The organism is Streptomyces flavalbus (assembly GCF_042674625.1).
Lineage (GTDB): Bacteria > Actinomycetota > Actinomycetes > Streptomycetales > Streptomycetaceae > Streptomyces > Streptomyces flavalbus.
Genome location: NZ_JBHTEB010000001.1, coordinates 1,533,589 through 1,762,510, shown reverse-complemented (window position 1 = coordinate 1,762,510; position 228,922 = coordinate 1,533,589). Strand labels below are relative to the sequence as shown.

Annotated in this window: 199 protein-coding genes, 3 rRNA genes and 3 pseudogenes (2 of these 205 running past the window's edge); 136 read left to right on the top strand and 69 right to left on the bottom strand. The window is 73.1% G+C overall.

The window, feature by feature from the left end; translation table 11 throughout:
* From tyrS to ACFQZ6_RS07720, 5 genes are all read right to left on the bottom strand, one after another.
* Positions 1-747 carry the 5' portion of a tyrosine--tRNA ligase gene (gene tyrS, locus ACFQZ6_RS07740; RefSeq protein ID WP_381605962.1) on the bottom strand. Its footprint begins 522 nt before the window's first position, so only the first 747 of its 1,269 coding nucleotides appear in the window; it begins with the start codon at positions 745-747; the stop codon falls past the left edge of the window.
* 75 nt (positions 748-822) lie between these two features.
* The gene (locus tag ACFQZ6_RS07735) at positions 823-2,217 is read right to left on the bottom strand and encodes a metallopeptidase TldD-related protein (RefSeq protein WP_381605960.1); all 1,395 of its coding nucleotides are present in this window, start codon (positions 2,215-2,217) and stop codon (positions 823-825) included.
* Entirely contained in the window at positions 2,214-3,737 is a 1,524-nt protein-coding gene (locus ACFQZ6_RS07730) for a TldD/PmbA family protein (protein ID WP_381605958.1), read from the bottom strand. Before ACFQZ6_RS07730 ends, ACFQZ6_RS07735 begins: the two co-directional genes overlap by 4 nt.
* A gap of 74 nt (positions 3,738-3,811) precedes the next feature.
* The gene (locus ACFQZ6_RS07725) at positions 3,812-4,000 is read right to left on the bottom strand and encodes a DUF397 domain-containing protein (RefSeq protein ID WP_381605957.1); all 189 of its coding nucleotides are present in this window, start codon (positions 3,998-4,000) and stop codon (positions 3,812-3,814) included.
* Entirely contained in the window at positions 3,997-4,818 is an 822-nt protein-coding gene (locus ACFQZ6_RS07720) for a helix-turn-helix domain-containing protein (RefSeq protein ID WP_381605955.1), read from the bottom strand. Before ACFQZ6_RS07720 ends, ACFQZ6_RS07725 begins: the two co-directional genes overlap by 4 nt.
* A 163-nt stretch (positions 4,819-4,981) precedes the next feature.
* Between ACFQZ6_RS07720 and ACFQZ6_RS07715 the strand changes: the two genes are divergently transcribed.
* From ACFQZ6_RS07715 to ACFQZ6_RS07700, 4 genes are all read left to right on the top strand, one after another.
* Positions 4,982-5,470, top strand: coding sequence for an ATP-binding protein (locus ACFQZ6_RS07715; protein ID WP_381605953.1), 489 nt, complete (start codon positions 4,982-4,984; stop codon positions 5,468-5,470).
* 129 nt (positions 5,471-5,599) lie between these two features.
* Complete coding sequence (fabG, locus tag ACFQZ6_RS07710; RefSeq protein ID WP_381605951.1) at positions 5,600-6,304, top strand: 3-oxoacyl-[acyl-carrier-protein] reductase; 705 nt, start codon at positions 5,600-5,602, stop codon at positions 6,302-6,304.
* 4 nt (positions 6,305-6,308) lie between these two features.
* Positions 6,309-7,076: an enoyl-ACP reductase FabI gene (gene fabI, locus ACFQZ6_RS07705; RefSeq protein WP_381605949.1), complete on the top strand. Its 768-nt coding sequence runs from the start codon at positions 6,309-6,311 to the stop codon at positions 7,074-7,076.
* Between the two features lie 202 nt (positions 7,077-7,278).
* On the top strand, positions 7,279-7,647 hold the full coding sequence (locus tag ACFQZ6_RS07700; RefSeq protein WP_381605947.1) for a hypothetical protein: 369 nt from the start codon (positions 7,279-7,281) through the stop codon (positions 7,645-7,647).
* Here ACFQZ6_RS07700 and ACFQZ6_RS07695 read toward each other — a convergent pair.
* A complete protein-coding gene (locus tag ACFQZ6_RS07695; RefSeq protein ID WP_381605945.1) occupies positions 7,625-8,317 on the bottom strand; it encodes a FadR/GntR family transcriptional regulator in 693 nt (230 codons plus the stop codon). The two genes, ACFQZ6_RS07700 and ACFQZ6_RS07695, sit on opposite strands and share 23 nt — an antisense overlap.
* A gap of 90 nt (positions 8,318-8,407) precedes the next feature.
* Here ACFQZ6_RS07695 and ACFQZ6_RS07690 point away from each other — a divergent pair, with 90 nt between their 5' ends.
* The 4 genes from ACFQZ6_RS07690 to ACFQZ6_RS07675 all read left to right on the top strand — a co-directional run bounded on the left by ACFQZ6_RS07690 (position 8,408) and on the right by ACFQZ6_RS07675 (position 10,823).
* Entirely contained in the window at positions 8,408-9,721 is a 1,314-nt protein-coding gene (locus tag ACFQZ6_RS07690) for a CynX/NimT family MFS transporter (RefSeq protein ID WP_381605943.1), read from the top strand.
* A gap of 42 nt (positions 9,722-9,763) precedes the next feature.
* On the top strand, positions 9,764-9,880 hold the full coding sequence (locus ACFQZ6_RS07685) for an SGM_5486 family transporter-associated protein (RefSeq protein ID WP_381605941.1): 117 nt from the start codon (positions 9,764-9,766) through the stop codon (positions 9,878-9,880).
* 159 nt (positions 9,881-10,039) lie between these two features.
* The gene (locus ACFQZ6_RS07680) at positions 10,040-10,246 is read left to right on the top strand and encodes a hypothetical protein (RefSeq protein ID WP_381605939.1); all 207 of its coding nucleotides are present in this window, start codon (positions 10,040-10,042) and stop codon (positions 10,244-10,246) included.
* Between the two features lie 58 nt (positions 10,247-10,304).
* The gene (locus ACFQZ6_RS07675) at positions 10,305-10,823 is read left to right on the top strand and encodes a SixA phosphatase family protein (protein WP_381605937.1); all 519 of its coding nucleotides are present in this window, start codon (positions 10,305-10,307) and stop codon (positions 10,821-10,823) included.
* Positions 10,824-10,880: 57 nt separating this feature from the next.
* On the opposite strand, the gene serB is transcribed toward ACFQZ6_RS07675, so the two are convergent.
* Together serB and ACFQZ6_RS07665 are read right to left on the bottom strand one after the other, a co-directional pair.
* Positions 10,881-12,107: a phosphoserine phosphatase SerB gene (serB, locus tag ACFQZ6_RS07670; RefSeq protein WP_381605935.1), complete on the bottom strand. Its 1,227-nt coding sequence runs from the start codon at positions 12,105-12,107 to the stop codon at positions 10,881-10,883.
* A gap of 122 nt (positions 12,108-12,229) precedes the next feature.
* Complete coding sequence (locus ACFQZ6_RS07665; RefSeq protein ID WP_381605933.1) at positions 12,230-14,176, bottom strand: streptophobe family protein; 1,947 nt, start codon at positions 14,174-14,176, stop codon at positions 12,230-12,232.
* Between the two features lie 228 nt (positions 14,177-14,404).
* Between ACFQZ6_RS07665 and ACFQZ6_RS07660 the strand changes: the two genes are divergently transcribed.
* A complete protein-coding gene (locus ACFQZ6_RS07660) occupies positions 14,405-16,948 on the top strand; it encodes an ABC transporter ATP-binding protein/permease (protein WP_381605931.1) in 2,544 nt (847 codons plus the stop codon).
* A gap of 105 nt (positions 16,949-17,053) precedes the next feature.
* On the opposite strand, the gene ACFQZ6_RS07655 is transcribed toward ACFQZ6_RS07660, so the two are convergent.
* The 3 genes from ACFQZ6_RS07655 to ACFQZ6_RS07645 form a co-directional block, all read right to left on the bottom strand.
* Complete coding sequence (locus ACFQZ6_RS07655; RefSeq protein ID WP_381605929.1) at positions 17,054-17,833, bottom strand: transglycosylase SLT domain-containing protein; 780 nt, start codon at positions 17,831-17,833, stop codon at positions 17,054-17,056.
* A gap of 310 nt (positions 17,834-18,143) precedes the next feature.
* Positions 18,144-19,214: an S-adenosylmethionine:tRNA ribosyltransferase-isomerase gene (locus tag ACFQZ6_RS07650; protein ID WP_381605927.1), complete on the bottom strand. Its 1,071-nt coding sequence runs from the start codon at positions 19,212-19,214 to the stop codon at positions 18,144-18,146.
* The gene (locus tag ACFQZ6_RS07645) at positions 19,211-19,915 is read right to left on the bottom strand and encodes an SDR family NAD(P)-dependent oxidoreductase (protein ID WP_381605925.1); all 705 of its coding nucleotides are present in this window, start codon (positions 19,913-19,915) and stop codon (positions 19,211-19,213) included. Before ACFQZ6_RS07645 ends, ACFQZ6_RS07650 begins: the two co-directional genes overlap by 4 nt.
* Before the next feature lie 223 nt (positions 19,916-20,138).
* On the opposite strand from ACFQZ6_RS07645, the gene ACFQZ6_RS07640 reads away from it, so the two are divergent.
* Both ACFQZ6_RS07640 and ACFQZ6_RS07635 read left to right on the top strand, forming a co-directional pair.
* Entirely contained in the window at positions 20,139-21,287 is a 1,149-nt protein-coding gene (locus ACFQZ6_RS07640; protein ID WP_381605923.1) for a GAF domain-containing sensor histidine kinase, read from the top strand.
* Positions 21,280-21,921 carry a response regulator gene (locus tag ACFQZ6_RS07635; RefSeq protein WP_381605920.1) on the top strand — a complete coding sequence of 214 codons (642 nt, stop codon included), beginning with the start codon at positions 21,280-21,282 and terminating at the stop codon, positions 21,919-21,921. The genes ACFQZ6_RS07640 and ACFQZ6_RS07635 overlap by 8 nt, the downstream gene beginning before the upstream one ends.
* A gap of 159 nt (positions 21,922-22,080) precedes the next feature.
* On the opposite strand, the gene ACFQZ6_RS07630 is transcribed toward ACFQZ6_RS07635, so the two are convergent.
* Positions 22,081-22,869: a hypothetical protein gene (locus tag ACFQZ6_RS07630; protein WP_381605918.1), complete on the bottom strand. Its 789-nt coding sequence runs from the start codon at positions 22,867-22,869 to the stop codon at positions 22,081-22,083.
* Between the two features lie 105 nt (positions 22,870-22,974).
* Between ACFQZ6_RS07630 and ACFQZ6_RS07625 the strand changes: the two genes are divergently transcribed.
* The 3 genes from ACFQZ6_RS07625 to ACFQZ6_RS07615 all read left to right on the top strand — a co-directional run bounded on the left by ACFQZ6_RS07625 (position 22,975) and on the right by ACFQZ6_RS07615 (position 25,341).
* Complete coding sequence (locus ACFQZ6_RS07625; RefSeq protein ID WP_381605915.1) at positions 22,975-23,772, top strand: ABC transporter ATP-binding protein; 798 nt, start codon at positions 22,975-22,977, stop codon at positions 23,770-23,772.
* A 66-nt stretch (positions 23,773-23,838) separates the two neighbouring features.
* On the top strand, positions 23,839-24,270 hold the full coding sequence (locus tag ACFQZ6_RS07620; protein ID WP_381605913.1) for an NfeD family protein: 432 nt from the start codon (positions 23,839-23,841) through the stop codon (positions 24,268-24,270).
* Positions 24,271-24,396: 126 nt separating this feature from the next.
* A complete protein-coding gene (locus ACFQZ6_RS07615) occupies positions 24,397-25,341 on the top strand; it encodes an SPFH domain-containing protein (protein ID WP_381605911.1) in 945 nt (314 codons plus the stop codon).
* 127 nt (positions 25,342-25,468) lie between these two features.
* Here the strand turns inward: ACFQZ6_RS07615 and ACFQZ6_RS07610 are convergent, their stop codons facing one another.
* From ACFQZ6_RS07610 to ACFQZ6_RS07600, 3 genes are all read right to left on the bottom strand, one after another.
* Positions 25,469-25,975: an HNH endonuclease gene (locus tag ACFQZ6_RS07610; protein WP_381605909.1), complete on the bottom strand. Its 507-nt coding sequence runs from the start codon at positions 25,973-25,975 to the stop codon at positions 25,469-25,471.
* Positions 25,976-26,172: 197 nt separating this feature from the next.
* Positions 26,173-26,712 (bottom strand): YbhB/YbcL family Raf kinase inhibitor-like protein, encoded by a 540-nt coding sequence (locus ACFQZ6_RS07605; RefSeq protein WP_381605907.1) that lies wholly within the window; start codon positions 26,710-26,712, stop codon positions 26,173-26,175.
* Between the two features lie 196 nt (positions 26,713-26,908).
* The gene (locus tag ACFQZ6_RS07600; protein WP_381605905.1) at positions 26,909-27,691 is read right to left on the bottom strand and encodes a sporulation protein; all 783 of its coding nucleotides are present in this window, start codon (positions 27,689-27,691) and stop codon (positions 26,909-26,911) included.
* 143 nt (positions 27,692-27,834) lie between these two features.
* Here ACFQZ6_RS07600 and ACFQZ6_RS07595 point away from each other — a divergent pair, with 143 nt between their 5' ends.
* The 6 genes from ACFQZ6_RS07595 to ACFQZ6_RS07570 all read left to right on the top strand — a co-directional run bounded on the left by ACFQZ6_RS07595 (position 27,835) and on the right by ACFQZ6_RS07570 (position 35,732).
* On the top strand, positions 27,835-28,476 hold the full coding sequence (locus ACFQZ6_RS07595) for a DNA-3-methyladenine glycosylase (RefSeq protein ID WP_381605904.1): 642 nt from the start codon (positions 27,835-27,837) through the stop codon (positions 28,474-28,476).
* A gap of 533 nt (positions 28,477-29,009) precedes the next feature.
* Positions 29,010-30,537: ribosomal RNA gene (locus tag ACFQZ6_RS07590) — 16S ribosomal RNA — on the top strand.
* A gap of 271 nt (positions 30,538-30,808) precedes the next feature.
* Positions 30,809-33,932: ribosomal RNA gene (locus ACFQZ6_RS07585) — 23S ribosomal RNA — on the top strand.
* Between the two features lie 105 nt (positions 33,933-34,037).
* A 5S ribosomal RNA gene (gene rrf / locus ACFQZ6_RS07580) occupies positions 34,038-34,154 on the top strand.
* Together the 16S, 23S and 5S rRNA genes form the textbook arrangement of a ribosomal RNA operon.
* A 517-nt stretch (positions 34,155-34,671) precedes the next feature.
* Positions 34,672-35,028, top strand: a complete 357-nt coding sequence (locus ACFQZ6_RS07575; protein ID WP_381618909.1) for a hypothetical protein — start codon at positions 34,672-34,674, stop codon at positions 35,026-35,028.
* On the top strand, positions 35,007-35,732 hold the full coding sequence (locus ACFQZ6_RS07570; RefSeq protein WP_381618141.1) for a hypothetical protein: 726 nt from the start codon (positions 35,007-35,009) through the stop codon (positions 35,730-35,732). Before ACFQZ6_RS07575 ends, ACFQZ6_RS07570 begins: the two co-directional genes overlap by 22 nt.
* A 64-nt stretch (positions 35,733-35,796) precedes the next feature.
* Here ACFQZ6_RS07570 and ACFQZ6_RS07565 read toward each other — a convergent pair whose 3' ends face one another.
* Complete coding sequence (locus ACFQZ6_RS07565) at positions 35,797-37,086, bottom strand: DUF1015 family protein (RefSeq protein ID WP_381605901.1); 1,290 nt, start codon at positions 37,084-37,086, stop codon at positions 35,797-35,799.
* Between the two features lie 84 nt (positions 37,087-37,170).
* Here ACFQZ6_RS07565 and ACFQZ6_RS07560 point away from each other — a divergent pair, with 84 nt between their 5' ends.
* The 4 genes from ACFQZ6_RS07560 to ACFQZ6_RS07545 all read left to right on the top strand — a co-directional run bounded on the left by ACFQZ6_RS07560 (position 37,171) and on the right by ACFQZ6_RS07545 (position 41,318).
* Entirely contained in the window at positions 37,171-38,199 is a 1,029-nt protein-coding gene (locus ACFQZ6_RS07560; protein WP_381605899.1) for an HAD hydrolase-like protein, read from the top strand.
* Positions 38,200-38,266: 67 nt separating this feature from the next.
* On the top strand, positions 38,267-39,313 hold the full coding sequence (locus ACFQZ6_RS07555; RefSeq protein WP_381605897.1) for a FecCD family ABC transporter permease: 1,047 nt from the start codon (positions 38,267-38,269) through the stop codon (positions 39,311-39,313).
* Positions 39,310-40,392, top strand: a complete 1,083-nt coding sequence (locus ACFQZ6_RS07550; RefSeq protein ID WP_381605895.1) for a FecCD family ABC transporter permease — start codon at positions 39,310-39,312, stop codon at positions 40,390-40,392. Before ACFQZ6_RS07555 ends, ACFQZ6_RS07550 begins: the two co-directional genes overlap by 4 nt.
* Positions 40,393-40,499: 107 nt before the next feature.
* Positions 40,500-41,318 (top strand): ABC transporter ATP-binding protein, encoded by an 819-nt coding sequence (locus tag ACFQZ6_RS07545; RefSeq protein WP_381605893.1) that lies wholly within the window; start codon positions 40,500-40,502, stop codon positions 41,316-41,318.
* Here the strand turns inward: ACFQZ6_RS07545 and ACFQZ6_RS07540 are convergent.
* Positions 41,302-41,649, bottom strand: coding sequence for a sterol-binding protein (locus ACFQZ6_RS07540; protein WP_381605891.1), 348 nt, complete (start codon positions 41,647-41,649; stop codon positions 41,302-41,304). The two genes, ACFQZ6_RS07545 and ACFQZ6_RS07540, sit on opposite strands and share 17 nt — an antisense overlap.
* Before the next feature lie 42 nt (positions 41,650-41,691).
* On the opposite strand from ACFQZ6_RS07540, the gene ACFQZ6_RS07535 reads away from it, so the two are divergent.
* From ACFQZ6_RS07535 to ACFQZ6_RS07515, 5 genes are all read left to right on the top strand, one after another.
* On the top strand, positions 41,692-41,952 hold the full coding sequence (locus ACFQZ6_RS07535; RefSeq protein WP_381605889.1) for a hypothetical protein: 261 nt from the start codon (positions 41,692-41,694) through the stop codon (positions 41,950-41,952).
* Between the two features lie 7 nt (positions 41,953-41,959).
* Positions 41,960-42,775 (top strand): TlyA family RNA methyltransferase, encoded by an 816-nt coding sequence (locus ACFQZ6_RS07530; protein ID WP_381605887.1) that lies wholly within the window; start codon positions 41,960-41,962, stop codon positions 42,773-42,775.
* Positions 42,772-43,677 (top strand): NAD kinase, encoded by a 906-nt coding sequence (locus ACFQZ6_RS07525; RefSeq protein ID WP_381605885.1) that lies wholly within the window; start codon positions 42,772-42,774, stop codon positions 43,675-43,677. The genes ACFQZ6_RS07530 and ACFQZ6_RS07525 overlap by 4 nt, the downstream gene beginning before the upstream one ends.
* 140 nt (positions 43,678-43,817) lie before the next feature.
* Positions 43,818-45,560, top strand: coding sequence for a DNA repair protein RecN (recN, locus tag ACFQZ6_RS07520; protein ID WP_381605882.1), 1,743 nt, complete (start codon positions 43,818-43,820; stop codon positions 45,558-45,560).
* 231 nt (positions 45,561-45,791) lie between these two features.
* A complete protein-coding gene (locus ACFQZ6_RS07515; RefSeq protein ID WP_381605880.1) occupies positions 45,792-46,925 on the top strand; it encodes a glycosyltransferase family 4 protein in 1,134 nt (377 codons plus the stop codon).
* Positions 46,926-46,997: 72 nt separating this feature from the next.
* Here the strand turns inward: ACFQZ6_RS07515 and ACFQZ6_RS07510 are convergent, their stop codons facing one another.
* The 3 genes from ACFQZ6_RS07510 to ACFQZ6_RS07500 form a co-directional block, all read right to left on the bottom strand.
* The gene (locus tag ACFQZ6_RS07510; RefSeq protein WP_381605878.1) at positions 46,998-48,659 is read right to left on the bottom strand and encodes a PucR family transcriptional regulator; all 1,662 of its coding nucleotides are present in this window, start codon (positions 48,657-48,659) and stop codon (positions 46,998-47,000) included.
* Between the two features lie 59 nt (positions 48,660-48,718).
* Positions 48,719-50,101 carry an FAD-binding oxidoreductase gene (locus ACFQZ6_RS07505; RefSeq protein ID WP_381605876.1) on the bottom strand — a complete coding sequence of 461 codons (1,383 nt, stop codon included), beginning with the start codon at positions 50,099-50,101 and terminating at the stop codon, positions 48,719-48,721.
* A 72-nt stretch (positions 50,102-50,173) separates the two neighbouring features.
* A complete protein-coding gene (locus tag ACFQZ6_RS07500; protein WP_381605875.1) occupies positions 50,174-51,976 on the bottom strand; it encodes a glycoside hydrolase family 15 protein in 1,803 nt (600 codons plus the stop codon).
* 492 nt (positions 51,977-52,468) lie between these two features.
* Here ACFQZ6_RS07500 and ACFQZ6_RS07495 point away from each other — a divergent pair, with 492 nt between their 5' ends.
* The 14 genes from ACFQZ6_RS07495 (at position 52,469) to ACFQZ6_RS07430 (ending at position 68,253) form a co-directional block, all read left to right on the top strand.
* Positions 52,469-54,118 (top strand): CTP synthase, encoded by a 1,650-nt coding sequence (locus ACFQZ6_RS07495; RefSeq protein WP_381605873.1) that lies wholly within the window; start codon positions 52,469-52,471, stop codon positions 54,116-54,118.
* A gap of 83 nt (positions 54,119-54,201) precedes the next feature.
* Positions 54,202-54,828, top strand: coding sequence for an NUDIX domain-containing protein (locus tag ACFQZ6_RS07490; protein WP_381605871.1), 627 nt, complete (start codon positions 54,202-54,204; stop codon positions 54,826-54,828).
* A gap of 269 nt (positions 54,829-55,097) precedes the next feature.
* Entirely contained in the window at positions 55,098-57,182 is a 2,085-nt protein-coding gene (locus tag ACFQZ6_RS07485) for a tetratricopeptide repeat protein (protein ID WP_381605869.1), read from the top strand.
* 129 nt (positions 57,183-57,311) lie between these two features.
* Positions 57,312-58,436: an alanine dehydrogenase gene (gene ald / locus ACFQZ6_RS07480; RefSeq protein ID WP_381605867.1), complete on the top strand. Its 1,125-nt coding sequence runs from the start codon at positions 57,312-57,314 to the stop codon at positions 58,434-58,436.
* A gap of 556 nt (positions 58,437-58,992) precedes the next feature.
* Positions 58,993-59,985 carry a ParA family protein gene (locus ACFQZ6_RS07475; protein ID WP_381618138.1) on the top strand — a complete coding sequence of 331 codons (993 nt, stop codon included), beginning with the start codon at positions 58,993-58,995 and terminating at the stop codon, positions 59,983-59,985.
* The gene (locus ACFQZ6_RS07470; RefSeq protein ID WP_381605865.1) at positions 59,970-60,539 is read left to right on the top strand and encodes a hypothetical protein; all 570 of its coding nucleotides are present in this window, start codon (positions 59,970-59,972) and stop codon (positions 60,537-60,539) included. Before ACFQZ6_RS07475 ends, ACFQZ6_RS07470 begins: the two co-directional genes overlap by 16 nt.
* An 18-nt stretch (positions 60,540-60,557) precedes the next feature.
* A complete protein-coding gene (locus tag ACFQZ6_RS07465; protein ID WP_381605863.1) occupies positions 60,558-61,541 on the top strand; it encodes a segregation and condensation protein A in 984 nt (327 codons plus the stop codon).
* A 68-nt stretch (positions 61,542-61,609) separates the two neighbouring features.
* Complete coding sequence (gene scpB, locus ACFQZ6_RS07460; RefSeq protein WP_381618135.1) at positions 61,610-62,182, top strand: SMC-Scp complex subunit ScpB; 573 nt, start codon at positions 61,610-61,612, stop codon at positions 62,180-62,182.
* Positions 62,182-63,258, top strand: a complete 1,077-nt coding sequence (locus tag ACFQZ6_RS07455; protein ID WP_381605861.1) for a pseudouridine synthase — start codon at positions 62,182-62,184, stop codon at positions 63,256-63,258. Before scpB ends, ACFQZ6_RS07455 begins: the two co-directional genes overlap by 1 nt.
* A gap of 147 nt (positions 63,259-63,405) precedes the next feature.
* Complete coding sequence (locus ACFQZ6_RS07450; RefSeq protein ID WP_381605859.1) at positions 63,406-64,368, top strand: sigma-70 family RNA polymerase sigma factor; 963 nt, start codon at positions 63,406-63,408, stop codon at positions 64,366-64,368.
* Positions 64,365-64,970, top strand: coding sequence for a TIGR03086 family metal-binding protein (locus ACFQZ6_RS07445; protein WP_381605857.1), 606 nt, complete (start codon positions 64,365-64,367; stop codon positions 64,968-64,970). The genes ACFQZ6_RS07450 and ACFQZ6_RS07445 overlap by 4 nt, the downstream gene beginning before the upstream one ends.
* A gap of 51 nt (positions 64,971-65,021) precedes the next feature.
* Entirely contained in the window at positions 65,022-66,431 is a 1,410-nt protein-coding gene (locus ACFQZ6_RS07440; protein WP_381605855.1) for an MFS transporter, read from the top strand.
* An 86-nt stretch (positions 66,432-66,517) separates the two neighbouring features.
* Positions 66,518-67,234 carry an NUDIX hydrolase gene (locus tag ACFQZ6_RS07435; protein WP_381605853.1) on the top strand — a complete coding sequence of 239 codons (717 nt, stop codon included), beginning with the start codon at positions 66,518-66,520 and terminating at the stop codon, positions 67,232-67,234.
* On the top strand, positions 67,231-68,253 hold the full coding sequence (locus tag ACFQZ6_RS07430; protein WP_381605851.1) for an ADP-ribosylglycohydrolase family protein: 1,023 nt from the start codon (positions 67,231-67,233) through the stop codon (positions 68,251-68,253). Before ACFQZ6_RS07435 ends, ACFQZ6_RS07430 begins: the two co-directional genes overlap by 4 nt.
* Before the next feature lie 34 nt (positions 68,254-68,287).
* On the opposite strand, the gene ACFQZ6_RS07425 is transcribed toward ACFQZ6_RS07430, so the two are convergent.
* Positions 68,288-68,986, bottom strand: coding sequence for a nucleotidyltransferase domain-containing protein (locus ACFQZ6_RS07425; RefSeq protein ID WP_381605849.1), 699 nt, complete (start codon positions 68,984-68,986; stop codon positions 68,288-68,290).
* A 22-nt stretch (positions 68,987-69,008) separates the two neighbouring features.
* Positions 69,009-69,401: a Rieske (2Fe-2S) protein gene (locus ACFQZ6_RS07420; protein ID WP_381605847.1), complete on the bottom strand. Its 393-nt coding sequence runs from the start codon at positions 69,399-69,401 to the stop codon at positions 69,009-69,011.
* Between the two features lie 204 nt (positions 69,402-69,605).
* Here ACFQZ6_RS07420 and aroH point away from each other — a divergent pair, with 204 nt between their 5' ends.
* From aroH to der, 5 genes are all read left to right on the top strand, one after another.
* On the top strand, positions 69,606-69,968 hold the full coding sequence (gene aroH, locus ACFQZ6_RS07415) for a chorismate mutase (protein WP_381605845.1): 363 nt from the start codon (positions 69,606-69,608) through the stop codon (positions 69,966-69,968).
* The gene (locus ACFQZ6_RS07410; RefSeq protein ID WP_381605843.1) at positions 69,965-71,050 is read left to right on the top strand and encodes a prephenate dehydrogenase; all 1,086 of its coding nucleotides are present in this window, start codon (positions 69,965-69,967) and stop codon (positions 71,048-71,050) included. The genes aroH and ACFQZ6_RS07410 overlap by 4 nt, the downstream gene beginning before the upstream one ends.
* A 113-nt stretch (positions 71,051-71,163) precedes the next feature.
* Entirely contained in the window at positions 71,164-71,841 is a 678-nt protein-coding gene (gene cmk, locus ACFQZ6_RS07405; protein WP_381605841.1) for a (d)CMP kinase, read from the top strand.
* Positions 71,838-72,485 (top strand): lysophospholipid acyltransferase family protein, encoded by a 648-nt coding sequence (locus ACFQZ6_RS07400; protein WP_381605839.1) that lies wholly within the window; start codon positions 71,838-71,840, stop codon positions 72,483-72,485. The genes cmk and ACFQZ6_RS07400 overlap by 4 nt, the downstream gene beginning before the upstream one ends.
* A gap of 83 nt (positions 72,486-72,568) precedes the next feature.
* Entirely contained in the window at positions 72,569-74,050 is a 1,482-nt protein-coding gene (gene der / locus ACFQZ6_RS07395; protein ID WP_381605837.1) for a ribosome biogenesis GTPase Der, read from the top strand.
* A gap of 55 nt (positions 74,051-74,105) precedes the next feature.
* Here the strand turns inward: der and ACFQZ6_RS07390 are convergent, their stop codons facing one another.
* Together ACFQZ6_RS07390 and ACFQZ6_RS07385 are read right to left on the bottom strand one after the other, a co-directional pair.
* Positions 74,106-74,468, bottom strand: coding sequence for a hypothetical protein (locus ACFQZ6_RS07390; protein ID WP_381605835.1), 363 nt, complete (start codon positions 74,466-74,468; stop codon positions 74,106-74,108).
* 88 nt (positions 74,469-74,556) lie between these two features.
* Positions 74,557-75,339: a hypothetical protein gene (locus ACFQZ6_RS07385; RefSeq protein WP_381605833.1), complete on the bottom strand. Its 783-nt coding sequence runs from the start codon at positions 75,337-75,339 to the stop codon at positions 74,557-74,559.
* Between the two features lie 547 nt (positions 75,340-75,886).
* On the opposite strand from ACFQZ6_RS07385, the gene ACFQZ6_RS07380 reads away from it, so the two are divergent.
* Positions 75,887-76,567: a LysM peptidoglycan-binding domain-containing protein gene (locus ACFQZ6_RS07380; RefSeq protein ID WP_381605831.1), complete on the top strand. Its 681-nt coding sequence runs from the start codon at positions 75,887-75,889 to the stop codon at positions 76,565-76,567.
* Positions 76,568-76,674: 107 nt separating this feature from the next.
* Complete coding sequence (locus ACFQZ6_RS07375) at positions 76,675-77,292, top strand: transglycosylase family protein (RefSeq protein WP_381605829.1); 618 nt, start codon at positions 76,675-76,677, stop codon at positions 77,290-77,292.
* On the opposite strand, the gene ACFQZ6_RS07370 is transcribed toward ACFQZ6_RS07375, so the two are convergent.
* From ACFQZ6_RS07370 to ACFQZ6_RS07360, 3 genes are read right to left on the bottom strand one after another with little or no spacing between them, the layout of a single operon-like run.
* Positions 77,270-77,920: an ABC transporter ATP-binding protein gene (locus ACFQZ6_RS07370; protein WP_381605827.1), complete on the bottom strand. Its 651-nt coding sequence runs from the start codon at positions 77,918-77,920 to the stop codon at positions 77,270-77,272. The two genes, ACFQZ6_RS07375 and ACFQZ6_RS07370, sit on opposite strands and share 23 nt — an antisense overlap.
* Positions 77,917-80,595, bottom strand: coding sequence for an ABC transporter permease subunit (locus ACFQZ6_RS07365; RefSeq protein WP_381605825.1), 2,679 nt, complete (start codon positions 80,593-80,595; stop codon positions 77,917-77,919). Before ACFQZ6_RS07365 ends, ACFQZ6_RS07370 begins: the two co-directional genes overlap by 4 nt.
* A complete protein-coding gene (locus tag ACFQZ6_RS07360) occupies positions 80,595-81,104 on the bottom strand; it encodes a hypothetical protein (RefSeq protein ID WP_381605823.1) in 510 nt (169 codons plus the stop codon). The genes ACFQZ6_RS07365 and ACFQZ6_RS07360 overlap by 1 nt, the downstream gene beginning before the upstream one ends.
* 128 nt (positions 81,105-81,232) lie before the next feature.
* On the opposite strand from ACFQZ6_RS07360, the gene ACFQZ6_RS07355 reads away from it, so the two are divergent.
* Together ACFQZ6_RS07355 and ACFQZ6_RS07350 are read left to right on the top strand one after the other, a co-directional pair.
* The gene (locus tag ACFQZ6_RS07355) at positions 81,233-81,781 is read left to right on the top strand and encodes a hypothetical protein (RefSeq protein WP_381605821.1); all 549 of its coding nucleotides are present in this window, start codon (positions 81,233-81,235) and stop codon (positions 81,779-81,781) included.
* Positions 81,750-83,048: an ABC transporter substrate-binding protein gene (locus ACFQZ6_RS07350; protein ID WP_381605820.1), complete on the top strand. Its 1,299-nt coding sequence runs from the start codon at positions 81,750-81,752 to the stop codon at positions 83,046-83,048. The genes ACFQZ6_RS07355 and ACFQZ6_RS07350 overlap by 32 nt, the downstream gene beginning before the upstream one ends.
* Here the strand turns inward: ACFQZ6_RS07350 and ctaD are convergent.
* A complete protein-coding gene (gene ctaD, locus ACFQZ6_RS07345; RefSeq protein ID WP_381605818.1) occupies positions 83,036-84,715 on the bottom strand; it encodes an aa3-type cytochrome oxidase subunit I in 1,680 nt (559 codons plus the stop codon). The genes ACFQZ6_RS07350 and ctaD overlap by 13 nt on opposite strands.
* 439 nt (positions 84,716-85,154) lie before the next feature.
* On the opposite strand from ctaD, the gene ACFQZ6_RS07340 reads away from it, so the two are divergent.
* Positions 85,155-85,370, top strand: coding sequence for an I78 family peptidase inhibitor (locus ACFQZ6_RS07340; protein WP_381605816.1), 216 nt, complete (start codon positions 85,155-85,157; stop codon positions 85,368-85,370).
* Positions 85,371-85,410: 40 nt separating this feature from the next.
* Here the strand turns inward: ACFQZ6_RS07340 and ACFQZ6_RS07335 are convergent, their stop codons facing one another.
* Complete coding sequence (locus tag ACFQZ6_RS07335; RefSeq protein ID WP_381605814.1) at positions 85,411-86,535, bottom strand: phosphatase PAP2 family protein; 1,125 nt, start codon at positions 86,533-86,535, stop codon at positions 85,411-85,413.
* A gap of 263 nt (positions 86,536-86,798) precedes the next feature.
* Entirely contained in the window at positions 86,799-88,085 is a 1,287-nt protein-coding gene (locus ACFQZ6_RS07330) for a mannosyltransferase family protein (RefSeq protein WP_381605812.1), read from the bottom strand.
* 225 nt (positions 88,086-88,310) lie between these two features.
* Between ACFQZ6_RS07330 and ACFQZ6_RS07325 the strand changes: the two genes are divergently transcribed.
* Together ACFQZ6_RS07325 and ACFQZ6_RS07320 are read left to right on the top strand one after the other, a co-directional pair.
* On the top strand, positions 88,311-89,918 hold the full coding sequence (locus tag ACFQZ6_RS07325) for an MFS transporter (protein ID WP_381605810.1): 1,608 nt from the start codon (positions 88,311-88,313) through the stop codon (positions 89,916-89,918).
* 127 nt (positions 89,919-90,045) lie between these two features.
* On the top strand, positions 90,046-91,230 hold the full coding sequence (locus tag ACFQZ6_RS07320; RefSeq protein WP_381605808.1) for an acyl-CoA dehydrogenase family protein: 1,185 nt from the start codon (positions 90,046-90,048) through the stop codon (positions 91,228-91,230).
* A 67-nt stretch (positions 91,231-91,297) separates the two neighbouring features.
* Here ACFQZ6_RS07320 and ACFQZ6_RS07315 read toward each other — a convergent pair whose 3' ends face one another.
* Positions 91,298-91,735: a cell division protein SepF gene (locus ACFQZ6_RS07315; RefSeq protein WP_360226580.1), complete on the bottom strand. Its 438-nt coding sequence runs from the start codon at positions 91,733-91,735 to the stop codon at positions 91,298-91,300.
* A 359-nt stretch (positions 91,736-92,094) separates the two neighbouring features.
* Here ACFQZ6_RS07315 and ACFQZ6_RS07310 point away from each other — a divergent pair, with 359 nt between their 5' ends.
* From ACFQZ6_RS07310 to ACFQZ6_RS07300, 3 genes are all read left to right on the top strand, one after another.
* The gene (locus ACFQZ6_RS07310; RefSeq protein ID WP_381605806.1) at positions 92,095-93,279 is read left to right on the top strand and encodes a DUF5685 family protein; all 1,185 of its coding nucleotides are present in this window, start codon (positions 92,095-92,097) and stop codon (positions 93,277-93,279) included.
* A gap of 382 nt (positions 93,280-93,661) precedes the next feature.
* Entirely contained in the window at positions 93,662-94,567 is a 906-nt protein-coding gene (locus tag ACFQZ6_RS07305) for a S1 family peptidase (protein WP_381605805.1), read from the top strand.
* 333 nt (positions 94,568-94,900) lie between these two features.
* Entirely contained in the window at positions 94,901-95,977 is a 1,077-nt protein-coding gene (locus ACFQZ6_RS07300) for a S1 family peptidase (RefSeq protein WP_381605804.1), read from the top strand.
* A 65-nt stretch (positions 95,978-96,042) separates the two neighbouring features.
* Here ACFQZ6_RS07300 and ACFQZ6_RS07295 read toward each other — a convergent pair whose 3' ends face one another.
* Positions 96,043-97,071, bottom strand: coding sequence for a DUF3533 domain-containing protein (locus tag ACFQZ6_RS07295; RefSeq protein ID WP_381605803.1), 1,029 nt, complete (start codon positions 97,069-97,071; stop codon positions 96,043-96,045).
* Between the two features lie 134 nt (positions 97,072-97,205).
* On the opposite strand from ACFQZ6_RS07295, the gene ACFQZ6_RS07290 reads away from it, so the two are divergent.
* Both ACFQZ6_RS07290 and ACFQZ6_RS07285 read left to right on the top strand, forming a co-directional pair.
* Positions 97,206-100,700 carry a DNA polymerase III subunit alpha gene (locus tag ACFQZ6_RS07290; RefSeq protein WP_381605802.1) on the top strand — a complete coding sequence of 1,165 codons (3,495 nt, stop codon included), beginning with the start codon at positions 97,206-97,208 and terminating at the stop codon, positions 100,698-100,700.
* Positions 100,697-101,659, top strand: coding sequence for a DNA polymerase Y family protein (locus tag ACFQZ6_RS07285; protein WP_381605801.1), 963 nt, complete (start codon positions 100,697-100,699; stop codon positions 101,657-101,659). Before ACFQZ6_RS07290 ends, ACFQZ6_RS07285 begins: the two co-directional genes overlap by 4 nt.
* 15 nt (positions 101,660-101,674) lie before the next feature.
* Here ACFQZ6_RS07285 and ACFQZ6_RS07280 read toward each other — a convergent pair whose 3' ends face one another.
* Positions 101,675-102,049 carry a cupin domain-containing protein gene (locus ACFQZ6_RS07280; protein ID WP_381605799.1) on the bottom strand — a complete coding sequence of 125 codons (375 nt, stop codon included), beginning with the start codon at positions 102,047-102,049 and terminating at the stop codon, positions 101,675-101,677.
* A 113-nt stretch (positions 102,050-102,162) separates the two neighbouring features.
* On the opposite strand from ACFQZ6_RS07280, the gene ACFQZ6_RS07275 reads away from it, so the two are divergent.
* A complete protein-coding gene (locus ACFQZ6_RS07275; RefSeq protein ID WP_381605797.1) occupies positions 102,163-102,606 on the top strand; it encodes a MarR family winged helix-turn-helix transcriptional regulator in 444 nt (147 codons plus the stop codon).
* A gap of 141 nt (positions 102,607-102,747) precedes the next feature.
* On the top strand, positions 102,748-103,650 hold the full coding sequence (locus ACFQZ6_RS07270) for an esterase/lipase family protein (protein WP_381605795.1): 903 nt from the start codon (positions 102,748-102,750) through the stop codon (positions 103,648-103,650).
* A 72-nt stretch (positions 103,651-103,722) separates the two neighbouring features.
* Here the strand turns inward: ACFQZ6_RS07270 and ACFQZ6_RS07265 are convergent, their stop codons facing one another.
* Positions 103,723-104,673 carry a lytic polysaccharide monooxygenase auxiliary activity family 9 protein gene (locus ACFQZ6_RS07265; protein WP_381605793.1) on the bottom strand — a complete coding sequence of 317 codons (951 nt, stop codon included), beginning with the start codon at positions 104,671-104,673 and terminating at the stop codon, positions 103,723-103,725.
* Between the two features lie 160 nt (positions 104,674-104,833).
* A complete protein-coding gene (locus tag ACFQZ6_RS07260) occupies positions 104,834-104,977 on the bottom strand; it encodes a hypothetical protein (RefSeq protein WP_381605791.1) in 144 nt (47 codons plus the stop codon).
* A 110-nt stretch (positions 104,978-105,087) separates the two neighbouring features.
* On the opposite strand from ACFQZ6_RS07260, the gene ACFQZ6_RS07255 reads away from it, so the two are divergent.
* Entirely contained in the window at positions 105,088-105,678 is a 591-nt protein-coding gene (locus ACFQZ6_RS07255) for a class I SAM-dependent methyltransferase (protein ID WP_381605789.1), read from the top strand.
* Here the strand turns inward: ACFQZ6_RS07255 and ACFQZ6_RS07250 are convergent.
* Together ACFQZ6_RS07250 and ACFQZ6_RS07245 are read right to left on the bottom strand one after the other, a co-directional pair.
* Entirely contained in the window at positions 105,671-106,171 is a 501-nt protein-coding gene (locus ACFQZ6_RS07250) for a DUF402 domain-containing protein (RefSeq protein ID WP_381605787.1), read from the bottom strand. The genes ACFQZ6_RS07255 and ACFQZ6_RS07250 overlap by 8 nt on opposite strands.
* Entirely contained in the window at positions 106,152-107,081 is a 930-nt protein-coding gene (locus tag ACFQZ6_RS07245; protein WP_381605785.1) for a GNAT family N-acetyltransferase, read from the bottom strand. The genes ACFQZ6_RS07250 and ACFQZ6_RS07245 overlap by 20 nt, the downstream gene beginning before the upstream one ends.
* Before the next feature lie 69 nt (positions 107,082-107,150).
* Here ACFQZ6_RS07245 and ACFQZ6_RS07240 point away from each other — a divergent pair, with 69 nt between their 5' ends.
* The gene (locus ACFQZ6_RS07240) at positions 107,151-107,525 is read left to right on the top strand and encodes a GntR family transcriptional regulator (protein ID WP_381605783.1); all 375 of its coding nucleotides are present in this window, start codon (positions 107,151-107,153) and stop codon (positions 107,523-107,525) included.
* A 167-nt stretch (positions 107,526-107,692) separates the two neighbouring features.
* Here ACFQZ6_RS07240 and ACFQZ6_RS07235 read toward each other — a convergent pair.
* The 3 genes and pseudogenes from ACFQZ6_RS07235 to ACFQZ6_RS07225 all read right to left on the bottom strand — a co-directional run.
* Positions 107,693-108,421: pseudogene (locus ACFQZ6_RS07235) on the bottom strand (DUF72 domain-containing protein); the annotation flags it as partial.
* A gap of 23 nt (positions 108,422-108,444) precedes the next feature.
* On the bottom strand, positions 108,445-109,539 hold the full coding sequence (locus ACFQZ6_RS07230) for a DUF5925 domain-containing protein (protein ID WP_381605781.1): 1,095 nt from the start codon (positions 109,537-109,539) through the stop codon (positions 108,445-108,447).
* Between the two features lie 188 nt (positions 109,540-109,727).
* Positions 109,728-110,936 carry a S8 family peptidase gene (locus ACFQZ6_RS07225; RefSeq protein WP_381605779.1) on the bottom strand — a complete coding sequence of 403 codons (1,209 nt, stop codon included), beginning with the start codon at positions 110,934-110,936 and terminating at the stop codon, positions 109,728-109,730.
* Between the two features lie 325 nt (positions 110,937-111,261).
* On the opposite strand from ACFQZ6_RS07225, the gene ACFQZ6_RS07220 reads away from it, so the two are divergent.
* The gene (locus ACFQZ6_RS07220; RefSeq protein ID WP_381605777.1) at positions 111,262-112,065 is read left to right on the top strand and encodes an SGNH/GDSL hydrolase family protein; all 804 of its coding nucleotides are present in this window, start codon (positions 111,262-111,264) and stop codon (positions 112,063-112,065) included.
* Between the two features lie 36 nt (positions 112,066-112,101).
* On the opposite strand, the gene ACFQZ6_RS07215 is transcribed toward ACFQZ6_RS07220, so the two are convergent.
* From ACFQZ6_RS07215 to ACFQZ6_RS07200, 4 genes are all read right to left on the bottom strand, one after another.
* Complete coding sequence (locus ACFQZ6_RS07215; protein ID WP_381605775.1) at positions 112,102-113,748, bottom strand: serine/threonine-protein kinase; 1,647 nt, start codon at positions 113,746-113,748, stop codon at positions 112,102-112,104.
* A gap of 31 nt (positions 113,749-113,779) precedes the next feature.
* Positions 113,780-115,318: a nickel/cobalt transporter gene (locus tag ACFQZ6_RS07210; RefSeq protein ID WP_381605773.1), complete on the bottom strand. Its 1,539-nt coding sequence runs from the start codon at positions 115,316-115,318 to the stop codon at positions 113,780-113,782.
* Complete coding sequence (locus ACFQZ6_RS07205) at positions 115,315-116,709, bottom strand: tetratricopeptide repeat protein (protein ID WP_381605771.1); 1,395 nt, start codon at positions 116,707-116,709, stop codon at positions 115,315-115,317. Before ACFQZ6_RS07205 ends, ACFQZ6_RS07210 begins: the two co-directional genes overlap by 4 nt.
* A gap of 93 nt (positions 116,710-116,802) precedes the next feature.
* Positions 116,803-118,341: a DUF4331 domain-containing protein gene (locus ACFQZ6_RS07200; protein ID WP_381605769.1), complete on the bottom strand. Its 1,539-nt coding sequence runs from the start codon at positions 118,339-118,341 to the stop codon at positions 116,803-116,805.
* A 208-nt stretch (positions 118,342-118,549) separates the two neighbouring features.
* On the opposite strand from ACFQZ6_RS07200, the gene ACFQZ6_RS07195 reads away from it, so the two are divergent.
* The 3 genes from ACFQZ6_RS07195 to ACFQZ6_RS07185 all read left to right on the top strand — a co-directional run bounded on the left by ACFQZ6_RS07195 (position 118,550) and on the right by ACFQZ6_RS07185 (position 120,301).
* Positions 118,550-119,092: a sigma-70 family RNA polymerase sigma factor gene (locus ACFQZ6_RS07195; protein WP_381605767.1), complete on the top strand. Its 543-nt coding sequence runs from the start codon at positions 118,550-118,552 to the stop codon at positions 119,090-119,092.
* A complete protein-coding gene (locus ACFQZ6_RS07190) occupies positions 119,089-119,904 on the top strand; it encodes an anti-sigma factor (protein ID WP_381605765.1) in 816 nt (271 codons plus the stop codon). Before ACFQZ6_RS07195 ends, ACFQZ6_RS07190 begins: the two co-directional genes overlap by 4 nt.
* A 127-nt stretch (positions 119,905-120,031) precedes the next feature.
* The gene (locus ACFQZ6_RS07185) at positions 120,032-120,301 is read left to right on the top strand and encodes a hypothetical protein (protein WP_381605763.1); all 270 of its coding nucleotides are present in this window, start codon (positions 120,032-120,034) and stop codon (positions 120,299-120,301) included.
* 23 nt (positions 120,302-120,324) lie between these two features.
* Here the strand turns inward: ACFQZ6_RS07185 and ACFQZ6_RS07180 are convergent, their stop codons facing one another.
* From ACFQZ6_RS07180 to hmgA, 4 genes are all read right to left on the bottom strand, one after another.
* Positions 120,325-121,521 (bottom strand): CaiB/BaiF CoA transferase family protein, encoded by a 1,197-nt coding sequence (locus tag ACFQZ6_RS07180; RefSeq protein ID WP_381605761.1) that lies wholly within the window; start codon positions 121,519-121,521, stop codon positions 120,325-120,327.
* A 73-nt stretch (positions 121,522-121,594) separates the two neighbouring features.
* Entirely contained in the window at positions 121,595-122,746 is a 1,152-nt protein-coding gene (locus tag ACFQZ6_RS07175) for a type ISP restriction/modification enzyme (RefSeq protein WP_381605759.1), read from the bottom strand.
* Positions 122,747-122,772: 26 nt separating this feature from the next.
* Entirely contained in the window at positions 122,773-123,522 is a 750-nt protein-coding gene (locus tag ACFQZ6_RS07170) for a GntR family transcriptional regulator (RefSeq protein WP_381605757.1), read from the bottom strand.
* A 28-nt stretch (positions 123,523-123,550) separates the two neighbouring features.
* Positions 123,551-124,900: a homogentisate 1,2-dioxygenase gene (hmgA, locus tag ACFQZ6_RS07165; RefSeq protein ID WP_381605755.1), complete on the bottom strand. Its 1,350-nt coding sequence runs from the start codon at positions 124,898-124,900 to the stop codon at positions 123,551-123,553.
* Between the two features lie 156 nt (positions 124,901-125,056).
* Here hmgA and ACFQZ6_RS07160 point away from each other — a divergent pair, with 156 nt between their 5' ends.
* The 6 genes from ACFQZ6_RS07160 to ACFQZ6_RS07135 all read left to right on the top strand — a co-directional run bounded on the left by ACFQZ6_RS07160 (position 125,057) and on the right by ACFQZ6_RS07135 (position 132,376).
* Complete coding sequence (locus tag ACFQZ6_RS07160; protein ID WP_381605753.1) at positions 125,057-125,635, top strand: hypothetical protein; 579 nt, start codon at positions 125,057-125,059, stop codon at positions 125,633-125,635.
* A gap of 194 nt (positions 125,636-125,829) precedes the next feature.
* Positions 125,830-126,435, top strand: a complete 606-nt coding sequence (locus ACFQZ6_RS07155) for a TetR family transcriptional regulator (RefSeq protein WP_381618133.1) — start codon at positions 125,830-125,832, stop codon at positions 126,433-126,435.
* 130 nt (positions 126,436-126,565) lie between these two features.
* Entirely contained in the window at positions 126,566-128,797 is a 2,232-nt protein-coding gene (locus ACFQZ6_RS07150) for a molybdopterin oxidoreductase family protein (RefSeq protein ID WP_381605752.1), read from the top strand.
* A 123-nt stretch (positions 128,798-128,920) separates the two neighbouring features.
* On the top strand, positions 128,921-130,396 hold the full coding sequence (locus ACFQZ6_RS07145; protein WP_381605750.1) for a CitMHS family transporter: 1,476 nt from the start codon (positions 128,921-128,923) through the stop codon (positions 130,394-130,396).
* 25 nt (positions 130,397-130,421) lie between these two features.
* On the top strand, positions 130,422-131,675 hold the full coding sequence (locus tag ACFQZ6_RS07140; RefSeq protein WP_381605748.1) for an MFS transporter: 1,254 nt from the start codon (positions 130,422-130,424) through the stop codon (positions 131,673-131,675).
* A gap of 98 nt (positions 131,676-131,773) precedes the next feature.
* A complete protein-coding gene (locus ACFQZ6_RS07135; RefSeq protein WP_381605746.1) occupies positions 131,774-132,376 on the top strand; it encodes a hypothetical protein in 603 nt (200 codons plus the stop codon).
* Positions 132,377-132,445: 69 nt separating this feature from the next.
* On the opposite strand, the gene ACFQZ6_RS07130 is transcribed toward ACFQZ6_RS07135, so the two are convergent.
* Complete coding sequence (locus ACFQZ6_RS07130) at positions 132,446-132,799, bottom strand: hypothetical protein (RefSeq protein ID WP_381605744.1); 354 nt, start codon at positions 132,797-132,799, stop codon at positions 132,446-132,448.
* Between the two features lie 40 nt (positions 132,800-132,839).
* Here ACFQZ6_RS07130 and ACFQZ6_RS07125 point away from each other — a divergent pair, with 40 nt between their 5' ends.
* The 4 genes from ACFQZ6_RS07125 (at position 132,840) to ACFQZ6_RS07110 (ending at position 137,426) form a co-directional block, all read left to right on the top strand.
* Complete coding sequence (locus ACFQZ6_RS07125; RefSeq protein WP_381605742.1) at positions 132,840-133,295, top strand: class F sortase; 456 nt, start codon at positions 132,840-132,842, stop codon at positions 133,293-133,295.
* 158 nt (positions 133,296-133,453) lie between these two features.
* Positions 133,454-134,797: an ABC transporter ATP-binding protein gene (locus tag ACFQZ6_RS07120; RefSeq protein WP_381605740.1), complete on the top strand. Its 1,344-nt coding sequence runs from the start codon at positions 133,454-133,456 to the stop codon at positions 134,795-134,797.
* Positions 134,798-134,910: 113 nt separating this feature from the next.
* Complete coding sequence (locus ACFQZ6_RS07115) at positions 134,911-136,299, top strand: aldehyde dehydrogenase family protein (protein ID WP_381605738.1); 1,389 nt, start codon at positions 134,911-134,913, stop codon at positions 136,297-136,299.
* Positions 136,300-136,340: 41 nt separating this feature from the next.
* Positions 136,341-137,426 (top strand): zinc-binding dehydrogenase, encoded by a 1,086-nt coding sequence (locus ACFQZ6_RS07110; RefSeq protein WP_381605736.1) that lies wholly within the window; start codon positions 136,341-136,343, stop codon positions 137,424-137,426.
* 4 nt (positions 137,427-137,430) lie between these two features.
* On the opposite strand, the gene ACFQZ6_RS07105 is transcribed toward ACFQZ6_RS07110, so the two are convergent.
* The 3 genes from ACFQZ6_RS07105 to ACFQZ6_RS07095 all read right to left on the bottom strand — a co-directional run bounded on the left by ACFQZ6_RS07105 (position 137,431) and on the right by ACFQZ6_RS07095 (position 140,308).
* On the bottom strand, positions 137,431-138,438 hold the full coding sequence (locus ACFQZ6_RS07105; protein WP_381605734.1) for a DMT family transporter: 1,008 nt from the start codon (positions 138,436-138,438) through the stop codon (positions 137,431-137,433).
* A gap of 471 nt (positions 138,439-138,909) precedes the next feature.
* A complete protein-coding gene (locus tag ACFQZ6_RS07100; RefSeq protein ID WP_381605732.1) occupies positions 138,910-139,620 on the bottom strand; it encodes an ArsR/SmtB family transcription factor in 711 nt (236 codons plus the stop codon).
* 46 nt (positions 139,621-139,666) lie between these two features.
* On the bottom strand, positions 139,667-140,308 hold the full coding sequence (locus ACFQZ6_RS07095; protein ID WP_381605730.1) for a TetR/AcrR family transcriptional regulator: 642 nt from the start codon (positions 140,306-140,308) through the stop codon (positions 139,667-139,669).
* 97 nt (positions 140,309-140,405) lie between these two features.
* Between ACFQZ6_RS07095 and ACFQZ6_RS07090 the strand changes: the two genes are divergently transcribed.
* The 3 genes from ACFQZ6_RS07090 to ACFQZ6_RS07080 all read left to right on the top strand — a co-directional run bounded on the left by ACFQZ6_RS07090 (position 140,406) and on the right by ACFQZ6_RS07080 (position 142,659).
* On the top strand, positions 140,406-141,557 hold the full coding sequence (locus ACFQZ6_RS07090) for an acyl-CoA dehydrogenase family protein (RefSeq protein ID WP_381605728.1): 1,152 nt from the start codon (positions 140,406-140,408) through the stop codon (positions 141,555-141,557).
* An 87-nt stretch (positions 141,558-141,644) separates the two neighbouring features.
* Positions 141,645-141,932 (top strand): YiaA/YiaB family inner membrane protein, encoded by a 288-nt coding sequence (locus ACFQZ6_RS07085; protein WP_381605726.1) that lies wholly within the window; start codon positions 141,645-141,647, stop codon positions 141,930-141,932.
* 73 nt (positions 141,933-142,005) lie between these two features.
* Positions 142,006-142,659 (top strand): TetR/AcrR family transcriptional regulator, encoded by a 654-nt coding sequence (locus tag ACFQZ6_RS07080; protein ID WP_381605724.1) that lies wholly within the window; start codon positions 142,006-142,008, stop codon positions 142,657-142,659.
* 47 nt (positions 142,660-142,706) lie between these two features.
* Here the strand turns inward: ACFQZ6_RS07080 and ACFQZ6_RS07075 are convergent, their stop codons facing one another.
* On the bottom strand, positions 142,707-143,168 hold the full coding sequence (locus ACFQZ6_RS07075; protein WP_360226646.1) for a MaoC family dehydratase: 462 nt from the start codon (positions 143,166-143,168) through the stop codon (positions 142,707-142,709).
* 94 nt (positions 143,169-143,262) lie between these two features.
* Between ACFQZ6_RS07075 and soxR the strand changes: the two genes are divergently transcribed.
* The 5 genes from soxR (at position 143,263) to ACFQZ6_RS35830 (ending at position 150,202) form a co-directional block, all read left to right on the top strand.
* Positions 143,263-143,751, top strand: a complete 489-nt coding sequence (gene soxR, locus ACFQZ6_RS07070) for a redox-sensitive transcriptional activator SoxR (RefSeq protein ID WP_381605721.1) — start codon at positions 143,263-143,265, stop codon at positions 143,749-143,751.
* A 120-nt stretch (positions 143,752-143,871) separates the two neighbouring features.
* The gene (gene lanKC / locus ACFQZ6_RS07065) at positions 143,872-146,508 is read left to right on the top strand and encodes a class III lanthionine synthetase LanKC (protein WP_381618130.1); all 2,637 of its coding nucleotides are present in this window, start codon (positions 143,872-143,874) and stop codon (positions 146,506-146,508) included.
* Positions 146,505-146,633 carry a mycelium formation morphogenetic lantipeptide SapB gene (ramS, locus tag ACFQZ6_RS07060; RefSeq protein WP_381605719.1) on the top strand — a complete coding sequence of 43 codons (129 nt, stop codon included), beginning with the start codon at positions 146,505-146,507 and terminating at the stop codon, positions 146,631-146,633. Before lanKC ends, ramS begins: the two co-directional genes overlap by 4 nt.
* A gap of 114 nt (positions 146,634-146,747) precedes the next feature.
* Positions 146,748-148,439 (top strand): ATP-binding cassette domain-containing protein, encoded by a 1,692-nt coding sequence (locus tag ACFQZ6_RS35835; RefSeq protein WP_449334072.1) that lies wholly within the window; start codon positions 146,748-146,750, stop codon positions 148,437-148,439.
* Positions 148,436-150,202, top strand: a complete 1,767-nt coding sequence (locus tag ACFQZ6_RS35830) for an ATP-binding cassette domain-containing protein (RefSeq protein ID WP_449334071.1) — start codon at positions 148,436-148,438, stop codon at positions 150,200-150,202. Before ACFQZ6_RS35835 ends, ACFQZ6_RS35830 begins: the two co-directional genes overlap by 4 nt.
* Positions 150,203-150,218: 16 nt before the next feature.
* Here the strand turns inward: ACFQZ6_RS35830 and ACFQZ6_RS07050 are convergent, their stop codons facing one another.
* On the bottom strand, positions 150,219-150,815 hold the full coding sequence (locus ACFQZ6_RS07050; protein ID WP_381605718.1) for a LuxR C-terminal-related transcriptional regulator: 597 nt from the start codon (positions 150,813-150,815) through the stop codon (positions 150,219-150,221).
* Between the two features lie 513 nt (positions 150,816-151,328).
* Complete coding sequence (locus tag ACFQZ6_RS07045; RefSeq protein ID WP_381605716.1) at positions 151,329-151,934, bottom strand: hypothetical protein; 606 nt, start codon at positions 151,932-151,934, stop codon at positions 151,329-151,331.
* A gap of 244 nt (positions 151,935-152,178) precedes the next feature.
* Between ACFQZ6_RS07045 and ACFQZ6_RS07040 the strand changes: the two genes are divergently transcribed.
* Complete coding sequence (locus tag ACFQZ6_RS07040; protein ID WP_381605714.1) at positions 152,179-154,974, top strand: penicillin acylase family protein; 2,796 nt, start codon at positions 152,179-152,181, stop codon at positions 154,972-154,974.
* A 33-nt stretch (positions 154,975-155,007) separates the two neighbouring features.
* On the opposite strand, the gene ACFQZ6_RS07035 is transcribed toward ACFQZ6_RS07040, so the two are convergent.
* Positions 155,008-156,324: a serine-threonine protein kinase gene (locus ACFQZ6_RS07035; RefSeq protein WP_381605712.1), complete on the bottom strand. Its 1,317-nt coding sequence runs from the start codon at positions 156,322-156,324 to the stop codon at positions 155,008-155,010.
* Between the two features lie 101 nt (positions 156,325-156,425).
* The gene (locus ACFQZ6_RS07030) at positions 156,426-157,661 is read right to left on the bottom strand and encodes an exo-beta-N-acetylmuramidase NamZ family protein (protein ID WP_381605710.1); all 1,236 of its coding nucleotides are present in this window, start codon (positions 157,659-157,661) and stop codon (positions 156,426-156,428) included.
* A 199-nt stretch (positions 157,662-157,860) separates the two neighbouring features.
* On the opposite strand from ACFQZ6_RS07030, the gene ACFQZ6_RS07025 reads away from it, so the two are divergent.
* From ACFQZ6_RS07025 to ACFQZ6_RS07015, 3 genes are read left to right on the top strand one after another with little or no spacing between them, the layout of a single operon-like run.
* Positions 157,861-158,625 (top strand): SDR family oxidoreductase, encoded by a 765-nt coding sequence (locus ACFQZ6_RS07025; protein ID WP_381605708.1) that lies wholly within the window; start codon positions 157,861-157,863, stop codon positions 158,623-158,625.
* Positions 158,622-160,310, top strand: coding sequence for a class I adenylate-forming enzyme family protein (locus ACFQZ6_RS07020; RefSeq protein ID WP_381605706.1), 1,689 nt, complete (start codon positions 158,622-158,624; stop codon positions 160,308-160,310). The genes ACFQZ6_RS07025 and ACFQZ6_RS07020 overlap by 4 nt, the downstream gene beginning before the upstream one ends.
* Before the next feature lie 27 nt (positions 160,311-160,337).
* Positions 160,338-160,928 (top strand): TetR/AcrR family transcriptional regulator, encoded by a 591-nt coding sequence (locus ACFQZ6_RS07015; protein ID WP_381605704.1) that lies wholly within the window; start codon positions 160,338-160,340, stop codon positions 160,926-160,928.
* A 56-nt stretch (positions 160,929-160,984) separates the two neighbouring features.
* Here ACFQZ6_RS07015 and ACFQZ6_RS07010 read toward each other — a convergent pair whose 3' ends face one another.
* The 3 genes from ACFQZ6_RS07010 to ACFQZ6_RS07000 form a co-directional block, all read right to left on the bottom strand.
* Positions 160,985-162,199, bottom strand: a complete 1,215-nt coding sequence (locus tag ACFQZ6_RS07010; protein WP_381605702.1) for an acyl-CoA dehydrogenase family protein — start codon at positions 162,197-162,199, stop codon at positions 160,985-160,987.
* A gap of 5 nt (positions 162,200-162,204) precedes the next feature.
* The gene (locus ACFQZ6_RS07005) at positions 162,205-163,236 is read right to left on the bottom strand and encodes a phosphotransferase family protein (RefSeq protein WP_381605700.1); all 1,032 of its coding nucleotides are present in this window, start codon (positions 163,234-163,236) and stop codon (positions 162,205-162,207) included.
* A gap of 145 nt (positions 163,237-163,381) precedes the next feature.
* Positions 163,382-163,681, bottom strand: coding sequence for a hypothetical protein (locus ACFQZ6_RS07000; protein WP_381605698.1), 300 nt, complete (start codon positions 163,679-163,681; stop codon positions 163,382-163,384).
* Between the two features lie 128 nt (positions 163,682-163,809).
* Here ACFQZ6_RS07000 and ACFQZ6_RS06995 point away from each other — a divergent pair, with 128 nt between their 5' ends.
* The gene (locus ACFQZ6_RS06995; protein ID WP_381605696.1) at positions 163,810-164,754 is read left to right on the top strand and encodes an NADP-dependent oxidoreductase; all 945 of its coding nucleotides are present in this window, start codon (positions 163,810-163,812) and stop codon (positions 164,752-164,754) included.
* Positions 164,755-164,790: 36 nt separating this feature from the next.
* Here ACFQZ6_RS06995 and ACFQZ6_RS06990 read toward each other — a convergent pair whose 3' ends face one another.
* Genes ACFQZ6_RS06990 through ACFQZ6_RS06980 form a run of 3 tightly spaced genes read right to left on the bottom strand, consistent with a single transcriptional unit; the run spans position 164,791 to position 166,026 of the window.
* Positions 164,791-165,111, bottom strand: a complete 321-nt coding sequence (locus ACFQZ6_RS06990; protein WP_381605695.1) for a DUF202 domain-containing protein — start codon at positions 165,109-165,111, stop codon at positions 164,791-164,793.
* A complete protein-coding gene (locus ACFQZ6_RS06985) occupies positions 165,108-165,500 on the bottom strand; it encodes a YidH family protein (RefSeq protein ID WP_381605693.1) in 393 nt (130 codons plus the stop codon). Before ACFQZ6_RS06985 ends, ACFQZ6_RS06990 begins: the two co-directional genes overlap by 4 nt.
* 10 nt (positions 165,501-165,510) lie before the next feature.
* Complete coding sequence (locus ACFQZ6_RS06980; protein ID WP_381605691.1) at positions 165,511-166,026, bottom strand: NUDIX domain-containing protein; 516 nt, start codon at positions 166,024-166,026, stop codon at positions 165,511-165,513.
* 206 nt (positions 166,027-166,232) lie between these two features.
* Here ACFQZ6_RS06980 and ACFQZ6_RS06975 point away from each other — a divergent pair, with 206 nt between their 5' ends.
* The 4 genes from ACFQZ6_RS06975 (at position 166,233) to ACFQZ6_RS06960 (ending at position 170,381) form a co-directional block, all read left to right on the top strand.
* A complete protein-coding gene (locus ACFQZ6_RS06975) occupies positions 166,233-167,180 on the top strand; it encodes a hypothetical protein (protein ID WP_381605689.1) in 948 nt (315 codons plus the stop codon).
* 65 nt (positions 167,181-167,245) lie between these two features.
* A complete protein-coding gene (locus ACFQZ6_RS06970; protein WP_381605687.1) occupies positions 167,246-168,793 on the top strand; it encodes an APC family permease in 1,548 nt (515 codons plus the stop codon).
* A gap of 93 nt (positions 168,794-168,886) precedes the next feature.
* Positions 168,887-169,612, top strand: a complete 726-nt coding sequence (locus ACFQZ6_RS06965; RefSeq protein WP_381605685.1) for a molybdopterin-dependent oxidoreductase — start codon at positions 168,887-168,889, stop codon at positions 169,610-169,612.
* Positions 169,613-169,787: 175 nt separating this feature from the next.
* Positions 169,788-170,381 (top strand): cytochrome b/b6 domain-containing protein, encoded by a 594-nt coding sequence (locus ACFQZ6_RS06960; RefSeq protein WP_381605683.1) that lies wholly within the window; start codon positions 169,788-169,790, stop codon positions 170,379-170,381.
* Positions 170,382-170,466: 85 nt separating this feature from the next.
* Here the strand turns inward: ACFQZ6_RS06960 and ACFQZ6_RS06955 are convergent, their stop codons facing one another.
* Positions 170,467-171,864 (bottom strand): GntP family permease, encoded by a 1,398-nt coding sequence (locus ACFQZ6_RS06955; RefSeq protein WP_381605681.1) that lies wholly within the window; start codon positions 171,862-171,864, stop codon positions 170,467-170,469.
* A 60-nt stretch (positions 171,865-171,924) separates the two neighbouring features.
* The gene (locus tag ACFQZ6_RS06950; protein WP_381605679.1) at positions 171,925-172,434 is read right to left on the bottom strand and encodes a gluconokinase; all 510 of its coding nucleotides are present in this window, start codon (positions 172,432-172,434) and stop codon (positions 171,925-171,927) included.
* A gap of 142 nt (positions 172,435-172,576) precedes the next feature.
* On the opposite strand from ACFQZ6_RS06950, the gene ACFQZ6_RS06945 reads away from it, so the two are divergent.
* Positions 172,577-173,278, top strand: a complete 702-nt coding sequence (locus ACFQZ6_RS06945) for a FadR/GntR family transcriptional regulator (RefSeq protein ID WP_381605677.1) — start codon at positions 172,577-172,579, stop codon at positions 173,276-173,278.
* Positions 173,279-173,284: 6 nt separating this feature from the next.
* On the opposite strand, the gene ACFQZ6_RS06940 is transcribed toward ACFQZ6_RS06945, so the two are convergent.
* Genes ACFQZ6_RS06940 through ACFQZ6_RS06930 form a run of 3 tightly spaced genes read right to left on the bottom strand, consistent with a single transcriptional unit; the run spans position 173,285 to position 175,657 of the window.
* The gene (locus ACFQZ6_RS06940) at positions 173,285-173,689 is read right to left on the bottom strand and encodes a YchJ family protein (RefSeq protein WP_381605675.1); all 405 of its coding nucleotides are present in this window, start codon (positions 173,687-173,689) and stop codon (positions 173,285-173,287) included.
* Between the two features lie 19 nt (positions 173,690-173,708).
* Complete coding sequence (locus ACFQZ6_RS06935; RefSeq protein ID WP_381605673.1) at positions 173,709-175,232, bottom strand: MFS transporter; 1,524 nt, start codon at positions 175,230-175,232, stop codon at positions 173,709-173,711.
* Complete coding sequence (locus ACFQZ6_RS06930; protein WP_381605671.1) at positions 175,229-175,657, bottom strand: DUF3291 domain-containing protein; 429 nt, start codon at positions 175,655-175,657, stop codon at positions 175,229-175,231. The genes ACFQZ6_RS06935 and ACFQZ6_RS06930 overlap by 4 nt, the downstream gene beginning before the upstream one ends.
* Positions 175,658-175,974: 317 nt before the next feature.
* Here ACFQZ6_RS06930 and ACFQZ6_RS06925 point away from each other — a divergent pair, with 317 nt between their 5' ends.
* The 25 genes and pseudogenes from ACFQZ6_RS06925 to ACFQZ6_RS06805 all read left to right on the top strand — a co-directional run bounded on the left by ACFQZ6_RS06925 (position 175,975) and on the right by ACFQZ6_RS06805 (position 214,726).
* Entirely contained in the window at positions 175,975-177,276 is a 1,302-nt protein-coding gene (locus ACFQZ6_RS06925) for an NAD(P)/FAD-dependent oxidoreductase (RefSeq protein ID WP_381605669.1), read from the top strand.
* 52 nt (positions 177,277-177,328) lie between these two features.
* On the top strand, positions 177,329-177,595 hold the full coding sequence (locus tag ACFQZ6_RS06920) for an acyl carrier protein (RefSeq protein WP_360218069.1): 267 nt from the start codon (positions 177,329-177,331) through the stop codon (positions 177,593-177,595).
* Positions 177,579-178,508 carry a thioesterase domain-containing protein gene (locus ACFQZ6_RS06915; protein WP_381605667.1) on the top strand — a complete coding sequence of 310 codons (930 nt, stop codon included), beginning with the start codon at positions 177,579-177,581 and terminating at the stop codon, positions 178,506-178,508. The genes ACFQZ6_RS06920 and ACFQZ6_RS06915 overlap by 17 nt, the downstream gene beginning before the upstream one ends.
* 56 nt (positions 178,509-178,564) lie before the next feature.
* Entirely contained in the window at positions 178,565-185,101 is a 6,537-nt protein-coding gene (locus tag ACFQZ6_RS06910) for an SDR family NAD(P)-dependent oxidoreductase (protein ID WP_381605664.1), read from the top strand.
* A gap of 31 nt (positions 185,102-185,132) precedes the next feature.
* On the top strand, positions 185,133-192,566 hold the full coding sequence (locus tag ACFQZ6_RS06905; protein WP_381605662.1) for a beta-ketoacyl synthase N-terminal-like domain-containing protein: 7,434 nt from the start codon (positions 185,133-185,135) through the stop codon (positions 192,564-192,566).
* A 53-nt stretch (positions 192,567-192,619) separates the two neighbouring features.
* A complete protein-coding gene (locus ACFQZ6_RS06900; protein ID WP_381605660.1) occupies positions 192,620-194,242 on the top strand; it encodes a PfaD family polyunsaturated fatty acid/polyketide biosynthesis protein in 1,623 nt (540 codons plus the stop codon).
* Entirely contained in the window at positions 194,239-196,032 is a 1,794-nt protein-coding gene (locus tag ACFQZ6_RS06895; RefSeq protein ID WP_381605658.1) for an acyl-CoA dehydrogenase family protein, read from the top strand. The genes ACFQZ6_RS06900 and ACFQZ6_RS06895 overlap by 4 nt, the downstream gene beginning before the upstream one ends.
* Positions 196,029-197,789: an acyl-CoA dehydrogenase family protein gene (locus ACFQZ6_RS06890; protein WP_381605656.1), complete on the top strand. Its 1,761-nt coding sequence runs from the start codon at positions 196,029-196,031 to the stop codon at positions 197,787-197,789. Before ACFQZ6_RS06895 ends, ACFQZ6_RS06890 begins: the two co-directional genes overlap by 4 nt.
* A gap of 5 nt (positions 197,790-197,794) precedes the next feature.
* Positions 197,795-198,592 carry a 4'-phosphopantetheinyl transferase family protein gene (locus ACFQZ6_RS06885; RefSeq protein WP_381605654.1) on the top strand — a complete coding sequence of 266 codons (798 nt, stop codon included), beginning with the start codon at positions 197,795-197,797 and terminating at the stop codon, positions 198,590-198,592.
* 152 nt (positions 198,593-198,744) lie between these two features.
* On the top strand, positions 198,745-199,722 hold the full coding sequence (locus ACFQZ6_RS06880; protein WP_381605652.1) for a sigma-70 family RNA polymerase sigma factor: 978 nt from the start codon (positions 198,745-198,747) through the stop codon (positions 199,720-199,722).
* Entirely contained in the window at positions 199,719-201,134 is a 1,416-nt protein-coding gene (locus ACFQZ6_RS06875; RefSeq protein WP_381605650.1) for an aldehyde dehydrogenase family protein, read from the top strand. The genes ACFQZ6_RS06880 and ACFQZ6_RS06875 overlap by 4 nt, the downstream gene beginning before the upstream one ends.
* A gap of 59 nt (positions 201,135-201,193) precedes the next feature.
* Positions 201,194-201,694 (top strand): DUF4188 domain-containing protein, encoded by a 501-nt coding sequence (locus ACFQZ6_RS06870; protein WP_381605648.1) that lies wholly within the window; start codon positions 201,194-201,196, stop codon positions 201,692-201,694.
* On the top strand, positions 201,691-203,403 hold the full coding sequence (locus ACFQZ6_RS06865) for an acetyl-CoA carboxylase carboxyltransferase subunit alpha (RefSeq protein WP_381605646.1): 1,713 nt from the start codon (positions 201,691-201,693) through the stop codon (positions 203,401-203,403). The genes ACFQZ6_RS06870 and ACFQZ6_RS06865 overlap by 4 nt, the downstream gene beginning before the upstream one ends.
* Positions 203,393-203,938 (top strand): acetyl-CoA carboxylase biotin carboxyl carrier protein, encoded by a 546-nt coding sequence (gene accB / locus ACFQZ6_RS06860; protein WP_381605644.1) that lies wholly within the window; start codon positions 203,393-203,395, stop codon positions 203,936-203,938. The genes ACFQZ6_RS06865 and accB overlap by 11 nt, the downstream gene beginning before the upstream one ends.
* Before the next feature lie 11 nt (positions 203,939-203,949).
* Positions 203,950-204,878: pseudogene (locus tag ACFQZ6_RS06855) on the top strand (ATP-binding protein); the annotation flags it as partial.
* 15 nt (positions 204,879-204,893) lie between these two features.
* A complete protein-coding gene (locus ACFQZ6_RS06850) occupies positions 204,894-205,322 on the top strand; it encodes a hypothetical protein (protein ID WP_381618124.1) in 429 nt (142 codons plus the stop codon).
* A gap of 170 nt (positions 205,323-205,492) precedes the next feature.
* Positions 205,493-205,954, top strand: coding sequence for a cobalamin B12-binding domain-containing protein (locus ACFQZ6_RS06845; protein WP_381605642.1), 462 nt, complete (start codon positions 205,493-205,495; stop codon positions 205,952-205,954).
* Entirely contained in the window at positions 205,951-207,240 is a 1,290-nt protein-coding gene (locus tag ACFQZ6_RS06840; RefSeq protein ID WP_381605640.1) for a methylaspartate mutase, read from the top strand. The genes ACFQZ6_RS06845 and ACFQZ6_RS06840 overlap by 4 nt, the downstream gene beginning before the upstream one ends.
* On the top strand, positions 207,237-208,181 hold the full coding sequence (locus ACFQZ6_RS06835; protein WP_381605638.1) for a transporter substrate-binding domain-containing protein: 945 nt from the start codon (positions 207,237-207,239) through the stop codon (positions 208,179-208,181). Before ACFQZ6_RS06840 ends, ACFQZ6_RS06835 begins: the two co-directional genes overlap by 4 nt.
* A gap of 86 nt (positions 208,182-208,267) precedes the next feature.
* Entirely contained in the window at positions 208,268-209,164 is an 897-nt protein-coding gene (locus tag ACFQZ6_RS06830; protein WP_381618121.1) for a DMT family transporter, read from the top strand.
* A complete protein-coding gene (locus ACFQZ6_RS06825) occupies positions 209,161-210,204 on the top strand; it encodes an aspartate-semialdehyde dehydrogenase (RefSeq protein ID WP_381605636.1) in 1,044 nt (347 codons plus the stop codon). Before ACFQZ6_RS06830 ends, ACFQZ6_RS06825 begins: the two co-directional genes overlap by 4 nt.
* A gap of 204 nt (positions 210,205-210,408) precedes the next feature.
* Positions 210,409-211,551, top strand: a complete 1,143-nt coding sequence (locus ACFQZ6_RS06820) for an amino acid kinase family protein (protein ID WP_381605634.1) — start codon at positions 210,409-210,411, stop codon at positions 211,549-211,551.
* Between the two features lie 2 nt (positions 211,552-211,553).
* Entirely contained in the window at positions 211,554-212,537 is a 984-nt protein-coding gene (locus ACFQZ6_RS06815) for a TauD/TfdA family dioxygenase (protein WP_381605632.1), read from the top strand.
* Positions 212,538-212,669: 132 nt separating this feature from the next.
* Positions 212,670-213,707, top strand: coding sequence for a LuxR C-terminal-related transcriptional regulator (locus ACFQZ6_RS06810; protein WP_381605630.1), 1,038 nt, complete (start codon positions 212,670-212,672; stop codon positions 213,705-213,707).
* Positions 213,708-213,829: 122 nt separating this feature from the next.
* Positions 213,830-214,726, top strand: a complete 897-nt coding sequence (locus tag ACFQZ6_RS06805; RefSeq protein WP_381605628.1) for a LysR family transcriptional regulator — start codon at positions 213,830-213,832, stop codon at positions 214,724-214,726.
* Positions 214,727-214,995: 269 nt separating this feature from the next.
* On the opposite strand, the gene ACFQZ6_RS06800 is transcribed toward ACFQZ6_RS06805, so the two are convergent.
* A complete protein-coding gene (locus ACFQZ6_RS06800) occupies positions 214,996-215,889 on the bottom strand; it encodes an LLM class F420-dependent oxidoreductase (RefSeq protein ID WP_381605626.1) in 894 nt (297 codons plus the stop codon).
* Positions 215,890-216,260: 371 nt separating this feature from the next.
* Here ACFQZ6_RS06800 and ACFQZ6_RS06795 point away from each other — a divergent pair, with 371 nt between their 5' ends.
* The 15 genes and pseudogenes from ACFQZ6_RS06795 to ACFQZ6_RS06725 all read left to right on the top strand — a co-directional run.
* Complete coding sequence (locus ACFQZ6_RS06795) at positions 216,261-217,040, top strand: SDR family NAD(P)-dependent oxidoreductase (protein ID WP_381605624.1); 780 nt, start codon at positions 216,261-216,263, stop codon at positions 217,038-217,040.
* A 147-nt stretch (positions 217,041-217,187) separates the two neighbouring features.
* Positions 217,188-217,652 carry a nuclear transport factor 2 family protein gene (locus tag ACFQZ6_RS06790; protein WP_381605620.1) on the top strand — a complete coding sequence of 155 codons (465 nt, stop codon included), beginning with the start codon at positions 217,188-217,190 and terminating at the stop codon, positions 217,650-217,652.
* Positions 217,649-218,098 (top strand): nuclear transport factor 2 family protein, encoded by a 450-nt coding sequence (locus ACFQZ6_RS06785; RefSeq protein WP_381605618.1) that lies wholly within the window; start codon positions 217,649-217,651, stop codon positions 218,096-218,098. The genes ACFQZ6_RS06790 and ACFQZ6_RS06785 overlap by 4 nt, the downstream gene beginning before the upstream one ends.
* Positions 218,095-219,129: an ankyrin repeat domain-containing protein gene (locus ACFQZ6_RS06780; protein ID WP_381605616.1), complete on the top strand. Its 1,035-nt coding sequence runs from the start codon at positions 218,095-218,097 to the stop codon at positions 219,127-219,129. Before ACFQZ6_RS06785 ends, ACFQZ6_RS06780 begins: the two co-directional genes overlap by 4 nt.
* Before the next feature lie 22 nt (positions 219,130-219,151).
* The gene (locus ACFQZ6_RS06775; protein ID WP_360218153.1) at positions 219,152-219,460 is read left to right on the top strand and encodes a muconolactone Delta-isomerase family protein; all 309 of its coding nucleotides are present in this window, start codon (positions 219,152-219,154) and stop codon (positions 219,458-219,460) included.
* A gap of 9 nt (positions 219,461-219,469) precedes the next feature.
* Positions 219,470-220,162 (top strand): EthD domain-containing protein, encoded by a 693-nt coding sequence (locus ACFQZ6_RS06770; protein WP_381605613.1) that lies wholly within the window; start codon positions 219,470-219,472, stop codon positions 220,160-220,162.
* Positions 220,163-220,206: 44 nt separating this feature from the next.
* Positions 220,207-221,445 carry an MFS transporter gene (locus ACFQZ6_RS06765; RefSeq protein ID WP_381605611.1) on the top strand — a complete coding sequence of 413 codons (1,239 nt, stop codon included), beginning with the start codon at positions 220,207-220,209 and terminating at the stop codon, positions 221,443-221,445.
* A gap of 51 nt (positions 221,446-221,496) precedes the next feature.
* Positions 221,497-221,904 carry a cupin domain-containing protein gene (locus ACFQZ6_RS06760; protein ID WP_381605609.1) on the top strand — a complete coding sequence of 136 codons (408 nt, stop codon included), beginning with the start codon at positions 221,497-221,499 and terminating at the stop codon, positions 221,902-221,904.
* Between the two features lie 15 nt (positions 221,905-221,919).
* Positions 221,920-222,546 carry an NADPH-dependent F420 reductase gene (locus tag ACFQZ6_RS06755; RefSeq protein WP_381605607.1) on the top strand — a complete coding sequence of 209 codons (627 nt, stop codon included), beginning with the start codon at positions 221,920-221,922 and terminating at the stop codon, positions 222,544-222,546.
* A 32-nt stretch (positions 222,547-222,578) separates the two neighbouring features.
* The gene (locus ACFQZ6_RS06750; protein ID WP_381605605.1) at positions 222,579-222,875 is read left to right on the top strand and encodes a hypothetical protein; all 297 of its coding nucleotides are present in this window, start codon (positions 222,579-222,581) and stop codon (positions 222,873-222,875) included.
* 71 nt (positions 222,876-222,946) lie between these two features.
* The gene (locus ACFQZ6_RS06745) at positions 222,947-224,332 is read left to right on the top strand and encodes an FAD-binding oxidoreductase (protein ID WP_381605603.1); all 1,386 of its coding nucleotides are present in this window, start codon (positions 222,947-222,949) and stop codon (positions 224,330-224,332) included.
* A gap of 5 nt (positions 224,333-224,337) precedes the next feature.
* Positions 224,338-225,990 (top strand): benzoylformate decarboxylase, encoded by a 1,653-nt coding sequence (gene mdlC / locus ACFQZ6_RS06740; protein ID WP_381605600.1) that lies wholly within the window; start codon positions 224,338-224,340, stop codon positions 225,988-225,990.
* Between the two features lie 68 nt (positions 225,991-226,058).
* A pseudogene (locus ACFQZ6_RS06735) lies at positions 226,059-227,183 on the top strand (MFS transporter); the annotation flags it as partial.
* Positions 227,184-227,471: 288 nt separating this feature from the next.
* Entirely contained in the window at positions 227,472-228,320 is an 849-nt protein-coding gene (locus tag ACFQZ6_RS06730) for a type 1 glutamine amidotransferase domain-containing protein (protein WP_381618118.1), read from the top strand.
* A 31-nt stretch (positions 228,321-228,351) separates the two neighbouring features.
* On the top strand, positions 228,352-228,922 hold the 5' portion of the coding sequence (locus ACFQZ6_RS06725; protein ID WP_381605598.1) for a thiamine pyrophosphate-binding protein. Its footprint extends 1,109 nt past the window's final position; 571 of the gene's 1,680 nt are visible here — the first part of the coding sequence; the start codon lies at positions 228,352-228,354; its stop codon lies off the right edge, out of view.

Genomic DNA, 228,922 nt, shown 5'->3' with positions numbered 1-228,922 from the left:
CGGCGTCGTCATCTCCGGGTCCAGCCAGACCGCGCCGCCCTCGGTCTTGCCGAACTTGGTGCCGTCCGCCTTCGTCATCAGCGGCGTCGCCAGCGCGTGCACGGTGGCGTCCGGCTCAAGGCGGTGGATCAGGTCGAGACCGGCCGTCAGGTTGCCCCACTGGTCGCTGCCGCCCTGCTGGAGCGTGCAGCCGTACCTCCGGTAGAGCTGGAGGAAGTCCATGCCCTGGAGGATCTGGTAGCTGAACTCGGTGAAGCTGATGCCCTCGGAGGACTCCAGGCGGCGGGCCACCGAGTCCTTCGTCAGCATCTTGTTGACGCGGAAGTGCTTGCCGACGTCGCGCAGGAACTCGATCGCGGTCAGGTTCTGCGTCCAGTCGAGGTTGTTGACCATCACGGCCGCGTTCTCCCCCTCGAAGGACAGGAACGGCTCGATCTGGGCGCGCAGCCGGTCCACCCAGCCCGCGACCGTCTCCGGGCTGTTCAGCGTGCGCTCCGCGGTCGGGCGGGGGTCACCGATCAGGCCGGTGGCGCCGCCGACCAGCGCCAGCGGCCGGTGCCCGGCCTGCTGGAGGCGGCGCACGGTCAGCACCTGCACCAGGTGCCCCACGTGCAGGGACGGCCCGCTCGGGTCGAACCCGCAATAGAACGTGACGGGACCGTCCGCGAGCGCCTTGCGCAAAGCGTCCTCGTCAGTGGACAGGGCGAACAGCCCCCGCCACTTCAGCTCGTCGACGATGTCCGTCACGGTTCTCGTGTCTCCTACAGGTCCAGAAGTGATCTTCGGCCGGTCGGGTGACCGCCGAAGGGAGTGCCTACGAGGTTATACGCCCTGGCTGACACTGCTCATGTTGAAATCCGGTACGCGCAGCGCGGGCATCGCCGTCCTCGTGAACCAGTCGCTCCACTCCCGCGGCAGCGTGCGCTCCGTACGGCCCGCCTCCACCGCCCGGCCCAGCAGGCCGACCGGCGACTCGTTGAAGCGGAAGTTGTTCACCTCGCCGGTCACCTCGCCGTTCTCCACGAGGTACACCCCGTCCCGGGTCAGCCCCGTGAGCAGCAGCGTCGCCGGGTCCACCTCGCGGATGTACCACAGGCAGGTCAGCAGCAGCCCACGCTCGGTGCTGGCGACCATCTCCTCCAGGGAGCGGTCCGAGCCGCCGTCCAGGACGAGGTTCCCGATCGCCGGGGCCACCGGCAGCCCGGTCAGGGCCGCGCTGTGCCGGGTCGTCGTCAGCCGCGCCAGCTCGCCCGCGCGAATCCACTCCGTCGCCCGCACCGGCAGCCCGTTGTCGAACACGGACTGGTCGGCGCCGGAGGAGTGCGCGACCACGAACGGCGGCGTCTCAAGCCCCGGCTCGTCCGGGTCGCTGCGCAGGGTCAGCGGCAGCTCGCTGAGCCGCTCGCCCACGCGGGTGCCGCCGCCCGGCTTGGAGAACACCGTCCGCCCCTCGACCGCGTCCCGGCCCGACGCCGACCAGAGCTGGTAGATCAGCAGGTCGGCCACGGCGGTCGGCGGCAGCAGCGTCTCGTAGCGGCCCGCGGGTAGCTCCACGCGCCGCTTCGCCCAGCCCAGGCGTACGGCAAGCTCCGCGTCGAGTTCCGCCGGGTCCACGTCCGTGAAGTCCCGCGTCGACCGGCCCACCCACGCCGACCGGGTGCGGTCCGGGGACTTGGCGTTCAGCTCCAGCGTGCCGTTGGGCTGGTCGTGGCGCAGCCGCAGCCCCGTCGACGTGCCCAGGTAGGTGGAGACCATCTCGTGGTTGGCGAAGCCGTACAGCTCCCGGCCGCTGGTACGCGCGCGTGCGAACGCCTCGCCCAGCGCCGGGGCGAAGGCGGCGAACACCGCGGACGACGTCTCGGCGGGCGGCGCGGTGAAGTCCGGCGCCTCGGGCACGCCCGTGACCAGCGGCTGGGCGTCCTCCGCGGGCCCGGCGCCGCGCGCGGCGGCCTCGGCGGCCCGCACCAGCGGCTCCAGCTCGTCCGCCGTCACCGCCGACCGCGACACCACCCCGGACGCCGTGCCCTCGCTCCCGTCGACGGTCGCCACGACCGTGAGCGTGCGCCCGCGCGTGACGCCGTTCGTCGTCAGCGCGTTGCCCGCCCAGCGCAGGTTGGCGGTCGACTCCTCGTCGGCGATCACCACACAGCCGTCCGCCCGGGACAGCTCAAGGGCCCGCTCGACGATCTCGTGCGGCTTCTTCACGGGCGCGCTCATCGACCGGCCTCCTGCGTGGTGTTCAGAATGTTGACGCCCTTGAAGAGGGCGGACGGGCAGCCGTGCGACACCGCGGCGACCTGCCCCGGCTGGGCCTTGCCGCAGTTGAAGGCACCGCCCAGGACGTACGTCTGCGGACCCCCGACGGCCGTCATCGAGCCCCAGAAGTCGGTCGTCGTCGCCTGGTAGGCGACGTCCCGGAGCTGCCCGGTGATCCGCCCGTTCTCGATCCGGTAGAACCGCTGCCCCGTGAACTGGAAGTTGTACCGCTGCATGTCAATGCTCCACGACCGGTCCCCGACCACGTAGATCCCGCGGTCCACCCCGCCGATCAGGTCCTCCGTCGACATCCCGGCGGGATCGGGCTGGAGACTCACGTTGGCCATGCGCTGCACCGGCACGTGCGCGGGGGAGTCCGCGAAGGCGCACCCGTTGGACCGCTCGAACCCGGTCAGCCGCGCGATCCGGCGGTCGAGCTGGTAGCCGACCAGCGTGCCGTCCTTCACCAGGTCCCAGGACTGCGCCTCGACGCCCTCGTCGTCGTACCCGATGGTCGCCAGCCCGTGCTCGGCCGTGCGGTCCCCGGTGACGTTCATCAGGTCCGAGCCGTAGCGCAGCTTGCCGAGCTGGTCGAAGGTCGCGAACGACGTCCCCGCGTACGCCGCCTCGTAGCCGAGCGCCCGGTCCAGCTCGGTGGCGTGCCCGATGGACTCGTGGATCGTCAGCCACAGGTTGGACGGGTCCACCACCAGGTCGTACAGGCCCGGCTCCACGCTCGGCGCCCGCATCTTCTCCGCGAGCAGCTCCGGCAGCCGGGCCAGCTCGTCCTCCCAGTCCCAGCCGGTGCCCGTCAGGTACTCCCAGCCGCGCCCCACCGGCGGCGCGATCGTCCGCATCGAGTCGAACTCACCGCTCGACTCGTCCACGGACACCGCCGTGAGCTGCGGGTGCAGCCGCACCCGCTGCTGGGTGGTCACGGTCCCGGCCGTATCGGCATAGAACTTGTTCTCGTGGACGGTGAGCAGCGAGGCGTCGACATGGTCGACCCCGTCCGCCGCCAGCAGCCCACGGCTCCACTCCGCCAGCAGCGCCGACTTCTCCTCGTCGGGCACGGTGAACGGATCGATCTCGTACGACGAGATCCACGTCTTCTCGGCGTGCACGGGCTCGTCGGCCAGCTCCACGCGCTCGTCCGAACCGGCGGCCTTGATCACCTGCGCGGACAGCTTCGCCATGGCCACGGCCTGGCTCGCCACCTTCGCGGCGGCGTCCATCGTCAGGTCCACACCGGACGCGAACCCCCACGTACCGCCGTGCACCACCCGCACCGCGTACCCGAGGTCGGTGGTGTCCGACGACCCGGACGGACGCGCGTCCCGCAGCCGCCAGGACGCGCTGCGCACCCGCTCGAACCGGAAGTCGGCGTGGTCGGCACCGAGCGCACGCGCGCGTGCGAGCGCGGCGTCGGCGAGGGCGCGTAGGGGCAGCGCCAGGAAGGACGGATCGACTTCATGGGGCACAGACGGAATCCCTTCGAGGTGACAAAGACGGGCGGGCCACGGAATTCTCCCGTGGCCCGCCAGCTCCGTACGGTCTACGACGACGCCGCGAGTGTCGTGAACGCGGCCCAGGCGGACGGCGTGACGACGAGGGGGCGGATGCCCTTGTCCTTGGAGTCGCGGACGTGGACGGCTCCGGGGCGCACGGCGACCTCGACGCAGTTGTCGCCCTCACCCGCGCTGTAGCTGCTCTTGAACCAGCGCAGCCGCTCAGTGGTGCTCATAACGCTCCTCGCATCCGTTCCAGCAGGCTCACGGTAGCCCGGCAGTCCAGGGCCTGGGAACGGAGTTTGCCATAGCGCTGGAGCAGGACACTCAGGTCGTTGGGAGCCGTGATCAGGTTGCTTGACCGCTGTCCTTCGGTGTAGCCAATCCACTCGTGGCTGGGCGTCTCGGCCAGGTACATCTGCCCCTCGACGCCGCAGTGGTCCTCCTGCCGCAGCGGCATGAGCTGGATCTCGACGTTGTGGCGCTGGCTGGCGGTCAGCATGTGGTCGATGACTCCCCGGGTGACGGTATTCCCACCAACCCGCCGTTCCAGGATGCTCTGCTCGACGACGAAGCTGAAGGCGGTGTTCGGCCGCCTCACGATGAGCGCCTGGCGCTCTAGCCGCGCCTCAACCTGCCGTTGGATCTGCTCGTCCGTGAGCGGGGGCAGGTTGCGCTCGAACACCGCCCGCGCGTACGCCTCCGTCTGCAACAGGCCCGGAATCGCCCGGCACTCGTACGCATACAGGGACACCGCTTCCTCTTCGATCCCCGCCCACTGGCGGAACCAGGACGCCAGCCCCGCCTTGCGCCGAAGGCTCCGCAGCGCGGCCTCCAGCACCTTGGTGGCGACCTGTCCCAACGCCTCACCTGCCCGTTCCGGCAGTTTGTCTGGAGGGAACCGCTTCCCCTGCTCGATCTTGGCGACGTACGCGGCCGAGTACCGCACCCTCGTCGCGAACTCCTCCTGCGTCAGCCCAGATGTCTCCCGCAGTGCCTTGAGTACCGCGCCGAACGTCCGAAGACTGTCGGAGAGTTCCGGTTCGGTTGTCATCGCCGCGTGCCTCCCGCGCTCAGGTGCTCATCTCGTCATCTCCGCCAACGAGACAACAGTTACGGGGAGTTACTCACCCAGTCCACAGTGTGCACTGGTACAGCGGCGTCTGTATGGGCGTCGTCCCTGTTGGTGAGGTTCCGTGGGCCGAGAGGTTGGCCCCATGCCAGTCGCACCACCTCCCCGCGAAACCGTCACCGTAAGTGTGTTCGCCCAGCGCCTCTCCGCCACCAGACGCGGCGCCCGGCTCGCCCGGCGGCTCACCACCCAGCAGCTCGACTCCTGGGGCATCCCCTACGGCAGCCCGGCGTCGGAGGACGTCGCGCTCGTCGTCGCGGAGCTGGCCGCCAACGCCGTCCTGCACGGCCGCGTCCCGGGGCGCGACTTCGGGCTGGCGCTGCGCTACGACCGCGCCGGGGCCGTCGTACGGGTGGAGGTGTCCGACGTCCATCCCGGCGTCCCGGAACCGTCGCGGGCGCCCGCGGGGGCGGTGGACGCGGAGGACGGCCGAGGGCTGCTGCTCGTCGCGGCCCTGGTCGCGCGGTGGGGGGTGTGCGGTCGGACGGGGCCCGGAAAGACCGTCTGGGCCGAGTACGAGACCGGGGGCGCGCGAGGGGGTCCTCCTGTAGGAACCCCACAGGAGGCCGGGTGAGCCACTGTCGGTGCCCGAATGTCCCGGACCAGGGGCCGACCGATAGGTTTCCAGGGAAGCCGCCTGCCTCCGTCGCCCGTCGACGAGGCGTTCGGGCGGGTGTCTGACCGCTATCGAAAGGGTGATCCGTTGAGCCGCTCGGTTCTCGTCACCGGAGGTAACCGGGGCATCGGCCTCGCCATCGCCCGCGCTTTCGCCGACTCCGGCGACAAGGTCGCGATCACATACCGGTCCGGTGAACCGCCAGCCGGTTTCCTCGCCGTCAAGTGCGACATCACCGACCCCGAGCAGGTGGAGCAGGCATACAAGGAGATCGAGGACGCGCACGGTCCCGTCGAGGTCCTCGTCGCCAACGCGGGCATCACCAAGGACCAGCTCCTGATGCGGATGTCCGAGGAGGACTTCACCTCGGTCATCGACACCAACCTCACCGGCACCTACCGGGTGGTCAAGCGCGCCAACCGGGGCATGTTGCGGGCCAAGAAGGGCCGGGTCGTCCTGATCTCGTCCGTCGTCGGCCTGTACGGCGGCCCGGGGCAGGCGAACTACGCCGCCTCCAAGGCCGGTCTCGTCGGCTTCGCGCGGTCCCTGGCCCGGGAGCTGGGGTCGCGCAACATCACCTTCAACGTCGTCGCGCCCGGCTTCGTGGACACCGACATGACCAAGGTGCTCAGCGACGACCAGCGCACCGCCATCCTGGCGTCGGTGCCGCTCGGCCGCTACGCGCAGCCCGAGGAGGTCGCCGCGACGGTGCGGTTCCTCGCCTCGGACGACGCCTCGTACATCACTGGAGCCGTCATCCCGGTTGACGGCGGACTGGGAATGGGTCACTGATCACATGAGCGGAATCCTTGAGGGCAAGCGCGTCCTGATCACCGGTGTGCTGATGGAGTCCTCCATCGCCTTCCACACCGCCAAGCTGGCCCAGGAGCAGGGTGCCGAGATCATCCTGACGGCGTTCCCGCGGCCCACGCTGACGGAGCGCATCGCCAAGAAGCTGCCCAAGCCCACCAAGGTCATCGAGCTGGACGTGACCAACGACGAGCACCTCGGGCGGCTCGCCGACGTGGTCGGCGAGGAGCTGGGCGGCCTGGACGGCGTCGTGCACTCCATCGGCTTCGCGCCGCAGGACGCGCTCGGCGGCAACTTCCTGAACACGCCGTTCGAGTCCGTCTCCACGGCGATGCACGTCTCGGCGTTCTCCCTGAAGTCGCTGACCATGGCCTGCCTGCCGCTGATGCAGAACGGCGGCTCCGTCGTCGGCCTCACCTTCGACGCGCAGTACGCCTGGCCGCAGTACGACTGGATGGGCCCGGCCAAGGCCGCCCTGGAGGCCACCAGCCGCTACATGGCCCGTGACCTGGGCAAGCAGAACATCCGCTGCAACCTGGTCTCGGCGGGCCCGCTCGCCTCGATGGCCGCCAAGTCGATCCCCGGCTTCAGCGAGCTGGCCGCCGTCTGGGACCACCGGTCCCCGCTGGAGTGGGACCTGAAGGACCCCGAGCCCGCCGGTCGCGGCGTCGTGGCCCTGCTGAGCGACTGGTTCCCCAAGACCACGGGCGAGATCATCCACGTGGACGGCGGTCTGCACGCCGTCGGCGCCTGATCCCTCGGGTCCGTACGACCGTACGACGCCCCGTCTCCCGCCAGCCGCTGGCGGGGGCGGGGCGTTCCGGCGTCCGGGCGGCGTCCGGGCGCGTCCCCCGTTCGGCCCAGTCGGCCGGGCGGAACGCCCCGCGCCTGCGCACGCTGGATTACGCGTTCCCCACGCGCCGCTCCCTCCCCCGTACGGCAGAGGAGGTCCCCTTGTGCGCCTGCCCGCCAGCCTGGCCGCGGTGACCGTCGCCGTCACCCTCGTGCTGTCGCTGCCGTACGAGGCGCTGCCCCACGCGCGCGTGGCGCCCGGTGCGGCCACGGGCCCCGGTGAGGCCGCCAGCCCGCCGCCGTTCGGCGCTGCGTGCCGTACCCGGATACACGGCTCCCACGTGGTCGCCCACTGCCACAACCCCTACGTCGACACCGACCGGGTGCGCCTGCACGTGGAGTGCGCCCGCTGGTGGGACCTGGACACCGACAGCGCCCCGGCCGACGCCGGGCCCGCGACGACCGTACGGATCACCGGGCGGTGCTGGAAGGAGGTCCGCGCGGTGTGGGTCAGCCACCAGCGGGCGGGCTGATCCGGTCCGGGCGGCACGAGAACGGGTAGCTCGCCGCCTCCGCCGCGGCGGTCACCGCGTCACCCGCGCGGATCGCGTCCAGCAGGCGCGCGTGGTCCATGAACGTCCCGGGGGTCAGCTCCTGGCCGACGTCCGCGCGCAGCCAGTCCCGCAGCACCTCGCCGAGGTCCGCGTACATCGCGGTCATCGCGTCGTTGTGGGAGGCCGCCACCACGGCCATGTGGAAGCTGGCGTCGGCCGTCACGAACGTCTCCGCGTCGCCGGACAGCCAGGCGTCCTCGCGACGCCGGAGCAGCGCGTCGAGCTGCTTGAGGTCCTTCTCCGTGCGCCGCTCGGCGGCCAGCTTCGCCGCGCCCGACTCCAGCGTGGAGCGCAGCTCCGCGATGTGCCGGGGGTCGGCACCGGCGAACCGGCGGTGCATCACGCCCGCCAGCTCACTGGTGGCGACCACGTAGGTGCCGGAGCCCTGGCGGATGTCCAGCAGGCCGTTGTGCGCCAGCGCCCGGACGGCCTCGCGGACCGTGTTGCGGGCGACGCCGAGCTGCTCGACCAGCTCGGGCTCCGTCGGGATGCGTGAGCCGACCGGCCACTCGCCCGAGGTGATCTGGTTGCGCAGCTCGGCGATGACCTGCTCGGACAGCGCCGAACGGCGGGGGTGGCTCAAGGGCATGGCCCACCTTCGCACGGATTCGGCGGGGGACGGAGCCCCCGCCGTGGACAGCCTGGACAACCAATCATCCCATGATTCTATGATGGGTGCATGGCACGACAGGTAACCCGGACGCACGCCTCCCCGACTACCCGCGCCTCCGCGGCCGACCCCGACGCCGGGGCGCACGCCCCGACGCCCACGCGCGCGTGGGTGACGCGCCTGCTCGTCGTCGGCATCGTGCTGGCCGCCGTGAACCTGCGCCCCGCCATCACCAGCTTCGGCGCCCTCCTCGAAGAGGCCCGCGACGGGCTCGGCATGAGCGGCAGCGTGGCGGGCCTGCTCACCTCCCTGCCCGCGCTCTGCTTCGCCGTCTTCGGCGTCATGGCACCGCGCCTCGCCCGCCGCTTCGGGCCCGGCGCGGTGGTCTGCGCGGGCATGGCCGCCATCGCCGCGGGCCTGCTCATACGGCCCTACACGGGCGGCACGGCCGGGTTCCTGGCCGCCAGCGCCCTCGCCCTGATGGGCATCGCCGTCAGCAACGTGCTGATGCCGGTCATCGTCAAGCGCTACTTCCCCGACCGGGTCGGCTCCATGACCGGCCTGTACTCGATGGCCCTCGCCTTCGGCACCTCCGTCGCCGCCGCGGCGACCGTGCCGGTGACCCGCTCGCTGGGCGGCGACTGGCGGTCAGGGCTCGCGGTGTGGGCGGGGCTCGCGGCGGCGGCCGTGGTGCCGTGGCTGGCCTTCGTGCGGGACCGGGCGGGGGCGTCCGACGGGGGGCGCTCCCGGCGCGGTGCCGAGGCGCACGCGCGCGTGGGGCAGCCGTCGGCCGCCGTGCGGATCACCCGCAGCCGTACCGCCTGGGCGCTCGCCGTGTTCTTCGGGCTCCAGGCCACCGCCGCCTACATCACGATGGGCTGGATGGCGCAGATCTTCCGGGACGCCGGGGTGCCCGCGGGCCGGGCGGGGCTGCTGCTCGCCGTCACCATGGTGATGGGCGTCCCGCTCTCCTTCGTCATCCCCAGGGTCGCCGCCCGGCTGTCCCACCAGGGGCCGATCGTCGTCGCCCTCGGCGTCAGCGGCCTCGCCGGGTACGCCGGGCTGTACCTCGCACCGGCCGGGGGCGCCTGGCTGTGGGCGGTGCTCCTCGGAATATCCAACTGCGCGTTCCCGCTGGCGCTGACCATGGTCGGGATGCGGGCCAGGACCGGCGCGGGCGTCGCCCAGCTCTCGGCCTTCGCGCAGAGCACCGGCTACCTGATCTCCATCCCCGGCCCGCTCCTGGTGGGCGTGCTCTACCAGCACAGCGGGGGCTGGGGGCTGCCGATCGCCCTGATGACCTGCCTGATGGTGCCGCAGATCGCGGTGGGCGTCCTCGCGGGCCGCGACCGTATCGTGGAGGACGAGGCGGCGGGCCGCTGACCCCGGCGTCGGGCGGTCTGCGCGGGGTGCGAGACTTGCCGTATGCCAGTGCTTGACCCGAACCCCCGCGACGGCCAGAAGAAGATGCTGATCGTCTTCGGCTCGTTCCTCGCCATCTTCGTGATCATCGCCGTCATCGCGACCATCGCCGCGCCCTGACCCCGCGGGCCGCCGGGGGTGGGGTTAGCCCCCGTATCCCCTAGGGGGAAAGGCTCAGGGTCAAGTGGGTGGATCTCCGGATGGGTTGCGGGCCGCCGGGTCCGTAGATTCGAGATATGCCGCGAGAGCGCGGAGGACTCGATGACAGCGGAGGCACCCATGTCGGCCCCAACGCACACCCGGCCCCACCCGGCGCCCCGGGGCGGCGTCGACACCCGGCTGCCCTGGTGGGCACTCGCCCTGCCCACCCTCGCCTTCGTCGCCCTGCTCACGCTGATACTGAACCCGTCCGACGCCCAGGCGGCCAGCGCCGACCCGGCCCTCGCACACTTCGTCGAGCGCGTTCAGCGGCTGATCGGGCAGTGATGAAGCCGCATGTCAACTCCCTGCGCCCGGTGGCGTGTTTCATGCGAAGCTGGAGTGCATGAGCGTCGCAGAACCCCGCAAGATCGTCCTCTTCCGACACGCGAAGGCCGACTGGCCCCAGGTGGACGACCATGAACGCCCACTCGCCGAGCGGGGCCGCATGGACGCGGCAGTCGCCGGACGCAAGCTGGCCGACTCCGACATCACCCTCGACCTGGCGCTGGTCTCCACCGCCGTACGCACCCGCGAGACCTGGAAGCTGGCCGTCCAGGAACTGCCCCACCGACCGAGGACCCACTACGAGGAGCGGGTCTACGAGGCATCTCCCGGCGAGCTGATCGCCGTACTCAACGAAACCCCCGACGACGTTCAGAACGCCATCCTGGTCGGCCACAACCCCGGCGTGCACGGCCTCGCCGACATCCTGGCGGGCAGCGCCGAGGCCGACGCCCGCGACCGGATGAAGCGCCGGGGGTTCCCGGCCGCCGCCTTCGCCGTGCTGTCGTTCAGCGGCTCCTGGAAGACCCTGGAGCCGGGCGTGGCGACCCTGCTCGACTACTGGGCGCCCTCCGAGTGACGTGCCCCCCGGCGCGCTCGGCGTGCCGGGGGCTGGCTCAGCGTGCGGGGGGCTGGCTCAGCGTGCCGGGGGCTGGAGGATCTCCTCGTGTGCGTCCGCCGCCTCGACCTCTTCGCGGGTCACGCCCAGCAGATAGAGGACGGTGTCGAGGAACGGCACGTTCACCGCCGTGTGCGCGGCCTCCCGCACCACCGGCTTGGCGTTGAAGGCGACCCCGAGCCCCGCCGCGTTCAGCATGTCCAGGTCATTGGCGCCATCCCCGATGGCCACCGTCTGCGCCAGCGGTACGCCCGCCTCGGCGGCGAACCGGCGCAGCAGCCGCGCCTTGCCCGCCCGGTCCACGATCTCCCCGGTGACCCGGCCGGTCAGCTTCCCGTCGACGATCTCCAGCGTGTTGGCCTGCGCGAAGTCCAGCCCGAGGCGGTCCTTGAGGTCGTCGGTGACCTGGGTGAAGCCCCCGGAGACCACGCCGACCTGGTAGCCGAGTCGTTTCAGCGTGCGGATCAGGGTGCGCGCGCCGGGCGTCAGCCGCACCTCGCTGCGCACCTTCTCCACGACCGAGGCGTCCAGCCCCGCCAGCAGTGCCACCCGCGCGTGCAGCGACTGCTCGAAGTCCAGCTCCCCGCGCATCGCCGCCGCCGTCACCTCGGCGACCTCCGCCTCGCACCCGGCGTGCGCGGCGAACAGCTCGATCACCTCGTCCTGGATGAGGGTCGAGTCCACGTCCATCACGACCAGGCGCTGCGCCCTGCGGTGCAGGCCCGCGGCGACCACCGCGACGTCCACGCCGAGCGCCGCCGCGTCCGTGGCCAGGGTGGTGCGCAGTGGTCCGGTCTCCACGCCGGACACCGCGAACTCCACCGCCGTGACCGGGTACTTGGCGAGCCGGAAGATACGGTCGATGTTGCCGCCGACCTTGGTGATCCGGGCGGCCACGGCAGCCGTCGCCTCCGCGGTCAGCGGATGCCCGAGCACCGTGACCAGGGAACGGCCGGAGCCGCGCGGGCGGTTGTCGCCGTGGCCGGAGACTATCTCCGCCTCCATCTTCATCGACTCCGCCCAGCTGTGGACGGTCGCCCGCAGATCGCCCTCCAGGCCATGGGGCGGCTGCGTCACCAGAGCGCACAGCACCATCCGGCCACGGGTGACGACCTGCTCGATGTCGACCACGTCGACGGAGAAGGCGGCGAGGGTGTCGAAGAGTCCGGCCGTGATGCCCGGCCGGTCCTTGCCGTAGATCTTGACAAGGAGGGTGGGGATATCAGAGGTCTGCGAAGCGCTCATGGTGATTCCACCGTATCCGGCACCCAGTGCCTCACGCGCCCGAGGTCCGCCCAGCGGACACGGAACAGTGCATGTCCAACAGGTGACCCCAGCCTGTCACATCGGCGACAGCCCCGCGCCCCTCAGCCCCGCGGCCTGCCCGGCGGTGGCGGCGGCCCCTCCTCCGGCGAGGTCGCGGGCCGCCGCGGGGGCCTGCGGGGCGGCTCCAGGGGGCCGGTCATGGTCTGCGCGCCGTAGACGTCACCTCCATCCGGCTCCGACCGTGCCGCGTCCTCCGCCTCCCGCACCTCGTCCGGCAGCCGCAGATACGGGTTGGTCGCGGGGTTGGGCGGCCGGTAGGGCGTACCGGGGGTGTACGGCCCGGCCTCGCCTCCGCGCGGGGCACCGCCTCCGTGCGGAGTGCCGCCTGGCCCGTGGCCACCGCCTCCGTGCAGGCCACCGCCTGACCCCTGGCCGCCGCCCCCGCGCGGGACGCCCCCCGGCGCCGCGACGCCGCCCGCCTGCGGGGCACCTCCCGGCGCCGCGACGCCGCCCGCCTGCGGGGCACCTCCCGGCGCCGCGACGCCGCCCGCCTGCGGGGCACCTCCCGGCGCCGCGACGCCGCCCGCCTGCGGGGCACCTCCCGGCGCCGCGACGCCGCCCGCCTGCGGGGCACCCCCTGGCACCCCGCCCCCGCCCGCGTCACCCCGTGCCAGCGGTGACGCCCGGCGCCCCGCCGCCCCGGTCGCCCGGGCCAGCAGCGCACCGGCCGCCCCCGCGCCCGCGCCCCACAGCGCGCCGAGCAGCAGGGCCGTGCCGAGGTGGCCGCGTAGTTCGATCGCGGCGCCGAAGGCGTCGAAGCCCAGTACGGCCAGCGACGCGTCCACGGAGACCTCCGTGAGCCAGGCCAGCAGCGGCAGCGCCAGCGCGGTGACCACCCCGAGCCGCAGCCCGCACCGCCCCGCGAAGCCGACCGCGCCCACCCCGCCGACCGGCGTCCGGGCCGCCGTGAGGACCCCGGCGAGCAGCATCATCAGCGCCGCCGCGACGCCCAGCAGCCACACCCGGCCGTCCAGTTCCGCCAGCCCGCCGAGGGTGACAGGCCCGTCGCCGTCGACGAGCAGGTCGTCCAGCGGGTCGGGCAGGAACCGCGTCAGCGCGCCCGACGCCTCCCCGTCCCACGGCACGAACAGCCCCAACGGCACCCCGAGCCACACCCCGTTCGGCGCGCCGAGCAGCGCCGCGCCCGCGATACGCCGGGGATGGTCGTCGCCGATCGCGGCGTACCCGGCCGCCGCGAGCCCCGCCGCCACCGCCACCAGCACCACCGTGACCAGCGCCGACACCGCGGGCCGCACCACCCGGTACACGGCGCCCCAGCCGGGCGGCAGGGGAGTGCGGCGCGAGGCCAGCAGCGCGATCAGCAGCACCCCAGCCGCCCACCCCGCCCCGCCCAGCAGTGTCGGCGCCGTGTCCACGCTGAACCCGACCGCCGCCCGCGCGTCGACGAGGTCACCGAGCCGGTCGGGCAGCAGCCCCCCGATGTCCCCGACATCCCCGAGCCCGGGGATCTCCACGCCCCCCGAACCCGCCCCGCCGGGCAGGTCGTCGAGCCCGAGCGAGCCGCCGTCGAGGGTGATGACGTCGTGCCCCGCCCAGGCCAGCCCGCCCAGCGTCGCGGTGAACAGGACGACCACCGCGCCCGCGCGGGCGGCGAGTTCGGCGGGGGATACCACAACTCCGGCCGCCCGCAGGGACCGTAGGAAGAACCAGGACAAAAGGAGCGCACCGACCAGGCTGACGCCCAGTGGCGTGATCTCGATGGCCGTCGTCGCCTCCGCGCTCTCCAGACCGAACGCGGACACGTCACCGGACGGCGTGACCGAACCGCCCGCCCCGAGCGCCACCACCGCCGCCGTCATCGGCCCGAGCGAGGCGGACGCGTCCGCCTCCAGCAGGTGCAGCCCGAGCGCCGCCGCCCCCGCCATCCCGATCAGCGCCCAGCTCACCGCCGCGACCGCGGACAGCAGGACGTCGACCCACGGCACTTTCCCGTCGGCACGGCTGGTGCGGGTGTGCTGGACGTTCATGCAGACCCCCCGATCCGCGGCACGGCACGGCCACCGCGCCTGTCCCCCTCGGGTGGGATTACCACTTTCCGAGCGGGTTTCAACCCCGTGGGCCGGACCAATCGCAACGCGTGTGCGCGGTCTTCACAAGGCCCGACTTTCGGTCAGGGGGCCGGTCCTGAAATAGTTCCCCCCGATGTTCGACATCCCTAGACTCCCTGTGATGGGGGTAACTCGGGGGACAACTCAGTGGGGCATGGAGTGCCGGAACTCGTACTGGAATTCAATGGACGGACCTGGACGCTCGATCCGTCCAGGTCCTACACGCTCGGACGCGATCCGCAGGGAGACGTCGTGTTCGACGACGCCAGGGTCTCCTGGCGACACGCCACGGTCAGCTTCAACGGCCGCAGTTGGGTCATCGAGGACCATGGCAGCACCAACGGCACGTTCGTGCAGGGACAGCGCATCCATCAGCTGGAGATAGGGCCGGGCACGGCACTGCACCTGGGCAACGCGACCGACGGACCGCGGGTGAGCCTGACCGGTACCGCCGCCGTGGCCCAGCCGCAGCAGCCGTACGCCGCCCAGGCCGTCCCGGGCGCCAACCCGGCCTGGGCCGGGCAGCAGGCGCCGCCGCAGCAGGTACCGCCGCAGCAGGTACCGCCACAGCAGGCGCCGCCACCGCAACAGGGCTGGCCGCAGGGCGCGCCGCACATCCCGCAGCAGCAGGGCCCCGGTGGTGCGGCGGGGGCACCACCGATGTACGGCGACCGCAGCCCGACCACGTTCCACCAGTTCTCGCTGGGCCGCGTGATGCGCATCGGCCGTGCGCTGGAGAACGACCTGGTCGTCTCGGACCTCCAGGTCTCCCGCAACCACGCCGAGTTCCACGCGACGCCCGACGGCCGCCTGGAGATCCGCGACCTCGGTTCGCACAACGGCACGTACGTCAACGGCCAGCCCATCGCCAAGGGCGGCTCGCAACTGCTCGGCCCGACCGACATCGTCGGCGTCGGCCACTCGACGTTCCGCATCGTCGGTGACCGCCTTGAGGAGTTCGTCGACACCGGTGAGGTGTCCTTCTCCGCCCGCCACCTGACCGTCACGGTTGACGGCGGCAAGCAGATCCTCAAGGACGTCTCCTTCGGCGTACCCGAGAAGTCGCTGATCGCGGTCATCGGCCCGTCGGGGTCCGGCAAGTCGACCCTGCTCAAGGCGCTCACGGGCTACCGCCCCGCCAACCAGGGCGAGGTCCTGTACGACAACCGGAACCTCTACAAGCAGTTCGCGGAACTGCGCCAGCGCATCGGTCTCGTCCCGCAGGACGACATCCTGCACAAGGAACTGACCGTCAAGAAGGCCCTCAAGTACGCGGCCAAGCTCCGCTTCCCGGCGGACACCACCGCCGCCGAGCGCGACGCCCGCATCGACGAGGTGCTGCGCGAGCTGAAGCTCGACATCCACCGCGACAAGCGGGTCACGTCCCTGTCCGGCGGTCAGCGCAAGCGCGTCTCCGTCGCCCTGGAGCTGCTCACCAAGCCGTCGCTGATCTTCCTGGACGAGCCGACCTCGGGTCTGGACCCGGGCATGGACCGCGATGTCATGCAGCTCCTGCGCGGCCTCGCCGACGACGGCCGCACGGTCCTCGTCGTCACCCACTCGGTGGCCGAGCTGGCGCTGTGCGACAAGCTCCTGGTGATGGCGCCGGGCGGCGCGGTCGCCTACTTCGGCCCGCCCGAGGAGGCGCTGAACTTCTTCGGCTACGACAGTTGGGCCGACGTCTTCTCCGCCTTCGAGAACTACCGCGACTACGACTGGGCGGGCCGCTGGAAGGGCTCGCAGCACTACCAGATGTACGCCGCGGACATCGACGCCGTCGCGCCGCAGGCCGTACAGATGCCGCCGATGCAGGCGATCCGCCCGCCCAAGCCGCAGGGCTGGGGCTCGCAGTTGTGGACCCTGATCCGCCGCTACGTCTCCGTGATCGCCTCCGACAAGGGCTTCATGGCGCTGTCGGTGGCCCTGCCCGCCGTGCTCGGCGCGGTCAGCCTGCTCATCGACCCGGACAAGGGGCTGCTGCCCAACGGCGCCAATGCCCAGGGCCGGATCGTCCCGAACGGCACCGCCACCACCGTCCTGCTGATCCTCGCGGTCGGCGCCTGCTTCGCCGGGGCCGCCAACTCCGTACGAGAACTGATCAAGGAACGGGTCATCTACGAACGGGAACGCGCCACCGGCCTGTCCCGTTCCGCCTATCTGATGTCCAAGGTGATCGTGCTCGGCGCCATCACCATGATCCAGGGCGCGCTGATCGGCGCGATCGGGTTCATCAGCCGGGAGATTCCCGAGGAGGGCCTCGTCCTCGGCGGGGCGGTGCTGGTCGAGCTGTCCCTGCCGATCATGATGCTGGGCTTCGCCTCGATGATGTTCGGCCTGGTCATCTCCGCGCTGGTGAAGACGGCCGAGAAGACCATGCCGCTGCTGGTGATGTTCGCCGTCGCGCAGCTCCCCTTCACCGGCTGTCTGCTCATCCTCAACGGCGCGATCGGCGTCAACCAGTTGTCGTACCTGTTCCCCTCGCGGTGGGCCGTCGCCGCCGCCGGGTCCACGCTCGACTTCAACAAGATCTTCCCCGACCAGGACGATCCGTCGAACACGGACCCGCTGTGGGAGCACACCGTCGGCGCCTGGAGCCTGAACATGGCCGCGCTGCTGGTGCTCGCCGCGATCTGCGGCGTCCTCGTGGCCCGCTTCCTGCGCCGCCACGAGCCGGAGGTCATGCGCAAGTAGCGGCCTGCCGCAGCACGCCGAAGGGCGGCACCCCGTCAGGAGGGTGCCGCCCTTCGGCATACGTGCCGCCCTTTCGGCGTACGCGTGACTGAGGTCCGCGCGGCCTCAGTACGCGCTGAACACGTTGTCGATGGAGCCGTACCGGTCGGCCGCGTAGTTGGCGGCGGCGGTGATGTTGGCGACCGGGTTGTAGATGTCCCACGACGTCCCGGGCACGTGGTACGCCTGGAAGGTCGGCGGGATCACCTGGAGCAGGCCCTTCGACGGGACGCCGTTGATGGCGTTGATGTCCCAGTCGTTGATGGCGTTCGGGTTGCCGGACGACTCCCGCATGATGTTGCGGTGCAGCCCGTGGTAGGTGCCGGGGATGCCCTTGGACTTCATGATGTCCAGGGACTGCCGGATCCAGCCGTCGAGGTTGTTCGGGTACGTCTTCGCGGCGGCCTTCTTGACCTGGGCGCGCTGCGCGGACCGGCTTGCGGCCTCCTTGGCCTGGCGGGCCAGCTCGGCCTTCCGCTGCGCGGCGGCCTTGGCGGCGGCCTTCTGCTTGGCCGCGGCCTCGGCGGCGGCCTTCTTCGCGGCGGCGGCCTTCGCGGCGACCTGGGCCGCGGCCTTCTGCTTGGCCTCGACCGCGGCCACCTTCAGGCTGGCGCTCGCGACCTGGTCGGTGACGCTGGCCTGGACGTTCTTGACGTGCTCGGTGCCGAACACCACCGGCGCCGCCGGGGCGGCGACCTCTGCCGTCGTGGTCGTGCCCGCGTTGCTGGGCACCGCGGAGAGGGCGACCGCGGTGGCGCCGAGGACGGCGACACCACCGATCGCGATCTTGTTGCGTTTGTTCAGGGCGAGACTGCGGCCACGGACGGAAATGCTCTGGAGCTTCAAGGACGGACCTCTTCGAATAGCGCGGAGGTCGCTCGCTGACCAGCGGGGGACTCGGGTCCTCCCCACACGAACGCCGCGGGCGACAACCCGCGGCGCTGAGCGACGGCAGCCATTGTTAGCGTCCGCAAAAATCCGTGGCAAAGGTGTGACGTACGAAGCCCGGTAGTGGATCAGTAATCGGCGAAACCGGACATAATTACCCAATGTCCCGCTCCTGGCGGGGTCTTTGTCTCCTATGCGCCTTCGTACGTGACCTGCACCCTATGCGCGGGCTCACACCGGCCGCCCCGCACTCTCACCATCCGTTGCGTCAGCAACGCTCAGGGTGAGCGTCATCCGGAGGCAGGACGAGATGCACGTCCCCGAACTCGTGCCAGAGGTAGCGCCCCCGCAGCGCCTCCTCATACCCACGGTCGACGGCCGCCCGCCCCGCCACCGCCTCCAGCATCAGCAGGTGCGACGCCTCCGGCTCGTGCAGCCCCGTCAGCAGCCCGTCCACCACCCGCACCCCCCGCTCCGGCGTGACCACGAGGTCCGTCCACCCCGCCGCCGCCCGCACCACCCCGTCCACGCCCGCCGCCGACTCCAGCGCCCGCACCGCCGTCGTCCCCACCGCGACCACCCGTCCGTCCCCCGCCCGGACGGCGTTGACCAGCCGCGCCGACGCCTCCGGCACCACGAAGCGCTCCGGGTACGGCGGCTCGTGCGCCTCCGCCGACGCCACCCCGGTGTGCAGCGTCACCGGCGCGAACTGCACCCCCCGGCTCACCAGCTCCGTCACCAGCCGCGCCGTGAAGGGCCGCGCCGCGCTCGGCATCTCCGCGCTGCCCGCGCCCTCGGGGGACGGCAGCGCGAACACCGTCTGGTACGCCGACAGCGGCTGGTCCCGCGCGGTGTAGGAGTACCGGATCGGCCGCCCGTGCCGCCGCAGCAGCCCCGGCACGTCCGGCCCCGACACCCGCGCCCACCACAACCGCTCACCCCGTGCGCTCAGCGGCTCCTCCAGCACCAGCCGCGCCCCCTCCGGGAGCCGTACCTCCACCCCCGCGGGCCCGCCCGCACGCGCGCGTGTCGTCCCCCGGCCGTCCGGGTCCCGCAACTCGACCGCCCACCGGCCGTCGTCCCCCCGGGTGGAGAAGTGCACCACCACGCGCGCGTGCCCGATCCGCCCGTCCACCGCGGCGGCCAGCGTGACCGACGTGTTCACCACCAGCAGGTCCCCGGCCCGCAGCAGCCCCGGCAGCTCCCGGAACGCGTGGTGCGACACCTCCGTGCCCCGGGACACCAGCAGCCGTACGGCGTCCCGCTCAAGACCCGGCCCGCGCTGCTCGGCGGGCACCCGCGCGGACAACTCCTCCGGCACCCTCAGCGCCAGCGTCACCGGACCGCCCCCTCAAGCAGCGCGGACGCCGTGTACCGGCCGCTCGCCGGGCGCTCCTCAAGCAGCCACAGGAACGCGGGCACCACACTCACCGGGTCGGGCCGCGGACCGTCATCGTCCGGTACGGCAGCCGCGTACAGGTCGGTGGCCATGTCCCCCGGATCGACCGCCCACACCCGCACCCCGGGCTCCTCCACCGCGAGCACCGCCGCCAACTGGTCCAGGGCCGCCTTCGACGACCCGTAGCCGCCCCACGTCCCGTACGCCTCGACGGCCGCGTCCGAGCTGACCGCGACCACCGCGCCCACCTCGGACCGGCGCAGCGACGGCAACGCCTCCTGGACCAGCCCCAGCGCCGCCACCACGTTCACCTCCAGCGCCCGCCGCAACCCCTCCAGCGGCAGCCCGGCCAACGGCACCAGCGGCTCGGCGCCCAGCGCGCTCGCGTTGTGCACCAGCAGATCGACGCCGCCCAGCTCCCCGGCCGCCGCCACCAGCCACGACCGGTGCCCCGCGTCCGTGACATCCCCCGGGACGGCCGCCACCCGCACCCCGTACGCCTCCTCCAACGCCGCCGCCGTCTCCTTCAGCGCCCCGGCGCCCCTGGCGTCCAGCACCAGGTCCCAGCCCCGCGCGGCCAGCGCCCCGGCGAGCGCCCGCCCGAGCCCCTTCGAAGCCCCCGTGATCACCGCTACCGGCATGACCGTCGTCCCCTATCACTCCCCGGCACCGTCCCGTCGACGTGCCGACGCCCCTCAACCTAGGAACCACCTCCTCCGCCCCACCTCGGTCCCGAGCCCCAAACCGTCCGCACCCTTCCGCCTACGCCGCAGGTCCGGGACGCGCGCCCTAGTCCCACCGCCCTAGGCACCGGCCACCCCGGGTCTGATCCCCGCTGTCACACCCCGCCGGTACCGTGAGGGCATGAGTCACGGCCCCCGGTCCGGCCTCGCGGCGGTCAGTTCCGCGCTGCTGGCCATGAGCAGGCACCTGGAGGTGCACGACGTCCTCAAGACGATCGTCGCCTCCGCCCGTGAGCTGCTCGACGCCCAGTACGCGGCGCTCGGCGTCCCCGACGACCACGGCGGCTTCGCCCAGTTCGTCGTCGACGGCGTCAGCGACGAGCAGTGGAAGGCCATCGGCCCCCTCCCGCGCCAGCACGGCGTCCTCGCCGCGATGCTCCACAAGGCCAAGGCCGAGCGGCTCCCCGACGTCCGCAAGGACCCCCGCTTCGAGGGCTGGCCCGCCGCCCACCCCGAACTGGTCGACTTCCTCGGCCTGCCCATCCGCGACGGCGACGAGATCATCGGCGCGCTCTACCTCGCCAACAAGAACTGCTCCCGCCCCGCCGAGGGCACCTGCGGCTTCACCCAGGACGACGAGGAACTCCTCGCCATCCTCGCCCAGCACGCCGCCATCGCCCTGACCAACGCCCGCCTCTACGAGCGCAGCCGCGAACTCACCATCGCCGAGGAACGCTCCCGCCTCGCCCACGAACTCCACGACGCCGTCAGCCAGAAACTGTTCTCCCTGCGCCTGACCGCCCAGGCCGCCGCCCGCCTCGTCGACCGCGACCCCGCGCGCGCCAAGGGCGAACTCCACCAGGTCGCCACCCTCGCCGCCGAAGCCGCCGACGAACTGCGCGCCGCCGTCGTGGAGCTGCGCCCCGCCGCCCTCGACGAGGACGGCCTCATCGCCACCCTGCGCACCCAGGCCCAGGTCCTGGACCGCGCCCACACCGCGCGCGTGACCTTCACCGCCCGCGGGGTGCGCGCCCTGCCCGCCGCCCAGGAGGAGGCCCTCCTGCGCGTCGCCCAGGAAGCCCTGCACAACGCCCTGCGGCACTCCGGCGCCGCCCACGTCGACGTGACCCTCGCCCGGCGCGGCGGCGGCGCCGTCCTGCGCGTCACCGACGACGGCGGCGGCTTCGACCCCCAGGCGGTCCGGCACGCGGGCCGCCACCTCGGCCTCGTCTCCATGCGGGACCGGGCCAGCGGCGTCGGTGGCAGGCTGACCGTGGAATCGGCGCCCGGCAAGGGCACCACGATCGAGATGGAGGTCCCCGGTGGCTGACCCGATCAAGGTCCTGCTCGTCGACGACCACCAGGTGGTCCGCCGGGGCCTGCGCACCTTCCTCGAAGTGCAGGACGACATCGAGGTCGTGGGCGAGGCCGCCGACGGCGCCGGGGGAGTCGCGCTGGCCGAGGAACTGCGGCCCGACGTCGTCCTGATGGACATCAAGATGCCGGGCATGGACGGCGTCGAGGCGCTGCGCAGACTGCGCGAGCTGGACAACGCCGCGCGTGTGCTCATCGTCACCAGCTTCACCGAGCAGCGCACGGTCGTCCCGGCCCTGCGCGCGGGCGCCGCGGGGTACGTCTACAAGGACGTGGACCCCGACGCCCTCGCCGGTGCCATCCGCTCCGTGCACGCCGGGCACATCCTGCTCCAGCCGGAGGTCGCCACCGCCCTGCTCTCCCAGGAGGAGACCGGCGGCGGCCAGGGCAGGGGCGGCACGCTCACTGACCGCGAGCGCGAGGTGCTCGGACTGATAGCCGACGGCCGCTCCAACCGCGAGATCGCCCGCGCCCTGATCCTCTCCGAGAAGACGGTCAAGACCCACGTCTCCAACATCCTCATGAAGCTGGACCTGGCCGACCGCACCCAGGCCGCCCTCTGGGCAGTCCGCCACGGCGTAACAGGCTGACACACCCGTATCCGCGGGCCGCCGTCGCCGCCTCTGCCGTAGCTGCGGGCAGTCGTGCCGCTGGGGCGGCACGGGTGGGCGCAGCGGCACCCCGCGACGCCGGGCAACGCGACCCACCCCCGGCAGCAAACGGCAACGGCAGTGTCACCGCACCGACCCTCACCGCACCCCCCGCTCCCGCTCCTCCACAACGGAGTTGTACGCCGCGACCCGCGCCCGCCGAGCCGTCCGCTCCACCGGCCGCAACGCCTCCGCCCGAGCGACCATCTCGGACGCGCTCACCGCACCCCCGTGCCCGTTCTCCCCCGCCAGAGCCACCAGCACCCCCACCCGCCGCGCCAACTCCAGCACCCGAGCCGCCCGCCCCGGATACCCCGGCGCCAACACCTCCGCCCCCCGCTCGGCCCGCGCCCGGTACGCGTCGATCGCCGCCTCGGCCACCGGCCCCGACGCCGCCACGTCCAACCGCGACAGCACCTCCGTGGCCTCCCGCAGCGCCTCCGCCAGCTCCCGCTCCGCCTCACCCAGCGACGGCACGTCCGCGGGCGGCGCCTCCCGCACCACCAGGCACTCCCAGACCACCTCCACGTGCACGTCCCCCGCTGGCCCCGCCTCCGTCACCTCCGGCACCAACCCGAACCCGGCGCCGTAACAGATCACCGCCTCCTCCGCGTCCAACGCCCGCGCGTTGAACTCCGGCGGACCACTCAGCCCCAGCGGATGCCCCGGCGCGGGCAGCGCGACCCGCAGCCCCCGCACCCCCAGCGCCCGCAACCGCCCCAGCGCCAGCGTCAGCCCCACCGGCCCCGACTCGCCGGGCAGCCCCACCACCCGGTGCACGGCGTCCTCACCCACGATGGCGAGCACGGCGTCGTCCGGCGACACAAGTCCGGCAAGCAGGGCGTTTCCCCAGGAAGCGAGGCGTCCAGAACGTGGTTCAGAGAGCATGGCCCCCAGCCTAAGTACCGGACCGATGGAATGGACCGCCCGACCAGTGGCGTAGATTTCCTTGAGGACGAGACCGGCCACACTGCAAGGGGAGACAACGCGCTCATGAGCGATGTTCTGGAGCTTCAGGACGTATCCGTGGTCCGCGAGGGCCGGGCTCTGGTGGACCAGGTCTCCTGGTCGGTCAAGGAGGGCGAGCGCTGGGTCATCCTCGGCCCCAACGGCGCGGGCAAGACCACCCTCCTCAACGTCGCGTCCAGCTACCTCTACCCCAGCAAGGGCACCGCCACCATCCTCGGCGAGACCCTCGGCACCCCCGGCACCGACGTCTTCGAGCTGCGCCCCCGCATCGGCATCGCGGGCATCGCCATGGCCGACAAGCTCCCCAAGCGCCAGACGGTCCTCCAGACCGTGCTGACCGCGGCGTACGGCATGACCGCCGCCTGGCAGGAGGAGTACGAGGACATCGACGAGCAGCGCGCCCGCGCCTTCCTCGACCGCCTCGGCATGTCCGACTACCTCGACCGCAGGTTCGGCACCCTCTCCGAGGGCGAGCGCAAGCGCACCCTCATCGCCCGCGCCCTGATGACCGACCCGGAACTCCTCCTCCTCGACGAGCCCGCCGCCGGACTCGACCTCGGCGGCCGGGAGGACCTCGTACGCCGCCTCGGCCGCCTCGCCCGCGACCCGATCGCCCCCTCGATGCTGATGGTCACCCACCACGTCGAGGAGATCGCCCCCGGCTTCACCCACGTCCTGATGATCCGCCAGGGCAAGGTCCTCGCCGCGGGCCCGCTGGAGCTGGAACTGACCTCCCGCAACCTCTCCCTCTGCTTCGGCCTCCCCCTCGTCGTCGAACAGGTCGGCGACCGCTGGACCGCCCAGGGCCTCCCGCTGTCCTGACCGGCGAACCCGTACGACCTCCGTGCGCCCTGTCCGCGCGGGCACTCGCGGTCCTACCATGACCATGTGGAAATCGACGCGTGGGTATGGTGGTTGGTCGGCGCTACGGGGCTCGGCATCGCCCTGGTGGTCACCGCGATGCCCGAACTCGGCATGTTGGCGGTCGGTGCCGTCGCCGCCTCCGTGACCGCTGGCATCTTCGGCGGTGACGCCGTCTTCCAGGTCCTGGTCTTCGTCGCCGTGTCGACGGCCCTGCTCGCCGTCGTACGCCCCATCGCCAACCGGCACCGCGCCCAACGCCCCCAGTACGCCACGGGAGTCGACGCCCTCAAGGGCAGACAGGCCGTCGTACTGGAACGCGTCGACGGCTCAGGCGGCCGGATCAAGCTCGCCGGTGAGGTCTGGTCCGCGCGCGCCCTCGACACCGGCCGTACCTTCGAAGTGGGCGAAGAGGTGGACGTCGTGGACATCGACGGCGCCACCGCCATCGTCATGTGACCGAAGATTCCACACGGCACGCGACGGTCTGTCAGACTCGACCAGCAAGATCTTCAACAACCATAAGATCTGCAACCATAGGTCTGCCGAAAGCGCCGAGGCGGAGAAGGGTACGGGGAGCCGACGATGGAACCGGTCATCATCGTCTTGATCATCCTGGTGGTGTTGGTCTTCATCGCCCTGATCAAGACGATCCAAGTGATCCCACAGGCCAGCGCCGCCATCGTCGAGCGCTTCGGCCGCTACACGCGGACGCTGAACGCGGGCCTCAACATCGTCGTCCCGTTCATCGACACCATCCGCAACCGCATCGACCTGCGCGAACAGGTCGTGCCCTTCCCACCGCAGCCGGTGATCACCCAGGACAACCTGGTCGTCAACATCGACACCGTCATCTACTACCAGGTCACCGACGCCCGCGCCGCGACCTACGAGGTCGCCAGCTACATCCAGGCGATCGAGCAGCTCACGGTCACCACCCTCCGCAACATCATCGGCGGCATGGACCTGGAGCGCACCCTCACCTCCCGCGAGGAGATCAACGCGGCCCTGCGCGGCGTCCTCGACGAGGCCACCGGCAAGTGGGGCATCCGCGTCAACCGCGTCGAGCTGAAGGCCATCGAACCGCCCACCTCCATCCAGGACTCGATGGAGAAGCAGATGCGCGCCGACCGCGACAAGCGCGCCGCGATCCTCCAGGCCGAAGGTGTCCGGCAGTCGGAGATCCTGCGCGCCGAGGGTGAGAAGCAGTCCCAGATCCTGCGCGCCGAGGGTGAGGCCAAGGCCGCCGCCCTGCGCGCCGAGGGCGAGGCCCAGGCCGTCCGCACGGTCTTCGAGGCCATCCACGCCGGGGACCCGGACCAGAAGCTCCTCAGCTACCAGTACCTCCAGATGCTCCCGAAGATCGCCGAGGGCGACGCCAACAAGCTCTGGATCGTCCCCAGCGAGATCGGCGACGCCCTCAAGGGCCTCTCCGGAGCGATGGGCAACTTCGGCGCTGGCAACGGCGGTCCGTCCCCGAAGATCCCCGGCCAGGGCACCGAACGCCGAGAGAACCCGTCCATCGACTGACGGCGAACAGACGGCCCGCGCCCCTGCTCTCAGGGGCGCGGGTGCTCTCAGGGGCGCGGGGAACCGCGCGACAAGCCACCACGAACCACCGGCACGGGAAGAACCACCCGCGCCCCCCCGGCAGGGGCTACGCCGCCGCCCGCCCCAGCCACTCCGGCAACGCCTCGACGTCCTCCAAGGCCAGCGCCAGCAACATCGCGTCCGCCGGAGTCGGCTCGAACGGCTCCCGCAGCAACGGCATCCCCGCCTGCTCGGGCGTCCGGTCCGCCTTGCGGTGATTGTCCTCCGCGCACGAGGCCACCGTGTTCAACCAGGTGTCCTGCCCACCGTGCGACCGCGGCACCACGTGGTCCACGGTCGTCGCCCGCCGCCCGCAGTACGCGCACCGGTGCCGGTCCCGCACCAGCACACCCCGCCGCGACCACGGCGCTTGTCTTCGGAACGGCACCCGTACGTACCTGCACAGCCGGATCACCCGCGGCGCCGGTATGTCGACCGCGGCCCCCCGCATCCGCAGTTCGGGGTGGGCCTGCTCGACGACGGCCTTGTCCTGGAGCACCAGAACGACGGCTCGGTTCAGCGTCACCGTCGACAACGGCTCGAAGCTCGCGTTCAGTACCAGTGTGTCCCGCATGACCAGCCCACCTCCCGTGCGCACCGGCCCACCCCCTGGCGGGCTGGGATCAACTCTGGCCGGGCACGCCGAGATGGACAACGCAATATCTGCTGCTCCCACGGGGGGTGACCCCCGCGCCCCCGGCAACAAAATGCCCGCCCCTGATCACTTCCAAGACCAGGGGCGGGCAAACGTTCGGTGAACCCTCAGGGCGCTCAGCCCTCGGCCGGCACCTCGTACTCACCGATGAGCTGGGCACGCGCCAGCGTGTGGAACCGCAGGTTGAAACCGACGAAGGCGGGACTGGCGTCCGCGTCCGGCCCCAGCTTCTCCTGGTCCACCGCGTACACGGTGAAGACGTACCGGTGCGGCCCGTCACCCGGCGGCGGCGCGGCACCCCCGAAGTCCCTCGACCCGTAGTCGTTACGGGCCTGTACGGCACCCTCCGGCAGCCCCTCGAACTTCCCGCTGCCCGCCCCCACGGGCAGCTCCGTCACCGTGGCCGGGATGTCGAACACCACCCAGTGCCAGAACCCGCTGCCCGTCGGGGCGTCCGGGTCGTAGCAGGTCACGGCGAAGCTCCTGGTCTCCGGCGGGAACCCCTCCCACCGCAGGTGCGGCGAGGTGTTACCGGCCGCGTAGACCTGAGCGTCCTTGAGGGTCGCCCCCTCCGCGACGTCCTCGCTCACCACCGTGAACGACGGCACGGGCGGATGGAAGTCATGGGGGAGCGGCCGCCTCTTCAGCTCGGTCACCGGGATACCTCCAGATCGGTTGGTTCCGTGACCTCCGAGCCTAGGGCCTGTCCGCGTCGACTCCCTCCTCCGCCTTGCAACCGCACGCTCCCCAAGCTCTCGACTGCGCTCGAGCAGGGGGCACCCCCATGCCCCCGCTCACCAGCGCTGATCAGCCACTGCCGATTGCCCTGCGACCTGATCCAAACGACAGGCCCTAGAACCAGTTCCGCTTGCTGCCGACCTCGGACAGCCACTGGTTCAGATACGCCGCCCAGTCGGTCGACTGGTAGTCGTGCAGCCCCACCTGGAACGACCGGAAGGTGTCGCTGCCCTCGCTGAACAGCCCCGGCTTCTTGTCCATCTCCAGCACGACGTCCATGGCCTGCTCGTCGGCCACGAAGCTCAACTCGACCTGGTTCAGGCCCCGGTACTGCTGCGGCGGGTAGAACTCGATCTCCTGGTAGAACGGCAGCTTCTGCCGCGTACCCCGGATGTGACCGCGCTCCATGTCCGCGTTCTTGAACCGGAAGCCGAGCTGGATGAACGCGTCCAGGATCGCCTTCTGCGCGGGCAGCGGGTGCACGTTGACCGGGTCCAGGTCACTGGAGTCCACGGCCCGCGCGATCGCCAGCTCCGTCGTCACACCGATGTCCATCCCGCGCAGCGCCTGACCGTCGATCATCGTGATCGGCGTCTCCCACGGGATCTCCAGACCGAACGGCACCGCGTGCACGGCACCCGCCGCCAGCTCGAAGGCCCCACCCAGCCGCACCTTCGTGAACTCGATGTCCTGCTTGTACTCCGTGTCCTGGCCCTCGACCTCGACCCGGACCTGGAGCCCCACGGACAGCCCCTCGATCTGCTGGTTCACGGACCCGCCCTGGATCCGCACCTCGCCCTGGACGACGCCGCCCGGCACCACGTTCACCTCGGTGAGCACCGTCTCGACCGAGGCGCCACCGGCCCCCAGACTCGCGAGCAGCTTCTTGAACGCCATGTCTCTCCCTCTCCAGAGTCCCAAGAGTCCCTTGATCCCTACAAACGCGATCCGGCCGTGACCGGTTCCGCGCCTCACCCTGGCAAGGCGGAGGCCCGCTGACCACCCCGTGACGCCGCCCGACTCCACTACCCTCGGACGGCATGATCGCGACCCCCGACCGTACGCCCCTCCCCAGGACCTTCTTCGACCGGCCCGTCCTGGAGGTCGCCCCCGACCTCCTCGGCCGCACCCTGGTCCGCACCACCCCGGACGGTCCGATCGCCCTGCGCCTGACAGAGGTGGAGGCGTACGACGGCCAGAACGACCCCGGCTCCCACGCCTATCGCGGGCGCACGCCCCGCAACGACGTGATGTTCGGTCCTCCCGGCCATGTGTACGTCTACTTCACCTACGGCATGTGGCACTGCATGAACCTGGTGTGCGGCCCCGAGGGCACCGCGAGCGCCGTCCTGCTCCGCGCGGGGGAGATCGTCGAGGGCGCCGAGCTGGCCCGCGCCCGCCGCCTCTCGGCCCGCAACGACAAGGAACTGGCCAAGGGCCCCGCCCGCCTGGCCACGGCCCTCGACGTCGACCGCACCCTCGACGGCGAGGACGCCTGTGCGGGCCCTGACCACGCCTTCAGCATCTTCACCGGCACCCCCGTCCACCCCGACCAGGTCCGCAACGGCCCCCGCACCGGGGTCTCCGGCGACGGCGGCGTCCACCCCTGGCGCTTCTGGGTCGCCAACGACCCGACGGTGAGCCCGTACCGCGCCCACGTCCCCCGCCGCCGCCGAACTTGACTCGGCCCTGGAAGGTCCGTAACGTAGCCCAAGCCGCTGGAACGGGTACTGCCGGTAAGACAGCAGCCGGAGCGGCCAACCCACTACCTACGTCACCCCCTCCGTGGGGGCGAATTCGACGTGCCCGCACGCCCGAATTCGACAACTGCGGATCTCGATTATGAGTTGCCGGGGAGATCGGCTAACGTAGTGAATGTCGAAAGGCCGCAGGGCGAAAGCCCCAAAGCCCAAGACGAACCCCGCTGACTGGGGGTCAGGTCGAGAAAAGGATCTGATAGAGTCGGAAACGAAAGACCGAAGGGAAGCGCCCGGAGGAAAGCCCGAGAGGGTGAGTACAAAGGAAGCGACCGTTCCTTGAGAACTCAACAGCGTGCCAAAAGTCAACGCCAGATATGTTGATACCCCGTCTCCGACTCGTATGAGTTGGGGCGAGGTTCCTTTGAAGAACAAACACAGCGAGGACGCTGTGTGCGAGAGGATCATTCCTCCTCTTGCACCGCTCTCGTGGTGTTGCACCCGATTACGGGTAAACATTCACGGAGAGTTTGATCCTGGCTCAGGACGAACGCTGGCGGCGTGCTTAACACATGCAAGTCGAACGATGAAGCCCTTCGGGGTGGATTAGTGGCGAACGGGTGAGTAACACGTGGGCAATCTGCCCTTCACTCTGGGACAAGCCCTGGAAACGGGGTCTAATACCGGATACGACCATCTTGGGCATCTTTGATGGTGGAAAGCTCCGGCGGTGAAGGATGAGCCCGCGGCCTATCAGCTTGTTGGTGAGGTAACGGCTCACCAAGGCGACGACGGGTAGCCGACCTGAGAGGGCGACCGGCCACACTGGGACTGAGACACGGCCCAGACTCCTACGGGAGGCAGCAGTGGGGAATATTGCACAATGGGCGAAAGCCTGATGCAGCGACGCCGCGTGAGGGATGACGGCCTTCGGGTTGTAAACCTCTTTCAGCAGGGAAGAAGCGAAAGTGACGGTACCTGCAGAAGAAGCGCCGGCTAACTACGTGCCAGCAGCCGCGGTAATACGTAGGGCGCAAGCGTTGTCCGGAATTATTGGGCGTAAAGAGCTCGTAGGCGGCTTGTCACGTCGATTGTGAAAGCTCGGGGCTTAACTCCGAGTCTGCAGTCGATACGGGCTGGCTAGAGTGTGGTAGGGGAGATCGGAATTCCTGGTGTAGCGGTGAAATGCGCAGATATCAGGAGGAACACCGGTGGCGAAGGCGGATCTCTGGGCCATTACTGACGCTGAGGAGCGAAAGCGTGGGGAGCGAACAGGATTAGATACCCTGGTAGTCCACGCCGTAAACGGTGGGAACTAGGTGTTGGCGACATTCCACGTCGTCGGTGCCGCAGCTAACGCATTAAGTTCCCCGCCTGGGGAGTACGGCCGCAAGGCTAAAACTCAAAGGAATTGACGGGGGCCCGCACAAGCGGCGGAGCATGTGGCTTAATTCGACGCAACGCGAAGAACCTTACCAAGGCTTGACATACACCGGAAACATCCAGAGATGGGTGCCCCCTTGTGGTCGGTGTACAGGTGGTGCATGGCTGTCGTCAGCTCGTGTCGTGAGATGTTGGGTTAAGTCCCGCAACGAGCGCAACCCTTGTTCTGTGTTGCCAGCATGTCCTTCGGGATGATGGGGACTCACAGGAGACCGCCGGGGTCAACTCGGAGGAAGGTGGGGACGACGTCAAGTCATCATGCCCCTTATGTCTTGGGCTGCACACGTGCTACAATGGCCGGTACAATGAGCTGCGATACCGTGAGGTGGAGCGAATCTCAAAAAGCCGGTCTCAGTTCGGATTGGGGTCTGCAACTCGACCCCATGAAGTCGGAGTCGCTAGTAATCGCAGATCAGCATTGCTGCGGTGAATACGTTCCCGGGCCTTGTACACACCGCCCGTCACGTCACGAAAGTCGGTAACACCCGAAGCCGGTGGCCCAACCCCCTTGCGGGGAGGGAGCTGTCGAAGGTGGGACTGGCGATTGGGACGAAGTCGTAACAAGGTAGCCGTACCGGAAGGTGCGGCTGGATCACCTCCTTTCTAAGGAGCACATAGCCGACTGCAAGCGCATGTCTTGCACGGTTGCTCATGGGTGGAACGTTGACTACTCGGCACGGTCTTGAAGGCTTTTTCTGTTAGTACTGCTTCGGCGTGGAACACAGGGAGGGCTGAGAGGACGTGTCGGGCACGCTGTTGGGTGTCTGAGGGAATGAACTTCTCTCAGTGCCGGTCCCAGTGAACTCGCCTGAGTGGCGGGGTGACGGGTGGCTGGTCGTTGTTTGAGAACTACACAGTGGACGCGAGCATCTGTGGCCAAGTTTTTAAGGGCGCACGGTGGATGCCTTGGCACCAGGAACCGATGAAGGACGTGGGAGGCCGCGATAGTCCCCGGGGAGTCGTCAACCAGGCTTTGATCCGGGGGTTTCCGAATGGGGAAACCCGGCAGTCGTCATGGGCTGTCACCCATGCCTGAACACATAGGGCATGTGGAGGGAACGCGGGGAAGTGAAACATCTCAGTACCCGCAGGAAGAGAAAACAACCGTGATTCCGGGAGTAGTGGCGAGCGAAACTGGATGAGGCTAAACCGTATGTGTGTGAGACCCGGCAGGGGTTGCGCATACGGGGTTGTGGGATCGCACTTTCATGATCTGCCGGTCGTGAGGTGAGTCAGAAACCGTTGATGTAGGCGAAGGACATGCGAAAGGTCCGGCGTAGAGGGTAAGACCCCCGTAGTCGAAACATTAGCGGCTTGCTTGTGCGACACCCAAGTAGCACGGGGCCCGAGAAATCCCGTGTGAATCTGGCGGGACCACCCGCTAAGCCTAAATATTCCCTGGTGACCGATAGCGGATAGTACCGTGAGGGAATGGTGAAAAGTACCCCGGGAGGGGAGTGAAATAGTACCTGAAACCGTGTGCCTACAAGCCGTGGGAGCGTCGGAGTGGAGCTTGCTTCACTCTCGTGACTGCGTGCCTTTTGAAGAATGAGCCTGCGAGTTTGCGGTGTGTTGCGAGGTTAACCCGTGTGGGGAAGCCGTAGCGAAAGCGAGTCCGAATAGGGCGATTCAGTAGCGCGCTCAAGACCCGAAGCGGAGTGATCTAGCCATGGGCAGGTTGAAGCGGAGGTAAGACTTCGTGGAGGACCGAACCCACCAGGGTTGAAAACCTGGGGGATGACCTGTGGTTAGGGGTGAAAGGCCAATCAAACTCCGTGATAGCTGGTTCTCCCCGAAATGCATTTAGGTGCAGCGTCGTGTGTTTCTTGCCGGAGGTAGAGCACTGGATAGGCGATGGGCCCTACCGGGTTACTGACCTTAGCCAAACTCCGAATGCCGGTAAGTGAGAGCGCGGCAGTGAGACTGTGGGGGATAAGCTCCATGGTCGAGAGGGAAACAGCCCAGAGCATCGACTAAGGCCCCTAAGCGTACGCTAAGTGGGAAAGGATGTGGAGTCGCAGAGACAACCAGGAGGTTGGCTTAGAAGCAGCCACCCTTGAAAGAGTGCGTAATAGCTCACTGGTCTAGTGATTCCGCGCCGACAATGTAGCGGGGCTCAAGCGTACCGCCGAAGTCGTGTCATTGCAGCAATACTTCTAACGGAGGCTGTGATGGGTAGGGGAGCGTCGTCTGCCGGGTGAAGCAGCCGTGGAAGCGAGTTGTGGACGGTTGACGAGTGAGAATGCAGGCATGAGTAGCGATTCACACGTGAGAAACGTGTGCGCCGATTGACTAAGGGTTCCTGGGTCAAGCTGATCTGCCCAGGGTAAGTCGGGACCTAAGGCGAGGCCGACAGGCGTAGTCGATGGATAACCGGTTGATATTCCGGTACCCGCTGTGAAGCGTCAAACATCGAGCATCGTGATGCTAAGGCCGTGAAGCCGCCCGGTTTCAGCTTTGCTGTTTCTGGGAGTGGTGGAGCCGCTGAACCAAGCGGTTAGTAGGTGAGTGATGGGGTGACGCAGGAAGGTAGTCCATCCCGGGCGGTGGTTGTCCCGGGGTAAGGGTGTAGGACGGTGTGTAGGTAAATCCGCACGCCATTAAGTCTGAGACCTGATGCCGAGCCGATTGTGGCGAAGTGGATGATCCTATGCTGTCGAGAAAAGCCTCTAGCGAGTTTCATGGCGGCCCGTACCCTAAACCGACTCAGGTGGTCAGGTAGAGAATACCGAGGCGTTCGGGTGAACTATGGTTAAGGAACTCGGCAAAATGCCCCCGTAACTTCGGGAGAAGGGGGGCCATTTCCGGTGAGGGAACTTGCTTCCTGAGCTGGGGGTGGCCGCAGAGACCAGCGAGAAGCGACTGTTTACTAAAAACACAGGTCCGTGCGAAGCCGTAAGGCGATGTATACGGACTGACGCCTGCCCGGTGCTGGAACGTTAAGGGGACCGGTTAGCTCCATTTCGGTGGGGCGAAGCTGAGAACTTAAGCGCCAGTAAACGGCGGTGGTAACTATAACCATCCTAAGGTAGCGAAATTCCTTGTCGGGTAAGTTCCGACCTGCACGAATGGCGTAACGACTTCTCGACTGTCTCAACCATAGGCCCGGTGAAATTGCACTACGAGTAAAGATGCTCGTTTCGCGCAGCAGGACGGAAAGACCCCGGGACCTTTACTACAGTTTGATATTGGTGTTCGGTTCGGCTTGTGTAGGATAGCTGGGAGACTTTGAAGCGGCCACGCCAGTGGTTGTGGAGTCGTCGTTGAAATACCAGTCTGGTCGTGCTGGATGTCTAACCTGGGTCCGTGATCCGGATCAGGGACAGTGTCTGATGGGTAGTTTAACTGGGGCGGTTGCCTCCTAAAGGGTAACGGAGGCGCCCAAAGGTTCCCTCAGCCTGGTTGGTAATCAGGTGTTGAGTGTAAGTGCACAAGGGAGCTTGACTGTGAGACCGACGGGTCGAGCAGGGACGAAAGTCGGGACTAGTGATCCGGCGGTGGCTTGTGGAAGCGCCGTCGCTCAACGGATAAAAGGTACCCCGGGGATAACAGGCTGATCTTCCCCAAGAGTCCATATCGACGGGATGGTTTGGCACCTCGATGTCGGCTCGTCGCATCCTGGGGCTGGAGTCGGTCCCAAGGGTTGGGCTGTTCGCCCATTAAAGCGGTACGCGAGCTGGGTTTAGAACGTCGTGAGACAGTTCGGTCCCTATCCGCTGTGCGCGTAGGAGTCTTGAGAAGGGCTGTCCCTAGTACGAGAGGACCGGGACGGACGAACCTCTGGTGTGCCAGTTGTTCTGCCAAGGGCATGGCTGGTTGGCTACGTTCGGGAGGGATAACCGCTGAAAGCATCTAAGCGGGAAGCCTGCTTCGAGATGAGGACTCCCACCCACTTGATGGGGTAAGGCTCCCAGTAGACGACTGGGTTGATAGGCCGGATCTGGAAGCACGGTAACGTGTGGAGGTGACCGGTACTAATAGGCCGAGGGCTTGTCCTCAGTTGCTCGCGTCCACTGTGTTAGTTCTGAGACAACGAACAGTTGTCGGTTTTGAGTAGAACGCATAATTGAAGAGTGTGCTTGTTCGCTCGAAACCATTAGGGTTTCGGTGGTTATAGCGTGAGGGAAACGCCCGGTTACATTCCGAACCCGGAAGCTAAGCCTTACAGCGCCGATGGTACTGCAGGGGGGACCCTGTGGGAGAGTAGGACGCCGCCGAACAATCTTTGGGGAGGACCCCTGGTCACCAGCGTTCAGCTGGGACCAGGGGTCCTTTCGTTGTTTAATGAATCGCGGTACCGAAGACAGGAGTCACCGATGTCCACCAACTCTCCCGACGACCGACCGGAGCGCGACCCGCGGCGACGGGACGGTGGAGACCGTGGCGGCTTCCGTGGCGGTCCTCGGCGCAGTGCCGACCGGGGTCAGCGGGGTGGCTTCCGGCGGGACGACCGGGCCGGTGCGCCGCGGCGTGACGACCGGGATCGGGACAGGGACCGGGACGGCAATCGGGACCGCGACCGGGATCGTGGGTTCCGGCGCGAGGGTGAGCGTCCCCCGTTCCGCCGTGATGACCGCGGTGAGCGTCGGGACGACCGTGGCGGGTTCCGTCGGGACGACCGTGGCCGGGACGACCGGGGGCGTGACCGTGGCTTCCGGCGTGACGACCGGGGAGACCGGCCCGAGCGCTCCGACCGCGGCGGCTTCCGGCGCGACGGGGAGCGTCCCCCGTACCGCCGTGACGATCGCAGGGACGACCGCCGTGATGACCGGCGCGACGATCGCCGTGATGACCGCCGTGACGACCGTGGGCCCGCGCGTCGTCCCGAGCGGCGGGGCGACGAGCGTCCCGTGCGCGGGGACCGTGGGGAGCGCGGTGGTGGGTTCCGGCGGGACGACCGAGGGCGTGGCCCGCGGCGCGATGACCGTCCCGGGCGGCCCGGTGGGTTCCGTGGGCGTGACGACCGCAGGGACGACCGGCGCGATGACCGTCGGGGCGACCGGCGTGACGACCGGCGTGGCGGTGGGCGGTTCCGTGAGGAGCGGGAGCGCGACCGTGAGCCGATCAAGCGGCTGCCGATCCCCGAGGACGTGACCGGCGACGAGATCGACAAGGACGTACGGCAGGAGCTGCAGAGCCTGCCGAAGACCCTGGCCGAGGACGTCGCGAAGAACCTGGTGATGGTCGCCAGGCTCATCGACGACGACCCCGAGGGTGCCTACGGGTACTCCAGGGTGGCGCTGCGGCTGGCGTCGCGCGTCGCCGCCGTGCGTGAGGCGGCCGGGTTCGCGGCGTACGCCAGCCAGAAGTACGCCGAGGCGCTGGCGGAGTTCCGGGCGGCGCGGCGGATGACCGGTGGCGTGGAGCTGTGGCCGCTCATGGCCGACTGCGAGCGTGGGCTCGGGCGGCCGGAGAAGGCGCTCGACATGGCCGGGGCGCCCGAGGTGCACAAGCTGGACAAGGCCGGGCAGGTCGAGATGCGGCTCGTCGCGGCCGGTGCCCGGCGTGACATGGGGCAGTTGGACGCGGCCATCGTGACGCTCCAGAGCCCCGAGCTGGCCTCCAACGCCGTCCAGCCGTGGACCGCGCGGCTGCGGTACGCGTACGCCGACGCGCTGCTCGCGGCCGGGCGGCGCGGTGAGGCGCGGGAGTGGTTCGCGAAGGCGGTGGAGGCCGACCGGGACGGCAGCACGGATGCCTCGGACCGGCTGGCCGAGCTGGACGGCGTGGAGTTCATGGACGCGCTCGACGAGGAGCAGGACGGCCCCTCGGAGGACGGCGGCCCCGACAGGGACTGACGCGCGGCAGGACGAAGAAGGGGCGGGGCTCCGGTGAACCACCGGAGCCCCGCCCCTTCTCTTTTCAGTCCAGCGTGCGCAGCACCAGCCCAGACGCCGGTTTCGGGCCGAACGACGTCGACTTGCGGGGCATGGTGACGCCCTGGCGGGCGAGGTCGCGTACGACGTCCTCGTGGACGGGGTGCATGAGGACCGCCGTACCGCCGTCCTGCTCGGCCTTGGCGACCGTGGCGGCGGCGTCGTGGATGTAGGCGATGTGGGCGGGGGAGTCCTCGGGGACGTGCCATACGTGGGCCAGGAGGGCTGCGTGCAGCACCGTGGCGTCCAGGGTGCGCCAGGCGAGGGGGCGGTCGGTGGGGACCGTGCGGGCCAGGAGGTCCGGGTCGGGGCGGTCCACGAGGTGGTAGGCGCCGTCACCGGCGAGGAGGAAGGCGTTGCCCGCGCGGGTGGCCTCCGCCAGCGCCGTGAGCGCCTCCGGCAGGGATGCCCGCAGGTGCCGTACGCGGAACAGGCCATCCAGTGCCGTCAGGGCGTCCTGGACCGGCAGGCCGTGCAGGAGGCGGTGGATGGCGCGCACCCGCAGGGGGTAGCGGGCGGTGTCGACGAGGAGGACCAGGCCGTAGTCCCAGGGGCTGGGGGAGGGGTGCTCCGCGCGGAGGCTGCGGTAGGTGGCCCAGCGGTGGTGGCCGTCGGCGATGAGGGCCTGGTGGTGGGCGAGGTCGGACTGGACGGTCGTCAGGTCCGCGGGGTCGGTGAGGGTCCACAGGCGGTGGTGGACGCCGTCCTCGGTGGTGGTGGCGAGGAGCGGGGGTTCCTCGGCCGTGCGTTCGATGATCTCGGTGGTGGGGGCCGCCGAGCCGTCGCCCCGGTAGGTCAGGAGCAGGGGCTCCAGGTTGGCGGAGGTGGCCCGCATGAGGTCGGCGCGTTCGGCGACGATGTGCGGCATGACGTCCTCGTGGGGGAGGACGAGGCCGTCGGCGGGGTCCGTGACGCGCAGGGCGCCGATGACGCCGCGCTGGAGGGCGCCGTCGGGGGCGCGCTGCTCGTAGACGTAGAGACCGGGCTCGGGGTCGGCGGTGAGGACGCCCTCCACGACCCAGCGGCGCAGGGTGCTGGCGGCCTGTCGGTCGCGGGCGCCGGGCGTGCTGGCCTGGGGGAGGATCAGGCGGACGATGTTGTGCGGGTCGGCGGATTCCAGGTGGTGCAGACCGTCCGGGCGTACGACGACGTCGTACGGCGGGGACGTCACAGCGGCCAGGCTGCCGACCCGGTCGGGGTCGTAACGCAGACCTCGGAACGGGGTGAGTTCGAGGCCACGGCGCTCCGTTGCTTCCGGGTGACCTGCTGCGTTCATCCCGGCATCGTACGTGTGTCAGTGGGATGCGCGATGATCGGGGGAAAGCGGAGCGGACCGGGAGCAGCGAGGAGCGATGTGGTGATGAGCCGGAGCGTCAGGACGAGGCCCGACGGCAGTGGGCGGGCCCTGAGCGAGGCGTACGACACGGCGCTGCTCGATCTGGACGGTGTGGTGTACGCGGGCGGTCAGGCGATCCGGCACGCGGTCGAGTCGCTCGGCGTCGCGCGTGAGGGCGGGATGCACCTGGCGTACGTCACGAACAACGCGCTGCGCACGCCGGACGCGGTGGCCGCGCATCTGACGGCGCTCGGGATACCGACGGCGGCGGACGACGTGATCACCTCGGCGCAGGCGGTGGCCCGGCTGATCAGCGAGCAGGTGCCCGCGGGGGCGCGGGTGCTGGTGATCGGCGGTGAGGGGCTGCGGGTGGCGCTGCGGGAGCGGGGCCTGGTGCCGGTGGAGTCGGCGGACGACGAGCCGGTGGCGGTGGTGCAGGGGTACGGCGGTCCCGAGCTGCCCTGGGGGCGGTTCGCCGAGGCGTGTTACGCGATCGCGCGCGGGGTGCCGTGGTTCGCGTCCAACACCGATCTGACGATCCCGGGAGCGCGCGGGATCGCGCCGGGGAACGGGGCGGCGGTGGAGGTGGTGCGGATCGCGACCGGCGCCGAGCCGCAGGTCGCGGGCAAGCCGCTGCCGCCGATGCACCGGGAGACGATCCTGCGGACGGGGGCGGAGCGGCCGTTGGTGGTGGGGGATCGGCTGGACACGGACATCGAGGGGGCGTTCAACGGGGACGTCGACTCGCTGCTGGTGCTGACCGGGGTGACCGACGGGGCGCAGCTCCTCAAGGCGGCGCCGCAGTACCGGCCCACCTATGTCGACGCCGACCTGCGCGGGCTGCTGACCGGGCAGCCGGAGGTGACCGAGGCGGACGGCGGGTTCCGGTGCGGTGGCTGGACCGCGCGGGCGGGCGGCGAGCGGCTGGAGGTCGACGGGGAGGGCGGCGCGCTGGACGGGCTGCGGGCGCTGTGCGCGGCGGCGTGGACGGCGGCCGGGGACGGGGTGTGCGAGCTGGACGGGGGGAAGGCGCTGGCGCGGCTGGGGTTGTAGGCGGCTCGGGGGCGTGCGCGGGCGCTCAGCGGCTTGATCAAATGGGAGGGTAGGCTAACCTAACTGCGTGTTGGTCGACAGTCCTCCCGTACAGCGCGCGGAAACCGCCCCCGCGCCCCCGAGCCGCCGGGCGGCGATCCGTTCCCTCGGGTTGCTCGTCTCCCTGGCGGTCCTCACGCTCGTCGCGGTGGCGAGCATCGCCATCGGCGCGAAGGAGCTGTCCCTGGAGCAGGTCTGGCACGGCCTGTTCGAGAACTCGGGGACGTACGGCGACGTCGTCGTCGACGAGCGGCTGTCGCGGACCGGGCTCGGGCTGCTCGCCGGGGCCGCATTCGGGCTGGCCGGGGCGGTGCTCCAGGCGCTGACCCGTAACCCGCTGGCCGACCCCGGGCTGCTCGGCATCAACGCGGGCGCGTCCGCCGCCGTCGTCACCGCCATCACCTTCTTCGGCGTCACCAGCCTCAGCGGCTATGTGTGGTTCGCCTTCCTGGGCGCCGCGGCGGTGGGGGCGCTGGTGTGGTTCCTCGGCGGCAGCCGGGGCGCGACGCCGGTGCGGCTGGTGCTGGCCGGTACGGCGATCAGCGCCGCGCTCTACGGCTACCTCCAGGCCGTGATGATCATGGACTCGGCGGCGCTCGGCAAGATGCGCTTCTGGACGGTCGGTTCGCTGAGCGCGGCGACCGACGACACCATCCGGCAGGTGCTGCCGTTCCTGGTGACGGGGGTGGTGCTGGCGCTCGCGCTCGCCCGGCCGCTGAACGCCCTGGCCATGGGCGACGACGCCGCGCGGGCGCTCGGCGCCAACCTCAACCAGACCCGGGCGCTCGCCATGCTGGCGGCCACCGTGCTGTGCGGGGCGGCCACCGCGGCCTGCGGCCCGATCGTCTTCGTCGGTCTGATGGTCCCGCACGTCGTGCGGTCCTTCACCGGGCCCGACCTGCGCTGGATCCTGCCGTACGCGACGATCCTGTCGCCCGTGCTGCTGCTCGGCGCCGACGTTCTCGGGCGGATCGTGGCGCGGCCCGCGGAGCTCCAGGTCGGCATCGTCACCGCGATCCTCGGCGGGCCGGTCTTCATTCTTCTCGTACGACGGCGGAGGACGGCCCAACTGTGAAGACCCAACGCGCCAACCGGGCCCAACCCGCCGACCGCGCCCCACGTGCCACGCGGGCCCTGCGCACCCCCGGCGGGCTCTCCGTGCGGGTGGACACGCGGGCCGTCACCGTCGTCGTCCTGCTGCTGCTTGCCGCGTTCGCCGCGAGCGTGGCGCTCATCGGGACCGGGGACTTCGAGATGTCCGCCGGGGACGTGGTGAAGACGCTCTTCGGCGGCGGCGACACCATGCAGGAGTTCGTCGTCCGCGAACTGCGGCTGCCGCGGGTCCTGGTCGGGCTGCTGGTCGGGGCCGCGCTCGGGCTCGGCGGCGCGCTGTTCCAGGCCATCTCCCGCAATCCGCTGGGCAGTCCGGACGTGCTCGGGCTCGGGCAGGGCGCCACGGCCGGTGCGCTCACCGTGATCGTGCTGATGTCCGGGGACGCCGCCGAGGTCACCGCCGGTGCGCTCGTCGGCGGCCTGGTGACCGGTCTGGCCATCTATGTGCTCGCCTGGAAGCGGGGCGTGCACGGGTACCGGCTGGTCCTGGTCGGTATTGGTGTCTCCGCGATCGTCACGGCGGTCAACGGCTATCTGCTCACCAAGGCCGACCTCGTCGACGCCTCCCGGGCGGTGGTGTGGATGACCGGCTCCCTCAACGGCCGGGGCTGGGACCAGGTCTGGCCGCTGCTGGTCCTGTGCGCCGTCCTCGTGCCGCTGGTGCTCGCGGGCGGGCGCGGGCTGCGGATGATGGAGATGGGCGACGACGTCTCGTACGCCCTCGGGGTGCGGGTCGAGAGGCTGCGGATGCTGCTGCTGGTGGCCGCCGTCCTGCTGGTCGCGACCGCCACCGCCGCCGCCGGGCCGGTCGCCTTCGTGGCGCTCACCGCGCCGCAGCTCGCCCGCCGCCTCACCCGCTCGCCGGGGCCCAACCTGATGGCCTCCGTGTGCATGGGCGCCACCCTCCTCGTCACCGCCGACTGGGCCTCGCAGCGGCTGTTCGGCGCCGACCAGCTCCCCGTCGGCGTGGTCACGGGCGTCGTCGGCGGCGTCTACCTGCTGTGGCTCCTCGTCACCGAGCGCCGCGCGGGGCGGATATGAGCCCCCGGTCGCGGCCGAGCCTCCCGTCGCGGCCGAGCCCCCGGCCACAGGAGGGCGCCGGGCCGCGCCGCGCCGCCGACCGTGAGCCGAACAACCCAAGGAGCACCGTGAACCGCCTGTCCGCCCAGAACGTCACCCTCGCCTACGACCAGCGGGTCATCGCCGAGCAGTTGTCGGTGGAGATACCCGACCACTCCTTCACGGTGATCGTCGGCCCGAACGCGTGCGGCAAGTCGACGCTGCTGCGAGCGCTGTCGCGGATGCTCAAGCCCAACGAGGGCCGGGTCCTGCTCGACGGGCAGGTCATCCAGTCGATGCCCGCCAAGAAGGTCGCCCGCACCCTCGGCCTGCTGCCGCAGTCGTCCATCGCGCCGGACGGGATCACCGTCGCGGACCTGGTGGGCCGCGGCCGGTACCCGCACCAGGGCATCCTGCGCCAGTGGTCCGCCGAGGACGAGCGGGTCGTCCAGGAGTCCATGCGGCAGACCGGCGTCGCCGAGCTGGCGGACCGGTACGTCGACGAGCTGTCCGGCGGGCAGCGGCAGCGCGTGTGGATCGCCATGGCGCTCGCCCAGCAGACGCCGCTGCTGCTGCTCGACGAGCCGACCACGTACCTCGACATCCAGCACCAGATCGACGTACTGGACCTCTGCGCCGAGCTGCACGAGGAGCAGGGGCGCACCCTGGTCGCCGTACTGCACGACCTGAACCACGCCGCCCGCTACGCCACGCACCTGATCGCGCTGCGCGACGGGAAGGTCATCGCGCAGGGCGCGCCGGGCGACATCGTCACGGCGGAGCTGGTGGAGGAGGTCTTCGGGCTCGGCTGCCAGGTCATCGACTGCCCCGAGACGGGCACGCCGCTGGTGGTGCCCGCCGCCCGCAAGGCGAGGCTGGCGAAGGCCGGGGCTACAGCAGCTTCCTGAGGTGGAACAGGTCCCGCAGGCCCGCTTCGAGGCGCACCCGGCCCGAACTCCAGGCGCGGGCGAAGTGCAGCTCGCCGTCGACCAGCGCCAGCAGGTCGTCGCCGGTCAGCGTCAGCCGGATCTGCGCCCTCTCGCTGGGCGTGCCCGGCACGATGTCGTGGACCTCGATCCCGCCGCCGGACATCCGGCCGACGAAGGTGACGTCGAGGTCCTTGACGTGGCAGCTCACCGATCGGTCCAGGAGCGTCGCCTCGCGGACGTCCCCCTCGGCCTGCCGCATGTTCTCCGAGAGCTTGTCGAGTGCCGCGCGGCACTCCTCGATCGTGGCCATCGCGACCGACGGTACCGCAGCGGTTCGAGGTAGCGTCTGGACATGCACGATCCCGAGCCCCAGGAGGAGGCCGCCGCGGCCGACCCCGCCGCGCCCGCGCCCCTGGACGTCCCCCGCGAGCCCACCGGCAACGCCGACGTCGACGCCCTGCTCGCGCGGCTGGCCGACGCCGACCACCTCGCCACGGACGGACACGTCGAGGTGTACGAGGATGTACACCGGGGGCTGCGCGACGCGCTCACCGCGCTCGACGCCCGCCCGGGACCTCCGGCGCCCCCTTCTCCGTACGGCAGTAGGAGCTGAACCGAACGTGGCAGGAGTCGTACGCCGACGTCTCGACGCGGAGTTGGTCCGCCGCAAGCTGGCGCGCTCGCGCGAGCACGCCAGCCAGCTGATCGCCGCCGGGCGCGTCAGCGTCGGCAAGACGGTGGCGACCAAGCCCGCCACCCAGGTGGAGACCGCCGCCGCGATCGTCGTCGCGGCCGACGACAGCGATCCCGAGTACGTCTCCCGGGGCGGCCACAAGCTCGCGGGCGCGCTCGCGGCGTTCGTGCCGCGCGGGCTGGTCGTCGAGGGGCGGCGGGCCCTGGACGCCGGGGCGTCCACCGGGGGCTTCACCGACGTGCTGCTGCGGGCGGGGGCCGCGCACGTGGTCGCCGTGGACGTCGGGTACGGCCAACTCGCGTGGACCCTCCAGAGCGATGAACGCGTCACCGTCAAGGACCGTACGAACGTACGCGAGTTGACGCTTGAGGCGATCGATGGGGAGCCCGTGGAACTTGTCGTGGGGGATCTGTCCTTCATCCCGCTCGGGCTGGTGCTGCCCGCCCTGGCGCGGTGCGTGACGCCGGACGCCGACCTGGTGATGATGGTCAAGCCGCAGTTCGAGGTGGGCAAGGAGCGCCTCGGCAGCGGCGGTGTGGTGCGCAGCCCGGAGCTGCGCGCCGAGGCCGTGCGGGGGGTCGCCGCGCGGGCCTGGGAGCTGGGGCTCGGGGTGCGGGGGGTCACGGCCAGTCCACTGCCCGGACCCTCGGGCAACGTCGAGTACTTTCTGTGGCTGCGGGCCGGAGCTGACCGACTGGACCCGGCCGACGTTGACCGTGCAGTTGCGGAGGGGCCGCGTTGACATCGAACACCGCTCGTACTGTTTTCCTCCTCGCCCACACCGGCCGCCCGGCCGCCATCCGCAGCGCCGAGCTGGTGGTGAAGGGGCTGCTGCGGTCCGGGATCGGCGTACGGGTGCTGGAGGCGGAGGCCGCCGACCTGCCGCTGCCGGACAGCGTGCAGCTCGTCAGGGAGGCCACCCCTCAGTGCCTCGACGGCTGCGAGCTGCTGATCGTCCTCGGGGGTGACGGCACGCTGCTGCGCGGCGCGGAGTTCGCGCGGGCGTCCGGGGTGCCGATGCTCGGCGTCAACCTCGGGCGGGTCGGCTTCCTCGCCGAGGCCGAGCGGGACGACCTGGACAAGGTCGTCGACCGGGTCGTCAGCAAGGCGTACGAGGTCGAGGAGCGGATGACCGTCGACGTCGTCGTGCACCGCAACGGCGACATCGTGCACACCGACTGGGCGCTGAACGAGGCGGCCGTGCAGAAGGTGTCCGCCGAGCGGATGCTGGAGGTCGTCCTGGAGATCGACGGACGGCCGGTGACCGGGTTCGGCTGCGACGGCATCGTGTGCGCGACGCCGACCGGGTCGACCGCCTACGCGTTCTCCGCGGGCGGGCCCGTGGTGTGGCCGGAGGTGGAGGCACTGCTGATGGTGCCGATCAGCGCGCACGCGCTGTTCGCCAAGCCGCTGGTGACGTCGCCGGACTCGGTGCTGGCGGTGGAGGTGCTGCCGCACGTCCCGCCGGGGGTGCTGTGGTGTGACGGGCGGCGGACGGTGGAGTTGCCCGCCGGGGCGCGGGTGGAGGTGCGGCGGGGGGCGGTGCCGGTCCGCTTGGCGCGGCTGCACCATGCTTCGTTCACCGATCGGCTGGTGGCGAAGTTCGCGTTGCCGGTGTCCGGGTGGCGGGGGGCTCCTCATTAGCGGTTCGTGGGGGGTGGTTCCGGTGCGTCGGCGGGTGCGGACGGGTCGTGGCTTGTCGCGCAGTTCCCCGCGCCCCTGTGTCGGACCACTCGCGTGGGTGACAAAGGTGGGGCGGTCGCACTTCCTGGCTGGGACCTCGTATGGTCGTGTCCGTGCTTGAGGAGATGCGGATACGGTCACTGGGTGTCATCGATGACGCGGTCGTCGAGCTGTCGCCCGGCTTCACCGCCGTCACGGGGGAGACCGGGGCGGGCAAGACCATGGTGGTCACCAGTCTGGGGCTGCTGCTGGGCGGTCGGGCGGACGCGGCGCTGGTGCGGATCGGGGCCAGGAACGCCGTCGTCGAGGGGCGGATCGCCGTACCCGAGGGCGCGGCGGCGGCCGTGCGCGCCGAGGAGGCCGGGGCCGAGCTGGACGAGGGGACGCTGCTCATCAGCCGTACCGTTTCCGCTGAGGGGCGCTCACGGGCGCACCTCGGCGGGCGCAGCGTGCCCGTGGGCGTGCTCGCGGAGCTGGCCGACGAACTGGTGGCCGTGCACGGGCAGACCGACCAGCAGGGGCTGCTGAAGCAGTCCCGGCAGCGGCAGGCGCTCGACCGGTACGCCGGGTACGCGGTGGCCGTGCCGCTCGGCAAGTACACCGAGGCGTACAAGCGGCTGCGTGCGGTCTCCGCCGAGCTGGAGGAGATCACCACGCGCGCGCGTGAGCGGGCCCAGGAGGCCGACCTGCTGCGCTACGGCCTCGACGAGATCGCCGCCGTGGAACCGCGCGCGGGGGAGGACGTGGAGCTGGCGGAGGAGGCCGAGCGGCTCGGGCACGCGGAGGCGCTGGCGTCCGCCGCGACGGCCGCGCACGCCGCGCTCGCGGGCAACCCCGAGGACCCCGAGGGCGTGGACGCCTCCACCCTCGTCGCGGGCGCCCACCGGGCGCTGGAGGCCGTACGGTCCCACGACCCGGCGCTGGCGGCGCTCGCCGACCGGATCGGGGAGATCGGCATCCTGCTCGGTGACGTCGCCGGGGAGCTGGCCGGGTACGCCGACGACCTGGACGCCGATCCGCTGCGGCTCGCGGCGGTGGAGGAGCGCCGGGCCGCGCTGACGGCGCTGACCCGCAAGTACGGCGAGGACGTGAGTGGTGTGCTCGCGTGGGCCGAGACCAGTGCCGCGCGGCTGACCGAACTCGACGGCGACGACGAGCGCATCGGTGAGCTGACGGCCGAGCGCGACGCGCTCCGCACCGAGCTGGGCGGACTCGCGCAGGCGCTGACCGACGCCCGTACCGAGGCCGCCGAGCGGTTCGCCGCCGCGGTGACCGCGGAGCTGGCGTCGCTGGCGATGCCCCACGCGCGCGTGTCCTTCGAGATCCGGCAGACCGAGGACCCCGAGGGCGTCGAGGTGGGGGGCCGTACGGTGGCGTACGGGCCGTCGGGCGTCGACGAGGTCGAGCTGCTGCTCGCGCCGCACCCGGGGGCGCCGCCGCGGCCGATCGCCAAGGGCGCGTCCGGCGGTGAGCTGTCGCGCGTGATGCTCGCCGTCGAGGTGGTGTTCGCGGGCACGGACCCGGTGCCGACGTACCTGTTCGACGAGGTCGACGCGGGCGTCGGCGGCAAGGCGGCGGTGGAGATCGGGCGGCGGCTGGCGCGGCTGGCGAAGTCGGCGCAGGTCGTGGTGGTGACGCACCTGCCGCAGGTGGCGGCGTTCGCGGACCGGCAGTTGCTGGTGGAGAAGACCAACGACGGCTCCGTGACCCGGTCCGGCGTGAAGGTCCTGGAGGGCGAGGAGCGCATCCGGGAGCTGTCGCGGATGCTGGCCGGGCAGGAGGACTCCGAGACGGCCCGGGCGCACGCGGAGGAGCTGCTGGCGACGGCGCGGGGTGAGGTGTAACTCCCGTACCGCGCGGACGTCACTCTCGCACATAGGTGTCTCTCCCTCACCCGTGTGGGTGACGTGACCTGGATGAGAGCGGAAGGTTGGCGCCCCTGGCGTTGTCGCCGGGGGCGGATGTCCTGGCATCCTTGGCGGGGTCCGCGCGCATCGAGCGGTGCGGTGCCTCCGCCCGATCCTTCTGTACGTTTCCCCGTGACCGTCTGTCGCCGAACCAGGAGCCCCGGCCGCGTGAGCCTCGTGACCAGCCACTCACCGCACGGCCAGTCGTCGCTGCGCACCGTACAGGTGCTCGGCGGGGGCAGCGTCGCCAGCAGCGCGCACGTGCGGTCACTGGCGGCCGGACTGGTCGCGCGGGGCGTGCGGGTCACGGTGTGCGCCCCCGCCGAAGCCGAACGCGCCTACGACTTCACGGGCGTCGGCGCCGAACACGTACACGTCCCGCGCAGCAGCGACCCGGCGTCGGTGGCGGCGCTGCGGTCGGTCTGCGCGGACGCCGACCTCGTGCACGCGCACGGGCTGCACGCCTCCTTCCGCACGGCGTTGGCGCTCGGCGGGCGGCGCACCCCGCTCGTCGTGACCTGGCACAACCGGGCGCACGCCGAGGGCGCGCGGGCGCATCTGCTGCGGATGCTGGAGCGCCGGGTGGTACGGGCGGCCACCCTGGTCCTCGGGACCACCTCCGACCTGGTGGACCGGGCCCGCCGCAGCGGCGCGCGGGACGCCCGGCTCGGCGCGGTCGCCCTGCCCGGCCGCCGCGAGGCCGAGCGGGACGACCCCGACCGGCTGCCGCCCAAGATCCTCGCCGAACTCGGCGCGCTGGGCCGCCCGTTGCTCATCACCGTCGGCTCCCTCGACCCCTGCCGCGGGTACGACGTCCTGCTGGACGCCGCGCGGGTCTGGCGCGGTCTGGAGCCCGTGCCGCTGGTGGTGATCGCGGGGGAGGGGCCGCTACGGGCCGAGTTGCAGCACCGCATCGACCAGGAACGACTGCCGGTACGGCTGGTGGGCTGCCGGGACGACGTGGGCGAGCTGCTCGCCGCGGCCGACGTGGCGCTGCTGACGAGCCGGTGGGAGTCGCGGTCCGTCCTCGCGCAGGAGGCCCTCCACGCGCGCGTGCCGCTCGTCGCGACCCGCGTGGGCGGCGTGCCCGACCTGGTCGGCGACGCCGCCGAGCTGATCCCGTACGGCGACTCCGCCGCCCTCGCCGACACCGTCGTACGGCTCCTCGACGACCCGGCACGGCGTGCGGAGTTGGCGCGCCGGGGTGTCGAACAGGCGGCGACCTGGCCGACCGAGGAGGAGACCATCGCCCAGGTCCTCAGCGTGTACGACGAGTTGACGCAGCCCAGGCCGCTGACCTGACCGGGGCTCGACCGTCGCTCGACCGGGACCTGACCCCCGTCGAGCGGAGGTCGACCGGTCCCTGATCGTTCCTCAGGCGCCGCGGTCCACGTGGCGGCGGGCGCGCAGGGCCAGGCTCAGGGTCAGGACCGTCTGCGGGTCGTCGAGGTCGGTGCCGAGCAGTTCCCCGATGCGGGCGAGCCGGTTGTACAGCGTCTGCCGGTTCAGGTGCAGCTCCCGGGCCGTCTCCGCCTTGCGGCCCGCGGTGCCGAGGTAGGTCTCCAGGGTCGGCAGCAGCGGCGGCCGGGAGCGGCGGTCGTGGTCGCGCAGCGGGCCGATGGCGCGCTCCACGAAGGCCGCGAGGTCGGGGTGGTCGCGCAGCCGCCACAGCAGCAGGTCGATGTCCAGGCGCCGGGCGTCGTACCAGGGCCGGTCCGGGAGCCCCTGGGCCGCCGTCGCCGTCTCCGCGGCGTGCCGCAGCCCCGCCGAGGCCGCCGCCCAGTCCCCGGCGGGGCCGACGACCACGACCGGCGGACGCGCCCCGGGCCGTTGCGTCCCGGCCCGCTCCACGCCCGCCCGCAGCGCCGCCGCCACCCGGTCGGCGACCGCCGTGCGCTCCGCCTCCGCGCGCAGCCCGAGCAGCAGCGGCACCCGGCCCTCGACCGGCCGCACCCCCAGCAGGACCGGCGCGCCCACCGCCGCCAGCTCCTCCGCGACCGCCCGCGCGAGCACGGCCCAGCCGCCGCCCGGCGAGAGCGCCCCGCCCAGCCGCATCACCACCGGCAGCAGCGGCCCGTCACCCGGCTTGAAGCCGAGGACGCGGGCCTGCGCGGGCGCGTCCGCCGCCGTGACGCGGCCCTCCGCGAGGTCGGTGAGGAAGTCGCCGCGTCCGCGCGCGGCCAGCTCCTCCTCCTGGCGGGCCTGCATCAGCACCACCGCCAGGATGCCCGCGGCCCGCTCGGCGGCCATGCGGTGCACCGGCGCGAGCGGCGCCCGCACCGGCAGCAGCACCAGGCGGGCCCGCACCGAGCCCGCCGTACCGGGCCCCGGGCCGCCGCCCGGCACGTCCACCAGCACCGAACCGGCGGGCGGCGGGGTGTCCTTGTGCGGGCCCCGCAGCCCCTCCCACACCTGGAGCGGATCGGCGCCCTCCGGCCCTGACCCCGCGGCGTACAGGAGCTGCCCGTCGGCGGTCTCCAGGAACACCGGGTTGGCGCTGAAGTCCGCCAGGATGCCCAGGACCTGCGGGATGCCGCCGCCGCCGAGCAGCGCCTCGGTGCAGCGCCGGTGCACCTCCTCGGCGCGTTGCAGCAGCGCGTAGTGGCCGTTGACGATCTCGGTGTGGATCTCCTCGGTGACCGTCACGAACGGCACCTCGCGGTGCAACTGGACCAGCGGCAGCCCGGCCGCCCGCGCCGTCTCCACGAGCGGCGCGGGCAGCCGGGCGAACCGCGGGCCCAGCTCGACGACGAGGGCCGCGATGCCCCGCTCGGCCAGGGTGCGCACGAACGCGCGCTGCTCGGCGGGGCGGGTGCCGAGGCCGTAGCCGGTGGTCAGCAGCAGCTCGCCGCCCTTGAGCAGCGAGGCGATGTTCGGCACCTCGCCCGCGTGCACCCAGCGCACGGTCCGGTGCAGCCGCTCGGCGCCCGCGACGACCTCCGGCAGCCCGCCGCTCAGGCCGGGCAGCTCAAGCGCCCGCCGCACGGTGATCCCGGCGTCGTGCGCGCCCTGACGGTCGTGTCCCTGCTGGTCCATACCGCGGACGCTACCCGCGGCCCGCCCTGACCCCGACCACGGGCCCTCGGCCACGGCTCCTAGGCCGGGGTGATGTTGTGGTTGAAGCGGAACACGTTGTCCGGGTCGTACGCGCGTTTGACGGCGGCCAGCCGGGCGGTGTTCTCCGCGCCGAGGCCCGCCCGCACCCGGTCGGGGCCCTCGTCGCCGATGAAGTTGAGGTAGATCGCGCCCGTGGCCCAGGGGCCCAGGGCGGCGCGCACCTCGTGGACCCAGCGGACGCAGCGCTCGTCGTCGGCGGGGTCGGCCCAGATGCCGAACGGGTGGACCGCCCAGGGGGCGTCCCGGTAGGGCACGGGGTAGTCGGCGGGCCCGGCGGCGATCGCGCCGCCCTGCGGCAGCAGGATCTGCTGGCAGCCGGTGGGCACCGGGAGCGCCTCGGCGCTGGCGCAGAAGACGTCCACCAGGTCGTCGGGCAGGCCGCTGACGTACTCCGCGGACCAGTAGTTCCGCTGGCCGGGCGGATCGTCGAACATGCACTGCACGTCGGCGTACGGCATCGCGCCCACGACCTCCGCCTCGTGCGGCAGCGCCAGCAGCGGCTCGGCGACCTTGCGCACGTCCTGCTCGCCGCCGACGCAGGTGACCAGCGCGAGGCAGACCAGGTCGCCCACCAGGGCGGGCGGTACGAACTCCTCCGGCGGGCCGGTGACGTACAGGATCGCCCCGCTCGCCTCGTCGGGGGCGTGCGCGACCAGCTCGCGGTAGGCGCGGACGACGTCGGGGCCGTGCTCCGGCCGGTACAGCAGCAGGGCGATCGCGAACCCGGGCAGTTCGTGCAGCTTCAGGGTGAGCGCGGTGGCGACGCCGAAGTTGCCGCCGCCGCCGTGCAGCGCCCAGAACAGCTCGGGGTTCTCGTCGGCGCTGGCGTGGGTGCGGGTGCCGTCGGCGGTGACCAGTTCGACGCCGAGCAGGTTGTCGACGGCGAGGCCGCACCAGCGGTCCAGCCAGCCCGTGCCGCCGCCCAGGGTGAAGCCACCGACGCCGGTGGTCGACACCCGTCCCCCGGTGGTGGCCAGGGCGTACGGCTGGGTGGCGCGGTCCAGGTGGCTCATCGTGGCGCCGCCCTCGACGCGGACCGCCGCCGCGCCGGGGTGCACGGTGACGCCGCGCATCCGCCGCAGGTCGACCACGAGACCGGCGTCGTTCACCGCCGTGCCCGCCACGCTGTGCCCGCCGCCGCGCACGGCGATGTTCAGGTCCAGGTCACGCCCGAACCGCACCGCCCGCACCACGTCGTCCTCGTCGGCGCACTGGGCGATGACGGCGGGCCGCCGGTCGATCATGGCGTTGAAGACGGTCCGGGCACCGTCGTAGCCCGGGTCCCCCGGGGCGAACACCTCGCCGGAGAGTTCCTCGCGCAGCGCGGCGAGAGCCGTGCCCGCCTTCGAAGGGGAAGCCATGGCCGCCGCCCCCTTCCCGGGAGAAGAGCAGGTCTCCTCCCAGGCTAGGCAGCGGCGGCCCGGCCCGCGCGGTCAGCCGCCGTAGGCGCCGGAGGCCGTCAGGCGCAGGGCGGTGTCGATGAGGGGGACGTGGCTGAAGGCCTGCGGGAAGTTGCCGACCTGGCGTTGCAGGCGGGGGTCCCATTCCTCGGCGAGCAGGCCCAGGTCGTTGCGGAGGGCGAGGAGCTTCTCGAAGAGCTTGCGGGCCTCGTCGACGCGGCCGATCATCGCGAGGTCGTCGGCCATCCAGAACGAGCAGGCGAGGAACGCGCCCTCGTCGCCGGGGAGGCCGTCGACGCCCGCCTTCTCGCCGTCGGTGGGGTAGCGCAGGATGAAACCGTCGGTGGTGGACAGCTCGCGCTGGATGGCCTCGATAGTGCCGATGACCCGCTTGTCGTCCGGGGGCAGGAAGCCCATCTGCGGGATCAGCAGCAGCGAGGCGTCCAGCTCCTTGGAGCCGTAGGACTGCGTGAAGGTGTTGCGTTCCTTGTCGTAGCCCTTCTCGCAGACGTCGTGGTGGATGTCGTCGCGCAGTTCCTTCCAGCGCTCCAGCGGGCCGTCCGCGTCGCCGGACTCGATCAGCTTGATGGTGCGGTCCACCGCGACCCAGGCCATCACCTTGGAGTGCACGAAGTGGCGGCGCGGGCCGCGCACCTCCCAGATGCCCTCGTCCGGCTCCTGCCAGTGGTCCTCCAGGTAGCGGATCAGCTTGAGCTGGAGCAGCGAGGCGTAGTCGTTGCGGGCCAGGCCGGTCATGTGGGCCAGGTGCAGGGCCTCGGTGACCTCGCCGTAGACGTCGAGCTGGAGCTGGTGGGCGGCGCCGTTGCCGACCCGGACCGGGGCGGAGTTCTCGTAGCCGGGCAGCCAGTCCAGCTCGGCCTCGCCCAGCTCGCGCTCGCCCGCGATGCCGTACATGATCTGGAGGTTCTCCGGGTCGCCCGCGACCGCCCGCAGCAGCCACTCGCGCCAGGCGCGGGCCTCCTCGCGGTAGCCGGTGCGCAGCAGCGAGGACAGGGTGATCGCGGCGTCGCGGAGCCAGGTGTAGCGGTAGTCCCAGTTGCGCACCCCGCCGATCTCCTCCGGCAGCGAGGTGGTGGGGGCCGCGACGATGCCGCCGGTGGGGGCGTACGTCAGGGCCTTCAGCGTGATCAGGGAGCGGATCACCGCCTCCCGGTACGGGCCGTGGTACGTGCAGTGCTCCACCCACTCCCGCCAGAAGTCCTCGGTCGCCTCCAGCGACTGCTCCGGCTCCGGCAGCGGCGGCGGCTCACGGTGCGAGGCCTGCCAGGAGATGGTGAACGCGATCCGGTCGCCCGGGGCGACGGTGAAGTCCGCGTACGTCGTCAGCGACTTGCCGTAGGTCTCGGCGGTGGTGTCGAACCACACCGAGTCCGGGCCCGCCACCGCGACCGTGCGGCCCTCGTGCTTGTGCACCCAGGGCACGACCCGCCCGTAGGAGAACCGCATCCGCAGCGCGGAGCGCATCGGCACCCGGCCGGAGACGCCCTCGACGATCCGGATGAGCTGCGGGGCGCCGTCACGCGGCGGCATGAAGTCCGTCACCCGGACCGTGCCGCGCGGGGTGTCCCACTCCGACTCCAGGACCAGCGAGTCACCGCGGTAGCCACGCCGGGCCGCCTTCGGCGGTGCCGCGTCCGACGGGTGCGCCGGGCCGATCCGCCAGAAGCCGTGCTCCTCGGTGCCCAGCAGACCGGCGAAGATGGCATGGGAGTCGAAGCGGGGCAGGCACAGCCAGTCCACTGTGCCGTCCCGGCAGACCAGTGCGGCGGTCTGCATGTCTCCGATGAGTGCGTAGTCTTCGATGCGCCCGGCCACGTGCAACTCCAGTCGAACGGCCACGTCGCCCCAGCAGGGGGCTGTCGCTAGTGCGGTCAAGGGGTCGTTGTAGTGCGTCGTTGAGATTTACTGCACAACAGTCGAGTCGCCCTACAGCGAAAGGACAATTGTTTCTCAACGGACTGACGAGCTCTCGTTGTTCCGGTGCTAACGGGCGGGGGTGGTGCCGTTCGGCCGGCGGGCTCGGCAGCGAGTGTCCGAGCAGGATACGACGCACGTTGATGATCCGCGTGCCGCTCCGGGCAACGCGACTGCGCCGAACGGGTGATCACCCGGTGAGAATCGGGTGAGTGGTACGTGTCCGTGCCCAGGCGTGCGCGCAGCGTGGCCGGGAGCCATCCCCTCCGGGCGCTGATACGCTGGTAGCCCGTGGACCGGTGGACGCCCCCGACGGCACTGCGACCGACGCAGGAGCTGGGGTCCCCCGACGCCGCACCCTCAGATCGCGACCACGGGAGCCCCGTCTTGGCCATGCCGCCCAAATCCACGACGACCAAGCACATCTTCGTCACCGGGGGTGTCGCCTCCTCGCTCGGCAAGGGTCTGACCGCCTCCAGCCTCGGCATGTTGCTCAAGGCGCGCGGGCTGCGCGTCGTCATGCAGAAGCTCGACCCGTACATCAACGTCGACCCGGGCACGATGAACCCCTTCCAGCACGGTGAGGTGTTCGTCACCAACGACGGTTGTGAGACCGATCTGGACATCGGCCACTACGAGCGGTTCCTCGACCGCGATCTGGACGGCTCCGCCAACGTCACCACCGGCCAGGTGTACTCCACGGTGATCGCCAAGGAGCGGCGCGGTGAGTACCTGGGCGACACCGTGCAGGTCATCCCGCACATCACCAACGAGATCAAGCACCGCATCCGCCGCATGGCGACGGACGAGGTGGACGTCGTGATCACCGAGGTGGGCGGCACGGTCGGCGACATCGAGTCGCTGCCGTTCCTGGAGACGGTCCGCCAGGTCCGGCACGAGGTCGGCCGGGACAACGTGTTCGTGGTGCACATCTCGCTGCTGCCGTACATCGGCCCGTCCGGCGAGCTGAAGACCAAGCCGACCCAGCACTCGGTGGCCGCGCTGCGCAACATCGGCATCCAGCCGGACGCGATCGTGCTGCGCTGCGACCGCGAGGTGCCGACCGCGATCAAGCGCAAGATCTCCCTGATGTGCGACGTCGACGAGGCGGCCGTGGTGGCCTGCCCGGACGCCCCGTCCATCTACGACATCCCGAAGACCGTCCACTCCGAGGGCCTGGACGCCTACGCCGTCCGCAAGCTGGACCTGCCGTTCCGCGACGTGGACTGGACGACCTGGGACGACCTGCTCGACCGCGTCCACAACCCGGCCCACGAGATCACCATGGCGCTGGTCGGCAAGTACATCGACCTGCCCGACGCCTATCTGTCGGTGACCGAGGCGCTGCGCGCGGGCGGCTTCGCCAACAAGACCCGCGTCAAGATCAAGTGGGTGACCTCCGACGACTGCCGCACCCCCGCCGGGGCCGAGGCGCAGCTCGCGGACGTGGACGCCATCTGCATCCCCGGCGGCTTCGGTGACCGCGGTGTCTCCGGCAAGGTCGGCGCCATCCAGTACGCCCGCGAGCACCGCGTCCCGCTGCTCGGCCTCTGCCTGGGCCTGCAGTGCATCGTGATCGAGGCCGCCCGCAACCTCGCCGGGATCGCCGACGCCAACTCCACCGAGTTCGACCCGGCCACCTCCCACCCGGTCATCTCCACCATGGCCGAGCAGCTCGACATCGTCGCCGGTGAGGGCGACATGGGCGGCACCATGCGGCTGGGCATGTACCCGGCGAAGCTGGCCGAGGGCTCCCTCGTCCGCGAGGTGTACGACGGCAAGGAGTACGTCGAGGAGCGGCACCGCCACCGCTACGAGGTGAACAACGCCTACCGCGCGGAGCTGGAGAAGAAGGCGGGCATCCTGTTCTCCGGCACCTCCCCGGACGGCAAGCTCGTCGAGTACGTGGAGTACCCGCGCGACGTCCACCCGTACCTGGTCGCCACCCAGGCCCACCCGGAGCTGCGCTCGCGGCCGACCCGCCCGCACCCGCTGTTCGCGGGGCTGGTGAAGGCGGCGGTCGAGCGGAAGACGGCGAAGTAGCACGACGGTTGTACGGTGGCCGGGGCGCGCGCGTTCACATTCCGCGCGCCCCGGTTTCTTCGTACGTCGCGGAAGGGCAGGGCATGACGATCAAGGACACCGCCGAGGAGTGGGAGATCCGGGCGACGGAGACCCCCTTCGTGGGCAACAAGACCTCCGTCCGCACCGACGACGTGGTCATGCCCGACGGCACCGTGGCCCGCCGCGACTACCAGGTCCACCCCGGCTCGGTCGCCGTCCTCGCCCTCGACGACGCCGACCGGGTGCTGGTGCTGCGGCAGTACCGCCACCCCGTGCGCCAGAAGCTGTGGGAGATCCCGGCCGGGCTGCTCGACGTCCCCGGCGAGAACCCGCTGCACGCCGCCCAGCGCGAGCTGTACGAGGAGGCGCACGTCAAGGCCGAGGACTGGCGGGTGCTGACCGACGTGTACACCACGCCCGGCGGCTGCGACGAGGCCGTACGGGTCTTCCTCGCCCGTGGTCTTTCCGACGCCGAGGGCGAGCGGTTCGCGGCCGAGCACGAGGAGCTGGACCTGGAGCTGGCGCGGGTGCCGCTCACGGAGCTGGTGCGCGGGGTGCTGGCCGGGGAGCTGCACAACAACTGCCTGGTCGTGGGCGTGCTGTCGCTGGCCGCCGCCCGCGCGGGCGACGGACTCGACGCGCTGCGCCCGGCGGAGGCGCCCTGGCCCGCCCGTCCGTTCGAGGCCTGAGCGGGCCGGGCGGCGGTCGGGCGTCTGCGGGGGCCGGGCAGCGGTCCGCGTCTGCGTGGGCCGGGTGGTGTTCGGGCGCCTGTGGTGGTCGGGCGGCATTCAGGCCCGTACGGGCCGGAAACCGGCCGGTGTGACGATCGGTTGATCCGATCGGGGGACGTCCCCGCGCCGCTCCCCACGGAACGCCACAGGGCCTGAACTAGGCTCTGAAAACGCCCGAACCGGAGTCCCGGCGGGCTTTGCGCGTGCGTGGAACGGGAGCGTGGCCCGTGACGGATCAGGCGGTGGACACAGACGGCGTCGAGCTGTCGGGACCCGCGTCGGCTCAGAGCCGGTTCCTGGGCCGCACACGGGAGTTGAAGGAGCTGCGCGCCGACATCGAGCGCGCCGGACTGGACACCCTCGCCGGGAAGAAGGCGCCCCGCGCGCGCGTGCTGCTCATCGCGGGCCGCCCCGGCTCCGGCCGTACGGCACTGGCCGGGGAGCTGGTCCGGCAGGTCTCCGACCGCTACCCCGACGGCGTGCTGCGCGCCCGGCTCAGCGAGCCCGACGGCACCCCGGTGCCGACCGAGGCCGCCGCCCGCGAACTGCTCACCGCCCTGGAGCTGCCCGCCCCCGCCGGTGCCGCCGCCGACGACCTCAGCGCCGCCCTGCGCGAGGGCCTCGCCGACCGCCGCGCGATCCTGCTGCTGGACGACGCGGCCACCGCCCAGCAGGTCGACGACCTGCTCCCGGACACCGCCGACTGCCTCGCCGTCGTCGTCGCCCAGGGCCCCCTCACCGGCATCTCCGACGTCCGCCCCTGCACCCTGGGCGGCCTGGACACCAAGTCGGCGGTGGAGCTGCTGTCCCGGTACACCGGCTCGGTCCGCGTCACCGTCGACCCGCGCGCCGCCGAGGGCCTGGTCGAGGTCTGCCAGGGCCAGCCCGCCGCACTGACGCTGGCCGGGGGCTGGCTGGCCGCCCGCCCCAAGGCGGCCGTCGCCGACCTCGCCAAGCAGTTGCGCGCCGAGGACGGCGACACCACGCCCCTCGCCCGGGTCTTCGGCCTCGTCCACCGCACCCTGCCGGGCGCCGCCGCGCGGATGCTGCGGCTGCTCGCCCTCGCCCCCGCCGGGCTCGTCGACCCGCACACCGCCTCCGCGCTCGCCGGGTGCTCGGTCGACGACGCCCGCACCACCCTGGACGACTTCACCGCCATGGGCCTGCTGCGGCCGGTGGACTCGCCGCTGCCGCAGTACGAGGTGCCCGGCTGTCTGCACCCCATGCTGCGCGCCCTGACCGAGACGGAGGACCGCCCGGCCGAGCTGACGCTGGCCCGCGCCCGGATGCTGGAGCGCACGGTGCGGCTGCTCCAGTCCTGCCGGGCCATCACCGAGACCGACAGCCCGCAGGCCCGCGAGAAGCTCCTCGGCCTGCCCCGCTCGCTGCGGTTCCCCAGCCCCCGGGCCGCCGCCGACTGGCTGACCCTGCGGCGCCCCGCCCTGCTGGCCTCGGCGCGGCTCGCGGTCGCGGACGGCGAGCTGGACACCCTCGCCCGACGGCTGCTGTCGCAGTTGGTGCGGGCGATGGTCGCGCACTACGGCACCCAGGCCGCGGCGGCCGACCTGTACGGCGTCCACGGCCTCGTCCTGGACGTGGCCGAGCGCCGGAACCTGCCCCGGGAGCGGGCGGCGGCCCTGCTGAACCTGGGCGACCTGGACGCCCGTACCGGCCGCACCAGTGACGCGCTGGCCCGCTACCGGGCCGCGCTGGACGCCGGACGGGAGGCGAACGACCCGTACGCGACCGGCCGCGCGATGGAATCCGTAGGCGGCGCGTACCTGGAGCTGGCGGACTACGACCGGGCCGCCGACTGGTTCGGCCGGGCCCTCGCCGAACGGCTGGCCCGCGACGAGCGCGCCGACGCCGCCCGGTTGTACGGCCGTACCGCCGCCGCCCACACCTACGCGGGCCGCTACGGCGAGGCGCAGCGGGACTGGCGGGCCGCCGCGGGCTTCCTGCGCCGCCTGGACGACGTGGCCGGACACGCCCGTGCGCTCAGCGAGTTGGCGCGGGTGCAGGAGTACGCGGGGAGGCCCGAGGAGTCGCTGCACACCTGCCAGGAGGCCCTGGACTGGGCCCGCCGCGCCGACGACACCCGGCTCCAGGCGGCGCTGCACCTGCGGATCGCGGACACCCTCGACCACCTCGGGGACCCCACGGCGGCCGGGCTGCACCGGGCCGCCGCGGAGCGGATCCTGAAAGAGGAGCACGCGGAACCCGAAGGAGGCGAGGACGGCGATACCCCAGACCCAGACCTGGAACAAGGTGCTAACGCCTGCGAAATCCGCAGTGCACCCGCTGAAGATTGATGCAATGAAAGGCTAGACAGCGGGAACGCCTTCATTAAACTGGCTCTGCCGCACGTTCTCCTGCGGTGTCTCCCGGTGTGCCCTGAACATCCGGGTATGTCGTGCATTACACCCTCTGAGCCAAGGACCGTGATCGACGTGAAGGTCGGCATCCCCCGCGAGGTCAAGAACAACGAGTTCCGGGTGGCCATCACCCCCGCCGGTGTGCACGAGCTGGTGCGCCACGGCCACCAGGTCGTCATCGAGCGCGGCGCGGGCGTCGGCTCCTCGATCACGGACGCCGAGTACGTCGCCGCCGGTGCCGCGATCCTCGAGACCGCCGACGAGGTGTGGGCCACCGCCGACCTGCTGCTGAAGGTCAAGGAGCCGATCGCGGAGGAGTACCACCGGCTCCGCAAGGACCAGACGCTCTTCACCTACCTGCACCTGGCCGCCTCCCGGGAGTGCACCGACGCCCTCGTCGAGTCCGGCACCACCGCGATCGCCTACGAGACGGTCGAGCTGCCCAACCGGGCGCTGCCGCTGCTCGCCCCGATGTCCGAGGTCGCGGGCCGCCTCGCCCCGCAGGTCGGCGCCTACCACCTGATGCGCGCCGCCGGTGGCCGCGGCGTCCTGCCCGGCGGCGTGCCCGGCGTCACCCCGGCCAAGGCGGTCGTCATCGGCGGTGGCGTCTCCGGCTGGAACGCCACGCAGATCGCCGTCGGCATGGGCTTCGACGTCACCCTGCTCGACCGCGACATCAACAAGCTGCGCGAGGCCGACAGGATCTTCGGCACCAGGGTCAAGGCGATCATGTCCAACTCCTTCGAGCTGGAGAAGGCCGTCCTGGAGGCCGACCTCGTCATCGGCGCGGTGCTGATCCCCGGTGCCAAGGCGCCGAAGCTGGTCACCAACGAGCTGGTGTCCCGGATGAAGCCGGGAAGTGTCCTTGTCGACATCGCGATCGACCAGGGCGGCTGCTTCGAGGACTCCCGCCCCACCACCCACGCCGAGCCGACCTTCCCGGTGCACGACTCGGTCTTCTACTGCGTCGCCAACATGCCCGGCGCGGTGCCCAACACCTCCACCAACGCCCTCACCAACGCCACGCTGCCGTACATCGTGTCGCTGGCGAACAACGGCTGGGTCGAGGCGCTGCGCCGCGACCCCGCGCTCGCCAAGGGCCTCAACACCCATGACGGCCAGGTCGTTTACAAGGAGGTCGCCGAGGCGCACGGCCTCGACCACGTGGAGCTGGAGACGCTGCTCGGCTGACCGCCGCCCCGTGACCGTGCGGTTAAGTCACCTTTTCGTAAAGGCGATACGTCAACACCGCTCGTCAACCTCGCACACCCGGCCGGACCTTGCCGACAAGGTCCGGCCGGGTGTGTGTATGGTCACTTTGCGCCGCTCGGTCAACTCGCCTCGAACGTAACCCTTCAACCGATTCGCACACCCGTGAAACCTGCCGTGCGACGGCCGTACGCCCTTGACAGAGGGATGTTTCATTGCCGACACATCCGGCCGGGTCCGGCGGATTGTGTTGCTGCGGACGCCCGACACGCCATAGAGTCGCCAACCGTCGGCATGGTGCCACGCTGACCTGTCTAGAAGTTTCCTGGTCACCAAGGAGGTAAGACGACTTGTGAATGAGTCGACATTTTCTCCCGGGGGTGGTCATCCAGGAACGCCTGCGCGGAGCCAGGGCTCCGCGGGGTTCGAGGCTGTCGGCTCCGTCGCGGTGCGCACCTTCGCAGCCCATCAGAGTCACCAGACCTCAGGGGTGACTCACCCAGCACACCAGAGCATGGATGGCCATCACGTGAACGCCATGGCCGGCGACGGAAGTGGCGCGCCCCACAACCACTTCGCCGACTACGACGAACTGCCCGACGGGCACTTCTACGACCCTGACGCCGAGTACGAGCCCGATCCGGAGTACGCGGCCACGCTCGCGCCCGACGCGGCCCGCCAGCGCCGTGAGCGCATCGGTCCGACCGGACGCCCGCTGCCGTACTTCCCGATCCCGGGCCCGCTGACCGACCACGGCCCCGCGACGATCATCGCGATGTGCAACCAGAAGGGCGGCGTGGGCAAGACCACGTCCACCATCAACCTGGGTGCCGCGCTCGCGGAGTACGGACGCCGGGTGCTGCTCGTCGACTTCGACCCGCAGGGCGCGCTGTCGGTCGGACTCGGCGTCAACCCCATGGAGCTGGACCTCACCGTCTACAACCTGCTCATGGAGCGGGGCCTGTCGGCCGACGAGGTGCTGCTGAAGACGGCGGTCCCCAACATGGACCTGCTGCCCAGCAACATCGACCTGTCCGCCGCCGAGGTGCAGCTCGTCTCCGAGGTCGCCCGCGAGTCGTCGCTGCAGCGCGCGCTGAAGCCGCTGCTGCCCGACTACGACTACATCGTGATCGACTGCCAGCCCTCGCTCGGCCTGCTCACCGTCAACGCGCTGACGGCCGCGCACAAGGTGATCGTCCCGTTGGAGTGCGAGTTCTTCGCGCTGCGCGGGGTGGCGCTGCTCACCGAGACCATCGAGAAGGTCCAGGAGCGGCTCAACCCCGACCTGGAGCTGGACGGCATCCTCGCCACGATGTACGACTCCCGGACCGTGCACAGCCGTGAGGTGCTTGCGCGGGTCGTCGAGGCGTTCGACGACCACGTCTACCACACGGTCATCGGGCGCACGGTGCGCTTCCCGGAGACCACGGTCGCCGGTGAGCCGATCACCACGTACGCCTCCAACTCCGTCGGCGCCGCCGCCTACCGCCAGCTCGCCAGGGAGGTGCTCGCCCGGTGTCACGCCGAGTGAGTCTGCCGGGGGCCGACGAACTCTTCCGTACGACAGGGGGCATGGCGCTCCAGGCGTCCACCCCGCGACGACAGGCCAACGGCGAGGCCCGGGTGCCCGCGCCCGCCGGGGAGAGCGACCAGAAGGCCGCCGCCGAGGACGCGCCCCAGTCCGTGCCCGCGCAGGGCGGCGACGGTGACGGGGCCGAGCACGTCGCGGCCGACGCGGAGGCCGTGGAGGGCGGCGGTGAGACGCGCAGCCGGTCCGCGGAGCGCGCCTCGCGCCGTCCGGCGGCGCAGGAAGGTTCTGCCGCGGCGGCGTCCCCGGCGCGCAAGCGCGGCCGGGCCTCGGCGCGGCGCCCCAGCGGGCGCGAGCGGCACGACGAGAAGATCACCGTGTACGTCTCGGCGGAGGAGCTGATGGACCTGGAGCACGCGCGCCTGGTCCTCCGGGGTGAGCACGGGCTGGCGGTCGACCGCGGGCGGATCGTGCGGGAGGCCGTCGCGGTCGTCCTCGCGGACCTGGAGACCCGGGGGGACGCCAGCATCCTGGTACGGCGGCTGCGGGGGCGGTAGGGGTAGCCTGCGGGGGTTATGACCTCCCGCGATGCCTCCCTTCCCGCCTCCGGCCGTGGCGGGCGGCGGCGTGCGTTGGGGCGGGGGCCGGGCGCGGAGCCCGTCGAGCCGGAGACGGTGCCCGCGGAGGTCGCCGAGCCCGAGCCCGAGGCCGAGGCCGTCGCGGAGCCGGAGCCCCCGGTTGAGGCTGACGCCGGTGTCTTCCGGGTGCGGCTCGCCAACTTCGAGGGGCCCTTCGACCTGCTGCTCCAGTTGATCTCCCGGCACAAGATGGACGTCACCGAGGTCGCGCTGTCGAAGGTGACCGACGAGTTCATGGCGTACATCAGGGCGCTGGGGCCGGACTGGGACCTGGACGAGACGACCGAGTTCCTGGTCGTCGCCGCCACGCTGCTCGATCTGAAGGCGGCCCGGCTGCTGCCCGCCGCCGAGGTGGAGGACGAGGCCGACCTCGCGCTGCTTGAGGCGCGGGACCTGCTGTTCGCGCGGCTGCTCCAGTACCGGGCGTACAAGCAGATCGCCGACATCTTCAGCGACAGGCTCGCGGCCGAGGCCTGCCGCTACCCCCGTACCGTCGGACTCGAACCGCACCACGCGGAGCTGCTGCCGGACGTCGTCATCAAGATCGGCCCCGAGGGGTTCGCGAAGCTCGCCGTCAAGGCGATGCAGCCCAGGCCGAAGCCGCAGGTGTACGTCGAGCACATCCACGCCCCGCTGGTCAGCGTGCAGGAGCAGGCCGGGATCGTGGTCGCGCGGCTGCGGGAGGTGGGCGAGGCCAGCTTCCTCGCGCTGGTCGAGGACACCGACGACACGCTGACCGTCGTAGCCCGGTTCCTGGCGCTGCTTGAGCTGTACCGGGAGAAGGCCGTCGCGCTGGAGCAGGAGACGGCGCTCGGGGAGCTGCTGGTGCGCTGGACCGGTGGGGACGGCGAGGCCGCCCCGACGGTGACCGACGAGTTCGACCGGCCGCCCGAGGTGCCGGAGGAGGGGAAGAAGACGTGAGCGAGGGGACCATCGGCGCGCCGGGCGTCGCCGATCTCGAACTCAAGCCCGCCCTGGAGGCCGTCCTGATGGTCGTGGACGAGCCCGCGACCGAGGAGCACCTCGCCAGGATCCTCCAGCGGCCCCGGCGGCGGGTCGCGGACGCCCTGCGGGAGCTGGCCGACGAGTACGCCGCGCAGGGCCGTGGCTTCGAGCTGCGGCTGGTCGCGGGCGGCTGGCGGTTCTACACCCGGCCCGAGTACGCGGCGGCCGTCGAGGGCTTCGTGCTCGACGGGCAGGTGGCGCGGCTCACGCAGGCCGCGCTGGAGACGCTCGCCGTGGTCGCGTACCGCCAGCCGGTCAGCCGCAGCAGGGTCTCCGCGGTGCGCGGGGTGAACTGCGACGGCGTGATGCGCACCCTCCTCCAGCGGGGGCTGATCGAGGAGGCGGGCGCGGAACCCGAAACAGGTGCGATCCTGTACAGGACGACGAACTACTTCCTGGAGCGGATGGGCCTGCGCGGCCTGGACGAGCTCCCGGAACTCGCGCCCTTCCTCCCGGAGGCGGAGGCGATCGAGGCCGAGACGCAGGAAGGCGTGCCGTCGTTCGATCCGGACGCTCCGGATTCCGAGGACGCAGACGACAAGACGACGGAACTTTGATGCGAAGCAGCGGCAGCGGCAAGAGCGGCGGGCGCGGTAACTACCGCGGTGCCGGTAACGACAGGGACCAGAAGCAGGGGCAGGGCCGCCCCCGCAAGCCCCGCCCCGAGGAGCGCCGCTACGACGTGGGCCCCGGCGCCACCAAGGACGGCCCGAAGGCCGGGCGCGGCGCGTCCGCGCGGGGCGCCGCCAAGGGCGGCCCCAAGCAGGGCGGCCAGGGCGGCCAGGGGGGACGCGGCCGTACGGCGCCCGCGCGCTCCCGCGAGTACGAGGCCCGGGTCGAGGAGCGCAACCGGGAGCGGTACGCGGGCAGGAAGGACGTCAAGCTGCCCAAGACCTTCCCCGGCGCCGAGCAGGAGGGCGAGCGCCTCCAGAAGGTGCTCGCGCGCGCGGGCTACGGCTCCCGGCGCGCCTGCGAGGAGCTGATCGAGCAGGCCAGGGTCGAGGTCAACGGCGAGATCGTCCTGGAGCAGGGCAAGCGGGTCGACCCGGAGAAGGACGAGATCAAGGTCGACGGGCTGACGGTCGCCACGCAGACGTACCAGTTCTTCTCGCTGAACAAGCCCGCCGGGGTCGTCTCCACGATGGAGGACCCGGAGGGCCGCCAGTGCCTGGGCGACTACGTCACCAACCGGGAGACCCGGCTGTTCCACGTCGGCCGCCTGGACACCGAGACCGAGGGCGTCATCCTGCTCACCAACCACGGTGAGCTGGCGCACCGCCTGACCCACCCGCGGTACGGCGTGAAGAAGACCTACCTCGCGCACATCGTCGGCCCGATCCCGCGCGACCTGGGCAAGCGCCTGAAGGACGGCATCCAGTTGGAGGACGGCTACGCGCGCGCGGACCACTTCCGCGTCGTCGAGCAGACCGGCAAGAACTACCTCGTCGAGGTCACCCTGCACGAGGGCCGCAAGCACATCGTGCGGCGGATGCTGGCGGAGGCGGGCTTCCCCGTCGACAAGCTGGTGCGCACCGCGTTCGGCCCGATCACGCTGGGCGACCAGAAGTCGGGCTGGCTGCGCAGGCTGTCCAACACGGAGGTCGGGATGCTGATGAAGGAGGTCGACCTGTAGGTCGGCCCCTCCCTCCCCGCTCGCTGTGCGTCGGCCGGTTCCGGACTCGTCCGGGACCGGCCGACGCCTTTCGCCGTCCCCGCCGGTCTGTATACCGGCGGGCCGTCGCCCTGACGGTCCGGAACCGGGACGTGGAGGGGCAGCGAGATGACTGTGCAGGCGGCGGACCGCGAGGAGTTCGTACGGCTCACCGATCCGTACCGGCGGGAGCTGCTCGCCCACTGCTACCGGATGCTCGGCTCGGTCGACGAGGCCGAGGACCTGGTGCAGGAGACGTACCTGCGCGCCTGGCGCTCGTACGACGGCTACGAGGGGCGGGCGTCGCTGCGGACCTGGCTGCACCGGATCGCCACCAACACGTGTCTGACGGCCCTGGAGGGCCTGGTGCGGCGTCCGACGCCCGCCGGGCTCGGTGAGCCGTCCCAGACGCCCGAGGAGCCGCTCAGGGCCCCCGCGACGGACGTGCCGTGGCTCCAGCCGCTGCCGGACGCGCTCGTCGACCCGGCGTCGGTGGTGGCCGCCCGGGGCAGTCTGCGGCTGGCGCTCGTCGCGGCGCTCCAGCACCTGCCCGCGCGGCAGCGGGCGGTGCTCATCCTGCGGGACGTGCTGGCCTGGCGGGCGGCGGAGGTCGCCGCCGTGCTCGGCACCTCGACGGCGGCGGTGAAGAGCAGCCTGCAACGCGCGCGTGCCCGGCTGGCGGAGGTCGCGCCCGAGGAGGACCTCCTGGCCGAGCCGGACAGCGCGGCGGACCGCGAGGTGCTCGACCGGTACGTGGCCGCCTTCGAGAACGCCGACATGGACGCCCTGCTCGCCCTGTTGCGGGACGGCGTGGAGCTGGAGATGCCGCCGTACCTGGAGTGGTTCCGCGGCGCGAAGGACGTGCACCGCTTCCTGGTGGCGCGCCTGCACCAGGTGGGCGGCACGCGGATGCTGCCCACGCGCGCGAACGGGCAGCCCGCGACCGCGATGTACACGCGCGGGGCGGACGGCGTCCTGCGGGCGCACGCCTTGCAGGTGCTCACCGTCGAGGAGGGCGCCGTGCGCCGGATCAGCGTCTTCCTGGACACCGGGATGTTCGGCCGGTTCGGGCTGCCCGAGGTGCTGGGATGAACCCGGGGGAGCTGCTGGAGCGGTCGCTCGCCTACGCGCTGGGCAGCGTCGCCGGGGTGCGGCCTGACAGCCTCGCGCGGGGCACGCCGTGCGCCGCGTGGGACCTGGCGCGGTTGCTTGGCCACCTCGACGACTCGATGGACGCGCTGTACGAGGGGCTGACCGGCGGGCGGATCGACCTGGTGCCCCGGGACGACCGCGCGTGCCGGTTCCGTACGCGCGCGTGCGCGGTGCTCGGCGCCTGGGCGGCCGGGCCGCCGGACCGGGTGCGGGTCGGCGGGCGGGCGCTGGACGTCCGGGTGCTGGCCGCCGTGGGCGCCGTCGAGCTCGCCGTGCACGGCTGGGACGTGGCCCAGGCCAGCGGGCGGCCCCGGCCCATCCCGGCCGACCTCGCGGCGGCGCTGCTGCCGGTCGCGCGGTACGTGGTGGTGGGAGAGGACCGCGGGGTGCGGTTCGCGGCGCCGGTCCCGGTGTCGGCCCTGGCCCGCCCGGAGGTCCGGCTGCTGGCGTTCCTGGGGCGGCGCGAGGGGCGGCGTGACGGGCGGGGCGACGGGCGGCGCGCCGGACGGGGCGAGGGGCCGCGCGATTCCTTTCCGGGGTGAGCCAGGTCTGCCTTCCGTGAGTGACCTCAATGACTCACGGAAGGCACGGACATGTCCGAGACCCTCAAGGCTCCCCCCGGCACCTCGCTCCCCGGCAGAGCCTCCCCGCCCCGCGCGTGGACGGTGGTCCTCGCCGGGCTCGGGGCGCTGCTGTGCTCCCTGGACGTCGTGGTCGTGGCGACCGCGCTGCCCGCGCTGCGGACCGACTTCGGCGCCAGCCTGTCCGAGCTGGAATGGACGATCAACGCCTACAACCTGGCCTTCGCCTGCCTCACCCTGACCGGTGCCGCGCTCGGCGACCGGTTCGGACGGCGGCGCATGTACGTCGTCGGGCTCGCCGTGTTCACCCTCGCGTCCTTCGCCGCGGCCCTCGCGGGCGGCTCGGGCCAGCTCATCGCGGCGCGGCTGGTGCAGGGTGCCGGGGCCGCCGTCCTGCTGCCGCTCACCCTGACCCTCATCAGCGAGGCGTTCCCCGTGGAGAAGCGGGGCGTGGCGATCGGCGTGTGGGGCGGGGTGACCGGGCTGGGCGTCGCGGCCGGGCCGGTGCTGGGCGGGGCCGTCACCGAGGGCCTGTCCTGGCAGTGGATCTTCTGGCTGAACGTCCCGATCGGGCTGGCGATGCTGCCCCTCTCCGCCACCAGGCTCCACGAGAGCTACGGCACCCGGCCGCAACTCGACATCGTGGGACTGGTGTTGGCGGCGGTCGGCGTGACCGGTCTGGCCTGGGCCCCGGTGCGGGCGCCGGAGGCGGGCTGGGGCAGCGCCGAGGTGCTGACCGCGCTGGCCGTCGGAGTCGTGTTCGTGGGCGCGTTCCTGGAGTGGGAGCGGCGGGGCGCCCGGCATCCGATGCTGCCGCTCGGGCACTTCCGCAGGCGTGGCTTCTCCACCGCCAACGCCGCCGCCTTCCTGCTCTTCGCCTCGCTGCTCGGCGCGCTGTTCATGATCACCCAACTGTTCCAGTTCGGGCTCGGCTACTCGCCCCTGGAGGCGGGGGTGCGCATCCTCGTCTGGAACGCCATGCCGCTGCTGGTCGCGCCGGTCGCGGGCGCGCTCGCGGACCGGTACGGCACCCGGCCGTTCATGCTGGGCGGACTGGCGCTCCAGGGCCTCGGCCTCGCCCTGCTGGCCTGGCGGGTCGAACCCGGCGTCGGCTACGGCGGCATGGTCGTCCCGCTGGTCATCGCGGGCGTCGGCATCTCCATGGTGTTCCCGAGCGTCGCCAACGCCGTCACCGCCGCGGTGCCGCTCAGCGAGGCGGGCGTCGCGGCCGGGGTGAACAACGCCCTGCGCGAGCTGGGCGGGGTCTTCGGCGTGGCGATCGCCGCGGCGGTCTTCACGACGTACGGCGGCTACGGCTCCCCGACCGCGTTCCTGGACGGTGTCGGCCCCGCGCTGTGGGTGTCGGCGGGCGCCGCCGGGGTGGGGGCGCTGGTGTCGGCGCTCGCACCCGGCCGCGACTAGGCCGGGCCGACCTCCCACCCCGCGGCGGGGGTTGCCCCATCACGCCCGCCCTCTTTATAGTCGTAGTGACTATTAAGGGGGTGGGTGTGGAGTACGACAAGCACGCCTACGAGCCGTTCGCCGTCACCGTCGACCTCGCGGTCTTCACCATCCGCGCGGGCGCGCTGCGGGTCCTGCTCGTGGAGCGCGGGCAGGAGCCGTACGCCGGTCAGTGGGCGCTGCCCGGCGGGTTCCTGCTGCCAAAGGAGTCCGCGGAGACGGCGGCCCGGCGCGAACTCGCCGAGGAGACGGGGCTGTCCGACGTCTCCGGGCTCCACCTGGAGCAGTTGCGCACCTACAGCGACCCCGGCCGCGACCCGCGGATGCGGGTGGTCTCCGTCGCCTTCACCGCCCTGCTGCCCGACGCCCCCGAGCCGCGCGGCGGCAGCGACGCCGCGCAGGCCCGCTGGGTGGCGTACGACACCGCGGGGCCGCTCGCCTTCGACCACGACCGCATCCTCGCGGACGCCCACGAGCGCGTCGGCGCCAAGCTGGAGTACCGCTGCCTCGCCACCGCCTTCTGCCCGCCCGAGTTCACCCTCGGTGAGCTGCGCGAGGTCTACGAGACGGTGTGGGGCACCGCCCTGGACCGGCCCAACTTCCGGCGCAAGGTGCTCGCCACGCCCGGCTTCGTCGAGCCGGTCCCCGGCGCCGCCCGGCTCACCGGCGGCCGGGGCAAGCCCGCCGCGCTGTACCGCGCGGGTCCGGCCACCGCCCTGCACCCGCCCCTCCTCCGCCCGTCCCGGGAAGGACGCCCCGCATGACCGCCACGACCGTCACCAAACGCGCCGCCACCGGCGCCCTCACCGGCCTCGCCCTCGGCGACGCGCTCGGCTTCCCGACGGAGTTCGACGACGTGCCGTCGATCCTCGCCACGTGCGGCCCCTGGCGGGAGATGGAGCTGCCCACGCCCGCGATCGTCACCGACGACACCCAGATGACGCTGGCGCTCGGACGGGGGATACGGGCGGCGACGGACCGCGGGGTGCTGGAACCTGCCGGGATGGCCGAGGCGGTGCGCCGGGAGTACGTCGCCTGGAACCGCTCACCGGAGAACAACCGCGCCCCGGGGAACACCTGCATCCGCGCCTGCGAGCTGCTGGAGGACCCGGGGCGGCCCTGGCAGGACGCCAGCCAGGTCCACTCCAAGGGCTGCGGCGCCAACATGCGCGTCGCGCCGGTCGGGCTCGTCCCCGGCCTCAGCGACGAACAGCGCGCGGGCGCCGCCCAGCTCCAGGCCGCCCTCACCCACGGGCACCCCACGGCGCTCGCCGCCTCCGACCTCACCGCGCACGCCGTACGGCTGCTCGCGCGGGGCGCCGAGCCGACCGGACTCGTCGGGCGCCTGCGGTCGTACGCCTACGACAACCGCTCCCGCTACCACGAGCGCTGGCTCGGCGACCTGTGGAGGCGCGCCCAGGACCCCAGCCCCGAGCGCTTCATCGCACGCGGCTGGGACGAGTGCCTGGAGGTCCTGGAGCGGCTCCAGCGGGCCGTGCGCACGGTCTCGCCGGAGACCGACCCGTGCCTGGCCACCGGCGCGGGCTGGATCGCGGAGGAGGCGCTGGCGACCGGGCTGCTGTGCTTCCTGCTCTTCGTCGACGAACCGCTGACCGCGCTGCGCCGGGCCGCCTGCTCCTCCGGCGACTCCGACTCCCTCGCCTGCCTGACCGGCGCCTTCGCGGGGGCGTACCTCGGCACGGACGCCTGGCCGACCGCGTGGGCGGACCGGATCGAGTACCGGGGGGAACTGGTGACGCTCGGGGCGCTCTGGGACGCCTGAGGTGCCGACGTCCTGAAGCCCTGAGGCCCCGAGGTCAGTGTGCCGAGGCGCGGCGGACGCGGATCAGGAAGTCCTCCACCCGGCGCCGGTCCGGCTCGGGCGGCAGCGGTGTGCGCTGGGCGGCCCGCTCCGCCTCCGCCTCCAGCCGGGCCATCCAGGTCTCCACCTCCCGCCAGGGGACCTCACCGCGCTTCACGGCCAGCAGCGGCTCGCGCTGGTCACCGACGTCGATCGTGAGGCGGCCGGTGCGCAGCAGGTCGCGGACGCTCAGCAGCAGCCGCAGCAGGTGCGTCGCGTGCTTCCAGCGGGGCGCGCCGTGCGTGCGGACGTCGGCCTCCAGCCTCCCCCGCTGGCCCCGCGCGTACCGGGTGAACGACACGTGCGCGTGCCGGGACAGGAACGCGCCGCGCAGGTCGAGGAGTTCCCGGCCGGTGGCGTCCACGTGCTCCACGAGCGGGGAGTGCAGGCACTCCAGGATGTTCGGGTTGGCGCGCAGGGCCAGCTCGCAGAAGCGTTCCAGCTCCCAACTGAACTGCTCCTCGGCCGGGCCGTCCACATGCGTCGGCGGCTTGTCGAAGCGCCAGAACAGCGGCGTCGGGGCGACGAACACGCCCCGCCGGTCGGTGTCGCTGCCCTCGGTCGCCAGGCCGAAGGCGCGTGAGCCCATGACACAGGCGTAGACGGTGTGGTCGCGGACCAGGTCCAGGGACGATTCCGGAGGCGCGGGCTTCATGGCCCGCAGCGTACGGCGCGGATCACGCCAGGTGGATCGAGTTTCCGTCCACGGTGATCTGCTTCTCCGGCAGCGGCTTCGTCGCCGGGGGGTGCGCCACCGAGCCGTCCTCGATGCGGAACCTGCTGCCGTGGCAGGGGCAGTTGATGGTGCCGTCCGCGACCTCGGCCACCGTGCAGCCCTGGTGGGTGCAGGTGCTGGAGAACGCCTTGAACTCGCCCTCGGCGGGCTGGGTCACGACCACCTTCTCGGCCTTGAAGACCTTGCCGCCGCTGACCGGGATGTCGGACGTCTTCGCCAGCTCCGGCCCGGCGGAGGCGCCGTCGTCGGAGCCGTCGTCGCCGCCGCAGCCCGCGGCGAGCGCCGTCGCGCCGGTGGCGAGCAGGACCGTACGGCGGGTGGGTACGTGGGGCATGTCGTCACTCCGTGGCGGCGAGGGGGGAGCGGAACAGGGTGTTCCGGGCGGGAGCAGGAGCATCCTGGCACCGAAGCGGCCGAAGGTGAAGCAAGCCGGGACGGAGCGCCAGAAAACGGTCGTCTCAGCGGGCGGGCGCCGCGCGCCCGGCCCCGGCGCGCTGACTACGCTGGACGGACGGAGAGCCGAGCTAAGGAGCGGGTTGTGGCGGTACGAGCGGTCCGGGGGGCCGTCCAGTTGGAACGGGACGAGGCCGGGCACATGGACCAGCGGGTCGGGGCCCTGCTCACCGCCGTCCTGGAGCGCAACGGGCTCGCCACGGACGACCTCATCAGCATCTGGTTCACCGCCACGCCCGACCTGCGCAGCGAGTTCCCGGCCGCCGCCGCGCGCAGGCTCGGCATCGTCGACGTGCCGCTGATCTGCGCCCAGGAGTTGGACGTGGCCGGTGCCATGCCGCGCGTGGTGCGGGTCCTCGCGCACATCGAGTCCGACCGGCCCCGCGCCGACCTCCACCACGTCTACCTCGGCGCCGCCGCCGCCCTGCGCAAGGACATCGCCCAGTGAGGACCGCACTCGTCATCGGCACCGGCCTCATCGGCACCTCCGCCGCCCTGGCCCTGGCCCAGCGCGGCGTCGTCGTCCACCTCACCGACCACGACCCCGAGCAGGCCCGTACGGCAGCCGCGCTGGGCGCCGGGACGGACGAGGCGCCCGAGGGACCGGTGGACCTGGCGATCGTCGCCGCGCCGCCCGCCCATGTCGCCGGGGTGCTCGCCGACGCGATGCGGCGCGGGCTGGCCCGCGGCTACCTCGACGTGGCCAGCGTCAAGGGCGGACCGCGCCGCGAGCTTCAGGCGCTGGGGCTCGACCTGACGTCGTACATCGGCACGCACCCCATGTCCGGGCGGGAGCGGTCCGGGCCGCTGGCCGCGACGGGTGACCTCTTCGAGGGACGGCCCTGGGTGCTCACCCCGACCCGGGACACCGACACCGAGGTGCTGAACCTCGCCCTGGAGCTGGTCTCGCACTGCCGGGCCGTGCCGGTCGTCATGGACGCCGACGCCCACGACCGCGCCGTCGCCCTCGTCTCCCACATGCCCCACCTGGTGTCCAGCATGGTCGCCGCGCGGCTGGAGAACGCCGAGGAGGCCGCCGTACGGCTGTGCGGGCAGGGCATCAGGGACGTGACCCGGATCGCCGCGTCCGAGCCGGGCATGTGGATCGACATCCTCTCCGCGAACCCGGGGCCGGTGGCCGACCTGCTCACGGACGTCGCCGCCGACCTCGACGAGACGGTGCGCGCGCTGCGGTCCCTGCAGTCCTCCGACGAGGCCAAGCGCCGGGAGGGCACCGCCGGCATCCGGGACGTGCTGCGGCGCGGGAACGCGGGCCAGGTCCGCGTCCCCGGCAAGCACGGGTCCGCGCCGCGCGTCTACGAGGTCGTCGCCGTGCTCATCGACGACCAGCCGGGCCAGCTCGCCCGGATCTTCGCGGACGCCGGGCGGGCCGGGGTCAACATCGAGGACGTCCGCATCGAACACGCCACGGGGCAGCAGGCGGGCCTGGTCCAGCTCATGGTGGAGCCGAAGGCGGCGGCGGTCCTGAGCGCGGCGCTGCGGGAGCGTGGGTGGTCGGTGCGGCAGTAGGGGGCCCACCGCCACGACAGCCGTCGGCCGGACGGGTGAGCGGTACCCAGTAACCTTGTTCCGGGCGTACTCCGCCCTCCCCGCCGCCCAGGACCAGGAAAGGTGTCCCCACAGTGGAACGCGCCGCAGTGATTGTCGCCATCGACGGGCCTTCCGGCACGGGCAAGTCGAGCACCTCGAAGGCCGTGGCGGCGCAGCTCGGGCTGAGCTACCTGGACACCGGCGCCCAGTACCGGGCGATCACCTGGTGGATGGTGACCAACGGCATCGACGTCGACGACCCGTCCGCGATCGCCGCCGCGGCCGGGAAGCCGGAGATCGTCTCCGGCACCGACCCGTCCCACCCGACGATCACCGTCGACGGCACGGACGTCGCCGGGCCGATCCGCACCCAGGAGGTCACCTCCAAGGTCAGCGCGGTCAGCGCGGTGCCCGAGGTGCGGGCCCGGATCACCGAACTCCAGCGGTCCATCGCCACCGCCGCCGAGCGCGGCATCGTCGTCGAGGGCCGGGACATCGGTACGACCGTGCTGCCCGACGCCGACCTGAAGATCTTCCTGACCGCCTCGCCGGAGGCCCGCGCCGCGCGCCGCAGCGGCGAGCTGAAGGGCGCCGACGTCAACAGCACCCGCGAGGCCCTGCTCAAGCGGGACGCCGCCGACTCCAGCCGCAAGGTCGCGCCGCTGGCCAAGGCGGACGACGCCGTCGAGGTCGACACCACCGAGCTGACCCTGACGCAGGTCATCGAGTGCGTCGTCACCCTCATCGAGGAGAAGCGGGCCGGGAAGTGACCGAGGTGCCGTCGGCGCGGGGCGCCGAGGTCGGCCGCCGGATCGGCGTCGGCCTGATGTACGGGCTGTGGAGGCCGCGGGTCCTGGGCGCCTGGCGGGTGCCCGCCACCGGCCCGGCGATCCTCGCCGTCAACCACTCCCACAACATCGACGGCCCGATGGTGATGGGCGTGGCGCCCCGGCCCACGCACTTCCTGGTCAAGAAGGAGGCGTTCGTCGGCCCGCTCGACCCCTTCCTGACCCGGATCGGCCAGCTCAAGGTGGACCGCACCAGCACCGACCGCACGGCGATCACCCGGGCGCTGGGCGTCCTGGAGGCGGGCGGCGTCCTCGGCATATTCCCCGAGGGCACCCGGGGCGAGGGCGACTTCGCCGCCCTGCGCGCCGGGCTCGCCTACTTCGCCGTCCGCAGCGGCGCCCCGGTCGTCCCGGTGGCCGTCCTGGGAAGTTCCGACCGCCCCGGACGGTTGGTGAAGGCGCTGCCCCCGCTGCGCAGCCGGGTCGACGTGGTCTTCGGAGACCCCTTCGACGCGGGCGACGGCACCGGCCGCCGCACCCGCAAGGCCCTCGACGAGGCCACCGAACGCATCCAGAAGCAGCTCACCACCCACCTGGAAAACGCCAGGCGCCTCACCGGGCGCTAGGCGACACTGAGTAGTGGGTCGTGCCGGGTGAAACCGGGCACTCCCCACCGATCACCACGAATGAACTACGAGGTACGGACTTCATGAACGACCAGATCCAGCCCGACGGCTCGGCCCACTCCGAGCACGAGCACGGGGCGCTCGGCGACGCCGAGTACGCGGAGTTCATGGAGCTCGCCGCGGAAGAGGGCTTCGACCTGGAGGACGTCGAGGGCGCCATCGAGGCGGCCGGGCACGGCCCGCTGCCCGTCGTCGCCGTCGTGGGCCGCCCGAACGTCGGCAAGTCGACCCTGGTGAACCGGATCATCGGCCGCCGCGAGGCCGTCGTGGAGGACCGTCCGGGCGTCACCCGGGACCGGGTCACCTACGAGGCCGAGTGGGCGGGCCGCCGCTTCAAGGTCGTCGACACCGGCGGCTGGGAGCAGGACGTCTTCGGCATCGACGCCTCCGTCGCCGCGCAGGCCGAGTTCGCGATCGACGCGGCCGACGCCGTCGTCTTCGTCGTCGACGCCAAGGTCGGCGCCACCGACACCGACGAGGCGGTCGTACGGCTGCTGCGCAAGGCCGGGAAGCCCGTGGTGCTGTGCGCCAACAAGGTCGACGGCCCGAGCGGCGAGGCCGACGCGTCGTACCTGTGGTCCCTGGGCCTGGGCGAGCCGCACCCCGTCTCCGCGCTGCACGGCCGCGGCACCGGCGACATGCTGGACGCCGTCCTGGAGGCGCTGCCGGAGGCGCCGCGCGAGACCTTCGGCGGCGCGGGCATCGGCGGACCGCGCCGGGTCGCGCTGATCGGCCGCCCGAACGTCGGCAAGTCCTCGCTGCTGAACAAGGTCGCGGGCGAGGAGCGCGTCGTCGTCAACGAACTCGCGGGCACCACCCGCGACCCGGTCGACGAGCTGATCGAGCTGGGCGGCAAGACCTGGAAGTTCGTCGACACCGCCGGTATCCGCAAGCGGGTCCACCTCCAGCAGGGCGCCGACTACTACGCCTCGCTGCGCACCGCCGCCGCCGTGGAGAAGGCCGAGATCGCCGTCGTCCTGATCGACGCCGCCGACTCCATCTCGGTGCAGGACCAGCGGATCGTCACCATGGCGGTGGAGGCGGGCCGTGCGCTCGTCCTCGCCTTCAACAAGTGGGACACCCTCGACGAGGAGCGCCGCTACTACCTGGAGCGGGAGATCGAGACCGAGCTGGGCCAGGTGGCGTGGGCGCCCCGCGTCAACGTCTCGGCGCGCACCGGGCGGCACATGGAGAAGCTGGTCCCGGCGATCGAGACGGCCCTCGACGGCTGGGAGACCCGGGTGCCGACCGGCCGTCTGAACGCCTTCCTCGGTGAGCTGGTCTCCGCCCACCCGCACCCGGTCCGCGGCGGCAAGCAGCCCCGCATCCTCTTCGGCACCCAGGCGGGCACCAAGCCGCCCCGGTTCGTGCTCTTCGCCAGCGGCTTCATCGAGGCGGGCTACCGGCGCTTCATCGAGCGCAGGCTGCGCGAGGAGTTCGGCTTCGAGGGCACGCCGATCCACATCTCGGTGCGGGTGCGGGAGAAGCGCTCGAAGAAGAAGTGACAGAACTGACGAGGGAGGGAAAGGGCTGCGCCCCTTTCCCTCCCTCGTCAGTTCGTCAGAGCCCTCTGCGCGGGGCCGGGGGCAGCGCGGGCAGGTGGCGCGTGCCGGTGTAGTACTGCTGCCCGAGCTGGCTGAGCTGCCCGACGCGGTGCCACTGCTGCCCGTGGGGACCGCCGTACGACGCCGGGGCGGGGACGTGGAAGCCGCCCGTGCTGTGCGGAGTGGTCCCGAACGCGGTGAAGGCCAGCTCCTCCTCGCCGCTGCGGTCGCCCGGCAGCGCGCGGAACGTCTTGACGTACTCGGCGTAGAGCGTGTCGTAGATCGGTGTGGCCGATGGGCCGCCCTGGGGATCGTGGTCCGGTCGTGCGGAGGTGGCTGACGGGTGGGACGGGCGGCGGGAAACGTCGTATGCGTGCACGTATGTCCAAACGACCCCGCGCGTCCGGGGATGCGGGCCGCCCCGAGGGGCGCGGGGCGGTGCGCTGCTTCCCCGTGGCTCCGACGGCTCAGGTACCGGCGAGCGGCAGGGCGGCGGCGACCAGCTTGCCGCCCGCGGCGGCCTTGTCGAGGGCCTCGCGGAGCAGGTCCTCGCGGGGCTGGCGGCCGATGGAGCCGACCGGCGCGGCGAACATCAGCACCTGCTGGTGCTTGTTGGCCGCCGCCCGCCAGCTCTCGGTGACCTGGAGCGGCTGGTGCGCCTGCCACCAGGCCACCGGCTGGCCGCCGTTCGTGCCCGGCTGGAGCACGGCGTGCAGTTGGCCCATGGCGAGCAGCACCGACCAGCCGTGCAGCACCGGCGGGACGCCGGTCAGCTCGGTCAGCGGCATGAAGCCCTGCTCGATGAGGAGCGGCAGGAAGTCGTCGCCCGCGCCGGTGGCGCCGGGGCGCACGATGGGGCCGGTGGGCTCGACGACCAGCGCCGGGTGCAGCTCACCGGCGAGCAGCACGAGCCCGCTGGTGACGCCGAGGACGGCCTGCTCGGGCACGACCTTCTCCGGCTCCAGGTCGACGGTGTCGCCGCTGATGGACCTCACGGCACCCCTCAACTGCTCCTCGGTGACCTGGACGACCTGGGAGGGCAGACAGGTGGCGTGGGCGAAGGCGAGCACGGCGGTCTCGTCCCCGACGAACAGGACGGTGCTGGTCCGCTCGCGTTCACAGTCGCCCGGGGTGCGGCAGGACGTGCAGTCGTAACTGCCCGGGGTGTTGTCTCCGGCGAGCAGCCGGTCGGCTTCTTCGTCGCCGATCTCGGCGCGTACCTCGTCGCTGACGTCGACCATGCGCGGCACGGGTGGCTCCCTCGGGATGCGGTGCGTGGCAGGGGCCGGGTGGCTCCCGGCCCGTGGTCCGGGTCGGTCCCGGGCCCATGCAGAAGACAACGGGCGATCTGTGGCGGGAGTCACGCTGTACGGCGAACGGAATCCCACCATCCATCGCACAGCGTCACCGAGCGGACGGAACCGGGCACTCAGGGTCAACTCCGTGCCACGTCAAGGAACTTGACGCGGTGAACTAGTTCACAGTTTGGTCGCGGAGCTGGTCGACAAATCGGGAAATCGGTGAACGAAAGGGCTGTCCGAAAAACGCCGTTACCCCAGGTAACGCCGAACTGGCCTGCTCGGACGAGGAGTTGGTTGATGCGGGCTCGCCGCGCTCCGTACATTCCTCGGCCGTGTGCAAAGAGCACCGCTCGGGGACGTCCACCGGACGCGTCGGCCGCACCACGGCCGACGCGCGGCACCACTCACGGTGGACGGGACGGAGCGCGACCACCGTGCCCCCGCACGGCGGACGCGTCCCGTCCGGGGGACCTCGGGTCCGTGGAGAGGGAGTTCCATGTCCGAATGTGCCGATACCACCCGCGACGACGCCCGCGCCGACGCCCGCAGGGCACGTACGACCCGTACGACCGTGGTCCTCGCCGGGGCGGCGCTGCTCGCTCCGCTGGGGCTGCTGACCGCCAGCGGTGACGCCGCGGCGGCGGACGGCGGAGTGTGGGACCGCATCGCCCAGTGCGAGAGCGGCGGCAACTGGCACATCAACACCGGCAACGGCTACTACGGCGGCCTGCAGTTCTCCGCGTCCACCTGGCGCGCCTACGGCGGCACCGCCTACGCGCCCACCGCCGACGGCGCCACCAGGGAACAGCAGATCGCCGTCGCCACCAAGGTGCAGCAGGCCCAGGGCTGGGGCGCGTGGCCGACCTGCTCGGCCCGGGCCGGGGCGTACGGCGGCGCACCGGCGGCGACGTCCTCCGGGTCAGGGGAGACCGGCTCGGGCACCAACACGGCGCCGACACGGGAGTCCGCGCAGGCCCCGGCGCGCACCTCGGGGCACACCTCGGGGCACACCGACCGCGGCTCCTCCCGCGGTGACTACACCGTCCGCGCGGGTGACACCCTCAGCGGGATCGCCGCCCGGCACGGCACCAACTGGCAGCGGCTGTACGCCGCCAACCGGGCGGTCATCGGCGGCGATCCGGACGTGATCGTGCCCGGCCAGCGGCTCGATCTCTGACGGCCCCCCGGCCACCAGCCTCGCCCGGTCCGCCGACCGGGTGGGGCGCCCGGCGCCGCGGGGCGCGGCTCGCCGGGCGGGCGCCGGGCGCCGCTTAGCGTGGGCCGATGCCCCAGCCCACGTGGATCTCGCGCGTCCTCGCGGCGACCCTGCTCGCCGCCCTCGCCCCCGCGCCCGCCGCCGTCGCGGCCACCCCCGGGTCCGCCGCACCGCCCGGGTCCGCCCCCCAGCACTGCCCCAAGGACAAGTGGCCCTGGGACTGCGTCGCCGACTGTGAGAGCGGCGGACGCTGGGACACCAACACCGGGAACGGCTTCTACGGCGGGCTGCAGTTCTGGCAGCCCACCTGGCGGGAGTTCGGCGGCCTGAAGTACGCCCCGCGCGCCGACCTCGCCACCCGCGAGCAGCAGATCGCGGTCGCCTCGGAGGTGCTCGCGGTCCAGGGGTGGGAGGCCTGGCCGGTCTGTTCCAAGCGGTACGGGCTCAGCGGCCGGATGCACACCGTGAAACCCGGTGACACGCTCTCCTCCATCGCCCGCAAGTACGGCGTCAAGGGCGGCTGGCGGACCCTCTACGAGGCCAACCGGAAGACCATCGGCGCCAGCCCCGACCTGGTGCGGGTCGGGACGCTGCTCGTCCTGCCGAAGGGCGCGCTGCGCGCACAGGGCCCCGAGCGGGCCCCGGCCGTGTTCGGGCCGCCGCTCACCGGGGCCGCGGACGCCTGAGTTCGGCCGCCTCCCCGGCGAAGACGACGGCGCCCCGGCGCAGTTCGTACACGAGTGCCGCCCGGCCGTGCAGCGCGGGCGGCACACGTTGTTCGGCGACGACCACGCACGCGTGGAGCGCCGCCAGTAGTTCGTAGGTATGAGCCGCCACTGCGGGGGACATGCCCTGCGCGGGCTCGTCGACGAGCACCACGCGCGCGTGGGACAGCAGGGCGCGGGACAGCGCCAGCATCCGCTGCTCGCCACCGGAGAGGGTGCCCGCGCGGCGCGGCAGCAGCGGGGCGAGCTGCGGGTAGGCGTCGAGGGCGGGGGCGTAGGCGGGAGTGGTGAGTTCGAGGTTCTCGCGGACGGTGAGGGAGCCGAAGACCGCCTGCCGCTCCGGGACCAGGCACAGGCCCCGGCGGGCCCGCTCGTGGGCGGGTACCCGGGTGACGTCGGCGCCGTCCCACACCACCGCCCCACCGGACAGCGGGACGGTCCCGGCGAGCGCGCGCAGGGCCGTCGTACGCCCCGAGCCGTTGCGGCCGAGCAGGACCGTCAGGCCGGGGGAGGGGGCGACGAGGGTGACGCCGTGCAGGGCCTCCAGGGGGCCGTAGCGCACGCGCGCGTGGCGCAGGGCGATGGTCACGCGGTGACCTCCCGGCCGTCGAGGACCCGGTCGGGCGGCCCGGAGGCGACGATCCGGCCCGCCGCCATCACGTGCACGACGTCGGCGAGGTCCGCCACGAGGTCGAGGTCGTGCTCGACGACGAGCAGCGCGGTGCCGTCCGCGGCGAGGGCCTTCAGCACGCGGGCCAGGGCGGCCACCTCGGCGGTGTCGAGTCCCGCCGCGGGCTCGTCGAGGAGCAGCACGCGCGGGCCGCCCGCGAGGGCCCTGGCCAGCTCGACGCGGCGCAGGGTGCCGGTGGGCAGCCCGGCGGCGGGCAGCACCCGCACCGGCCCGTCCAGGCCGAGCAGCCGCAGCGACCGCTCCACCGCGCCCGGGTCGACGACCCGCCCCTGTTCGGCGCCGACCCGGACGTTCTCGGCGACCGTCAGCGTCGGGAAGACGGCCAGTTGCTGGAACGTCCGCGCGATCCCGAGCCGGGTCCGCGCGTGCGCCGCGAGCCGGGTGATGTCCCGCCCGCCGTACCCGACCCGCCCCCGCACCGGCCGCACGGTCCCCGCGAGACAGTGGAACAACGTGCTCTTCCCGGCCCCGTTCGGCCCGACGACGGCGGTGACCTGACCGGGCGGCAACTCGATGCCGACCCCGTCGAGGGCGGCGAAACCGCCGTAGACGACGTGGAGTCCGCGGGCGGTGAGGAGGGGAGGGGCGGCGGGGGTGGGTGCGTGCGCGGGGTACGGCGGTCGCCGGGCCGCCCCCTGCCGCCGCGCCCCCCGCGGCGCCGGACGGCCCACCGCCGTGGCCCCCGTCAGACCAGCACCGCGCCGACCCCGCCCTCCCCCCGGCCGGAGCCGGGCGCGCAGTCGTCGCCCCAGCGGCGTCAGCCGGGCCCGGTGCCCTTGCGGGCGCAGGCGTCGCGCCGCCGTGCGCAGGGCCTCGTACGGCCCGCCAGGGAAGCGGCCGACGAGGACGGCGAGCAGGCCGACCACCGCGGCGGCCACGCCACCCCGCGCGCCCGCGTCCAGGCCGACGAGGAGCGCCGCGGCGGCCAGCGCGCCGAGGGTGCTGTCGGCGCCCAGGACGACGACCGCCGCGAACCACAGCAGGCCCCGTACGGGGTCGTAGGCGCCGGGGTCGAAGGCGCGCAGGCCCATGCCGAGCATCCCGCCGCCGAGCGCGGCCAGCGCGGCGCCGGAGACGAACGCCAGCAGCTTCAGGGACGGCACCCGCACCCCGGCCGCCCGCGCGCCCGCCTCGTGGTCCCGCATCGCCGCCAGCGCCCGCCCGGTGCGGCCCCGGCGCAGAGCACGCGCCGTCAGCAGGGCAAGGCAGAGCAGGCCCAGCTCCAGGACGTAGTACGCGCGGTCCCCCTCGAACCCGGCCGGACGGCCCAGCGCCAGCCCGGCGGTGGCGTACGGCTGCGCGAACACGAACCGGCTCACGCCCACGCCCACCGCGAACGTCGCCAGCGCCAGCGCCAGCCCCCGCCTGCCGATCGCGGGCCACCCGGTCAGCACCCCCAGCGGCGCGACCAGCGCCACCGCGACCGCGAGCGCGAGGAGTTCCGGCAGCCGGGGCAGCCCCGGGAAGCGGCCCGCGGCGAGCAGCGCGGTGAACAGGGCGCCCAGGCCCGCGTACGCCGCCTGCCCCAGCGAGATCTGGCCGCCGCGCCCGGTGACCACCACCAGCGACAGCAGCACCACCCCCAGCGCCGGAACCTGCACCGACGTGTGCAGGTCCGACCCGGCGAACCCCAACGGCAGCAGGAACAGCACCCCGACGACGATCCACGCGCCCGGCGGCGTCGGCACCCGCGCGGTCGCCGTGCGCGGCAGCGCGTCGCGGGTGCCGACGCCGGGCAGCACCAGCGCCGCCACCAGCAGCGCCACCACGAACAGGTTGGCGCCCACCGCCTGGAGCAGCGGCTCGGCCCACCCGGACGGGTGCAGTCGGGTGAGCTGGCTCTGCGCGATCCCCAGGCCCAGCGCCACCGCCACCGCGACCGACAGCGCCCGCATCCGCGCCGCCACGGCGACCGCGACCACCTCCATCACCAGCAGCGGCAGTCCGTACGGGTCGAGCCGCACGTACGGCGCCAGCAGCACCCCGGTCAGCCCCGCCGTGAACGCGCCGAACGCCCACCCCGCCGCCGCCACCCGGTCGGCGTCCACGCCCGTGAGCACCGCCAGCCGCCGGTCGTCCACCACCGCCCGCAGCTCACGCCCGAACCGCGTCCAGCGGACCGTCGCCGCGACCCCCGCCGCCAGCACGACCACCACCGCCAACTGCCCCCACGGCTCGGCGGGCACCACCTCCGGCGCGTCGTCCCGCGCGCCCTGCCCCCACACCAGCGCCGCCCCGCCGACCAGCAGCACGAACACCCCGGTGGACGCCACCAGCGTCCGCGCCGGATCGCCGCCGAGCACCGCCAGCGGACGGAACACGAACCGCTCCAGCACCACCCCGAGGCCCGGCGCCACCCCCAGCAGCGTCACCGTGGCCGCCGCCCACACCGGCCAGCCCCCGTCGACGACGAGACCGCGCAGCACGTACGCGCACACCATCGCGATCGCCCCGTGCGCGAAGTTCAGCACGCCCGTCGCCCGGTAGGTCACGATCAGCCCGACACCGGTCAGCGCGGCGGCGCTGCCGACCGAGAGACCGGCCAGCGTGAGGTCGTAGGTCAGGGACGACATCAGTCCCCGTCCGCCTCGCCCGGCTCGCCTGCCTCGTCCGGCTCGCCCGGCTCGCAGATCGGGCACGGCTCCAGGTCGCCGTCCGCGAGCAGCCGCCCGTCGACGGGCACCGCCTCCGCCTTCCCGGCGACCAGCGGGCAGTCCGCGCGGTGCAGCAGCGTGCCGCCCGGCACCATCCGCAGCTCGCCGCTGACCGCGACCGGCGTGACCGCCGCCACCCGGCCGGGCTCCCCGGCGTCGGCCGCCGCCACGTCCACCAGCAGGCCGTACAGCTCCTCCACCCGGCTCGCGGCGACGGTGCCCCGGCCGTGGGTGAGCAGCACCGCCCCTGCGACGATCAGCGCCGCGCCGGGCACCGTGCAGGACGCGAGGTAGGGCAACTGCCGCTCCGCGTAGCGCTCGCCGGAGACGCCGTACCAGCCGAGCACGCACAGCACCGCGCCCACGGCCAGCGCGGCCCACCCCGCCCACAGGACGGGACGCACACTGCGCAGTCGGGCTGTCCGCATCGCTGGCTCCCACGCGTCAGGGGGACGGTGCACGTGCCGGCGCCGATGGCTTGCACTATGCCTTCCGGGAGCTGACCCTGAAAGAACCGGGCGCCCACCGCCCGGACCGACACCCGGTGGTGAGCCAGATGGTTCTCGGCAGCGACCCCAGGCGGGGGACGAGGGCACGGGCCACGGCGCTGGCGGCGGCGCTCCTGCTGTTCCTCGGCCCGGCACTCGCCGCGTGCGGCGACGACGAGGGCGGCGGCAGCGAGAGCACGCCCCCGACGCCGACCGCGCAGCGGACCACGACCGGCGCGGCGACCGCGCCCGCCGACGCCGCCCAGGCCGAGCGGGAGATCAAGGACAACTGGCGGAAGTTCTTCGACCCGGGCACCTCCCTGGAGGAGAAGCAGACCGTCCTGGAGAACGGCGACCAGATGGCCCCGGTGCTGCGCGCCTTCAGCGGCGACGAACGCGGCGGCCAGGTCCAGGCCGAGGTCACCGAGGTCGAGTTCACCTCCGCGACCGGGGCCAACGTGACGTACACCCTCACCCTCCGGGGCGCCACCGCCCTGCCGGACGCCTCCGGTACGGCGGTCGAGCAGGACGGCACCTGGAAGGTCTCCGCGAAGACGCTGTGCGCGCTGGTGCGACTGAGCGGCGATGGGTCGACGGCGCCGGTCCCGGGCTGCTGAGGCCGTCGCGGCGGTGCTGGCGCTCGCCCTGGCCACCGCCTGCGGCAGTCGGCTCCCGGAGAGCGACTTCGCGCACGACGACCGCACCCGCACGCGCGTGCCCGCCCCCGGCCCGCTGCGCGTCGGCATCGTCACCAGCGCCACCAGCCCGGTCGGCGGCGACGCCTTCACCGGCCCGCGCGACGGCGCCCGCGCCTACTTCGACCGCCTCAACGCGCGCGGCGGCGTCGACGGCCGCCGCGTCGAGGTGCGCGAGTGCGACGACGGCGGCAGCGGCGTCGGCAACAACGCGTGCGTGCGCAGGCTGATCGACGAGGACGTGGTCGCGCTGGTCGCCACCACCGCCCTCGACTACGCGGGCGCCCCGCTGGTGTCCCGCGCGGGCGTCCCGGACATCGGCGGCCAGCCCATCGGCGCCGCCTACGACACCTACCCGCACCTCTACAGCGTCTACGGCACCTCGGCGCCGAGGAACGGCGAGCCGGGCTGGGACGGCAGGCTGTACGGCGGCACCGAGGTCTACCGGTACTTCAAGCGCGCGCACGGCGCCCGCACCGCCGCCGTCGTCTCCTACAACCAGGCCGCGTCCGCCGCCTACGCCCGGCTCGTCGAACGCGGGCTGAGGGCGGAGGGCTACCGGGTCGTCAGCGAGCAGGTCGACTTCGCGCTGCCCAACTTCCGCGCCGTCGCCGCCGACCTGAAGGAGCAGGGCGTCGACCTCGTCTTCGACGCCGTCGACGGCCACGGCAACGCGCGGCTGTGCCAGGCGATGGACGACGTCGGCGCCCGCGTCACCGCCAAGGTGACCAACGTGCAGAACTGGACGTCCGCCGTCGAGGACGCCTACCGGGACGCGCCGCGCTGCCGCAACGCCCTGTGGGCGACCGGCTCCAGCCGCAACTTCGAGGACACCGGCCATCCGGCCGTACGGGAGTTCCGGGACGCCACCGAAGGGCTCGGGACGCACGCGCAGTGGCAGTTGGAGGGCTGGGCGGCGGCCAAGTGGTTCACGGACGCGGCCACGGCGTGCGCGAAGGAGGCGGACGGCGTCACGCGCGCGTGCGTCGACGGCCACGTCCACCGCGCGGACGGCTACACCGCGGGCGGCCTGCTCCTCCCGGTGAGCTTCCGGGCGAGCCCCGAGCCGCCCACCCACCGCCGCAACTGCCTCTCGGTCGCCCGCTGGCAGGACGGCCAGGGCTGGGTCACGCAGGGCGAGATGACCAGGACCTGCTTCGACGTCCCGCAACTGGCCTACGAGCCCTGAGCCCGCTCGGGTTCCTGGGCCTCGTGGCGGACGGCGTGGTCCGGGTGGTGCAGGTCGAACGCCGGGGAGTCGGAGCGGACGCGCGGCAGCGCCGGGAAGTTGTGGCGCGGCGGCGGGCAGGACGTCGCCCACTCCAGGGAGCGGCCGAAGCCCCACGGGTCGTCGACGCCGACCCGCTCGCCGTACTTCGCGGTCTTCCACACGTTGTAGAGGAACGGCAGCGTGGACATGCCGAGCAGGAAGGCGCCGATCGACGAGACGGTGTTCAGGGCGGTGAAGCCGTCCGCGGCGAGGTAGTCGGCGTAGCGACGGGGCATCCCCTCGGCGCCCAGCCAGTGCTGCACCAGGAACGTGGTGTGGAAGCCGGTGAACAGCGTCCAGAAGTGGATCTTGCCGAGCCGTTCGTCGAGCATCTTGCCGGTGAACTTGGGCCACCAGAAGTAGCAGCCCGCGAAGATCGCGAAGACCACGGTGCCGAAGACGACGTAGTGGAAGTGGGCCACCACGAAGTAGGTGTCGGTGACGTGGAAGTCCATCGGCGGCGAGGCGAGGATCACCCCGGTCAGCCCGCCGAACAGGAAGGTCACCAGGAACCCCACCGACCAGAGCATCGGCGTCTCGAAGGACAGCGAGCCCTTGATCATCGTCCCGGTCCAGTTGAAGAACTTCACGCCCGTCGGCACGGCGATCAGGAAGCTCATGAAGGAGAAGAACGGCAGCAGCACCGCGCCGGTCGCGAACATGTGGTGCGCCCACACCACCACCGACAGACCGGTGATCGCCATCGTCGCGCCGACCATGCCCATGTAGCCGAAGAGCGGTTTGCGGCTGAAGACCGGGATGATCTCCGTGATGATGCCGAAGAACGGCAGCGCGATGATGTAGACCTCGGGATGCCCGAAGAACCAGAACAGGTGCTGCCACAGCAGCGCCCCGCCGTTCGCCGCGTCGAAGACGTGCGAGCCGAACCGCCGGTCGGCCTCCAGACAGAGCAGCGCCGCCGCCAGCACCGGGAACGCCATCAGGACCAGGATCGACGTGAACAGCGTGTTCCAGGTGAAGATCGGCAACCGGAACATCGTCATCCCGGGGGCGCGCATCCCGACGATGGTGGTGATGAAGTTGACCGCGCCGAGGATCGTGCCGAACCCGGCCAGCGCGAGCCCCATGATCCACAGGTCGCCGCCGATGCCGGGCGAGCGTTCCTCGCTGTTCAGCGGCGCGTAGGCGAACCAGCCGAAGTCGGCCGGACCGCTGGGCACGAACAGCGAGCCCAGCACGATCAGCCCGCCGAACAGGAACAGCCAGTACGAGAACATGTTCAGCCGGGGGAAGGCCACGTCGGGCGCGCCGATCTGCAACGGCATCAGCTCGTTGGCGAAGCCCGCGAAGCTCGGGGTCGCGAAGAGCAGCAGCATGATCGTGCCGTGCAGCGTGAAGAGCTGGTTGAACTCCTGGTTGCTCACGAGCTGGAGCCCCGGCCGCGCCAGCTCGGCCCGCATCAGCAGGGCCATCACCCCGCCGACCAGGAAGAAGCCGAAGGAGGTGATCAGGTACAGGTGGCCGATCTTCTTGTGGTCGGTGGTGGTCAGCCAGTCCACGATCACCCGGCCGTGCCGCGCGGTCGCTCCGGGTCCTGCCGTCGCCGGTACCGTCTCCGTCCCCATGGCCTTCGCTCGCCCCTTCGCTCGTCGCGCCCCGGGCCCGTGGAAGCCCGCGCCGTGGCCGCGGGCCCTCGCCATGATGCTCGCGCTGGGGCGCGCTCCGACAGGGGGCGGACGGGGGTGCTGTGGGGGAGCCGGGTATTTCCTGTGCGGCACCGGGGCGCCGCGGCCCGCCCGGAAACGGAAAGGAAAGGGCTCTGGGCACGGTTCTCGGACAGTCTTCCGAGCACTTTCCGCCGCTTTATTCGACGGGCCGCGGCGACACGCGGGAATTGCGGGCGAAAGCCCGCCGAAGAGGTACGGGTCCACTCATCCGGCCGGGTGAGTACGACCGAAACGCGTGTCGTGATCCTGTGACAGAAGTGTGACCGGAGGGGGATCAGTGACCCTCGGTGCACGGCCTGGGCTTCCCCCGCCGCCGGGCGGCGCCTAGCGTGGCCGTATGGCACCCATTCCCACACCCCCAGCGGAACCCCAGGACGACCCGGACGCCTACGTGGGCCTCGACGGGGCGGCGGCCGAGCGGCTCGCGCGTGAGCGGGGCTGGTCCACGGTGCGGTCGCTGCCGCCGGGCGCGATCATCACCATGGAGTACCGCGTGGGGCGGCTGAACTTCGAGGTCAAGGACGACCGGGTGGCGCGGGCCTGGAAGGGCTGAGCGGCGCGCCCGGAGCGGCTGAGCGGGCGGCGCCGCCCGCTCAGCCGCCCGTCATGGGCCGGGCCGCGGACGGCGCGTTGCGCGGCGCCCGGTCCGAGTGCGGCGGCCTGCGGCTGCCCACCGGGGTGACCGGGGTGCGCTCGGAGCGGGCCGTGTGCGGACCCGGGGCGAGGTACGGGGGCCGGTTGGCCCGCACCGTGGACGGCAGGATGGTCTCGCGCACCGGCGCGGCCGGGTCGGGCTCCGGTTCGGGTTCGTCCTGCGGGGCCGCCGAGGCGACCAACGCGGGAGCGGCGTCGCCGCCGCGCCCCGAGGCGGTGGACCCGGCGGCGCGGCCGATGACCGCGGCGACGGGGGCCGGGGCGGGCGTGGGCCGCGGGGCCGTCCGGGGACCGCGGTGGCTCGCGGTCCAGCGGTCGCGCTGGGCGAGGATGCCCGCCTCGGCGCGGGCGATCAGCGGCTCGCACCAGGGCAGCGCGAGCAGGATCAGCAGACCGGCGGTCCAGCCGAGGACCACGTCGCTCAGCCAGTGCGTACCGAGGTAGACCGTGGTCAGCCCCACGCTCAGCGACAGCACCGCCGACAGGGCCGACAGCCAGCGCCGGGCGCGTGGCGTGGAGGCCAGGTAGGCGAGGATGCCCCAGGTCACCACCGCGTTCGCGGTGTGTCCGGAGGGAAATATGTCGCTTCCGGCCTGGAACCAGTGCCACATCTCGTTGGAGCCGACGTCGGTCGCGTAGTGCGGGCCCGAGCGGCCCAGGCCGTACTTCACGGCCCCCACGGTGATGTTCAGCAGCAGCAGGGCCGCGCCGAAGGCCAGCAGCGGACGCAGGGTGTGCTGCCGCCAGGACCGCCAGCCGAGCCAGGCGGCGACCATCACGGCGGTCGGGCCGCGCTGGCCGAGGACCACCCAGTAGTCCAGGAAGGCGTGGATCTCCGGCCACTGCTGGTACGGCCGGAAGAGCATCGCCTGCCAGTCGAAGCGGACCAGCCACGAGGTGACCGCGACGGCCAGCACGATGGCGAGGTAGAAGGCGAGCGTCGCGCCGAAGAGCACCACCCGGTGCCGTGTCATCCGCGGCACGTCGAGGACGGGCCGCACTGGTTCACGGTCCAGTCGGGCGAAGATCCGGTCGAGCCGGGTCGGCATTGGTTCGGTACGCACCCAATCGACGTTACAGGGAGTGAGGTGGGATCCCCCGCGAATCACCGGGGTTGTAATGACGATGTGATGTGGGATTCCTCTCAGGGCGGGGGTTTATTGCCAGGGATTCCGTAATCCCAGGAGCCCCTTCCCTGCAATTCCTTTGATCATTCCTCGGGTAATGTTTTGGCTTGCTTTTATGTGTGTTCACCGGATAGTGGGGCTGTATTTCCCGGGCGATCACCGCGGGGTCGTCGGGGGGTCGTCGGGGTGCCGTCCCGGGTTCACGGGGGACCGGAGCCGTTCAGCCAGAAGGCCCCGTACGCCGCCGAGACCGCCACCGCCGCGGCCACCACCAGGGCCGACCTGCGCGGACGCGCCCGTGCCAGGGCGCGGGCGGGCGGCAGCAGCAGCGGGAAGGCGGGCAGCAGCAGCCGCGGCTTCGAGCCGAAGTAGCTCGACGCGCACAGCGCGAGGGCGGTGACGACACCCGCGTACACCAGCAGCGGGAGCGGCTGGCGCTGCCGGACGCAGACGGCGTACAGCCAGCCGAGCAGCCCCACCCCGACGACCAGCCCGGCGCCCGCCAGGGCCGCGGGGAACGACGTGAACTTCTCGGCGACGAAGCGGGCGAAGGCGTAGCCGCCGTCGAAGCCGTTGCGCCACCCCGCCTGGACGTCGAGGTAGCCGAGCGGGCCGGTGCCGGTGCGGTGGCCGACCCACAGGACGTACCCGGCGGCGCCCAGGGGCGCGAGAGCCATACCGAGGGCGCGCCGCCAGACCGGTGCGCCCTCCAGGAGCGGGCCGGGGGAGGGCAGGGGGGCGTGTTCGGCCGTCCGGGCGCCGGACGGCGAGCCCGCGCTCCGGGGCCGCCCGGACGGCGCAACCGGCCCGGCCCGCCCAGACGGCATCACCGCTCCGGCCCGACCGTCGCGTACGAGCGTCACGGCGGCGGCCGTCCACACCGCCGCCACCACCGCGAGACCCACCGGCCGGGTCAGCCCCGCCAGCAGCGCGAGGGCGCCCGCGGTCACCCAGCGGCCGGTCAGCACCGCGTACAGCGCCCAGGCGGCCAGCGCGGTGAACAGCGACTCGCTGTACGCCATCGACTGCACGATCCCCACCGGCAGCGCCGCCCACAGCAGCACCGCGCAGACCCCGGCCCGCCGCCCGTACAGATGGTCCGCCACCGCGAAGATCCCCCAGGCCGCGGCGAGCGAGGCGAGCAGGCTGACGGCGAAGCCGGAGTCGGCGTACGACAGCGGCGTCAGCGCGTGCCCCAGCCGCTCCAGCCACGGCAGCAGCGGGAAGAAGGCCAGGTTGGAGTGGACGTCGCCGTTCGGCAGCCGCACCTCGTAGCCGTAGCCCAGCTCCGCGACCCTGGTGTACCAGAGCGCGTCCCAGCGGGCGGTGAGCAGTTCGTACGCGCTCTTGCCGCGCGCGGCGCTCCATCCGGCCAGCACGAGCAGGCCCAGGGCACGCACGGCGGCGTACCCGAGCAGGGCCGGGGCCGCCCGGCGCCAGGTGGGCGCGGCAGCCGGGGGCGCCACGCGCGTCGCGAGATCGATCACGGGCTCGATTATCCGGTGGGGAAGCGGAGTGGCGTACGCCACATGGTTCCGGTGCGGGTGTGAGAGGTCCGCCACGTGACCCCGTCCGGAACTCGCGTACGCTGACGTGTCACTCGCCGTTCGTCTGCGTGGGCCGGAGGAGCCGCTCCTCTCCGGTCGAGTCGCGGGGAGTCCCCACCCCGTGAGCCCGCCGGACGCGAGGGAACATCTGGGAGGTACGTGTACATGTCCGGGACGACCTCGGCCGCCGCCGCTGGGCTGCGCCGTCGGGCGGCCGGGGCCGGTGCCAACCGCTGGGTGGTTCTCGTCGTCCTCTGCGTCAGCCTGCTGCTGGTCGCCGTCGACGCGACCGTGCTGCACGTGGCGATCCCCGCCGTCACCGAGGACCTCAAGCCCGGCGCGATAGAGCTGCTCTGGATCGTCGACGTCTACCCACTGGTCTGCGCCTCGCTGCTGATCCTCTTCGGCACGCTCGGCGACCGGGTGGGACGCAGACGCGTCCTGCTCCTCGGCTACGCCCTGTTCGGCGTCGCCTCCCTGCTCGCGGCCCTCGCCCCGGGCCCGCAGATGCTGGTCCTCGCACGGGCGCTGCTCGGCGTCGGCGGCGCGATGATCATGCCCGCGACGCTGTCCATCCTGCGGCAGGTCTTCCCCGACCGGCGCGAGCGGGCGCTCGCGATCGGCGTGTGGAGCGCGGTCGCCGCGGTCGGCGCGGCGGTCGGGCCGCTGCTCGGCGGCTTCCTGCTGGAGCACTTCTGGTGGGGCTCGGTCTTCCTCGTCAACATCCCGCTGATGCTGGTCAGCCTGCCGGTGGGGCGGCTGCTGCTGCCCGAGTCGACCGGCGACGGCCGGGGCCCCTGGGACGTGGTGGGCGCGCTGACCGCGGCGGCCGGGCTGTTCGGGATGGTCCTCGGGGTGAAGCGGCTCGGCGGCGGCGAGTCGGTGGCCAGCCCCTTCACGGTGGTGCCGCTGCTGGCCGGTGCCGCCCTGCTGGCGCTGTTCGTACGGCGGCAGCGGCGCCGCCCGCACCCGCTGGTCGACCTGCGGATGTTCGCCCGCCCGGCGTTCAGCACCGCCGTCGGGTGCATCGTGCTGGCGATGCTCGCCCTGGTGGGGCTCGAACTGATCGCCGCGCAGTACCTGCAACTGGTGCTCGGGCTCTCGCCCCTCCAGACCGGGCTGCGGCTGCTGCCGCTGACCGTCGCCGCGATGGCGGCGGGGCTGGCGGGCGCCCGGATGCTGCGGCGGTTCGGGCCCCGGCGCATGGTGTGCTTCGGGTTCTGTCTGACGGCGGGCGCGGTGGTGCTGCTGACCGCGCTGGGGCGGCACGACCAGCCCGCGCTGATGCTCTCCGGGTTCGTGCTGCTCGGCTTCGGCCTGGAGACGACGCTGTTCGGGGCGTACGAGTCGATGCTGAGCGAGGCCCCGCCGGAGCAGGCGGGCGGCGCGGCGGCCATCGGCGAGACGTCGTACCAGCTCGGCGCGGGGATCGGCATCGCGCTGCTCGGCAGCGTGATGAACGCGGCGTACGCGCCGGGGGTGCGGGGCGTGCCGGGGGTGCCGGAGTCGGCGTCCGCGGACGCCGGGCACTCCCTCGGGGAGGCGTACGAGGTCGCCGGGCGGCTGGGCGGGTCGGCGGGGGAGGCCCTGCGTCGGGTGGCCCGGGACTGTTTCGTGCACGGGCTGCACGTGACGTTGCTGGTGAGTGCGGGGTTGTTGTTGCTGGGGGCGTTGATGGCGTTGCGGTTGCCGCGCCTCATGCACTGCGAGCAGGCGGCTCCTGCCGAGGTGCCTGCGCAGCGCGGCGCCGAGAAGTCCCGCGTCTCCGCGTGAGCGGGTGATTTCCCACCACACCCACCTGTTTACCGCCCGTTGACGGGTGGACGTGCAGGGCCACGCGACGTACCGTCGGCCGTGAAATTGGCGGATTAGCAGTGCTAGTTTTCTCGGAGGGTGCCCCGTGTCCCCGAAGTTGCCCCCGTTCGACCCCCGCGACCCCCTGGGCCTGGACGACCTGCTCACCCCCGAGGACCTCGCGGTGCGGGACACCGTGCGGCGGTGGGCCGCGGATCGGGTGCTGCCGTATGTCGCCGAGTGGTACGAGAGCGGCGAGCTGCCCGTCATCCGGGAGCTGGCGAAGGAGCTGGGCGGGCTCGGCGCGCTCGGGATGTCGCTCAGCGGGTACGGGTGCGCGGGCGCCAGCGCCGTGCAGTACGGGCTGGCCTGCCTGGAGCTGGAGGCCGCCGACTCCGGCATCCGCTCGCTGGTGTCGGTGCAGGGCTCCCTCGCCATGTACGCCATCCACCGCTTCGGCAGCGAGGAGCAGAAGCAGCGCTGGCTGCCCGGCATGGCCGCGGGGGAGCTGATCGGCTGCTTCGGGCTCACCGAGCCCGACCACGGCTCCGACCCCGCCTCGATGCGCACCCACGCCCGGCGCGACGGCGACGACTGGATCCTCAGCGGCCGCAAGATGTGGATCACCAACGGCTCCGTCGCCTCGGTCGCGGTGGTCTGGGCGCAGACCGAGGACGGCGTCCGCGGCTTCGCCGTGCCGACCGACAGCCCCGGCTTCTCCGCGCCGGAGATCAGGCACAAGTGGTCGCTGCGGGCCAGCGTCACCAGCGAGCTGGTCCTGGACGACGTACGACTGCCCGCCGACGCGGTGCTGCCGGGGGTGACCGGGCTGCGCGGGCCGCTGAGCTGTCTGTCGCACGCCCGGTACGGGATCGTGTGGGGCGCGATGGGCGCGGCGCGCAGCTCCTTCGAGGCGGCCGTCGACTACGCGACGTCGAGGGAGCAGTTCGGCAGGCCCATCGGCGGCTTCCAGCTCACCCAGGCCAAGCTCGCCGACATGGCGGTGGAGCTGCACAAGGGGATTCTGCTCGCCCACCATCTGGGGCGGCGGATGGACGCCGGGCGCCTGCGTCCCGAGCAGGTCAGCTTCGGCAAGCTCAACAACGTGCGCGAGGCCATCGACATCTGCCGTACGGCCCGGACGATCCTCGGTGCCAACGGGATCTCGCTGGAGTACCCCGTCATGCGGCACGCGACGAACCTTGAGTCGGTGCTCACCTACGAGGGCACCGTCGAGATGCACCAGCTCGTGCTGGGCAAGGCACTCACCGGACTGGACGCCTTCCGGTAAGGCCGTAGGGGGAGGGGGAGGGGGAGGGGGAGGGGGAAGAGCGGGGCCGGTGGTGCTCGGCCCCGCCTCAGCTCTGGTTGAAGAAGCCGTCCGCCCGGTGGGCGGCCGGTTCCCCGCTGATGATCTCCGTGTTGGCGGGGGACAGCAGGAACACCCGGTTCGACACCCGGTCGATCGAACCGCGCAGGCCGAAGATGAGCCCGGCCGCGAAGTCCACCACGCGCTTGGCGTCGGCGGGCTCCATGGCCGTGAGGTTCATGATGACCGGGACCCCCTCCCGGAACAGCTCGCCGATGGCGCGCGCGTCCCGGAAGCTGTCCGGGGTCACCGTGCCGATCCGGCGGCCCTTCTCCTCGGCCGTGTCCGTGGCCACCTTCACCCGAGGGTCGGTGACCCAGGCGTCCCCGTTGTCGGTTCCCTCGGAGTAGTCGTCGTCGTAGTAGCGCTCGTCATCGTTGTCGTCGACGAGGCCGAGCCACGCACTCGCCTTGCGTACCGATCCCATGGACGCCTCCTCTCACAGCGGTCATTCGTACCTTCCGCATCCCTATGGTCATCCATGATGCGGACGTCGCGCCAAGTGGTTAGACGCCGCGCGGGGGGTTTGTGACGGTACTGGTGCACAGCGAATACGTCGAGAGTCCGGGTTTCCCAAGGGTCGTTCCGCAAACGGCTGCTGACTGTGAGTGAAATATGACTCTTCCCCGCGTCCGGGTGACAGGCGGTGCGTAAGGGTGAACGGAACTGTGCCAGGCGTGGGACACAAGAGATGACGATCCGTCGATAGGATGCCGTCGCTCGAAGGTGGGACACGGTCCCACGCACCACGGGGGAGCACGGGGAACGGGAACACGGGGGAACGTCATGTTCGGCATCGTCAGGCCCTGCCGTCATCGGCTCGGGGAACGGCTCCAGACGGAGTGGCTGGCGCACCTGTGCGGGCTCTGTCTCGCGCTGCGCCGCGATCACGGACAGTTCGCACGGGTGGTCACCAACTACGACGGGCTGCTCGTCTCCGTACTGACGGAGGCTCAGACGGGACGGTCGGAGGGCGGGCGGCGTACGGCGGGGCCGTGTCCGCTGCGGGGGATGCGGACCGCGTCCGTCGTCCGCGGGGAGGGCGCCCGGCTCGCGGCGGCCGTCTCGCTGGTGCTCGCCTCGGCCAAGGTGCGCGACCACGTCACCGACGGGGACGGGCTGCTCGCCCGGCGCCCGGTGGCGCTCGCCGCGCGCAAGGTCGCCGACGGGTGGGGGCGCGCGGGCGCCCGCGGCGGGACCGCGGTCGGGTTCGACACGGCGCTGCTGGTCGACGCCGTGGACCGGCAGGCCGGGGTGGAGGCGCTGGCCGGGCCCGGCACCCCGGTCCTCGCGGTCACCGAGCCGACCGAGACGGCCACCGCGGCGGCCTTCGCGCACACCGCCGTCCTCGCCGGGCGGCCGGGGAACGCCGAGCCGCTCGCGGAGGCCGGGCGGCTGTTCGGGCGGCTGGCGCACCTGCTGGACGCCGTGGAGGACCGGGACGCCGACGCCGCCTCCGGCGCCTGGAACCCGCTCACCGCCACCGGCACCCCGCTCACCGAGGCGCGGCGGCTCGCCGACGACGCCGTGCACGGCATCCGGCTCGCGCTCGGCGAGGTGGAGTTCGCGGACGGGCGGCTGGCGCACCGGCTGCTCGTGCACGAACTGCCCGCCTCCGTGGACCGCGCCTTCGGTACGTCCGCCACCTGCGCGCACGGAGCCCTGGGACCGTACGCCCCGGGACCGTACGCCCCGCCCGGGGGCCCCGGCGGTCCCGGTGGTCCGCTGCCGCCCGAGCCGCCGCGCGGGAACCGGCGGGGGCTGCTCGCGGGGTGCGCGGTGTGGGTGGGGCTGGCCTGTACGTGCCAGCTGTGCTGTGGGGAGTACACCAGCCCGTGGTCGGGGCAGCGCAAGGACGGCCTGTGCCACCACTGCTCCTGCGACAACTGTTCCAACTGCTGCGACTGCTGTGACTGCTGCTCCAACTGTTCCGGCTGCTGTGACGGCTGCGACTGCGGCTGTGACTGCTGACGGCGGCTCAGGGCGGTCCTGACCGGCGGGCATCCGGAACGATGACTTCCGGACATCCCGGTGCGCTGGACGGCCGCCGTGCGCGCCGTGCCGACCGGCGCGCACGGCGGGTCGTCCAGCGGTCAACTGGGGGAAGGCGCCCCGTTCTGACGGGGTGACAGCGGGCGTCCGCGGGCAGGTCCCTATCAGGCGGCCAGGCGGTCGCCGCACAGGCCAGCGGCCGAAAGGTGCCCTTGCGCCGACCGTACGTTCGGCCGAATACTCCCCCTCAGCGCTTGTCAGGGTCACGTCGTGTTCGGAATCCGGACAACGGGTCACTGACTGCGCCTCACGGGCCCCGACCCCACGCGGGCCCCCGACTTCCCATGTGGAGGAACGAAAAGTGAGGATCGAGCGCACCACCCCCCGCAGCGGCATATCGAGACGGTTCCGGCTGATCGCCGTGGCCACCGGGCTCGTGGCCGCGGCAGCGGTCGCGGTCCCCAGCGCGAACGCGAGCGACGCCACCACGTTCAGCGCCACCCAGCTCAGCAAGGCGAGCGACGCGGTGCTCCAGGCCGATGTCCCCGGCACCGCCTGGGCCGTCGACGCGAAGACCGACCGGGTCCTCGTCACCGTCGACAGCACGGTCTCCCAGGCCGAGATCGCCAAGATCAAGGAGCAGGCCGGGGCCAACGCCGGGGCGATCACCATCAAGCGCACCCCGGGCAAGTTCAACAAGCTCATCAAGGGCGGCGACGCCATCTACGCGAGCAGTTGGCGCTGCTCCCTCGGCTTCAACGTGCGCACCAGCAGCGGCGCCGACTACTTCCTGACCGCCGGTCACTGCACCGACGGCGCGGGCACCTGGTACGCCAACTCCGGGCGCACCACGGTCCTCGGGTCGACCGCCGGGTCCAGCTTCCCGGGCAACGACTACGGCATCGTCCGGTACACCAACACGTCCATCACCAAGTCCGGCACCGCGGGCAGCGTGGACATCACCAGCGCGGCCACCCCGGCCGTGGGCACCACCGTCATCCGCACCGGCTCCACCACCGGTACGCACAGCGGTCGGGTCACCGCCCTCAACGCCACCGTCAACTACGGCGGCGGCGACATCGTCTACGGCCTGATCCAGACCACGGTCTGCGCCGAGCCCGGCGACTCCGGCGGCCCGCTGTACGGCAGCAACGGCACCGCCTACGGTCTGACCTCCGGCGGCAGTGGCAACTGCTCCTCCGGCGGCACGACCTTCTTCCAGCCCGTGACGGAGGCCCTGAGCGCCTACGGTGTCAGCGTCTACTGATCGTCTCCGGGTAGCCGGTCCGTCCGAACCCGGCGAGCCCCCGTACGCCAGCGGCGTGCGGGGGCTCGCCCTTTTCCGGCGCGCGGGCGCGGCCTTCCGGCGCGCGGGCGGCGCGGTTACCCGGTCGTAGCGTTTGCGGTGCGAAACGTCTCCCGGGGGCGGTCCCGGATGGTGAAGAAGGCGGGGGCGCACGGTGGTTACCGTGTGCGCGTCCAGCAGTCGACCTTGTGTGCGCCCTGTGCGGTTCGGAAGAGTGGTCGCCCGTCAACCAAGCCTTCCGGCTCCTACGGTCCCCACGGCCGTACGGGCCGACCCCCCACAGGAGGACATGAGTTGAAGCACCGACGCATACCCAGGCGGCGGGCCGCCGTGGCGGGTGCGGGCATCGCCGCACTGATCGCCGCGGGTGTCACCTTCCAGAGTGCGAACGCCAGCGAGCCCTCCTCGGCACCGGCACCCCTCACGGTGCCCGCGGCCGGGAAGCTCGCCTCGGCGCTCGGCGCGGACCTCGGCGCCGACGCGGCGGGCACGTACTACGACGCGGAGTCACGGAACCTCGTCGTGAACGTCCTCGACGAGACCGCCGCCCGGCTCGCCGAGGAGGCGGGCGCCCGCGCGCGGATCGTCGAGCACTCCCTCGCCGAGCTGAAGAGCGCCCGGACCACCCTGAGCGAGGACGCCGCCGTCCCCGGCACGTCCTGGGTGACCGACCCGCGCACCAACAAGGTCGTCGTCACCGCCGACCGCACCGTCTCCAAGGCCGAGTGGGCCAGACTCACCAAGGTCGTGGACGGGCTCGGCACGGTCGCCGAACTCAAGCGCACCCAGGGCGAGTTCACCCCCTTCATCGCGGGCGGTGACGCCATCACCGGCGGCGGCGGGCGCTGCTCGCTCGGCTTCAACGTGGTCAAGGGCGGCGAGCCGTACTTCCTGACCGCCGGGCACTGCACCGAGTCCATCTCCACCTGGTCGGACTCGGCGGGCACGGTGATCGGTGAGAACGACACCTCCAGCTTCCCCGGCGACGACTACGGCCTGGTCAGGTACACCGCCGACGTCGACCACCCGAGCGAGGTCAACCTCTACGACGGCTCCGCCCAGGCCATCTCGGGCGCCGCCGAGGCCACCGTGGGGATGCGGGTCACCCGCAGCGGCTCCACGACCCAGGTGCACGACGGCACGGTCACCGGCCTGGACGCCACCGTGAACTACGGCAACGGCGACATCGTCAACGGCCTCATCCAGACCGACGTGTGCGCGGAGCCCGGCGACAGCGGCGGCTCGCTGTTCTCCGGCAGCAGCGCGATCGGCCTGACCTCCGGCGGCAGTGGTGACTGCACGTCCGGCGGCCAGACGTTCTTCCAGCCGGTCACGGAGGCCCTGTCGGCCACCGGTACGTCGATCGGCTGACCCACCCGGGAAGTCCGGTGAGGTCCCGCCCCGCGCGCGAGGGGCGGGACCTCGTCCGTGCGCCCTCAGCGGGTGGGCAGCTCGGCCTCCCGGCGGCGGAGCCGCAGGACCGACGCCAGCATCGTGACCGCGACGCCCAGCACCGCCCAGGCCCACAGCACCAGCAGCGAGACGGTGGTGTCGTTGCCCTTGAAGTAGGCGATCGAGCGGGCCGCCCAGGTGCCCGCGCCGGGCGGCAGCGCCGGGCCGATCGCCTTCCAGAACGGCGGCAGCATCGGCAGCGGGAACGCCCCGCCCGCGCTCGGGTTGCCCGCGATCACCACCAGCAGGATCGCCAGACCGATGCCGACGATCCCGAAGACGCCCTGGAGGGCGAGGGTGGCGGCGCCCACCGCGAAGGTGATCAGCGCGCCGAGCCCCCACAGGTCCACCACGGCGCCGGGCAGCGCGCCGAGGACCGGCCCGACGACCACCGCGCCGCCGAGCCCGCCGACGATCGCGACCAGGGCCATCACCAGCAGCCGGATCGCGGCCCGGCGCGGGTTGGCGGGCCGGGCGCCGGTGCTGATGGCGAGGATCGAGGCGCACAGGTAGCCGCCGACGCACCAGCCGACCACCAGGTAGAACGACGAAAGGCCGTCGAAGTCCTGGTCCGAGGCCGGGGCCACGTCGACCGTCCGCACCGTCCGCCGCTCGGCCCGCTCCAGCTCGGTGACGAGGTGCTCCAGGGCGGTGGCGAGGGCGCTGCCGCCGCCGGAGGCGACCAGCAGGGTGTCCCGGGTGCCGCCGGGGTCCACCACCAGCGCGCCGTCGAGGTCCCGGTCCAGGATCCGCTGCCGGGCCGTCGCCTCGTCGGCGACCGTGCGCGGGTCGAGCGGATCGCCGGGCAGCTCCGCCAGCCGGGCCACGGTCTGTTCGGCGGCGGCGCCCGGCGCGACCACCCCGAAGGGCACGTCTTTGGGCTCCGGGTCGTGCAGGGCCCCGACGTACGAGGCGATGAACAGCACCTGGAGGGCGATCACGCCGAGGACGAGCAGCGTGGCGCGCGGGGTGACGGCGTCCTTCACCTCGCGGAGGAACGGGCTCCGTGTCATGTCCCCACAGTCCGGGGCGAACAGTGTTTCCGCAGGTGGGAGGGGTCCGAACGGCTGTCGTACAGATGTTCGGAATTTGGTCTATGGTGGGGGTGAGCAGGTTGGGAACGGATGTTCGATAGCGGGAGGTGCGGATGCCGGGCTTCACGCATCTGCACACCGTCTCCGGGTTCTCCCTGCGGTACGGAGCCTCACACCCGGAGCGGCTGGCCGAGCGTGCCGGGGAGCGGGGCATGGACGCCCTCGCCCTCACCGACCGGGACACGGTCGCGGGCGCCGTCCGCTTCGCCCGCGCCTGCGCCACGGCGGGCGTCCGCCCGCTGTTCGGGGCCGAGCTGGCGGTGACCGCCCCCGAGCCGGACGCCGTACGGCCCGAGAAGCGCCGTCGGGCACCCGTGCGCGGCGGTGCCTTCATCGATGAGTCGACCCCCCGCGTCACCTTCCTCGCCCGCGACGGCGCCCGTGGCTGGGCCGACCTGTGCCGCCTGGTCACCGCCGCCCACCGCGCCCCCGACCTGCCCCTGCTGACCTGGCCCGACAACCACGCCGACGGCCTGACCGTGCTGCTCGGCCCCGACTCCGACGTCGGCCGCGCCCTCGCCGCGGGCCGCCCCGACCGCGCCGCCCGGCTCCTCGCCCCCTGGCGCGAGGTGTACGGCGACGCCCTGCGCCTGGAGGCCGTCTGGCACGGCCGCACCGGCACCGGGCCCGGCTCGCTGCGGCTGGCCGCCCGTACCGTGGGCTTCGCCGCCGAGCAGGGCGTCCGCCCGGTGCTCAGCAACGCCGTCCGCTACGCCGACCCCGGCATGGGCCCGGTCGCCGACGTGCTGGACGCCGCCCGGCGCCTGGTCCCCGTCGACCCGGCCAAGGGGCTCGACTCCGGTGAGGCGTGGCTCAAGGACGCCGGGGCCATGCTGGGCGCCGCCGAGCGGGTCGTGGAGGCCGCGGGCTTCCGCCGCGAGGCCGCGCACCGGCTCCTGGAGCAGACCCGGGCGACCGCCGCCGAGTGCCTGGTCGACCCCGAGGACGACCTCGGCATCGGCACCGTCCACTTCCCCGAACCGCACCTCGTCGGCGCCGGGCGGCGCACCGCGCAGCGCGTCCTCGCCTCCCGGGCGGCGGCGGGCATGGTGCGGTACGGGTACACCGGGCGCCGCGCCTACTGGGAGCGGATGCACCAGGAGCTGGACATCATCGCCCACCACGGCTTCGCCTCCTACTTCCTGACGGTCGCCCAGGTCGTCGACGACGTGCGGGCGATGGGCGTCCGGGTCGCCGCGCGCGGCTCCGGCGCGGGCTCCCTCGTCAACCACCTCCTCGGCATCGCGCACGCCGACCCCGTCGAGCACGGGCTGCTGATGGAGCGGTTCCTGTCCAAGCGGCGCCCGGTGCTGCCGGACATCGACATCGACGTGGAGTCCGCCCGCCGTCTGGAGGTCTACCGGGCGATCATCGGCCGGTTCGGCACCGAGCGGGTGGCGACGGTCGCGATGCCGGAGACGTACCGGGTGCGGCACGCGATCCGGGACGTCGGCGCGGCCCTGTCGATGGACCCGGCCGACATCGACCGGATCGCCAAGTCCTTCCCGCACATCCGCGCCCGCGACGCCCGCGCGGCCCTCGACGAACTGCCCGAGCTGCGCGAACTGGCCGGGGAGCGGGAGCGCTACGGCAGGCTCTGGGAACTGGTCGAGGCGCTGGACGCGCTCCCGCGCGGGGTCGCGATGCACCCGTGCGGGGTGCTGCTCTCCGACGCCTCCCTGCTCTCCCGTACGCCGGTGGTGCCGACCAGCGGCGAGGGGTTCCCGATGGCGCAGTTCGACAAGGACGACGTGGAGGACCTCGGGCTGCTCAAGCTGGACGTGCTCGGGGTGCGGATGCAGTCGGCGATGGCGCACGCGGTCGCGGAGGTGGAGCGGGCCTCGGGGGAGCGGGTCGACCTGGACGCGGTGCCGGACGGCGACCCGGCGACGTACCGGCTGATCCGGTCGGCCGAGACGCTGGGCTGCTTCCAGATCGAGTCGCCGGGCCAGCGCGACCTGGTGGGGCGGCTCCAGCCCGCGACCTTCCACGACCTGGTGGTGGACATCTCCCTGTTCCGGCCCGGGCCGGTCGCCGCCGACATGGTGCGGCCGTTCATCGAGGCCCGGCACGGGCGGGCGCCCGCGCGCTACCCGCACCCGGACCTGGAGGGGCCGCTGAAGGAGACGTACGGCGTCGTCGTCTTCCACGAGCAGATCATCCACATCGTCGACATCATGACCGGCTGCGGGCGCGACGAGGCCGACCGGGTGCGGCGCGGGCTGTCCGACCCGGAGTCGCAGGGGCGCATCCGGGTGTGGTTCGCGCAGCACGCGGCGGCGAAGGGGTACGGCGCAGAAACGATTCAGCGGACCTGGGAGATCGTCGAGGCGTTCGGCTCCTACGGCTTCTGCAAGGCGCACGCGGTCGCGTTCGCCGTACCGACGTACCAGTCCGCGTGGCTGAAGGCCCACCACCCGGCCGCCTTCTACGCGGGGCTGCTCACCCACGACCCCGGGATGTACCCCAAGCGGCTGCTGCTGGCGGACGCGCGGCGGCAGGGGGTGCCCGTGCTGCCGCTGGACGTGAACACGTCGGGCGTCGCCCACCGTATCGAACTGGTGTCCGGTAAGTGGGGGCTGCGGCTCGCCCTCTCCGACGTGCACGGCATCAGCGAGGCCGAGGCCGCCCGGATCGCTGACGGACAGCCGTACGCCTCCCTGCTCGACTTCTGGGAGCGCGCCCGCCCCAGCCGCCCCATCGCCGGGCGGCTCGCGCAGGTCGGCGCGCTGGACGCGTTCGGCGCCAACCGGCGCGACCTCCAACTGCACCTGACCGAACTGCACCGCGGCGCCCGCGGCGGACGCGGCGACCAGCTCCCCCTCGCCGGGGGCCGCCGCACCGCGTCCGCCGGGCTGCCCGACCTGTCCGACGCGGAGCGGCTCAGCGCCGAACTGGGCGTGCTGTCCATGGACGCCTCCCGCCACCTGATGGACGACCACCGGGCCTTCCTCGACGAGCTGGGCGTGCTCTCCGCCCGACGGCTGCGCGAGGCGCGGCACGGGGAGACGGTGCTGGTCGCGGGCGCCAAGGCGGCCACCCAGACGCCGCCCGTCCGGTCCGGCAGGCGGGTCATCTTCTCCACCCTCGACGACGGCACCGGACTGGTCGACCTCGCCTTCTTCGACGACTCCCACGACGCCTGCGCCCACACCGTCTTCCACTCCTGGCTGCTGCTGGTCCGCGGGGTCGTGCAGCGCCGTGGCCCGCGCAGCTTCAGCGTGGTGGGCGCCGCGGCCTGGAACCTCGCCGAACTCCTTGAGGTACGGCGGGAGGAAGGGCTGGAGGGCGTCGCCGCCCGGCTGGCCGAGGACCCCGGGCCCGGCGCCGCCGCCGACGACGGCGAAGGCCCCGCCCGACGGCGCCTCGCCGGGTCCGAGGGCGCTCCCGCGCCCGCGGGCTCCGCCGCCCAGGACGCGCTGGAGCAGCGGCGCGTCCGTATGCCCACGGGGTACGAGATGCACCCCTGGGCCGATCTGCGCCCCGCGGGCGAAGGGCCCGCGGTGGGAAGGAAGTTGTGGCACCAGAGTCCGGGGAGTGCGGGATGACGATCCTCTGCGTACGTTTCCAGCTACCGCCCAGGTACGAGGCCGCCCTGCCGGGGCTGCTCGGGCTGCTGGAGGAGTTCACCCCCGTCGTCGAGGCGCTGCCGCCCGACGGCGCGCTGGCCGACCTGCGCGGCGCCGAACGGTACTTCGGGCGTACGGCGGTGGAGCTGGCCGCCGTGATCCGCGTCCGCGCGCTCGCGCTGCACGGCGTGGACTGCGCGATCGGCGCCGGACCCGGCCCGATGCTGGCCCGCATGGCGCTGCGCGACGCCCGCCCCGGCGTCACCGGGGTCCTGCCCGCGGGCCCGGACGGCATCGCCGACCTGCCCGTCACCGCCCTCCCCGGCGTCGGCGCCGCGACCGCCCGCACCCTGTGCGAGTACGGCCTCGACACCCTCGGCCGGGTCGCCGCCGCGCCCCTGTCCACGCTCCAGCGGCTGGTCGGCGCCAAGGCGGGCCGCGACCTGCGCGAGAAGGCCCACGGGATCGACCGCGGGCGCGTCGTCCCGAACGGCGTCTCCCGGTCCCTGGTGGAGGAGCGCCGCTTCGACCGCGACGAACTGGACCCCGAGCGCCACCGCCGCGCCCTGCTCTCCGCCGCCGGGGAACTGGGCGCCCGGCTGCGCGCCGTGGAGAAGGTCTGCCGCACCCTCACCCTGACCGTCCGCTACGCCGACCGGTCCGCCACCACCCGCTCCCGCACCCTGCCCGAGCCGACCGCGCACTCACCCGCCCTGACCCGCGCGGCCTACGACATGTACGACGCGCTCGGCCTCCAACGCGCCCGGGTCCGGGCGGTCGCCCTGCGCGCCGAAGGGCTCGGCCCCGCCGAACGGGCCGCCCACCAGCTCACCTTCGACCCCGTGGACGAGAAGGTCCGCCGCATCGAGGAGGTCGCGGACCGCGTGCGGGCGAAGTTCGGGCCGCGGGCGGTGATGGCGGGGAGGCTGGCGGCGTAGCCGTTCCGGCGGTGGTCAGTGGGTCCAGGGCGGGGTGACGTGGGTGCCGTCCGCCAGTTCCGCCGTCATGCCGACGGAGGTGGTGACCCAGGTGAGGGCGGGCCGGTCGGTGGGGTTCTCCACGGCGAAGACGGCACCGGCGTTGACGACCACCGTGTCGCCCGCGGTGACGCGCTCGGTCTGACCGTCGAGGGTGACCAGCAGCTCGCCGTCGAGCAGGTGCAGGACCTCCTCCCGGCTGACGGAGTGCGCGGGCGCCCTGGTGGCGGCGGGGATCTCGCCGCGCCAGGCGCACAGCTCCCTGCCGCCGGTGCGGGGGGTGACGTACGAGACGAAGCGGGCGCCGTGCAGTTCGTGGGTGACGGCTTCGGAGGAGCGGACGACGGGCATGGGTGGGTGCCTCTTCCTTTGGGCCCGAGTGAGTAGTCAAGCTGCTTGACTTTCCTTGCGGCCTCTATGGTCAAGCTGCTTGACCAATCCGTCAAGGGTGTTTCAATGCCCTCGTGCAGAACTCCGACGCCCTCTCCCTGACCGCCGCCCTGCTCGCCGCCGCGGGGGAGCTGACGCGGCGCATCAACGAGGGGGTCGTCGCCCGTGGCTTCGACGGGCGGCCCGCCTACGGGTTCGCCTTCACGCGGCTCGCTCCGGACGGGGCGACGGTGACCGACCTGGCCGCGCACCTCGGGGTGACCAAGCAGGCGGCGAGCCAGCTCGTCGACGAGCTGGTGCGCAAGGGGTACGTCGAGCGGCGCGCGCATCCGCAGGACGCGCGGGCCCGACTGGTCGTGCTGACCGAGCGGGGGTGGGCCTGCACGCGGGCCGCGGAGGAGGCGGCGGCGGAGGTCGTGGCGGAGTGGGGCGCGGTGCTGGGTGAGGCCGAAGTGCGTGCGCTGGCCGGGCGGTTGGGGCGGGTGGCGCCGGGTGGGCCGCTGAAGCCCGCCTGGTGAGCGGTGGAAGTTTTTACTGACGCGTAACTTCTCAGCGTTCACTACTGGGCCGTAACTTGACGAGTGAACAGCATCCCGTGATCCGGATCACAGGGCGTACGGCAGTCCCCACACTCCCCTGAGCCGCGAGGAGATCACTCGATGCTGCCCTGGAAACGGGCGATGAGACCCATCGCCGCCCTGCTGCTCGCCGCCACCGCCGCCCTCGTCCCCGCCGCCTCGACCGCGCAGGCCGCCGACGCGCCGAGATGGGGGTCCCCCCTGCTCGAGCGAAGCCGAGAGCTTGGGGGAGGCTGGAACAACTACTCCTGCAAGCCCTCCGCCGCCCACCCCCGGCCCGTCGTCCTCGTCCACGGGACCCTCGGCAACTCCGTCGACAACTGGCTGGGCCTCGCGCCGTACCTGACGCACCGCGGGTACTGCGTCTTCTCCCTCGACTACGGCCAGCTCCCCGGCGTGCCGCTCTTCCACGGCCTCGGGCCCATCGACAAGTCGGCGGAGCAACTGGACGCCTTCGTCGACAAGGTGCTCGACGCGACCGGCGCCGCCGAGGCCGACCTCGTCGGGCACTCGCAGGGCGGCATGATGCCGCGCTACTACCTGAAGTTCCTCGGCGGCGCCGACGAGGTCAACGCCCTGGTCGGCATCGCCCCCGACAACCACGGCGCGACCCTGAGCGGCCTGACCAACCTGCTGCCGTACTTCCCCGGCGCCGAGGACCTGATCTCCGCCGCCACCCCGGGCCTGGCCGACCAGATACCCGGCTCGGCCTTCCTGACCAAGCTCAACGAGGGCGGCGACACCGTGCCCGGCGTCCGCTACACCGTCATCGCCACCAAGTACGACCAGGTGGCCACCCCCTACCGCAGCCAGTACCTGGACGGGCCCGGCGTCCGCAACGTCCTGCTCCAGGACCTGTGCCCCGTCGACCTCTCCGAGCACCTGGCGATCGCGCTCGTCGACCGGATCGCCTTCCACGAGGTGGCCAACGCGCTCGACCCGGCGCACGCCCAGCCCTCCACCTGTGCCTCGGTCTTCAACTGACGTGACCCCCGGACGTACCGCCGGGGTCCGACCGGCCTGAGCCGCCGGTCGGACCCCGTGCGGAGCCTCAGGTCAGCGGCCGTGGCGTCCGCCGTCCACCGCCCGCCGCCGCACCGACGCGAACAGGGCCGCCGCGCCGACCGCCAGCGCCGCGGCGCCGCCGACCGCGAGGTAGGGGGTGGTGCCGTCGCCGCCGGTCTCGGCGAGGCTGGCCGTACTGCCCGCCGCCCTGGGCTCGTTGGCGGTGGTGCCTTCAGCCACGTCCGAGGTTGTCTCCGGGTCGTCGTCGCCGTGGCCGTGGTTCTCGACGGTCGAGCGCTCGGTGGCGGCCTCTACCTGCTCGTCGGAGGGGGCGGAGGCGGCGGGCGCGGGGGCGGCGGGGGCGGCGGCGCCGAAGGTGACGTCCGAGCAGGAGTAGAACGCCTCCGGGCTGTCCGAGCGCTGCCACACCGCGTACAGCAGGTGCTGGCCGGAGCGCTCCGGCAGGGTGCCGGAGAACGTGTAGAAACCGCCCGTCGCGGTCGGGTCGGTGACGGTCGCCACCGGGTTGGCCAGGTCGAGGTCGGCCCAGGCGAGCGGCTGGGACGGGTCGTAGCCGGGCTTGGTGAGGTACACCGTGAAGGTGCCCCGGTGCGGGGCCGTGACCCGGTACTTGAAGGTGTACGAGCCGCTGCTGACGCTGGTCGCGGGCCAGTCGGCGCGGGCCAGGTCGAGGCCCTTGAACTCCTCGTTGTTCGCGCTGCACAGCTTGCCGTCGGGGATGAGCGCCTGGTGCTGCCCGGCGGCGTTCCCGATGCGGATGCCGTTCCAGTCGTAGAGCGCCTGGGTGCCGCCCGCCGCCACCGCCGCCTCGCACGCGTCGGACCGGGGGCTCTCCGGGCCCTCCGCGTAGCACTGGGCGACCCGGCTGACCGGGTCGCCCATCGAGCCGTGCGCGGCGGCGGGCGTCGCGCCGAGCGCGGTCAGGGCGAGCGGGACGATCCCGAGGGCGGCGGCTGCGGCGGCCTTGCGGCGTGCGGGCATGGGGAACTCCTGAGACGGAACGGCGGTGGTGAATCCCGTGGGGTGATCAGAAGTTAGCCCCGGAGAGCCGTGGAATCGCCTGCCGAAGGCCGCGGTGGGAGATCCTTATGGTCGCTTTAAGGGAGTGCTGAGGCTGGGCTGAGGTAGTTACCGCGCGGGTCTATGGTCGGTCGCCCTCCGGCCACCAGGTGCGCGCGATGTCCCGGCGCACCTCGGGGCGTTCCGCCCGGGAGTCGTCCGCCTCCTCGCGGAGCCTGCGGGCGTCGGTCTTCCTCGGGGGCTTGTGCACGGTCGCTCGGCGCATGGCTGCCTCCTTTGTGCCTACCGTGTTCCGTGTTCTCACGGAGGTAGACCCTTTCGGGGAGAGTTCCTCATCGCGGCTGGTCTGTCAGTGGCGGGTGTCACTCTTGGGGCATGACGGAACACACGGACTACTGGGAGGCGCAGGCCGCCACCTTCGACGACGAGCCCGACCACGGACTGCGGGACCCCGCCGTGCGCGGCGCCTGGGCGGAGCGGCTGCGGGCCTGGCTGCCCGAGCACCCCTGTGACCTGCTCGACCTCGGCTGCGGCACCGGCAGCCTGGCACTCCTCGCCGCCGAGCGGGGACACCGTGTCACCGGCGTCGACCTCTCCCCGGCGATGGTGGCGCGGGCGCGCGCCAAACTCGCCGGGCGTGACGCCGCGTTCCTGGTCGGTGACGCGGCGGCGCCGCCCGTGGGCGAGCAGCGCTACGACGTCGTCCTCGTCCGGCACGTGCTGTGGACCCTGCCCGACCCCGGCCGCGCCCTGCGGCACTGGCGCGGGCTGCTGCGGCCGGGCGGGCGGCTGGTGCTGGTGGAGGGCGTGTGGGGCACGGTCAGCCCGGTCGGCGTCCCCGCCGACCGGCTCACCGCCCTGCTCACCCCGCTCACCGAGCACATACGCCTGGAGCGGCTCTCCGACGACCCGCTGCTGTGGGGCCGGGAGGTCGACGACGAGCGGTACGCGGTGGTGGCTAGCTGAACAGCGCGTCGAAGTCGCCGTCGTGGGCCCTGGACTCCAGTTCGTCCAGGGCCGCCAGTGCGGCGGACGCGGCCTGTGGGTCGCGTTCGGTGAGCCCGCTTTCGGCGAACTCGTCCTCGTCCAGGCGCCGTACGTCCGTGCCGTCGGCGGAGCGCCACAGGTCCAGGTCGAGGTCCTCGACGACCAGTTCGGCGCCGGTCAGCGCGGCGGGGCGGGTGATGTCGCAGTACCAGCCCTTCAGCGCGCCGGACGCGGTCCTGACCTCCTTCACGGAGTACCAGCGGTCCCGCCAGTAGTGCTCGGTGAAGACGTCGCCCGGCTCGAAGCGGACGAAGCCGAAGTCGCGCGTGCCGGAGCCCGCCCAGGGCGCCCGTACGGTGACGCGCGTGCCGTCGTCGGCCAGCAGCTCCGCCGGGTAACGGATCTTCGTACGGCCCGCCTTGACCAGGACGACGTCCACCTGCCGTGGCCGGTCAGCCGAGTTCGCGGACATAGCGCACCTCCGTCGCGCAGATGTCGTAGCCGAACCACTTGTTGATCGCCAGCATCGGGCCGTTGCCCGCGTCGTTGCCGGTGAACGCCTCCGTGTACCCGGCGGCGCGGGCCCGGTGCAGGGAGTCGTTCTTGGCGAGCTTGGCCAGGCCGCGGCCCCGGAAGGCGCGGGCCGTGCCGGTCATCGCGGTGGCGTACCGGGTGCCGCCGTCGGTGTACGCGGCGCTGAACGCGGCCGGGCGGCCGTCGACCACGGCGACCGAGGTCAGCTCGTGGTCGAGGAGGGGGTCCTGCCAGATCTCCGTCAGCCACGCCTCGTAGTCGGTCATGGTGACGTCGACGTCGCCGGGCTCGTCGGAGCTGGTCTCCGCGTCCAGCTCGAATATCGGGCGCGGGTCGGCGGCGTAGTCGGCGGCGGTGCGCAGGGTGACGCCGGGGGGCGGGTCCTGGCGGGGCGGCAGCGTGCCGTGGGCCAGGTCCAGGCGCAGGAAGTGCGCCGTGCGGCTGGGGCGGTAGCCGTGGGCCTCGGCGAAGGCGCGGTTGCCGGGGGCGTCCAGGACCCAGCTCAGGAGCCTCGTCGCGCCGTGTGCCGCCAGGTGCTCCTCCGCGGTGCGCACCAGCAGCGAGCCCGCGCCGTGCCGGGTGTGCTCCGGGTGCACGTACACGTTGACGTAGCCCTGGCCCGGCTCCGCGCTCTCGGGGACCAGGCCGACCTGGGCGGTGCCGATGATCTCGCCGTGCCGCTCCGCGAGGAGGGCGAGGTAGTGGGTGTCCGGGTGGGCGTGGGTCACGCTGTGCACCACCGAGGCCGGGACGGACATCATGTACGGCACCGCGACGTGCCGGACGTGGGCGAACCCCTCGGCGTCGGCGGCGACCTCGGGGCGCAGGGCGCGCACGATCACTGTCATATGGCGGCACGCTACGGGGCGACCTGCCGGGATGCCTCTCATTTTCCGGGGGTGCGGGACAATCGGCGCGTGACGTTGAAGATCCAGATCGATGAGAGTGCCGGGGCCGGGCCGCCGTACGAGCAGGTGCGGGCGCAGATCTCCGCGCAGGCGCGGGCCGGGGTGCTGCCGGTGGGGTACCGGCTGCCGACCGTGCGGGGGCTGGCCGAGTCGCTGGGGCTGGCGGCGAACACCGTCGCCAAGGCGTACCGGGCGTTGGAGACGGACGGGGTGGTGGAGACGCGAGGGCGCAACGGAACGTTCGTCGCCGCCGCGGGCTCGGCGGCGGAGCGGGAGGTTGCCGCGGCGGCGTCGGCTTACGCGCTGCGGGCTCGGCGGTTGGGGGTGTCGGAGGGGGACGCGGAGGCCGCGGTGCGGGATGCCCTGCGGGCGGCTTATGGGTGAGGGGGGTGGGGGGTTCGGTGCGGTGCCGGGTGCGGGTGCGTCGTGGGTGATCGCGCAGTTCCCCGCGCCCCTGGGGTGTGGGTGTGAGCGTCGGGTTCGTGGGAGTTGTCGGCCTGCTGGTCGCGCCCGCGCGGCGGTAGCCGCACACCGATGCAGCCCCGCGCCCCTGAGTTGGCATTCGCCAGGTGGGTGAAAGTTCTTGCGTCTTGGACTGCTGCCCCGCCGGGGTCGTTGTTGAAGTACGTGTACACGTCCGCGTCATCCGGGAAGGCCGCGGCGATCCGCGTCACCCACGACTGGAGCGCACGGCGTCCGTAGTGCGGCCACGGTTGGGCTCGGCCCTGGTGGAAGCGCGCGTACCCCCAGTCGGTGGTGCGCCACAGCGGGGTCACCGGGCGGGAGAGGACGTCGGCCCAGCACAGGGCGGCGCCCCGGGACTCCAGGACCTGGCGGGTTTCCGGGGTCCACCAGGAGGTGTGGCGGGGTTCGACCGCGACCCGGACGGTGGGCGGGAAGCAGGCCAGGCAGGTGTCCAGGAGGGCGGGGTCGGCGCGCAGGGTCGGGGGGAGCTGGAGGAGGACCGGGCCGAGGCGGTCGCCCAGGCCGTGGGCGTGGGTCAGGAGGCGGTGCACCGGTTCCTCGGGGTCCTTCAGGCGCTTGATGTGGGTGAGGTAGCGGCTGGCCTTCACCGCGACGACGAAGCCGGGCGGCACCCGGTCCCGCCACGCCTCGAAGTTCTCCCGGGTCGGCAGCCGGTAGAAGGCGTTGTTCAGCTCCACCGTCGGGAAGTGCGCCGCGTACTCCTCCAGCCAGCGGCGCACCGGCACGTCCGGCGGGTACAGGACGCCCTTCCAGTCCCGGTACTGCCAGCCCGACGTGCCGACGTACAGCGTCATACGTCCAGGGTCACAGATCGGCGTTACAGATACAGGCCCGCGTCCGCTCCGCCGCGCTGCTCCGGCAGGGACGTCGGGGAGGTGCCCCGGCGCAGGGCGTACAGCTCGGCCAGGGTGGCGCCGTCGCGGCCGACGCCCTCCTCGGTGCCCAGCCAGGCCACCGACTCGGCGCGGGTGAGCGGGCCGACCTCGATGCGGGCGAGGCAGCGGCCAGGTCGGACCACGGCGGGGTGCAGGCGTTCGAGGTCCTCGTTGGTGGTGACGCCGACGAGCACGTTGCGGCCCTGGCCGAGCAGGCCGTCGGTGAGGTTCAGCAGCCGGGACAGGGCCTGGCCCGCGGTGTGCTTGGCCTCGCCGCGGATCAGTTCGTCGCAGTCCTCAAGGAGCAGCAGCCGCCAGCGGCCCTTGCCCGTGGAGTCGTCCTCGCCGATGGCGATGTCCATCAGGTAGCCGACGTCGGAGAAGAGCCGCTCGGGGTCGAGGACGCAGTCGACCTGGCACCAGTCCCGCCAGGACCGGGCCAGGGTGCGCAGCGCGGACGTCTTGCCGGTGCCGGGCGGGCCGTGCAGCAGCAGGAGGCGGCCCGCGATGTCCTCGGGGGTGGTCTTCATCAGGCGGTCCATCGCGTCCGCGACCGGCGCCGTGTAGTTGGGGCGCACCTCCTCCCAGGTGCCCGCGGAGATCTGCCGGGTGGTGCGGTGCGGGCCGCGGCGCGGGGAGACGTACCAGAAGCCCATCGTCACGTTCTCCGGCTGCGGTTCGGGCTCGTCGGCCGCGCCGTCGGTGGCCTCGCCCAGCACCTTCGCGGCCAGTTCGGCGCTGGTCGCCGTCACGGTGACGTCGGCGCCGCGGTTCCAGCGGGAGACCAGCAGGGTCCAGCCGTCGCCCTCGGCGAGGGTGGCGCTGCGGTCGTCGTCGCGGGCCATGCGCAGCACGCGCGCGTCCCGCGGCAGCAGTGTGGCGCCGGAGCGCACCCGGTCGATGTTGGAGGAGTGCGAGTACGGCTGCTCGCCCGTGGCGAAGCGGCCGAGGAACAGCGCGTCGACGACATCGGCGGGCGAGTCGCTGTCGTCGACGTTGAGCCGGATCGGCAGCGCGTCGTGAGGGTTCGCAGACATGTCGCCATGATCGGGCACTCGGGCGCCGCCCGCACCCGGTTTCCGAGGTGCGCGTGAAGTGTCGGTGTCTGTCCGGAGTGTCAGCGGTCAACCTGTCCGTGGGGCAGCGGAGTTCCCCGGGGGCGGCGTCAGGCCCCCGGGGAACCGGTCGTCACACGCCGTTCAGGGGTGTCACGGCATCAGGGGTGTCACGGGACGATCTTCAGCAGGCGGTTCGGGGAACCGGTGCCGGGGCTGGTCACCTTGCCGGTCGTGGCGCCCGCGGTGAGCGCCGAGGCGACCTGGGCCGGGGTGGCCGAGGTGTGGCCCGCGAGGTAGACCGCCGCCGCGCCCGCGACGTGCGGGGTCGCCATCGACGTACCGGAGATGGTGTTGGTCGCGGTGTCGCTGGTGTACCAGCCCGCCGTGATGGAGGAGCCGGGCGCGAAGAGGTCCAGGACGGAGCCGTAGTTGGAGTAGCTGGCCCGCGCGTCCGTGCTGGTGGTGGCGCCGACGGTGATGGCCTCGGTGACCCGGGCGGGGGAGGACGAGGAGGCGTTGGCGTTGCTGTTGCCCGCGGCGATGGCGTAGGTCACGCCGCTGGCGATGGAGTTGCGCACGGCGTTGTCCAGGGTGGTGGAGGCGCCGCCGCCCAGGGACATGTTGGCCACCGACGGGCCGGAGTGGTGGGAGGTGACCCAGTCGATGCCCGCGATGACGCCCGCCGTGGTCCCGGAGCCGCTGTTGTTCAGCACCCGGACGGCGACGATCTTCGCCTTCTTGGCGACGCCGTACGTCGATCCGGCGACCGTCGTGGCCACGTGGGTGCCGTGGCCGTTGCCGTCGGAGGCGGTGGTGTCGCCGTCGACGGCGTCGTAGCCGTAGCTGGCCCGGCCGCTGATCTGGGAGTGGGTGATCCGGACGCCGGTGTCGATGACGTACACGGTCACGCCGCTGCCCGCGCTGTCCGGGTAGGTGTAGGTGCCGGACAGCGGCAGCGAGGTCTGGTCGATGCGGTCCAGGCCCCAGGGCGCGTTGGACTGGGTGGTGTCGGCGAGCTGGACGCGCTGGTTCTGCTCGACGGAGGCGACGGCCGGGTCCGCGGCGAGTCTCTTCGCCTCGGTCTCGGAGAGGGTGGCGGTGTAGCCGTTCAGCGCCTTGCCGAACGTCTTGTTGACCGCGCCGCCGTACTCCTTGATCAGGTTCCTGCCGGTGGTCGAGGACGCCTTGAAGCCCGCGGCCTTCTTGAGCGTGACGATGTAGCTGTCCTTGATGGCGGTGGGGGAGTCGGCCGCGAGGACCGTGCCCTCGGCCGGTGCGGCCTGGGCGGGGAGGGTGGTGAGCCCGCCCACGAGCGCGGCGGTCGCCAGGGTGGTTATCGCGGCGAGCCGCACCTTCTTGCTCCGCAGTTGTGCCATTACGAGGGAGTCCTCCTCAAGGCGGCGCACGCCGGGGTGGGGCGGGCGCGTGTGGGGGGTGCGCGCGTCTTCGCGCGCACGGCCCGGAACGTCGCGTACCGCTCGGGGCCGGGATCAAGAGTGGAGCCGACTCGCGCTGGGGACAAGAGAGATGAGCGCCTGTCAACAAATCTGTCATGAGCACGTAATCGAAGGCAATCGAACAGGACGTGAACCGGGGGCGCTTGTCACGCGCTGGCGACGGAAGTTTTGGCATGGACACTTCCAGTCAACGCGCGTAGCTGGTATCAAGGTCCACGCAGCGATCCTGCTAAAGGGAGGTTCCATGAGACGTTCCCGCCTTGTCGTATTCCTGACCTCGACCCTCCTCGCGCTCACCGCGGCCCTCACCGGGGCCACGGCGGCGCAGGGCGCCGAATCCGCCGCGACCAGTTACGCGGCGCTCGGTGACTCCTACTCGTCCGGCGTCGGCGCGGGCAGCTACATCAGCTCCAGCGGCGACTGCAAGCGCAGCACGGCCGCGTACCCCTACCTCTGGGCCGCCGCCAACTCACCCGCGTCCTTCAACTTCGTCGCCTGCTCCGGCGCTCGTACGGATGACGTTCTCGCCGGGCAGCTCGGCGCGCTCAGCTCCAGCACCGGCCTGGTCTCCATCAGCATCGGCGGCAACGACGCCGGGTTCGCCGACGTCATGACGACCTGTGTGGTCTCGTCCGACAGCGGCTGCCTGGACCGCATCAACACCGCGCGGGCGTACGTCAACAACACCCTGCCCGGCAAGCTCAACAACGTGTACACGGCGATCCGCAACCGGGCCCCCTCCGCCCACGTCGTCGTCCTCGGCTACCCCCGCTTCTACAAGCTCGGCACCACGTGCCTCGGCCTGTCGGAGACCAAGCGCAGCGCCATCAACCAGGCCTCCGACCTCATGAACAGCGTCATCGCCCAGCGCGCCGCCGCGTACGGCTTCACCTTCGGCGACGTCCGCACCACCTTCACCGGCCACGAACTCTGCTCCGGCAGCGCCTGGCTCCACAGCGTCAACTGGCTGAACATCGGCGAGTCGTACCACCCGACCGCCAACGGCCAGTCGGGTGGTTACCTGCCCGTCTTCCGCAACGCCGCCTGACCCCGAGTCATTCGAACACGCCTCCCTCGGCCGTGTTCAGGGACTGTACGAAGCGGAGGCCCCGTCCGTCGGGGTCTCCGTCACACAGGTCACCGAGAAGGCGACCGCGTTCGACGTCGCGCGCACCGGGTCGCGCACCTCGACACTGACCTCGTTCTCGTACGTGCCGCTGTCGGCATACGTGGTCACGACCACCTGGTCCTGCCGGGTCCTCGCCCCGTCCGCCGGGAACGACAGCGTCTTCCAGCCCGCGTCGGCCAGCTCGCCGTCCCGCGTGACCCAGCGGTAGTCGACCTCCGCGGGCACCCGGCCCACCGTGAACGTCGCCGTGAACGACGGCGCCTCGTCGCTCGACGGCGGACACGGGCCCGCGTACTCCGTGCGGGCACCGGCGACACTGACGCGCACCGACTGCGGCGCCGCCGAGGTCGGCTCCTCCTCGCTCTCGCTCTGACTCGGCGTCGGGGACGGCGTGGGCTCCGCGCTCGACGCGCCGCCGCCCGCCTCGTCATCGGTCGTCGGCGACGGCGACGTGGGCCGCCCGGCGTCCGAACTCGCCCCCTCCGCGCGCCCGCCGTCGTCATCGCCGCCGCTGTTCAGCAGCGCGTACGTCAGCCCGCCGAGCGCCAGCGCCAGCGCGACGACCCCCGCGACCAGCACGGCGACGGTACGGCGGTCCCGGCCGGGCGGAGTTCCGGTGGTGGACGCGGTGCTGGTGGGCGTCGTCGGCGCCGGGGGCGGGACGGGGCGGGTCGGCGCGGTCGGCTGGTGGTGCGCGACCACGGTCGGCGCGTACGGCGCCGCGTCCGCCAAGTCCGCGCGGGGAGTGCCCCCGGCGCTGACCAGCCGCAGGTCACGCTCGGCCTGGTCGGCGGAGAGCCGCTGCGCCGGGTCCTTGCGCAGCAGCCCCGCGATCACCCCGGCGAGCGGACCCGCCCGGCGCGGCGGCGGCAACTCCTCGTCGACGATGGCGCGCAGGGTGTTCAGCGGGGTGTTCTGCCGGAACGGCGAGTTCCCCTCGACGGCGGCGTACAGCAGCACCCCGAGCGACCACAGGTCCGACTCCGGGCCCGGCGTGCGCCCGAGCGCGCGCTCCGGGGCGAGGAACTCCGGCGAGCCGATCACCTCACCGGTCATCGTCAGCGCCGAGGTGCCCTCCACCGTGGCGATGCCGAAGTCCGTCAACACCACCCGGCCGTCGTTCGACAGCAGCACGTTGGCGGGCTTCACGTCCCGGTGCAGCACCCCGGCCTCGTGCGCGGCGCGCAGCGCGGCCAGCACCTCCGCGCCGACGTGCGCCGCCCGGCGCGGCGCCAACGGGCCCTCCGCCTCCAGCAGTTCCGCCAGCGATATCCCGCGGACCAGCTCCATCACGATCCAGGGGCGGCCCTCGTCCGTGGCCACGTCGTACACCGTCACCACGTTGCGGTTGGCGACCCGGGCCGCGGCCCAGGCCTCCCGCTCCAGGCGGGCGTACAGCCGCTCCACGTCGGCGGCGGGCAGCCCGTGCGGGGCGCGCACCTCCTTGACGGCGACCTCGCGGGCCAGCACCTCGTCCCGGGCGCGCCACACGGTCCCCATCCCGCCCTCACCGAGCGGGGACAGCAGGCGGTAGCGTCCCGCGATCACACGTGCGCCGCCCGGGGTCTCGGTCACGGGCACTCCCCTTCGCACAGGCCGCATGGCGCGAATCTCCCTTTCCTCACAAAGTAGCTCAGCCGAGTGCGGATGCCGCCCCCCTGAGCACCAATCCAGCCCCCAGGGCGACGACGACGCACGCGGATCCCAGCGGGGCCGCCCGGCGTACGACGGCGGCCAGCGGGCCCGCGGTCCAACGCGGGCGCCGGTCGAGCAACCGCGTCACGCCCCCGCCGACCTTCACCACGGCGAACCCGGCGGCGGTGAGGGTGAGCGCGAGCCCGACGCCGTACGCCACGACCAGCAGCAGCCCGAACCACGCCTGCCCCAGTGCGGCGGCGCCGACGAGCACGACGACGGCGGAGGGACTGGGCACGAGCCCACCCGCGAAGCCGAGGAGCACGGTGCCGCGGAGGGTGGGGGTGGTGGGGTGGGCGTGGGGGCGGCCGTGGTCATGGCTGTGGCTGTGGCTGTGGTCGTGGTCGTGGCTGTGGCGGTGGTCATGGGGGTGGTCGTGGCTGTGAGGGCGGTCGTGGGTGTGGGGGTGCCCGCGTGCGGGGTGGCGGTTGCGGAGGGCCCGGCGTACGAGGGTGGCGCCCGCCGCCGTCACCAGGGCGCCGCTCGCGATGCCCAGCCAGGCGAGCACCGAGGGCGTGGCCGCCGAGCCCGCCGTGATGAGCAGGCCGAGCGCGACCACGCCGAGGGTGTGCGTGACCGTCACCGAGGCGGCCAGCGGCAGGACCTGCCGCAGCCGGGCCCGGCCGCCGTGGGCCACCGCGGTCGCCGCCATCAGGGTCTTGCCGTGCCCCGGGGCGAGCGCGTGCAGCGCGCCGAGGCCGACCGCGACGACCAGCGCGAGCGCGGCGAACCCGACGGTGAGGTCCTGGCGGGCGACGAGGGAGTCCAGGGCGCGGGTCCAGCGGTCGGCGCCACGGGGGAGGACGGCGGCGCCGGGCGCGTCGTCCGGGGACGCCTCGGTGAGCGGGGGACCGCCGGGGCGAACGCGCAGGGCCGCGGTGGGGGTGTCGGCCGGGGAGGACAGCAACTCCTCCGGGTAGCGGGTGAGTTCCCGGGACACCGACCCGCGCGGCACGTCCGACGCCGTGAGCGTCATACGGTCACCGCGTGCCGTGATCTCCCGCCAGCCGGGCCCGTCGCGGTCGCCCGCGGCGCGGAAGGCGAGGGCGGTCGTGGTCTCGCCGTCGGGGAGCGGGGCGCGCAGCCCGCACTCCAGGCGCAGGGTGTCGAGCCCCGCCTGACCGGGCCGCACGCGCGCGTGGCTGTCGCCCACGGTGAGCGGGACGTCCCGTCCGCCGACGGTGAGGGCGCTGTCCCGCGCGGCCGCCGCGCACCGCCGCCGCGCCCACGCGTCGAGGCCCAGCCGCGCCACGTCCGGCGCGGCCTGGGTCGCCGGGATCTCCGCGAGGTCCTCGACGTGACGGACGCGCAGCTCACCGGGGGCGACCACCAGGCCGTCGTACCGGTTGACGGTGAAGTTCCCCAAGGGGTGCGCGCTCGCGGCCGGGGCGGACAGCAGGAGCAGGGCGGTGAGCGCGGCGAAGAGGGCGGCTGCGGGGGCCAGGACGCGGCGGAGCGCGCGTCGGCGGGCACTCATCGGGTCGTCTCCTTCCGGTCCTTCGCGTCCTTGGGCTCTTTGAGGTCCTTCACGTCCTTGAGGTCGTTCAGGGCGCCGCGGGCCTCCCGCGCGCCCAGGGGCGAGAAGCCGGGGTTCAGGGTCAGGGCCGCCGTGAGGGAGGCGTGGGCCTGGTCGCGGTGGCCGAGGGAGTGTTCGATCAGGCCGCGGTGGTAGAGGAACGCGGCGTTGCGGTAGCCGGTCGCCGTGGCCGCGCGGGCGTACCGCAGGGCCTCCGCGTCATGACCGGTGCGGTGCAGGGCCCAGGCGAGGGCGTCCGCGGTGTGCACGGTGTGGCGGCGGTGCCACTCCGCGCGCGCCGCGCGCAGGGCGGCCCGCGCGTCGCCGTGGTCGGCGGCGGCCAGCGCCGTGTCCAGGTCGGCGTTGACGCCGCCCGCCCGCGCGAGCGCCGTCCACGCCTCGACGAGGGCGTACTGCTCACGCGCGCGTGCCCGGTCGCCGCCCGCCTCGTACAGCTCGCCGAGGGCGACCAGCGGGCCGGGCAGCGGCGCGCGGGCCACCACCCGCTCCAGCCCTTTGACGGCCGCCGCCCGGTCCCCGTCCGCGGCCTGCGCGCGGGCCCGCCCCTCCAGCGCGGGCAGATACCCGTCGTCGGCGGCCAGCGCACGCGCGTAGTGGCCCAGGGCCGTGCCGTAGTCCCCCTGGTGGTAGGCGAGCTGGCCGAGCGCGGTGGCGACGTACGCGATGTCACCCGGCGCGGTCGCCGCGCCGAGCGCCTGCTCAAGGACGCGCCGCGCCGTGTCCACGTCCCCGCGCAGTTCCCGCACGTACGCGTACCGCGTGAAGACCGGGATGCCGGGCCGCCGGTCGTCGGCGGTGTCGGCGGCCTCGGACGCGTCGTCGTAGCGGCCCAGTTCGACCAGTGCGTCGATACGGGTGGCCAGCGCGCGTTCGCTGTAGGGGTTCTGTTCCAGCGCCCGGTCGGCGTACCGCAGCGCGCCCGTGAAGTCGTGCCGGGCCGCGGCGAGGGCGGCGTGCCCGGCCAGCGCCTGGTCGTTGCCGGGCCGCAGCTCCAGGGACCGGTCCAGGGCGCGCCGCGCCCGCGGGTACCGGGCGGGGTCGCCGTCCGTCCTGGCCTGCTCGACGTAGGCGAGCCCGAGGGTGGCCCACCCGGTGAAGTCCCCGGGCCGCGCCTTGAGGTGCGCCTGGAGCGCCGTCACGCTCGCCTCCAGGTCAACGCCGGTGCCGAGCCGCGCCGGGAGCGCGCCGGGCGCCGCGGCCACGGTGTCGGCTCGCTCGCCGCCCCGCAGCTCCCCGACCGCGATCGACCCGGCGGTCAACGCCACCCCCAGCAACACCGCGCACCCCGCGAGCCGCGCGGCCCGCCTGGTCCGTCCTGCCTCCGCGGTCATGCCCTCTCTCCCCGGTTCGTTGGACGATGGCCCGCGCCCCACTCAGGGGGCGCGGGGTGGTTACCCGATCCGTGCCTCGCGGCGACGCGGCGCCTAGTACGCCCGCCCCCGCATCCGCCGCCACCACACCAGCCCGGTGCCGATCAGCAGGACCCCCAGCGCGCCCGCCCCCGCCGAGGCGGCGACCAGCGTGGTGTCCGTCGAGGAGCCGCCGGACGCCCCGGCCGGTTGGAGCGCGTCGCCGATCTCGGTGCGGACGTCGTTGCCGTCCGTGGTGCCCTTGGCGAGCGGCCCGCGTGAGCCCTCGGTCGGCAGGGCGACGTACGGGAACGCCTCCTCGAAGTCCTTGTCGTTCTTGTCGACGGCGTCACCGAGGTCGTTCTTCGCGCCGACGAGTTCGCCCTCGACGACCTGGAGCGCGGCGTCGAGCACGTCGTCGGAGAGTCGACGGCCGTTGGGGAAGCCCGCGTTGTCGCCGTCGAGGACGCCGAGCCGCTTGGGTTCGGCCGTCGGCTCGATGGAGGTGTTCAGCCGCAGTTGCTCCGAGGGGCGGACGTGCGGCGGCTGGTTGAGGCCCTTGACGCCCTTCAGGAACACGTCGACGAGGTCGTCGCGCGGCTCGGCGGGCGCCTCGATCTTGTAGATCGCCTCGATGAGCTTCGGCAGCTCGGGGTGGGTGACGTTCTTCAGGAACTGCCCGTCGTTCCAGGGCGAGTCCGCGTTGAACCTGTCCTTGTCCTTCAGCGGGTTGACGACCTCGTTCACCAACGGGTTGCCGAGCCGCGACACCTGCGTGAAGTGCCCCTGGGCGTTCTTGCGCTGGGTCGTCGACCAGATGCCCACGACCGGCTGCCCGGCCGACTCGGTGATCATGTGCGTCGGCACCTGGAGGGCGATGGAGTTGACGTTGTAGCCCTTGAGGGTGTCGTTGCCGACCTCGGTGAGGTCACCGCCGTACAGCAGGTCGAAGACGCGCAGGTCGAGGAAGAACGGGTCGTCGGCCTGCCCCGCGAAGGCCGTGACGCCGTTGCCGAGGTCCCGTACCGCCTGCCGCCGCAGCGCCGCGTAGTCCGGCATGGACGCCTTGCCCACGTTGGACGGCGCCACCGGAACGTCGTCGGCGATCTTCGTCCGGGAGACCAGGGCCTGGTTCCTCAGGCGCAGCAGCTCGATGTCGTAGGTCTGGGTGATGTTGAGGTCCGGGTCGTCCAGGCTCTCGACCGGGCCGGTGTTGTAGAGGAACGTCTTCTTGTTCTTCGTATGCGTCCTGAAGGTGAAGCGGTACAGCAGTTCGCCCTGCGCGTCACCGTTGTTGTCGATGTGCAGGTCGTACTGCGCGTCCTCGGCGAACGGGTAGAAGTTCGGGCCGCCCGCGGGCTGCTCGAAGGGAGTCCAGTTCGCGACGATCGTCGTCGTGTCCGGCTTGTCCGGGCTGACGAACGCGTACACGTCCGTGTTGTCGTACTGCGGTGTCCCCGAGATCAACGGGGCCTCCCGGTGGCTGGAGGCGCTGGCCGCCCCCGGCTCCAGCGCGGTCGCGCCAGCGGCGGCGAGCGCCCCGGCGGCCAGCGCGCCACATACGAGGGTCGCGAGGCCCTTGCGCCCCGCACTGCTCCTGGGATGAGGTGTCATGCCGTCCGTCCTCCGTGCCAACTTGCCTGACGCAGAAGGGTTCGGAGCCCCGGGAGGGGTGGATTGGTCCGGCCGGAAAATGTTTTGGCGCCGCCCGGACCCGCGTTTCGCGCGCGCCGATCCGTAACCCCATCCGGAGGTGTGTTCGGTGCGAATGCCTGGTGTGACGGGACGACCGAGCCGGTGTGGCCGGGGTGAGGGGGGAGCGGTGCAGGCCGAGGAGTTGCTGCGGCGGGTCGCGGGCGGCGACCAGCGGGCGTTCGAGGAGTTGTACGCGCTGGTGTCCGGGCCGGTGTTCGGGCTGGTGCGCCGGGTGGTGCGCGACCCGGCGCAGTCGGAGGAGGTGGCGCAGGAGGTGCTCCTCGAACTGTGGCGGTCCGCCGCCCGCTTCGACCCCGGCCGCGGCAGCGCGCTCGCCTGGGTCCTCACCGTCGCCCACCGCCGCGCCGTGGACCGGGTGCGCAGCGCCCGCGCCGCCGGGGAGCGCGAGCAGCGCGAGGCCCTGCGGTCCCGGCAGCCCGCCTTCGACCAGGTCTCCGAGGAGGTGGAGGCCGGGATGGAACGGGAGTGGGTGCGCCGCTGCCTGGACCGGCTGACCGCGCTGCAACGCCAGTCCGTCACCCTCGCCTACTACGACGGGTACACCTACCGGGAGGTGGCCGAACGGCTCTCCCTGCCGCTGGGTACGGTCAAGACCCGGATGCGGGACGGGCTCACCCGGCTGCGCGAGTGCCTGGGAGGTGCCGCATGACCCCGCTCGACCGGCTGCTGCGCCGCGGCGACGTCCACTCGCTCGCCGCCCCCTACGCCCTGGACGCCCTGGAACCCGCCGAGCGGGTCCGCTTCGAGAGGCACCTCGCCCGCTGCCCCCGGTGCGCCGCCGAGGTGCGGGCGCTGACCGAGGACGCCGTGCGGCTCGCCTGGTCCACGGCCACGCCCGCGCCGCCCGCCCTGCGCGAACGGGTCCTGGCCGCCGTACGCACCACCCCGCAGGAACCCGCGCCCGCGCCCGCGGCGGCGCCGGGGGGCCTGCCGCCGCACGTGTGGGGGACGGAACCGCCACCGGCACGCGCGCGTGCGCGGCGGGCGCGCCCCCTGTTCGTGCCGCTCGCCACCGCGACCGCCGCGGCGGCCCTCGTCGTCGCCGGGCTCTTCGCCGTGCAGGCCCACCGCACCCAGGACGAGCTGTCCGCCGAGCGGGACCGGGCGCGTGAGATCGCCCACGTTCTCGCCGCCCCGGACGCCCGCGCCGAGACCGGCCGGGACGCGCGGGGACGACTGATCGGAGTGGTGGCCTCCGCCTCGGAGGGGCGCGCGGTGGTGACCTTGAGCGGGTACGGCGATCCGCCGGGCGACCGAGTGCACCAACTGTGGCTCATGCGCCCCGGTGCGCAACCGCGCTCCCTCGGGCTCTTCGACGGGGACACGCCGCTGGTCGCCTCCGGCCTGGAACGATCGGCGACGTCACTCGCCGTGACCGTCGAACCCGACGGGGGCTCACCGCGGCCCACCACCCAGCCGGTTGTCCAAGTCACCCTGAAATCGGTCGGATTCGGAGGGTAGTCGGCACGGCATCGTCAACGCCCTTGTGGGGAAGGTGAATCCTGTGACCGCGATACACGCGTGCCCGGATGGGGCGATAGGGTTACCCTGCCCGGGGCCGGGTGGACTCGTACGGGTGGGGAGTGACATGGAACAGATAACAGTGCGCAGCAGGGCCAGGGTCCCTGCGATCACCTGCGGGAGCAGCGCGACCAGCTCGCGCCTCGACCGCCATCTCGCGGTGCTGGCGGGTCCCGCCATACCGCAGCAGGAGGCGGCCGAGGCGACCTTGTTGATGCGGGAGATCACCGCCCGTGACACCGCACAGCGACGCAGTGACCGGGGCGCCCGCGTGCGTCGCGTCTCGCTCTTCGCGCCGCTGCGCCGACTGCGCCGTTCGCTGTTCGGAGGTCACTGACCCCCACCGGCCGCTGACCGCGCTCAGGCCACCACGCCGTCCCGGCGCAGTGCTGCGATCTCGTCGTCCGTCATCCCCACGGCACGCAGCACGGACCCGGTGTGCTGCCCGAGCGCGGGCACGTCGCCCATCCCCGCCGTGTCCCCGCCCGGCAGGGTGATCGGCGGCAGCGGCGCCCGCAGCGGGCCCACCGGCGTCCCCACCTCCCGCCACCGCCGCCGGGCCGCCAACTGCGGATGCCCGGCCACCTCCCGTACGTCCCGCAGGCGGGCGCAGGCGATGCCCGCGTCCGTCAGCCGGGCCAGCGCCCCGTCCGCCGTCAGGGCGCCCAGCGCGTCCGCCACCAGCCCGTCGGTCCGCTCCCGGTTCGCCACCCGCGCGGCGTTCGTCGCGAACGCCGGGTCCGTGCCCAGTTCCGGCCGCCCCAGGACCCGTTCGGCCAGCCGCCGCCACTCCCGGTCGTTCTGCACCGACAGCAGTACCCGCCCGCCGTCCGCCGTCGCGTAGGCGTCGTACGGCGCGATGACGGCGTGCGCGAGCCCTGTGCGCGCCGGGGGTGTGCCTCCGTGCATCGCGTGGTGCAACGGATGCCCCATCCACTCCACCAGCGCCTCCAGCATCGACACCTCCACCGGGCCGCCCCGGCCCGTCGTGCCGCGCCGCAGCAGCGCCGCGAGGACGCCGGAGAAGGCGTACATCGCCGCCGCGATGTCGGCGGCCGGGATGCCCGCCTTCACCGGCTGCTCGGGCGTCCCGGTCACCGACACCAGGCCCGCCTCGCACTGCACGAGCATGTCGTAGGCCCGCTGGTCGGCGTACGGGCCGGTGGAGCCGTAGCCCGAGATGTCCACGGCGACCAGCCGCGGGTGCGCGGCGCACAGCGTGGCCGCGTCCAGGCCGAGCCGGGCCGCCGCCCCGTGCGCGAGGTTCTGCACGAACACGTCCGCGTCCGCCACCAGCCGCCGTACGACGTCAAGCCCGCGCGGGTCCTTCAGGTCGAGGGCGACCGACTCCTTGCCGCGGTTGCACCACACGAAGTGCGAGGCGAGACCGCCCGCCGCCGTGTCGTAGTCCCGGGCGAAGTCCCCGCCGTCGACGCGCTCGACCTTGATCACCCGGGCGCCGAGGTCGGCGAGCTGCCGGGTGGCGAAGGGCGCGGCGACGGCCTGCTCGACGGCGACGACGGTGACGCCCGCGAGGGGCGGAGGCTGGGTTGTCATGCCGGGGATCATGACCCGCGCCCGGCGCGTTTGTCATGACCGCCGCCCCACCGCAGCGCGCGGCACCGCCGCCTCACAGCAGCGCGAACTGGCCCTCAGGGCCCTCCTCGCGGTGGTCCAGGACCGTCGCGGGACGGCGCGCGGACGCCGGGACCGGCAGCACGCCCGCCGCGCGCAGGTCGGCCGCCGTGACGGGATCGGTGACCGCCAACGCCTCCTGTTGGGGGCGGAGTTCCGCGAGCAGCGCGAGTACGGTGATCAGCTCAAGCAGCTCCGAGGTCCAGCCCTGCCGCCAGGTCGCCGGGCGGATCGCCGCCAGGGTGCCCGGCTCGGCGGGGGCGGCGGTGCGCCCGGTGAACCAGCGCTCCAGCACCCGCACGCCGTCCACCTCGAAGTCCCACGCCTGCGGCGGCACCGGGGAGATGCGGCCCTCGTCGAGGTGGAGGGCCTCCTCGTCACGGTCGTAGGCCAGGGTCAGGGGCTGGGACGGCAGCGGGGCGCGGACGTAGGGGCGTCGGCCGCCGGGGAGCTTGGGGCGGTCGCCGTCGCGGCGCAGCAGCCAGAGCAGGCGGTGGCCCAGCTCGGTGCCGTGCGCCCACAGCGCGCGGTCCGCGGTGAGCGGCACGGTGAGGTCCGGGCGGGCGACGGCGAGCGTCCAGGCCAGCACGTCCAGCGGCGCGCAGTCCACGCCGAGGCGGGCGCTGAGGTGGGCCAGCAGGCCGGGGGCCAGATTGGGCTCGGTGCCGCCGGGGCGGCGGTACAGCGGGCGGACGCGGCCGGGGCGGATCAGGGGCAGCCGGGAGGTCGCCAACAGCCGCTCCGGCGTCTCGACGACGAACACCTGCTGGTCGTCCGCGACCCGCCACAGCTCCGGGCGGGCCGCGTCGATCAGCCGGTGGTCGGGGATCAGCCACTGCTCGTCGAAGGGCGCCGCGAGCACCCGCACCGGCTCCGGGCACGGGCCGTCGGCGCGCACCAGCCGCTCCGTGCCGCCGGACCGGCCCGGCAACTGGGCCACGGCGGTGTGCGGTGTGCGGGACCGCGTCGGCTCGAACAGGGCCTCGCGCTCGGGCCCGTCCGCCTTCACCAGGGCGTCCCAACGGGCCCGCAGACAGGCCGCGTCGGGAGCCACCGGCCAGCCCCGGCCGAGGCGTGGCGGTGCGACGGACCACGGCATGAGGTCCGCGAGCGGCGGAGCGTCGTCGTCGGGCGTCACGCCCGGCATCGTACGACGGCGCCCTGACACGGGGGTCAGGTCGCGTCCAGGGTCACGGTGAAGGAGAAGCGGTCGCCGCGGTACTGGATGACGGCCACGTCCAGGGGGCGCCCTGAGGTGTCGTAGGTGACGCCCGTGTAGTGCAGGATCGGGCTGAGCAGCGGGACCTGGAGGAGCTGGGCGGTCTCCGGGTCCGCGAGGCGGGCCTCCACCGTGTCCGTGATGCGGCTGATGTCCGCCCCGACGACGTCGCGCAGCACCTTCGTCATCGGCCAGCGCACCAGGTCGTCCAGGTCGATGCGCGCGGCCAGTTCGGGGCGGACGTGGTTGCGGGCGTGGTTGGTCGGCTCGCCGGTCTTCTCGTCGCTGCGCAGCCGGTGGTACGTCGCCACCTCGCCGAGGTCCGGGAAGTACTCGGCGAGTTCGGCGGGCACGGGCGCGGGACCGTGGTCCAGCATTTCGGTCGTCATGCCGGACTGCTGGGCCACGATCGCGTCCACCGAGCCGAGCAGCCGCACCGGGGTGCCCCGGCGGGCGTCCGGCTCGATGAACGTGCCGCGTCTGCGGTGCCGGGTGATCAGCCCCTCGTCCTCCAGCTCCTTCAGCGCCTGCCGCATGGTCAGCACGCTCACGCCGTAGTGCGCGGCCAGTTGCTCCTCGGTGGGCAGCCGCAGCGGGTCCCGCGGGGAGCGGCCGAGTATCGAGGCGCGCAGGGACTGCGACACCTGGTACCAGAGCGGCAGCTTGCGGTTCAGGACGATCGAGTCCGGGGCGAAGGAGGTCACGGGGCCATCCGTACCGGGAGGGGAATGATCAGTGCAACCCGGCGGACTCAGGTGAGGGAAGCGCGCGGTGGTGGCGCTCCAGGCCGCGCCACACGTCGTCGTAGCGCGGCTGGAGGTGGTCCGCGCGGGCCGCGCGGCCGGTGAGCGTCACCGGCCAGCGGGTCTCGAACATGAACGCGAGCCCGTCGTCGACCTTCTGCGGGACCAGCTCGGCGGCGCTGGCGCGGTCGAACGTCTCCCGGTCCGGGCCGTGCGCCGACATCATGTTGTGCAGCGAGCCGCCGCCCGGCACGAAGCCCCCCTTCCCGGCCGTCTTCGCGTCGTAGGCGCCCTCGATCAGGCCCATGTACTCGCTCATCACGTTCCGGTGGAAGTACGGCGGCCGGAAGGTGTCCTCGCCCACCAGCCAGCGCGGCGCGAACACCACGAAGTCGATGCCCGCCAGCCCCGGGGTGTCCGACGGCGACGTCAGCACCGTGAAGATCGACGGGTCCGGGTGGTCGTACGAGATCGTCCCGAGGACGTTGAAGCGGCGCAGGTCGTACACGTACGGCACGTGGTTGCCGTGCCAGGCGACGACGTCGAGCGGGGAGTGGTCGTACACGGCCCGCCACAGGTTGCCGCAGAACTTGTTGACGACCTCCACCTCGCCCTCGGTGTCCTCGTACGCGGCGACCGGGGCGCGGAAGTCGCGCGGGTTGGCCAGTCCGTTGGCGCCGATCGGGCCGAGGTCGGGGAGGCGGAACGGGGCGCCGTAGTTCTCGCAGACGTACCCGCGCGCGGTGTCGTCCAGCAGGTCGACGCGGAAGCGGACCCCGCGCGGGATCAGCGCCACCTCGCCCGGCTCGGCGCGCAGCAGCCCGAACTCGGTGCGCAGCAGCAGCCCGCCGTGCTCGGGGACGATCAGCAGTTCGCCGTCCGCGTCGCCGAAGACGCGGTCCATGGCGGCGTTGGCGTGGTAGAGGTGCACCGCCATGCCGGAGCGCTGGGTCACGTCGCCGTTGCCGCCGAGGGTCCACAGGCCCGCGAGGAAGTCGGTGCCCTCGGCGGGCGCCGGGAGCGGGTCCCAGCGCAGCCGGTTGGGGTCGGGGACGGTCTCGGTGAACGGGGCCGTGCCGAGCGCGCCGTTGTCCGTGCGGGTGAACGCCGGGTGCGCGGCCGAGGGGCGGACGCGGTACAGCCACGAGCGCCGGTTGTGCGCCCTCGGTTCGGTGAACGCCGTCCCGCTGAGCTGCTCCGCGTACAGGCCGAGGGGGGCCCGCTGGGGTGAGTTGCGGCCCTCGGGCAGGGCGCCCGGGACGGCCTCCGAGCTGTGTTCGTTGCCGAAGCCGGAGAGGTAGGTCAGTCCTTCGGCGGTCTTCCGCGGGTCCCCGCTCATGATCGCATCGCTCCCTTGCGCACACTGATTCCTATGGATCACCGTAGGATTGCGGTTTCCCGGACGCAAGGGGTTCAAGGACCTCCTCTGGACGGATGACCGGAACCCGACTCCAGGGGGATTCGACGTGTCGTACCGGTGTTCTACGCTCCCGGCATGTCGTGGATACGGGGACTCCTCGCCGCGCTCGCGGTGTGCGTCCTGTTGGTGGCGGGAGCCGTGGGCTGTGGCGCGAGTGACACGGGTGAGCGCGAGGTGTCGCCCTCACCGGTGGGCAGACTGCTGGACGACACCGACGAGGGCGGGCGCGCCTTCCGCGAGGTCGACGAGGACGACGCGCCCGAGGTCGACATCGAGGTGCAGCCCGACGGCTCGGGCGACGGCTGGGACCTCACCCTGACCCTGGAGCGCTTCCGCTTCTCCCCGGAGGGCGCGGCGGCCAAGGCCGTGGCCGGACGGGGCGTCGCCCGGCTCTTCCTGGACGGCCGGTTCATCGCCGAGCTGCGCACCCCGGAGTACCGCCTCGCCGCCCGGCTCGTCCCGCGCGGCACCCACCACGTCACCGCCCGGCTCTACGCCGACGACGGCACGGTGTGGGCGGCCGACGGGGAGCCGGTGGAGCGCACGGCCGACATCACGGTGTCGGGGGCGGAGGGGACGGCTACCGCCACGGCTACGGCTACGGCTACGGCGACCGCGTCGGTGTCGGCGGGCGCGTCGGCGTCCGTACCGTAGTTCCACGTTCACCCGGACCCAGGTGGGGAGGCATCATGAAGCCCGTGCCCTCTGCCCAGCCCCGGCCTCCAGCCCAGCCCGAGTCCCAGTCTCAGCACCAGCCCGAGTCCCCGCTCCAGTCCGAGTCCCGGCCTCAGCCCTCTTCTCGGCCCGCTTCCCCGCCCGCCGTCCCGTCCCCCGCCGCGCCCCCCGCCGTGCCGCTGCGCCGCGCGCCCGTGCAGCGGCGCAGCGCGGAGCGGCTGACCCGGATTCTCGACGCCTGCGCCGACCTCCTCGACGAGGTCGGGTACGACGAGCTGAGCACCCGGGCCGTCGCCCTGCGCGCCGGGGTCCCGATCGGCTCGGTCTACCGCTTCTTCGGCAACAAGCGGCAGATGGTCGACGCCCTCGCCCAGCGCAACCTGGAGCGCTACACCGCGCGCGTCGCCGAGCGGCTGAAGGGCGGCGCCGACGGCGCCGACGGCGGCTGGCGGGCGGCCCTGGACGCCGTACTCGACGAGTACCTCGCCATGAAGCGCACCGCGCCCGGGTTCTCGCTGGTCGACTTCGGCAACCAGATCCCGGTCGGCGCCCGGCACGCCGAACCCAACCACCGGGTCGCGGACCGGCTGACCGCGCTGCTCTCCGGTCATCTGCCCCGCGACCCCGACGACGACCTGCGGCGCACCTTCCTCGTCGCCGTGGAGACCGCCGACACCCTGGTGCAGCTCGCGTTCCGGGTGGACCCGGAGGGGGACGAGCGGATCATCGCGGAGATGCGGGAGCTGCTGCGGGCGTACCTGGGGCGGGTGCTGGACTGAGCGGGCCCCCGGAGGGTTGTCCCCGAGGGCCGCTCCCGAGGGTTGCTCCCGACCCCTCCCCGACATGCGTACCGGTCGGTATGCTCGGCCCGTCCGCGCGTCACCGCCGCCGCACGTCCCGGGAGGACCCGTGCCCCGCACCGCCCTGCGAATCTGCCCCCTGTGCGAGGCCACCTGCGGCCTGACGCTGACCATCGACGGCACCCGCGTCACCGGCGCCCGGGGCGACCGCGAGGACGTGTTCAGCAAGGGGTTCATCTGCCCCAAGGGCGCCTCCTTCGGCGCCGTCGACGGCGACCCCGACCGGCTGCGCGCCCCGCTGGTCCGGCGGGACGGGGAACTGCGCGAGGCCACCTGGGAGGAGGCGTTCGACGCGGTCGCCGCCGGAATCCGCCCGGTCGTGGAGCGGTACGGCCCGAACGCGGTCGGCGTCGTCCTCGGCAACCCCAACGTGCACACCATGGCCGGGGGCCTCTACCCGCCCGTGCTGCTCGGCGCCCTCGGCTCCCGCAGCGTGTTCAGCGCCTCCACCGTCGACCAGATGCCCAAGCACGTCTCCAGCGGCCTGCTCTACGGTGACGCGGGCGCGATCCCGGTGCCGGACCTCGACCACACCGACCACCTGCTGCTCATCGGCGCCAACCCGCTGGAGTCCAACGGCAGTCTGTGCACCGCCGCCGACTTCCCCGGCAAGCTCAAGGCGCTCCGGGCGCGCGGCGGCACCCTCACCGTCGTCGACCCGCGCCGCACCCGCACCGCCAAGCTCGCCGACCGGCACGTGGCCGTCCGCCCCGGCACCGACGCGCTGCTGCTCGCGGCGATGGCCACCGTCCTGTTCGACGAGGGCCTCGTCGACCTCGGGGGCCTCGCGCCGCACGTCGAGGGCGTCGACCAACTCCCCGCCGCACTCAAGGACTTCACCCCCGACGCGGTCGCCCCCGCCTGCGACGTCGAGGCCCCCGTCATCCGCGCCCTGGCCCGCGAACTCGCCGCCGCCCGCACCGCCGCCGTCTACGCCCGCATCGGAAGCTGCACCGTCCCGCACGGCACCCTCGCGAGCTGGCTCGTGGACGTCCTCAACATCCTCACCGGCAACCTCGACCGGCCCGGCGGCGCCCTCTTCCCGCTGGCCGCCACCGACCGGACGCCCCGCCCCGCGGGACCCGGCCGCGGCTTCGCGCTCGGGCGCTGGCGGTCCCGGGTCAGCGGGCACCCCGAGGCCAAGAGCGAACTGCCCATCGCCGCCCTGGCCGAGGAGATCGACACCGCCACCGACGAGGGCGAACCGATCCACGCCGTCATCGCCATCGCCGCCAACCCGGTGCTGTCCGTCCCCGACGGCGACCGCCTCGACAAGGCGCTCGGCGGGCTGGACTTCATGGTCAGCGTCGACCCCTACCTCAACGAGACCTCCCGCCACGCCGACGTCGTCCTGCCCCCGCCGCCGCCCGCGCAGAGCCCGCACCACGACTTCGCCTTCAACACCCTCGCCGTCCGCAACCAGGTCCGCTACACCCGCCCCGCCGTCCCGCTGGAACCGGGGCGGATGGCGGAGACGGAGATCCACGCCCGTCTGATCCTCGCGGTGACGGGCGCCCACGGCACCGACCCGGCCGCCGTCGACGCCATGGTCATCGACCAGACCCTCGGCAAGGCGGTCAAGGAGCCGCACTCACCGGCGTACGGCCGCGACCCCCGCGAACTGGCCGCGCGGCTCACCGGCGACGACGGCCCCGAGCGACGGCTCGACCTGATGCTGCGCCTCGGCCCCTACGGCGACGGGTTCGGCGTACGCCCCGACGGGCTGACCCTTGAGCGGCTGCTGGCGCACCCGCACGGCATCGACCTCGGGCCGCTCGCCGCCCGGCTGCCGCAGCCGCTGAAGACCCGCAGCGGGAAGGTTGAGCTGCTGCCGGGGCCGATCGCGGACGACCTGCCGCGGCTGCGGGAGGCGCTGGACGAGCGGCCCGCGGGGCTCGTCCTCGTCGGCCGCCGCCACCTGCGCTCCAACAACAGTTGGATGCACAACGTCCCCGCCCTCACCGGCGGCTCCAACCGCTGCACCCTGCACATCCACCCCGACGACGCCGACCGGCTCGGGGTGCGCGACGGACAGCCCGTACGGGTCAAGGGCGCCGGGGGCGAGGTGACCGCGCCCGCCGAGGTCACCGCCGACATCCGGCGGGGCGTCGTCAGCCTGCCGCACGGCTGGGGCCACGACCGCCCCGGCACCCGGCTCCACCACGCCGCCACCGACCCCGGCGCCAACGTCAACCAGCTCCTCGACGGCAGCCTGCTCGACCCGCTGTCCGGCAACGCGGTGCTCAACGGCGTCCCCGTCGAACTGATCGCACGCCCGTGACCTGGACTTTCGCGCTTATTGCTCGCACGTCAACGTCTTGTTAACGCCGTCGAGCGGGTCCTAACGTCCAACGCACCGCCGACCCTGGTGGGAGTTCAAGGGCGAACGTTAGGTATCCCCATCATGCTGACCATCCTCGGCTTCGCCATGATCGCGACCTTCCTGGTGCTGATCATGATGAAGAAGATGTCACCCATCGCGGCGCTCGTGCTGATCCCCGCACTCTTCTGTGTGCTGGTCGGCAAGGGCGCCCACCTGGGCGACTACGTCATCGACGGCGTCACCAGCCTCGCGCCGACCGCCGCGATGCTCATGTTCGCGATCGTCTACTTCGGTGTGATGATCGACGTCGGTCTCTTCGACCCCGTCGTGCGGGGCATCCTGAGGTTCTGCAAGGCCGACCCGATGCGCGTCGTCGTCGGCACGGCGCTGCTCGCCGCGATCGTCTCCCTGGACGGCGACGGCTCCACCACCTTCATGATCACCGTCTCGGCGCTCTACCCGCTCTACAAGCGGCTGAGGATGAGCCTGGTCATCCTCACCGGCGTCGCCGCCATGGCCAACGGCGTGATGAACACCCTCCCGTGGGGCGGCCCCACCGCCCGCGCCGCCACCGCCCTCAAGCTGGACGCCAGCGACATCTTCGTCCCGATGATCCCGGCGCTCGCCGTGGGCCTGGTCCTCGTGATCGCGCTGTCGTACGTGCTCGGCGTGCGCGAGCGCAGGCGGCTGGGCACGCTGGCGCTGGACGAGGTGCTGGTGGAGGAGAAGGAGACCGTGCTCCTCGGGGCGGGAGCCGGTGGTGGCACCGGCAAGGCGGCGACGGGCACCGGTGGGGGCACCGGCAAGGCGGCGACGGGCACCGGTGGGGGCACCGGCAAGTCGGCGACGGGCACCGGTGGGGGCACCGGCAAGTCGGCGACGGGCACCGGTGGCGGTGCCGACGACGAGGCCGCCTTCCAGGTGCTCGACCCCGCGCGGCCCACCCTGCGGCCCCGGCTGTACTGGTTCAACGCGCTGCTCACCGGCGCATTGCTGACCGCCATGATCATGGAGTGGCTGCCGATCCCGGTGCTGTTCCTGCTCGGCGCCGCGCTCGCGCTCACCGTCAACTTCCCGCGCACCGCCGACCAGAAGGCCCGGCTCGCCGCGCACGCCGACAACGTCCTCAACGTCTCCGGCATGGTCTTCGCCGCCGCCGTCTTCACCGGCGTCCTCCAGGGCACCGGCATGGTCGACTCCATGGCCCGCTGGCTGGTCGACACCATCCCCGGCAGCATGGGCCCGCACATGGCCCTCGTCACCGGGGTGCTGAGCCTGCCGCTCACCTACTTCATGTCCAACGACGGCTTCTACTTCGGTGTCCTGCCGGTGCTCGCGGAGGCCGGTGCCGCGCACGGCGTCTCCCCGCTGGAGATGGCCCGCGCCTCGCTCGTCGGCCAGCCGCTGCACATGTCCAGCCCGCTGGTGCCCGCCGTGTACGTGCTGGTCGGCATGGCCAGGGTGGAGTTCGGCGACCACACCCGCTTCGTGGTCAAGTGGGCGGCCCTGACCTGCCTGGTGATCCTCGGGGCGGGCATCCTCTTCGGCATCATCTGACCCGCGTTCACGGAGGACTCGAACCATGGCGCCCGGTGGGAACCGCGGCTGGCTGCTCCGCCTCGTCATCGCCTTCGGCTTCGCGCAGGGGGCGGTGTCGATGGCCCGGCCCGCCGTCTCCTACCGGGCCCTCGCGCTGGGCGCGGACGAGCGGGCGGTCGGTGTCATCGCGGGCGTGTACGCGCTACTGCCGCTCTTCGCCGCCGTACCGCTCGGCCGCCGCACCGACCACGGCCGCTGCGCGCCCCTGCTGCCCGCCGGGGTGGTCCTCATCTCCGGCGGCTGCGCGCTGAGCGGACTCGCGGGCTCGCTGTGGACGATGGCCCTGTGGAGCGGCGTGATGGGCCTCGGCCACCTCGCCTTCGTCATCGGCGCCCAGTCGCTGGTCGCCCGCCAGTCGGCGCCGAGTGAACAGGACCGCAACTTCGGCCACTTCACCATCGGCGCCTCCCTCGGCCAGCTCGTCGGCCCGGTCGCCGCGGGCGCCCTCATCGGCGGCCCCGACATGGCGGGCAGCAGCGCCCTCGCCCTGCTGGTGGCGGGCGCGGGCTGCGCCGTCGCCGTCACCTCGCTGTGGCGGATCGAGCACCGCGGTACGACGCCCAGGAGCCGCGCCGGGCAGGGCGGGCGCGTCCCCGTCGGCCGTATCCTGCGTGCCCGGGGCGTGCCCGCGGGGATGCTCATCAGCCTCTCCGTGCTCTCCGCGACCGACATCCTCACCGCCTACCTCCCGGTGGTCGGGGAGCACCGGGGCATCGCCCCCTCGGTGATCGGCGTCCTGCTCAGCCTGCGGGCGGCGGCCACCATCGCGTGCCGTCTGGTGCTCACGCCGCTGCTGCGGCTGCTCGGGCGCACCGCGCTGCTCACCCTGAGCTGTCTGCTGGGGGCGGTGCTGTGCGCGGGGATCGCGCTGGAGGTGCCGGTGTGGGTGCTGGGCCTGATGCTGGCGGTGCTGGGGTTCTGCCTCGGGGTGGGGCAGCCGCTGTCGATGACGACGGTCGTCCAGGCCGCCCCCGACGAGGCCCGCTCCACCGCCCTCGCGCTGCGGCTCACCGGCAACCGGCTCGGCCAGGTCGCCGCCCCGGCCGCCGCGGGACTGGTCGCCGGGGCGGCGGGCGTCGCGGCGCCCTTCGTGATGCTCGGCGGGCTGCTGTTGCTGTCCTCGGGGGTCGCGCTGCGGTCGGCCGGGACGGCGGTGTCGGCGGGCGGTGCTGACGCGGCGTCGGGGGCGCGGGCCCGTCCGCTGCGGGCGGCGCTGCGGCGAAAGAGTGGAACCTGACGGCGTGTGAGGCGTTGCTCCCGGAATCCGGGTGCGGGTGTGACAGAGAGTCGGGCCAAGCGATTCGTATGAAAATCGCACGACTCGGAGGAAAACGCATGTCCACCTTGCCCCGTCCACGCCGCCGTGCAGGCGTCCGTACCACCGTCCTCGCGGCCCTCGCCGTCGCGGGCACCACCGCGCTCGGCGCGCCCGCCGCCGTCGCCCAGCCGCCCGGTGACAACGGGGACGTCAAGATCCACGAGATGGGGACGCCCTTCGCCGACCAGCGCAACGAGCCCAAGGTCTGCGACTTCTACCTCGCCGCCTTCAACTTCGACGCGGGGGAGGCGGTCCACTGGGAGATCGACAAGCAGCCCAAGCCGGACCCCGAGCCCGAGTTGCAAGGCGACATCACCGTCGAGCCCGACGGCACGGCCCAGAGCGTGCCCCTCGGGCTGCCCAACGGGATGTACAAGCTGACCTGGAAGACCGACCTCGGGCACGGCGCGGGCAAGTTCAAGGTGTTCCAGGTCAACTGCGCCTCGCCCAAGCCGATGGCGAGCACCCCCGGCCCGAACGGCGGCCCGCCCGCCGGGGGCGGCGGACTCGCCCGGGACGCCGCGTTCGCGCCGGTCGCCGGGGCCGCCGCGGTGGGGCTCGCCGCGGTGTCCGGGGTGGTCTGGTTCCGGCTCCGCCGCCGCCCGCATGGCGCGCACTAGCCAGGGTCCCAGGCCCACGCCCAGGTCCACGCCCAGGTCCAGGCCCCGGCCCTGGCACCGGTCCCGCGCCTACCGCCTGACGAGGACGTGCGTCCTGACCGTCTCGCTGGTGGTGGGCGCGGTCTGGTGGAACCAGGCCGAGGAGGAACCTCCCGGTCCGCCCACCCCGGCCTCCGGCCCACGCGCCGAGGCCGGGGCGGGGGCGTCCGCGAGTCCCGCGGCGCGGGGTGGTGCCGTCACACCGAAGCCGTCCGTGAGTCCACGTCGTACGGCGGATGCCGCTGGCTCCCCGCGCCCCAGCAAGGCGAGTCGTCCCACCGAGGCGAGCCGCCCCAGCGAGTCGCCGCGCCCCAGCGAGTCGCCTCGCCCCAGCAGGGCGACTCGCCCCGCCCCTCCCAGCACCACCCCCAGCCCCACCCGCACTCTCCGCCCCCTGCCCCGCTCCCGTGCCACCCGCCTGCTCGTGCCGTACATCGGTGTCGACGCCCCGGTGATGGGCCTACGGCTGGACCGGAAGGGGCGGCTCACCGCCCCGCCGGACGACGAACCGGAGCTGGTCGGGTGGTACGAGGCGGGGCCGTCGCCGGGGGAGCGGGGCACGGCGGTGGTCGTCGGGCACCTGGACACCCGGTCGGGACCGGCCGTCTTCGCCGGGCTGGACGAGCTGCGGCGCGGCAACCGCGTCGAGTTCCGGCGCGCGGACGGACGTACGGCGGTCTACACCGTCGACGCCGTGAAGTCGTACGAGAAGGAGGGGTTCCCGAACGACGAGGTGTACGGCGCCCGGGGCCGTCCCGAGCTGCGGCTGATCACCTGCGGCGGCAGTTACCGGCCACGCACCGGCTACAGCGGCAACGTGGTCGTCTTCGCGCACCTGACGGACGTCCGCGAACCCCGCGCGGGCGCGCCGCGGCGCTGAATCTGGGCCTCCGCTTGCTCGCTAAGCGGACGGCTGTCTCTCACTCCTCGGAAGGCGGCGACTGATCCCGACCGGTGTCTTCCCACGGGTGCGCACATTCCGTTAGCTTCCGTGACCCACCCGCACCAACGCACCAGTAAGCCCCCGGGGGCACCCTCATGACACGCGCCATCTCCCTGCACGACGTGAGCAAGTCCTACACACGAGGCATCCGCGTGGTGGACCGGCTCACCCTCGACATCACGCCCGGCGAGTTCCTCGTCCTGCTGGGGCCCTCGGGCTGCGGCAAGTCCACCGTCCTGCGCATGATCGCCGGGCTGGAGGAGATCGACGAGGGCGAGCTGCGGCTCGACGGGGAGTGGGCCAACGATCTGCCCCCGGCCGGGCGGGACATGGCGATGGTGTTCCAGAACTTCGCCCTGTACCCGAACATGACCAGCCGCAACAACATCGGCTTCCCGCTGCGCATCGAGGACCCGGGCGGCGACCACCGGCCGCAGGTCGACGCCACCGCCCGGATGCTCGGCATAGAGGACCTGCTCGACCGGCTGCCCGCCCAGCTCTCCGGCGGCGAACGCCAGCGGGTCGCGATGGGCCGGGCCATCGCCCGCCGCCCGTCCGCCTTCCTGATGGACGAGCCGCTGTCCAACCTGGACGCCAAGCTCCGCAACCACCTGCGCGCCGAGATCTTCCGGCTCACCCGGGACCTGGGCGTCACCACGGTGTACGTCACCCACGACCAGTCCGAGGCGATGTCGCTCGGCGACCGGGTCGCCGTGCTGCGCGGCGGCGTCCTCCAGCAGGTGGGCACCCCGCGCGAGGTGTACGCGCTGCCCCGCAACGTCTTCGTCGCCGCCTTCATCGGCACCCCGCGGATCAACCTGCTGCGGGCGATGGTCCGCGCCCCGCTCGGCGGCGCCATGACCATCAGCCTGGGCAAGCAGTACCTGCGGCTGCCCGAGCCGCTCTCCCTCGACCACCAGATGCTGCGCGTGCAGCAGGGCCGGGAGATCATCGTCGGGCTGCGCTCGGAGGCGGTGCGCATCGCCAAGCCCTCCTCCGCCCGCCCCGGTGAGGTGCCGCTGCACGGCCTGGTGGAGCACCTGGAGTTCCAGGGCCACGAGGTGCTGGTGCATTTCAACACCGGCTCCAGCCCCGCCGTCGTCCCCGAACTGGAGGCCCCGCGGCCCGCGGTGCGCCAGGACCGGCGCCGCCGCCGGGACTACGGCTCCTCCGTACTGGAGCGGCTGCGCGAGCGCGCGGGCGCCCTGCGCGGCGGCGGGTCCGTGGGCGTGCTCGACCGTCCTGAGCCCGGCCCCGCGCCCTCGGCGGTCGAACCCCGGCTGCCCGGCGACCTCATCGTCCGCACCACCCCGGACATCGGCCTGCGGCACGGGATGCAGGTGCCCCTCCTCGTCGACCTCGCCCACCTGTACGTCTTCGACCAGCACGGGGAGCGGGTCTGCCCCGCCCCGGCGCGGCTGCCCGGCCTGGAGGAGTGAGACGCGCGCCCTCCGGGCAGGGTGAGCCGTGCCATGGCGGGAACCCCTGGTGCCGTAAAACTAACGGCGCTAGTTTGGGGTCCGGACGACGAGGCCCGCCCGGAGGGAAGACGATGAAGGCACATGACGGCATGTACATCGACGGCGCCTGGCGCCCCGCCGAGGGACGGGACACCATCGACGTCGTGAACCCGGCCGACGAGCAGGTGATCGGCCAGGTCCCCGCGGGCACCGCCCTGGACGTCGACACCGCCGTACGCGCCGCCCGCGCCGCCTTCCCCGGCTGGGCCGCCACCCCGCCCGCCGAGCGCGCCGCCCGGCTCGCCGCCCTGCGGGACGTGCTGGTCGCCCGCAAGGACGAGATCGCCGAGACGGTGACCGCCGAACTCGGCGCGCCGCTGAAGTTCTCGCAGAACGTGCACGCGGGCGCCCCCATCGCCGTCGCGGGCTCCTACGCCGACCTCGCGGCGACGTACTCCTACGAGGAGAAGGTCGGCAACTCCACCGTCCGCCAGGAACCGGTCGGCGTGGTCGCCGCGATCACCCCCTGGAACTACCCGCTGCACCAGATCGTCGCCAAGGTCGCCCCGGCGCTCGCCGCGGGCTGCACGGTCGTCCTCAAGCCCGCCGAGGACACCCCGCTGGTCGCCCAGCTCTTCGCGGAGGCCGTGCACGAGGCGGGCTTCCCGGCCGGGGTGTTCAACCTCGTCACCGGCCTCGGCCCGGTCGCGGGCCAGGCGCTCGCCGAGCACCCCGGCACCGACATGGTCTCCTTCACCGGCTCCACCGCCGTCGGCCGCCGCATCGGCGCGCTCGCCTCCGGCGCCCTGAAGCGGGTCGCCCTGGAGCTGGGCGGCAAGTCCGCCAACGTCATCCTGCCCAGCGCCGACCTCGCCAAGGCCGTCAACGTCGGCGTCGCCAACGTGATGTCCAACTCCGGCCAGACGTGCAGCGCCTGGACCCGGATGCTCGTCCACCGCGACCAGTACGACGAGGCCGTGGACCTCGCCGCGCAGGCCGCCGCCAAGTACGGCGACCGCATCGGGCCCGTCGTCAACGCCAAGCAGCGGGACCGGGTGCGCGGCTACATCGAGAAGGGCGTCGCCGAGGGCGCCCGGCTCGTCGCGGGCGGCCCCGAGGCGCCGCGCGAGCAGGGCTACTACGTCGCCCCGACCGTCTTCGCCGACGTCACCCCCGACATGACCATCGCCCAGGAGGAGATCTTCGGCCCCGTCCTGTCGATCCTGCGCTACGAGGACGAGGACGACGCCCTGCGCATCGCCAACGGCACGGTCTACGGCCTCGCGGGCGCCGTCTGGGCGGGCGAGGAGGCGGAGGCGGTGGCCTTCGCACTGCGGATGGACACCGGGCAGGTCGACATCAACGGCGGACGCTTCAACCCGCTGGCGCCGTTCGGCGGCTACAAGCAGTCCGGCGTCGGCCGTGAACTCGGCGTGCACGGGCTCACCGAGTACCTCCAGACCAAGTCCCTCCAGTTCTAGCCCCGTTGCCGTAGGCCGTCCCCAGGAGAGTTGCGTAAACCATGGTTGTCCGCGCCGCCGTCGTGCCCGCCGTCGGAGCCCCACTGGAGATCACCGAGATCGAACTGCCCGACCCGGGCCCCGGGCAGCTCCGGGTGCGGCTCGCCGCCGCCGGGGTCTGCCACTCCGACCTGTCCCTGTCCAACGGCACCCTGCGCGTGCCCGTCCCCGCCGTCCTCGGCCATGAGGGCGCGGGCACGGTGACCGCGGTCGGGGAGGGCGTCGCCGAGTACGTCCCCGGCGGCACCGTCGTCCTCAACTGGGCCCCGTCCTGCGGTAGTTGCCCCGCCTGTGTGCGCGGTGAGGTGTGGCTGTGCGCCGACGCGCTGAGCGGCGCGGCGAACGTGCACGCCCGGCGGGCCTCCGACGGCGCCGAACTGCACCCCGGGCTGAACGTCGCCGCGTTCGCGGAGGAGACGGTCATCCCCGTCAGGTGCGCGCTGCCCGTCCCGGCCGGGGTGCCCCTGACGGACGCGGCGCTTCTCGGCTGCGCCGTCCTCACCGGCTACGGCGCCGTCCACAACTCGGCGCGGGTGCGGGCCGGGGAGACCGTCGCCGTGTTCGGCGTCGGGGGCGTCGGGCTGGCCGCCCTCCAGGCCGCCCGGATCGCGGAGGCGTCGCGGATCATCGCCGTCGACGTCTCCCCCGAGAAGGAGGAACTCGCCCGCGCCGCGGGCGCCACGGACTACGTCCTCGCCTCCGAGACCACGCCCCGCGAGATCCGCGCGCTCACCGGCAAGCAGGGCGTCGACGTCGCCGTGGAGTGCGTGGGGCGCGCGGTCACCATCCGGGCGGCGTGGGAGTCCACCCGGCGGGGCGGGCGCACGGTCGTCGTCGGCATCGGCGGCAAGGACCAGCAGGTCACCTTCAACGCGCTGGAGATCTTCCACTGGGGGCGGACGCTGACCGGGTGTGTGTACGGCGACTCCGATCCGGCGCGGGACCTGCCGGTGATCGGGGAGCACATCCGGGCGGGGCGGTTCGATCTGAGCGCGCTGGTGACGGAGCGGATCGCTCTGGACGGGATTCCGGCGGCGTTCGAGAACATGGTCGCGGGGAAGGGTGGGCGGGCGTTGGTGTTGTTCTGATCTTTTAGGAGGTGGGGGCGGGGGCTGTGTGTTGTTCTTCGGCCGCGGGCGCGTCGTGGCTGGGCGCGCCCCGCGGCGGAGCCGCAGATGTACGCAGCCCCGCGTCCCTAGGTACGCCGATCCGCCGTCGGGATCGTGACACCGCCACTCCCGCCAGGCAGAGCGCGCCGCCTACCAGCGTCAAGGCCCCCGGTACCTCCCCCAGCGCCAGCCAGGACATCAGGACGACCAGGGCCGGGACCGCGTACGTCGTCGCGCCCATGCGGCTGGCCGTCGTGCGGGCGAGGGCGTACGCCCAGGTCGTGAAGGCCAGGGCGAGAGGGAAGACGCCGAGGTAGACCATGTTCAGCGTGGCCGTGAGCGGGGCGTCGGCCGCCTCGCCGAGGAGTTGTCCGGTGAACGGCAGGCAGCACACCGCGCCCACCAGACAGCCGTACGTCGTCACCTGGAGGGCGCTGGCCTGGCCGAGGGTGGGCTTCTGGGCGACGACGCCGCCCGCGTAGGCGACCGCGGCGAGCAGGCACAGGACCACGCCGAGGACCGAGGCGCCGCCCTCGCCGGACATCGACAGCCCCACCGCCACCGCGCCCGCGAACGACACCGCCATGCCCGCGAGCAGGCGCGGCGGCATCGGGTCGCCGAGGAGCCGGGCGCCGAGCAGCGCGATGAGCAGGGGGCCGATGTTCACCACCAGGGCGGCGGTGCCCGCGTCGACCTGCTGCTCGCCCCAGTTGAGGGCCACGCTGTAGAAGCCGAACCACAGCACGCCCGATATCGCGATCCCGCGCCAGGCACCGCGCGGCGGCAGGCCCTCCCGGCGGACCAGACAGAGCGCCCCGAGCACCACCGCCCCGGCCAGCAGCCGCCCCAGCGCCAGCGCGCCCGGCGAGTACACCTCGCCCGCGCTGCGGATGGAGACGAAGGCGGAGGCCCACAGGACGACGGTGACCACGGCGGCCCCGGCGGCGAGGAACTGGGCGCGGGGCGGCCGGGACAGGGTGCTGTTCATCATGCTCCAGAGGTTAGGGACGGAGGGATCACGGGGCTCGCGGTTTTCGGACGGGGTGCCGGGGGCGGCTCAGCGTTTCGGGCCGGGGTGCCGGGGTGGCCTGGCGTTTTCGGGCGGGGTGCTGGGGTGGCCTGGCGTTTTCGGGCGGGGTGCTGGGGTGGCCTGGCGTTTTCGGGCGGGGTGCTGGGGTGGCCTGGCGTTTTCGGGCGGGGTGCTGGGGTGGCCTGGCGTTTTCGGGCGGGGTGCTGGGGTGGCCTGGCGTTTTCGGGCGGGGTGCTGGGGTGGCCCGGCGTTTTCGGGCGGGGTGCCGGGGCGGCCCGGCGTTTTCGGGCGGGGTGCCGGGGTGGCCTGGCGTTTTCGGGCGGGGTGCCGGGGTGGCCTGGCGTTTTCGGGCGGGGTGCCGGGGTGGCCCGGCGCTTGCGGACGGGGTGCCAGGGGCGGCTCAGCGTTTCGGGGCGGGGTGACCGGGCGGGCTCAGTGCAGGGTCGTCGGGTCCAGGCCCAGGAGGTCGCCGAGCGCGCGTTCGCCGGTCGGCGTGAGCTGGACCGCGCGTTCGGAGCCGATGCGTACGCACCATCCGGCGGCCAGGGCGTGTCCGCACAGGGCCGCGCCCGCCGCGCCCGCGAGGTGCGGGCGCCGTTCGGTCCAGTCGAGGCAGCCGCGGGCCAGTGGGCGGCGGCCCCGGCGGTCCAGGGCGATGCCGGTGGCGTCGAACCACGCCAGGCCCGCCGCCGTCAGCGCGAAGCCGGTGTCCTGGGTGAGCAGGCCGCGGTCGGTGAGCGCGTCGGTGACCGCGATGCCGAGCCGTCCGGCCAGGTGGTCGTAGCAGGTGCGGGCGCGGGCCATGGCGGACCCGGCGCTGGACTGCCGCAGGGTGCGCGGCGCTGCTACCGCGTCGGGGCTGACCTGCGCGGCGAGTTCCTCGACCAGTTGGGCCACGCGGGCGTCGGCGAGGCGGACGTACCGGTGCCGCCCCTGGCGTTCCTCGGTGAGCAGTCCGCCCGCGACCAGCTTGCCGAGGTGCTCGCTGAGGGTGGAGGCGGCGACGCCCGCGTGCCGGGCCAGTTCACCGGCGGTCCAGGCCCGCCCGTCGAGCAGGGCGAGCAGACAGGCGGCGCGGGTCTCGTCGGCGAGCAGTGCGGCGAGCGCGGCGAGGCCCGGTGCGCGGGCGTCCCTGGTGGTCATGGCTCCCAGCATGGGGCAGGGACGCTTCGGCGGGCGCCGAAGGGTGCTACGCGGGCGCGGTGAGCTGGGCGTACTGCTGTGCCAGCCCGTCGAGGAGCGCCGTCAGACCGGTCTCGAAGGCCCGCTCGTCGACCTTCTCCTGCCGTTCCGCGAGGCGGTGGGCCTGGCCGAGGTGCGGGTAGTCGGCGGGGTCGTAGGCGCTGGCGTCGTCGACGAAGCCCCCGGCGAAGGAGCCGAGGGCGGAGCCCATGATGAAGTACCGCATCAGCGCGCCGATGGAGGTGGCCTGCGCCGGGGGCCAGCCCGCCTCGACCATCGCGCCGTAGACCGCGTCCGCGAGCCGCAGCGCGGCGGGGCGGCGGCCGGGGCCGCGGGCGAGGACGGGGACGATGTTGGGGTGGTCGCGCAGGGCGGTCCGGTAGGACAGGGCCCAGTCGTGCAGCGCGGTCCGCCAGTCCCGGCCGTCCTCGAACATCGACAGGTCGACCAGCGCGCTCACCGAGTCCGCGACCGCCTCCAGGATCTCGTCCTTGGTGCGGAAGTGGTTGTAGAGGGAGGGCCCGCTGACCCCCAGCTCGGCGGCGAGGCGGCGGGTGGAGACGGCCGCGAGTCCCTCGGCGTCCACGAGTTCCCGGGCCGTGGCGACGATCCGGTCGGTGCTCAGCAGGGGCTTGCGCGGTCGGGCCATGGCGCACATAGTAGGGCTGCGCAAGTAAACTAGCAGTGCTAATTTCCAGTACGCGCACGCTGTTCTGGTGTGACGTTCTCGTGTGAGGTGACGCGGCATGAACCTGGAGCTGAGCGACGAGCAGACCGCCGTACGGCAGCTCGCCCGGGACTTCGTGGAGCGCGAGATCGCCCCGCACGTCGTCGCCTGGGACCGCGCCGAGGAGGTCGACCGCTCCGTCGTGAAGAAGCTCGGCGAGGTCGGCTTCCTGGGGCTGACCGTCGACGAGGAGTACGGCGGCTCCGGCGGCGACCACCTCGCGTACTGCCTGGTGACGGAGGAGCTGGGGCGCGGTGACTCCTCGGTGCGCGGCATCGTCTCCGTCTCCCTCGGGCTGGTCGCCAAGACCATCGCCGCCTGGGGGAGCGAGGAGCAGAAGCGGCGCTGGCTGCCCGGCCTCACCTCCGGCGCGTACGTCGGCTGCTTCGGCCTCACCGAGCCCGGCACCGGCTCCGACGCCGGGAACCTCGCCACCCGCGCGGTCCGCGACGGCGACCACTACGTGATCAACGGCACCAAGATGTTCATCACCAACGGCACCTGGGCCGACGTGGTGCTGCTGTTCGCGCGCTCCACCGACGCCCCCGGCCACAAGGGCGTCTCCGCGTTCCTGGTCCCCACGGACACCCCCGGCCTGACCCGGCGCACCATCCACGGCAAGCTCGGCCTGCGCGGCCAGGCCACCGCCGAGCTGGTCCTTGAGGACGTCCGCGTCCCGGCCGACGCGATGCTGGCACCGGAGGGCAAGGGCTTCTCGGTCGCCATGTCGGCGCTGGCGAAGGGGCGGATGTCGGTCGCCGCGGGCTGCGTCGGCATAGCGCAGGCCGCGCTGGACGCGGCCGTCAGGTACGCGGGGGAGCGCGAGCAGTTCGGCAGGACCATCGCCCACCACCAGCTCGTCCAGGAGCTGATCAGCGACATCGCCGTGGACGTCGACGCGGCCCGGTTGCTCACCTGGCGGGTGGCCGACCTGATCGACCGCGGGCTGCCCTTCACCACCGAGGCGTCCAAGGCCAAGCTGTTCGCCTCCGAGGCCGCCGTTCGCGCCGCCAACAACGCCCTCCAGGTCTTCGGCGGCTACGGCTACATCGACGAGTACCCGGCGGGCAAGCTCCTGCGCGACGCCCGCGTGATGACGCTCTACGAGGGCACCAGCCAGATCCAGAAACTGGTGATCGGACGGGCGCTGACCGGGGTGTCGGCGTTCTGAGCGCGGGCGAGGGGGAGCGGGTCTGAGTACCCGGTCTGAGTATCCGGGCGGATGTGGCGCCCGCCACGTCCGCGGATGCTTGTCCGCATGAGTGAGACACCGGTCAAGCAGCAGAGCACGGCCGCCTTCTACGGCCAGGCCGTCGCGTCCTTCGGGGTGGCCATCGCGGCCACCGCCGTCGGCATCTACCACCTGAAGGCCGACGCCTGGGTGCGCGGCTTCCTCGGCATCGCCGTCCTCTACCTCGTCACCTCCGCCTTCACCCTCGCCAAGGTGATCCGGGACCGGCAGGAGGCCGGGCAGATCGTCAGCCGGGTGGACCAGGCCCGCCTGGAGAAGCTCCTCGCGGAACACGACCCCTTCGAGAAGCTCTGAGCCCCGCCCGGCTAAGCGCCCGCTCACCAGCGGCGGTATGGTGGGGGCCCGGAACGAGAGGGGCGTGTGAGCGATGAGTGCGGCGGAGGAGATGGTCGGCGGCGAGGCGCAGCCGTGGGGCGAGGTCACCCCGGACGCGGCCCGGCGGCTGCTGATCGCCGCCGTGGAGGCCTTCGCCGAGCGCGGCTACCACGCGACGACCACCCGGGACATCGCGGGCCGCGCCGGGATGAGCCCGGCCGCGCTCTACATCCACTACAAGACCAAGGAAGAGCTGCTCCACCGGATCAGCCGGATCGGCCACCAGAAGGCCGTGGAGATCCTGCGCACGGCGGCGCGCGGCGAGGGCGGCCCCAGCGAGCGGCTCGCGGACGCGGTCAGCTCCTTCGTCCGCTGGCACGCCGGGGGCCGCACCACCGCGCGGGTCGTGCAGTACGAACTCGACTCGCTCGGCCCCGACGCCCGCGCCGAGATCCTGGGCCTGCGCCGCCAGGTGGACGCGGAGGTGCGCGGGATCATCGAGGACGGCGTGCGCTCCGGCGAGTTCGACGTGATCGACGTCAAGGGCACCACGCTGGCGGTGCTCTCGCTCTGCATCGACGTCGCCCGCTGGTTCAGCCTGGACGGCCCCCGGACACCCGACGAGGTCGGCGCGCTCTACGCCGACCTCGTGCTGCGGATGGTGGGCGCCAAGCGTGCGCCCGGCGCACCGGGGGCTCAGGGCTAGCACGGGTGCCCGGCGCTGGTCCGGGGCCCAGAGCTGGTACCGGTGGCTCAGAGGTAGTAGCGGGCCACCGACTCCGCCACGCACACCGGCTTGTCGCCGCCCTCGCGCTCCACGGTGAACGCGACGGTGACCTGGACGCCGCCCGCGACGTCGTCGACGCCGGTGATCGTCGCGGTGGCGCGCAGCCGGGAGCCGACCGGGACGGGCGCGGGGAAGCGGACCTTGTTGGTGCCGTAGTTGACGCCCATCTTCACGCCCTCGACGGTGAGGAGCTGCGGGCCGAACAGCGGCAGCAGCGACAGGGTCAGGTAGCCGTGCGCGATCGTCGTGCCGAACGGCCCCCGCGCCGCCTTCTCCGGGTCCACGTGGATCCACTGGTGGTCGCCGGTCGCCTCCGCGAACAGGTCGATCCGCTTCTGGTCGACCTCCAGCCAGTCGGTGTACCCCAGCTGCTCGCCCACCGCCGCCTTCAGCTCGTCGGTCGACGCGAAGATCCTCGGCTGTGCCATGTCCCGGCCTCCAGAAACTCTCACCTATACCTAAGCGACTGCTTAGCATGGTCGGGGTGAGGGTACCTGTCAACGGGCCGGTAGGGTCGGATGAGTGCCCCAGATCCCAGAGAAGGTCCATGAGCTGACCGTCGGACAGCTCGCCGCGCGCAGCGGCGCCGCCGTCTCCGCCCTGCACTTCTACGAGTCCAAGGGCCTGATCAGCAGCCGCCGCACCGCGGGCAACCAGCGCCGCTACAGCAGGGACGCGCTGCGCCGCGTCGCGTTCATCCGGGCCGCGCAACGCGTCGGCATCCCGCTCGCCACCATCGGGGAGGCGCTCGCCGAACTCCCCGAGGGCCGCACCCCCACCCGGGAGGACTGGGCGCGGCTCTCCGAGGCCTGGCGCTCCGAACTCGACGAGCGCATCCAGCAGCTCAACCGGCTCCGCGACCACCTCACCGACTGCATCGGGTGCGGCTGCCTCTCCCTGAACACCTGCGTGCTGTCCAACCCCGACGACGTCTACGGCGAACAGCGCGGCGCGGGCTCCCGGCTCCTCGTCGAGCACCGGGAGAAGCGCGCGCCGGGACGGCGGCGGTAGCGGGCGCCGCCAAGTTACCCGTGCGTTCCGCACACCGGAGTGATGACAGCGGTGACTGTCGAGGGGCCCGCGTCCCGTGACAGCGTCTTCGTCGTCACCCACCGGTCGAAGGGAGCGGGCGTGAACAAGGGCTATGCCGTGTACTGCGACGCGGATCCGTACTTCTACGACGCCCCGCACCGCACGGCACCCGCTCCCGGCACCGGGCGCGCCCGGTACGCGGCGGCCTCGCTGCCCGTCCCCGAGGGCTGGCGGCGGCACGAGAGCGGCGACTGGCTCGCGCTGCGCCCCGAGGCCGCCGAACTGCCCGACCAGGGCTGGAAGATCCACGTCTCGGCCTGCCTCGACAACGCCGAGTCGGTGCTGGAGCGGGTGCGGCGGTACTGCCTGGACACCGGTACGGCGTTCAAGTTCGTGCCGAGCCGCTACCTGCTGCACCAGCGCAACGCCAAGTACGCCGACCGCGCGGGCAGCGGCAAGTTCCTCACCGTCTACCCGGCGGACGAGGCACGCTTCGAGCGCGTCGTCGGGGACCTCGCGGAGCTGCTGGCCGGAGAGCCCGGCCCGCGAATCCTCAGCGACCTGCGCATCGGTGACGGCCCCGTGCACGTCCGCTACGGCGGCTTCACCCGCCGCGAGTGCTACGACGACGACGGCGAGCTGCGCCCCGCCGTGGCCGCCCCCGACGGCACCCTCGTGCCCGACCTGCGCGGCCCCGTCTTCCGCACGCCGGAGTGGGTGGAACCGCCCGCCTTCCTGCGCCCGCACCTCGAAGCCCGCGCCGCGGTGACGCTGACCGACCTGCCGTACACCGTGGAGTCGGCGCTGCACTTCTCCAACGGCGGCGGCGTCTACCTCGGCCGCGACACCCGCACCGGCGTGAAGGTGGTGCTGAAGGAGGCGCGTCCGCACGCCGGGCTGGCCGCCGACGGGGCCGACGCGGTGACCCGCCTGGAGCGCGAGCGCCGGGCGCTGGAGCGGCTGTCGGGCCTGGACTGCACGCCCGAGGTGCTCGACCACTTCGTCGTCGGCGACCACCACTTCCTGGTCCTCGAGCACATCGACGGCAAGCCCCTCAACACCTTCTTCGCCCGCCGCCACCCGCTGATCGAGGCGGACCCGGGGGAGGAGCGGCTGGCCGAGTACACCGCCTGGGCGCTGGACATCCACGCGCGCGTGGAGCGCGCCGTCGCCCAGGTGCACGCGCGCGGGATCGTCTTCAACGACCTGCACCTGTTCAACATCATGGTCCGCGAGGACGACAGCGTGGCCCTGCTGGACTTCGAGGCCGCCCACGCCATCGGGGAACCGGGCAGGCAGACCGTCGCGAACCCCGGGTTCGTGGCCCCGCCCGGCCGCCGTGGCCCCGCCGTCGACCGCTACGCGCTCGCCTGTCTGCGGCTCGCCCTGTTCCTGCCGCTGACCAGCCTGCTCGCCGTGGACCGGCGCAAGGCGGCGCACCTCGCGGACGTGGTGGCACGGCAGTTCCCGGTCGACCGGGCGCTGCTGGACGCGGCGGTGAAGGAGATCACCGACGGGACGGCGGGCACCCCGGCGAGCGGTGCGGTGGTGCCGGTCGAGCCGGGTGACTGGCCGCGCAGCCGGGCGTCGATGGCCGCCGCCATCCACGCCTCGGCGGACCTGGACCGTACGGACCGGCTCTTCCCCGGCGACATCGCGCAGTTCGCCACGGCGGGCGGCGGGCTCGCGTTCGGCCACGGCGCCGCGGGCGTGCTGTACGCGCTGGCCGCGAGCGGGGCGGGGTACGCCGAGGACGAGCTGGGCTGGCTGCTGGAGCGCACCGGGCGGCTGCCGTCCGGCACCCCGCTCGGGTTCCACGACGGCGTCGCCGGGATCGCCTGGACGCTGGAGTACCTCGGCCAGCGCGACCGCGCCCTGGACCTCGTAGGCATCCTGCTCGACCAGCCCTTCGACGCCCTCGCCGCCGATCTGTACGGCGGCACCGCGGGCGTCGGTCTCGCCCTGGACGCGCTGGGCGCCGCCACCGGGGACGCCGTGCTCGCCTCGGCCGCCCTGCGCTGCGCCGAGCTGACCGCCCGCGCCGGGTCCGGGAACGCCCCGGCGAGGCCGCCCCGCGCGGGGCTGCTGTACGGGGCGGCCGGACGCGCGCTGCTGTTCCTGCGGCTGTACGAACGCACCGGCGACACCGGGCTGCTGGACCTCGCGGGCGACGCCCTGCGCCAGGACCTGGCCCGCTGCGTGCGCGGCGCGGGCGGCGCGCTCCAGGTCGACGAGGGCTGGCGCACCATGCCCTACCTGGGCGCGGGCAGCGTCGGCATCGGCATGGTGCTCGACGACTACCTCGTCCACCGCGCCGACGACGACCTCGCGCGGGCCCGCGACGAGATCGTGGCCGCCGCGCAGGCCATGTTCTACGCGCAGCCGGGCCTGTACCGGGGCGTGGCCGGGATGGTGCTGTTCCTCGCCCGCACCCGGGCCACCGGACCGGGCACGGAACCCGCCGCCGTCCGCCGCCAGCTCGCCGCGATGTCCTGGCACGCCCTGTCCTACCAGGGCCACCTCGCCTTCCCCGGCGAGCAGATGATGCGCCTGTCGATGGACCTGTCCACCGGTACGGCCGGATGCCTGCTGGCCGTCGCCTCCGTGTACGGCGACCCGCCCGCCGCCCTGCCGTTCCTCCCGCCGCTGTCCGAAGACGGCGGCCCCCTGAGCCGCGGTCCCCTCGGGGACCGTGAGGAGAAAGAACCCGTAGGTCAACGAAGGGAAATGTCATGAACCTGCTCGAACTGCAGTCGCTGGAGACCCCGAAGGAAGAGGCCATGGGCGACGTCGAGTCCGGCAGCCGGGCGAGCCTGCTCCTCTGCGGCGACAGCAGCCTGTCCATCACGACCTGCAACTGACGTCCAGCGGCCCACCCGCACCCGGCCGTACCACTCGGCCCACGGCGTCCCGGGCTCCGGCCCGGGGCGCCGTCCCGTGTGCGCCCGCGAGGGAAGGAAGGGACGACGCCCAAGGTGACCACCCGCGACCCGGGGCCGGGACGCGCCCCCGAACTGCTGGTGCTGCTCTGCGCCACGGCGGCGGCCCTCGCCACCGTCGCCCAGCCGTACGTCCTCGGCCGCACCCTCGACCTGCTGCTCAGCGGGAGCGACGCCGACGCCGGGCCCTGGCTCGCCCTCAGCGCCGCCCTGCTCCTCGGCGAGCTGCTCCTCGACAGCCTCACCGCGCTGTGCACCGGCCACTGCACCGCCGCCTGGACCGCCACCGTCCGCTGTCGCGCCTACGCCGGTCTGCTGGCCGCCGTCCCCGAACGCGCCCGGCCGCACCCGCCCGGCGACGTGGCCACCCGGCTCACCCTCAACGCCAGCGACGCGGGCGGCGCCCCGGCGGCCAGGGCCGCGCTCGCGGCCTCGCTCGTCACCCCGGTGGGCGCCCTCGCCGCGCTCGCCCTCGTCGACCCGTGGGTGGCCGGGTGCGTGCTCGCCGGACTGCCCGCCCTGGCGCTGGTGCTGCGCGCCTTCGCCCGCGACACCGGCGCCTCCGTGGCCGCCTACCAGCGGGTCCAGGCGCGGATCGCCGCCCGTCTCCTGGAGGCCCTCGACGGCGCCGCCACCATCGCCGCCGCCGGGACCGCTTCCCGCGAACGCGCGCGCGTGCTCGCGCCGCTGCCCGAACTCGCCGCCCTCGGCGGCCGGATGTGGACCCTGCACGGCCGGGCGCTGGCCCGCGGCGGCGTCCTGGTGCCGCTGCTGACCACCGCCGCCACCGCCGTCGGCGGACTGCGCCTCGCCGCGGGCGCCCTCAGCGTCGGCGGGCTGCTCGCCGCCTGCCGCTACGCCCAGCTCGCCGCCGGGATCGGCGGCGCGGCCACCCCGCTCGGCGCGGTCGTCCGGGGCCGCCGCGCCCGCGACCGCACCCGGGCCCTCGAGGACCTGCCCGCCCTGCCGTACGGCACCCGCGACCTGCCCCCCGACGGCCCCGGCGACCTCGAACTGCGCGGCGTGCGGGTACGGCGCGACGGCCGGACCGTCCTCAGCGCCGACGCCGTACGCCTGCCCGGCGGCAGCACCGTCGCCGTGGTCGGCCGCAGCGGCGCGGGCAAGTCCGTCCTCGCCGCCGTCGCGGGGCGGCTCGTCGACCCCGACGACGGGCAGGTGCTGCTCGACGGCGTGCCCCTCCCCGAGCTGACGCGCGAGGCGCTGCGCCGCGAGGTCGGCTACGCCTTCGAACGCCCCGTGCTCGGCGAGGGCACGGTCGCCGAGGCCGTCGCCGCCGGGCCCCGTGCCCTCACCCCCGAGCAGGTCCGGGCCGCCGTACGCGCCGCGGGCGCCGACCCCTTCGTGCGCCGACTGCCGTACGGCTACGACACCCCGCTGCCGTCCGCCCCGCTGTCCGGGGGCGAGTACCAGCGCCTCGGCCTCGCGCGGGCGTTCGCGCACGCCGGACGGCTGCTGGTGCTGGACGACGCGACCTCCAGCCTGGACACCGCCACCGAACACGCCGTGGACACCGCCCTGCGCCGCGCGGTACGCCCCGGAACCCGCCTGGTCGTGGCCCACCGCCCCTCCGCCGCCGCCCGCGCCGACCTCGTGGTCTGGCTGGCGGACGGACGGGTCCGGGCGGTCGCGCCGCACCGGGAGCTGTGGCGGCGGGCCGCGTACCGGGCGGTGTTCGGGGAGGCCGCGCCGGTGGAGGCGCGGGCGTGAAGGGGGGCCGGGCCCGCGAGCCGGACGCCGTGGCGGGGGCGTGGCGCCGCATCGCGCCCCAGGCCCGGCGGTTCCTCGCCCGCCGCACGGCGGTGCTGGCGCGGCTCGCCGTCTGGTCGGTGGCGGAGGCGGCGCAGGCGTTCGTGGTCGGGTACGGCGTCGCGCACGCCGTCGACGAGGGGTTCCTCGCCGGGGACACCCGCAGGGGCCTGCTCTGGCTCGCCGTCGCGGCGGTGGGCGTCCTGCTCGGGGCGCCGGTCGTGCGGGGCGTCTTCGCCGGGCTCGCGGGACTGACCGAGCCGTTGCGTGACGGGCTCGTACGGCGGGCCGTCGACCGCTCCCTCGCCCACGCCCTGGGCGGACCCGGCGGCGTGGACCGGGCGGCGGTGTCCCGGCTGACGAACCAGGTGGAGATCGCCCGGGACAGCTTCGCCGGGCTGGTGCTCACCCTGCGCTCGTTCGTCTTCACCGCGGCCGGTGCGCTGCTCGGGCTGCTGTCCCTGCACCCCGCGCTGCTGGCCGTCGTACTGCCGCCGCTGCTGGCCGGACTGGCGCTGTTCCTCGCCACCCTGCGGCCGATGGCGGCGGCCCAGCGGCGCGCCCTGGCCGCCGACGAGGCACTCGGCGACCACGCCGCCCGCACCCGCGCGGCCCTGCGCGACCTCACCGCCTGCGCGACCGGGCCGCGGGCGCGGCGGGAGGGCGAGGAGCGCGTCGCGTCGGCCGCCGCGACCGCGCGCGCCCTGGCCCGGTGGACCGCCCTGCGGACGACGGCGCTCGGCGTCTCCGGGCAACTCCCGGTTCTCGTCCTGCTGTTGTCCGTGCCCTGGCTGCGCGACCGGGGCGTGACCGCGGGCGCGCTGCTGGGCGCGTTCACCTACCTCGCCCAGTCGCTGCTGCCCGCGCTGCACACGCTGATGACGGCCCTCGGCACGGCGGGCGCGCGGCTGCTGGTGGTCCTGGACCGGATCGCCGTAGGGGCACCGGAACCGGAACCGGCGCCGCCCGTGGCGCCGCCGGTGCGCCGGGCCGACGCCCCCGCCGTGGAGCTGCGCGGCGTGACGTTCGCCTACGGCACCCGCGCCGAACCCGTCCTCGACGCGCTGGACCTGCGCGTGGAGGACGGGGAACGGCTCGCCGTGGTCGGGCCGAGCGGCATCGGCAAGTCGACGCTCACCCGGCTGGTCGCGGGCACGCTGGCGCCGAGCGCCGGTGAGGTGCGGGTGGCGGGGCGGCCCGTGGCCGGGCTCGGCACGGCCGAACGGGCGGCGGCGCGGGTGCTGGTGCCGCAGGAGGCGTACGTCTTCACCGGCACCGTGCGGGAGAACCTCGCCTACCTCCGCCCGGACGCCCCACCGTCCGCCGTGGCCGCCGCCGTCCACGCCCTCGGCCTGGGGCCGCTCGTGGACCGGCTGGGCGGCCTGGACGCGACGGTGGCGCCGGACGACCTCTCACCGGGCGAGCGGCAGCTCGTCGCGCTGGCCCGCGCCTACCTGTCGCCCGCCCCGCTGCTCCTCCTCGACGAGGCCACCTGCCACCTCGACCCCGCGTCGGAGGCCCGTGCGGAGGAGGCCCTGGCCCGCCGCCCGGGGACCCTGCTCCTGGTCGCCCACCGGCTCTCCACCGCCACCCGCGCCGATCGCGTCCTGGTCCTGGACGGCACCCGAGCCGACCACGGCACCCACACCGACCTCCTGGCCCGCTCGCCGCTGTACCGCGACCTGACGGGCCACTGGAACGCCCGGCCGCCCGCGGCCCGGTGACCCGGGGGCGCCGGGGTCACGTCCAGCCCGCGTTCTGCACGATCCGGATCGCGTCGACGCGGTTGCGGGCGCCCACCTTGCGGATGGCCGTGGCGAGGTAGTTGCGGACGGTGCCGCGGGAGAGGTGGAGGCGGGCGGCTATCTCGGCCACCGGGGAGCCCTGCGCCGCCAGCGACAGCACGCCCAGCTCACGGGTCGTCAGCGGCATCTCCGCGCCTTCGAGCAGCGCCACGGTCAGCGGCTCGTCGAGGTACCGCTCGCCCTTGGCGACCCGGTGCACCGCCGCGATCAGCCGCTCGGCGGAGGCGTCCTTGTCGACGAGGCCGAGGGCTCCGCCCTCGAACGCCCGGCGCAGCACCCCGGGCCGTTCCGGCGTGGTCAGTACGACCAGCCGGTCGCCCCAACGGGCCCGGAACGGCGCGCCGGGCGCCGCCTCCGGGCCCTCCAGACAGTCGCCGTCGACCACGCACACCTCCGTCTGCCAGGTGTCGTGATCGGGTACGTCCGCGCGGGGAGACAGCGACATGACCTCCAGACCCTCGTCGGATCCGAGCAGCTTCACCAGCGCGGACCGCAGTAACCCCTCGTCGTGCACCACGAGAACACGAACCATGCTCACCCCACCATGTCCGGAGGCCGTCACCCAGAGACAGCCGCTCACGCTCCCCGCGCCACCGGCCATGTGCCCTGATCCGCCCATCCGGAACACCGGGCCCATGCACACCGGGGGCCCACCGCAGCCAATCCGCCGTTCTGACCGCCCCGGACGGGCGGCGCACCGGCGGTGGGCCAGCGGGAAAACGGCGAAGACACCCACTGCGGCCGAAAGTTGTGGAGCCTGGGCCCACAACCGGACGGACGGCGTCCCACCCGCCGTCGGCGGGGAGATCCTGGCCAGCGCATCCGGCGAGCCGTCGGGGTGGCCAGGGCACATGAGGCTTGGGGGAGTGGTTTACGGGGCGTGCTCACCGGTTTCCGGCCGGAAACCGTTGCCCGGCAATCTGGCGTGAATGCACCCGCCCCGCTGGACTTTTCAGCCCCGCGGCCCAAGCGTGGGCCCGCCCGTGGGGGTGCGGCGTGCTTCCGCGCACCCCCGCCCCCGTTACGGGTCGACGCCTCGCGTGCCTTACGCCGACACCAGCAGGCGGTGTCCGCGGCGGGCGTGGGCGAGGGCCTCCGGGGTGAGCACGGGGCGCGGGACGAGGATTCCGCAGTCCGTGCAGACGGGGCCCGCTGACGGTTCGTGATCCAGGTCGTACTTCCACACGAGGCGGGCCCCGCCGCACACCGGGCAGGACCAGCCAGGCTCGCGCTCCAGCGCGGCGATGATGCGGCGCAGCACCTCGGCCAGCGGCTCACGGGGGTGCAGCCGCGGGTCGTCGCACCAGGCGACGCCGAAGCCGCCCCAGGTCATCCGGTGCCAGTCGTCCACACTGCCCGGACGGCGCAGCCCGTCGTGCTTCTCCTTCCTGCGGCGCTCGGCGAACTCCACCTCGTAGGCCAGCCACACCGCGCGCGCCTCCTCCAGCTCCTCCAGCGCGGCCACGAGCCGCACCGGGTCGGGGGAGCGGTCCTCGGGGCCGAAACCGGCCCGCGCGCAGAGATGGTCCCAGGTCGCCCTGTGGCCGTAAGGGGCGAACCGCTCAAGGCACTTGCGCAGTGAGTAGCGCCGCAGCGCCAGATCACACCGTGGGTCGCGTACCTGTCTCGCCAGACTCCGGAAACCGGCCATCGCCCTGCACCTCCGTCACACCTGCACCTGCACTTCGGTTACTCCGGTTACTTCGGCGTCGTCGTACGGACGTCGCCGAATAGACGTATCGACAACCGATTCGGCTCCCCTCCGATCCATCCGATTCCCGATGACCGCCATAAGCGGCGGTCGGCGCCGCCAAAAAGTGACGCATGTTCACCTTCAAACGCGGGGATAACCGCGGGTAACATCCGGCCCCACCCCACGTCCGTCAGGAGGTGCCATGCCTCGGCGCACCCCACGCAACGCGCTCGACAGACTGAGAACTCCCCGCGGATTCCACGGGTTCCTGAAGACGGCATCCGTATGCGTCCTCATGACCGGTCTTTTGTCGCCGCTTTCCCGAGCGGCGGCGGCCGAACCCGCCGCCCCGCAGGTCGCGGCCGTCGCCGACCACTGCGGCAACCAGTGCTCCGACATCCTGCCGCCCGGCCAGAACGGCAACGCCACCCTCGCCCAGATCCTGCTCCACCAGGTCTTCGGCAGCCGACCCGCGCACGCCGCGGACCAGCTCGGCCCCTACGCCAACCTGGCCACCGGCTACCCCAACCTGACCGGCGCCACGATCAACTCCTTCTTCAACGACGCCTCCTTCGGCGTCCCCGCCGACCAGGTCGACTCCACCGTCCGCCCCGCCGGACGCACGGACGTGACCATCGTCCGCGACAAGAAGACCGGCATACCGCACATCACGGGCACCACCCGGTACGGCACCGAGTTCGGCGCCGGGTACGCCGCCGCGCAGGACCGGCTCTGGCTGATGGACGTCTTCCGGCACGTCGGCCGCGGCCAGCTCACCGGCTTCGCCGGGGGCGCCCCCGCCAACCAGGGCCTGGAGCAGGAGTTCTGGCGCAACGCCCCGTACACCGAGGCGGACCTCCAGGCGCAGATCGAGGGCGCCGCCGCCCGGGGCGGCGAGCGCGGACAGCAGGCGCTCGCCGACGTCAAGGCGTACGTCGACGGCGTCAACGCCTACATCGACGCCTCCGACTCCGGCCGCTACTTCCCCGGCGAGTACGTCCTCACCGGCCACAAGGACTCCATCACCAACGCCGGGACCATCGAGCACTTCAAGACCACCGACCTGGTCGCGCTGGCCTCCGTCATCGGCGCCCTGTTCGGCTCCGGGGGCGGCGGCGAGGTCAACAACGCGCTGTCCCTGCTCGCCGCCCAGTCCAAGTACGGCGTCGAGGAGGGCACCCGGGTGTGGGAGTCCTTCCGGATGCGCAACGACCCGGAGGCCGTCCTCACCGTCCACGACGGCAGCTTCCCCTACGGCGCCAGGCCCGCCGACCCGCAGGGCGCCGCGCTGCCCGACCCGGGCTCGCTCCAGCGCGAGCCGCTGGTGTACGACCGCACCGGCTCCGCCGCGACCGCCAGCGCCGCCAGCACCTCCACCTCGGCCGCCGCCCAGGCCGTCAGCTCCGCCCGGCGCGGCATGTCCAACGCCCTCGTCGTCAGCGGGAAGCACACCGCGAGCGGCCACCCCGTCGCCGTCTTCGGACCGCAGACCGGCTACTTCGCGCCGCAACTGCTGATGCTCCAGGAGATCCAGGGCCCCGGCATCAGCGCCCGCGGCGCCTCCTTCGCGGGCCTCAGCTTCTACGTCGAACTCGGCCGCGGCCAGGACTACGCGTGGAGCGCCACCACCTCCGGCCAGGACATCATCGACACCTACGCCGTCGAGCTGTGCCAGGACGACTACCACTACCTCTACCGCGGCACCTGCACGGCGATGGAGAAGGTCGAGCAGAAGAACGCCTGGAAGCCCACCGTCGCCGACGGCACGGCGGCCGGGTCGTACACCATGCGCGTGTGGCGCACCAAGTACGGTCCAGTCGAGTACCGGGCCACCGTCGGCGGCAAGAAGGTCGCCTACACCTCCCTGCGCTCCTCCTTCCTGCACGAGGCCGACTCGATCATCGGCTTCCAGATGCTGAACGACCCCGACTACGTCAAGGGCCCCGCCGACTTCCAGCGGGCCACCCAGCACATCAACTACACCTTCAACTGGTTCTACGCCGACGCCGAGCACACCGCGTACTACAACAGCGGCGACAACCCGGTGCGCGCGGCCGGGGTCGACGGCGAGTTCCCGGTGTGGGCGCGGCCCGCCCACGAGTGGGCGAACTGGAACCCGGAGACCAACACCGCCTCTTACACCCCGCCGTCCGCCCACCCCAGCTCCACCGACCAGGACTACTACGTCTCCTGGAACAACGCGCAGGCCAAGGAGTACGCGGTCGCGCCCTGGGGCGACGGCTCCGTGCACCGCGGCAACCTCCTCGACGACCGGGTGAAACGGCTCGTCGCCCAGGGCGGCGTGACCCGCGCCGCGCTGGTCAAGGCGATGGCGGAGGCCGGGCTCGCGGACCTGCGCGCCGAGGACGTGCTGCCGAAGCTGCTGCGGGTGCTGAACAGCGCCCCGGTGACCGACCCGGCCGTCGCGGACGCCACGCAGAAGCTCTCCGCGTGGGTCACCTCCGGCGCCAAGCGCACCGAGACCTCCGCCGGGTCCAAGAAGTACGCCCACGCGGACGCCATCCGCATCCTGGACGCCTGGTGGCCGCTGCTGGTCAAGGCCGAGTTCGAACCCGGCCTCGGCAGCGAGCTGTTCGGCGCCTTCACCGCCAACCTGCCGGTCGACGAGGCACCGTCCGCCGCGCACGGCCCGACCGGCGCGCACGCCGGGAGCTCCTTCCAGTACGGCTGGTGGAGCTATGTCGACAAGGACGTCCGGGCCGTCCTCGGCGAGCAAGTGCGCGGCCCGCTCGCGCGGACCTACTGCGGCGGCGGCACCCTCGCGGGCTGCCGGGACGCCCTGACCAGCACCCTGAAGCAGGCCGCGGGCCGCACCGCCGCCCAGGTCTACCCGGGCGACGAGCACTGCTCGGCCGGTGACCAGTGGTGCGCCGACGCGATCATCCACCGGGCGCTCGGCGGCATCACCCAGGCCCCGATCAGTTGGCAGAACCGGCCGACCTACCAGCAGGTCGTGGAGTTCACCTCACACCGGTGAGACCGACACCGGGGTGAACCTGGCGGCGGGCCGTCATCCGACGCGGCCCGCCGCCAGCACCAGTCGGGCCAGCTCCCGGTGCACGATGTCGCTGTGCGCGCCCGCGGGCGGACCGCCCCGGCGCACCACGGCCGCCGCGTCCACGTTCACACAGCCCGACGTGGGCAGCCGCCGCTCAAGGGCCTCGGCGAGCGGCCACGCGCGCGTGCCCGGCACCGCCCTGATCCCCTCGTAGCCGAGGGCGCCCCACCGGTCCCCGAGCACCCGTCCGAGGTCGAGCGGGGCGAGGCCGCGGTCGTCGCCCGCGGTGCGGGACGCCAGCGGGTAGAACGTGCCGAGCGCCGAGTCGTGCCGGGAGTGGCAGCACACCACCGGACCGTCCACCCGCCGCTGACGGCCCGCGAGCGCGCCCTTCGCGCGCGTGTCGTGCGGCAGCCGGTCGGTGAACGCGTAGTGCGAGAACGCGCCCTGGAGCAGCGTCACCGACTTCACCGTGTCCACCCCGGCGGGCAGCCCGCGCAGCGCGAACGCCACCAGCCGCGCCCCGAAGCTGTGCCCGACGAGGTGCACGCGCACCTGCGGCGCCGCCTCCGCCAACTGCCCGAGCAGCCGCCCGAGACCGCGGGCGCCGACCGTGCCCGCGCGCCGCTTCATCGCGTGGTACGTCGCCTGGCGGAGGAGTTCCTTGGCGCCGTCCCAGGGGTTGGGCAGGGAGAAGGCGGGGCCCGGCGCGTGCCGCCCTTCGAGGTGCGCGAGTGCCGCGGCGAAGTCCTCGCACACCTCGGTGGCCGGGGCGGTGAACATGCCCGGCGCGGGCGGGGCCGCCGCCTCCGGCTCCGGCTCGGCGTCCAGGGCGAACGCCGTCCCCGTGCCCGGGTCCGCCAGCAGCCGCGCCAGCCCCGCGAACTCCGTCAGCGCCGCCTCGTCCCCGGGCCGCTGCTCCAGCAGCTCCGCCAGCCGCTCCACCACCGTGGCCCGCCCGGGGAACGTCTCCAGGAGCGCCCTGCGGGTCGCCTTGTCGAGCGCCGGGCGCCCCGGCTCCCCGGCGGCGGCGGGCCGCGGGAAGTCGGGGATCGGCTCGTCCGAGAACCGCATCGACGGCCACACCACCCCGGCGTACCCGAGCCGGGCCGTCGGCGCGAGGGACGGCATCGGCGCGAAGAAGCCGCTGTAGAGGCGGGTGGCCGTCGAACGGTCGTTGTTCCAGCCGTGCGCGAAGACCACCAGGTCCCGCACCCGCCGCGCGGCCACCCCCGCCAGCAGCCGGTCCGCGCGGCGGCCGTCCGGGTCCCCGTCCGCGTCGAAGGTCAGCTCCCAGTACGGCGTCACGCTCATCGCCGGATCCGCCATGACGGCACCTCCTCGTCACCCAGGCCGGTGCGGTGCATCGTCCTGCGGGAGGAGGGCGTTGGCCATACGCGCGGGCGGGGCAGTGGTGGCTCAGCGGCGGCTCACCGGTACAGGAGGTACTCCGCGCGCGTGCGCCGGAACGCCGCCAGCTCCTCCCGCCAGCCCGCCACCACCTCGTCGGTGTCCGCGCCCGCGTCGATCATCGTGCGCACCAGCGTGGAGCCGGTGAGCTTGTCGATCCAGTTGTCCGACCGCCAGGCGAAGCCGCTCCACACCCGCTTGGCCGTCACCAGCAGGCCGATCCCCGTGCGCACCGGGTCGAACGCCGCGCGGTCGTGCACATGGAGCTGCACCCCGCCGACCGTCCTGCCCTGGAACTTGGAGAACGTCGGCGCGAAGTACGCCTCCCTGAAGCGCACGCCCGCGAGCCCCAGCTCGTTCGCGGCGGCGGCCCAGCCGCCGTCCACGCCCTCCGCGCCCAGCAGCTCGAACGGCCTGGTCGTGCCGCGGCCCTCGGAGAGGTTGGTGCCCTCGAACAGACAGGTGCCGGAGTAGACCAGCGCGGTGTCCGGCGTGGGCATGTTCGGGCTCGGCGGCACCCAGGGCAGCCCGGAGGCGTCGTAGAAGTCCGAGCGGCGCCAGCCGGTCATCCGGACCGTCTCCAGCGGTACGGGGGTCTGGAGGAACTCCCCGTTGAACAGAAGCGCCAGCTCCGCCACCGTCATCCCGTGCGCCTGCGCGATCGGCTTCCGGCCGACGAACGTCGCGAACTCCGGGTGCAGCACCGGGCCCTCGGCGGACCGGCCGCCGACCGGGTTGGGGCGGTCCAGGACGACGAAGCGCTTGCCCGCGAGCGCGGCGGCCTCCATGCAGTCGTACAGGGTCCAGATGTACGTGTAGAAGCGGGCGCCGACGTCCTGGATGTCGAAGACGACGGTGTCCACGCCGGACGCGGTGAAGACGTCGGCGAGGGGCTGGCCGTTCTTGAGGTACGTGTCGTAGACCGGCAGGCCGGTCGCGGGGTCGTCGTAGCGGCCTTCCGAGCCGCCTGCCTGGGCGGTGCCGCGGAAGCCGTGTTCCGGGCCGAAGACGGCCCTGAGGTCGACGTTCTCGTTGGCGTGCATCACGTCGACGATGTGGCGGACGTCGCGGGTGACGCCGGTGGGGTTGGTGACGATGCCGACGCGCTCGCCGCTGAGCTGGGCGTAGTCCTGGGCGGCGAGGTTCTCGAAGCCGGTCCGCTGGGGCCTGCGGCCCTCGGCGGCGGCTGCGGTGGGGGCGGACAGGGATGCGGTCGCTGTGGCTGCTGCGAGCAGCGTTCGTCTGGACAGGCGCATGGGGGGACACGGTAGGGGGTTCTGCGGGTTGGGGGGAGGGTGCGGGTGGTGGGGGGTTGCTCGCGCCCACGCGGCGGAGCCGCACGTGTACACAGCCCCGCGCCCCTTTTCCGGCGATGCTCAACCCTTCCTTTGCAACATACCGACTGGTTAGTCTGGCCGTCTCCGGGTCGGGATCGGACATGTTGGAGGAGAGCGAATGGTGGGAGCCGTGCGGGGTGCCGGGGTGGTCGTCACCGGGGCTGGGGGTGGCATCGGGGCCGCCCTTGCGCGGCGGTTCGCCGCCGAGGGGGCCAGGGTGGTCGTCAATGACCTGGACGCCGGGAAGGCCAAGGCCGTCGCCGACGAGATCGGGGGGACCGCCGTGCCCGGGGACGCCTCCGGAATCGTCGATGCCGCCCGGGACGCGCTCGACGGGGTCGTCGACGTGTACTGCGCCAACGCCGGGGTCGCCTCCGGGGGGAGTGAGGCCGCCGAGGAGAGCGTGTGGGCGCTCGCCTGGGACGTGAACGTGATGGCGCACGTCAGGGCCGCGCAGGCGCTGCTGCCGGAGTGGCTGGAGCGGGGCTCGGGGCGGTTCGTGTCCACCGTGTCCGCCGCCGGGCTGCTCACCATGATCGGCGCCGCGCCCTACAGCGTCACCAAGCACGGCGCCTACGCCTTCGCCGAGTGGCTGTCGCTGACCTACCGGCACCGCGGGATCAAGGTGCACGCGATCTGCCCGCAGGGCGTGCGCACCGACATGCTCGCCGGGACCGGCAGCGCGGGCGACCTCGTGCTGACGCCGACCGCGATCGAGCCGGAGGCGGTCGCGGACGCGCTGTTCGCGGGCATCGACGAGGACCGCTTCCTGATCCTGCCGCACCCCGAGGTCGCCGGGTACTACCGGCACCGGGCCGCCGACCCCGAGCGCTGGCTGACCACCATGAACCACATCCAGCAGAAGTGGGAGGCCACCCGGTGACCGCCCCGGGCGGCACGACGGGCGGCACGCGGTACGCCGACCGGCCCTGGCTGGCGCTGCTCAGCGACGCCCAGCGCGCCCCCGTACACCCCGACGACTCGCTGGTGCACGCCCTGCGGCGGGTGGTGTGGGAGGCGCCCGAGCGGACCGCGCTCGCCTACTTCGACGGGCGGCTCGACTACCGCGCGGTGGACGACCTGAGCGACTCCGTCGCCGGGTACCTCGCCGGGCGCGGGGTGGCGCGCAGGGACCGGGTCGCCGTGCTGCTGCAGAACTCGCCGCAGTTCGTGCTCGCGGTGCTGGGCGCCTGGAAGGCGGGCGCGATCGTCGTGCCGGTCAACCCGATGTACAAGGCGGGCGAGGTCGCGCACGTCCTGCGGGACGGCGAGGTCGCGGCGCTGATCTGCTCCGACCGGGCCTGGGAGTCGTACCTGCGCGACACGGCGGCCGACTCCCCGGTGCACACCGTCCTCACCGCCTGCGAGCTGGACTTCCAGAGCACCGGCGACCCGCGCGTGCTGGGCTTCGAGCGGCTGCCGCGGGCATCCGACGCCGACGACCTCACCGAGGTCGCGCGGGCCGGGCACCCGGCGCCGGACGGACGTGACCCGGAGCCCGGCGAGACCGCGCTGATCAGCTACACCTCCGGCACCAGCGGCGCGCCCAAGGGCGCCACCAACACGCACGCCAACATCATGCACAACGCCGAGCGGCAGCGGGCCGGGCTCGAACTGCCCGAGCCGCCCGTCTACTTCGCGATGGCGCCGCTGTTCCACATCACCGGCATGGTCTGCCAGCTCGGCGCCTGTCTGAACAGCGCGGGCACGCTGGTGCTGGCGTACCGGTTCGAGGCGGGCGTCGTCCTCGACGCCTTCGCCGCGCACCGCCCGCACTACACCGTCGGCCCCTCCACCGCCTTCATGGCGCTGGCCGCCCACCCCGGCGTCACCCGCGACCACTTCGCCTCCTTCGAGGTCATCTCCTCCGGCGGCGCCCCGCTGCCGCCCGCCCTGGTGGAGAAGTTCCGCGCCGGGTTCGGGCCGTACATCCGCAACGGGTACGGCCTGACCGAGTGCACCGCCCCCTGCGCCGCCGTACCGCCGGGGCGTGAGTCGCCCGTGGACCCGGTGTCGGGGACGCTCGCGGTGGGCGTGCCGGGGCCCGACACCGTCGTCCGGATCGTCGACGAGCGGGGCGCCGACGTGCCCTTCGGGGAGCAGGGCGAGATCGTGGTGCGCGGGCCGCAGGTCGTGCCCGGCTACTGGCGGCGGCCGGACGCCACCGCCGAGACCTTCCCCGACGGGGAGCTGCGCACCGGCGACATCGGCTTCATGGACGCGCAGGGCTGGCTCTACGTCGTCGACCGCAAGAAGGACATGATCAACGCGTCCGGCTTCAAGGTGTGGCCCCGCGAGGTCGAGGACGTGCTCTACACCCACCCGGCGGTGCGCGAGGCCGCCGTCGTCGGGGTGCCCGACGGCTACCGCGGCGAGACCGTGAAGGCGTACATCAGCCTCCGCCCTGGGGCCACCGCCGACCCCGGCGAGCTGGCCGCGTACTGCGCGGAGCGGCTGGCCGCCTACAAGTACCCGCGGCAGGTCGAGATCCTGCCCGACTTGCCGAAGACGGCCAGTGGGAAGATCCTCCGTCGGGAACTGCGTTCACGTTCCCGCGTCAGCGAGTAGGACCTCATGGAAAGGCAGGTGGCGGCAGTGGCCAGGACAACCGGAGAGGGGGCCCCGGTCCCGCAGCGGCTCCTGGCCGCCGCCACCCGGCTCTTCGCCGAGCAGGGCTACGACCGTACGTCGGTGCAGGAGATCGTCGAGGCGGCGGGCGTCACCAAGGGCGCGCTGTACCACTACTTCGGCTCCAAGGACGACCTGCTGCACGAGGTGTACGCGCGCGTGCTGCGCCTCCAGCAGGAGCGCCTGGACGCCTACGCCGACGCCGACGAGCCGATTGAGAAGCGGGTGCGGGACGCCGCCGCCGACGTGGTGGTCACCACCATCGACAACCTCGACGACGCGTCGATCTTCTTCCGCTCCATGCACCACCTCAGCCCGGAGAAGAACAAGCAGGTCCGCGCCGAGCGGCGGCGCTACCACGAAAGGTTCCGGGCGCTGATCGAGGAGGGCCAGGAGGCGGGCGTCTTCAGCAAGGCGACCCCGGCCGACCTGGTGGTGGACTACCACTTCGGGTCCGTGCACCACCTGTCGACCTGGTACCGGCCGGACGGCCCGCTCACCCCGCAGCAGGTCGCCGACCACCTGGCCGACCTGCTGCTGCGGGCGCTGCGGCCGTAGCCACGCGGACGGCAAACGGTAAGGGGCGGTCGCCTGGGGCGATCGCCCCTTACCGCTCACAGGTACTTCTTCAGCTCCCGGCGGGCCAGCGACCGCTGGTGCACCTCGTCGGGGCCGTCCGCGAGCATCAGCGTGCGCGCGCCCGCGTACAGCTCGGCCAGCGGGAAGTCCTGGCTGACGCCGCCCGCGCCGTGCAACTGGATCGCGCGGTCGAGGATGCCGACGACCGTGCGCGGGGTGGCGATCTTGATGGCCTGGATCTCGGTGTGGGCGCCGCGGTTGCCGACGGTGTCCATCATCCACGCCGTCTTCAGCACCAGCAGTCGGAGCTGCTCGACGGCCACCCGGGCGTCCGCGATCCAGTTCTGCACCACGCCCTGCTGGGCCAGCGCCTTGCCGAACGCGGTCCGGGAGACGGCCCGCTGGCACATCAGCTCGATCGCCCGCTCGGCCATGCCGATCAGCCTCATGCAGTGGTGGATGCGGCCGGGGCCGAGCCGGGCCTGCGCGATGGCGAAGCCGCCGCCCTCCTCGCCGACCAGGTTCGACACCGGCACGCGCGCCTCGTCGAAGACCACCTCGGCGTGGCCGCCGTGGTAGTGGTCCTCGTAGCCGAACACCTGCATGGCCCGCTCCACGCGGACGCCCGGGGTGTCGCGCGGGACGAGCACCATGGACTGCTGGCGGCGGATGTCGGGCCCGTCGGGGTCCGTCTTGCCCATCACGATGAAGATCTCGCAGCGCGGGTCCATCGCGCCGGAGATGTACCACTTGCGGCCGTTGATGACGTACTCGTCGCCGTCCCGCCGGATGTGCGTGGTGATGTTGGTGGCGTCGGAGGAGGCGACCTCCGGCTCGGTCATCGCGAACGCCGAGCGGATCTCACCGGCGAGCAGCGGCTCCAGCCACCGCTTCTTCTGCTCGTCGTTCCCGAACTGGGCCAGCACCTCCATGTTCCCGGTGTCCGGCGCCGCGCAGTTGGTCGCGGTCGGCGCGAGCTGCGGGGAGCGGCCGGTGATCTCGGCGAGCGGCGCGTACTGGAGGTTCGTCAGCCCGGCGCCGTACTCGGCGTCGGGCAGGAAGAGGTTCCACAGGCCCTGGCGGCGGGCCTCGGCCTTGAGGTCCTCCACCACCCGCGGGGTCTCCCAGGGCGACGCCAGCCGGGCGCGCTGCTCGTGGGCGACGGGCTCGGCCGGGTAGACGTACTCGTCCATGAAGGCGAGCAGCTTGGCGCGCAGTTCCTCGGTGCGCGCGTCGAACGCGAAGTCCATGGCGGTCAGCCTTCCTGGGTGCGGGTCAGGGTCGTCAGGCCGTGTTCGATGAAGACCGGGACCAGCTCACCGATGCGGTCGAAGCCGCGGCCGACGGTCTGGCCCAGGGTGTAGCGGTAGTGGATGCCCTCCAGGATCACGGCGAGCTTGAACCAGGCGAACGCCGTGTACCAGGAGACCGCGGAGACGTCGCGCCCCGAGCGCGCGGCGTACCGCTCGACCAGCTCGGCGGGGCTGGGGTGGCCCGGCGCCTCGGCGGTGGTGGAGACGGGGGAGTCGGGCATCCCGAGCCGCGTGCTGTACATCACCAGCAGGCCCAGGTCGGTGAGTGGGTCACCGAGGGTGGACATCTCCCAGTCGAGGATCGCCGTGATGCGGTCCCCGGCGTCGATGAGGACGTTGTCGAGCCGGTAGTCGCCGTGCACGACCGTCGGCGCGGGGGAGTCGGGCAGCTCCCGGCCGAGGGTGGCGTGCAGTTCGTCGATGCCGGGCAGGTCGCGGTTGCGGGAGGCGTCGAGCTGCTTGCCCCAGCGGCGCAACTGGCGGTCCAGGAAGCCCTCCGGGCGGCCGAAGTCGGCGAGGCCCACCGCGGCGGGGTCCACGGCGTGCAGGTCGACCAGGGTGTCCACCAGCGACAGCGCCACCGCGCGGGTGCGCTCGGGACCCAGCGGGGCGAGCTGGTCGGCGGTGCGGTAGGGGGTGCCCTGGACGAACTCCATGACGTAGAACGGCGCTCCGAGCACCTCCTCGTCCTCGCAGAGCAGCACCGGCCGGGGCACCGGGACGTCGGTGGGGTGCAGGGCGCTGATCACCCGGTGCTCGCGCCTCATGTCGTGCGCGGTGGCCAGGACGTGGCCGAGCGGGGGGCGACGGACGACCCAGCGGCCGGTGCCGTCGGTGACGTCGTAGGTGAGGTTCGACCGTCCGCCCTCGATCAGCCGTCCGGTGAGGGGGCCACGCACCAGGCCGGGCCGCTCGCGGTCGAGCAGGCCGCGCAGCCGGTCGGGGTCGAGGCCAGGCGGGTGGTCGGGGCTCATCGTCGCTCCTGGGGACGCGTTGACAGGACGTGACCATGATGCCGACCGGTCGGTATGGCGTCCAGGGGCGGGAGCCAACGTGATCGGTGCCACGGTACGGCGACGGCCTCCCGCGCGGGAGGCCGTCAGGGGGGTGCGGGACGGGTCAGTGGTCGTCCCAGTGGCCGTCGTGCGCGGCGTGCCGGTGGCCGTCGTGGAGGTAGTCGACGTGGTCGCCGTGGGCCACGCGCGCGTGCCCGCAGCCCTCGCCGTGCCGGTGCTCGTGCGTGCCGTGGGCGGCGTGCCCGGCGGGCTCGCACTCGTCCCAGTGGCCGCGGTGCTCGCGGTGCAGGTGGCCGTCGTGGGCGTAGTCCACGTGGTCGCCGTGCGGGACCTCGGTGTGCCCGCAGCCGGGGCCGTGGGCGTGCGCGTGGGCGGCGTGTTCCTGGTGCTGCGTCGTGCTCATGGTGCTCACCTTCGGTGCGGGTGCGGTCCTGACGATCCTGGGCCGGGTCCGGCCCGGCCGCCACGCGAATGGCGCGTATCAGGTCATCCCGGTTGCACGGGGCCCGGGTTCCCCGGAGGGTCGGTGGCATGAAGGCGATCAGTTACAGCCGGTACGGCGGTCCCGAGGTGCTGGAGTACGGCGAGCGGCCCGAGCCCACGGTCGGCCCCGACAGCGTGCTGGTGAAGGTGCGGGCGGCGGCCGTGAACCCCGTCGACTGGAAGTGCCGGGAGGGGTACCTGGACGGCACTCTTGACACCGTGTTCCCGGTCATCCCCGGCTGGGACGTGTCCGGGGTCGTGGTGCAGCCGGGCGCCGCGGTCAGCGAGTTCACCGTCGGTGACGAGGTCATCGGGTACGTCCGGGAGGACTTCCTCTCCCGCGGCACCTTCGCCGAGTACGTCGCCGCCCCCGTGCGCACCCTCGCCCGCAAGCCCCGCAACCTCACCTACGAACAGGCCGCCGGGCTGCCGCTGACCGGCCTCACCGCCTACCAGGTGCTGGTCAAGCGGCTTCAGGTCAAGCGCGGTGAGACGGTGCTCGTGCACGCCGCGGCCGGGGGCGTCGGCTCCCTCGCCGTCCAGTTGGGCCGCCATCTCGGCGCCCGGGTGATCGGCACGGCGAGCGAGGCCAACCACGACTTCGTCCGGGAGCTGGGCGGGGAGCCGGTGACCTACGGTGACGGGCTGGCCGAGCGAGTGCGGGGGCTGGCGCCGGAGGGCGTGGACGCGGCCTTCGACACCATCGGCGGGGAGACCACCAAGACCTCCGCGAACCTGCTCGCCCCCGAGGGCCGGTTGGTCTCCATCGCCGATCCCGAGGTGGTCGACTACGGCGGCCAGTACTACTTCGTCCGCCCCGACGCCGCGGACCTGACCCACCTGTCGGAACTCGCCGAGCAGGGCGCGCTCTCCGTGCACGTCTCCGAGACGTTCCCGCTGGAGCGGGCGGCCGACGCCCACCGCGCCAACCAGGAGGGGCGGACCAGGGGCAAGCTGGTGGTGACGGTGGAGTGGGAGGAGGCTGGGCTGTAGGACGGCGCTCCGGAACACCGCCGTCGCTACGGCCCGCTAGAACACCAGCGCCGCCGCGCACACCGCCAGCGCCACCGTGCACAGCGCCGCCGCCGCGGCGTGCCGGGGGGTGAGCGGGGCCGGGCGGGCGGCCGAGGACAGGGTGCGGATGCGGCGGTGCGCGACCAGCAGCAGCCCCAGCCACAGGGCGAGGCACAGCGCCGCCGCGACCGCCCCGGTGGCCGAGGCGCCCCCGTGCAGCGAGGTCCGCACCGCGAGGACGGCGGCGACGGTGCCCGCCAGCGTCGTACGCCGCCACGCGAGCCGGGTGCGCTCCGGCTGGAGCCCGGGGTCCCGCTCGTCGTCGGCGTCCCTCACCCGCCCCACCCCACCAGCACGATCACCACCATCGCCAGGGCCACCACCGCCACCACCACGCTGAGCAGCGCCGGGAAGCGGGACACCGGCAGGTCCTCGCCGCGGCGCATGGCGCGCTCGCAGCGCAGCCAGTGGTTGACCGCGCGCAGCGAGCACAGGACGCCCGCGGCGAGCAGCGCCAGGGCGAGTCCGGTGCGCCAGCCGCGGTTCAGGTCCGGCAGGAACTGGTCGACCGCGAAGCCGCCGCCGATCAGCGCGAGCGACGTCCGCAGCCAGGCCAGGAACGTGCGCTCGTTCGCCAGCGAGAACCGGTAGTCGGGCGTGGCGCCCTCGTCCCGGATCCGCTCCGGAGCGAACCACAGCCGGACGTTCCGTACGAATTCGATCACGCGCTGGACCCTACCCGCCCGTGCCGCGCGCCCTCAGCCGCTGGTACGCCGCCAGCCCGTCCGGCACCCACCGCCACTCCGGCAGCCGCCGCTCCAGCTCCTCCTCCGGGAGGAAGGCGTGCCAGGCGACCTCCTCCGCCTGCGGGCTGACCGGCAGGTCGCAGCGGACCTCGTACACCGCCGACCACCAGGTGCGCCCGCCGCCGCCGTCGTAGAGGAACTTGAAGAGGAACCGCGGTTGTGGCAGCCCGGACACGCCCAGCTCCTCCTCCGCCTCGCGCAGGGCGGCGGTGTCGTAGCCCTCGCCCGCGCCCACGACGCCGCCGACGAACATGTCGTACAGGGAGGGGAAGACGAGCTTGGTCGCGGTGCGCCGGTGCACGAAGATCCGGCCGTCGGCGTCCCGGGCCTGGACGAAGACGCACCGGTGGCGCAGCCCTTCGGCGTAGACCCGGCCGCGCGGCGCCTGTCCGACGACCTGGTCCCGTTCGTCGACTACGTCGAGGATCTCCTCTGCTGGGTTCATGGGCCCATCCAAGCAGGAGTAGTTCAGCCGTTAACCAACTCCCCTTGTTCCATGGCCTGTTGAAGCGTGTCATGTCTCGGTGGCACTTGACGCTGGGCGTTGGGTGGGGGTTGGCTGTGCGTGATCGACCGATGGCGCGCCGGTGACCCCCGCGGCCCCCGTCGCCGTACCGCGCAGGTTCCCAGAAGTCCCGAGGTAGTCCCGAGGTGCCACCACCCCCACCCCTCGGCCGCGCCCGCAGGCGCGCGGCCACGGCCTTCGACGCGGCTCTCGACGACGCCGAACTCGGCGCCGCCCGCTCCGCGCTCGGCCAGGGCCGGTGGCAGCCCGTCCGCGCGCTGCTCGCCCGCACCGGGGACGACTGGGACCGCCGGGGCCACCGCGTCACCGTCCTCGCCCAGGAGTCGTACACCGCCGCGTGGGCGCGCGAGTGGCTGCTCGCCGAACCGGACTCCGCCGACGCCGCCGTGCTGCTCGCCGCCGCCCAGGTGGCGCGCGCCCTGCGCGGCAAGGAGAAGCCGGACCGGGCCCGGGAGTCCTGCCGGAGCGCCGCCGCCCTCGCCCCCGCCGACCCCACCCCGCTGCTCGGCCTGCTGATGCTGGAACGCGCCCTCGGCCCGCAGGACGCGGTGGTCCGCGCCTTCGAGCAGGTGCGCGCCCGCCACCCCGACCACCACCACGCCCACCACCTGCTGGTCGCCCGGCTCGCCGAACGGCGCGCCGACGCCGGACCCGACCCGCTGCACGAGGCGTACGACTTCGCCTCCTGGGCCGCCGAACAGGCCCCCGCCGACTCCCCGCTGGCGATCCTCCCCGTCGTCGCGCACGCCGAGCGCTACCGGGTGCTCGCGGGCGCCGGGTTCGAACCCGCCGACCCGGCCGCCTCCGGGCACTGGACCGGCCGCCGCGCCCGGCAGGTGATGAAGGCCGCCTTCGACTGGTGGCTGGAGTGGGAGCACGAGGGCCACCCGCGCCGCCTGGTCGACCTCAACTACCTCGCGCACGCCAAGGTCTGCGAGGGCCGCGGCGCCGAGGCCGCCGCCCTGTTCCACCGCATCGGCGACCACCCCACGCCGCAGCCCTGGTCCTACCCCGACCGGGACCCGTACCCCGTCTTCCGTGCCGCCCGCGACCGCGCGCTGGGCACGGGCTGACCCCGCACGAGCCAGGAAGTCCCCCGCCCCGACGAACGCCGTCTCCCGAAAGGACCGACCTCCCCATGACAACGGGTAGTTCGAGCACACGCAGACCCACCGCCGAGCGCGCCGGTATCAGCACCTTCAAGGGGCAGGACCGGGCCCTGCGGGCCGATCGGCTCGGCACCGCGGGACTGCTGCTGTCGGTCCTCGCCGCGACCGCCCCGCTCATGGTCGTCGCCGGTGTCATGCCCACGACCTTCGGGGTGATGGGCATCGTCGGACAGCCGCTGCTGTTCGTCATCCTCGCCGCCGTACTCGCCCTGTTCAGCGTCGGCTACGCCGAGATGAGCCGCCACGTCCACAACGCGGGCGCCTTCTACGCCTACATCTCCCGCGGCCTCGGCGGCACCGCGGGCGCGGGCGCCGCCCTGGTCGCGCTGGTCGCCTACAGCTCCCTCCAGGTCGGCATCTACGGCATCTTCGGCTTCGAGGTCTCCGGGCTCTTCGCCACCTACCTCGACACGGAACTCGCCTGGTGGATACCGGCGCTGCTGGCCGCGCTCGCCGTCGGCGCGCTCGGCTGGCTGAAGATCGACCTCAACGCGCGCGTGCTGGGCGTCCTGCTGCTCATCGAGGTCGTCCTCGTCGTCATCTTCGACGTCGCCGCCCTCTCCGACCCGGGCCCCGAGGGTCTCTCGCTGCACGCCTTCAACCCCGACACCCTCTCCGGCGCGGGCATCGGCACCGCCCTGTGTTTCTGTGTCGCCGCCTTCCTCGGCTTCGAACAGGCCCCCGTCTACGCCGAGGAGACCAGCCGCCCGCACGTCCTGGTGCCCCGGGTGATGTTCCTCGCCATCGGCGGCATCGCCGTCTTCTACACCGTCAGTTGCTGGGCCCTGACCGTCGTCACCGGCCCCGCCGCCATCGTCGGCACCTCCCAGGAGCAGAGCGCAGGACTGCTGTTCTTCCTCACCGGCGACCTCCTCGGCGACACCTTCACCGACGTCCTGCACGTCCTCTTCGTGACCGGCATGTTCGCCGCCATGCTCAGCTTCCACAACGTCGTCGCCCGCTACGCCTTCGCCATGGGCCGCGAGGGCCTGCTGCCCGCCGCGTTCGGCCGCACCAGCAGCACCAGCGGCGCGCCCGGCACCGGCTCCCTGCTCCAGACGGTGATCTCCGTCGTGGTCGTCGCCGCCTTCGCCGTCACCGACGACGGGCCCGTGGGCGACCCGACCGCGCCCGTGCTGCGGCTGTTCACCTGGATGGGCAACCTCGGGGCGCTCGGCGTGGCCGTGCTGATGGCCGTCGCCTCCGTCTCCGTGATCGTCTTCTTCGTCCGGCGCGGCGCCGCGGGCGCCCAGCTCTGGCGGCTGGCCGCCTCCGGACTCGCCCTCGTCGGACTGCTGTTCATCATCGGCTACACCGTCAAGGACTTCGACGTCCTGATCGGCGCGGGCTCCGGCTCCGCGCTGAGCTGGCTGCTGCCCGGCGTCATCGGGCTCGCCCTCGTCGCGGGCCTCGTGCAGGGCGCCGTACTGCGCTCCCGCAGGCCCGAGACACACGCCCGGATCGGGCTCGGCAACGAGGCGTTCCAACTGGAGAAGGTGGCCGGGACGGCCGACTGAACCGGCCACGACCGTCCGGAAAGTGCTTACGGAACGCTGACGGACACCCGCGGACCCTGGCCCTCCCCGGGCCGCGGGTGCTCGAATGACCGCGTGACCCCCGAACAACCGGAGACCGGCGGCCCGCCCATCGGCCGCCGCGTCCTCCTCGGCACCCTCGGGGCGGGCGCCCTCGGCGTGCTCGCCGCGCCCACCCTGCAACGCGGCCTGGAGTCCTTCCTCGGCGCCGCCGCCGACCGCGACCCCACCGGGCTGACCGGTCTGCTGCCCAACGGCGGCGGCTTCCGCTACTACTCGGTCGCCTCCTCCGTGCCCCGCAAGGACGACACCAGCTACCGCCTCACCGTCGACGGCCTCGTCGACCGCCCCGCCCGCTACACCCTGGCCGACCTGCGCGCCCTGCCGCAGACGCGCGTGGTCCGCGACGTGCAGTGCGTCACCGGGTGGCGGGTGCCCGACACCCCCTTCGAAGGGGTACGCCTGTCCCGGCTGCTGGACGTCGCGGGGGTGCGGCCAGCGGCCAGGGCGGTGCGTTTCACCTGCTTCGACGGCACCTACTCCGAGAGCCTCACCCTCGACCAGGCCCGCCGCGCCGACGTCCTGGTCGCCCTGCGGATGCGGGACGGCGACATCGGCCACGCCCACGGCGGGCCGGTCCGCCTCTACGTGGCGCCCATGTACTTCTACAAGTCCGCGAAGTGGCTCTCCGGCATCACCCTCACCGACGAGGTACGCCCCGGCTACTGGGAGGAACGCGGCTACGACGTCGACGCCTGGGTGGGCCGCTCGAACGGACGCGACGATGCGCCGACCAGCTAGCACCGCCGCGACTGAGCCCGCCGCGGCTGAGTCTGCCGCCGCTGAGTCCGCCGGAGCCGGGCGGGCCGGAGCTGGGAGGGCCGAAGCCGGGGGCGCCGAGGTCGGGAGGGCCGAGGTCGGGAGGGCGGAAGTCGGGAGGGCGGAAGTCGGGAGAGCCGACGCCCTCGCCGCGCCCGTGACGCGGCTGCGCCGCTTCACCGGTGCCCAGCGGTGGACGCACCGCACCACCGCCGTCCTGATGGGCGTCTGCGTCCTGACCGCCGCCTGCCTCTACGTCCCCCAGCTCGCCCAACTCGTCGGCCGCCGCGCCCTGGTGGTGACGCTGCACGAGTGGTCCGGGCTCGCGCTGCCCGCCCCCGTCCTCGTGGGCCTGGCCTCCCGCGCCCTGCGCGCCGACCTCGGCCTGCTCAACCGCTTCGGACGGCACGACCGGGACTGGCTGCGTGCCGTGCTGCGCCGCGACCCGCGCCCCGGCTCCCGGCCCGCGGGCAAGTTCAACGCCGGGCAGAAGCTCTACGCCTCCTGGCTCGCCGGGTCCACCCTCGTGATGCTCGGCACCGGTCTGCTCATGTGGTTCACCCACCTCACCCCGCTGGTCTGGCGGACCAGCGCGACCTTCGTGCACGACTGGCTGGCGCTCACCATGGGCGTCGTCATCGCCGGTCACATCGGGATGGCGCTCGCCGACCCGGAGGCCCGCCGCGGGATGCGCACCGGCGCGGTGAGCCGGGAGTGGGCCGAGCGGGAGCACTCACTGTGGCGGCCGTGACCCCGTACCCACGGAACGTGACCCCGTACCAACCAAAGAGGAGCGGCCCACCCGCAGGTGAGCCGCTCCGTTGGCCGAGGCCGCGCTAGATGACCAGCGACAGCAGCAGGACGAGTCCGCCCGCGACCACCGAGATGATCGTCTCCATCACCGACCAGGTCTTGATGGTCTGGCCGACGTTCAGCCCGAAGTACTCCTTCACCAGCCAGAAACCGGCGTCGTTGACATGGCTGAAGAAGAGCGAGCCCGCGCCGATCGCCAGCACCAGCAGGGCGGCGTGGCTGGTCGACATGTCGGCCGCGAGCGGTGCGACCAGACCGGCCGCCGAGACCGTCGCGACGGTCGCCGAACCGGTCGCCAGCCGGATCGCCACCGCGATCAGCCAGGCCAGCAGCAGCGCCGGGATCGACCAGTCCTCGGAGATCTCCAGGACCATCTGGCCCACGCCGGAGTCGATCAGCGTCTGCTTGAAGCCGCCGCCCGCGCCGACGATGAGCAGGATGCCCGCGATCGGCGCGAGCCCCTTCTCCACGAGACCGGACACCCGCTCCTTGCCGAACCCGGCGGGCCGCAGCAGCGTGAAGATGCCGAGCAGCACGGCGGCGAGCAGGGCGATCATCGGGGAGCCGATGACGTCGAAGACCCGCTGCACGGTGTTCTCCGGGTCGTCGATCACGATGTCGACGAGCGCCTTGGAGAGCATCAGGATGACCGGCAGCATGATCGTGATCAGCGTGGCGCCGAAGCCGGGACGCTTCTCCAGCTCCTCCGAGGCGCGCTGGGGGATCATCTTGTCCGGCGCGGGGACGTCCACCCAGCGGGCGGCGTACCGGGAGAAGAGCGGACCGGCGATGATCACCGTGGGGATGGCGACCAGGACGCCGAGCGCCAGCGTCACGCCCAGGTCGGCGCCGACCGCGTCGATCGCGACCAGCGGGCCGGGGTGCGGGGGCACCAGGCCGTGCATCACGGACAGGCCCGCGAGGGCGGGGATGCCGATCCGCATCAGGGAGTAGTTGCCGCGCTTGGCGACCATCAAGACGACGGGGATCAGCAGGACGACGCCGACCTCGAAGAACAGCGGCAGACCGATCACCGAGGCGATCAGCACCATCGCCCACGGCATGGCACGGCCGCCCGCCCTGGCGAGGATCGTGTCGACGACCTGGTCCGCGCCGCCGGAGTCGGCGAGCATCTTGCCGAGGATCGCGCCCAGCGCGATCAGCACGCCCACGCCCGCCACGGTGGAGCCGAGTCCGGTGGTGAAGCTGGCGATGGCCTTGTCCAGCGGCGCCCCGGCGAACGCGCCGAGCGCCAGCGTCCCGATGGTCAGCGCGAGGAAGGCGTGGAGCTTGAACTTGGTGATGAGCAGGACGATGACGGCGATGCCCGCCAGGACGGCGATGCCCAGATGGGCGTGACCGGCCGAGGTGATCGGCTCGACGGGGTCCGCTGCCAGCATCTCGACGCTGAGTCTGGTCACGGGAGTTCCTTGTGAGTGGGGAGGGGTGGGGAGAAGTGGGGGGTGGGGGAGGGGGAAGGCTTACTGGTCGAGGGCGTCCAGCGCGGCCATGGCGCGGGCGGTGATCTCCTCGGGCGTGCCCGAGACGTCCACCGCGACGCCCGCCTCGTCCGGCTGGAGCGGCTGGAGCGTGGCGAACTGCGAGTCCAGCAGCGCGGTGGGCATGAAGTGACCCTGCCGCTGCCGCATCCGCTCCTCGATCAGCGCGCGCTCACCGGTGAGGTGGACGAACACCACACCGGGGGCGGCGGCCCGGAGCCGGTCGCGGTAGGCGCGCTTCAGCGCGGAGCTGCTGACCACCCCGCCGAGCCCGGCCCGCCCGTGCGCCCAGGTGCCGATGGCGTCCAGCCAGGGCCACCTGTCCTCGTCGTCGAGCGGGGTACCGGCCGACATCTTGCTGATGTTGGCCTGCGGGTGGAAGTCGTCGCCCTCGGCGTAGGGGACGCCCAGCCGGGCGGCGAGCAGGGGACCGATGGTGGTCTTGCCCGTTCCGGCGACGCCCATCACGACCACGACGTGGGGGGTACGCATCTCTGCCTCGCTGTCTTCCTCGACATGCGACGTCGACTTCTGACGTCGGCCACACTGAAACTGATTAGTACGACGAATTCAAGACTCTGTGACATATAAGTCTGACTTTTTGTTCCCGTAACCTGCCCCGTACGCTGAGTGCATGAGCACAACGGGCCGGGGGCTGCACGGCCGGGTTCTGGACACCCTCGGCCCCGAGATCACCGCGGGGGAGTACCCACCGGGCAGCGTGCTGCGCACCGACGAACTCGCCCAGCGCTTCGACGTGTCACGGTCGGTGATGCGCGAGGCGGTCCGGGTGCTGGAGTCCATGCACCTGGTCGAGTCCCGCCGCCGCGTCGGCGTCACCGTGCTGCCCACCCGCGAGTGGAACGTCTACGACCCCCAGGTCATCCGCTGGCGCCTCGCCGGGGCCGACCGGCCGCGCCAGCTCCGCTCGCTCACCGTGCTGCGCTCGGCCGTCGAACCGGTCGCCGCCGGACTCGCGGCCCGCAACGCCACCGCCGAGCAGTGCGCCCAGCTCACCGAGTGCGCCCTCGGCATGGTCGCCAACTCGCGCGGCCACCAACTGGAGGGCTACCTCTTCCACGACGTCGCCTTCCACCGGGTGATCCTCAACGCCTCCGGCAACGAGATGTTCGCCCGCCTCGGCGACGTCGTCGCCGAGGTCCTCGCGGGCCGCACCCACCACGACGTCATGTTCGAGGACCCCGATCCGGCCGCCGTCACCCTGCACGTCCAGGTCGCCGAGGCCGTCCGCGCCCGCGACGCGGCCCGCGCCGAGGAGCTGACCCGGCAGATCACGCTCGGCGCCCTGGAGGAGCTGGACATCCTGGCGCCGTGACGGGCGTCACTCCAGGAAGTCGCCGTCCACGTACACCCACGCCCCGTCCACCCGCTCGAACCGGCTGCGCTCGTGCAGGCTCCCGCCGCGGAAGGACGCCCGGAACGTCACCGTGCCCGTGGCGTGGAACGCCGACCCGTCGGCGGTGCCGAGGACCTCCAGACCGGTCCACCGCGTCCCGGGGTCGAGGTCGAGCCGCGCGGGACGGGTGCGCGGGTGCCAGGTCCGCAGCAGGTACGGCGCGTCGCCGCGCACGAAGGCGGCGTACCGCGACCGCATCAGCGCCTCCGCGGTCGGCGCGGCGGCGGCACCGGAGTGGTACCGGCCGCAGCACCGCTCGTACGGCTCGGGAAGCCCGCACGGGCAGGTGGCGGGAGCGGAGGGACGCGCGGTACGACGACGGGACGACATGCCCCGCATTATCCAGGGGCTACTCGGCGCGCCGCGTCGCCAGCAGCGCCCAGGCCAGCACGGCGGCCGTACAGGCCACGCCCGCGACCACCCACAGCGCGCCGTGCACCCCGCTGGTGAAGGCGTCCCCCACCGCCCCGGTGATCGGCGGCGGCGACACGCTGGCCGTCCCGGCGCCCCCGTCCCGGGCCACCGCCACCACCCGGTCGGCCACCGGACCGGCCACGCCCCGCTCGTCCAGGCTGCCCGGCAGCGTGCCGAGGAACCGCAGCGCGAGTACGGCGCCCAGCACCGACGTCGCGAGGACCGAGCCGACCTGGCGGAACGCCGTCACCGCCGAGGACGCCTGGCCCATCAGCGCGCCGTCGACCACCTCGAAGGCCGCGTTCGTCGACGGCGCGACGACCAGCCCGCTGCCCGAGCCGACCAGCAGCAGACCGAGCGCGGTGACCGCGTAGGAGCCGTCCGGCCGCTGGAACAGCAGCACCAGCGCGGCGACCGTGGTGATCAGCGAACCCAGCGCCAGCAGCCGTCCCGGCCGCACCCTGCCCGCGAGGCGCTGCGCGGTGAACGTCGCCGCCACGAAGGCGAGCATGGCGGGCAGCAGCCGCACCCCGGTGCCCAACGGGCCGAGGCCGCGCACCCGTTGCAGGAACAGCACCTCCACGAAGATCACGCCGACGAACACGAACAGCGAGGCCGCGGCGACGCACAGGGCCGCCGTGTAGCGGCCGTCGCGCATCATCCGCACGTCCAGCATGGGTTGGGCCGTACGGCGCTCGGTCAGCACCAGCGCGGTCAGGGCGACGGCGGCCACCGCGAGGACCGCGACCACCCACGGGTCGTCGTAGCCCTCGCGACCGCCCACCGCGATGCCGTACACCAGCGTCGACAGCCCGAGGACCGCCCAGAACTGGCCCGCCAGGTCCAGCGGGCGGTCCGGCACCCGGGACTCGGTCACCGCGCGCAGCGTGACCAGCACCGTGACGACGGCGAGCGGGGTGTTCACCACGTACACCGCCCGCCAGCCCGACACGTCGAGCAGCAGCCCGCCCAGCAGCGGGCCGACGGCGAGACCGATACCGGAGACGGACACCCACACGGCGATGAACCGCACCATGCGCGGCAGGTCCACGAAGAACGTCGTCGTGATCAACGCCAGCGAGGTCGGCAGCACCAGCGCGCCGCCCAGACCGCTCACCCCCCGCCCGAGCAGCACCTGCGGATAGCCGTCCGCGGTCGCCACCACCAGGGAGCCCGCCGCGAGCAGCACGACCCCGGTCAGGAACACCCGGCGCCGCCCGAAGCGCTCGCCGAGCGCCCCGCCGGAGAGCACGCACGCGGCGACGACGAGGGTGTACGTGCTGGACACCCAGCTCAGGTCGGCGGGCGCCACGCCCATGTCGACCTGGAGGGCGCGCAGGGTGGAGATGGCCGCGGTGACCTCGATGAACGACATGAACAGCCCGAGGCAGGCGGCCAGCAGCACCAGCCGGGCGTGCGGGATGACCGGGGCGGCGCCGGACTCGGCGGTGGTGGTCATGCGGCCGGGGTCTCCCGTCCGGCCTGCTCGGCGAGGCGGCGGCGGGCCTCGTCCCAACTGACCGGCAACTGGTCGCGGCCGGTGGTCCAGAACACGAACAGCGCGCCCTTCATGCCGGGGCGCAGCCGCCGCACGCTCACCGCGTGCGGGTCGGTGCGGGCGAAGGCGTCCAGCGCCCGCTGGTCCCGCCAGGCCGACAGCGTCCAGAACGTGCGCTTCAGCGGCTCCGCCCGCAGGGACACCCCGACCGAGCCCTCGGCCGCGCGCACCTGCCGCAGGATCACCAGCGACAGCACGAAGAACCGGGGCACGCTCCGCAGGGACTTCAGCTCCAGCCGGGACGCCATGACCACGGCCGGGCCGGCGCTGCCGGGCGCCGGGTCCGTGGCCTTGTCGGCCCCGGGCATCCAGGGAATCGTGGGCATGGAGGTGCTCCCCTCATAGGCGGTCCCAGGGGTAAGAGAGCGCGCGGCCGGAGATCCGGACACCTGGCGCGCCGACGAATCCTCCCGTTGGCGTCGGCGGGCGCCCACGGAGGCCCCGGACGGCCGGATCCGGACACCCCCACATCGGCGCATCGAAGCCTTCGATCGGCCGACCCGCGCCGCCGATGGGCTGATTGACCACGATTTCCAGCCGACCCTACGGTTTTCGAGCGCCGTCCGCCGGAGGACTGGCGGGCCAGCCGTTCGTGGCCGTCCGAGGCCGTTCCAGAGTGCCCGAGTCGAGGTGCAGCCCTGCCATGACCACCCGTGTCGCAGTCGTCGGAGCCGGAATCGCCGGGCTCTCCGCCGCGTACCACCTGCCCGACGACGCCGAAGTCACCGTGTACGAGAGCCAGGACCGCCCCGGCGGGCACGCCCACACCGTGGAGGTGGCCGAGGACGACGGCCGCACCATCGGCGTCGACACGGCCTTCGTCGTCTTCAACGCCCGCACCTACCCGGAACTCACCGCGTTCTTCGAGAAGCTCGGCGTGACCGCCCTGGACCACACCGGCGGCTTCGACTTCTTCGACCTGGACCGCGGACTCGACTACGGCACCGCCGAGTTCGAACTCACCGAAGCCGAGATCGCCGACCGCTACCCGGCCGACTTCCTCACCCTGTGGCGGGACGCCGAACGCTTCCACCGCGAGGCCCCCCGCGACTTCCTGCGCAAGCGCACCGACCTCTCCCTGGGCGCGTACCTCGACCGCGGCGGCTACAGCGACGCCTTCAAGTACGGCTACGTCGTGCTGCTCGCCACCGCCGTCTGGTCGGTGCCCGCCGAACTGATCTGGGAGATGCCCGCCACCACCGTCATCGCCTTCTTCATGTCCCACGACCCCGGCGGGCTCGGCGGGCGCTCGGTGGCCTGGAAGACGGTGGGCGGCGGCAGCGTCGAGTACGTCCGCCGCGTGGTCGCCGGGCTCAACGGCACCGTCCGCACCAGCACGCCGGTCACCCGGGTGCGGCAGGACGACGACGGCACGGTGGTCGTCGGCACCGCCGACGGCGAGGAGCGCTACGACCACGCCGTACTCGCCGCGCACGCCGACCAGACCCTCGCCCTGCTGGAACGGCCCACCCCGCTCCAGGCGGAGATCCTCGGCAAGGTCCGCTACAGCTCCACCAGCGCCGTGCTGCACACCGACCCCGCGGCGATGCCGCCGCGCCGGGAGCGCTGGCAGAGCTGGAACTACGGCCTGAAGACCGTCGACGGCCGCCCGCGCACCTGGGTCGCCTACTACATGAACGCCCTCCAGGGCTTCACCGCCCGCCACGACTACTTCGTCACCCTCGACTCACCGATCACGCCCCGGGACGAACTCGTCGTGCGCGAGCTGCCGTTCACGCACCCCGTCATCGACCTCGGCGTGCGGGCCATGCAGCGCACCGTCTACGACGTCAACGCCCCGGGCGGCCGGATCAAGCTGGCCGGTTCCTACTTCCACGCCCCGCGCATCGGCGTCGACCTCATCGGCTCCCACGAGGCCGGGTTCGTCTCCGGGCGCAAGGCGGCGGAGGCGGTCGCCCGCGAGATGCGGGCCGCGCGGCACTGACGTACCGGCGCACTGACGTATCGACGTATCGACTGATTCGAGAGGACCCCCCATGCAGCGTGTCACCGCCGAAGAGGCCAGGGCCTGGCTCGTCGAGAAGCTCGCCATCCGGCTCGGCGTCGGCCAGGACCAGATCGACGTGGAGCGCTACTTCGACGAGTTCGACCTGGACTCGACGGAGGCGCTGATCCTCGCGGGCGAACTGGAGAAGTGGCTCGGCTTCGAACTGGAGGCCACGGCCCTGTGGTACCACCCGACGATCGCCGCCCTGTCCGAGCACATAGCCGAGGAGAGCGACCGGCATGTCACCGCGGCCTGACCGCACCCCCCGCCCCCTGCTGACCCCCTTGCGACCAGCACCCGAACGGGCCACCCGGCTGGCGGAGGAGCCGGGTACCCGGGGCGTGGGTGAGGGGACGTCGCTGGGGCCGGTCGTCGTCGCCGTGCATCCCGGGGCCCTGCCCGCCACCGTGTGGGGGGCGTTCGCCGGGCGGCTGGGGGTGGAGCAGGAGCCGTACCTCTGCGATCTCGGGGCCGTGCCCGAGTACGTCGCCGCGGGGCTCGACCCGACGGCGCCCGTGCCCGGCGTGCGGGACCTCGCCGACCGGTGTCTGCGTCAGCTCCGGGACGCCGGGCTGACCCGGCGACCGCTCGCGCTCGTCGGCTGGTCCTTCGGCGGCGTCGTCGCCTACGAGATCGCCGCCCGCCTCGACGCCGAGGGCCGCGGCAGCAGACTCGGGGCGCTCGTCGTCCTCGACTCCATCGCACCCGTCGCCGCCTTCCAGCGCCCCGACGACGCGCTCACCCCCGCCCTGCTGCTCGACTGGTTCGCCATGTACCTCGGCGCCCGCCGCGGCCAGCGCCTGCACACCGACGCCACCGCGCTCACCAGCCTCGACGCCCTCCTCGACGCCGCCGTCACCCAGGGCGTCCTGCCCCCCGGCACCGAACCCGCCGGGATGCGCAAGCTGTACGGCGCCTTCCACGCCGGGCTCGTCCGCAACAACCGGTGCACCGCCGACTACCTGCCCGACCCCCTCGACCGCACCGTCACCGTCGTGAAACCCGACCGCTCACTCCTGCCCGACAGCCACGACCTCGGCTGGGGCGAACTCAGCGGACGCCCCCTGCGGCAGCTCGCCGTCCCCGGTGACCACTACACCCTGCTCCAGCGACCGGAGACCGTCGCCGCCCTCGCCGACCTGCTCACCGCCGTCCCGCAGGGCAACTGAACCGCCCCCTCGCCGTACCCGACGCGCAGCACCGTAAGGACATTCGGAGGACCATCGTGCAGCACTCACGTCTGGCCGAGACACCGATCGCGATCGTCGGGCTGGCTGGCCTCTTCCCCAAGTCACGCGACCTGCGCGAGTTCTGGGACAACATCGTGCGGGCGGCGGACTGCATCGAGGACGTGCCCGCGTCCCACTGGAACCCCGACGACTACTACGACCCCGACCCCGCCGCCGAGGACAAGACCTACGTCCGGCGCGGCGGCTTCCTCCCCGAGATCGCCTTCAACCCCATGGAGTTCGGGCTCCCGCCCAACACCCTTGAGGTCACCGACATCCTCCAGCTCCTCTCCCTCACCGTCGCCCGCGACGTCCTGCGCGACGCCGGAGCCGACGGCGCGAGCTGGTACGACGCCTCCCGCACCGGCGTCATCCTCGGCGTCACCGGCGCCAACTCCCTCACCCAGCCGCTCTCCGCCCGCCTCCAGACCCCCGTACTCAAGGAGGTCGTGCGCAGCGTCGGCCTGAGCGAGCAGGACGCCGAGGAGATCGCCCAGCGGTTCAAGAAGGCGTACATCCCCTGGGAGGAGAACAGCTTCCCCGGAATGCTCGGCAACGTCGTCGCCGGACGCATCGCCAACCGCTTCGACCTCGGCGGCACCAACTGCACCGTCGACGCCGCCTGCGCCAGCTCCCTCGCCGCCGTCAAACTCGCCGTCAGCGAACTCATCGAGGGCCGCGCCGACCTGATGCTCACCGGCGGCTGCGACGCCGAGAACACGATCCTCATGTACATGTGCTTCAGCAAGACCCCGGCGTTCTCCAGGAGCCAGCTCATCCGCCCCTTCGACGAGTCCGCCGACGGCACCCTGATCGGCGAGGGCATCGGAATGCTCGCCCTCAAGCGCCTCGCCGACGCCGAACGCGACGGCGACCGCGTCTACTCCGTCCTGCGCGGCATCGGCAGCTCAAGCGACGGCCGCTTCAAGAGCATCTACGCCCCCCGCGCAGAGGGCCAGCAACTCGCCCTGCGCCGCGCCTACGAGGACGCCGACCTCCCCGTCGGCGCCATCGAACTCTTCGAGGCCCACGGCACCGGCACCGCCGTCGGCGACCACACCGAGCTGTCCGCCCTGTCCACCGTCGTCTCCGCCGACACCGACGACCACGGCTACGCCGCCATCGGCAGCGTCAAGTCCCAGATCGGGCACACCAAGGCCGCCGCGGGCGCCGCCAGCCTCATCAAGCTCTCCCTCGCCCTGCACCAGAAGGTGCTGCCGCCCACCATCAACGTCGACACCCCCAGCCCCGCCGTCGACCCCGCCAGCACCCCCTTCTACGTCAACACCGAGGCCCGGCCCTGGATTCTCGACCCCGACCGCGGCAAACGCCGCGCCGCGGTGTCCTCCTTCGGCTTCGGCGGCACCAACTTCCACATGGTCCTGGAGGAACACGACCCGGCCCCCTCCGGCGTCCTCGGCCCCGTCGCCCGCTGGGGGCTGTGGCACGCCGCCGGACCCGAGGCCCTCGCCGCCCGCATCGAGAACGGCGCCCCGCCCGCCGACGCCGGACCGATACCCGAGGGCGACGCCCGCGTCGGCATCGTCGCCCGCACCGACGAGGAGTTCACCGAACTGCGCCGGACCGCCGTGGAACTGCTGCGCGCCCGCGCCGACTCCGCCGCCTGGCAGCACCCCAAGGGCATCACCTACCGCCGCGCCGCCCTGCCCCCCGGCGGGAAGACGGCGGCCGTGTTCGCCGGACAGGGCAGCCAGTACGTCGGCATGGGCCGCCAGGCCGCCCTCGCCCTGCCCCCGCTGCGCGCCGCCTTCGACCGCGCCAACCGGCTCACCCACGGCCCCGACACCCTCGCCCGTACGGTCTTCCCGCCGCCGCCGTTCACCGACGCCGCCCGCCGCGAGCAGGAGGCGGCACTGCGCCGCACCGACTTCGCCCAGCCCGCCATCGGCGCGCTCGCCTCCGGCCAGTACACCTGGCTGCGGAGCCTCGGCTTCCGCCCCGACGGCGCCATCGGACACAGCTTCGGCGAACTCACCGCCCTGTGGGCCGCCGGTGCCCTCGACGACGACCGGTTCGCGGAACTCGCCCGCGCCCGCGGCCTCGCCATGGCCCCGCCCGAACACGCCACCGCCGACTTCGACCCCGGCGCCATGGCCGCCATCCGGGCCTCCCTCACCGACGTCCAGGGCCTCGTCGCCACCTACCGCAACGTCGCCATCTGCAACATCAACGCCCCCGGCCAGATCGTCGTCGGCGGCCCCACCGACGAGATCGACCGCCTCGTCGCGGACGCCTCGGGCCGCCGCGTCCCCGCCAAGCGGCTCCCGGTCTCCGCCGCCTTCCACACCGGCTTCGTCGCCCACGCCGCCGACGCCTTCCGCGAGGCCGTCGACCGCACCGGCCTCGGCACCCCCACCCTCCCCGTCTACGCCAACACCCCCGGCGCCGCCTACGGCACCGACGCCGCCGCCAACCGGCGCACCCTCGTCGACCAGCTCCTCCAGCCCGTCGACTTCGTCTCCGGCATCGAGCGCATGTACGCCGACGGGTTCCGCGTCTTCGTCGAGTTCGGCCCCAAGCGGGTGCTGACCGACCTCATCGACCGCATCCTCGAAGGCCGCGCCGACGTCGTCACCCTCGCGGTGGACGGCGGCCCCTCCAAGGACAGCGAGATCGCCCTCAAGCGCGCCGCCGTCGAACTCGCCGTCCTCGGCCTCCCCGTCACCGGCATAGACACCGACGTCGCCCCGCGCCCGGCGCCCCCCGCCCGCAAGGGTCTCAACATCCCGCTGCGCGGCATCAACTACGTCACCGACGAACGCCGCTCCGCCTACCGGGCCGCCCTCGCGGAGCCCGTCCCGCTGACCGGCGCCAGCCCGAGCGGTGACCCCGCCGAGGCCGACCCCGTCGAGTCCGTCCTGCGCGAGGGCCTCGGCCTCCAGGCGGAGATCCTCACCGCCCACGCCGACACCGTGCACGCCTCGATCCGCGCCCTGGAGGACTCCGTACGCTCCGGCGCCCACCCCGACACCGAGGCGGCCCTGCGCATCATCCAGGAGCACAGCGAACGCATCGGGGCGGCGCACGACCGGTCGACGCGGTTGCTGCTGGACGCGTTGCGGGGGGAGGAGACGGTGACCGAGACGCCGCCCGCGCCCGCGCCTGAGCCGGAGCCGGTGGTCGAGCCCGAGCCCGTGGTCGCGGAGGCCGCCGCCCCCGTTGTCTCCGACGAGGTGATGGGCGCGCTGCTGGGCGCGGTGGCGGAGAAGACGGGTTATCCGGTGGAGATGCTGGAGCCGTCGATGGATGTGGAGGCGGATCTCGGTATCGACTCGATCAAGCGGGTGCAGATCCTGGGGGCGTTGCAGGAGGCGTACCCGGTCTCGGAGGACGTCGATCCCGAGCGGCTCGCCGAGTTGCGGACGTTGGAGGACATCGCGGGCTTCCTCGCCTCCACCGTGTCTGCCGAGCCCGCGCCCGCCCCCGCCCCCGCCCCCGCTCCCGCACCCACGCCTGAGCCTGCCCCTGCCCCTGCGCCTGTCGCCTCTGACGAGGTCATGAACGCGTTGCTGGGCGCCGTGGCGGAGAAGACGGGCTACCCGGTGGAGATGCTGGAGCCGTCGATGGATGTGGAGGCGGATCTCGGTATCGACTCGATCAAGCGGGTGCAGATCCTCGGGGCGTTGCAGGAGGCGTACCCGGTCTCGGAGGATGTCGACCCCGAGCGGCTCGCGGAGCTGCGCACCTTGGAGGACATCGCCGGTTTCCTGGCATCCACGGTGTCCACCGAGCCCGCACCCGCCCCCGAGCCCGTTGCTGCTCCCGCTCCCGCTCCCGCGCCCGCCTCCGACGAGGTCATGAAGGCCCTGCTGGGTGCGGTGGCGGAGAAGACGGGCTACCCGGTGGAGATGCTGGAGCCGTCGATGGATGTGGAGGCGGATCTCGGTATCGACTCGATCAAGCGGGTGCAGATCCTGGGGGCGTTGCAGGAGGCGTACCCGGTCTCCGAGGACATCGACCCCGAGCGGCTCGCCGAGTTGCGGACGTTGGAGGACATCGCCGGGTTCCTGGCATCCACCCAGCCGCCCGCGCCCCCCTCCGAACTCACCGTCACCTACCCGCCCGCCCCCGGCATCGGCCGTACCCACGCCACGCTCACCGAGCTGCCCGCGCCGTCCACCCTGGTCGGCGCCTACCCGGAGCCGCGTACCGCCGTGGTCGTCGATGACGGGTCCGTGTTGACGCGGGCGTTGGTTGGGGCCCTGCGCGGGGACGGCTGGCGGGTGGAGGTCGTGGCGCTGCCCGGCGTCGACGGGCTGGTGCCGGAGGCGGACGCCGTACGGCGGCTGGCGAGCTGGGACGAGACGGAGCTGGCGGGGGCGCTGACCGCCGGTCGGGTCGATCTCGTCGTACAGATGGCCGCCGCGGCCGGGCCCGAGTGGCGGGAGGGCGTGCGGCGGCTGGAGCACTCCCTGCTGGTCGCCAAGCACGCGCTCCCCGCGCTCAAGTCCGCGGCGGCGCGGGGGAACCGGGCCGGGTTCGTCGCCGTGACGCGGCTTGACGGGGCCGCCGGACACCGGGGCGGCGGCGACGGCTCGCCGCTGCTCGGCGGCGTCGGCGGGCTGGTGAAGACGCTCGCGATCGAGGCGCCCGAGCTGTTCGCCCGTACCGTCGACTTCGCGCCGGACATGGCGCCCACGACGGTCGGGGCGCGGTTCCTGGAGGAGATCAGCGATCTGTCGGGGGCGCTCACCGAGGTGGCGCACGACGCGACCGGGCGCCGTACCGTCGGACTGGCCGCGCAGCCCGCCGTGGCGCACGCGGCGGCCGTGCCCGAACTGGCCGCGGACGAGCTGTTCGTGGTGACCGGCGGGGCGCGCGGCATCACCGCGGACTGTCTGCACGCGCTGGTGTCGGCCCGACCGGTGGGGCTGCTGCTGCTCGGCCGGAGCAGGCCGGTGCCCGAGCCGGAGTGGGCCGTGGGGCACGAGGGGCCCGCGCTGCGCGGCCTCATCGCGCGAAGGTCCGCGCAGGGCGGGGACAAGCCGACCCCGCGGGCCGTGGAGGCGCGGTTCCGTGAGATCACCGCGGCGCGGGAGATCGCCGCCAACCTCGACCGGCTCACCGCGGCCGGGGCGCGGGTGGAGTACCTCACCGTCGACATCACCGACGCCGCCGAGGTGCGCCGGGTGCTCGCGCCGTACGCCGGGCGGGTCACCGGTGTGGTGCACGGGGCCGGGGTGCTCGCGGACCGGCTGATCGCGCAGAAGGCGCCCGAGGAGACCCGCCGGGTGCTGGGCACCAAGCTGCTCGGCCTCGGCAACGTCCTGGACGTGCTGCGGGGCGTGGCCCGGCTGCGGCACCTGGTGCTGTTCTCGTCGGTCGCCGGGTTCTTCGGCAACCGGGGCCAGTCCGACTACGCCATGGCCAACGAGGCGCTGAACCGGATCGCGGCCCGGCTGAAGCGGGAGCTGCCGTCCGCGCGGGTCACCGCCATGAACTGGGGCGCCTGGGACGGCGGGATGGTCTCCGACGACCTGCGGGAGATGTTCGCCGAGCGCGGCGTCGCGCTGGTGCCGCTCGCCACCGGCGCCGGGATGTTCGCCGAGCAGTTCACGGCCGCGCACGGCCACGACACGGTCGTCGTCACCGGACCGCTCACCCCGCTGTCCGCGCCCACGGACGCCCCCACGGACACCCCCGCGCCCGGCGCGTACGTCGTCGACCGCACCCTCGCGGACCTCGCCGCCGAGCCGCTGCTGACCGACCACACCATCGGGGACCGCCGGGTGCTGCCCGCCACCGCCGCGCTCGGGGCGCTCGCGAACGCCGTGGAGACGGCGACCGGGCGGGCCGTCACCGGCGTCAGCGGGTTCAAGGTCTTCAAGGGCGTCTCCTGGGACGAGCCGGACGGGCAGCAGCCGCGGAAGCTGCGGCTGTCCGTGGAACCGGCGCCCGCCTCCGAAGCCGAGGTCCTGGCCTCGTCGGTCGACGACTCCGGCCGCAGCCGCCCCGCCTACAGCGCGCGCGTCTCCGTGGCCGAGGCCGCCCCGGCGGCCGAGCGGGCCGACCTCGCCGCGCTCGCCCGCACCGCCGCCTCCGGCCGGGACGCCGCCCCGCTGTACCGCGACGGCACCCTCTTCCACGGTCCCGCGCTGCGCGGGCTGCGCACGGTGCTGGTCAGCGACGACCAGCGGCTCCTGGTCCGCGCCCGGCTGGCGGACGACCGTCCCGCGCACGGCGCCTACCACGGGCGGCTGCACAGTCCCGTCCTCGCCGACCTGCTGCTCCAGGCGGTGCTGGTGTGGGTGCGGGAGCGGCGCGGCCGGGCCAGCCTGCCGATGGAGATCGGGCGGGTGCGGCTGTACGCGCCGCTGCCGTCCGACGCGGACTTCCTCGTCGCCGTCGAGGACGTCAGGCCCGGCCGGACCGGCGTGACCTGCACGGTGACCGCCGTCGAACCGGGGGGCAGGGTGCTCGCGGTCCTGGAGGACGTGGCGGCCGTGGAGGACGCGGAGCTGGACGGCCGGTTCCGGCAGTCCGGCGGCCGGGTCGCCGCGGTGACGGTCTGACACCCCGTCTGACATCCGGAGGCTGATCCCCATGGGCGCGTACGCCATCGTCGGACTGTCCTGCCTCTTCCCGGGCGCGGCGACCCCCGACGCCTACTGGCGCAACCTGATGGACGCGGTGGACTCCCGCACGGAGGGCGGCGAGCGGATCTTCGGGCACGATCCGCTGGCCGCGGAGCCCGGCCCCGAGGAGGACCGGGACCGGCACCGCGTCTACTGCACCCGCGGTGGCTTCCTGGACCCGCAGACCGAGGCGGTCGCCGCCGACCTCGACGGCTATCTGCTGCCCGCCGACCGACTGGCCCGCCTGGACCGCTCGTTCCACTGGGCGCTCAGGGTGGCCGCGAACGCCCTGGCCGACGCGGGTGTATCCCCCGCTGCCGCGTCCGCCGGGGCAGTCGGCCGGAGGACCGGGGTGGTGTTCGGCAACTACCCGTTCCCGACCCCGGCCTCCGGCCGGACGGCGGGGAGACTGTGGGACGCCGCGGTGGCTGAGGGGCTCGCGGCGGCCGGTTTCCCCGCGGCCGGGCTGCCGTCCCGTGCGGAGGACGGCGGCCCGGCCAGCAAGGCGTCCGACCCGGCCGGGGACGCCCTGGGGGAGCCGCTCGACCTGTGGCCCGGGGGGATGCCCGCGCACGTCGTCGCCGCCGCGCTCGGGCTCGGCGGGCCCCGCTGCACCCTGGACGCCGCCTGCTCCTCCGCCCTGTACGCCCTCCAGCTCGCCTGCGCCCAGCTCGCCACGGGCCGCGCCGACGTGATGCTGGCGGGCGGCGTGTGCGCGCCCGACCCGACCGTCATCCACCTGTCCTTCTCCGACCTGCGCGCCTATCCGCCGGACGGGGTCAGCCAGCCCTTCGACGCCCGTTCCAAGGGCATCCTCACCGGGCAGGGCGCCGCGATGGTCGCCGTGAAGCGGCTCGCGGACGCCCGCCGCGACGGCGACCGGGTGTACGCCGTCATCGACGCGGTCGCCCTCGGCAACGACGGCCCCGGCAAACACCTGCTGGTGCCGAACGTCGACGGCCAGCTCGCGTCGTACGCGCTCGCCTACCGGCAGGCCGACGTGGACCCGCGCGACGTGCAGTACGTCGAGTGCCACGCCACCGGCACCCCGCTCGGTGACCGCACCGAACTCGACGGCGTGCAGCGGTACTTCGGGCGCGGTCCGCTGCTCGGCTCGGTGAAGGGCAACATCGGGCACCTGCTCACCGCGGCCGGGATCAGCAGCCTCATCAAGGTCGTCCTGGCCCTGGCGCACGGCACCATCCCGCCGACCACCGGGGTGACCGCGCCGCTGCCCGGCACGGTCGCGGACCGGGTGGTCCGCGAGCCGGTGCCGTGGCCGGACCCGGCGGACGGCATCCGCCGGGCCGCCGTCTCGGCGTTCGGCTTCGGCGGCACCAACGCGCACGTCGTCCTCTCCGGACCGGAGGCCGCCACGGCGGCGACGGACACGGCGGCGACGGACACGGCGGCCCCGGACACGGCGGCCCCGGACGCGCCGGGCGGCGACCGTCAGACGCCGCCGCCGCTCGCCGTCATCGGCATGGGCGCCCACTTCGGCTCCTTCACCACCCTCGACGCCTTCGAGCGCGCCGGGTACGACGGCACCAGCGCCGTGCGCGACCTGCCGCCGCACCGCTGGCGCGGCTTCGAGACCGTCGCCGGGGGACCGCTGGAGCGCGCCGGGCTCGCCGCCGACGAACGGGCGCCCCGCGCGGCCTACGTCGAGGACTTCGACGTCGACGCCACCTCGTACCGCATCCCGCCCAAGGACCTCGACCACTTCAACCAGCAGCACCTGCTGATGATGCGGGTCGCGGAGGAGGCGCTGAAGGACGCCGGGTACGAGCGTGCCGCGCCCGGTGGCGCGGGCGGGCGGCGGGTCGCCGTCGTCCTCGGCATGGAGATGGAGCCCAGCGCCCACGGGCACGCCGCCCGCTACGCGCTCGGCCGCAAGCTCGCCGCCTGGTGCGCGGCGGCCGGACTCGACCCGAGCGACGAGCAGTTGGCCGCGCTGACCCGGGCCGCCCGGGACGGCATCCACGACTCCATCGAGGCCAACGAGGTCCTCAGCTACATCGGCAACATCATGGCCGCCCGCATCTCCTCCCTGTGGAACCTCACCGGGCCCTCGTTCACCGTCTCCTCCGACAGCACCGTGGGCGCCGACGCCCTCGACGCCGCCCGGCTGCTGCTGCTCGACCCGAGCGTGGAGGCGGTCCTCGTCGGCGCCGTCGACCTGGCCGCGGGGCCCGAGTCGGCGCTCGCCCGCGCCCTGCTCCAGCCGGACGGCACCCGGGTGCTCGGGGAGGGCGCGGGCGCCGTCGTCGTCACCCGGCCCGGCTCCGTGCCGCCCGACCGCACCGTGTACGCCACCGTCGACGCCCTCGCCGTCCACCACGCGCCGACGCTGTCCCCGGAGCCGGACGCCGACCTGGTCGCCGCCGCCGCGGAGGAGGCGCTGACGGCGGCCAGGGTCACCCCCGCCGACGTGGAACTCGTCGAGGCCGGGGCCGCCGAACCCGCCGTACTCGCCGGGCTCGGCCGGGTCTGGTCCGCCGACCGGGCCGGGGGCGCCCTGCGCACCGCGCTGTCCGGCGTCAACGCCGCCGTCGGGGACACCGGCTGCGCCTCCGTCCTCGCCGGGCTGATCCGCGCCGCGCTCTGCCTGCACCACGCCTACCAGCCGACCGCGCCGGACGGCGTGGCGGCCGACGCCCTCGCCGGGTCGGCGTTCTTCCTCGCCGCCGACTCCCGGCCCTGGCTGCGGCGGCGCCGCGACGGGCGCCGCGTCGCCTGCGTCAGCGTCACCGGCACCGCGGGCAGCCACGCCCACCTGGTGCTGGGCGGCGCGCAGACGCGCGGGGAGACCGCCGCCACCGACTGGGCGCGCTCCGGCGGCAGTCTCGTCGTACCGGTCGGCGCCGACGACATCGACACCCTGCTGCGGCGGCTCGCGGAACTCCGGGACGCCGTCGTGGGCGGCGGCGACTGGGCGCGGCTCGCGGAGGACCGGCCCGCCGCGCTGAAGGCCGTACTCGTCGCCGACGACGCCGACGGCCTCGTCCGCCAGCTCGACCGCGCCGTCCAGGACCTGCCCGGCGTGCACCGGGCGGGCGGCGAGTGGACGTCGCCGTCCGGGAGTTGCTTCACCGCCCGCCCGGCGGGCCGGGACGGCGCGAAGACCGCCCTGGTGTACCCGGGCGCCTTCAACTCCTACCTCGGCCTCGGCCGGGCCATGTTCCGGGCCTTCCCCGGGCTGCTGCCGCGCTTCGAGACGCAGGCCGAACGCCCGGCGGAGATGCTGCGCTCCGCGACGCTCTACCCGCGCGGGCTCGCCCCGCTGGACCGGCGCGAGCTGATGCGCCGCGAGGCCGAACTCATCGAGGACATCCCGCTGATGCTGGCCGTCGGCACGAGCTACGCGCTGCTGTCCACCGACCTGATCCGCGAGGTCCTCGGGGTGCCGGTGCACGGGGCGTTCGGCTACAGCCTCGGGGAGTCCAGCATGTTGTTCGCGACCGGCGGCTGGCTCAAGGAGGCCCGCGCCACCACGAAGATCGACACCTCGCCGCTCTTCGTGGACCGGCTGCGCGGCCCGAAGCGCACGGTGCGCGACCTGTGGGACCTGGACGACTCGGTCCCCGACCAGGCGGTCTGGGCCACCCACGTCCTGCTGGCCCCCTCCGACGACGTGCGCGTGGCCGTCGCCTCCTACGACCGGGTCTTCATCACCCACGTCAACACCCCCGCCGAGGTGGTCGTCGCGGGCGACCCCGCCCAGTGCCGGGCCCTCATCGACGCCCTCGGCTGCAAGAGCGCCCGCTCGCCCGCCAACCACGTCATGCACAGCCCCGTCGTCGACGGCGTGCTGCCGGAACTCGCGGACCTCAACCGCTATCCCACCGGCGACGTCGGGGACCTCGTCCTCTACAGCAGCCGCCACTACGCCCCCGTCACCGACTTCGACCAGGACACCGTGGCCGCGAACATCGCCGTCACCCTGCGCGAGACCGTCGACTTCCCGCGGCTGGTGCGGCGCGCCTACGAGGACGGGTTCCGCTGCTTCATCGAGGTGGGGCCGTCCAGCACCTGCTCCCGCTGGATCCACGAGACCCTCACCGAGGCGCCGCACCTGTCCGTGCCGGTCGACCGCCGTGGCGCCCGCGGCGCCACCGACATCGCCCGCCTGGTGGCCCGCCTCGCCACCCACGGAGTCCCCGTCGACCTGACCCCGTTCCGCCCCCGCACCACGACCGGTCAACGCCCGCTGGGCCGGCGCACCTTCACGGTGGGCGGGACGCCGGTCGCCCCGCTGGTGGCGGGCGCGGCGGAACCGGTCGTCCGGACGATCCCGGCGGCCCCTACGGTGCCCGCGGCTCCCGAGGTCCCTGCGGCTCCCGAGGTGCCCGCGGCTCCCGAGGTCCCCACGGCTCCCACGGTCCCGGCGCCGGTCGAGGCGGCGGCGGTGCCGGTGGGCGCCGGGGCGTCGGCCGGGGCCACGGGGCCCGGCGGTGCGCCACCCGGGCCCTCCGCGCCACCCGTCACCACCGGGCCGGAGACGCCCGCCCCGCAACCCCCCGCCACGGAATGGGACACCGCGATGCCGACCCGCCCCGCTGCCGGAACGCCCGTACCCGCGCTGACGCTGGACCGGGACCCGATCACGATGCTCCCGGCGTCCGACGCCGTGCCCGCGCCGCCCGCGCGACCGGCGCCCGCACCGGCCGCCATCCCGCCGCAACGCTCCGCCGACCTGCCCGAGCCGTCACCTTCACCCGAGCCGCTCGACACTCCCGAGGCGTACGACGTGCCGCCCCGCCCGGCCGTCTTCGGCGAGCCCCTGCCCGCCGCACCGGAACCCCCGCCCGAGCGGCGCTCCGACGACCACGCCTCCACCCTGGCCCTCGTCCGCAGCCTGCGCGCCGAGATCCTGGAGGCGCACCGCGAGGTCCTTGACGCCCAGCAGGCACTGCGGGACGAGCTGACGGCCGCGCTGTCGGCGCCCCCACCGCCGCCCCCCGTCGCGGAACCCACCCCGCCGGAACCCGTCCGCCCGCCCAAACCCGAGGGCGTCGTCTGGGACGAGTACGACCTCCTCCAGTTCGCCACCGGCAAGGTGGGCGACGTCTTCGGTCCCCGCTTCGCCCGCGTCGACGGCTACCAGCGGCGCGTCCGGCTCCCCGCCCCGCCGTACCTCTTCGCCACCCGCGTCACCCAACTCGACGCCGAACCGGGCGAGTTCCGGCCCTCCTTCATCCGCACCGAGTACGACGTCCCGGAGGACGCCTGGTACGCCGTCGACGGCCAGGTGCCGCCCGCCGTCACCATCGAGGCCGGTCAGTGCGACCTGCTCCTGATCAGCTACCTCGGCGCCGACTTCACCAACCGGGGCCAGCGCGTCTACCGCCTCCTCGACAGCAGCCTCAGCTTCGTCGGGGACCTGCCCCGCACCGGGCAGACCCTGCGCTACGACATCTGGATCGACCAGTTCGTCCGCCAGGGCGACACCCTGCTGTTCTTCTTCCACTACGACTGCTACGCCGACGGCGAGCTGATCCTCAAGCTCAACAACGCCTGCGCGGGCTTCTTCACCGACGAGGAGCTGGAGGCGTCACCCGGGCTCGTCCAGGGCCGCGCCGCCACCGCCCCGCGACCCGCCCGCGACCCGGCGCGCACCGCGTTCAAGCCGCTCGCCCCCACCCACCGCACCTCCCTCACCGGCGCCAACCTCGAAGCCCTCGCCGAGGGCAGGACCGCCGACGTCTTCGGCCCCGGCCACCGCCAGCCGCCCGGCTGCAACACCTCCCTCCGGCTGCCCGACCGGATGCTGCGGATGGCCGACGAGGTCACCGTCCTGGACCGCACCGGCGGCAGCCACGGCCTGGGCCGGATCGAGGCCGTCAAACGCCTCGAACCCGACGCCTGGTACTTCACCAGCCACTTCCCCGACGACCCGGTGCTCGCCGGATCGCTGGTCGCGGAGGGCGCCGTACAGCTCCTTGAGGTGTACGCCCTCTCCCTGGGCCTGCACCTCACCCTCCCCGACGCCCGCTTCCAGCCGGTGCCCGACCTGCGCACCGAGGTCAAGGTGCGCGGCCAGATCACCCCGCGCAACGAGCGCGTCGAGTACCGGATCGACATCACCGAACTGACCCTGCTGCCCCGCCCCGCGCTGGTCGCGAACGTGGTCGTGCTGCGCGACGGCACGCCGTCCATCGGCGTCACCGGCCTCGGCATCCGGCTCCGCGAGAAGCCCGGCACGCCCTACCGCCCGGAGACCGGCGGCACCGTGCCGCACTTCCTCGGCCGCCTCTCCCCGGCGACCGGCGAGCCCGCGCTGCTCAACGAGTTCCACATGGCGCACGCCGCGAAGGGCGACCTGGCGGTGGCCATGGGCCCCGAGTTCGAGATCTACGCCAACTCCCGGGCGCCGTACATCCCCAACGGCGACTTCCTCTTCGTCGACCGGGTGATGCGCCTCGACGGCACCCGCGGCACGCTGAAGCGCGGCGCGGTGATGGTCACCGAGTACGACTCACCGGCCGACGCCTGGTACTACGCCGACAACGGCCACCCGTACATGCCGAACTGCGTCTACATGGAGTCCAGCCTCCAGGCGGCGATCCTGCTCGGCTACTACCTCGGCGCCACCCTGCCCTTCCCGGAGGAGCAGTTCAGCATCCGCAACCTGGACGGCCGCGCCACCCTCGTCAAGGACGTCGACCTGCGCGGCAAGACGATCCAGCACCGCTCCACCCTGCTGTCCAGCGACCGGATGCCGGGCTCGATCCTGCAGAACTTCTCCTACGAACTCTCCGCCGACGGCGAGGTCTTCTACACCGGCGAGTCCCTCTTCGGCTACTTCAACGCCAAGGCCCTCGCCCGGCAGGTCGGCCTCGACAAGGGCGAGCACGTCCTGCCCTGGCTGGACCAGCAGACGGCCCGCCCACCGGGCGTCCGCCGCGCCGACCTGCGCGCCCTCCGGGACGCCGGACGCACCCGGCAGGGGCCGCGGCTCGCGGGCGGCCACCTCGACCTCCTCGAATGGGTGGACGTGCTGCCCGGCGGCGGCGCGCACGGACAGGGCTACGTGCGCGGGCACCGCAGCATCCGCCCCGACGAGTGGTACTTCTCCTGCCACTTCCACCGCGACCCGGTGATGCCCGGCTCCCTCGGCGTGGAGGCGCTGCTCCAGGGGATGCAGGTGTACGCCCTGGAGACCGGGCTGACCGAGGGCCTGCGCAACCCGCGCTTCGCGCTGCTGCGGGGCAGCGAGACGAGCTGGTCCTACCGCGGCCAGATCCTGCGCGACGACCCGGACATGGAGTTCGACGTCCACATCAGGGACGTACGCCGGGAGCCCGGCCGGATCGTCCTCACCGGCGACGGACACGTGTGGAAGTCCACCCTGCGGATCTACCGGCTCGACGGCATCGGCGTCGAGATCCACCACGACTGACCACCCCGACGACCCCTCCCGCAGTTCCGAGCGATCCGACAGGAGAGAGCCAGATGACCACCGAGCAGCCCCGGCCACGGTGGAGCGGGCCCGAGGCACCCGCGGTCGGAGAGACCGGCATCCAGCGGGCCCTGGCCCGGCTGGACGAGCCCGTCTACATCGTGCGCGGACCGGGCGGCCTCGGCGCCGCCGCGGGCGGCGGGGCGCGCGCCGACGGGGAGTACGAGGTCGTCGCCGCCGTGCCCCCGCTGGGCCCGGAGCGGCTCGGCAGCGCCGCGTTCCTCAGCGCCCACGGGGTGCGGCAGGCGTACATGAGCGGCGCCATGGCGGGCGGCATCGCCTCCCCCGACCTGGTGGTCGCCATGGCGCGGGCCGGGTACCTCGCCTCGTACGGCGCGGCGGGGCTGCTGCCGGAGGCGGTGGAGAAGGCGCTGCTGCGCTTCGCGGCGGAGATCCCGGGGCTGCCGTACGCCTGCAACCTGATCCACAGCCCGAGCGAGGAGCGGCTGGAGCGGACCGCCGTCGACCTGTACCTCAAGCACCGGGTGCCGTGCGTGGAGGCGTCGGCGTTCCTCGGGCTCACCCCGCACGTGGTGCGCTACCGGCTGGCGGGGCTGCGCGCGGGCGGGCCGCACGGGGTGGTGGCGGAGCACAGGCTCATCGCGAAGGTGTCGCGGACGGAGATCGCGGAGCTGTTCATGCGGCCCGCGCCGGAGGCGATGGTGCGGGCGCTGCGCGCCGAGGGCGCGATCAGCGCGGAGCAGGCGGAGCTGGCGGCGCGGGTGCCGCTCGCGGACGACATCACCGTGGAGGCGGACTCCGGCGGCCACACCGACCGCCGTCCGCTGCCCGCGCAGCTCCCGGTGCTGCTGCGGCAACGGGACGCGCTGATGCGGGAGCTGGGGTACCCCGTACGGGTCCGGGTGGGCGCGGCGGGCGGCATCGGCACGCCGGAGGCGGCGTGGGCGGCGTTCGCGATGGGCGCCGACTACGTGGTCACCGGGTCGGTCAACCAGTCCTGCGTGGAGGCGGGCACGTCGGACGTGGTCAAGGAGATGCTGGCCCGCGCCGACCTCGCGGACTGCGAGATGGCGCCCGCCGCGGACATGTTCGAGATGGGCGTGGAGCTGCAGGTGCTCAAGCGGGGCACGCTGTTCCCGATGCGGGCCCGGCACCTGTACGAGCTGTACCGCGACCACGACGGCGTCGACGCGATCCCCGCGCCGGTCCGCGCCCGCCTGGAGCAGCAGGTCTTCCGCCGCCCCCTCGACGACGTCTGGGAGGAGACGGTCGGCTACTTCCAGCGCCGCGACCCCGCCCAGCTCGCCCGCGCCGCCGACCACCCCAAGCGGCGGATGGCGCTCATCTTCCGCTGGTACCTGGGCATGGCCTCCCGCTGGGCGAAGACCGGGGAGGCGGACCGCGCGGTCGACTACCAGATCTGGTGCGGGCCCGCGATGGGCAGCTTCAACGCCTGGGTCCGCGGCACCTACCTGGCCGCCCCCCGCAACCGCCGGGTCGCGGACGTGGCCCGCCACCTCATGGCGGGCGCCGCCTTCCACCAGCGCCTGTCCATGCTCCGCGCCGCGGGCCTCACCCTCTCCCCGGCGATCGCCGCCTACCCGGTGCCCGCGTCGACCCCGGCGGAGCCGGAGACCCCGGGGGTACGGCCGTGACGGCGCCGACGGCCGAGGGGGTGCCGCTCACGTCCGCCCCCTTCGCTGACGCCGCCCGGCTCGACGCCCTCCTCGGCGACCCCTGGCGGACCGACAACCCCTACGGGTTCGCCGCCGGGGTCGCCAGGGACGCGGCGGGCGAGTACCCGATCGCGTTCGCCGGGCGGCTGACCGCCGTCGACTTCCCCCTCCTCGCGCTGCCCGCCGCGTACGGCGGCGCGCTGGACGCCCTCGACGACACGCTGCTGCGGATCAGGGTGGCGGCCCGCCGGGACGCCTCCGTCATGCCCGCCACGCTGCTGTCCTGCTCGGCCGCGACGACCGTGCTGGCGGCGGGCAGCCCGGCGCAGGCCGAGCTGGTCGCGGGGTGGGTGCGTCAGGGCCGCACGATCGCGTTCGCGCTCTCCGAGGAGGAGACCGGCAGCGACGTCCTCGCCAACTGGTGCCGACTCGACGAGACCGCGGACGGGTACGCGCTCACCGGGCGCAAGTGGCTGGTCGGGCGGGGCGCCAGCGCCGACGCGGCGGTCGTGGTGGCGCGTACCGCGGCGCGCGGGCCCGCCGCCTTCACCGCCGTACTGCTCGGGCCCCGGGAGATGACCGGCGTCTGGCGGCAGGCCGCGCAGCCGGTCACCGGGCTGCGCGGCACCGACTTCGCCGACCTGGTCTTCGAGGGCACCGAGGTGCCGCGCGACGCCGTCGTCGGCACCGTCGGCGGCGGGCTCGCCGCCGCGATGCGGGCCCAGCAACTGGTACGGCTGCTCTCCACCGCCGCCTGCCTCGCCACCGCCGACACCGCCCTGCGGACGGCCCTGCGCTTCACCCACGGCCGCCGCGTCGGTGGCGTCCGCGTCACCGACACCCCCTACGGGGCCCGCGAACTCGGCCTCGCGGCGGCCGAGTTGATCGCCGCCGACCTGCTCACCCTGACCGCCGGGCGGTACGCCCACCTGTCGCCCGGCACCTTCGGCCTCTGCTCCAACGTCGTCAAACGCGCCGCCACCCGCCTCACCGCCTCCGCGATCGCCCGCTCCCGCGCCCTGCTCGGCGCCCGGGGCGTGCTGCTGGCCCGGGGGCCGGGCGCCGTCGTCGACAAGGCCCAGCGGGACAACGCGGTCGTGGAGCACATCGACACCAGCCCCTTCGGCGTGCTCCGCGCGGTCGCCCCGCAACTCCCCGGCTACCGCGCGCCCTTCACCGCACCCGACCCGTCCGGCACCGACCTGGCGGCGCTGTTCGCGTTCGGGGCGCCGCTGCCGCCGCTGGACCCCGCCGCCCTCGACCTGTCGGCCCGGCCACGGGACCTGGTGCTGCTCGGGTTCGCGGAACACGCCGAGGCGATCGCGCACGCCCTCGCCGAGCAGGGCCAGCGGCGCACCGCCAGCCTGGTCAGGGACGTACGGGCGGCGCTCGCCGCCACCTTCGTCGCCGCGGCGGCGGCCCAGCGGGACCGCACCCGCGGCGCAGCCGCCTCCCCGGAACCGCTCGACCTCGCCGACCGGGCCTGCCTGCTCTACCCGGCCGCCGCCGCGGCGCTGACCTGGTGGACCCGGCCCGAGCGCGGCCACTACGGCGAGGAGCCCGGCGGCGCGGGCTGGCTCACCGCCGTCCTGGCCGTGCTGCTCGCCCTCGCGGAGGGCCGCGACCCCCGGCAGGCGGCCCCCGACCTGCCGCCCGCGCACCGCGCGCTGACCCGGCTCGCCGCGGCGCGGCTGCTGTTCACCGCGCACCCGGTCCCGCTCTCCGACGGGCCTGGCGAGGACCTTGAGGACCACGAGGAGACGACATGACCGACCTGATCGCCCTCATGGCCGATCTGGAGGAGTACCTGGGCGACCCGTGGGACGCCTCGGCGCCCATGCCGTACCCGCGGATCCTCGCCCACGACGAGGAACAGCGCTACCCGCACGTGTTCGTGGACGCCCTCGCCGGATGGGGCCTGTACGACTGGATCGTGCCCGCCGCCAACGGCGGCAGGGCCGTCAACGTCGAGGACGGCTTCAACCTGTACCGCCTCGTCGGCCGCCGCGACCCCACCTCCGCCACCGCGATGGTGCTCACCAGCCTCAGCTACATGCCGGTGTGGATCGCGGGCAGCGACGCGCAGCGCCAGCACTTCGCCGACGCCATCCGCGCCGGGCGCAAACTCGCCTGGGGCCTGTCGGAGCGGCGGCACGGCAGCGACGTCCTCGCCAACGACACCCACGCCCGCCGCACCGACGGCGGCTGGCTGCTGACCGGCGAGAAGTGGACCATCGGCAACGCCACCGTCGCCTCCACGGTGATGGTCTTCGCCCGCACCTCCGCCAAGGGCGGCCCCGGTGGCTACTCCGTCTTCGCCGTGGAGAAGGACGGGGTGCCCGCCGACCAGTTGCGGCACCTGCCCGACGAGCCCCTGCACGGGCTGCGCGGCCTCGACATGAGCGGCGTCCGCCTCACCGACTGCCTCGTCCCGGACGACGCCCTCGTCGGCCGGGTCGGACAGGGCCTCGAAATCGCCCTCAAGAGCAGCCAGTTGGCCCGGATCGCGATCGCCAGCATCGCCATGGCCTGCGTCGACACCGCGCTGCGCACCACCCTCGACTTCGCCCGCGCCCGGGTCATCTTCGGCACCACGGTCGCCGAGGTGCCGTACTCCCGGCGGCAGCTCGCGGAGTCCTACGCCGACCTGCTGGTCGCGGACGCGCTCACCACCGGCGCGGTGCGCTCCCTCCAGCTCGCGCCCGCGCAGGCCAGCGTCTGGTCGTCGGTGGTGAAGTACTTCGTGCCGACGTTCCTGGAGGAGACCCTCGCCCGGCTGACCGCCGTCCTGGGCGCCCGCTACTACCTGCGCGGCCACCCCCGGCACGGCATCTTCCAGAAGGTGCTGCGGGACTTCGCCATCTCCAACTTCGCCGACGGCAACACCGTGGTGAACCTCAAGAACATCGCCCTGCAACTGCCCGGCCTGCTCGGCAACGCCGTCGAACAGGACCCGGCGAAGGTGACGGAGGCCGCCCGCACGGTCGCCGGGCTCTTCGACCCGGCCGTGCCGATGGCGCCGTACGAGCCCGCCGAGCAGCAGTTGTTCAGCCGGGGCGGCGACGACTCGGTGCTCGCCCTGCGGTCCGCCGTCGCCGCGCTGCGCCGCGCCGCGGACACCGCCGACGGGCGGGACGCCGCCTGGCTCACCGGCTGCGCCGACACCGCCGGGCTGCTCGCGGACGAGGTGCACCGCATCGCGGACGAGCACGCCAAGCTGCTCGCCGAGCGGGGCGGGCGGGCCGCGTCCCAGTCGGCGGAGCTGTACGACCTGGCCCGGCAGTACACCGCCGTCGCCGCCGCCGCGGCCTGCGTCCACCTGTACCTGCACGGCCGGGACAGCTTCGCGCCCGCCCTGCGCTCACCGGCGGTCCTGCTGCTCTGCCTGGAGCGGCTGCTGCGCCGCTTCCACCCGACCCGCGCGGTCACCGGACCCGACGACATCACCGAGGTCGCCCGGATCATGGCCGACGCGCACGAGGAGGGACGGCTGTTCGCGTACCGGCCGTTCCGGGTGAGGTGGTGAGCGGCGTGACCACGACGACGGCCGCCCCGCCCGGCCCCGGCACCACCACCGACGACCCGCTCGCCGGGAGCGCCGACGTGTGGCTGCTCGCGGAGGAGGACGTGCCCCGGTTCGCGGAGGCCACCGGCGGGCTCGACCTGCTCACCGACGAGGAGCGCGCCCGGCACGACCGGCTGCTGTTCCCCGCCGCCCGCACCCGCTTCCTCGGCGCCCGGCTGCTGTCCCGGCAGGTGCTGTCCCAGTACGCCGACGTGCCGCCCGCCGAGTGGCGGTTCGACAAGGGCAAGTTCGGGCGCCCGTCCATCCACCAGGCCGACTGGGGGCTGGACTTCAACATCACCCACACCAACGGGCTGATCGCCGCGATCGTGGTCCGTGGCCGTACCGCCGGGGTCGACGCGGAGAACACCCCGGCCCGCCCGGAGGCGCTGAAGTTCGCGCCGAAGGTGTTCACGCCGCTGGAGCAGGAGGTGCTGCGCCGGGACCGGGAGCAGGGGCACGCCTTCGCCGACTCCTGGGTGGCGAAGGAGGCGTACACCAAGGCCACCGGCATGGGCATGGCCCGCGGCTTCGACGCGTTCTCCGTGCACCGGCTGCGCGGCGGCGGACTGGCCGTCGTCGACGACGAGATCCCCGAACCGGAACGGCCGCTGTGGCAGATCCAGGTCCTCCAGGTCTGGGACCGCTTCGCCCTCGGCATCGCCATCCGCGCCACCGAGCACGACGAGGGTCCGGTGCCGGTGCGGCTGCGCTCCGCGATGGCGGAACTCCTGCCCGCCCACGCCGCGGAACCGGCCCGGTGAGCGGCGCCCGCACGGCCCCGGGAAGGGCCGCTGTCCACTCCTGGTATGGCCGCTACCTGACATCGCCGCGGACCCCCGGGCCGGTGCCCCCTTGTGTTGCATGGACCTCAGGACGTGCCGGAGCGCCACGGGTGTTGTCACACGGAGGACCGATGTCGCCGAAGCAGAAGGGGAACGCGGAGCTGCTCGCGGGCTGCGCCCGGGGGGAACCGGAAGCGTGGGACGAGACCGTCGACCGGTTCGGCCGACTGGTCTGGTCGGTCGCCCGCAGCCAGCGCGTCAGCCACTGCGACGCCGAGGACGTGCGGCAGCTGACCTGGTTCCGGCTGATGCAGAACGTGCACCGCATCCGCGACCCGGAGCGGCTCGGGGACTGGCTCGCCACCGTCGCCCGCCGCGAGGCCCTCAAGGCCGCCACCCGCGACCGGCGCCTGGTGATGATCGGGGACGCCGAGACCCTGGAGTCCCTCGCGGACCGGGGCGGCGCCCACCACGAGAGCCCCGAGCAGATCGCCCTGCGCGCCGACCGCCGCCGCGAGGTCGCCCGCGCCCTGGACGGCCTCTCCGACCAGTGCCGGGCCCTGCTCCTGCGCGCCCTGGAGGACCCCCCGCCCTCCTACCAGGAGATCGCCGCCGCCCTGTCCATGCCGCTCGGCTCGGTCGGCCCCATCCGCACCCGCTGCCTGCGCCGCCTGCGCCGCGCACTGGACGCGGACGGCTCCGCCACCGCCCGCAAGGCCCCGGCCCTCGACGACTGTGCCCGCTGCCCGGTCCACACCACCCGCCGAGAGACCGCGACCGCCCGCCCGCGCACGAGGGGCGACCGGGCCGTCGACGCCACCGCCCGGCCGGGCACCGGAAGCGACCGGGCCGTCGACGCCGGAGCCCGCGGGGCCGACGCCGACGGGCCTCGCGACCGGCCTCAGAACCGGCCCGATGACAGGCTCCACGACGGGCCCCTCGACCGGCCCCTCGACAGGCTCCACGACGGGCCCCTTGACCGGCCCCTCGACCGGCCCCTCGACAGGCTCCACGACGGGCCCCTTGACCGGCCCCTCGACGGCCCCCTCGACCGGCCCCCCGCCCGCGCCCACGACGACCCCCGCGACCGAACCGAGGTGCGACCGTGACCACCCTGACCCGGATACCGGCCCGGCTCACCAGCCGGGAGATCACCACCGGTGAGGAACTCGGCGGCGTGGAGCTGGCCACCCCCGACCGGGTCGCCTCCGCCGCCCGGCGTGCCGCCGCCGCCGCGCCCGGCTGGGCCGCCACCCCCGCCGACGAGCGCGCCGCCCTCGTGGAGCGCGCCGCCGACCTGCTCCAGGAACGCACCGGCGCCGCCCAGGACCTGCTGGTCCGGGAGGGCGGCGCGATCCCCGGGAAGGCGTTCTACGAAGTCGTCCTCGCCGCCCAGGAACTGCGGCACGGCGCCCGCCTGGCGAGGGAGCACACCGACCCGCCCGTCACCGCCAGCGAACCCGACCGCGCCGCCACCGTCACCCGCGTCCCGCTCGGCGTCGTCGGCGTGATCGTGCCGTGGAACTTCCCGCTGCTGCTCGCCGCCCGCTCCCTCGGCCCCGCGCTCGCCCTCGGCAACACCGTCCTGCTCAAGCCCGACCCGCACACCCCGCTCAGCGGCGGCACCCTCTTCACCGAGGCGTTCGCGGACGCCGGACTGCCGCCGGGCGTCCTGGAGGTGGTGTACGGCGACGCGGACACCGGCGGCGCGCTGGTGCAGGCGCCGGACGTGGCGATGGTGTCGTTCACCGGGTCCACCGCCGTCGGCCGGGAGATCGGCGCCCAGTGCGGACGGCTGCTGAAGCGGGCCGTCCTCGAACTCGGCGGACAGAACGCCTTCGTCGTCCTCGACGACGTCGACGTGGAGCAGGCCGCCGCGGCCGGGGCGTGGGGCTCCTTCCTGCACCAGGGGCAGATCTGCATGTCCGCCCGCCGCCACCTCGTCCACCGCGCCGTCGCCGCCGACTACACCGACGCCCTCGCCCGGCACGCCGCCGCCCTGCGCGTCGGGGACCCGTACCGCGAGGACGTCCAGATCGGCCCCGTCATCGACCGCCAGCAGCTCACCGCCATCGCCACCGCCGTCGAGCAGGCCGTCGCGCAGGGCGCCCGGCTGGTCACCGGCGGACGCCCGACCGGCCCGTACTACCCGCCGACCGTCCTCGCCGACGTCACCGAGCAGATGGACGTCTTCCACACCGAGGTCTTCGGCCCCGTCGCCACCGTCACCGCCGTCGACGACGACACCGACGCCGTACGCCTCGCCAACACCTCCGACTACGGCCTCACCGCCGCCGTCTACACCGCCGACCCCGCCCGCGGCGAGGCGATCGGCCGCCGACTGAACTGCGGCGTCACCCACGTCGGCGACCAGACCGTCGTCCAGGACGCCGCGCTGCCGTTCGGCGGGATCGGCGCCTCCGGCAACGGCCACGGCTTCGGCGGGCCCGCCGCCCTGGAGGCGTTCACCCGCTGGCACACCCTCACCACCAGCTCACCACCCCGCGGTTACCCCTTCTGACCGGCACGGCCCGACCCCCACGTACCGACCGCCCAGCCGACACCGAAAGAGGAACCCCCATGGACCTCAAGGTCATCACCGAGCCGCGGATCGCGGCCCCGCCCGAGGACACGGTGGTGCTGCTGATCGGCCTGCGCATCAACAAGTTCCGCATGGTGCACCGCTGGGTGCCGGTGATCGCCTCGATGATCCCCATGCTCATCGAGCTGCGGAAGAACAAGGAGCACGGCTTCCTGTACTCCCGGGCCTGGTTCAACCGCACCGTGATCATGGTGCAGTACTGGCGCAGCATGGACGACCTGATGCGCTACTCCCACCGCGTCGACGGCCGCCACCGCACCATGTGGGCCTGGTTCAACCGGGCCGTGCGCAACGACGGCGCCGTCGGCATCTTCCACGAGGCGTACGTCGTCTCGCCCGACCGGATGCACTCCGTCTACCGCAACATGCCCCGCTTCGGGATGGCCGCCGCGACCGAGTCCGCGCCGCAGCGGCAGACCCCGCCGGTGCCGGGCGCCGGGGGCGGGCGACGCGAACCACGCAGGAGGCGTGCCGCATGACCACCACCCCAGGCCCCGTACGGGCCGCGCAGCAGGACGTCCAGTGGCGCAGGTGCGCCTCCTGCGGCTCCTTCGTCTACGGCAAGCGCCTGGACCGCAACCGCAAGGTGTGCCCGGAGTGCCAGTTCCACTTCCGCATCCCGCCCGACGTGCGGATCGCCCAGCTCGCGGACCCCGGCAGCTTCGCGGCGTTCCCCGACGACCACGCCCCGCGCGACCTGCTCGGCTTCACCGACAGCAAGCCCTACCCGGAGCGGCTGCGGGACGCCCAGGCGCGCACCGGACGGCAGGACGCCGTCCTCGCGGGCCGGATGACGGTGCGGGGCCGCCCGGTCGTGGTGGCCGTCCTCGACTTCACCTTCATGGGCGGCAGCATGGGCGCCGTCGTCGGGGAGACCGTCACCGCCGCCGCCCGCACCGCCCTCGCGGAACGGCTGCCGCTGCTGCTGGTCGCCGCGTCCGGCGGGGCGCGGATGCAGGAGGGCGCGGTGTCGCTGATGCAGATGGCGAAGACCGCGCAGTGGATCGCCCGGCTCCGCGAGGCCCGCGTCCCGGTGATCAACCTCAACACCGACCCGACCTTCGGCGGTGTCAGCGCCTCCTTCGCGATGCTCGGTGACGTCATCCTCGCGGAACCGGGCGCGCTGATCGGCTTCGCCGGTCCGCAGGTCATCCGCAACACCATCCGGCAGGAGCTGCCGCCCGGCTTCCAGAGCGCGGAGTTCCTGCTGGAGCACGGCATGATCGACGCCGTGGTGCCCCGGGAGAACCAGCGCGAGCACCTCGCCCGGCTGCTGACCCTGCTCGGCCCCTCGGTCCCCGAACTCCCCGAGGCGCCCGACCCGGCGGTGGTCCTGGACCGGCCGGTCGCCACCACCCGCGCCACCCGTGACCTGGTCGCCCTGGCCCGCATGATCGGACGGCCCACCACCCTCGACTACGTCGGCTACGTCTTCGACGACTTCGTGGAACTGCACGGCGACCGCGCCCACGGCGACGACGCGGCCCTCGTCGGCGGACTGGCCCGGCTCGGCGGACAGAGCCTGGCGGTCCTCGGCCACCAGAAGGGCCACGACACCGCCGAACTGGTGCGCAGCAACTTCGGGATGCCCGGCCCGGAGGGCTACCGCAAGGCGCTCAGGCTGATGCGGTTCGCGGACCGGTTCGGGCTGCCGGTGGTCACCTTCGTGGACACCCCGGGAGCGTTCCCCGGCATCGGCGCCGAGGAGCGCGGCCAGAGCGTCGCCATCGCCGACTGCGTCCTGGAGCTGTCCCGGCTGCGGGTGCCCGTCGTCTCCGTCGTCACCGGCGAGGGCGGCAGCGGCGGCGCCCTCGCCCTCGCGGTCGCGGACCGGGTGCTGATCCTCCAGCACGCCTACTACTCGGTCATCAGCCCCGAGGGCGCCTCCACCATCCTCTTCGGCACCGCCGAACACGCCGGGCGCGCCGCCGAAGCGCTCCGCCTGACCCCCTCCGACCTGCTCCGCCTCGGTGTCGTGGACGGCATCGTGCCGGAGCCGCCGGACGGGGCGCACACCGCGCCGCAGACCACCGCGCTGACCGTGCGGAGCGCCCTGGTGCGGACCCTGGCCCCACTCCTGGAGAGCCAGGGGGAGCAACTCGTCGACGCCCGGCGGGAGCGGTTCGACCGCTTCGGCGATCCCCGACGTCAGCCCGTAGTGGACTGGGAGAAGCACGATGAGCACTGAGACCGGCACCGACACGGAGACCACCACGGCCGGGATGACGGTGGAGGAGCTGCGGACCCAGACCCGCCTCCTGGCCCGTGAACTCCCCGGCACCCTGCGCCGCATCACCCTGCGCGCGGGCGCCCTCAGCGTGGACGTGGAGTGGGAGACGGCACCCACGGCACCCACGGCTGCCACACCGGCCACCCCCGCCGCCCTCGCGTCCCCCGCCGCCCTCGCGTCCCCCGCCGCCCCCGCGTCCGCCGCCGCGCCGCAGGGCGCCGCACCGGACACCGACCAACCGCCCGCCGACGTCGTCCGCGTCACCGCCCCTCTCGTCGGCACCTTCTACCAGGCCGCGTCCCCCGGCGCCGAACCCTTCGTCAAGGTCGGGGACACCGTGGAGGCCGGGCAGCAACTGGCCATCATCGAGGCGATGAAGCTGCTGAACTCCATCACCGCCGAGGTCAAGGGCACCGTCCGGGCCATCCACGTGGGCGACGGCGAGGTCGTCGAGTACGCCCAGCCGCTCATCGACCTCGTCCCGGCCAGCTAGGGCGGGCCGCGATGTTCGACAAGATCCTCATCGCCAACCGCGGCGAGATCGCGCTGCGCGTCATCCGCACCTGCCGCGACCTCGGCGTCCGCACCGTCGCCGTGTACTCCACGCCCGACGCCGACGCCCGCTTCGTGCGCGCCGCCGACGAGGCCGTGCACATCGGTCCCGGCGCGCCCACCCGCAGCTACCTCAACATCCCCAACATCATCGGCGCCGCCGTGAAGACCGGCGCCGAGGCCATCCACCCCGGCTACGGCTTCCTCTCCGAGGACCCCTACTTCGCGGAGATCTGCGCCGACGACGGCATCACCTTCATCGGCCCGCCGCCGGACGTGATGGAGAACGTCGGGGACAAGGCGGTGGCGCGCAGGCTGATGACCGCCGCCGGGCTGCCGCTGCTGCCCGGCACCACCGAGCCCGTCGACTCGGTGGAGTCCGCGGAGGAGATCGCCCGCGAGATCGGCTACCCCGTCATCATCAAGGCCGCGGCGGGCGGCGGCGGACGCGGCATCACCGTCGTACGGCGTCCCGAGGACCTCCGCGACGCCTACACCGCCACCCGGGCCGGGCGCAGGCGGTGTTCAAGAACAGCGCCGTCTACCTGGAACGCTATCTGCCGCGCACCCGGCACATCGAGATCCAGGTGCTCTGCGACGACGCCGACGGCGCCGTCCACCTCGGGGAGCGCGACTGCTCGGTGCAGCGCCGCCACCAGAAGCTCGTCGAGGAGTCACCCGGCCCGGACCTCGCCCCGGAGCTGCGGGCCCGGCTCGGCGCCGCCGCCGTCGCCGGGGCCCGCGCGGTCGGCTACCGGGGCGCCGGGACGGTGGAGTTCCTCCTGGAGGCGGACCCCGGCACGGAGTCCGGCACCGGGGACGCCTTCTGGTTCATGGAGATGAACGCCCGCATCCAGGTCGAGCACCCCGTCACCGAACTCGTCACCGGCGTCGACCTGATCGCCGAACAGCTCCGGGTCGCCTCCGGGGCACCGCTCACCGTCAAGCAGGACGACATCGAGGTCCGCGGGCACGCCATCGAGTGCCGCATCAACGCCGAGGACCCCGACCGCGGCTTCGCCCCCACCCCCGGGCTGCTGGAGGAGTACCGCACCCCGGGCGGCCCCTGGGTCCGCGTCGACACCGACTACGTCCCCGGCTCCCGGGTCAGCCCCTACTACGACTCGATGATCGGCAAGCTCATCGTCTGGGGCCCGGACCGCCCGACCGCCCTGGACCGCACCCTGCGCGCCCTCGGGGAATTCGAGGTGTCAGGCCCCGGAGTGCACACCACGATCGGACTGCACCAGGAAATCATCAGCCACCCGGAATTCCGGCGCGGCGGTGTGACCACGGACTTCCTCACCCGACACTTCGCACTCTGAGACGCTCTGACAACCCACTCCCACCTGGGCATATGCCCCTCACCACTCCTATGGAAAAACTTGATCGCGGCTTTCGGAATTCCGTTCGGGAAATGATGGACAGGCCCTCCGGAGATTCCGAGAGTGAGGGTATGTCTGCTTACCCGACCCGCCCCAGGAAACTGCGTATCGTGGTTTCCAGCGTCTCCTCCGACGCGCACATGTGGAACCTGGTGTTCTTGCAACTGCTCCTGGAGGAGGCCGGGCACGAGGTCACCAACGTCGGCGTCTGCCCGCCGGACGGCACCGTCATGGCCGCCTGCCGCGGCGCCGACCGGCCCGACCTGCTGGTGCTCAGCACCGTCAACGGCCACGGCCGACTGGACGGACTGCGCCTGATCCGCGCCCTGCGCGCCGACCCCGAACTCGCCGCCCTGCCCGTGGTGATCGGCGGCAAGCTCGGCGTGCGCGGCAGCGGGGACCCGGGCGTCGGCCGCCAGTTGCTGGACGCGGGCTTCGACGCCGTCTTCGCGGAGTCCCGGGGGAACACGCCCGAGCGGATGGTCGCGGACTTCCGGGCGTTCCTCACCACGCTCGCCACCGCCCGGACCGCGACCCCGCCGCCCCGCATACCGGCCGGAGCGGGCCGGTGACCCGGTTCGCGGCGTTCGTGCGCCGGGCCGCCACCGACGGACGGCTCGTCGTCCAGCCCCGGATGGGCTTCGGCGAGCTGGACCGGATGCGGGCCGGGCTGACCGCCGTACGCGACTGCCGCGCCACCACCGTCGGCACCGTCACCCTCGACAGCTACACCCGCGTCGGTGACTACGGCTCCGCCCGCCGCGCCCTCGCCCAGGGCGCCGAAGGGGGCGCCGAGCTCAACGGCTTCCCCCTTGAGGCGCACGGCACGACGGCCGTCCGCGCGCTCCTCGCGGAGGTGGCGTCCGCCGACTTCCCCGTGCAGGTGCGGCACGGCTCGCCGCTGCCGCTGGACCTGTTCCGGATCATGGTGGAGGCCGGGGTCGACGCCACCGAGGGCGGCCCGGTGTCGTACTGCCTGCCCTACGGGCGGGTGCCGCTGCCGGAGGCCGCCGACAACTGGGCGCGCTGCTGCGAACTCGCCGCCGCCGCCGACCGGCCCATGCACCTGGAGACCTTCGGCGGCTGTATGCTCGGCCAGCTCTGCCCGCCCTCGCTGCTGGTGGCGCTCAGCGTCCTGGAGGCGCTGTTCTTCCGTGAGCACGGACTGCGCTCCGTCTCCCTCAGCTACGCCCAGCAGATCCACCTCGGCCAGGACCTCGAAGCCCTGGCCGCGCTGCGCGCGCTCGCCACCGAACACCTCACCGGCGTCGACTGGCACCTCACCCTCTACACCTACATGGGCGTCTTCCCGCGCACCCCCGTCGGCTCCTTCCGGCTCCTGGAGGACAGCGCCCGGCTCGCCGTGCACAGCGGCACCGAGCGGCTGATCGTCAAGACGCCGGCCGAGGCCCGCCGCATCCCGCGGATCGAGGAGAACGTCGAGGCGCTGGAGTTCGCGGACTCCGTCGCCGCGCGCGCCGCCGCCGACTGCGCCACCGCGCACTGCCCGCCCACCGCCGACACCGGGCTCCTCGCGGAGGCGGAGCGGCTCCTCGACGCCACGCTCTCCCTCGGCCGCACCGTCGGCGCCGCCCTCGTCGCCGCGTTCGCGCGCGGCGTCCTCGACGTGCCGTACTGCCTGCACCGCGACAACGCGGGCGCCGCGCGCGCCGTCATCGACGAGTACGGGATGCTCGCCTGGTCCGCCGCGGGCGCCATGCCCGTCACCGTCCGCCACTCCGACCTGCTGTGCACGGCCCCCGTCACCGCCGCCCGCCTCACCGGGATGCTGGCCTTCAACGAACGCCGCTACGACCGTGAGCACACCGTCGGCGCCCTGCTGCGGAGCGCGGCGTGAACGCCCGGCTGCTGCTCGCGGACACGCTCACCGGGGTGCGGGAGCGGGGCGCCGTACGCGCCCTGGTCTCCCAGGGGCAGCCCGGTCTCTCCCTGCGCACCGGCGACGGCCGCTGGACCGGCCTGGACGCCGACGTCGCGCGGGCCGTCGCCGCCGCCGTGCTCGCCGACCCGGAGGCCGTCGACTGGCGGCCCACCGGACCCACCGCCCGGCTCACCCAGCTCGCCGCCGGGGACGCCGACCTGACGGTGTGCAACGTCAGTTGGACCATGGGCCGCGAGGCCGCGCACGGCCTGCTGTTCGCCGGGGTCACCTGCTACGACGGCGAGGGCTTCCTCGTCCCCGCCGCCAGCGGCGTCGACGACCCCGCCCAGCTCGCCGGGGAGCGGGTCGCCGTACACGCCGGATCGACCAGCCCCGCCAACCTGGCCGCCTGGTACCGGCCGCGCGGGCTCGCCGTCCAGCCGGTGCCCTTCGACGACCCGCGCGAGGCGCTGGCCGCCTACACGGCGGGGGAGTGCGCCGCCTACGTCCTGGACAAGGTGGCCCTCGCGGGCGCCCGCCGCACCCTGCCCGACCCGGCCGCGCACCGCATCCTCGCCACCGAGATCTCCCGCGAGCCGATGGCCGCCGTCGTCCGCGACGACGACCCGCGCTGGTTCCGGATCTGCCGCTGGGTCCTCCAACTGCTGTTCGCCGCCGAGTACGAGAGCCAGCGGCTCGGCGCCTGGGGCCGCGCCGCCGTCGCCCGGCAGGCCGGGGCGCACGGCCCCGCCGCCGGACTCGACCGCGACTGGGCCGCCCGCGTCCTGACCGCCGTCGGCACCTACGCCGAACTGTACGAACGCAACCTCGGCCACGCCTCGGGACTGAACGTCCCCCGCGGCCCCAACGAGCTGTGGACCAGAGGCGGACTGCACTACGCCGTGCCCCTGCACTGACCCCCGAAGCGCGAAGCGAGGTACCGACCTTGACCACCCCCACCCCCCGGCGGCAGACCAGAGGCGCCGTCGAACTCACCGCGGCCATGGTCCTGTCGGGCACCCTGGGCGTCTTCGTCATCGAATCGGGGCAGTCCAGCTTCAACGTGGTCTTCTACCGGTGCGTCTTCGGCGCCGTCGCGCTCGCCGCGTACTGCCTGCTGCGCGGCTTCTTCACCCCGCACCGCTTCACCCGCCGCACCTTCGCGCTGGCCGCCCTCGGCGGGGTGTGCATCGTCTTCAACTGGGTGCTGCTGTTCAGCTCCTACGGCAGGACGTCGATCTCGGTGGCCACGGTCGTCTACCACACCCAGCCGTTCTACGTCGTCCTGCTCGGCCTGCTGCTGTTCAAGGAACGCCTCACCCGCCACCAGGCCGGGTGGATCCTGCTGGCGTTCGCCGGTGTGGTGCTGGTCGCGGACCTCGCCTCCGCCGACGGCGCGGGCGGCGCGGGCTACCTCCTCGGCGTCGGCCAGGCGCTGCTCGCCGCGCTGCTGTACGCCTTCGCCACCGTCATCGCCAAGCACCTGACGTCCGTACGGCCGGAACTGACCGCGCTCATCCAGGTCTGCGTCGGCATCCCGCTGCTGCTGCCGTTCACCGCGCTCGGCCAGAGCGCCGGGCTCGGCGCCGACTGGGGCTGGCTGGTCGGGCTCGGCGTGATCCACACCTGCCTGCTGTACATCCTGCTGTACGCCTCGTACCAGAAGCTGCCCACCGCCAGGATCGCGGTGCTGTCCTTCGTCTACCCGGCCGTCGCCATCCTCGTCGACCTGCTCGTCTACGGGCACCGCATCACCGCGCTCCAGGCCCTCGGCATCCCGCTGATCGTGGTGGCCGGACTCGGGGTCAACCTCGGCTGGCCGCTGCTGCCCGGCACCCGGCGCCGTACGCCACCCGGCGACGCGCCGCCCGCGCTCACCCGGATCGGAGAGAACCGATGACCCACGTCAGCGACCCCACCGCGCCACGCATCGCCCTCGTCGGCGCCACCGGAGCCGTCGGCCACACCCTGATCGAACTCATCGAGACCCGCGGACTGCGCCACCGGGACATCCGGCTCGCCGCGTCCGCGCGCTCGGCGGGCCGGGTGATGGACGTCGACGGGCTCACCCGCACCGTGGAGGACCTCGCGGAGTTCGACTTCTCCGACACCGACCTCGCGTTCTTCTCCGCCGGGACGTCCGTCAGCCAGCAGTGGGCGCCGAAGGCCGCCGCGCAGGGCGCCCTCGTCATCGACAACACCAACGCCTTCCGCATGGACCCCGACACCCCCCTGGTCGTGCCGCAGGTCAACGCGGACGCCGTCACCGGACGACCGGTCAGCGGCATCATCGCCAACCCCAACTGCTCCACCATCCCGCTGGTCCGCCTCCTCGGCACCGTCGAGGAACGCTGGGGCATCCGGCAGGTCGTCGTCAGCACCTACCAGGCCGCGTCCGGGCAGGGCCAGCACGGCATCGAGGAACTCCAGGAGGGCAGCGAACTCGCGCTGCGCGACCCCGACGCCGAACTGCCCTCCGACCGCTTCCGCCCCGCGCTCGCCTTCAACGTCGTCCCGTTCATCGACCGGCTGCTGGACACCGGGTTCACCCTGGAGGAGCAGAAGATGCTCCAGGAGTCCCGCAAGATCCTCGGCCTGCCCCACCTCGACGTCACCACCACCTGCGTGCGCGTCCCCGTCGTCAACAGCCACTCCGAGGCCGTGTGGGTGGAGGCCGCCGCGCCCGTCGACCGCGCCGAACTCGTCGAACGGTTCGCCGCGCTGCCCGAGGTCACCGTCCACGACCGGCACGCCCCCGGCGGCTTCCCCACCCCGCTGACCGCGGGCGACCCCGACCACGTGCACGTCGGCCGCATCCGCGTCGCCCCGCACAACCCGCGCGGCTTCTGGCTCTGGCTGGTCGCCGACAACCTGCGCATCGGCGCCGCCCTGAACGCCGTCCAGATCGCCGAGAACATCCTCGAACGGGAGTTGCTGTGACCGACGCGGCCCGCCCGGCCCCGCTGGCCGCGGGCGACCGCGCCGGGGCCGCGCCCCACGCCATGCACACCGCCGAGAACGACCTCCAACGGGAGTTGCTGTGACCGACGCGGCCCGCCCGGCCCCGCTGGCCGCGGGCGACCGCGCCGGGGCCGCGCCCCACGCCATGCACACCGCCGAGAACGACCTCCAACGGGAGTTGCTGTGACCGACGCGGCCCGCACCACCCCACTGGGCGTGACCGACTCCGTCGCCGTGCTGAAGTTCGGCGGCTCCACCTTCCGCAGCCACGCCGCCTACGACCAGCTCGCCGCGGGGCTCGAAGAACGCCTCGAACGCGAGGGACGGCGCCTCGCCGTGGTGGTCAGCGCCATGCAGGGCGAGACCGAGACGATGCGCGGACGCCTCCACGAGGTCAACGCGCACCCCGAGGACGCCACCTCCGCGGGGATGCTCGCCACCGCCGACCTGATCAGCGCCCACCTGCTGGCCACCGCGCTGCACCGCAGGGGCCGCACCGCGACCGTGCTCGCCGGGCACCAGATCGGCCTGACCACCAACTCGTCCTTCCTGTGGGCCCGGGTCATCGAGACCGACCCCGGCCCGCTCAGCCGCACCCTCGGCGAGTACGAGGTCGTCGTCGTCCCCGGCGGGCAGGCCGTGGACGCCCAGGGACGGCCCACCTGGCTCGGCAAGAACAGCTCCGACCTCTCCGCGATCGCCGTCGCCCGCGCCGTCGGCGCCACCGCCTGCGAGATCCACTCCGACGTCGACGGCATCTACACCTCCGACCCGCACCTGGTGCGCGGCGCCCGGCTGCTGCCCGACGTCTCCTTCAACATGGCCGCCCTGATGTCCCTGTACGGCGCGAAGGTGCTGCACCGCAGGGCCGTCCAGCTCGCCCTGCGGCACGGCATCGAGATCGTCTGCCGCTACAACCGGGCCCCGTTCTCCCGGGGGACGACCATCAGCCGCGAGGGCGCCCAGATGGCGGCGATCGTCTTCAACCAGCGCTCCGTCGTCCTCGCCTACGACTCCGACGACATCGCGGACTGCGCGCACGGCGTCTTCCACGCCGCGGGCATCGACACCGTGCGGCTCACCGAGAAGCCGTGGGTGGCCGTCGTCGGCGGCTTCGTCGACCTGGAGGCCGTCCAGCGCCGCCAGAACCTCAAGCCCGGCTCCTACGTCGGGGTGCCGGTGGCGCAGATCCGCGGCTCCAAGGTGACCACGCACATCGCGGAGAGCGGCGAGGACGCCCTGCACCTGGCCCAGACCCTGCACGACAAGCTCGACCTGCCGGACGCGGACCGCGCCCGCCGCCAGCCCTCCTACGCCGGAGTGTGACCGTGACGTTCGCCGACCTCGCCCTGCCCGACGCCGTCCGGGACGCCATCGGCGCCGCCCTGCGCCCGCTGCCCGACCCGACCACGGACATCGACCGGGCGACGGCCCGCCTCCACCAGGTCTTCGCCGCGCTCCCCACCGACCTGCTGATGGACATCATGGACTTCGGCCGCCACAACGACACCCCGGGCCTGATGCGGGTGCGCAACCTGCCCGTCGACGACGACCTGCCGCCCACCCCCGCGCACGGCGGCCCGGCCCCCGGCAAACGCGGCCACGTCGCCGAAGGCGTCCTGCTCGGGCTCACCGGACTCCTCGGCGAACCCATCGGCGTCCTCACCGAGAAGGACGGCCGCCTCGTCCACGACGTGGTGCCCGTGCGGCGCGGCGCGCGCGCCCAGACCAACCAGGGCTCCGCGGTCTTCCTCAACTTCCACAGCGACATCACCTACGACACCATCGGCCGCTACGACCTCGCCAACCCCGACTTCCTGGTCCTCAACTGCCTGCGCGGCGCCCCCGACGACGACGCCGTCACCTACTACGCCGACGCCCGCGACCTCTGCCGCCACCTGCCCGAGCCGGTCGTCGAGACGCTGCGCAGCCCGCTGTACCGGCTCAACGCGCCCGGCAGCTACACCCAGGCGCACGGCACCGAGGTGCTCAGCGAACCCGTGCCGGTGATCAGCGGCGCCGCCCGCTTCCCGGAGATCGCCGTCTCCGCCAACGGCACCCGCCCGCTGACCCGCGGCGCCGAGGCCGCCCTCACCGCGCTCCAGGAGGCCTGCCGGGACACCGCCGACGCGGTACGGCTGCGCCCCGGGGAGGCCCTGCTCATCAACAACCGCAAGGGCGTGCACGGCCGGTCCACCTTCCGCGCCCGCTACGACGGCACCGACCGCTGGCTCCAGCGCACCTACATCCGCCGCACCCTGTGGCCGGTGCGCTACCGGGCCACCCCGGGCGACCGCCGGGTCCACTACTGAACGCGTACTGCACGCAATAAAGCCCCCGGCCGGAAATCCGGAGTTCCCCCCGGCGAAGGTGACCTAAGCTGACCCGACCGCACCACGACACGACGCCGAGCGGAAGTGAATTGACGGGTTTGAGGTGAGGAATTGACACAGGAGATTCCTCTGCTGGACGAGATCGCGGTGTCCGCGTACGAAATGGCCCTGCGCGACGGGCATTTCACGGACGCCGGCATCGCCGCCGCCCTCGGCGTCGACCCCGCCCGGGTCGCGCAGGCCCGCAAGGCGCTCCAGGAACTGCGGCTGCTCAGCCCCGGCACGGCGGGCAGGCCCGTCGTCCCGCTCGACCCGGAGGTCGCGGAGGCGGAACTGGTCAGCCCGCTGGAGGTGGCGATCGCCCAGCGCCGCCGGGAGATCGCCCGCGTCCACCAGGAACTGCGCGCCCTCGCCGCGGAGTACCGCGCCCGGCACCGCGCCCCGGCCCTCGACGGCCCCATCACCGTCCTCGACGACGTCGACGAGGTGCGCCGCCAGATCGACCGCGCCCGCTACGACTGCGCCGAGGAACGCCTCAGCCTCCAGTCCGGCGGCGGACGGCCCCCCGAGCTGCTGGAGGCCGACCGCGAGCACACCCTCGAACTGCTGCGCCGCGGCGTCCGGGTGCGCACCCTCTACCAGCACACCGCCCGCACCAGCCTCGCCACCCGCACCTACGTACAGGAGATCACCCGCCGCGGCGCGGAGGTGCGCACCGTCGACGAACTCTCCGAACGCCTGATCATCTACGACCGGAAGGTCGCCTTCATCCCCAAGGAACGCCCCGACAGCGGCCCGCCCGGCGCGGCCGTCGTCACCGAGCCCACGGTCGTGGGCTACCTGTGCCGCGCCTTCGAGTCGGTGTGGCAGATCGGGCGTCCCTTCGAGACGGACCAGCACGCGGCCGAGTACCAGCACCTCGCGGAGGAGACCCGGCTGTCCGTGATCCGCCTCATGGCGCTCGGCCTCAAGGACGAGGTGATCGCCCGCCGCCTCGGCATGGCGACCCGCACCTGCCGCCGCCACATCTCCGCGATCATGGAGGAAATGGGCGCGGTGAGCCGTTTCCAGGCAGGTTTGATAATCGGCCGTCAGGGCCTGCTTTCCGACGCCGAATTCGATCCGGATTCCGGTGCGGCTGGCCGCTAGGTGACGCCTCCTGTCCGTAAGGGGACAGCGGGCGCGCATGGCGCTTGACGGTGCGCCGGTGCTTCGCTGAACGGAGAAAGCACATCCCGCACATCCAGTGACCGCCGATACAGGGAGAAGCCATGGACATCAGGCAGTTGGCGGCGTTCCACAAGGTGGCGACGCTGCTCAGCTTCTCGAAGGCGGCCACGGAGCTGAAGTACGCGCAGTCCAGCGTCACCAGTCAGATCAAGGGGCTGGAGATGTCGCTCGGCGTGGACCTCTTCGACCGTCTCGGCGGCCGCATCCAGCTCACCGAGGCGGGACAGCGGCTGCTGCCCTACGCCGAGCAGATGCTGACCCTCGCCGGGGAGGCGCGCGGCGCCACCGTGGGTTCCGCGGAGCCCTCCGGCGTCCTCACCATAGGTTCGATGGAGTCCATCACCTCCTACCGGATGCCGCCGCTGCTGGAGTTCTTCCACCACCGCTACCCGGCCCTGCACATCGTGCTGCGGCCCAGCCTGTGCGCCGAGACGTGCCACGCGCTGCGCCAGGGCATGTTCGACATGGGGTTCCTGATGGAGGCGGAGACCCAGCACCCGGGCGTCCAGACGGAGGTACTCGGCTCCGAACCGCTCACCGTCGTCGCCGCCCCCGACCACCCCCTCACCAAGGTCGCGAAGATCACCACCGAGGAACTCTGCCGCACCCAGGTCATCTCCGCCGAGGCGGGCTGCGCCTACCGGGAGCTGTTCGAGGCCGAGCTGAACGACGGCACGGGTGAGGCGCTGCCGTTCCTGGAGTTCGGCACGATCGAGTCCATCAAGCGCGGCGTGGCGGCGGGCCTCGGCATCTCCCTGCTGCCCACGGCCTGCGTCCAGGACACCCTGGACAGCGGCCTGCTGGTCCGCCTGGACTGGGAGATCCCCTTCGAGGTCTTCACCCAGCTCGCCTGGCGCCGCGGCAAGAACCTCACCCGCGAGATGCGCGTCTTCACCGACCAGGCCATCCGCTTCCTCGCCGAGGAGTACGGCCGCTAGCGCGCGCCGGGGGGCCGAGCCCGACGGTGCGTGTGCCCGGGTGAGCGGCCCGCCCGCGCGAGGCCACGGCACACCGTCGGGTCCGCTCGCGGAGCCTCGGTGGGCGGGGAACGGCCCCGCGTGCCGTGTGCCGCCCGGCCGTGCCCCGGCCAGGGACGCTCCCGCGGCGGGGACGGTCACGGTCCGCCCGGCGCCCGGCGTGGCCCAGGCGTGGCCGGGGCCCGCCTCGTGAGCGAGGGGGCCCGGGGTGTGACGCGGAAGACCGGAGGTCATTCGCGGGCCACCCGGGTGAGTTCGCGGAGGGTGCTGCTGAGCATCCGGGTGTGTTCGTCGGCCGTGGCCAGGCCCATGCCCATGGTGCTCAGACTCAGGTGCGTCGCCCCGAGGTCGCGCCAGCCCGCCACGAAGTCCGGCCACTTCACCTCGGGCACCTGCGACAGCACCAGGCGCGCCTCGAAACCCAGCTCGGCGGGGTTCCGTCCGGCCTGCAGGGCGTAGGAGCGGACCCGCCCCACCATCCGCCGCGCCGTCTCGTCCGGCGCCCGCAGCGGCAGCCAGCCGTCGCCCAGCTCCCCGGCGCGCCGCAGCACCGGCTCGGCGTTGCCGCCGAACCACACCGGGATGCGCCCGCGCACCGGCCGCGGCAGGATGCCCGCGTCGGCCACCTGGTGCCAGCGCCCGTCGAAGGTGACCGTCGGCCGCGCCCACAGCTCCCGGAGCAGCCGCACCTGTTCGGCGCTGCGCGCCCCCCGGTCGTGGAAGGGCGCGCCGAGCGCGTCGTACTCCACCTTGTTCCAGCCCACCCCCACCCCGAGCCGCAGCCGCCCCCCGCTGAGCACGTCCACCTCGGCGGCCTGCTTGGCGACCAGCGCGGTCTGCCGCTGCGGCAGCACCAGCACCCCGGTGGCCAGCTCCAGCGTGGAGGTCACCGCGGCCAGATAGCCGAACAGCACGAACACCTCGTGGAAGAGGTGCTCGCTGGTGTACCCGTACCAGCCGGGCCGCGACGCCGTGCCCGCGCCCAGCACGTGGTCGAAGGCGACGACATGGTCGAAGCCCGCCTCCTCCACGGCCTGCGCCCAGGCCCGCACGGCGCCGGGGTCCGCGCCGATCTCCAGGTGCGGGAAGACCGCACCGACCTTGAGACTCCTGCGCTGTTCCATCGTCCGGCCGCTACTCGTCGCCGACCAGACCCCATCCGTCGTCCTCGTCACCGGATGCCGTCAGACGGCCGAAGCCGCCGTGGCCGCTCGCCATGGGTCCTCCTCGGGGGTCGCTCTCAGAAGTGCATCCCACCCTTCCCACCCGCCGCACCCCCCAGGCAGCGCGCCCGGCCCGGTCCCGGCACTCTGCCAGACGCCGCATGACACTGCGTCAAGTGATCGATGACAGTTCGGCCACCGAACCTAGGTTATTGAGCAATCAAGTAACGCAGTGCGGGCCGGTCCCGCACGACCCGCGCGGCGACCGTCCCACCCGTCGTTAGCTTCCCCGCAACCGCGCACAAGGCGCGCACCACCCAGGGGAGCACCTCATGGAACTGAACCTCAAGGACAAGACCGCACTGATCACCGGCGCCAGCCGGGGCATCGGCCTGGAGATCGCCAGGACCCTCGCGGACGAGGGCGCCCGCGTCGTCGGCGGCGCCCGCACCATCAGCACCGAGCTGCGGCAGACCACGCCGTACACCCTCTCCGTCGACCTCGCCACCGCGAGCGGCCCCGCCGAACTCGTCGACTACGCCCTCGGGGAGTTAGGCGGCATCGACATCCTGGTCAACAACTTAGGCTTCCCGTACACCCGCCCCAAGGGCTTCCTCTCCGTCGACGACGACGGCTGGCTGGAGGCCCTCAACATGAACCTCCTCACCACCGTCCGCACCACCCGCGCCGCCCTGCCCAGCATCATCGAACGACAGGGCTCCATCGTGAACCTGGGCTCCACCAACGCCCACGTCCCCGTCCCCGTCGTCGTCGACTACTCCGCCGCCAAGGCCGCCCTGCTCAACCTCGGCAAGTCCCTCGCCGAGGAGTTCGGCCCGCAGGGCGTGCGCGTCAACACCGTCGCCGCCGGACCGGTGATGACCGACGCCTGGACCGGCCCCGGCGGCATCGCCGACACCCTCGCCGCGCAGACCGGGATCGCCAAGGACGACGTGATCGGCCAGGTGCCCGAGATCCTCGGCAGCTCCACCGGCCGCAACACCACCGCGCAGGAGGTCGCCGCCGTCGTGGCGTTCCTCGTCGCCCGCAAGGCACCCAACGCCAACGGCGCCGAGTACATCGTCGACGGCGGCTTCCTGAAGGCCGTCTGAACCGCCCCGGGCCCGTGAACTGACGTAGTACCCGGGCCGACCTCGCACAGTTGGGGGAGGGCGCCCCACCAGGCCAGCGGCCCCGCTCGGGCGCGTCGTTAGCGTCGTGGCGGACCAACCGGCCCGCACAACCCGACGGAGTCGCCCATGAGTTCCGCGGAAGACCGTCTCGACGTCATCGAGACCTGCACCAGGATGCTGTGGCACGTCGACCTGCGCCAGTGGGACGCCCTCCCCGCCGTCCTCGCCGAGAAGGTGACCCTGGACTACACCAGCCTCTTCGGCGGTACGCCGGTCACCCGCACCGCGGACCTCGTCATCGCCGACTGGGCCGCCGGGCTCGGGCACCTCAAGGCCACCCAGCACATGATCGGCAACCAGATCGCCGAGGTGAACGGCGACACCGCGGTGCTCACCGCGCACTTCCAGGCCACCCACCTGCTGCCCAACCCCTACGGCTCCGCGACCTGGACGCTCGGGGGCCGCTACCGCTTCGACCTGGTCCGCTCCGCCTCCGGCTGGCGCATCTCCGGAGTGCTGATGACGGCCCTGTGGGCGGACGGCAACCAGCAGATCATGACCGGTCCGGACGGCCAGAAGGAGACGACATGAGTGAAGCGACCGAGCAGACCCGGGACGTTGCCAAACGCTGGTTCGCCGCCCTCACCGGCGGCGACTTCGGCACCGCGCTCGGCCTCCTCGCCGACGACGTGGAATGGATCAACTACCGCCCCGTGCCGGGCTACAACGACGACATGAAGTGGATCGGCACCCTGCACACCAGCGAGGAGGTCGCCGAGAGCGTCCAGGTCTTCGCCGGGCAGTGCGAGGTGATCTCCGAGGAACTGCTCGACCTCGTCGTCGAGGGCGAGCGCGCCGCCGGGATCATCCACGAGATCTCCCGGGTGAAGGAGACCGGCATCGACTTCGAGATCATCTTCACCCACTGGCTGACCGTGCGCGACGGCCGCATCGTCCGCTGGGAGTCGCACACCGACCCCTCCGAGATCATCCGCGCCCTGCGCGGCGACGCCCCGCCCGCCGAGGCCGCCGTATGAGCGCCGAACTGATCGCCGCCGTACGCGCCCGCAAGACCGACGAGGTCGAGCGGCTGCTCGCCGCGGGCGCCGACCCCAGCGTCCGGGAGACCGACTCCGGGCTCACCGTGCTGATGATCGCCGCCGGACAGGCCGACCCCGGCACCACCGGCGCGCTGATCGCCGCGGGCGCCGACGTGCACACCGCCGACAGCCGCGCCGGGGCGACCGCCCTGCACAAGGCGTGCCAGGGCGGCGACCTCGACGTCACCCGGCAGCTCGTGGAGGCCGGGGCGTTCGTCGACGCCGTCGCCCCCACCACCGGGCACACCCCGCTGATGGACGCCCTCTGGTACAAGTACCCCGACCTGGTGGAGTACCTGCTCGCCCGGGGCGCCGGACTCAAGCTGCACACGCACTACGGCTTCTCCCTGGAGGAGCACTTCGCCTACGAGCTGAACGTCAACACCTTCGGCAAGGACAAGCTGCTGCGCGCCGAACGGCTGCTCAACGAGCGCCGCGAGCGCGACAGCGCCGCCGTCGCCGCCCAGCCGCTGATGGCCGCCGTCTCCGCCGGGGACACCGACCAGGTCCGCGAGCTGCTCGACGCCGGTGCCGAGGTCGACGCCCGCTACCCGATGCTCAACGGCTTCAACGACGCCCACACCCCGCTGCTGGTCGCCGCCCGCGACGGCCACGGCGAGATCGTCCGGCTGCTGCTGGCCGCGGGCGCCGACATCAACGCCGTCGAGCCCTGCTTCGGCGCCGTGCCGCTGCACAAGGCCGTCTACAACGGCCACGCCGACATCACCGCCGACCTGGTCGCCCACGACGACATCGACCTGGACTTCCAGGGCGCCACCAACGGCTACACCCCGCTGCACGACGCGCTGTGGCACGGCTACGCGGACTGTGTGACGGCCCTGCTCAACGCCGGTGCCCGGCTCGACCTCGTGGGTCACGACGGCAAGACGCCGCTCGACCTGGCCGTCGAGGTCTTCGGCACCGACGACCCGATCACCCAGCGGATCGCGTCACTGGCCGCGGCCTGACGCGCCTTCCCAAGGAGTCCCGATGCTGTTCTACGTACAGATGCGCTGGAACCACGAGGGCCGGATCACCCTGGACGAGCTGTGGGAGCTGGAGCGCGAGGAGGCCGAACACGCGCAGGAGACCCTCGACTCCGGCTTCGCCGTCGGCCTGTGGAAGGTCGCCGCGCAGAAGCGGGTGATCGGGATCATCGAGTCCCCCAGCGCCGAGGAGCTCGACCGCACCGCGCTGGGCCGCCTGCCGATGCGCGAGTACCTGGAGTTCGAGGAGGTCTGGCCGCTGCGCGACTACCTCGGCTTCGCCGAAGACGTCAAGAAGGCGTACAAGGTCTGAGAGGCAGCCATGATCCATCAGTTGATCTTCGCCCACCCCAAGCCCGGAATGACCGAGAAGGAGTTCCAGGACTACTGGGTGGACGTCCACGCGGTGCGGTACGCCAGCAAGATCCCGCAGATCAAGAAGTACCTCATCGACACCCGCATCCCCTTCGGCCCGGAACCCGACGACCCGCTGTGGAGCGGCATCGCGGAGATCTGGCTGGAGAACGAGGAGGAGCAGCTCGCCTCCCTCCAGACCCCCGAGTTCCTGGAGGGCGCCCGGCTCGACGAGCCCAGGTGGGCGGCCTTCTGGCGGACCGTCGTCCTCGACACCGACGCCCACGTGCTGCGCGCGGGCGACCACCCGGCCCCCGCCGACGGCGTCAAGCTGGTGCTGCTCGCCAAGCGCACCAACGGCACCACGGTCGAGGAGTTCCGCGAGCGCAGCCTCGGCGCGCACGCCGAGCTGATGCTGAAGGTGCCCGGACTCCGCCGCTACCTGCAGTGCTTCACCCGCGACGGCGCCTACGCCGTCGGCGAGTCCCTGCTCGACGCCGCCTACCTGCTGTCCTTCGACAGCCTCCAGGCGCTGGAGACGGCCGCGGCCTCGCCCGAGTTCACCCAGGCCACCGATGACCTGACCCGCTTCGTCGAGCCCCGCTACATCCACCGGATGGCGGTCCGCGAGCACTGGGTCATCGGCGACGAGACCAGCTGACGACAGCAGCTGGACGAGAACAACAGCTAGCGAAGGTGGTTCATGTGACATCCCCCGCGCAGTCCGAGCGCAGCGGACCCCGTACCGGGTTCGCGCTGGGAACCCTGGCCCTGGGCGCGTTCGTCATGGGTACGGCGGAACTCGTGATCGTCGGCATCCTCAACCTGATCGCCGACGACATCGACGTCTCCGTCGGCACCGCCGGGCTGCTGGTCACGGCGTACGCCCTCGGCATCTGCCTGGGCGGGCCGCTGCTGACCGCGGCCACCATCAAGCTCGGCCGCCATATGCTGCTGTGGTCCGCGCTCGTGGTGTTCCTGGTCGCCAACCTGCTCTCCGCCGTCACCGCCGCCTACGCGGTGCTGCTGGTGGCGCGCGTCGTCTCCGGCGCCGTACACGGGCTGTTCATCGGGGTCGCCTCGGTGATGGCCGCGCAACTGGTGGCGGCGGGACAGCAGGGTCGGGCCGTCGCCATGGTCTTCGGCGGCGTCGCCGTGTCCACCGTGATCGGGGTGCCGCTGGGCACCCTGGTCGGACAGAACCTCGGCTGGCAGGCCACCTTCTACGGCATCGTCGGCATCACCGCCGTGGCGCTGCTCGCCACCCTCGTCCTGGTGCCCCGCGTCGCCAGCACCGGCCCCACCCACCTCGGCTCCCAGGCCCGCTACGCCTTCGCCCCCCGGGTGCTCGGCCAGCTGAGCCTCGGACTGCTGCTGATGGGCGGCCAGTTCGCGGCGTTCACCTACCTGGCGTCGTACCTGGAGGACGTCACCGGCATCGAGGGCGGCGCCGTCAGCGCCTTCCTGCTCGTCTACGGCGTCGCCAGCGCCATCGGCGTGTTCGGCGGCGGCCGGTTCGCGGACAGCGGCGCCGCCCGCACCCTCGTCATCGCCAACGTCGTCCTCGCGGTGTGCCTGACGGCGCTGTACTTCGTCGGCGAGAACCCGGTGCTCACCGCGGTGGTGCTGGCGGTGTGGGGCCTGGTCGGCTTCGGCCTCGTCCCCTCCTTCCTGCTGCGGGTGATCACCCTCGCCGGACCCGGCGGCGACCTGGCCGCCACCCTCGGCGCGTCCGCCGTCAACGCGGGCATCGCCGGGGGAGCGGCCCTCGGCGGCTGGTCGGTGGAGGCCCACGGCGCCGACTCGGTGGTCGTCGTGGCCCTGGTCATCATCCTGGTGGCGCTGCCCGCCACCTGGGCCGCCCAGCGCCTGCGGCCCCCGTCCGACGCGGCCCCGCAGACCCCGGCCCCCGACCCCGTCGCGGCCCCGTCGACCCCTAGCTGACCCGGACCGGCGGGGCCGCCCAGGTGGCGGCCCCGCCCGAAAGGACCCCTCATGACCGGCCTTCAGGTCATCGCCAAGAGCACGCTGCCCACCGTCCAGATCAACGGTGAGGCCGCCGCGCACATCCTCAACGCCAGCAAGTACGACGGGCTGACCGTCTCCGCGTTCATCGTCGACGTCGCGCCCGACGCCGGACCGCCCCGCCACACCCACCCGTACGAGGAGGTCTTCGTCATCGTCGACGGGACCGTACGGCTGGAGGCGGGCGGCGAGAAGCTCGACGCGACCGCCGAGGACATCTGCGTCGTCCCCGCCGGGATGCCGCACAAGTTCACCAACCTCGGCCCCGGCCGCGCCCGCATGGTCAACATCCACGCGGCCGTCGACGTCGTCACCGAGTTCGTCCCGGACGACGACGACCACAACGAGTCGTACGCCTACAACCGCCCCGGTAGCTGAGGAGAGGTACCCCGCATGAGGATCGGCATCGTCGGCAGCGGCGAGATCGGCGGCAGCATGGCCCGGCTGCTCACCGCCGCCGGACACGACGTCACCCTCGCCAACCGGCGCGGCCCAGCCGCGCTGACCGCGCTCGTCACCGAACTCGGCGAGCACGCCCGCGCGGGCACCGTCGCCGAGGCCTGCGCCTTCGCCGACCCGCTGGTCGTCCTGGCCACCCCGTTCGGCGCCTACCCGAGCCTGCCGCCCGCCGCGCTGGCCGGGAAGGTCGTCGTCGACACCACCAACTACATGCCGCTCCGCGACGGGCTCCACCCCGAGCTGGAGTCCGGCCGCACCACCTCCTCGGAGCTGATCGCCGCGCACCTGCCCGACGCCCGCGTCGTCAAGGCGGTCAACACCCTCAACTACAAGTACCTGCTCGACCTCAACCGCCCCGGCGCCCCCCGCGACGACCGCACCGCGCTGTTCGTCGCGGGCGACCACCCCGAGGCCAACGCCCTCGTCGTACGGCTCCTGGACGACCTCGGCTTCGCGCCCGTGGAGACCGGCACCCTCGCCGCGGGCGGCCGGCTCCAGGAACCCGGCACCCCCGTCTTCAACCGGCCCCTGCGGCCCGCCCAGGTGCGCCTGACGCCCTGAGGTACCGACCCCCGCCATGAGAGGCACACGAGATGACCGTCGTGGAGACCATCCGGTTCAGGCTCCGCCCCGACGTCGACGACGCCGCCTTCCAGGACGTCAACCGCACCATGGAGAAGGCGTACATGCAGCCCCGCCCCGGCTTCGTCAGCCGCTCCACCGCGCGCAGCGCCGACGGTGAGTACCTGGTCACCGTCCAGTGGCGCAGCCCCGAGGAGGCCGAGGCCACCATCGGCGCGTTCTTCGCCGCGCCCGAGACCCAGGAGTTCCTCGCCGCCGTCGATCTGGAGACGGTCCAGCCGGGCCGCTACGAGCTGATCGAGCCGTAGGCCCGCCGGGCGGGACACGGCCACGGAAACGCCGTACCCGCCCGACGCCCCACACGGAAAGTGGTGGACCCATGGCACCCTCAACGACCAGCCCCGCGTCCGCCGCCGCGCGGGCGCTGCGCAGCACGCTGCGGGGCGCGGTCCTCGCCCCCGGCGACAGCGGCTACGACACCGCGCGCCGGATGTGGAACGGCGCGGTCGACGCCCGCCCCGCGGTCATCGCCCGTCCCGCCGACGAGGCCGACGTCCGCCGGGCGGTGGACGCCGCCCGCGTCCACGGCCTGCCGCTCGCCGTCCGCGGCGGCGGCCACGACTGGGCGGGCCGCGGCACCGCCCACGACGGCCTCGTCATCGACCTGTCGGCGCTGCGCGCCGTCACCGTCGACCCGGCCGCGGGTGTCGCCGTCGCCCAGGGCGGCGCCCGCGCCGGGGACGTCCTGGAGGCGACCCGCCCCTACGGCCTCGCCCCCGTCACCGGCACCGTCAAGGCCGTCGGCCTCGCCGGAGTCACCCTCGCGGGCGGCTACGGGCTGCTCAACGGCCGCTGCGGCCTCGCCCTGGACAACCTCGCCGCCGCCCGCGTCGTCCTCGCCGACGGCCGTGCCGTCACCGCCAGCCCCACCGAACACGCCGAGCTGTACTGGGCGCTGCGCGGCGGCGGCGGCAACTTCGGCGTCGTCACCGAACTGCACTGCCGACTCCACCCGGTGAGCACCGTCCTCGCCGGGATGCTCCTCTACCCGGCCGACCGCGCCACCAGCGTGCTGCGCGGCTACCGGGACATCATCGCCGCCGCGCCCGACGAACTCACCGTGATGAGCGGGTTCTTCGGCGGCCCCGACGGACAGCCGCTGGTCTTCCTGCTGCCGGTGTGGTCCGGCGGCCTCGAAGAGGGCCGCGACGTCGTCGCCCGCTTCGACCAGTTGGGCCCCCCGCTCTCCGGAGCGGTCTGCCCGCAGGAGTACGCCCACGTGCTCGGCATGTTCGACCAGGTCGTCGTCGACGGACGGCACAACGAGGTGCGCACCCAGTGGCTGCCCGCCCTCACCGACCGCACCGTCGACCTGATCGCCGCCACGGCGTCCGGCGCGACCTCCCCGTACTCCGGCATGTTCGTGCACCACTTCCACGGCGCCGCCGCCCGCGTACCCGCCGCGGACACCGCGTTCGCGCTGCGCCGGGACCACCTGCTCGTCGAGATCGCCGCGGCCTGGGAGCCCACCGCACCGCCGGGACCGCACCAGCGCTGGGCCCGCGAGGCGTCCACCGCGTTCGCGGCGCACGCCCTGCCCGGCGGCTACCCCAACCTGCTCGCCCCGCAGGAGTACCAGCGCGCCATCGCCGCGTTCGGCCCGAACACCGGACGGCTGCTGAAGGTCAAGGAACGCTACGACCCCGAGCACCTCTTCAGCGCGGTGGCGGCCCTCGAACCGACCGACACGACCCCGGGAGCCTGATCACCATGACCACCGAAGAGGAGAGCACCCGCACCGTGCGGGACGCGACACTCGACGTCCTGCGACAGCTCGGCATGACGACCGTCTTCAGCAACCCAAGCCACACCGAGATGAAACTGTTCGAGTACTGGCCGGAGGACGAGTTCCGGTTCGTCATGGGCCTGCAGGAGGCGTCCGTCGTCGGCATGGCCGACGGCTACGCCCAGGGCACCGGCGAACCCGCCCTCGTCCTCATCAACGGCGGCCCCGGCCTCGGCAACGCCATGGGCAGCGTCTACACCGCCGCCGCCGCGAAGACGCCGATGGTCATCCTCGGCGGGCAGCAGGCCCGCAAGATGCTCCTCGGCGACCCCTTCCTGGTCGCCAAGGACGCCACCCAACTGCCCAAGCCGTACATCAAGTGGGCCGGTGAGCCCGGCCGCCCGCAGGACGTGCCCGCGCTGATCGCACAGGCCTACCAGATCGCCAAGCAGGCCCCGCAGGGACCGGTGTTCGTCGCCGTCCCCGAGGACGACTGGGTACGCCCCGCCGACCCCGAGCCGGTCCGCATCCCCGAGGTCACCGCCGCCGTCGTGCCCGACCCGCAGGCGCTGCAGACCATCGCCGACGCCCTCAACGGCGCCGAGCGGCCCGGCATCGTCGCGGGCGGCCCCGTGGACGCGCAGGGCGCCCGCGGCGACCTGATCGCGCTCGCCGAGAAGCTCAACGCGCGCGTGTGGGGCGCCCCGGTGTGGGCGCGCGGCGCCTTCCCGGAGAACCACCCGCTGTTCGCCGGGGTGCTGCCGCCGATACCCGAGCTGATCAACGAGCGGCTCGGCGCCCAGCACGACGTCGTGGTCGTCCTCGGCGGCCCGGCGTTCACCCTGTTCACGGCGTGGGACCTGTTCTCCACCGCGCCCGCCGACCTCGACAAGACACCCCGCCCGACGCTCCGCGACGACGTGCGCTTCCTGCACGTCACCGACAACCCGCAGGACGCCGCCGCGACCCTCGCCAACGCCAGCTTCGTCGCGCCGCCCGGCGCGGTCGTGAAGGGCCTGGTCCCGCTGGTGGAGGAGCGCGAGCGCGTCGACCTGGCCCCGGTGCGCGAACCGGTGCCGGTCCCCGAGCCCTCCACCCCGCTCAGCCAGGCGTACCTGTTCCAGATCCTGTCCCAGGAACTCCCGGACAACGCCGCCCTGTTCGAGGAACTGCCCATCGCCCGCGCCGACTTCCACGAGCAGATCCCGCTCGGCGCGGACCACGGCTACTTCGCCACCGCCAGCGGCGCCCTCGGCTTCCCCTTCGCGGGCGCCGTCGGCTACGCGCTGGCCCGCCCCGACCGGCGCGCGGTCGTGGTCGTGGGCGAGGGCTCCGCGCAGTACACGCTGCACGCGCTGTGGACGGCGGCCCAGCACCAGCTGCCGGTCACCTTCGTCATCCCCGACAACTCCGGCTACCTCTCCCTGAAGTACTACCTCCAGGACCAGAAGTCCTGGCAGAAGGGCTGGGACCTCAGCGGCGTCGACATGGCCCAGCTCGCTCGCGGCTTCGGCGTGCGCGGCGAACGCGTGGAGACCCCCGAGGGCCTGCGCGAGTCCCTGCGCTCCGCCCTGACCGCCGACGGCCCCGTCCTCCTCGACGTCGTCGTCGCCGACCCGGGCCTGTTCCGCCTCTGACCGTTCCCGGCACACCGGCCCCGGACGCCCCCCGCCCCGAGCGGGGGGCGTCCTCACGAGAGATCACCATGCCCCGCACCCCACCACCGCCCGGGGACGACCGCTGTCCCGGGAGCCTGCGCTGGGCGGCGGCGGTGGCCAACGCGGACTGGCACGTCACCGCGCCCCTGCTGGTGACGCTCGCCGCCGCGCTCGGCACCGGTATCCACACGGTCACGGCGGCCCTCGGCGCGTACTCCCTCGGCCACGGCCTCGCCCTGCCCCTGTGGGGCCGCGCGGCCGACCGCTACGGGCCCGCGCGCGTCCTGCGCACCGGCCTCACCCTCGCCGCCGCGGGCTCCGCGGGCAGCGCGCTGTGCGCCACGGGCACCGACTGGCTGGCGCTGCGCGCCCTCACCGGCGCCGCGTTCGCCGCGGTCACCCCCGCCGTCGCCCTCTACTGCCACGAGACCGGCAGCACCCCACCGGCCCGCCAACGCCGCTTCGCCGACGTCCTCGCCGTCTCCGCCGCCTCCGCCGTGGCGGCCCCCCTGTACGCCGACACGATCACCCACCTCACGAGCTGGCGCCTGGTCTTCCTCACCCTCGCCGCCCTCACCGCGGCCAGCGCGGCCCACACCCTGACCCTGCCGGACACCCGCGCCACGCCCCCGCCTCCCCTGGGCGGCCTCCAGGGAACCGCCCCCCTGGCTCCCGCCACCGCGCACCGCACGGCCACCGTCGCCGCCCCGGCCCCCGCCACCCGGCGCCGGACCACCCCCACCCCCGTACGCCGCAGGCTCGCCCTCGTGCTCGCGCTCGGGGCCGCCGAAGGCGCCGTACTGCTCGCGCTGCCCGCGCTGCTCGCGCCCGCGCTGGCCGTCACCGCGGCCGGGGACGGCGACGGGAGCGGCGGTACCGCCGTGGCCGTCGCCTACGGCGCCAGCGTGCTCGCCGGGAGCGTCGCCGTACGGCGCTGGGGCGCGCCCCGCTCCCCGGCCGCGCTGGTCGCCGCGGGCGGCCTGTGCGGCACCGCCGCCGCGCTGCTGGGCGCCGCCCGCACGGCCCCGCCGACGCTGACCGCCGCCGCGGTGCTGCTCGGCCTGGCGTGGACGCTGCTGCACACCACCCTCCAGACCTGGGTGCCGCGGCTGCTCCCCGCGGGCCGCCGCGCCACCGCCGCCTCCCTGTTCGCCACCTCCGGCGTCCTCGCCGGCGGCCTCGCCGTCGAACTGGCGGCCCCGCAGCTCAAGGCGGGCCGCACCGGCGCCGTCTTCCTCACCGCGGCCGTCCTGTGCGCCGTACTGACCACGTCGGTCGCGCTCGCCGCCCGGCACTGGACGACCGGCCAGGTCATCCGGCGATTTGCCGTAGTGCCGTCTGCCACTTCGGGATGTGCGACAGCCACCCCGGCCCGTCCTGGCAGCGCCCAAACCCTGATAACTAGACATGAGTTCGGCAGTTCGCGTGTCCGAAAAGAACGCCGAACGAGAGGAACCCCCATGAGCAGGCGCATCCTCATCATCCTGTCCGAGTACGGCTACTGGGGCGAGGAACTCATCGGCCCGCTGGAGACCTTCGACAAGGCGGGCTACCACAGCACGTTCGCCACGCCGACCGGCAAGCGCCCCCTCGCCCTGCCGCCCAGCTACGACCCCGACTACATCGACCCGCCCCTCGGCCGCTCCGTCACCACCCCGGAGATGGCCGCGAAGGTCAAGGCCGTCGAGGCGTCCGACCGCCTCGACCACCCCCTCGACCTGTCCTCCTGGCTCCCGGACCGCCCCTACCGCTCCAAGCCGTACTTCCTGCGCGACTGGGAGGCGTACAACACCCGCCTGGAGAAGGTCCAGGAGCAGATCGCCGACCGCTACGACGCGATGCTCATCGTCGGCGGCAGCGGCCCCGTCGTGGACCTCGCCAACAACTGGCGCGTCCACGACCTGATCCTCGCCTTCTACGCCCTGGACCGGCCCATCGCCGCCGAGTGCTACGGCGTCACCTGCCTCGCCTTCGCCCGCGACCAGGGCGAGCGCGAGAGCATCATCCGCGGCAAGCACGTCACCGGCCACTGCATCGAGTACGACTACCTCGACGGCACCGGCTTCGTCGGCACCGACTTCAACATGGGCCCGCCGCCGTACCCGCTGGAGTACATCCTGCGCGACGCCACCGCCCCCGACGGCGCCTACCACGGCAACTTCGGCAAGGTCACCTCGGTGATCGTCGACTACCCGTTCATCACCGGCCGCTCCACCCCCGACTCCTACCTGACCGGCCAGAAGACCGTCGAGGTCCTCGACCACGGCCTGCGCCAGTGGGGCTTCCACCCCACCGCCACGCAGAGCTGACCGGCACCGGACGACGAGAGGAACCGGTCACATGACCAGCAGGCCCGCCCGCGCGGCGTTCCTGGAGCAGCTCACGGCCGACGGGGTCCGGTACATGTTCGGCAACCCCGGCACCGTCGAGCAGGGCTTCCTCGACGAGCTGCGCCACCACCCCGCGATCGACTACCAGCTCACCCTGCACGAGTCCGTCGCCGTCGGCATGGCCGACGGCTACGCGCGGGCCACCCGCCGCCCCGCCGTCGTCCAACTGCACTCCGGCGTCGGCCTCGGCAACGGCGTCGGGATGCTCTACCAGGCCATGCGCGGGCACGCCCCGCTCGTCGTCGTGGTCGGCGAGTCCGGCCTGCGCTACGACGCCCTCCAGGCGCAGATGTACGTCGACCTGGTCGCGATGGCGGAACCGGTGACCAAGTGGGCCACCCGCGTCGTCGACCCGGAGTCCACCCTGCGGGTGCTGCGCCGCGCCTTCAAGGTCGCGGGCACCCCGCCCTACGGACCGGTCCTCGTCGTCCTGCCCGCCGACGTCATGGACCGGCCCACCAGCGAGGAGGCGGTGCCGGTGTCCTACCCCGACACCGCCTCCGCCCCAGACCCGGCCGCCC

Bases quoted from the DNA above. Each gene is read 5' to 3' on its own strand.
- ACFQZ6_RS06830 (WP_381618121.1), top strand. From the start codon at position 208,268: ATGGTCCTGTCGGGCACCCTGGGCGTCTTCGTCATCGAATCGGGGCAG.
- ACFQZ6_RS07595 (WP_381605904.1), top strand. From the start codon at position 27,835: ATGATCGCGACCCCCGACCGTACGCCCCTCCCCAGGACCTTCTTCGAC.
- ACFQZ6_RS07085 (WP_381605726.1), top strand. From the start codon at position 141,645: ATGAGTGAGACACCGGTCAAGCAGCAGAGCACGGCCGCCTTCTACGGC.
- ACFQZ6_RS07690 (WP_381605943.1), top strand. From the start codon at position 8,408: ATGGCACGACAGGTAACCCGGACGCACGCCTCCCCGACTACCCGCGCC.
- ACFQZ6_RS07540 (WP_381605891.1), bottom strand. From the start codon at position 41,649: ATGGCCACGATCGAGGAGTGCCGCGCGGCACTCGACAAGCTCTCGGAG.
- ACFQZ6_RS07230 (WP_381605781.1), bottom strand. From the start codon at position 109,539: ATGTCTGCGAACCCTCACGACGCGCTGCCGATCCGGCTCAACGTCGAC.
- ACFQZ6_RS07075 (WP_360226646.1), bottom strand. From the start codon at position 143,168: ATGGCACAGCCGAGGATCTTCGCGTCGACCGACGAGCTGAAGGCGGCG.
- ACFQZ6_RS07600 (WP_381605905.1), bottom strand. From the start codon at position 27,691: ATGGCGTTCAAGAAGCTGCTCGCGAGTCTGGGGGCCGGTGGCGCCTCG.
- ACFQZ6_RS07465 (WP_381605863.1), top strand. From the start codon at position 60,558: ATGACCTCCCGCGATGCCTCCCTTCCCGCCTCCGGCCGTGGCGGGCGG.
- ACFQZ6_RS07505 (WP_381605876.1), bottom strand. From the start codon at position 50,101: ATGGCTTCCCCTTCGAAGGCGGGCACGGCTCTCGCCGCGCTGCGCGAG.
- ACFQZ6_RS06730 (WP_381618118.1), top strand. From the start codon at position 227,472: ATGAGCAGGCGCATCCTCATCATCCTGTCCGAGTACGGCTACTGGGGC.
- ACFQZ6_RS07565 (WP_381605901.1), bottom strand. From the start codon at position 37,086: ATGAACGCAGCAGGTCACCCGGAAGCAACGGAGCGCCGTGGCCTCGAA.
- ACFQZ6_RS06880 (WP_381605652.1), top strand. From the start codon at position 198,745: ATGTCGCCGAAGCAGAAGGGGAACGCGGAGCTGCTCGCGGGCTGCGCC.
- ACFQZ6_RS07640 (WP_381605923.1), top strand. From the start codon at position 20,139: ATGAGTCACGGCCCCCGGTCCGGCCTCGCGGCGGTCAGTTCCGCGCTG.
- ACFQZ6_RS07115 (WP_381605738.1), top strand. From the start codon at position 134,911: ATGAAGGCACATGACGGCATGTACATCGACGGCGCCTGGCGCCCCGCC.
- ACFQZ6_RS06925 (WP_381605669.1), top strand. From the start codon at position 175,975: ATGACCACCCGTGTCGCAGTCGTCGGAGCCGGAATCGCCGGGCTCTCC.
- ACFQZ6_RS07310 (WP_381605806.1), top strand. From the start codon at position 92,095: ATGTTCGGCATCGTCAGGCCCTGCCGTCATCGGCTCGGGGAACGGCTC.
- ACFQZ6_RS07180 (WP_381605761.1), bottom strand. From the start codon at position 121,521: ATGACAACCCAGCCTCCGCCCCTCGCGGGCGTCACCGTCGTCGCCGTC.
- ACFQZ6_RS07005 (WP_381605700.1), bottom strand. From the start codon at position 163,236: ATGAGCCCCGACCACCCGCCTGGCCTCGACCCCGACCGGCTGCGCGGC.
- ACFQZ6_RS07135 (WP_381605746.1), top strand. From the start codon at position 131,774: ATGTCCACCTTGCCCCGTCCACGCCGCCGTGCAGGCGTCCGTACCACC.
- ACFQZ6_RS07010 (WP_381605702.1), bottom strand. From the start codon at position 162,199: ATGGACTTCGCGTTCGACGCGCGCACCGAGGAACTGCGCGCCAAGCTG.
- ACFQZ6_RS07175 (WP_381605759.1), bottom strand. From the start codon at position 122,746: ATGCCGGGCGTGACGCCCGACGACGACGCTCCGCCGCTCGCGGACCTC.
- ACFQZ6_RS07265 (WP_381605793.1), bottom strand. From the start codon at position 104,673: ATGCCCGCACGCCGCAAGGCCGCCGCAGCCGCCGCCCTCGGGATCGTC.
- ACFQZ6_RS06865 (WP_381605646.1), top strand. From the start codon at position 201,691: ATGACCACCACCCCAGGCCCCGTACGGGCCGCGCAGCAGGACGTCCAG.
- ACFQZ6_RS07200 (WP_381605769.1), bottom strand. From the start codon at position 118,341: ATGACACCTCATCCCAGGAGCAGTGCGGGGCGCAAGGGCCTCGCGACC.
- ACFQZ6_RS06945 (WP_381605677.1), top strand. From the start codon at position 172,577: ATGAGCACAACGGGCCGGGGGCTGCACGGCCGGGTTCTGGACACCCTC.
- ACFQZ6_RS07285 (WP_381605801.1), top strand. From the start codon at position 100,697: ATGACGATCCTCTGCGTACGTTTCCAGCTACCGCCCAGGTACGAGGCC.
- ACFQZ6_RS07350 (WP_381605820.1), top strand. From the start codon at position 81,750: ATGGGTCGACGGCGCCGGTCCCGGGCTGCTGAGGCCGTCGCGGCGGTG.
- ACFQZ6_RS07185 (WP_381605763.1), top strand. From the start codon at position 120,032: ATGGAACAGATAACAGTGCGCAGCAGGGCCAGGGTCCCTGCGATCACC.
- ACFQZ6_RS07105 (WP_381605734.1), bottom strand. From the start codon at position 138,438: ATGATGAACAGCACCCTGTCCCGGCCGCCCCGCGCCCAGTTCCTCGCC.
- accB (WP_381605644.1), top strand. From the start codon at position 203,393: ATGAGCACTGAGACCGGCACCGACACGGAGACCACCACGGCCGGGATG.
- ACFQZ6_RS06785 (WP_381605618.1), top strand. From the start codon at position 217,649: ATGAGTGAAGCGACCGAGCAGACCCGGGACGTTGCCAAACGCTGGTTC.
- ACFQZ6_RS07210 (WP_381605773.1), bottom strand. From the start codon at position 115,318: ATGAGTGCCCGCCGACGCGCGCTCCGCCGCGTCCTGGCCCCCGCAGCC.
- ACFQZ6_RS07720 (WP_381605955.1), bottom strand. From the start codon at position 4,818: ATGACAACCGAACCGGAACTCTCCGACAGTCTTCGGACGTTCGGCGCG.
- ACFQZ6_RS07375 (WP_381605829.1), top strand. From the start codon at position 76,675: ATGCCCCAGCCCACGTGGATCTCGCGCGTCCTCGCGGCGACCCTGCTC.
- ACFQZ6_RS07735 (WP_381605960.1), bottom strand. From the start codon at position 2,217: ATGAGCGCGCCCGTGAAGAAGCCGCACGAGATCGTCGAGCGGGCCCTT.
- ACFQZ6_RS07025 (WP_381605708.1), top strand. From the start codon at position 157,861: ATGGTGGGAGCCGTGCGGGGTGCCGGGGTGGTCGTCACCGGGGCTGGG.
- ACFQZ6_RS07475 (WP_381618138.1), top strand. From the start codon at position 58,993: ATGGCCGGCGACGGAAGTGGCGCGCCCCACAACCACTTCGCCGACTAC.
- ACFQZ6_RS07030 (WP_381605710.1), bottom strand. From the start codon at position 157,661: ATGCGCCTGTCCAGACGAACGCTGCTCGCAGCAGCCACAGCGACCGCA.
- ACFQZ6_RS06780 (WP_381605616.1), top strand. From the start codon at position 218,095: ATGAGCGCCGAACTGATCGCCGCCGTACGCGCCCGCAAGACCGACGAG.
- ACFQZ6_RS07220 (WP_381605777.1), top strand. From the start codon at position 111,262: ATGAGACGTTCCCGCCTTGTCGTATTCCTGACCTCGACCCTCCTCGCG.
- ACFQZ6_RS06750 (WP_381605605.1), top strand. From the start codon at position 222,579: ATGACCGTCGTGGAGACCATCCGGTTCAGGCTCCGCCCCGACGTCGAC.
- ACFQZ6_RS07110 (WP_381605736.1), top strand. From the start codon at position 136,341: ATGGTTGTCCGCGCCGCCGTCGTGCCCGCCGTCGGAGCCCCACTGGAG.
- ACFQZ6_RS07380 (WP_381605831.1), top strand. From the start codon at position 75,887: ATGTCCGAATGTGCCGATACCACCCGCGACGACGCCCGCGCCGACGCC.
- ACFQZ6_RS07680 (WP_381605939.1), top strand. From the start codon at position 10,040: ATGTCGGCCCCAACGCACACCCGGCCCCACCCGGCGCCCCGGGGCGGC.
- ACFQZ6_RS07295 (WP_381605803.1), bottom strand. From the start codon at position 97,071: ATGACACGGAGCCCGTTCCTCCGCGAGGTGAAGGACGCCGTCACCCCG.
- ACFQZ6_RS07450 (WP_381605859.1), top strand. From the start codon at position 63,406: ATGACTGTGCAGGCGGCGGACCGCGAGGAGTTCGTACGGCTCACCGAT.
- ACFQZ6_RS06825 (WP_381605636.1), top strand. From the start codon at position 209,161: ATGACCCACGTCAGCGACCCCACCGCGCCACGCATCGCCCTCGTCGGC.
- ACFQZ6_RS07215 (WP_381605775.1), bottom strand. From the start codon at position 113,748: ATGCGGCCTGTGCGAAGGGGAGTGCCCGTGACCGAGACCCCGGGCGGC.
- ACFQZ6_RS07675 (WP_381605937.1), top strand. From the start codon at position 10,305: ATGAGCGTCGCAGAACCCCGCAAGATCGTCCTCTTCCGACACGCGAAG.
- ACFQZ6_RS07145 (WP_381605750.1), top strand. From the start codon at position 128,921: ATGCTGACCATCCTCGGCTTCGCCATGATCGCGACCTTCCTGGTGCTG.
- ACFQZ6_RS07225 (WP_381605779.1), bottom strand. From the start codon at position 110,936: ATGGCACAACTGCGGAGCAAGAAGGTGCGGCTCGCCGCGATAACCACC.
- ACFQZ6_RS07035 (WP_381605712.1), bottom strand. From the start codon at position 156,324: ATGGCGGATCCGGCGATGAGCGTGACGCCGTACTGGGAGCTGACCTTC.
- ACFQZ6_RS07260 (WP_381605791.1), bottom strand. From the start codon at position 104,977: ATGCGCCGAGCGACCGTGCACAAGCCCCCGAGGAAGACCGACGCCCGC.
- ACFQZ6_RS07490 (WP_381605871.1), top strand. From the start codon at position 54,202: ATGACGATCAAGGACACCGCCGAGGAGTGGGAGATCCGGGCGACGGAG.
- ACFQZ6_RS06805 (WP_381605628.1), top strand. From the start codon at position 213,830: ATGGACATCAGGCAGTTGGCGGCGTTCCACAAGGTGGCGACGCTGCTC.
- ACFQZ6_RS07610 (WP_381605909.1), bottom strand. From the start codon at position 25,975: ATGCGGGACACACTGGTACTGAACGCGAGCTTCGAGCCGTTGTCGACG.
- ACFQZ6_RS07315 (WP_360226580.1), bottom strand. From the start codon at position 91,735: ATGGGATCGGTACGCAAGGCGAGTGCGTGGCTCGGCCTCGTCGACGAC.
- ACFQZ6_RS06795 (WP_381605624.1), top strand. From the start codon at position 216,261: ATGGAACTGAACCTCAAGGACAAGACCGCACTGATCACCGGCGCCAGC.
- ACFQZ6_RS07665 (WP_381605933.1), bottom strand. From the start codon at position 14,176: ATGAACGTCCAGCACACCCGCACCAGCCGTGCCGACGGGAAAGTGCCG.
- ACFQZ6_RS07365 (WP_381605825.1), bottom strand. From the start codon at position 80,595: ATGTCGTCCCTGACCTACGACCTCACGCTGGCCGGTCTCTCGGTCGGC.
- ACFQZ6_RS07685 (WP_381605941.1), top strand. From the start codon at position 9,764: ATGCCAGTGCTTGACCCGAACCCCCGCGACGGCCAGAAGAAGATGCTG.
- ACFQZ6_RS07050 (WP_381605718.1), bottom strand. From the start codon at position 150,815: ATGGTTCGTGTTCTCGTGGTGCACGACGAGGGGTTACTGCGGTCCGCG.
- ACFQZ6_RS07290 (WP_381605802.1), top strand. From the start codon at position 97,206: ATGCCGGGCTTCACGCATCTGCACACCGTCTCCGGGTTCTCCCTGCGG.
- ACFQZ6_RS07040 (WP_381605714.1), top strand. From the start codon at position 152,179: ATGCCTCGGCGCACCCCACGCAACGCGCTCGACAGACTGAGAACTCCC.
- ACFQZ6_RS07355 (WP_381605821.1), top strand. From the start codon at position 81,233: ATGGTTCTCGGCAGCGACCCCAGGCGGGGGACGAGGGCACGGGCCACG.
- ACFQZ6_RS07425 (WP_381605849.1), bottom strand. From the start codon at position 68,986: ATGAAGCCCGCGCCTCCGGAATCGTCCCTGGACCTGGTCCGCGACCAC.
- ACFQZ6_RS06775 (WP_360218153.1), top strand. From the start codon at position 219,152: ATGCTGTTCTACGTACAGATGCGCTGGAACCACGAGGGCCGGATCACC.
- fabI (WP_381605949.1), top strand. From the start codon at position 6,309: ATGAGCGGAATCCTTGAGGGCAAGCGCGTCCTGATCACCGGTGTGCTG.
- ACFQZ6_RS06905 (WP_381605662.1), top strand. From the start codon at position 185,133: ATGGGCGCGTACGCCATCGTCGGACTGTCCTGCCTCTTCCCGGGCGCG.
- ACFQZ6_RS07205 (WP_381605771.1), bottom strand. From the start codon at position 116,709: ATGACCGCGGAGGCAGGACGGACCAGGCGGGCCGCGCGGCTCGCGGGG.
- ACFQZ6_RS07090 (WP_381605728.1), top strand. From the start codon at position 140,406: ATGAACCTGGAGCTGAGCGACGAGCAGACCGCCGTACGGCAGCTCGCC.
- ACFQZ6_RS06995 (WP_381605696.1), top strand. From the start codon at position 163,810: ATGAAGGCGATCAGTTACAGCCGGTACGGCGGTCCCGAGGTGCTGGAG.
- ACFQZ6_RS07360 (WP_381605823.1), bottom strand. From the start codon at position 81,104: ATGCGGACAGCCCGACTGCGCAGTGTGCGTCCCGTCCTGTGGGCGGGG.
- ACFQZ6_RS07270 (WP_381605795.1), top strand. From the start codon at position 102,748: ATGCTGCCCTGGAAACGGGCGATGAGACCCATCGCCGCCCTGCTGCTC.
- ACFQZ6_RS07080 (WP_381605724.1), top strand. From the start codon at position 142,006: ATGAGTGCGGCGGAGGAGATGGTCGGCGGCGAGGCGCAGCCGTGGGGC.
- ACFQZ6_RS07695 (WP_381605945.1), bottom strand. From the start codon at position 8,317: ATGCCCTTGAGCCACCCCCGCCGTTCGGCGCTGTCCGAGCAGGTCATC.
- ACFQZ6_RS06760 (WP_381605609.1), top strand. From the start codon at position 221,497: ATGACCGGCCTTCAGGTCATCGCCAAGAGCACGCTGCCCACCGTCCAG.
- ACFQZ6_RS07625 (WP_381605915.1), top strand. From the start codon at position 22,975: ATGAGCGATGTTCTGGAGCTTCAGGACGTATCCGTGGTCCGCGAGGGC.
- ACFQZ6_RS07420 (WP_381605847.1), bottom strand. From the start codon at position 69,401: ATGCCCCACGTACCCACCCGCCGTACGGTCCTGCTCGCCACCGGCGCG.
- ACFQZ6_RS07455 (WP_381605861.1), top strand. From the start codon at position 62,182: ATGCGAAGCAGCGGCAGCGGCAAGAGCGGCGGGCGCGGTAACTACCGC.
- ACFQZ6_RS07325 (WP_381605810.1), top strand. From the start codon at position 88,311: ATGTCCGGGACGACCTCGGCCGCCGCCGCTGGGCTGCGCCGTCGGGCG.
- ACFQZ6_RS07245 (WP_381605785.1), bottom strand. From the start codon at position 107,081: ATGACAGTGATCGTGCGCGCCCTGCGCCCCGAGGTCGCCGCCGACGCC.
- ACFQZ6_RS07140 (WP_381605748.1), top strand. From the start codon at position 130,422: ATGGCGCCCGGTGGGAACCGCGGCTGGCTGCTCCGCCTCGTCATCGCC.
- ACFQZ6_RS07445 (WP_381605857.1), top strand. From the start codon at position 64,365: ATGAACCCGGGGGAGCTGCTGGAGCGGTCGCTCGCCTACGCGCTGGGC.
- ACFQZ6_RS06745 (WP_381605603.1), top strand. From the start codon at position 222,947: ATGGCACCCTCAACGACCAGCCCCGCGTCCGCCGCCGCGCGGGCGCTG.
- recN (WP_381605882.1), top strand. From the start codon at position 43,818: ATGGTCGTGTCCGTGCTTGAGGAGATGCGGATACGGTCACTGGGTGTC.
- ACFQZ6_RS07630 (WP_381605918.1), bottom strand. From the start codon at position 22,869: ATGCTCTCTGAACCACGTTCTGGACGCCTCGCTTCCTGGGGAAACGCC.
- ACFQZ6_RS06920 (WP_360218069.1), top strand. From the start codon at position 177,329: ATGCAGCGTGTCACCGCCGAAGAGGCCAGGGCCTGGCTCGTCGAGAAG.
- ACFQZ6_RS07000 (WP_381605698.1), bottom strand. From the start codon at position 163,681: ATGAGCACGACGCAGCACCAGGAACACGCCGCCCACGCGCACGCCCAC.
- ramS (WP_381605719.1), top strand. From the start codon at position 146,505: ATGAACCTGCTCGAACTGCAGTCGCTGGAGACCCCGAAGGAAGAGGCC.
- ACFQZ6_RS07430 (WP_381605851.1), top strand. From the start codon at position 67,231: ATGACCGCCACGACCGTCACCAAACGCGCCGCCACCGGCGCCCTCACC.
- scpB (WP_381618135.1), top strand. From the start codon at position 61,610: ATGGTCGTGGACGAGCCCGCGACCGAGGAGCACCTCGCCAGGATCCTC.
- ACFQZ6_RS07340 (WP_381605816.1), top strand. From the start codon at position 85,155: ATGGCACCCATTCCCACACCCCCAGCGGAACCCCAGGACGACCCGGAC.
- ACFQZ6_RS06915 (WP_381605667.1), top strand. From the start codon at position 177,579: ATGTCACCGCGGCCTGACCGCACCCCCCGCCCCCTGCTGACCCCCTTG.
- ACFQZ6_RS06900 (WP_381605660.1), top strand. From the start codon at position 192,620: ATGACCACCGAGCAGCCCCGGCCACGGTGGAGCGGGCCCGAGGCACCC.
- ACFQZ6_RS06755 (WP_381605607.1), top strand. From the start codon at position 221,920: ATGAGGATCGGCATCGTCGGCAGCGGCGAGATCGGCGGCAGCATGGCC.
- ACFQZ6_RS07615 (WP_381605911.1), top strand. From the start codon at position 24,397: ATGGAACCGGTCATCATCGTCTTGATCATCCTGGTGGTGTTGGTCTTC.
- ACFQZ6_RS07280 (WP_381605799.1), bottom strand. From the start codon at position 102,049: ATGCCCGTCGTCCGCTCCTCCGAAGCCGTCACCCACGAACTGCACGGC.
- mdlC (WP_381605600.1), top strand. From the start codon at position 224,338: ATGACCACCGAAGAGGAGAGCACCCGCACCGTGCGGGACGCGACACTC.
- ACFQZ6_RS06870 (WP_381605648.1), top strand. From the start codon at position 201,194: ATGGACCTCAAGGTCATCACCGAGCCGCGGATCGCGGCCCCGCCCGAG.
- ACFQZ6_RS07045 (WP_381605716.1), bottom strand. From the start codon at position 151,934: ATGGCCGGTTTCCGGAGTCTGGCGAGACAGGTACGCGACCCACGGTGT.
- ACFQZ6_RS07645 (WP_381605925.1), bottom strand. From the start codon at position 19,915: ATGCCGGTAGCGGTGATCACGGGGGCTTCGAAGGGGCTCGGGCGGGCG.
- ACFQZ6_RS06950 (WP_381605679.1), bottom strand. From the start codon at position 172,434: ATGCGTACCCCCCACGTCGTGGTCGTGATGGGCGTCGCCGGAACGGGC.
- ACFQZ6_RS07120 (WP_381605740.1), top strand. From the start codon at position 133,454: ATGACACGCGCCATCTCCCTGCACGACGTGAGCAAGTCCTACACACGA.
- ACFQZ6_RS06935 (WP_381605673.1), bottom strand. From the start codon at position 175,232: ATGACCACCACCGCCGAGTCCGGCGCCGCCCCGGTCATCCCGCACGCC.
- ACFQZ6_RS07715 (WP_381605953.1), top strand. From the start codon at position 4,982: ATGCCAGTCGCACCACCTCCCCGCGAAACCGTCACCGTAAGTGTGTTC.
- ACFQZ6_RS06770 (WP_381605613.1), top strand. From the start codon at position 219,470: ATGATCCATCAGTTGATCTTCGCCCACCCCAAGCCCGGAATGACCGAG.
- hmgA (WP_381605755.1), bottom strand. From the start codon at position 124,900: ATGAGCGGGGACCCGCGGAAGACCGCCGAAGGACTGACCTACCTCTCC.
- ACFQZ6_RS06930 (WP_381605671.1), bottom strand. From the start codon at position 175,657: ATGCCCACGATTCCCTGGATGCCCGGGGCCGACAAGGCCACGGACCCG.
- ACFQZ6_RS07250 (WP_381605787.1), bottom strand. From the start codon at position 106,171: ATGTCCGCGAACTCGGCTGACCGGCCACGGCAGGTGGACGTCGTCCTG.
- ACFQZ6_RS06980 (WP_381605691.1), bottom strand. From the start codon at position 166,026: ATGAACCCAGCAGAGGAGATCCTCGACGTAGTCGACGAACGGGACCAG.
- ACFQZ6_RS07560 (WP_381605899.1), top strand. From the start codon at position 37,171: ATGAGCCGGAGCGTCAGGACGAGGCCCGACGGCAGTGGGCGGGCCCTG.
- ACFQZ6_RS07190 (WP_381605765.1), top strand. From the start codon at position 119,089: ATGACCCCGCTCGACCGGCTGCTGCGCCGCGGCGACGTCCACTCGCTC.
- ACFQZ6_RS06800 (WP_381605626.1), bottom strand. From the start codon at position 215,889: ATGGAACAGCGCAGGAGTCTCAAGGTCGGTGCGGTCTTCCCGCACCTG.
- ACFQZ6_RS06970 (WP_381605687.1), top strand. From the start codon at position 167,246: ATGACAACGGGTAGTTCGAGCACACGCAGACCCACCGCCGAGCGCGCC.
- ACFQZ6_RS07095 (WP_381605730.1), bottom strand. From the start codon at position 140,308: ATGGCCCGACCGCGCAAGCCCCTGCTGAGCACCGACCGGATCGTCGCC.
- ACFQZ6_RS07535 (WP_381605889.1), top strand. From the start codon at position 41,692: ATGCACGATCCCGAGCCCCAGGAGGAGGCCGCCGCGGCCGACCCCGCC.
- ACFQZ6_RS06940 (WP_381605675.1), bottom strand. From the start codon at position 173,689: ATGTCGTCCCGTCGTCGTACCGCGCGTCCCTCCGCTCCCGCCACCTGC.
- ACFQZ6_RS07510 (WP_381605878.1), bottom strand. From the start codon at position 48,659: ATGGACCAGCAGGGACACGACCGTCAGGGCGCGCACGACGCCGGGATC.
- ACFQZ6_RS07725 (WP_381605957.1), bottom strand. From the start codon at position 4,000: ATGAGCACCACTGAGCGGCTGCGCTGGTTCAAGAGCAGCTACAGCGCG.
- ACFQZ6_RS06790 (WP_381605620.1), top strand. From the start codon at position 217,188: ATGAGTTCCGCGGAAGACCGTCTCGACGTCATCGAGACCTGCACCAGG.
- ACFQZ6_RS07255 (WP_381605789.1), top strand. From the start codon at position 105,088: ATGACGGAACACACGGACTACTGGGAGGCGCAGGCCGCCACCTTCGAC.
- ctaD (WP_381605818.1), bottom strand. From the start codon at position 84,715: ATGGGGACGGAGACGGTACCGGCGACGGCAGGACCCGGAGCGACCGCG.
- der (WP_381605837.1), top strand. From the start codon at position 72,569: ATGAACGACCAGATCCAGCCCGACGGCTCGGCCCACTCCGAGCACGAG.
- ACFQZ6_RS07160 (WP_381605753.1), top strand. From the start codon at position 125,057: ATGTCGTGGATACGGGGACTCCTCGCCGCGCTCGCGGTGTGCGTCCTG.
- ACFQZ6_RS06890 (WP_381605656.1), top strand. From the start codon at position 196,029: ATGACCGACCTGATCGCCCTCATGGCCGATCTGGAGGAGTACCTGGGC.
- ACFQZ6_RS07440 (WP_381605855.1), top strand. From the start codon at position 65,022: ATGTCCGAGACCCTCAAGGCTCCCCCCGGCACCTCGCTCCCCGGCAGA.
- ACFQZ6_RS07100 (WP_381605732.1), bottom strand. From the start codon at position 139,620: ATGACCACCAGGGACGCCCGCGCACCGGGCCTCGCCGCGCTCGCCGCA.
- serB (WP_381605935.1), bottom strand. From the start codon at position 12,107: ATGAGCGCTTCGCAGACCTCTGATATCCCCACCCTCCTTGTCAAGATC.
- ACFQZ6_RS07495 (WP_381605873.1), top strand. From the start codon at position 52,469: ATGCCGCCCAAATCCACGACGACCAAGCACATCTTCGTCACCGGGGGT.